Annotated in this window: 186 protein-coding genes, 1 tRNA gene and 1 pseudogene; 86 read left to right on the forward strand and 102 right to left on the reverse strand. The window is 64.0% G+C overall.

The features are described from left to right. Positions 1-127: 127 nt before the first annotated feature. The 5 genes from Q0877_RS04945 to Q0877_RS04965 all read right to left on the reverse strand — a co-directional run bounded on the left by Q0877_RS04945 (position 128) and on the right by Q0877_RS04965 (position 3,454). Positions 128-556, reverse strand: a complete 429-nt coding sequence (locus Q0877_RS04945) for a VOC family protein (protein ID WP_299166209.1) — start codon at positions 554-556, stop codon at positions 128-130. A gap of 8 nt (positions 557-564) precedes the next feature. Next, positions 565-714, reverse strand: a complete 150-nt coding sequence (locus Q0877_RS04950) for a DNA alkylation repair protein (RefSeq protein ID WP_299166210.1) — start codon at positions 712-714, stop codon at positions 565-567. Positions 715-742: 28 nt separating this feature from the next. After that, a complete protein-coding gene (locus tag Q0877_RS04955; protein ID WP_299166211.1) occupies positions 743-1,318 on the reverse strand; it encodes a DNA alkylation repair protein in 576 nt (191 codons plus the stop codon). A 116-nt stretch (positions 1,319-1,434) separates the two neighbouring features. Further along, a complete protein-coding gene (locus Q0877_RS04960; protein ID WP_299166212.1) occupies positions 1,435-2,319 on the reverse strand; it encodes a macrolide 2'-phosphotransferase in 885 nt (294 codons plus the stop codon). A gap of 109 nt (positions 2,320-2,428) precedes the next feature. Next, the gene (locus Q0877_RS04965; RefSeq protein ID WP_299166214.1) at positions 2,429-3,454 is read right to left on the reverse strand and encodes an LLM class flavin-dependent oxidoreductase; all 1,026 of its coding nucleotides are present in this window, start codon (positions 3,452-3,454) and stop codon (positions 2,429-2,431) included. A gap of 96 nt (positions 3,455-3,550) precedes the next feature. Between Q0877_RS04965 and vapB the strand changes: the two genes are divergently transcribed. Then, entirely contained in the window at positions 3,551-3,781 is a 231-nt protein-coding gene (vapB, locus tag Q0877_RS04970) for a type II toxin-antitoxin system VapB family antitoxin (RefSeq protein WP_299166215.1), read from the forward strand. Next, positions 3,778-4,182: a tRNA(fMet)-specific endonuclease VapC gene (vapC, locus tag Q0877_RS04975; protein ID WP_299166216.1), complete on the forward strand. Its 405-nt coding sequence runs from the start codon at positions 3,778-3,780 to the stop codon at positions 4,180-4,182. Before vapB ends, vapC begins: the two co-directional genes overlap by 4 nt. A gap of 24 nt (positions 4,183-4,206) precedes the next feature. On the opposite strand, the gene xylB is transcribed toward vapC, so the two are convergent. Together xylB and xylA are read right to left on the reverse strand one after the other, a co-directional pair. Beyond that, complete coding sequence (gene xylB, locus Q0877_RS04980; protein ID WP_299166217.1) at positions 4,207-5,604, reverse strand: xylulokinase; 1,398 nt, start codon at positions 5,602-5,604, stop codon at positions 4,207-4,209. Between the two features lie 40 nt (positions 5,605-5,644). Then, positions 5,645-6,835, reverse strand: a complete 1,191-nt coding sequence (xylA, locus tag Q0877_RS04985; RefSeq protein WP_299166218.1) for a xylose isomerase — start codon at positions 6,833-6,835, stop codon at positions 5,645-5,647. Between the two features lie 147 nt (positions 6,836-6,982). Between xylA and Q0877_RS04990 the strand changes: the two genes are divergently transcribed. Then, positions 6,983-8,176 carry an ROK family transcriptional regulator gene (locus tag Q0877_RS04990; protein ID WP_299166219.1) on the forward strand — a complete coding sequence of 398 codons (1,194 nt, stop codon included), beginning with the start codon at positions 6,983-6,985 and terminating at the stop codon, positions 8,174-8,176. Here Q0877_RS04990 and Q0877_RS04995 read toward each other — a convergent pair. The 4 genes from Q0877_RS04995 to Q0877_RS05010 all read right to left on the reverse strand — a co-directional run bounded on the left by Q0877_RS04995 (position 8,149) and on the right by Q0877_RS05010 (position 10,441). Beyond that, on the reverse strand, positions 8,149-8,391 hold the full coding sequence (locus tag Q0877_RS04995; RefSeq protein WP_299166221.1) for a hypothetical protein: 243 nt from the start codon (positions 8,389-8,391) through the stop codon (positions 8,149-8,151). The genes Q0877_RS04990 and Q0877_RS04995 overlap by 28 nt on opposite strands. Positions 8,392-8,653: 262 nt before the next feature. Then, the gene (locus tag Q0877_RS05000; protein ID WP_299166222.1) at positions 8,654-9,538 is read right to left on the reverse strand and encodes a DMT family transporter; all 885 of its coding nucleotides are present in this window, start codon (positions 9,536-9,538) and stop codon (positions 8,654-8,656) included. A 32-nt stretch (positions 9,539-9,570) separates the two neighbouring features. Beyond that, positions 9,571-9,942 (reverse strand): Hpt domain-containing protein, encoded by a 372-nt coding sequence (locus Q0877_RS05005; RefSeq protein ID WP_299166223.1) that lies wholly within the window; start codon positions 9,940-9,942, stop codon positions 9,571-9,573. A 109-nt stretch (positions 9,943-10,051) separates the two neighbouring features. Then, positions 10,052-10,441: a heavy metal-responsive transcriptional regulator gene (locus Q0877_RS05010; protein ID WP_299166225.1), complete on the reverse strand. Its 390-nt coding sequence runs from the start codon at positions 10,439-10,441 to the stop codon at positions 10,052-10,054. A 95-nt stretch (positions 10,442-10,536) separates the two neighbouring features. On the opposite strand from Q0877_RS05010, the gene merA reads away from it, so the two are divergent. Genes merA through Q0877_RS05040 form a run of 6 tightly spaced genes read left to right on the forward strand, consistent with a single transcriptional unit; the run spans position 10,537 to position 17,498 of the window. Beyond that, entirely contained in the window at positions 10,537-11,967 is a 1,431-nt protein-coding gene (merA, locus tag Q0877_RS05015; RefSeq protein ID WP_299166226.1) for a mercury(II) reductase, read from the forward strand. 44 nt (positions 11,968-12,011) lie between these two features. Further along, positions 12,012-12,230: a hypothetical protein gene (locus Q0877_RS05020; RefSeq protein ID WP_299166227.1), complete on the forward strand. Its 219-nt coding sequence runs from the start codon at positions 12,012-12,014 to the stop codon at positions 12,228-12,230. A gap of 50 nt (positions 12,231-12,280) precedes the next feature. Continuing rightward, positions 12,281-13,672 carry an NAD(P)/FAD-dependent oxidoreductase gene (locus Q0877_RS05025; RefSeq protein WP_299166229.1) on the forward strand — a complete coding sequence of 464 codons (1,392 nt, stop codon included), beginning with the start codon at positions 12,281-12,283 and terminating at the stop codon, positions 13,670-13,672. A gap of 41 nt (positions 13,673-13,713) precedes the next feature. Further along, positions 13,714-14,754, forward strand: coding sequence for an agmatine/peptidylarginine deiminase (locus tag Q0877_RS05030; protein WP_299166436.1), 1,041 nt, complete (start codon positions 13,714-13,716; stop codon positions 14,752-14,754). Continuing rightward, positions 14,754-16,454 carry an amidase gene (locus tag Q0877_RS05035; RefSeq protein ID WP_299166230.1) on the forward strand — a complete coding sequence of 567 codons (1,701 nt, stop codon included), beginning with the start codon at positions 14,754-14,756 and terminating at the stop codon, positions 16,452-16,454. Before Q0877_RS05030 ends, Q0877_RS05035 begins: the two co-directional genes overlap by 1 nt. Positions 16,455-16,514: 60 nt before the next feature. Then, a complete protein-coding gene (locus tag Q0877_RS05040) occupies positions 16,515-17,498 on the forward strand; it encodes an aldo/keto reductase (protein WP_299166231.1) in 984 nt (327 codons plus the stop codon). A 107-nt stretch (positions 17,499-17,605) separates the two neighbouring features. Here the strand turns inward: Q0877_RS05040 and Q0877_RS05045 are convergent, their stop codons facing one another. Next, the gene (locus Q0877_RS05045) at positions 17,606-18,157 is read right to left on the reverse strand and encodes a heme-degrading domain-containing protein (protein ID WP_299166232.1); all 552 of its coding nucleotides are present in this window, start codon (positions 18,155-18,157) and stop codon (positions 17,606-17,608) included. Positions 18,158-18,260: 103 nt separating this feature from the next. Further along, positions 18,261-18,584, reverse strand: coding sequence for a hypothetical protein (locus Q0877_RS05050; protein WP_299166233.1), 324 nt, complete (start codon positions 18,582-18,584; stop codon positions 18,261-18,263). A 277-nt stretch (positions 18,585-18,861) separates the two neighbouring features. Between Q0877_RS05050 and Q0877_RS05055 the strand changes: the two genes are divergently transcribed. Further along, positions 18,862-19,995, forward strand: coding sequence for a glutathione-independent formaldehyde dehydrogenase (locus Q0877_RS05055; RefSeq protein WP_299166234.1), 1,134 nt, complete (start codon positions 18,862-18,864; stop codon positions 19,993-19,995). Positions 19,996-20,067: 72 nt separating this feature from the next. Here the strand turns inward: Q0877_RS05055 and Q0877_RS05060 are convergent, their stop codons facing one another. After that, positions 20,068-20,787 carry an EAL domain-containing protein gene (locus Q0877_RS05060; protein WP_299166235.1) on the reverse strand — a complete coding sequence of 240 codons (720 nt, stop codon included), beginning with the start codon at positions 20,785-20,787 and terminating at the stop codon, positions 20,068-20,070. Between the two features lie 179 nt (positions 20,788-20,966). Continuing rightward, positions 20,967-21,836, reverse strand: coding sequence for a helix-turn-helix transcriptional regulator (locus Q0877_RS05065; RefSeq protein ID WP_299166236.1), 870 nt, complete (start codon positions 21,834-21,836; stop codon positions 20,967-20,969). 251 nt (positions 21,837-22,087) lie between these two features. On the opposite strand from Q0877_RS05065, the gene Q0877_RS05070 reads away from it, so the two are divergent. The 4 genes from Q0877_RS05070 to Q0877_RS05085 all read left to right on the forward strand — a co-directional run bounded on the left by Q0877_RS05070 (position 22,088) and on the right by Q0877_RS05085 (position 24,394). Continuing rightward, entirely contained in the window at positions 22,088-22,423 is a 336-nt protein-coding gene (locus tag Q0877_RS05070) for an aldo/keto reductase (RefSeq protein WP_299166237.1), read from the forward strand. Between the two features lie 77 nt (positions 22,424-22,500). After that, complete coding sequence (locus Q0877_RS05075; RefSeq protein ID WP_299166238.1) at positions 22,501-23,544, forward strand: NAD(P)-dependent alcohol dehydrogenase; 1,044 nt, start codon at positions 22,501-22,503, stop codon at positions 23,542-23,544. Positions 23,545-23,679: 135 nt separating this feature from the next. After that, positions 23,680-24,024 (forward strand): PadR family transcriptional regulator, encoded by a 345-nt coding sequence (locus tag Q0877_RS05080; RefSeq protein WP_299166239.1) that lies wholly within the window; start codon positions 23,680-23,682, stop codon positions 24,022-24,024. 13 nt (positions 24,025-24,037) lie between these two features. After that, positions 24,038-24,394, forward strand: a complete 357-nt coding sequence (locus Q0877_RS05085; RefSeq protein WP_299166240.1) for a hypothetical protein — start codon at positions 24,038-24,040, stop codon at positions 24,392-24,394. A gap of 106 nt (positions 24,395-24,500) precedes the next feature. Here Q0877_RS05085 and Q0877_RS05090 read toward each other — a convergent pair whose 3' ends face one another. Further along, positions 24,501-25,853: a permease prefix domain 1-containing protein gene (locus Q0877_RS05090; protein ID WP_299166241.1), complete on the reverse strand. Its 1,353-nt coding sequence runs from the start codon at positions 25,851-25,853 to the stop codon at positions 24,501-24,503. After that, on the reverse strand, positions 25,853-26,215 hold the full coding sequence (locus tag Q0877_RS05095; protein ID WP_299166242.1) for a PadR family transcriptional regulator: 363 nt from the start codon (positions 26,213-26,215) through the stop codon (positions 25,853-25,855). The genes Q0877_RS05090 and Q0877_RS05095 overlap by 1 nt, the downstream gene beginning before the upstream one ends. Before the next feature lie 131 nt (positions 26,216-26,346). Here Q0877_RS05095 and Q0877_RS05100 point away from each other — a divergent pair, with 131 nt between their 5' ends. Then, positions 26,347-26,550: a hypothetical protein gene (locus Q0877_RS05100; RefSeq protein ID WP_299166243.1), complete on the forward strand. Its 204-nt coding sequence runs from the start codon at positions 26,347-26,349 to the stop codon at positions 26,548-26,550. Positions 26,551-26,590: 40 nt separating this feature from the next. Here the strand turns inward: Q0877_RS05100 and Q0877_RS05105 are convergent, their stop codons facing one another. The 7 genes from Q0877_RS05105 to Q0877_RS05135 form a co-directional block, all read right to left on the reverse strand. Further along, entirely contained in the window at positions 26,591-27,604 is a 1,014-nt protein-coding gene (locus Q0877_RS05105; protein ID WP_299166244.1) for a pirin family protein, read from the reverse strand. A 70-nt stretch (positions 27,605-27,674) separates the two neighbouring features. Further along, a complete protein-coding gene (gene rbsD, locus Q0877_RS05110) occupies positions 27,675-28,058 on the reverse strand; it encodes a D-ribose pyranase (RefSeq protein WP_299166245.1) in 384 nt (127 codons plus the stop codon). After that, positions 28,055-29,020, reverse strand: coding sequence for a ribokinase (locus tag Q0877_RS05115; RefSeq protein WP_299166246.1), 966 nt, complete (start codon positions 29,018-29,020; stop codon positions 28,055-28,057). The genes rbsD and Q0877_RS05115 overlap by 4 nt, the downstream gene beginning before the upstream one ends. Beyond that, positions 29,017-29,961, reverse strand: a complete 945-nt coding sequence (locus Q0877_RS05120; protein WP_299166248.1) for a substrate-binding domain-containing protein — start codon at positions 29,959-29,961, stop codon at positions 29,017-29,019. The genes Q0877_RS05115 and Q0877_RS05120 overlap by 4 nt, the downstream gene beginning before the upstream one ends. Positions 29,962-30,017: 56 nt before the next feature. Next, on the reverse strand, positions 30,018-31,001 hold the full coding sequence (locus Q0877_RS05125; protein ID WP_299166250.1) for an ABC transporter permease: 984 nt from the start codon (positions 30,999-31,001) through the stop codon (positions 30,018-30,020). After that, on the reverse strand, positions 30,994-32,559 hold the full coding sequence (locus tag Q0877_RS05130; protein WP_367182128.1) for a sugar ABC transporter ATP-binding protein: 1,566 nt from the start codon (positions 32,557-32,559) through the stop codon (positions 30,994-30,996). Before Q0877_RS05130 ends, Q0877_RS05125 begins: the two co-directional genes overlap by 8 nt. Further along, complete coding sequence (locus Q0877_RS05135; protein WP_299166251.1) at positions 32,556-33,569, reverse strand: LacI family DNA-binding transcriptional regulator; 1,014 nt, start codon at positions 33,567-33,569, stop codon at positions 32,556-32,558. Before Q0877_RS05135 ends, Q0877_RS05130 begins: the two co-directional genes overlap by 4 nt. A 211-nt stretch (positions 33,570-33,780) precedes the next feature. On the opposite strand from Q0877_RS05135, the gene gdhA reads away from it, so the two are divergent. Further along, positions 33,781-35,121, forward strand: a complete 1,341-nt coding sequence (gdhA, locus tag Q0877_RS05140) for an NADP-specific glutamate dehydrogenase (protein WP_299166253.1) — start codon at positions 33,781-33,783, stop codon at positions 35,119-35,121. Positions 35,122-35,198: 77 nt separating this feature from the next. On the opposite strand, the gene Q0877_RS05145 is transcribed toward gdhA, so the two are convergent. Both Q0877_RS05145 and Q0877_RS05150 read right to left on the reverse strand, forming a co-directional pair. Next, positions 35,199-36,272 (reverse strand): Ldh family oxidoreductase, encoded by a 1,074-nt coding sequence (locus tag Q0877_RS05145; RefSeq protein ID WP_299166254.1) that lies wholly within the window; start codon positions 36,270-36,272, stop codon positions 35,199-35,201. Positions 36,273-36,349: 77 nt separating this feature from the next. Next, a complete protein-coding gene (locus Q0877_RS05150) occupies positions 36,350-37,294 on the reverse strand; it encodes an AraC family transcriptional regulator (RefSeq protein WP_299166255.1) in 945 nt (314 codons plus the stop codon). A gap of 82 nt (positions 37,295-37,376) precedes the next feature. On the opposite strand from Q0877_RS05150, the gene Q0877_RS05155 reads away from it, so the two are divergent. Both Q0877_RS05155 and Q0877_RS05160 read left to right on the forward strand, forming a co-directional pair. Continuing rightward, positions 37,377-37,850: a DUF1772 domain-containing protein gene (locus tag Q0877_RS05155; RefSeq protein WP_299166256.1), complete on the forward strand. Its 474-nt coding sequence runs from the start codon at positions 37,377-37,379 to the stop codon at positions 37,848-37,850. A 70-nt stretch (positions 37,851-37,920) separates the two neighbouring features. After that, positions 37,921-38,328 (forward strand): RidA family protein, encoded by a 408-nt coding sequence (locus Q0877_RS05160; RefSeq protein WP_299166257.1) that lies wholly within the window; start codon positions 37,921-37,923, stop codon positions 38,326-38,328. A 27-nt stretch (positions 38,329-38,355) separates the two neighbouring features. Here Q0877_RS05160 and Q0877_RS05165 read toward each other — a convergent pair whose 3' ends face one another. From Q0877_RS05165 to Q0877_RS05175, 3 genes are all read right to left on the reverse strand, one after another. Further along, positions 38,356-39,198 (reverse strand): PhzF family phenazine biosynthesis protein, encoded by an 843-nt coding sequence (locus Q0877_RS05165; RefSeq protein ID WP_299166258.1) that lies wholly within the window; start codon positions 39,196-39,198, stop codon positions 38,356-38,358. A 71-nt stretch (positions 39,199-39,269) separates the two neighbouring features. Beyond that, positions 39,270-39,833, reverse strand: a complete 564-nt coding sequence (locus Q0877_RS05170; protein WP_299166259.1) for a dihydrofolate reductase family protein — start codon at positions 39,831-39,833, stop codon at positions 39,270-39,272. Positions 39,834-39,933: 100 nt separating this feature from the next. Continuing rightward, positions 39,934-40,875 (reverse strand): DMT family transporter, encoded by a 942-nt coding sequence (locus tag Q0877_RS05175; protein WP_299166260.1) that lies wholly within the window; start codon positions 40,873-40,875, stop codon positions 39,934-39,936. Between Q0877_RS05175 and Q0877_RS05180 the strand changes: the two genes are divergently transcribed. Beyond that, positions 40,874-42,274 carry a PLP-dependent aminotransferase family protein gene (locus Q0877_RS05180; RefSeq protein ID WP_299166262.1) on the forward strand — a complete coding sequence of 467 codons (1,401 nt, stop codon included), beginning with the start codon at positions 40,874-40,876 and terminating at the stop codon, positions 42,272-42,274. The genes Q0877_RS05175 and Q0877_RS05180 overlap by 2 nt on opposite strands. Before the next feature lie 51 nt (positions 42,275-42,325). Here Q0877_RS05180 and Q0877_RS05185 read toward each other — a convergent pair whose 3' ends face one another. Continuing rightward, a complete protein-coding gene (locus Q0877_RS05185) occupies positions 42,326-43,204 on the reverse strand; it encodes a YgcG family protein (protein WP_299166264.1) in 879 nt (292 codons plus the stop codon). A 196-nt stretch (positions 43,205-43,400) separates the two neighbouring features. On the opposite strand from Q0877_RS05185, the gene Q0877_RS05190 reads away from it, so the two are divergent. The 3 genes from Q0877_RS05190 (at position 43,401) to Q0877_RS05200 (ending at position 45,050) form a co-directional block, all read left to right on the forward strand. Then, the gene (locus Q0877_RS05190; RefSeq protein ID WP_299166438.1) at positions 43,401-44,087 is read left to right on the forward strand and encodes a DNA alkylation repair protein; all 687 of its coding nucleotides are present in this window, start codon (positions 43,401-43,403) and stop codon (positions 44,085-44,087) included. A gap of 45 nt (positions 44,088-44,132) precedes the next feature. Further along, positions 44,133-44,783 (forward strand): maleylpyruvate isomerase family mycothiol-dependent enzyme, encoded by a 651-nt coding sequence (locus Q0877_RS05195; RefSeq protein ID WP_299166266.1) that lies wholly within the window; start codon positions 44,133-44,135, stop codon positions 44,781-44,783. 81 nt (positions 44,784-44,864) lie between these two features. Then, a complete protein-coding gene (locus Q0877_RS05200; protein ID WP_299166267.1) occupies positions 44,865-45,050 on the forward strand; it encodes a PspC domain-containing protein in 186 nt (61 codons plus the stop codon). Between the two features lie 19 nt (positions 45,051-45,069). Here Q0877_RS05200 and Q0877_RS05205 read toward each other — a convergent pair whose 3' ends face one another. From Q0877_RS05205 to Q0877_RS05220, 4 genes are read right to left on the reverse strand one after another with little or no spacing between them, the layout of a single operon-like run. Then, complete coding sequence (locus Q0877_RS05205; RefSeq protein ID WP_299166269.1) at positions 45,070-46,437, reverse strand: aldehyde dehydrogenase family protein; 1,368 nt, start codon at positions 46,435-46,437, stop codon at positions 45,070-45,072. Beyond that, entirely contained in the window at positions 46,434-47,285 is an 852-nt protein-coding gene (locus Q0877_RS05210; protein ID WP_299166270.1) for an SDR family NAD(P)-dependent oxidoreductase, read from the reverse strand. Before Q0877_RS05210 ends, Q0877_RS05205 begins: the two co-directional genes overlap by 4 nt. Positions 47,286-47,337: 52 nt before the next feature. Beyond that, positions 47,338-47,598 (reverse strand): Txe/YoeB family addiction module toxin, encoded by a 261-nt coding sequence (locus Q0877_RS05215; protein WP_299166271.1) that lies wholly within the window; start codon positions 47,596-47,598, stop codon positions 47,338-47,340. Then, on the reverse strand, positions 47,595-47,846 hold the full coding sequence (locus Q0877_RS05220; protein WP_299166272.1) for a type II toxin-antitoxin system Phd/YefM family antitoxin: 252 nt from the start codon (positions 47,844-47,846) through the stop codon (positions 47,595-47,597). The genes Q0877_RS05215 and Q0877_RS05220 overlap by 4 nt, the downstream gene beginning before the upstream one ends. A gap of 113 nt (positions 47,847-47,959) precedes the next feature. On the opposite strand from Q0877_RS05220, the gene Q0877_RS05225 reads away from it, so the two are divergent. After that, positions 47,960-48,751, forward strand: coding sequence for a hypothetical protein (locus Q0877_RS05225; RefSeq protein ID WP_299166274.1), 792 nt, complete (start codon positions 47,960-47,962; stop codon positions 48,749-48,751). After that, complete coding sequence (locus tag Q0877_RS05230) at positions 48,751-49,182, forward strand: helix-turn-helix transcriptional regulator (RefSeq protein WP_299166275.1); 432 nt, start codon at positions 48,751-48,753, stop codon at positions 49,180-49,182. Before Q0877_RS05225 ends, Q0877_RS05230 begins: the two co-directional genes overlap by 1 nt. Here the strand turns inward: Q0877_RS05230 and Q0877_RS05235 are convergent. Then, positions 49,179-50,162: a glycoside hydrolase family 43 protein gene (locus Q0877_RS05235; protein ID WP_299166276.1), complete on the reverse strand. Its 984-nt coding sequence runs from the start codon at positions 50,160-50,162 to the stop codon at positions 49,179-49,181. The genes Q0877_RS05230 and Q0877_RS05235 overlap by 4 nt on opposite strands. Before the next feature lie 64 nt (positions 50,163-50,226). Further along, a complete protein-coding gene (locus Q0877_RS05240) occupies positions 50,227-50,883 on the reverse strand; it encodes a TetR/AcrR family transcriptional regulator (RefSeq protein ID WP_299166277.1) in 657 nt (218 codons plus the stop codon). Between the two features lie 110 nt (positions 50,884-50,993). On the opposite strand from Q0877_RS05240, the gene Q0877_RS05245 reads away from it, so the two are divergent. After that, on the forward strand, positions 50,994-51,647 hold the full coding sequence (locus Q0877_RS05245) for a hypothetical protein (protein ID WP_299166278.1): 654 nt from the start codon (positions 50,994-50,996) through the stop codon (positions 51,645-51,647). 98 nt (positions 51,648-51,745) lie between these two features. Here Q0877_RS05245 and Q0877_RS05250 read toward each other — a convergent pair whose 3' ends face one another. The 5 genes from Q0877_RS05250 to Q0877_RS05270 form a co-directional block, all read right to left on the reverse strand. Continuing rightward, the gene (locus Q0877_RS05250) at positions 51,746-53,347 is read right to left on the reverse strand and encodes an alpha-amylase family glycosyl hydrolase (RefSeq protein WP_299166279.1); all 1,602 of its coding nucleotides are present in this window, start codon (positions 53,345-53,347) and stop codon (positions 51,746-51,748) included. After that, a complete protein-coding gene (locus Q0877_RS05255; RefSeq protein ID WP_299166280.1) occupies positions 53,344-54,234 on the reverse strand; it encodes a carbohydrate ABC transporter permease in 891 nt (296 codons plus the stop codon). The genes Q0877_RS05250 and Q0877_RS05255 overlap by 4 nt, the downstream gene beginning before the upstream one ends. Beyond that, complete coding sequence (locus tag Q0877_RS05260; RefSeq protein ID WP_299166281.1) at positions 54,234-55,247, reverse strand: carbohydrate ABC transporter permease; 1,014 nt, start codon at positions 55,245-55,247, stop codon at positions 54,234-54,236. The genes Q0877_RS05255 and Q0877_RS05260 overlap by 1 nt, the downstream gene beginning before the upstream one ends. Before the next feature lie 84 nt (positions 55,248-55,331). Then, on the reverse strand, positions 55,332-56,660 hold the full coding sequence (locus Q0877_RS05265) for an ABC transporter substrate-binding protein (RefSeq protein ID WP_299166282.1): 1,329 nt from the start codon (positions 56,658-56,660) through the stop codon (positions 55,332-55,334). A 45-nt stretch (positions 56,661-56,705) separates the two neighbouring features. After that, positions 56,706-57,683 carry a LacI family DNA-binding transcriptional regulator gene (locus Q0877_RS05270; protein WP_299166283.1) on the reverse strand — a complete coding sequence of 326 codons (978 nt, stop codon included), beginning with the start codon at positions 57,681-57,683 and terminating at the stop codon, positions 56,706-56,708. A 416-nt stretch (positions 57,684-58,099) separates the two neighbouring features. On the opposite strand from Q0877_RS05270, the gene Q0877_RS05275 reads away from it, so the two are divergent. After that, a complete protein-coding gene (locus Q0877_RS05275; protein WP_299166285.1) occupies positions 58,100-59,338 on the forward strand; it encodes a cobalamin-independent methionine synthase II family protein in 1,239 nt (412 codons plus the stop codon). A 231-nt stretch (positions 59,339-59,569) separates the two neighbouring features. Continuing rightward, the gene (locus Q0877_RS05280; protein ID WP_299166286.1) at positions 59,570-60,754 is read left to right on the forward strand and encodes a hypothetical protein; all 1,185 of its coding nucleotides are present in this window, start codon (positions 59,570-59,572) and stop codon (positions 60,752-60,754) included. A gap of 50 nt (positions 60,755-60,804) precedes the next feature. Here Q0877_RS05280 and Q0877_RS05285 read toward each other — a convergent pair whose 3' ends face one another. From Q0877_RS05285 to Q0877_RS05300, 4 genes are all read right to left on the reverse strand, one after another. After that, positions 60,805-61,290, reverse strand: coding sequence for a GNAT family N-acetyltransferase (locus tag Q0877_RS05285; protein WP_299166288.1), 486 nt, complete (start codon positions 61,288-61,290; stop codon positions 60,805-60,807). Continuing rightward, positions 61,287-61,970: a DUF2306 domain-containing protein gene (locus Q0877_RS05290; RefSeq protein WP_299166289.1), complete on the reverse strand. Its 684-nt coding sequence runs from the start codon at positions 61,968-61,970 to the stop codon at positions 61,287-61,289. The genes Q0877_RS05285 and Q0877_RS05290 overlap by 4 nt, the downstream gene beginning before the upstream one ends. A gap of 100 nt (positions 61,971-62,070) precedes the next feature. Then, positions 62,071-62,331, reverse strand: a complete 261-nt coding sequence (locus Q0877_RS05295) for a Txe/YoeB family addiction module toxin (protein ID WP_299166290.1) — start codon at positions 62,329-62,331, stop codon at positions 62,071-62,073. After that, on the reverse strand, positions 62,328-62,579 hold the full coding sequence (locus Q0877_RS05300) for a type II toxin-antitoxin system Phd/YefM family antitoxin (RefSeq protein ID WP_299166292.1): 252 nt from the start codon (positions 62,577-62,579) through the stop codon (positions 62,328-62,330). Before Q0877_RS05300 ends, Q0877_RS05295 begins: the two co-directional genes overlap by 4 nt. A gap of 202 nt (positions 62,580-62,781) precedes the next feature. On the opposite strand from Q0877_RS05300, the gene Q0877_RS05305 reads away from it, so the two are divergent. From Q0877_RS05305 to Q0877_RS05320, 4 genes are all read left to right on the forward strand, one after another. Continuing rightward, entirely contained in the window at positions 62,782-63,849 is a 1,068-nt protein-coding gene (locus tag Q0877_RS05305; protein ID WP_299166293.1) for an extracellular solute-binding protein, read from the forward strand. Then, positions 63,846-64,889, forward strand: coding sequence for an ABC transporter ATP-binding protein (locus Q0877_RS05310; RefSeq protein WP_299166295.1), 1,044 nt, complete (start codon positions 63,846-63,848; stop codon positions 64,887-64,889). The genes Q0877_RS05305 and Q0877_RS05310 overlap by 4 nt, the downstream gene beginning before the upstream one ends. Further along, positions 64,886-66,706, forward strand: a complete 1,821-nt coding sequence (locus Q0877_RS05315; RefSeq protein ID WP_367182130.1) for an ABC transporter permease — start codon at positions 64,886-64,888, stop codon at positions 66,704-66,706. The genes Q0877_RS05310 and Q0877_RS05315 overlap by 4 nt, the downstream gene beginning before the upstream one ends. A gap of 122 nt (positions 66,707-66,828) precedes the next feature. Next, the gene (locus tag Q0877_RS05320) at positions 66,829-67,440 is read left to right on the forward strand and encodes a hypothetical protein (RefSeq protein ID WP_299166296.1); all 612 of its coding nucleotides are present in this window, start codon (positions 66,829-66,831) and stop codon (positions 67,438-67,440) included. A 278-nt stretch (positions 67,441-67,718) separates the two neighbouring features. Here the strand turns inward: Q0877_RS05320 and Q0877_RS05325 are convergent, their stop codons facing one another. The 14 genes from Q0877_RS05325 to Q0877_RS05390 all read right to left on the reverse strand — a co-directional run bounded on the left by Q0877_RS05325 (position 67,719) and on the right by Q0877_RS05390 (position 83,124). Beyond that, positions 67,719-69,446 carry an IlvD/Edd family dehydratase gene (locus Q0877_RS05325; RefSeq protein ID WP_299166298.1) on the reverse strand — a complete coding sequence of 576 codons (1,728 nt, stop codon included), beginning with the start codon at positions 69,444-69,446 and terminating at the stop codon, positions 67,719-67,721. After that, the gene (locus Q0877_RS05330; protein ID WP_299166300.1) at positions 69,443-70,597 is read right to left on the reverse strand and encodes an acyl-CoA dehydrogenase family protein; all 1,155 of its coding nucleotides are present in this window, start codon (positions 70,595-70,597) and stop codon (positions 69,443-69,445) included. Before Q0877_RS05330 ends, Q0877_RS05325 begins: the two co-directional genes overlap by 4 nt. A gap of 7 nt (positions 70,598-70,604) precedes the next feature. Next, positions 70,605-71,813, reverse strand: a complete 1,209-nt coding sequence (locus tag Q0877_RS05335) for a CaiB/BaiF CoA-transferase family protein (RefSeq protein ID WP_299166301.1) — start codon at positions 71,811-71,813, stop codon at positions 70,605-70,607. Positions 71,814-71,911: 98 nt separating this feature from the next. Next, complete coding sequence (locus Q0877_RS05340; protein WP_299166303.1) at positions 71,912-72,772, reverse strand: fumarylacetoacetate hydrolase family protein; 861 nt, start codon at positions 72,770-72,772, stop codon at positions 71,912-71,914. A 100-nt stretch (positions 72,773-72,872) separates the two neighbouring features. Then, the gene (locus Q0877_RS05345) at positions 72,873-73,646 is read right to left on the reverse strand and encodes an SDR family oxidoreductase (protein WP_299166304.1); all 774 of its coding nucleotides are present in this window, start codon (positions 73,644-73,646) and stop codon (positions 72,873-72,875) included. Further along, positions 73,647-74,537 (reverse strand): dihydrodipicolinate synthase family protein, encoded by an 891-nt coding sequence (locus tag Q0877_RS05350; protein ID WP_299166305.1) that lies wholly within the window; start codon positions 74,535-74,537, stop codon positions 73,647-73,649. Further along, the gene (gene lhgO / locus Q0877_RS05355; RefSeq protein ID WP_299166306.1) at positions 74,534-75,760 is read right to left on the reverse strand and encodes an L-2-hydroxyglutarate oxidase; all 1,227 of its coding nucleotides are present in this window, start codon (positions 75,758-75,760) and stop codon (positions 74,534-74,536) included. The genes Q0877_RS05350 and lhgO overlap by 4 nt, the downstream gene beginning before the upstream one ends. Beyond that, complete coding sequence (locus Q0877_RS05360; RefSeq protein WP_299166307.1) at positions 75,757-76,959, reverse strand: MFS transporter; 1,203 nt, start codon at positions 76,957-76,959, stop codon at positions 75,757-75,759. The genes lhgO and Q0877_RS05360 overlap by 4 nt, the downstream gene beginning before the upstream one ends. Before the next feature lie 23 nt (positions 76,960-76,982). Continuing rightward, positions 76,983-79,166, reverse strand: a complete 2,184-nt coding sequence (locus Q0877_RS05365) for a TRAP transporter fused permease subunit (RefSeq protein WP_299166308.1) — start codon at positions 79,164-79,166, stop codon at positions 76,983-76,985. Further along, complete coding sequence (locus Q0877_RS05370; protein WP_299166309.1) at positions 79,163-79,666, reverse strand: hypothetical protein; 504 nt, start codon at positions 79,664-79,666, stop codon at positions 79,163-79,165. The genes Q0877_RS05365 and Q0877_RS05370 overlap by 4 nt, the downstream gene beginning before the upstream one ends. Positions 79,667-79,682: 16 nt before the next feature. Continuing rightward, on the reverse strand, positions 79,683-80,690 hold the full coding sequence (locus tag Q0877_RS05375) for a TAXI family TRAP transporter solute-binding subunit (protein ID WP_299166310.1): 1,008 nt from the start codon (positions 80,688-80,690) through the stop codon (positions 79,683-79,685). Positions 80,691-80,737: 47 nt separating this feature from the next. Next, on the reverse strand, positions 80,738-81,331 hold the full coding sequence (locus Q0877_RS05380; RefSeq protein ID WP_299166312.1) for a carboxymuconolactone decarboxylase family protein: 594 nt from the start codon (positions 81,329-81,331) through the stop codon (positions 80,738-80,740). Next, the gene (locus Q0877_RS05385; RefSeq protein ID WP_299166313.1) at positions 81,324-82,052 is read right to left on the reverse strand and encodes an SDR family NAD(P)-dependent oxidoreductase; all 729 of its coding nucleotides are present in this window, start codon (positions 82,050-82,052) and stop codon (positions 81,324-81,326) included. The genes Q0877_RS05380 and Q0877_RS05385 overlap by 8 nt, the downstream gene beginning before the upstream one ends. A 409-nt stretch (positions 82,053-82,461) precedes the next feature. After that, positions 82,462-83,124 carry a GntR family transcriptional regulator gene (locus tag Q0877_RS05390; RefSeq protein ID WP_299166314.1) on the reverse strand — a complete coding sequence of 221 codons (663 nt, stop codon included), beginning with the start codon at positions 83,122-83,124 and terminating at the stop codon, positions 82,462-82,464. Positions 83,125-83,385: 261 nt separating this feature from the next. On the opposite strand from Q0877_RS05390, the gene Q0877_RS05395 reads away from it, so the two are divergent. Then, positions 83,386-83,835 (forward strand): hypothetical protein, encoded by a 450-nt coding sequence (locus Q0877_RS05395; RefSeq protein WP_299166315.1) that lies wholly within the window; start codon positions 83,386-83,388, stop codon positions 83,833-83,835. Between the two features lie 2 nt (positions 83,836-83,837). On the opposite strand, the gene Q0877_RS05400 is transcribed toward Q0877_RS05395, so the two are convergent. Continuing rightward, positions 83,838-84,605, reverse strand: a complete 768-nt coding sequence (locus Q0877_RS05400) for a response regulator transcription factor (RefSeq protein WP_299166316.1) — start codon at positions 84,603-84,605, stop codon at positions 83,838-83,840. Between the two features lie 84 nt (positions 84,606-84,689). Further along, positions 84,690-86,357 carry an ATP-binding protein gene (locus Q0877_RS05405; RefSeq protein WP_299166317.1) on the reverse strand — a complete coding sequence of 556 codons (1,668 nt, stop codon included), beginning with the start codon at positions 86,355-86,357 and terminating at the stop codon, positions 84,690-84,692. Positions 86,358-86,546: 189 nt separating this feature from the next. On the opposite strand from Q0877_RS05405, the gene Q0877_RS05410 reads away from it, so the two are divergent. The 5 genes from Q0877_RS05410 to Q0877_RS05430 all read left to right on the forward strand — a co-directional run bounded on the left by Q0877_RS05410 (position 86,547) and on the right by Q0877_RS05430 (position 94,169). After that, a complete protein-coding gene (locus Q0877_RS05410) occupies positions 86,547-87,743 on the forward strand; it encodes an ROK family transcriptional regulator (protein WP_299166318.1) in 1,197 nt (398 codons plus the stop codon). A 157-nt stretch (positions 87,744-87,900) separates the two neighbouring features. Next, complete coding sequence (locus tag Q0877_RS05415; protein WP_299166319.1) at positions 87,901-89,268, forward strand: extracellular solute-binding protein; 1,368 nt, start codon at positions 87,901-87,903, stop codon at positions 89,266-89,268. Positions 89,269-89,390: 122 nt separating this feature from the next. After that, complete coding sequence (locus Q0877_RS05420; protein ID WP_299166440.1) at positions 89,391-90,245, forward strand: carbohydrate ABC transporter permease; 855 nt, start codon at positions 89,391-89,393, stop codon at positions 90,243-90,245. Continuing rightward, positions 90,242-91,153, forward strand: a complete 912-nt coding sequence (locus Q0877_RS05425; RefSeq protein ID WP_299166321.1) for a carbohydrate ABC transporter permease — start codon at positions 90,242-90,244, stop codon at positions 91,151-91,153. Before Q0877_RS05420 ends, Q0877_RS05425 begins: the two co-directional genes overlap by 4 nt. A 4-nt stretch (positions 91,154-91,157) precedes the next feature. After that, on the forward strand, positions 91,158-94,169 hold the full coding sequence (locus Q0877_RS05430) for a glycoside hydrolase family 38 C-terminal domain-containing protein (RefSeq protein WP_299166322.1): 3,012 nt from the start codon (positions 91,158-91,160) through the stop codon (positions 94,167-94,169). Here the strand turns inward: Q0877_RS05430 and Q0877_RS05435 are convergent. The 6 genes and pseudogenes from Q0877_RS05435 to Q0877_RS05460 all read right to left on the reverse strand — a co-directional run bounded on the left by Q0877_RS05435 (position 94,153) and on the right by Q0877_RS05460 (position 97,352). After that, complete coding sequence (locus Q0877_RS05435) at positions 94,153-94,956, reverse strand: N-acetylglucosamine-6-phosphate deacetylase (RefSeq protein ID WP_299166323.1); 804 nt, start codon at positions 94,954-94,956, stop codon at positions 94,153-94,155. The genes Q0877_RS05430 and Q0877_RS05435 overlap by 17 nt on opposite strands. Then, positions 94,923-95,357, reverse strand: coding sequence for an amidohydrolase family protein (locus Q0877_RS05440; protein ID WP_299166325.1), 435 nt, complete (start codon positions 95,355-95,357; stop codon positions 94,923-94,925). Before Q0877_RS05440 ends, Q0877_RS05435 begins: the two co-directional genes overlap by 34 nt. Further along, positions 95,354-95,632, reverse strand: a complete 279-nt coding sequence (locus Q0877_RS05445) for a 6-phosphogluconolactonase (RefSeq protein ID WP_299166326.1) — start codon at positions 95,630-95,632, stop codon at positions 95,354-95,356. Before Q0877_RS05445 ends, Q0877_RS05440 begins: the two co-directional genes overlap by 4 nt. A gap of 18 nt (positions 95,633-95,650) precedes the next feature. Next, positions 95,651-95,776, reverse strand: a pseudogene (locus Q0877_RS05450) (DUF2243 domain-containing protein); the annotation flags it as partial. Positions 95,777-95,837: 61 nt separating this feature from the next. Next, on the reverse strand, positions 95,838-96,467 hold the full coding sequence (locus Q0877_RS05455) for a hypothetical protein (RefSeq protein WP_299166327.1): 630 nt from the start codon (positions 96,465-96,467) through the stop codon (positions 95,838-95,840). A 156-nt stretch (positions 96,468-96,623) separates the two neighbouring features. Next, complete coding sequence (locus tag Q0877_RS05460) at positions 96,624-97,352, reverse strand: ankyrin repeat domain-containing protein (RefSeq protein ID WP_299166328.1); 729 nt, start codon at positions 97,350-97,352, stop codon at positions 96,624-96,626. 384 nt (positions 97,353-97,736) lie between these two features. Here Q0877_RS05460 and Q0877_RS05465 point away from each other — a divergent pair, with 384 nt between their 5' ends. Then, positions 97,737-98,045 carry a hypothetical protein gene (locus Q0877_RS05465; RefSeq protein WP_299166329.1) on the forward strand — a complete coding sequence of 103 codons (309 nt, stop codon included), beginning with the start codon at positions 97,737-97,739 and terminating at the stop codon, positions 98,043-98,045. A 122-nt stretch (positions 98,046-98,167) separates the two neighbouring features. On the opposite strand, the gene Q0877_RS05470 is transcribed toward Q0877_RS05465, so the two are convergent. From Q0877_RS05470 to Q0877_RS05485, 4 genes are all read right to left on the reverse strand, one after another. Continuing rightward, the gene (locus tag Q0877_RS05470) at positions 98,168-100,027 is read right to left on the reverse strand and encodes a glycoside hydrolase family 13 protein (protein ID WP_299166330.1); all 1,860 of its coding nucleotides are present in this window, start codon (positions 100,025-100,027) and stop codon (positions 98,168-98,170) included. Positions 100,028-100,033: 6 nt separating this feature from the next. Next, positions 100,034-100,969 carry a sugar ABC transporter permease gene (locus Q0877_RS05475; RefSeq protein ID WP_299166331.1) on the reverse strand — a complete coding sequence of 312 codons (936 nt, stop codon included), beginning with the start codon at positions 100,967-100,969 and terminating at the stop codon, positions 100,034-100,036. Beyond that, entirely contained in the window at positions 100,969-102,564 is a 1,596-nt protein-coding gene (locus Q0877_RS05480) for an ABC transporter permease subunit (protein ID WP_277357433.1), read from the reverse strand. The genes Q0877_RS05475 and Q0877_RS05480 overlap by 1 nt, the downstream gene beginning before the upstream one ends. A gap of 136 nt (positions 102,565-102,700) precedes the next feature. Further along, positions 102,701-103,996, reverse strand: coding sequence for a maltose ABC transporter substrate-binding protein (locus tag Q0877_RS05485; protein WP_277357432.1), 1,296 nt, complete (start codon positions 103,994-103,996; stop codon positions 102,701-102,703). A gap of 281 nt (positions 103,997-104,277) precedes the next feature. Here Q0877_RS05485 and Q0877_RS05490 point away from each other — a divergent pair, with 281 nt between their 5' ends. Together Q0877_RS05490 and Q0877_RS05495 are read left to right on the forward strand one after the other, a co-directional pair. Continuing rightward, complete coding sequence (locus Q0877_RS05490; protein WP_299166334.1) at positions 104,278-105,957, forward strand: glycoside hydrolase family 13 protein; 1,680 nt, start codon at positions 104,278-104,280, stop codon at positions 105,955-105,957. Positions 105,958-105,995: 38 nt separating this feature from the next. After that, positions 105,996-107,012, forward strand: a complete 1,017-nt coding sequence (locus Q0877_RS05495) for a LacI family DNA-binding transcriptional regulator (RefSeq protein ID WP_299166335.1) — start codon at positions 105,996-105,998, stop codon at positions 107,010-107,012. Positions 107,013-107,130: 118 nt separating this feature from the next. On the opposite strand, the gene Q0877_RS05500 is transcribed toward Q0877_RS05495, so the two are convergent. The 4 genes from Q0877_RS05500 to ybaK all read right to left on the reverse strand — a co-directional run bounded on the left by Q0877_RS05500 (position 107,131) and on the right by ybaK (position 111,649). Then, positions 107,131-108,243, reverse strand: a complete 1,113-nt coding sequence (locus Q0877_RS05500; RefSeq protein ID WP_367182135.1) for a M14 family zinc carboxypeptidase — start codon at positions 108,241-108,243, stop codon at positions 107,131-107,133. A gap of 45 nt (positions 108,244-108,288) precedes the next feature. After that, on the reverse strand, positions 108,289-109,872 hold the full coding sequence (locus Q0877_RS05505) for a M23 family metallopeptidase (protein WP_299166336.1): 1,584 nt from the start codon (positions 109,870-109,872) through the stop codon (positions 108,289-108,291). 299 nt (positions 109,873-110,171) lie between these two features. Further along, positions 110,172-111,101 carry a diacylglycerol kinase family protein gene (locus Q0877_RS05510; protein ID WP_299166337.1) on the reverse strand — a complete coding sequence of 310 codons (930 nt, stop codon included), beginning with the start codon at positions 111,099-111,101 and terminating at the stop codon, positions 110,172-110,174. Positions 111,102-111,157: 56 nt separating this feature from the next. After that, positions 111,158-111,649, reverse strand: a complete 492-nt coding sequence (gene ybaK, locus Q0877_RS05515) for a Cys-tRNA(Pro) deacylase (protein WP_299166339.1) — start codon at positions 111,647-111,649, stop codon at positions 111,158-111,160. Positions 111,650-111,772: 123 nt separating this feature from the next. Between ybaK and Q0877_RS05520 the strand changes: the two genes are divergently transcribed. Further along, positions 111,773-113,080, forward strand: coding sequence for a sodium:proton antiporter (locus Q0877_RS05520; RefSeq protein ID WP_299166340.1), 1,308 nt, complete (start codon positions 111,773-111,775; stop codon positions 113,078-113,080). Continuing rightward, on the forward strand, positions 113,073-113,798 hold the full coding sequence (locus Q0877_RS05525) for a DUF2071 domain-containing protein (protein ID WP_299166342.1): 726 nt from the start codon (positions 113,073-113,075) through the stop codon (positions 113,796-113,798). Before Q0877_RS05520 ends, Q0877_RS05525 begins: the two co-directional genes overlap by 8 nt. Before the next feature lie 6 nt (positions 113,799-113,804). Here the strand turns inward: Q0877_RS05525 and Q0877_RS05530 are convergent, their stop codons facing one another. Beyond that, entirely contained in the window at positions 113,805-114,083 is a 279-nt protein-coding gene (locus tag Q0877_RS05530) for an acylphosphatase (RefSeq protein ID WP_299166343.1), read from the reverse strand. Next, positions 114,080-114,775 (reverse strand): SDR family oxidoreductase, encoded by a 696-nt coding sequence (locus tag Q0877_RS05535; protein WP_299166345.1) that lies wholly within the window; start codon positions 114,773-114,775, stop codon positions 114,080-114,082. The genes Q0877_RS05530 and Q0877_RS05535 overlap by 4 nt, the downstream gene beginning before the upstream one ends. A gap of 165 nt (positions 114,776-114,940) precedes the next feature. Between Q0877_RS05535 and Q0877_RS05540 the strand changes: the two genes are divergently transcribed. The 3 genes from Q0877_RS05540 to Q0877_RS05550 all read left to right on the forward strand — a co-directional run bounded on the left by Q0877_RS05540 (position 114,941) and on the right by Q0877_RS05550 (position 118,192). Next, complete coding sequence (locus Q0877_RS05540; RefSeq protein WP_299166346.1) at positions 114,941-115,912, forward strand: aldo/keto reductase; 972 nt, start codon at positions 114,941-114,943, stop codon at positions 115,910-115,912. Positions 115,913-115,919: 7 nt separating this feature from the next. Next, a complete protein-coding gene (locus Q0877_RS05545) occupies positions 115,920-116,903 on the forward strand; it encodes an SDR family oxidoreductase (RefSeq protein WP_299166347.1) in 984 nt (327 codons plus the stop codon). A 95-nt stretch (positions 116,904-116,998) separates the two neighbouring features. Next, positions 116,999-118,192 (forward strand): TerC family protein, encoded by a 1,194-nt coding sequence (locus tag Q0877_RS05550; RefSeq protein WP_299166349.1) that lies wholly within the window; start codon positions 116,999-117,001, stop codon positions 118,190-118,192. Between the two features lie 101 nt (positions 118,193-118,293). Here Q0877_RS05550 and Q0877_RS05555 read toward each other — a convergent pair whose 3' ends face one another. Next, on the reverse strand, positions 118,294-118,542 hold the full coding sequence (locus Q0877_RS05555) for a hypothetical protein (protein WP_299166350.1): 249 nt from the start codon (positions 118,540-118,542) through the stop codon (positions 118,294-118,296). 190 nt (positions 118,543-118,732) lie between these two features. Between Q0877_RS05555 and Q0877_RS05560 the strand changes: the two genes are divergently transcribed. From Q0877_RS05560 to Q0877_RS05585, 6 genes are all read left to right on the forward strand, one after another. Continuing rightward, positions 118,733-120,052: a M20 family metallopeptidase gene (locus Q0877_RS05560; RefSeq protein ID WP_299166352.1), complete on the forward strand. Its 1,320-nt coding sequence runs from the start codon at positions 118,733-118,735 to the stop codon at positions 120,050-120,052. Positions 120,053-120,097: 45 nt separating this feature from the next. Beyond that, positions 120,098-121,708, forward strand: coding sequence for an AbgT family transporter (locus Q0877_RS05565; protein ID WP_299166353.1), 1,611 nt, complete (start codon positions 120,098-120,100; stop codon positions 121,706-121,708). A gap of 37 nt (positions 121,709-121,745) precedes the next feature. Further along, the gene (locus Q0877_RS05570; protein ID WP_299166354.1) at positions 121,746-122,732 is read left to right on the forward strand and encodes a RimK family alpha-L-glutamate ligase; all 987 of its coding nucleotides are present in this window, start codon (positions 121,746-121,748) and stop codon (positions 122,730-122,732) included. A gap of 83 nt (positions 122,733-122,815) precedes the next feature. Then, on the forward strand, positions 122,816-123,235 hold the full coding sequence (locus Q0877_RS05575) for a ChaB family protein (RefSeq protein WP_299166355.1): 420 nt from the start codon (positions 122,816-122,818) through the stop codon (positions 123,233-123,235). Between the two features lie 110 nt (positions 123,236-123,345). Then, a complete protein-coding gene (locus tag Q0877_RS05580; RefSeq protein ID WP_299166356.1) occupies positions 123,346-124,404 on the forward strand; it encodes an iron-siderophore ABC transporter substrate-binding protein in 1,059 nt (352 codons plus the stop codon). A 92-nt stretch (positions 124,405-124,496) separates the two neighbouring features. Further along, positions 124,497-124,802, forward strand: a complete 306-nt coding sequence (locus tag Q0877_RS05585; protein WP_299166358.1) for a PRC-barrel domain-containing protein — start codon at positions 124,497-124,499, stop codon at positions 124,800-124,802. Positions 124,803-124,880: 78 nt separating this feature from the next. On the opposite strand, the gene Q0877_RS05590 is transcribed toward Q0877_RS05585, so the two are convergent. The 8 genes from Q0877_RS05590 to Q0877_RS05625 form a co-directional block, all read right to left on the reverse strand. Beyond that, on the reverse strand, positions 124,881-125,114 hold the full coding sequence (locus Q0877_RS05590; RefSeq protein ID WP_299166359.1) for a DUF6480 family protein: 234 nt from the start codon (positions 125,112-125,114) through the stop codon (positions 124,881-124,883). Beyond that, complete coding sequence (locus Q0877_RS05595) at positions 125,111-125,374, reverse strand: hypothetical protein (RefSeq protein ID WP_299166360.1); 264 nt, start codon at positions 125,372-125,374, stop codon at positions 125,111-125,113. The genes Q0877_RS05590 and Q0877_RS05595 overlap by 4 nt, the downstream gene beginning before the upstream one ends. 104 nt (positions 125,375-125,478) lie before the next feature. Then, a complete protein-coding gene (locus tag Q0877_RS05600; RefSeq protein ID WP_299166362.1) occupies positions 125,479-126,879 on the reverse strand; it encodes an NAD(P)/FAD-dependent oxidoreductase in 1,401 nt (466 codons plus the stop codon). Between the two features lie 78 nt (positions 126,880-126,957). Further along, a complete protein-coding gene (locus Q0877_RS05605; protein WP_299166364.1) occupies positions 126,958-127,716 on the reverse strand; it encodes an ABC transporter ATP-binding protein in 759 nt (252 codons plus the stop codon). After that, on the reverse strand, positions 127,713-128,720 hold the full coding sequence (locus Q0877_RS05610; protein ID WP_299166365.1) for an iron chelate uptake ABC transporter family permease subunit: 1,008 nt from the start codon (positions 128,718-128,720) through the stop codon (positions 127,713-127,715). The genes Q0877_RS05605 and Q0877_RS05610 overlap by 4 nt, the downstream gene beginning before the upstream one ends. Continuing rightward, entirely contained in the window at positions 128,710-129,732 is a 1,023-nt protein-coding gene (locus tag Q0877_RS05615; protein WP_299166366.1) for an ABC transporter permease, read from the reverse strand. Before Q0877_RS05615 ends, Q0877_RS05610 begins: the two co-directional genes overlap by 11 nt. A gap of 44 nt (positions 129,733-129,776) precedes the next feature. Beyond that, positions 129,777-130,727 (reverse strand): siderophore ABC transporter substrate-binding protein, encoded by a 951-nt coding sequence (locus Q0877_RS05620; protein ID WP_299166367.1) that lies wholly within the window; start codon positions 130,725-130,727, stop codon positions 129,777-129,779. A gap of 144 nt (positions 130,728-130,871) precedes the next feature. Continuing rightward, the gene (locus Q0877_RS05625; RefSeq protein ID WP_299166368.1) at positions 130,872-132,185 is read right to left on the reverse strand and encodes a DUF2252 domain-containing protein; all 1,314 of its coding nucleotides are present in this window, start codon (positions 132,183-132,185) and stop codon (positions 130,872-130,874) included. A gap of 53 nt (positions 132,186-132,238) precedes the next feature. On the opposite strand from Q0877_RS05625, the gene Q0877_RS05630 reads away from it, so the two are divergent. From Q0877_RS05630 to Q0877_RS05645, 4 genes are all read left to right on the forward strand, one after another. Beyond that, a complete protein-coding gene (locus Q0877_RS05630; protein ID WP_299166369.1) occupies positions 132,239-133,069 on the forward strand; it encodes a type II CAAX prenyl endopeptidase Rce1 family protein in 831 nt (276 codons plus the stop codon). An 80-nt stretch (positions 133,070-133,149) separates the two neighbouring features. Then, positions 133,150-134,346 (forward strand): mechanosensitive ion channel family protein, encoded by a 1,197-nt coding sequence (locus tag Q0877_RS05635; protein WP_299166370.1) that lies wholly within the window; start codon positions 133,150-133,152, stop codon positions 134,344-134,346. A 56-nt stretch (positions 134,347-134,402) separates the two neighbouring features. Beyond that, positions 134,403-134,789, forward strand: coding sequence for an STAS/SEC14 domain-containing protein (locus Q0877_RS05640; protein ID WP_299166371.1), 387 nt, complete (start codon positions 134,403-134,405; stop codon positions 134,787-134,789). Between the two features lie 19 nt (positions 134,790-134,808). Next, entirely contained in the window at positions 134,809-135,180 is a 372-nt protein-coding gene (locus tag Q0877_RS05645; RefSeq protein WP_299166373.1) for a hypothetical protein, read from the forward strand. A 16-nt stretch (positions 135,181-135,196) separates the two neighbouring features. Here the strand turns inward: Q0877_RS05645 and Q0877_RS05650 are convergent, their stop codons facing one another. Then, positions 135,197-137,065, reverse strand: a complete 1,869-nt coding sequence (locus Q0877_RS05650) for a glycogen debranching N-terminal domain-containing protein (protein WP_299166375.1) — start codon at positions 137,063-137,065, stop codon at positions 135,197-135,199. Positions 137,066-137,188: 123 nt separating this feature from the next. Here Q0877_RS05650 and Q0877_RS05655 point away from each other — a divergent pair, with 123 nt between their 5' ends. From Q0877_RS05655 to Q0877_RS05670, 4 genes are all read left to right on the forward strand, one after another. Next, the gene (locus Q0877_RS05655) at positions 137,189-138,235 is read left to right on the forward strand and encodes a LacI family DNA-binding transcriptional regulator (protein ID WP_299166377.1); all 1,047 of its coding nucleotides are present in this window, start codon (positions 137,189-137,191) and stop codon (positions 138,233-138,235) included. A 43-nt stretch (positions 138,236-138,278) separates the two neighbouring features. Beyond that, the gene (locus Q0877_RS05660) at positions 138,279-139,529 is read left to right on the forward strand and encodes an extracellular solute-binding protein (RefSeq protein WP_299166378.1); all 1,251 of its coding nucleotides are present in this window, start codon (positions 138,279-138,281) and stop codon (positions 139,527-139,529) included. A 146-nt stretch (positions 139,530-139,675) separates the two neighbouring features. After that, positions 139,676-140,785, forward strand: a complete 1,110-nt coding sequence (locus Q0877_RS05665; protein ID WP_299166442.1) for a carbohydrate ABC transporter permease — start codon at positions 139,676-139,678, stop codon at positions 140,783-140,785. Next, complete coding sequence (locus Q0877_RS05670) at positions 140,782-141,675, forward strand: carbohydrate ABC transporter permease (protein ID WP_299166379.1); 894 nt, start codon at positions 140,782-140,784, stop codon at positions 141,673-141,675. The genes Q0877_RS05665 and Q0877_RS05670 overlap by 4 nt, the downstream gene beginning before the upstream one ends. A 19-nt stretch (positions 141,676-141,694) precedes the next feature. Here Q0877_RS05670 and Q0877_RS05675 read toward each other — a convergent pair whose 3' ends face one another. Beyond that, positions 141,695-142,729 carry an NAD-dependent epimerase/dehydratase family protein gene (locus Q0877_RS05675; protein WP_299166380.1) on the reverse strand — a complete coding sequence of 345 codons (1,035 nt, stop codon included), beginning with the start codon at positions 142,727-142,729 and terminating at the stop codon, positions 141,695-141,697. A gap of 122 nt (positions 142,730-142,851) precedes the next feature. On the opposite strand from Q0877_RS05675, the gene Q0877_RS05680 reads away from it, so the two are divergent. The 7 genes from Q0877_RS05680 (at position 142,852) to Q0877_RS05710 (ending at position 149,750) form a co-directional block, all read left to right on the forward strand. Then, positions 142,852-143,955 (forward strand): YihY/virulence factor BrkB family protein, encoded by a 1,104-nt coding sequence (locus Q0877_RS05680; protein ID WP_299166382.1) that lies wholly within the window; start codon positions 142,852-142,854, stop codon positions 143,953-143,955. Next, positions 143,955-144,383, forward strand: coding sequence for a four-helix bundle copper-binding protein (locus Q0877_RS05685; RefSeq protein ID WP_299166384.1), 429 nt, complete (start codon positions 143,955-143,957; stop codon positions 144,381-144,383). Before Q0877_RS05680 ends, Q0877_RS05685 begins: the two co-directional genes overlap by 1 nt. Positions 144,384-144,392: 9 nt before the next feature. Beyond that, complete coding sequence (locus Q0877_RS05690) at positions 144,393-145,388, forward strand: glutathione S-transferase family protein (RefSeq protein ID WP_299166385.1); 996 nt, start codon at positions 144,393-144,395, stop codon at positions 145,386-145,388. A gap of 181 nt (positions 145,389-145,569) precedes the next feature. After that, entirely contained in the window at positions 145,570-146,622 is a 1,053-nt protein-coding gene (locus Q0877_RS05695) for an iron ABC transporter permease (protein WP_299166387.1), read from the forward strand. Beyond that, on the forward strand, positions 146,619-147,683 hold the full coding sequence (locus Q0877_RS05700) for an iron chelate uptake ABC transporter family permease subunit (protein WP_299166389.1): 1,065 nt from the start codon (positions 146,619-146,621) through the stop codon (positions 147,681-147,683). The genes Q0877_RS05695 and Q0877_RS05700 overlap by 4 nt, the downstream gene beginning before the upstream one ends. 1 nt (position 147,684) lies before the next feature. Further along, on the forward strand, positions 147,685-148,608 hold the full coding sequence (locus Q0877_RS05705) for an ABC transporter ATP-binding protein (protein ID WP_299166391.1): 924 nt from the start codon (positions 147,685-147,687) through the stop codon (positions 148,606-148,608). 101 nt (positions 148,609-148,709) lie between these two features. Continuing rightward, entirely contained in the window at positions 148,710-149,750 is a 1,041-nt protein-coding gene (locus Q0877_RS05710) for a siderophore-interacting protein (protein ID WP_299166443.1), read from the forward strand. A gap of 19 nt (positions 149,751-149,769) precedes the next feature. Here the strand turns inward: Q0877_RS05710 and Q0877_RS05715 are convergent, their stop codons facing one another. Continuing rightward, positions 149,770-150,780 carry a diacylglycerol kinase family protein gene (locus Q0877_RS05715; RefSeq protein ID WP_367182132.1) on the reverse strand — a complete coding sequence of 337 codons (1,011 nt, stop codon included), beginning with the start codon at positions 150,778-150,780 and terminating at the stop codon, positions 149,770-149,772. Positions 150,781-150,890: 110 nt separating this feature from the next. On the opposite strand from Q0877_RS05715, the gene Q0877_RS05720 reads away from it, so the two are divergent. From Q0877_RS05720 to Q0877_RS05765, 10 genes are all read left to right on the forward strand, one after another. Beyond that, positions 150,891-151,172: a hypothetical protein gene (locus Q0877_RS05720; RefSeq protein WP_299166395.1), complete on the forward strand. Its 282-nt coding sequence runs from the start codon at positions 150,891-150,893 to the stop codon at positions 151,170-151,172. Positions 151,173-151,177: 5 nt separating this feature from the next. Then, on the forward strand, positions 151,178-151,987 hold the full coding sequence (locus Q0877_RS05725) for an SGNH/GDSL hydrolase family protein (protein ID WP_299166397.1): 810 nt from the start codon (positions 151,178-151,180) through the stop codon (positions 151,985-151,987). Between the two features lie 28 nt (positions 151,988-152,015). Next, the gene (locus Q0877_RS05730) at positions 152,016-152,513 is read left to right on the forward strand and encodes a MarR family winged helix-turn-helix transcriptional regulator (protein ID WP_299166400.1); all 498 of its coding nucleotides are present in this window, start codon (positions 152,016-152,018) and stop codon (positions 152,511-152,513) included. Further along, positions 152,510-153,649, forward strand: a complete 1,140-nt coding sequence (locus Q0877_RS05735; protein WP_299166402.1) for a glucose-1-phosphate adenylyltransferase family protein — start codon at positions 152,510-152,512, stop codon at positions 153,647-153,649. The genes Q0877_RS05730 and Q0877_RS05735 overlap by 4 nt, the downstream gene beginning before the upstream one ends. Before the next feature lie 246 nt (positions 153,650-153,895). Further along, a complete protein-coding gene (rpmB, locus tag Q0877_RS05740) occupies positions 153,896-154,132 on the forward strand; it encodes a 50S ribosomal protein L28 (protein WP_204532352.1) in 237 nt (78 codons plus the stop codon). Beyond that, positions 154,132-154,299: a 50S ribosomal protein L33 gene (gene rpmG / locus Q0877_RS05745; RefSeq protein ID WP_019481734.1), complete on the forward strand. Its 168-nt coding sequence runs from the start codon at positions 154,132-154,134 to the stop codon at positions 154,297-154,299. Before rpmB ends, rpmG begins: the two co-directional genes overlap by 1 nt. Positions 154,300-154,303: 4 nt before the next feature. Continuing rightward, entirely contained in the window at positions 154,304-154,609 is a 306-nt protein-coding gene (gene rpsN, locus Q0877_RS05750) for a 30S ribosomal protein S14 (RefSeq protein WP_026545363.1), read from the forward strand. A gap of 255 nt (positions 154,610-154,864) precedes the next feature. Further along, positions 154,865-155,155, forward strand: coding sequence for an HU family DNA-binding protein (locus Q0877_RS05755; protein ID WP_056544463.1), 291 nt, complete (start codon positions 154,865-154,867; stop codon positions 155,153-155,155). Between the two features lie 200 nt (positions 155,156-155,355). Next, entirely contained in the window at positions 155,356-157,428 is a 2,073-nt protein-coding gene (locus Q0877_RS05760) for a cytochrome c oxidase assembly protein (RefSeq protein WP_299166444.1), read from the forward strand. Further along, a complete protein-coding gene (locus tag Q0877_RS05765; protein ID WP_299166413.1) occupies positions 157,425-159,434 on the forward strand; it encodes an NHL domain-containing thioredoxin family protein in 2,010 nt (669 codons plus the stop codon). The genes Q0877_RS05760 and Q0877_RS05765 overlap by 4 nt, the downstream gene beginning before the upstream one ends. Here the strand turns inward: Q0877_RS05765 and Q0877_RS05770 are convergent. From Q0877_RS05770 to Q0877_RS05805, 8 genes are all read right to left on the reverse strand, one after another. Beyond that, positions 159,431-160,414, reverse strand: a complete 984-nt coding sequence (locus tag Q0877_RS05770; protein ID WP_299166415.1) for a hypothetical protein — start codon at positions 160,412-160,414, stop codon at positions 159,431-159,433. The two genes, Q0877_RS05765 and Q0877_RS05770, sit on opposite strands and share 4 nt — an antisense overlap. Before the next feature lie 31 nt (positions 160,415-160,445). Continuing rightward, entirely contained in the window at positions 160,446-162,158 is a 1,713-nt protein-coding gene (locus Q0877_RS05775) for a helicase HerA-like domain-containing protein (protein ID WP_299166416.1), read from the reverse strand. Positions 162,159-162,185: 27 nt separating this feature from the next. Continuing rightward, positions 162,186-163,511 carry an ABC transporter ATP-binding protein gene (locus tag Q0877_RS05780; protein ID WP_299166417.1) on the reverse strand — a complete coding sequence of 442 codons (1,326 nt, stop codon included), beginning with the start codon at positions 163,509-163,511 and terminating at the stop codon, positions 162,186-162,188. 44 nt (positions 163,512-163,555) lie between these two features. Then, complete coding sequence (locus Q0877_RS05785; protein WP_299166418.1) at positions 163,556-164,401, reverse strand: carbohydrate ABC transporter permease; 846 nt, start codon at positions 164,399-164,401, stop codon at positions 163,556-163,558. Next, the gene (locus tag Q0877_RS05790) at positions 164,398-165,327 is read right to left on the reverse strand and encodes a carbohydrate ABC transporter permease (RefSeq protein WP_299166445.1); all 930 of its coding nucleotides are present in this window, start codon (positions 165,325-165,327) and stop codon (positions 164,398-164,400) included. The genes Q0877_RS05785 and Q0877_RS05790 overlap by 4 nt, the downstream gene beginning before the upstream one ends. Positions 165,328-165,356: 29 nt before the next feature. Beyond that, positions 165,357-166,682: an extracellular solute-binding protein gene (locus tag Q0877_RS05795; protein ID WP_299166419.1), complete on the reverse strand. Its 1,326-nt coding sequence runs from the start codon at positions 166,680-166,682 to the stop codon at positions 165,357-165,359. 213 nt (positions 166,683-166,895) lie between these two features. Then, positions 166,896-167,324: an aspartate 1-decarboxylase gene (gene panD, locus Q0877_RS05800; protein WP_299166420.1), complete on the reverse strand. Its 429-nt coding sequence runs from the start codon at positions 167,322-167,324 to the stop codon at positions 166,896-166,898. Positions 167,325-167,397: 73 nt separating this feature from the next. After that, complete coding sequence (locus Q0877_RS05805; protein ID WP_299166422.1) at positions 167,398-168,276, reverse strand: LysR substrate-binding domain-containing protein; 879 nt, start codon at positions 168,274-168,276, stop codon at positions 167,398-167,400. A gap of 148 nt (positions 168,277-168,424) precedes the next feature. On the opposite strand from Q0877_RS05805, the gene Q0877_RS05810 reads away from it, so the two are divergent. Both Q0877_RS05810 and Q0877_RS05815 read left to right on the forward strand, forming a co-directional pair. Continuing rightward, positions 168,425-169,777, forward strand: coding sequence for an MFS transporter (locus tag Q0877_RS05810; RefSeq protein ID WP_299166423.1), 1,353 nt, complete (start codon positions 168,425-168,427; stop codon positions 169,775-169,777). A 65-nt stretch (positions 169,778-169,842) separates the two neighbouring features. Continuing rightward, positions 169,843-170,181: a YnfA family protein gene (locus Q0877_RS05815; protein WP_299166424.1), complete on the forward strand. Its 339-nt coding sequence runs from the start codon at positions 169,843-169,845 to the stop codon at positions 170,179-170,181. A 25-nt stretch (positions 170,182-170,206) separates the two neighbouring features. On the opposite strand, the gene Q0877_RS05820 is transcribed toward Q0877_RS05815, so the two are convergent. From Q0877_RS05820 to Q0877_RS05830, 3 genes are all read right to left on the reverse strand, one after another. Further along, positions 170,207-170,280 (reverse strand) — tRNA-Gly (locus Q0877_RS05820). 104 nt (positions 170,281-170,384) lie between these two features. Beyond that, positions 170,385-170,678 (reverse strand): protealysin inhibitor emfourin, encoded by a 294-nt coding sequence (locus Q0877_RS05825; RefSeq protein WP_367182133.1) that lies wholly within the window; start codon positions 170,676-170,678, stop codon positions 170,385-170,387. After that, positions 170,675-171,739 (reverse strand): M4 family metallopeptidase, encoded by a 1,065-nt coding sequence (locus Q0877_RS05830; RefSeq protein ID WP_299166426.1) that lies wholly within the window; start codon positions 171,737-171,739, stop codon positions 170,675-170,677. Before Q0877_RS05830 ends, Q0877_RS05825 begins: the two co-directional genes overlap by 4 nt. Before the next feature lie 76 nt (positions 171,740-171,815). Between Q0877_RS05830 and Q0877_RS05835 the strand changes: the two genes are divergently transcribed. Further along, positions 171,816-172,670: a tryptophan 2,3-dioxygenase gene (locus Q0877_RS05835; protein ID WP_299166427.1), complete on the forward strand. Its 855-nt coding sequence runs from the start codon at positions 171,816-171,818 to the stop codon at positions 172,668-172,670. Positions 172,671-172,714: 44 nt separating this feature from the next. Next, complete coding sequence (gene dcd / locus Q0877_RS05840; protein WP_299166428.1) at positions 172,715-173,311, forward strand: dCTP deaminase; 597 nt, start codon at positions 172,715-172,717, stop codon at positions 173,309-173,311. A 50-nt stretch (positions 173,312-173,361) separates the two neighbouring features. Here dcd and Q0877_RS05845 read toward each other — a convergent pair whose 3' ends face one another. Next, positions 173,362-174,711, reverse strand: coding sequence for an MFS transporter (locus Q0877_RS05845; RefSeq protein ID WP_299166429.1), 1,350 nt, complete (start codon positions 174,709-174,711; stop codon positions 173,362-173,364). 179 nt (positions 174,712-174,890) lie between these two features. Here Q0877_RS05845 and Q0877_RS05850 point away from each other — a divergent pair, with 179 nt between their 5' ends. Genes Q0877_RS05850 through mnhG form a run of 6 tightly spaced genes read left to right on the forward strand, consistent with a single transcriptional unit; the run spans position 174,891 to position 181,217 of the window. Then, a complete protein-coding gene (locus Q0877_RS05850; protein WP_299166430.1) occupies positions 174,891-177,884 on the forward strand; it encodes a Na+/H+ antiporter subunit A in 2,994 nt (997 codons plus the stop codon). Beyond that, on the forward strand, positions 177,881-178,378 hold the full coding sequence (locus tag Q0877_RS05855) for a Na(+)/H(+) antiporter subunit C (RefSeq protein WP_299166431.1): 498 nt from the start codon (positions 177,881-177,883) through the stop codon (positions 178,376-178,378). The genes Q0877_RS05850 and Q0877_RS05855 overlap by 4 nt, the downstream gene beginning before the upstream one ends. Further along, on the forward strand, positions 178,375-180,003 hold the full coding sequence (locus Q0877_RS05860) for a Na+/H+ antiporter subunit D (RefSeq protein WP_299166432.1): 1,629 nt from the start codon (positions 178,375-178,377) through the stop codon (positions 180,001-180,003). The genes Q0877_RS05855 and Q0877_RS05860 overlap by 4 nt, the downstream gene beginning before the upstream one ends. Further along, positions 180,003-180,572: a Na+/H+ antiporter subunit E gene (locus Q0877_RS05865; RefSeq protein ID WP_299166446.1), complete on the forward strand. Its 570-nt coding sequence runs from the start codon at positions 180,003-180,005 to the stop codon at positions 180,570-180,572. The genes Q0877_RS05860 and Q0877_RS05865 overlap by 1 nt, the downstream gene beginning before the upstream one ends. After that, a complete protein-coding gene (locus Q0877_RS05870) occupies positions 180,569-180,826 on the forward strand; it encodes a monovalent cation/H+ antiporter complex subunit F (protein WP_299166433.1) in 258 nt (85 codons plus the stop codon). Before Q0877_RS05865 ends, Q0877_RS05870 begins: the two co-directional genes overlap by 4 nt. Positions 180,827-180,830: 4 nt before the next feature. Then, positions 180,831-181,217, forward strand: coding sequence for a monovalent cation/H(+) antiporter subunit G (gene mnhG / locus Q0877_RS05875; RefSeq protein WP_299166434.1), 387 nt, complete (start codon positions 180,831-180,833; stop codon positions 181,215-181,217). A gap of 182 nt (positions 181,218-181,399) precedes the next feature. On the opposite strand, the gene Q0877_RS05880 is transcribed toward mnhG, so the two are convergent. Then, positions 181,400-181,672, reverse strand: a 273-nt coding sequence (locus Q0877_RS05880) for an HNH endonuclease signature motif containing protein (RefSeq protein ID WP_299166435.1), incomplete at its 5' end; no start/stop codon positions are given.

The following is a 181,672-nucleotide window of genomic DNA, read 5'->3' on the forward strand; positions in this document are numbered from 1 at the left end:
AGACCCCAGCCACCCGGCTGAACCAGCTGCTCACAGCGGCATGAACCCCAGCGTTGCCCCCACTACTTGACTTCGCCCGCGCAAAAGGGGTGTGTCCTGCCAATTCACGGGGGTTGTCGGTGCGGTGCTAACCGAGGGTTACCCTGCCGTCGTCTTCAATCCGCCAACCGGGGTTGTGGGCGATCTCCCACACGACGCCGTTCGGATCCTTTACGTGCGCGTGGAAGATCCCGCCGAACTGGCCCTGCTGCGGTTCTTTCAGCACGGTTCCGCCGGCTGCAGTCATCCCGTCGACGGTATGCCGGACGGCGTCCGGGCTGTCGACGTTGTGCGAGAGCGTGACACCCGTGGGTGCCGGTGCAGCGGTGGTGCCGAGATCCTGGGCGAACTTGTCGGCGTCGAACAGGCCGAGCAGCAGTCCCGGCCCAACCTGGTAGAAGAGGATCTCGCCCGGTACATCGAGATTCGCTTCCCACCCAAGACCGTCGCGATAGAAGGCGCGGGCAGCGTCGAGGTCGCGCGTGGCGAGCGTGATGAAGTGAAGCCGCTGGTCCATGGGTGCTCCTAATGTGTTCGCCCGACGTAGCGCTCCCGGACGGGCTTGTCGAGCTTCTCGGTCGCAGCCCGGACGGCTACACGGGCCATGCGGGAGGCATGCTCGTCAAGAAATGCGATGAGCGCCGCTTCATCGTTGTCGCCCACATAGCGCAGCATCCACCCGACACCCTTTTGGACAAGTTCCTCATCGTCGTGCGCAAGGGGTTGTCGCTAAGCGCAGAGTGTCAGCAACCTCGCCGCGCTTAAGGAACGCAGCCGTCGCGACGATGGCGCTTCTTCTCTCAGGCCAGAAAGCCGATGCCGCGAGGTTGTCGAGCGGTGCCCGCGACTTGTCCACCAACCAGGACCCGACCACCTGATGGGCAGCAAGGTCCACCAGGTCCCAGCTGTTGATGCTGTCATGGCGGCGGAGATACAGCTCATACAGCTCGCGGTGCCGCTCGAAGGCAAGCTTTTTCACGGACGCGGCCTTCCCCATAATTGAACACGCGCCGACGCGGACTTCGTGCGTTTCGCTTTCCAGCAGCAGTTCGATCTCCGAGACCGGCATGGTGAGGTTCTGTTTCGCGAGCGCGAAGACGTCCCCCATCCGCACGCCGATCAGCGAATCGTCACCGGGGAAGAAGCGCTTGTATTTGGTCCGCTGCTCAGTCGTGGCGAGCGTACGAAGCTTCGCCTCGAATCCCGCGGCTGAAGCAGACTCCGTCATCGCATCGTTCGCCTCTGGGGCGACGCCGCTCGGTACAGGGTGGCGCGTCATGGGCCGATTCTCTCACCAACTTCGGACGGCGGTGCCTCTCCGCGTTGATTTGGCAGGACACGCCCCTAATGCACGGCGAAAAGGGGTGTGTCCTGCCAACTCACGGGGCTTTCGAGTTAGAGCTGCGCCTCTGCCGCCGCGCGGTGAGCCGGATCTCCCGACTGGAGCGCGAACAAGGCATAGTTCAACGGTCCGGCGGCAATCAGCGAGCTGCAGCGCGCCTCGAGGTTCGGTTCAGTGTGCCCGGTGAGGTCGCGGTACGCGTTGACTGTCGTGGCGAAGCGCTCCGGCGGCGCTATGAGGAACTGGTACACGAAGTCGAGCGCAGGGTCGCTTACCTTGGCAGTGGTCCAATCCAGTGCGGCGACGATGCGGTCGTCGCCGTCGAGGAGGAGGTGGGCAGGGTAGAGCTCGCCATGGGTGAAGACGCTGCGCTGCGGCCAGAGATCGTCGTCGTCAATCCAGGTTCGCCACACCATGGCGAGGTCGGGGTTCACACGGAACTCGTCAAGCACCCGGTCGAGGTCGTCGGCCCAACGCTGCCGGGTCTGACCAACGGTTTCGACGGGAACGCCGGCATCGGCAGCTGCCTCCGGGTCCAGCCCGTGAAGCGACGCGATCACCTCCGCGAGCGACCGTGCGTACTCCTCCGACGCAACGTCGAAGTGCCACACAGGCTCACTATCGCCGTCGAGCGTTAGTCCGGGACTGCCCGGAAGCAGCGGGTAGGCGATGAGATCCGGGGAGGCGATCCGCCAGTCCGGGACCGCAATGCCCAGCCGCGGCCGGATGAAATCGAGAATGCGCTTTTCTTCGGCGATCTTCGCGGACACATCCGCCCGACGCGGGATCCTCAGCACCCAGTCGTCCAGCGTTTGAGCATCGGCGGCGAACACCACGCGGTAGTCCAGGCCAGCCTCGTTGAACCTCAGCGTTTCGGGATCGAGCGTCAGTCCGTGTGTACTGGCGAGGTCGCAGATGTCGACGGCTGTGGAGGTCATGGTGTCGATTGTTCCACGCACCATCATGTGTTGATTTCGCAGGACACGCCCCGAAAGCACACGCATAAGGGGTGTGTCCTGCTGAATCAACGCGGGCGGGGGAGCTGAACTACGAGGTTTTCCGTTCCCATCCGATTGCCGGGGCCACGTGCTCTGCAATGTTGCGCAGCATCTTGGCGTTGTAATCCACACCGAGCTGGTTGGGCACGGTGAGCATGAGGGTGTCTGCGGAGCGGGCGGCGTCGTCGTTGGCCAGTTCAGCGGCGATCTTGTCCGGCTCGCCGATGTAGCTCTTGCCGAAACGGGACATTGCGCCGTCAAGCACGCCCACCTGGTCGCGGGTCTCGCGGAGGGCGCTCAGGGCGAAGTACTGGCGGTCCTCGTCGTCGACGATCGGGATGACGCTGCGGCTGACCGAAACGCGGGGAGCAAATGAGTGCCCGGCTTCGTCCCACGCGTCGCGGAACAGCTGGATCTGCTCGGCCTGGAGCTGGTCGAACGGCACACCCGTGTCCTCGGTCAGCAGGGTGGAGCTCATTAGGTTCATGCCCTCTTCGGCTGCCCAGACGGCAGTTTTCCGTGTTCCGGCGCCCCACCAGATGCGCTCACCGAGCCCGGGGGAGTGCGGCTGGACCGGGAGGAGGCCGGAGCCCTGGCGTGGGTCGGCCTGTGCGATACCTGCGCCGCTGATTGCGTAGCGGAACACCTCGGTGTGGCGGCGGGCCATATCTGCCGGCTCTTCGCCGTCGGCTGGAACGTAGCCGAAGTTGGCGGCTCCATTGAGTGCGGGCTCTGGTGATCCCCGGCTGATGCCGAGTTGGAGCCGGCCGCCGCTGATGAGGTCGGCTCCGGCCGCTTCTTCTGCCATATACAGGGGGTTCTCGTACCGCATGTCGATGACGCCGGTCCCGATTTCGATCCGCGAGGTGCGCGCCGCGATTGCGGAGAGCAGCGGGAAAGGCGCCGCCTGCTGGCGCGCGAAGTGGTGGACCCGGAAGAACGCGCCGTCGATGCCGATCTCCTCGGCGGCTTCGGCGAGTTCGATGCCCTGGAGCAGCGAATCACGGGCCGTGCGGGTGCGTGAGCCTTCGAGGGGCGACCAGTGGCCGAAGGACAGGAATCCTATGCGCTTCATACCCGCGACAACCACGCTCGACGGCGGTGCATTCCTTGCGAAGTCTTGTAACCTCAGCCTCGAACATATATTCTTTGTATATACAGAGGAGTCCCCATGGCGAGAACCAAGCTGTTCAAGAACAATCAGTCCCAAGCTGTCCGGATACCGAAGGCACTGGAGTGGCCTGACAGCGTTAAGGACGTCGAGGTGATTCAGGACGGCCAGTCCAGAATCATCTCGCCCGTCGACTTGATGTGGGATTCCTGGTTTGCCGATTCGCCCGGGGACACAAGCTACCCATTAGAGCGCGATCAGCCGAGGGAACAGGAACGGCCGCCTCTATGACTCTCAAGTATCTGCTGGACACCAACATCCTGATCCACGCAATTCGGTATAAGCCAGACAACCTGAGAATTCGCTTCAATAAGCACGCCGGTCAGATGGCGCTGTCTTCAGTTGTGCTGTCTGAGCTGGTCTACGGCGCTGAAGTGTCCGAGAAGGTCGAAGCTAATCTCCGTGCAGTCGAGGGCCTGGCTTCCCGGATGGAATTCCTCGACTTTGATGCAGCGGCTGCCCATCACACGGCTCGCATCCGGGCACACCTCAAATTGGAAGGGCAGCCCGTCGGACCCTACGACGCCATGATCGCCGGCCACGCACGTTCACGAGGACTCACTGTGGTGACGAACAATGCCCGTGAGTTCGCCCGGGTGCCGGGACTTTTGGTCGAGAACTGGCAGGAGTGACCTGGCCAAGACGCGCGAGGATAGCTAGCTACCGTAGGAGTTCCTGGCCACCTCCCGGTAGCGCGCCAGCACCTCCGGAGTCGGATCGGCTTCGACCAGTTCGACGTCGTTCGTCACCCAGTCCGGCAGGGCACCATGCAGCGCACCCGCCGCCTGGCGGGCGGCGCCGTCGGCCACGTATTCGCCCGGACTCGGAACTGAAACAGGCAACCCGAAGACGCCCGCCGCCGCCTTCCGGAGCGCAGCCGAACGCGCGCCGCCGCCCACGAGGATGATTCGCCGTGCGACAACCCCCGCGTCGGTGAGCGCCTTGAGCCCGTCAGCGAGCGAACAGACCACGCCCTCGACGGCTGCCCGCGCCAGGTTCTCCGGGGAGTAGTTCCGCAGGGTCAGACCGTGCAGCGAACCGGTGGCGTCCGGCAGGTTGGGCGTGCGCTCGCCGGCGAAATAGGGCACCAAAGTGAGGCCGTCCGCGCCGGCCGGCGCCTGCAACGCTAGGCGTGCGAACTCGTGGTGATCAACGTCGAGCAAACGCGCGGTCGCGTCCAGCACGAGCGTCGCATTGAGCGTGCACACCAGCGGCAGGTAGTTGCCCGTCGCATCGGCGAACCCGGCCACCAAACCGGAAGGGTCCGACGTCGGCCGGTTGGACACCGCGAATACGGTGCCCGACGTGCCAACCGAGACGACGACGTCGCCCTCCGCCGCTCCAGCGCCAAGTCCCGCTCCGGCGTTGTCGCCGGCGCCCGCACCGATAATGCGCCCGCCCTGGTCCTTCCGGAACTCGAGCGGCCCGAGGACTTCGGGAAGGACAGGGACATGCCCCAGCGTGGCTTCCAGTACCTCGGTCAGGTACCCCTTCGAGGGTGACCAGTAGCCAGTCCCGGAGGCATCCGAGCGGTCGGTGGCCAGTTCTTTCAGCCCCTCCGAACCCGATCCGGGACCATGGCCGGCGAGGCGCCAGCTGAGCCAGTCGTGAGGCAGGCAGACTGCGGCGGTTCGAGCTGCATTCTCCGGCTCGTTCTCCGCGAGCCAGCGAAGCTTCGTCGCGGTCAGGGATGCCACCGGGACGGTGCCGGTGGTCTCGGCCCACCATTGCGCGCCTTTCTCCCGGACAAGCGCTGACGCGGCGCCGGCCGAGCGGGTGTCGTTCCAAAGCAGCGCCGGGCGCACCACGTCCCCGTTGCTGTCCAGGCACACCATGCCGTGCTGCTGGCCTGCTACCGAGACGGCCGCGACGTCGTCGAAACCGCCCGCCGCAGCAATGGCCTCCTGCAGGGCGGCCCACCACGCATCCGGGTGCACTTCCGTGCCCTGCGGGTGCTGCGCTGAGCCGGATCGCACCAGGTCGCCGGTTTCGGCATCCCTGATGACGACCTTGCACGACTGTGTGGAGCTATCTACTCCGGCTACCAGGGCCATGACCTGTTCCTTCGCTGCTGATGGAGGGGGACCAGGGTTTTCAGGCGCGGCCGCCGAGGAGGTGCTCCATGGCCAACTGGTTCAAGCGGATGAAGGCGAAGGAACGCTCTGAGGCCTTGTCGGCGTCGAAATCCTCGAACGCAGTCCGGTCCGCGAGAAGGTCAGCTGTCGTTTCTCCCGCTGCCAGCGTGGTTTCACCGAGTTCGACGACGCCGGAGGTCTTGAGTGCCTCCTGCACCTCCGGATCGGCGCGGAAAGCGAGGGCGCGTTCCTTGAGGAGGAGATACATGGTCATGTTGGCCTTGGCGGATTCCCAGACGCCGTCGTAACCGTCGGTGCGCGACGGCTTGTAGTCGAAGTGGCGGGGGCCCTCGTAGCGCGGTCCGCCGTTGGGGAAGCCGTTTTCGAGGAGGTCGACCGTGAAGAAGGCGCTCGAAAGGTCACCGTGTCCGAACACCAGATCCTGGTCGTACTTGATTCCCTTCTGGCCGTTGAGGTCGATGTGGAAAAGCTTGCCGGCCCAGAGTGCCTGCGCAATGCCGTGGGTGAAGTTCAGGCCCGCCATCTGCTCGTGGCCGGTCTCGGGGTTCACGCCCACGATGTCGCCGTGTTCCAGCTCGGCGATGAACGCCAGGGCATGGCCGACGGTCGGCAGGAAGATGTCTCCACGGGGTTCATTCGGCTTCGGTTCAAGGGCCAGGCGGAGACCGTAGCCCTTCTCCTTGATGTAGCCGGCGACGGTGTCAACGCCTTCCTTCATCCGGTTCAGGGATGCGGCGAAGTCCTTGGAGCCGTCATACTCGGCACCTTCACGGCCTCCCCACATCACGAACGTTTCGGCGCCGAGCTCGGCCGCGAGGTCGATGTTGGTCAGGACCTTCCGCAGGGCGAAGCGCCGGATCGAGCGGTCATTGCTGGTGAATCCGCCGTCCTTGAAGACGGGGTGGCTGAACAGGTTGGTGGTCACCATCGGCACTTTCAACCCGGTTTCGGCCAGGGCATCCCGGAAGCTGCCGAGGATACTTTCCCGCTGCTGGTCGGTGGAACCGAACGGCACCAGGTCGTTGTCGTGGAAGGTGATGCCATAAGCACCGAGGTCGGCGAGCCGGTGAACCGCCTCGACGGGGTCCAGTGCTGCACGGGTGTCGGTGCCGAAGGGATCGGTGCCGGTCCAACCGACGGTCCAGAGGCCGAAGGTGAAGCGATCTTCCGGGGTGGGTTGAGGTGCCATGGTGTGTACTCCGCTTTGAGCTCGAAGGGATAAGTTCGTGACTAAAACATATAGGCTCGATAGGAACGAGTCAACGGTCGCGCGGAGGCTTATCCCGAGAAGCGGTGCTAAGTTTACGTTCAGAACAAATACGCGCAGGGAGTGGCAATGAGCGAACGCAGCGGCACCGAAGACTTGCGGCGCCGCAATCTGTCCGCAGTGCTCACGGCCGCGCACCGGTATGGTCCACTGACCCGGGCAACCCTCGTTCAGCGTTGCAACCTCACCCGGTCCACGATCGGCGCGCTCGTGGGCGAGCTGTCCGCACTTGGCCTGGTGTACGAGACTGACGCGGCAACCGTTCGGGTCGGTCGGCCCAGCCCGATGGTGCACGCGAATGAACGGGTGGTCGCGCTTGCGGTCAACCCCGACGTCGACGCAGTGACGGTCGGCGTCGTCGGGCTCGGCGGCACAGTCCACCGCCGAATCCGTTACAACACAGCATCCGTGCCGTCGCTCGACGAGGCAGTGAACATCACCCGCGCCGTGGTTGAGGGCCTGTCGGTGGAACTGGCGGGAAGCACGCATGTGCTCGGCGTGGGTCTCGCAGTCCCCGGACTGGTCAACGTCGACTCCGGTGTAGTGCGCCTGGCACCGCACCTCGGCTGGAGCGAGGCCGACGTCGTCGGGCCGTTCCGGGACGCGCTCGGCATGCCCGCCGTGGCGGCCAACGACGCGACGCTCGGCACGCTCGCCGAAAGCATTTTCGGTGCGGCGGCCGGGTACCGTGACGCGCTTTACCTCAACGGCAGCGCTTCGGGGATCGGCGGAGGTGCGATAGTCGGCGGTCAGCCGCTAGGCGGTGCATCGGGTTACGCCGGGGAGTTCGGGCATATGGTGATCCGCCCCGACGGGGAGCCGTGCCACTGCGGACGCCGCGGCTGCCTTGAGACTGAGGTCAACCTGGAGCGGCTGCTGGACGTCGTTGGCCTTGATCATGCCGACGCCGAGCAACTCGAGGACGCGCTGGGCCCCGGCCTGCCTTTCCCGGTGCTTCGTGAGATCCGCAGACAGACGGAGGTGCTGGCAATCGGGCTAAGCAACCTCGTGAACGTTTTCAATCCCCAGATGATTGTGCTCGGCGGGTTCCTCGGTGTCCTGCTTGCCTCGGACAAGGAGCGATTGAGCGCGGCCGTCGCTGCGGGACCGATCAGCGGCCTGGGCACGGAAGTCCGCCTGGAGCGCGCTGCCCTCGGAGTCGAACTGCTGCTTGTAGGCGCAGCGGAGGCAGTGTTCACTCGGCTCCTCACCGAACCGCGGAGCGTTGCATCCCGTCAAGAAAGCGGCGTCAGGCCCAGCTGATCCGCCGCCACCACCCGCCCGCGGTGAATCACCGTCCGGTCCGACGGTCTGTCCATAATTGGCAGGAGTCCGGCCTGCGGAAACGCGATGATCTCGACATGAACGCGTGCACGGTGCGCTTCCCGGGCGGAGACAACCGCGTCGAAACGTTCGAGCCGGCAGTCGGCGTCGATCTGCGCGTAGCTGCGTACCCGGGCGGTGTCGTGCTCGATCATGGTGGTGAGCGAGAACGCTGTCCGGCCCGCGGTGGGCGCCTCAGCCGTGCGTCAGTTCCCACGGTCGTTCAGCATCATTCCCCACACGCCTGGCCGGCCGGTATGTGGCCGAATTGGCAGTCCGAGGCGGGTCGAAACGAGGTGCACATGGACATCGGAAAATGGACGGAAGCAGCAGCCTGGTGCAGAATCATCGGGAGCCTCCTCGCTCGCACGCCGAGGTTGCCGGCAACGAGCCCAGTCTAGCGACGGGCACCAACGCTCATGGAGCGGGAGTGGGCGGGACTTCCGGAGCAGGCGGGCGCCGTCGTCGTACGCCGACTGTCACTCCAATCGAAGCAGCGGTGACCAGCACCAGAGCGATGATCTCCCGGGCACCCAGCGCCTCGCTGAGCACCAGCAACCCTGCGAGCGCGGCCATGGCCGGCCCCAGGGCGGACAGCACACCAAACACCCGCGTGGACAGGCGCTGCAATGCGAGCATCTCCAGTGCATAGGGGAACGCGCTGGAGAGCAGGGCAACACCGACGAAGACGGGCAGCACCAGCGGTGACACAACAACCCCCGTGGCGGCAGACGGCGCACCGAACGGCAGTGCGATCACCGCTCCGATCGCCATGGACACGGCCAGGCCCTCGACGCCAGGAACCAGCCGCCCCACGCGCGCACTGGCAAGGATGTAGACGGCCCAGAAAGCGCCCGCACCGAGCGCAAAGAGGATACCTGCGAGCGGTAGGGCGCTGCCGTCATCGAAACCCAGGAGAACGACGCCGGCGAACGCCAGCAGTGCCCACGCCGCGTCTGCGAGGCGGCGGGTCTGCACCAGCGCCAGCAGGAGGGGGCCGGTGAACTCGAGTGTCACGGCCACACCGATCGGGATCACGCCGATGGCGAGGTAGATGAGGCTGTTCATTCCTGCCAGTGCGACGCCCAGCACCGTGGCGGCCGCCCATTGCCCGCGCTTCCATCCGCGCACCTTCGGGCGCACAACGGCCAGCAGAATCAGCGCACCGAACAGCAACCGGAGGAACACTGCGCCGGTGGGGCCCACGGCGTCGAACTGGGTCTTGGCCAGCGCCGCACCGAACTGAACGGACAGGACCGCCATAATCATGAGCACGGGAGCAGGGATGGAGGAGGTGCGCATACCTACATTCTGTCCGGCTCACGCCCCCGGTTTCACCACGTCGTGTTGATGTACTTCGTGGTGAGCTTCCTGACTGTTGCGTCACCGCAATTCTTCACGTGGGGAAGCGCTTCGGCGACCGCATCCAAATGTCCGCGTTTCAAGCTCGACTCGAGCTCCGCGGCCAGTCTCGCGAGCCGGGCGGCGCCGATCATGGCGGAGGCAATCCGCACGCTGAGCAGTGCGTCGAGTGACGCGGCTTCATCATGTCGCTTCACGGTCTCCGCCAGGCGAAGGTACCGTTCGTCCCAGAAAGCGACGAAGTCACGCACGAAGGAATGCGCAGGACCGGGATCTTCGAACTCTTCCTCCAGCCTGTGCAGAACTTTCCGGTCCACAAGCGGAGGACGCTTGTTTTTCGACATGCGGCTCAGCGTAAGTGGGGAAGCATGGGAAAATATCGGTGTCCCGACGGAGCGCTGCGGGGTGCCCAACGGATCCGTGGTTTATGCAACCCGGTGGGATCCGGGTTCCCTAGAGGAGGCTGCAAATCCGGTTAGGGTCGCACTTGTTGGGGTCAGCTTCCAGGGCGGTTGCCTGAAATTCAGCGACGGTTGCGCGGAGTGCCTGAAGCTCCCCGATCCGTTGGTCCAGTGCGCTGAGTTGGCGGGTGAGCATCTCGGCTACGTGAGCGCATGGCGTGTGATTTTCGTCCCGCATGCGCAGGATGTCTCTGATTTGAGCCAGGGCGAGTCCTGCTGTCTGGGCGCGGCGGATGAACTGAAGTCGGTTCACCGAGATTTCGTTGTAGGAGCGGTAACCGTTGGTGGTGCGGCCAGGCGGAGGAAGAAGCCCGGCCTGCTCGTAGAACCTGATGGTTTTCGTTGTGATATTCGCAGCTGTGGCCGCTTCTCCGATACGCATTTTCTGGCACGTCCTTCGGATTGCTTCTTGACCTTCCACTGTAGGGGAAGGTGCACCGTGGAGACAGGAGTAACGGGAAGCTGAGGAGGACGTCCATGCCTGCAGAACGTGTGTTTGATCTGGCCGTAATCGGATCAGGTGGTGGCGCGTTCGCAGCCGCGATCAGGGCCACCAATCTGCGCAAGAGCGTTGTGATGGTCGAGCGCGGGACGATCGGCGGCACCTGCGTGAACACCGGATGCGTGCCTTCCAAAGCGTTGCTCGCCGCAGCGGCGGCACGCCACGGTGCTCTGGAGTCGGGGAGGTTCCCGGGGATCACCACCTCAGCGAAGCCGGTGGACATGGCTTCCCTGATCGCTGGTAAGGGCTCACTCGTGGCTGAGTTGCAGTCGAGCAAGTACGAGGACCTCATCGGCCGGTACGGGTGGAAGGTAAGCCGCGGCAGTGCATCGTTCGCAGGGTCAGCCGATGATCCAGTACTGGAGGTCTCAGCCGCTGGCAGCGTGGAGACGTTACGCGCCGAGCATTACCTGGTCGCTACCGGGTCGACACCCTTCATTCCGGATATCGAGGGCCTGATTGAAATCAAATACCTCACCTCGACGTCGGCGATGGAGCTGGACCACGTTCCACACACGCTAATGATCCTCGGTGGAGGGTACGTCGCTTTGGAGCAGGCGCAACTCTTCGCACGGTTGGGAACCAAGGTCACAGTTCTGGTGCGCTCCCGGTTGGCGTCCGCGGAAGAGCCTGAAGCGTCCAAAGCGCTGATGGGTGTCTTTGCGGATGAAGGCATCCGGGTCATCCGCCGGGCAGAAGTGGAGTCGGTGCGCTCCTCAAGCGACGGCGGCGTCCTCGTTCGGGTGGTGAGCTCTGCAGGTAGGGACGAATATCCGGCGGATCATCTGCTCGTGGCAACCGGACGAGCGCCGGTTACTGGTGGGCTGAACCTGACCGCCATGGGCGTCCATACCGGCGCACATGGAGAAGTGGTGGTTGATGACAGGCTCGCCACCTCGAATCCACGCGTCTGGGCCGCCGGGGATGTGACCGGGCACCCCGCTTTCGTGTATGTCGCCGCAGCTCATGGTGCTATCGCCGTGGATAACGCGTTCGCTTCCGCGAGCCGTGAGGTGAACTACCGCAGTCTTCCCCGGGTTATGTTCACCAGCCCGAATCTCGCGGCAGTGGGGCTGACTGACAAGCAAGCCCGAGAGTCGGGCATCGATTGTGAATGCCGGGTAGTGACCCTCGATCACGTTCCGCGGGCACTGGTCAACCGGGACACAAGGGGGTTCATCAAGATGGTTGCCGACCAAAAGTCAGGACGGATCGTCGGAATCACTGCCGTTGCCGAGAACGCAGCGGAAATTGCTGCGGCAGGCGTCTACATCCTCGAGGCCGGAATGACTGTGACACAGGTTGCCAACACGTGGAGCCCGTATCTGACGATGGCCGAAGCCATCAAACTCGCCGCGCAGTCCTTTACCCGGGATGTGTCCCAGCTGTCCTGCTGCGCGGCCTGACCGCTGTCAATATTTGGGAAGCAACGAGTGAGTGCCGGGACTTCATGATTCGCGACCTCGACGACACCGCGCAGGTTGATGGATACCAGGACCAGAGGGCCACGGTCATCAAAGCCGAGACGCAGGCATACCTCACAGAATTGGACAAGCTGAACGTCTGCAGCCGCGTCATCGCGCAGACGGGCTCGGCGGTAGGGCCCTGCGTGGTGAAGACCGCCGGTCTTTTCAAACTGCGCCCCGTCCTCTACAGTGATTGGACATAAACGAACGCTATTCGTTTTAGTCGCGGCGCTCGCCGCGTGGAGAGGACACCATGAGGATCATCGAAAGCGACGTCGTCGTCGTTGGCGCAGGACCGTCGGGGCTGACGGCAGCGAGGGAGCTGCGCAAGGCCGGCCACACTGTTACCGTTCTGGAGGCCCGCGACCGCGTCGGCGGCCGCACCCACACGGACGTCATCGACGGAGCAGTGCTTGAGGTCGGTGGCCAGTGGGTGTCCCCGGACCAGGAAGCACTGATCAATCTGCTCGACGAGCTTGGCCTCGAGACCTACTCCCGTTACCGCGAGGGCGAGTCGATTTACATCGGCGCGGATAGCAAGGCCGTCCGGTACACCGGTGAGATGTTTCCGGTCAGCAGCCGAACGAGTGCGGAAATGTCACGCCTCATCGACGAACTGGACCGCCTGGCGGCCCTGATGGACCCCAAGGCTCCGTGGGAGCACCCGCAGGCGCGGGAGTTGGACACGATCTCTTTCCACCATTGGCTTCGGCAGCAGTCCGATGACGAGGAAGCCTGCAACAATATCGGCCTTTTCATTGCGGGCGGAATGCTCACCAAGCCTGCCCACGCCTTTTCCACACTGCAGGCCGTGCTGATGGCTGCTTCAGCGGGCTCCTTCTCGAACCTCGTTGACGAGGACTTCATCCTCGACAAACGCGTGGTCGGCGGCATGCAGTCAGTGTCGGAGCGCATGGCAGCCGAGTTGGGGGACGACGTCGTCCTGAACAGCCCCGTACGCACCCTGCGCTGGTCGGAGGGACCGGATGGAACCACCAGCGTGACCGCCGTTTCCGAAGATGTCACCGTCAACGCGCGGTACGCCGTCATGGCCGTCCCGCCGAACCTGTACTCACGGGTCTCCTATGAACCTCCCCTGCCGCGCCGGCAGCACCAGATGCACCAGCACCAGTCGCTCGGTCTGGTGATCAAGGTCCACGCCGTTTATGAGACGCCGTTCTGGCGCGAGGACGGGCTGTCCGGCACCGGATTCAGCGCAGGGTCGATCGTGCAGGAGGTCTACGACAACACCAACCACGAAGACTCCCGGGGCACCCTCGTCGCGTTCATATCCGATGAGAAAGCCGACGCGATGTTCGAGCTCTCCGTCGAGGACCGACGCACGCAGATCCTCGAGTCGATCGCCGGGTTCCTGGGGCCGCAGGCCCTCGATCCCGAGGTGTACTACGAGTCCGACTGGGGCTCCGAAGAATGGACCCGCGGTGCCTACGCCGCCAGCTATGACCTCGGCGGCCTGTACCGCTACGGCAGGCACCAGCTGACCCCGGTCGGCCCCATCTACTGGTCCAGCTCCGACCTCGCAGCCGAGGGCTACCAGCACGTCGACGGCGCCATCCGCATGGGCCAGCTCACCGCACGGACCATCACGACGGCGCTGCAGAAGCAACGCGCTCTCGTCCGGTGAAAGCGCGCACAGTGAGAACCTCAACAGTTGCTGTCACCACGATGCCCGCCGAATGGGAGCGGCACGACCGCACCTGGATGGCGTTCCCGCCGGCCAACGACACGTTCGGCGCGCCCGGCAGTGACAGCCTGCGCCGGGCACGCGAAGCCTGGTCCCGCGTAGCGCGAACCATTGCCCGCTACGAGCCGGTGACCATGCTCGCCGATCCGGCCGACGTCGAAACAGCACGGCAAATGCTCGGCGACGGCATTTCCGTCCAGGAGACAGAGCTCGACGACGCGTGGCTCCGCGACTCAGGGCCCACCTTCGTCCAAGCGGCGGACGGTTCCACCCGCGCCGTGAACTGGATCTTCAATGGTTGGGGTGCCCAGCACTGGGCTGCGTGGGAGAAGGACCAGCACGTGGGCCGGGCGGTCGCCGCACATGCCGGCACCCTGCTTGAGGACAGCCCGCTTGTCAATGAGGGCGGCGGTTTCCACGTCGATGGCCGCGGAACCGTCCTGCTCACGGAGACGGTCCAGCTCGATTCCGGACGCAACCCGGGTGCCACCAGGGAATCCGTCGAAGCCGAGCTTCACGCTCGCCTGGGTACCCGGCACGCCGTCTGGCTGCCCCGCGGACTCAGCCGCGACTATGAGGAGTTCGGCACCCGCGGGCACGTGGACATTGTCGCCGCGTTCACGCCGTCGGGTGCTGTTCTCCTCCACAGGCAGGACAACCCGGAACACCCCGACTACGAGGTGACCCGTTTCCTGCGCTCGGAACTGGAGAGAGCGGTCGACGCCGACGGCTCACCGTTGACCATCTTCGATGTTCCAGCACCCACGGTTCTCACCGACGACGACGGCTTCGTGGACTACTCCTACATCAACCACTACGTGGCAAACGCCGCCGTGATCCTGTGCGCGTTCGATGACCCGAACGACGCCGTCGCGGCCGACATCCTTGGCCGCGCCTATCCTGGACGCACCATCGAACTGGTCGACGCCCGCGACATTTTCTCCTTTGGCGGCGGGATCCACTGCATCACCCAGCAGCAGCCGGCGGCGCGGAGCTGGGAACCGGGTGGGGGAGAGGCCTGATGGGCTTCGACGTCGTCGAAGCGGGGATCGCGGAGCTTCGCAAGGCGCTGGAGACCGGCCACATCACCAGCGAGGAGCTCGTCGAGGCGTACCTGAATCGCATTGCCGCCTACGACCATTCCGGTATCCGCCTCAACTCCGTCATCGTCATGAATCCTGATGCGCTGGAGGATGCGCGCGCCTCGGATCGGCGCAGGCGAAAGGGCGAAACCCTCGGCCCGCTGGACGGCATCCCGTACACCGCGAAGGACAGTTACCAGGTAAAGGGACTTACCGTCGCCGCGGGCTCTCCGGTATTCCAGGGCCTCATCGCGCAACAGGACGCTTTCACCATCGAGCGGCTGCGCGGCGCGGGCGCCATCCTCATCGGTCTCACCAATATGCCGCCGATGGCCAACGGCGGAATGCAGCGTGGCGTCTATGGCCGGGCGGAAAGCCCCTACAACGCCGACTACCTGACCGCGGCGTTCGCCTCCGGCTCCTCCAATGGATCGGGGACCGCGACGGCCGCCAGCTTCGCCGCCTTCGGGCTCGCCGAGGAAACCTGGTCCTCGGGGCGCGCGCCGGCATCGAACAATGGATTGTGTGCCTACACGCCGTCGCGCGGAGTCATCTCCGTCCGCGGAAACTGGCCGCTCGTGCCCACCATGGACGTGGTGGTGCCGCACACCCGCACCATGGCTGATCTGCTTGAGGTCCTCGACATCATCGTCGCCGACGATACCGAAGCCCGCGGCGACTTCTGGCGCGTCCAGCCCTGGGTTCCTGTTCCGCGCGCCTCGGCGGTGCGTCCGTCGTCGTACCGGTCTTTGGCTGCTGACGGCAGGGTACTGAAGGGGAAGCGCTTCGGCGTGCCCCGCATGTACATCAATCAGGATCCCGACGCCGGAACCGCACCGACGCCGGGCATCGGCGGCCCCACTGGGCAACGTATCGAGACGCGCGACTCCGTGATCGCGCTCTGGGAAGCGGCCCGCCGGGATCTGGAGAACGCCGGCGCGGAGGTGGTTGAGGTCGATTTTCCCGTGGTGTCCAACTATGAGGGGGACCGGCCGGGAGCACCGACCATCAGCACTCGAGGGCTGGTGAGCCCGGAGTACCTCAAGCGGGAGATCGTGGACCTGTCAGCGTGGGCCTGGGAAGACTTCCTGCAGGCGAACGGCGATACACAGCTGGCCTCACTTGCCGACGTCGACGGGGCCTCCATCTTTCCGGCGCCGGAGGGCGCGCTGCCGGACCGGTATGCCGGGTTCGACGACGACATCGCTGAGTATCCCGACTTCATCCGCGAGCACGGAGGTCTGGACATGACCGCCATCCCGCATCTGGCAGAAGGCCTGCGGGGACTGGAGGAAACTCGCCGGGTGGACCTGCACGAGTGGATGGATGAAAACAAACTGGACGCGGTCATCTTCCCTACAGCGGCCGACGTCGGCCCTGCGGACACAGACACGAACGTCGCCTCCGCGGACCGGGCGTGGCGCAACGGAGTATGGGTGTCCAACGGCAACCTGGTACCGCGTCACCTCGGCATCCCGACGGTCACCGTGCCGATGGGGGAGATGGCGGACACCGGTATGCCGGTAGGGCTGACGTTCGCCGGCAAGGCGTACTCGGACAATGAACTTCTGGGTCTCGCAGCAGCCTTCGAAGCGACGGGTTCCAGGCGGGTTGCTCCGCCGCGCACGCCCGCCCTGTAACCGCGCGGCCCGCTGGGATGCGCTTCGTCCTGACCGGTCAGGTGGCCATATAGTCGAGCCATGGAACAGCGCATTCTCGGCAGGACCGGCCGCTCGGTATCAACAATCGGACTTGGAACGTGGCAGCTCGGTGCCGACTGGGGGCGGGTCGAGCAGGAGGACGCCGTCGCTGTTCTGGAAGGAGCGGTCGACGCCGGTGTGAACTTCTTCGACACCGCTGATGTCTATGGCGACGGCCGGAGCGAGCAGACCATCGGCTCCTTCCTCAAAGCCAATCCCGGGCTGGAGGTGACGGTGGCAACCAAGATGGGCCGCCGGATGGACCAGCGCCCCGAGAATTACACCCTCGCCAACTTCCGCTCCTGGCTGGACCGTTCGCGGCGGAACCTGCAGCAGGACACTCTCGACCTTGTTCAGCTGCACTGTCCACCGACCGCCGTCTACAGCAACTCAGAGGTGTACGACGCGCTGGACACCCTTGTGAGCGAAGGCGTCATCCGCAATTACGGCGTCAGCGTGGAACGGACGGACGAGGCCCTCGAAGCAATCAGTCGCGGCAACACCGCGACGGTGCAGGTCATCCTCAACGCCTTCCGCCTCAAGCCACTGGACGAGGTACTGCCGGCTGCGGCGGCCGCCGGTGTCGGCATCATCGCCAGGGTTCCGCTCGCCTCCGGGCTGCTGTCCGGGAAGTACACCAAGGACACCGAGTTCCCTGAGGATGACCACCGGAACTATAACCGCACGGGTTCAGCGTTCGACGTCGGCGAGACCTTCTCCGGAGTGGACTTCGAGACCGGGTTGGCGGCGGTGCAGGACTTCGACGCGCTGGTGCCCGACGGCATGAGTACGGCACAGGCTGCACTGGCGTGGGTTGTGGCTCAGGAGGGCGTCAGCACGGTGATTCCGGGTGCCCGTACGCCGGCTCAGGCGCGGGCAAACGCCGAGGCGGGCGCGGAAGGCACCATCGGTCACGAGATCAGCGGCGGTGTCCGGGAGATCTACGATCGGTACTTCAGGGAGACTGTTCACCCGCAGTGGTAGGAGCGCGGCAGCGTCAGAGTGACGTAAGCATTCCGCCCACTTTGTCCAGCACCCGATCGATAAAGCGGGTGGGGTTCATATCGATTCCCATCAACCCCTCGGAGACCTTACGACGGCGCGGTCTTCTTCTTGCGCCGGCTGAATTTGGTGAGTGCTTCGACGACCAGCTGGTGGTCCGCCTTTTGCGGCAGACCCGAGACAGTGACGACGGCGACGGGCCCGGTTCCCTTCACATAGATAGGGAACGCTCCGCCGTGTGCGGCGTAGGCCGACTCATCGAACCAGGCATTGTTTTCCATTCTGCCGCCGCCGCGCCGGCCACGCAGGCCGACGAGCAATGAGGGAACGCCGTAGCGCTCAGCGGTGCGCGCCTTCCGCTCCACCCAAATGTCGTTGTCCGGCGTAGCGCCGGCCAGCGAGACGTGAAACAGAATGTGGCTTCCCCTGCGGATGTCGACGGCAACAGGCATTTCCCGCTCGGTGGCCAGCTCCACGATCAGCAATCCGAGCGTGAGCGCATCCTCCTGGCTGAACTTCGCCAGCTGGCACTTGCGCATCTCCTCTTCGATCCGTCCGATCAGAGCTTCGAGTGCGGATGGTGACTGTTCTTCGGAAGCGTCCGGGTCAAACTCGGTCGCTGAATCCTGGTTCTCGGTCACGTCACGCTCTCCTCTTGGCGGTTCACCTAAGGTATGAGCCTATCGGACCCGGGTAGGCGAGCTAAGGCCACCAGAAGGGCAGGACGGAGTCTGCTGTTAGCGCTCATAAGTCCGACTCCTTTGCACCGTAGTCAAGTGCGGTAAGTGCGATGCGGATACGGTCCAGTTGATCGTCCAAATCCGACAGGTCACCTACTGCTGCGCAGAGCAAGAGCTGCGCATCGTGGGCTGAAGTGAGCGCCGGGTCGCTCGTCGCGGTGATGCGCTCGCACATGGCACGTGTGTGAAGGACGGTTTCCACCAGATCGGTGCGGCGCCTTACCCAGTCGTTGTATCGCAGTGCTGAATCCGTGCTGGCACTGGAGCGGTCGGCGACCATGAGTTGCTCGTGCGGGGAGTTCATGGGGTGGGTATCGCGTCTGTTCATAGACGTTCTCTTCGCGTGAAACTCTCATGCGGTCAGATGAGAACGATCAGAAACGATGAGGGCGGTAACCGAATTCGCCTTCGACTCAAGATACAGCAGAACGTCCCGGTACGGCATCAGCGGCGCCGCACATGCTGCGGGTTTCGCGAGGTCGAGCCAAGCCGCCAGGGAACATGCAGCTATCCAGAAATAGCAAGCTTACTTATCATTGTTAGATTGCCGGTGGCAGAGATGGCACGCCGCGGTACCCGCAGTTCACGAAGAAAAGGAGCAAGCAATGAAAGCAGTAGTGTTCAAGGCCCCCTACGAACTGAGCGTGGAAAACGTCGCGGACCCGAAAATCGAGGGACCCCTCGACGCCGTCATCCGCATCACCACCGCCAATATCTGCGGTTCGGATCTGCATCCTTATGAAGGTAGGGCCGATCTGGACGCCGGCATGGTCCTTGGCCACGAGAACATGGGAATCGTCGAAGAGGTAGGGCCGGGCGTTGATCGCATCAGCGTCGGTGACCGGGTATCGGTTCCCTTCAATCTGGCATGCGGTACCTGCCGCAACTGCAACAACGGATTCACCTCCGCCTGCCTGCGCGCCAACCCTTCAGGCCAGCCGGGTGCCGGGTACGGATACCCGATGATGGGACCCTACTGGGGCGGTCAAGCGGAGTTGTTACGCGTGCCCTGGGCGGACTTCAACCTCCTCAAACTTCCCGAGGGCAAGGAGAACGAATCCGACTTCACCATGCTCTCGGACATCTTCCCCACTGGATATCACGGCGCCGAAATGGCCATGGTCGCTCCCGGGAAGTCCGTCGCGGTCTTCGGAGCCGGCCCGGTAGGTTTGATGGCAGCCCACAGCGCCTTCCTCAAAGGTGCCTCCCAGGTATTTGTTGTTGACAAGGAACCCGACAGGCTTGCCCTCGCGGAGGAGATCGGTGCAACCCCTATCAACTTCGCCGACATGGATCCCACCGAGGCGATCATGGAAGGAACCGATGGATTCGGAGCCGATTGCGGAATCGAAGCCGTCGGCTACCAGGCCCATGACCACACCGGCGAGGAACATCCGGAGATGGTGCTCGACAACCTCGTCAAAGTGGTCCGTGCCGCCGGGCATATCGGTGTTGTCGGTGTTTATGTTCCGGAGGATCCCGGCGCCGCAAACGATCTCGCTAAAGAAGGACGAGTCGCCTTCAACTACGGCGCGGTCTTCACCAAAGGCATCAGCCTCATGGGCGGTCAGTGCCCGGTGAAGAAATACAATCGCGAACTTCGCGACCTCATCATCCGGGGCAAGTCCAAGCCATCCTGGATCGTCTCGCACGAGGTTTCCCTCGACGAAGCAGTTGACGCCTATGCGAAGTTCGACAAGCGCGAGGACGGCTACACGAAGGTGCTTCTACACCCCTAGCGCGGCGGCACTGGGTGGGAACCTTTTCCGCGTGCCCACCCGCTCCTCGCCTTAGCAGTTGGTCATCCGCGCTTACCCGACGAAAGCGTTAGTGCCAGGAGTTGACCCGGAATGTACCTGCGGCAGTTCCTCGAATGCCGGCTTCGCGAACCAATATCCCTGGAACAGGCGGATGCCTCCCGCCTTCAAATACCGGAATTCCGCCTCGGTCTCGACACCTTCTGCGAGCACCGTGATGCCGAGTTCCCCGGCGATTCCTACGATGCCATTGACGACAGCCTGGCGAGCTGGGCTGTTATCGACTCCCCGGACGAGCTTCATATCGATCTTGATCAGGTCGGGCTGGAACTCGACCAGGAGCCCCAATCCTGCATGCCCGGCACCGAAGTCGTCGATCGCAGTGGTGAAACCGTGCCTGCGGTACTCGGTGATGATGTTTGTGAGGTGTGCGGTGTCCGTAACCTCCTCGTTTTCCGTGAATTCGAACATGATTGACGACGTCGGAAAACTGTATTGCTCGGCTGCGCGCAGGGTTGCTCGTAGGCATGCGGACGGTTCGTAGACTGCCTTCGGCATGAAATTGATCGACAGTTTCAAATGTTCGTCCGCGGGGAAGAGTCGCGATGCCAGCTCTATCGCCTTGACGCGGCAGTCCTGGTCAAAGCGGTACTTCTGAAGCGGAGTGATTCTCGACAGGACGTCAAAAGCGCTTTCGCCGGACAAGCCCCTGACCAGCGCCTCATACCCCCATATGCGATCGTCAACCGCGTCATAGATTGGTTGGAAGGCCATGCTGAAATCGAAGTCGAGTTTCAATGACGTCGCGCAGCCATCGCATGCCATGCGGAATGCCCCCTCAGGTAGGAATCGTCGCCGTCCGCGTCGAAGCGCGCCGGATCCGTTCTTCGTCTGGCAGGCACAGGTTCCTACCTTGACGTCAAGCCTTCAGGTTACGTCAGGGTGCTTTGAACTCAGGCGTTCTGCGTGCTCCAACTGGCCAGGAAGTCGAGTGCTTCCGCTGAGGGGCTGGCTGGTTCAACGGTGTAGGTAACGATGGTCAGCCCGGGGTCTCCCGGAAGGACCAGCGCCTCGCCTGTGACCTCGAACTCGCCGACCACCGGGTGGCGCAGCGTCTTGGTGGCGGTGTTGTGGAACTTGACGTTGTGCGACGCCCACCAGGTCCGGAATTCCTCACTGCGGGTGGACAGCTCGCCCACCAGGTCGGTCAGCCCGCGGTCGTAGGGGTTTGAACCTGCTTCGAGGCGCAGGGCAGCGACCGAGTCCCGGCCGATCCTCTCCCACTCCACGAAGAATTCACGCGACCGCGGGTCGAGGAAGGTGTAACGGGCGAGATTGAACACCGTCTCGCCATCCGGGTAGGCGTCCGAGAAGAGGGCGCGGCCCAGGCGATTGGAGGCAACGACGTCGAACCGGGCGTTGCGCACATACGCCGGCGCGTTGATGGTGTCGAGAATGCGAAGAACGCCCTCCCGCACTCCGGTGCGGGCAGAGCTGCGCGACCGGGTGCCCGGTCCCGGCCTGGCTACGCGTATCGGGCTCTTGGCAGCGCTGGCCAGGTTGAAGAGGTGGCCTCGCTCCGCTTCGTCCAGTTGGAGTGCCCGCGCAAGGGAGTCCAGTACGACGTCGGAAACACCGCTCAGGTTCCCGCGCTCCAGCCGGGTGTAATAGTCAGTGCTCATGCCGGCCAGCATCGCAACTTCCTCGCGGCGCAGTCCTTTGACCCGGCGTCGTCCTCCGTAATAGGGAATTGAGGCCTGCTCAGGGGTGAGCCGCTCGCGACGGGTGGTGAGGAAGGCACGCACTTCGTCACGGTTTTCCATGTCTTCTACGGTACGACGACGGTACGTGCGTAGGGAGGGTCTGGCAGTACCGGGAAATACCGTCACTCCCGCGCAGGCGGGCGAGCGTGTTTGCTGGATAGCAATTGCTTCAAGACTTGAAATTCGAAGAAGGTATTCATGCCCAGCTCTATCCCTGACCTCACGCTCAATAACGGCGTCAAGATTCCCTGCCCGCCGTAAACCAAATCGAGACCCACCCGTTCTTCCAGCGTGCCGCTGATCAGGAGACCATGCGGGCGAAGGGAGTCCAGCACCAGTCCTGGGGGCCGTTTGCCGAGGGGCGCAACAATCTCTTCGCCGATCCGGTACTCTCGGACATCGGCGCCGCCCACGGCAAGTCCGTGGCACAGGTGGTGCTGCGCTGGCTGATCCAACGGGACGTCGTCGTTATTCCGAAGTCGGTGCGCCCGGAGCGTATGGCGGAGAATATCGATGTCTTCGACTTTGCGCTCACGGACGACCAGCTGAACCGCATTGCCGGGATGGACGCCGGATCGAGCCTGTTCTTCGACCACCGCGACCCGGCGATGGTCAGCATGATTGGAACCCGCCGCATTCACGACTGAGCCGCACCACATCCCAGGGCCATTCGGCCACGAACACCACTCAGTACCTGCACCACCAACGATCTACAGGAGCTTTCATGCCCACATCAATTTCCGCCTACGCTGCTCCCTCGGCCACCGAGGACCTCGTCCCTACCACCATCGAACGCCGGGATGTCGGACCGCATGACGTCCTGATTGACATCAAGTTTGCGGGCATTTGCCACTCGGACATCCATACGGTCCGCGGTGACTGGGGCCCCCAGCAGTTCCCACTGGCACCCGGGCACGAGATCGCCGGAATCGTCACCGAGGTTGGATCCGAGGTGACCAAGCATGCTGTCGGTGACCGCGTGGGAGTCGGCTGCATGGTCAACTCCTGCCGGGAATGCAAGAACTGCCTGGCCGGCGAGGAGCAGTACTGCCTCAAGGGCAACGTGGGTACCTACGGCGCCGTGGACCGCGACGGAACCATCACCCAGGGTGGCTACTCCACTCATGTTGTGGTGACCGAGGACTTCGTTGTCCGCATTCCCGAGGGCATCGAGCTCGACGCCGCCGCACCGCTGCTGTGCGCAGGCATCACCACCTTTTCACCCTTGCGGCACTGGGGTGCCGGTCCGGGGAAGAAGGTTGCCGTCGTCGGGCTTGGCGGGCTCGGCCACATGGCCGTCAAGCTGGCCCACGCCATGGGTGCAGAAGTGACGGTTCTGTCCCAGTCGCTGAAGAAGCAGGAGGACGGGCTGCGTCTCGGCGCGGATGCGTACTACGCGACCAGCGACGAGAACACCTTTACGGAGCTTGCGGGTTCCTTCGACCTGATTATCAACACGGTCAGTGCGTCACTGGACATCAGTGCGTACCTCGGACTGTTGAGCCTCGACGGCGCGCTGGTCAACGTCGGCGCTCCGGCGGAGCCGCTCCCCGTCCAGGCGTTTGCCCTCATCGGTGGGCGCCGGTCCTTTGCCGGATCGATGATCGGCGGAATCCGCGAGACTCAGGAGATGCTCGACTTCTGCGCGGAGCACAAGCTCGGGGCCGAGATTGAGGTCATTCCGGCGGACAAGATCAATGACGCTTACGAGCGCGTGCTGGCATCGGATGTGCGGTACCGCTTCGTCATCGACACCTCAACGCTGTAGCAGTCCCGGCATCAGCAGGCGGTCCGCTCGAGCATTCATCGCTCGGCCGGGCCGCCTTTCGTTTGAGGCAACGGAAGCGATCGGAAATACACTCAATAGGTAGAGAATCTATCTAGTATCCCTTACTGTCTAAATATGGAGAGACGGCAATGGCGCAATGAACTCGCCAGGGGAACACTTTCTTTCGCCGCGCTGTCGGTCCTTTCGCACGAGGAAGTGCACGGCTATGAGCTTCTGATTCGTCTTCGTGAATGCGGATTCGGCCATATCAAGGGAGGGGTGATGTACCCCATCCTTGCGCGACTGGAGAGTGAGGGACTGGTTTCCCACGCCTGGGACACGACAAACCCCGGTCCGGCCCGGAAGATCCTTCGATTGACACCTGAGGGGCAGGCGGAGCTCGCAGAAGCGCGGAGGGCCTGGCAGGAAATCATCACAAACATGGACAGACTGAGCGAGGGGCGGGGAGATGAGGTTTGATTTTGAGAGCCGAATGAGGGCTGAACTGGTGAACCGTGGCGCTTCTCAGGAACAGATTCGCAGTGCTGTCGCTGGGGTCAAGGAGTTTGGCCTGGATGACGACGGGTTGGTTCGTGAATTTGGTGAGCCAGAAGATTATGCACGTCACCTAACGCCGGACGGCAAGCCAACGCAGCGGTATGGCTTCATAGTCACTGGACTGATTCTGGGCCTTGCAGTCTGGTTCGGTATACGGGTGGCCGCCGAGGCGGGCGCGACGGCGCTTGAACCTGTGGCGCCATTCAGCTCGCTCCTCGGATTACTGGTCATGGGCCTTGGCGTACTCGCGGAATTTCTCCGCTATAGCCGGGGCGGTAGGTCAGCGGTGTGACAAGCGACCGAATGACCTACGTTTGACCTACACAACCGAACCAATGCAGGAGGAACCCGGGAAACTGCCGGAGCCACGCCGCCACCCTCCTAGATAAAACCCGAGCTCAGATGAACCCGAACAGCGGCGGAAAAATCACGACGACGACGGCGGCCCACGCGCCATAAACCGGCAAGTACTGCGTCTGCCAGTTTTCGAGCTGCCTGAACGGGCGCCGTCCCCGCAGGAACCCGACGGTCAGCCACGCGGCCCTCACCAGGTGCACCAACAGCAGGAGGTTCAGCCCGAGCGCGGCTATCTTGTTCGGGCTGAAGCCGAACTCGGCGATCCGAGTGAGCATCGCAGTCAACATCACCGCGTCGACTGCGATCGCCGCTACGACCAGGACGAGCTGCAGGACGTCGAAGATGCCGGGCCGGGCGAGGGAATCCCGCGCAGAGATCGAATACAGCAAGAGGGACAGCACCAGAATCAGGATTGCGTCCATAAGAATGAGCAGTTCGCGGTCAACGTTCACCAGGCCACCTGCGGCAGCAATGACGCCCAGGAGCGCCAGCAGCATCACGATGGTCAGCGGCGTGAAGATGCGCGTGAGAACGGGTGCGATGTTCTCGACCACGTTCTGCTTGGCCTCCACAAGCCAGGCGGCAACAACGAGCGCGCCGGGGACGGCGAATGGCAGAATCCATTCCGCGAGGACGGGTTCGAAATCGGTCCCGATGAGTGCAAAGGCGCCGATCGTGAGCCCGGTGAGCACGGCGCCGCCAAACGCGATCAGGGTGTAATAAATCGCGAATTCACCGGTGAAGCGGACGAAATCCATCCGGCGGCGGTCCGACCGCCATCGTCCGCCAACGTACGCGAGTCCCGCCAACAGCCACAGCACAATGGGCGCATGCAGAACCGCGAGTAACTCGGTGGAGCCGCCCGGGGAGAACTGGTACACGTTGAGCACAAGAGCGAGGACAACGAACGGAATCAGCAGCGCGGCGCCCACATACGCAGTGAGCTGCCGCTTCCATGCGAAATAGCCGATCAGGAAGGGGAAAACGAGCAGACCGAGGTTCCTCGCGAAGACGTTCTCATTCTCGATCAGCGAGAAGCCGACCTTCACCGCGATGCCCGCACCGACCGCGAGAGCGAGAACTACTGCCAGCTCGCGCCAGGGAGGGGCGCCGTCGTCGTCGTTTAGTGTTTCCGGAAGGAGGACGAGCTGCTTCCACAGTCGGTCCGAGTGCTCACGCGCAAATTCCTGCGAGACGGCGTCAAGGTTGCCGAGGCGCTTGATGGCAACGAGGAAGGCCTCCTCATCATCAAGGCCGGTGGCCTGACGCTCGGCGATCTGTTCGCGGAGGTGGTCTTCGAGCTCGTCGACGTCGGCGGGGGAGATGGCCTGGCGACGCTGGACGAAGCTGCGCCACCGGTCGATCTGCGCCTCCAGCTCAGCATGCGCTGCCATCACGCCCACCCCTCCGTCACGGCCGGCGGTCTGGGTGCGCTGTGCCAGACCTGACGGAGCGCGTCGGCGACGACGGTCCACTGCTGCTGGCGGTCGGCGAGAGCTTCCCGGCCGGTCTGCGTGATTGCGTAATGCTTACGACGGCGGCCGGCCTCCGAAGTGCCCCACGTTGCGTTGACGTAGCCGAGCCGCTCCAGCCTGTGCAGGAGTGGATAGAGCATGCCATCCGTCCACTGCATGTTGCCGCCGGACAACTCGCCGACGCGTTTGAGGATGGCGTACCCGTAGAGGTCGCCCTCGGCCAGGATGCCCAGGACGAGCGGGGTGGCGGAGGCCGCCACAAGGTCTTTGTCGATTCGCACTGCTGCTCCACATACCTAGAGGTGTTAGGTGAAAGAACCATAGCGCAGCAAGCATAGTAGCGCTAGGTATGTTGCCTGCCGGGTCAGCGCGCCTACGGTGGAAGCCCATACCGATTCGTCAGGGGTGCATCGTGGCAGAGCTTCGCATCGAGCAGTGGTGGGTCTTGCTGGACACCACCCACAAGGAATGGTTCCGGGAGAATTCGAGGGCTACCGACATTGACCCGGACGCCGCGAAGGCCGTGCGGGAAGCGGGCGGGCCGGACCTGAGCGGATCAACCTTGTCCTCGCAGGACTGGGACTTCATTGAGATCCAATCGGAGTTCGTCGACTGAACCTCCCGGGCAGAAGTTAGTGCGACGCCGGCATGTCGCCTCAGCCGCGCGGGCGCAACTGAACTGCCGGCATCGTCGGTGCGGGCAGCGGGGCCGGCTGCTCCGCAGGGTAGGGGCCGAAGCGCGGGTAGGGGGCGCCGTCGTCATACGTGCCGTTGGCAGGAGCGCTGGCTGGCTCCATGCCGATTTCGGCCTGCCACGCAGCGCGGTACGCGACAACCTCTTCGTGGGAGCGCCCGACGAAGTTCCACCACATCACGATCCGCTCGCCCAGCGGTTCACCGCCGATCAGGATGAGCCGCACCGGATCCTCGCCGGCCTCCATCCGGAGGGTCCTTTGGCCAATCGGCAGGTAGGCCAGATGATTCACGGCTACCGGTGACCCGTTGAGGGTCAGATCGCCGGTATCCAGCAAGACGCCGTGCTCGAAGGCGGGATCCAGTTGCAGCTCCAGTTGGGCACCGGACTCCAAATTGACCTCGGCTGCCAGCAGCGGCGGCGTGTACGTTTCGACCGGCGAGGTGGAACCCGCCAGGGAGCCGACGAACACGCGGAGCACTGTTCCGTTTCCGGTGATGGGCTCGGGTTCGTAGTGCTCGAAGGTGGGCGGCATGTTGCGGGTTGCATCGGGCAGGGCGTACCAGAGCTGCACGCCGTGGAGGAGTGAGGTGTCGGGGGTGGAGAATTCCTGATGCGAGATTCCGCGCCCAGCGATCATAAGGTTGACCGCTCCCGGGCGCACCAGCGTGTCGGCGCCGGAGGAATCGAGATGGCTGATTCCGCCGGTGAAGAGAAGGCTCACGGTGGCCAGGCCGGTGTGCGGGTGCCGCGCTACCCTCATGCCGCCCGAGTCGGACACTGGGTCCGGCCCGTAGTGGTCGAGAAAACACCATGATCCGATCAGGCTGCGCTGGCGTTGGGGAAGGGTCCGGCGTACAGTCATCGCCCGAGGTCCACCCAGCGGCACATCCCGAGGGGCCAGTAGCTCAGCAGTAACGGGAGCGGGGTTCTCCCCGCACAACATCTCCTGCGGGTGCACATCCAGATTGGTCATCACAGTCCTCTGCAACAGGTGACGGATGGAACGGATGAGTGAAATCTAGCAGGATGCGTCGGCTGAGTCGCTAGAACGTCACCCCGCAGCGCAGCGCGACGTTCGCGAACGACGTTGCCTCGCCCGTCCGGATGATGAGCCGCGCTTCATCGAGCATGGCCTTCAACTCCTCATGGCTCACAAACTCGGGGGAGAGACCCTCGCCGCGTACGGCGTTCTCGACGACGGTACCGGATGCTTCCGTGGCGATGATCGATCCCTCAACCTCTATGTCGGCCAACACCGCGCGAAGCACCTCGGAGAACGCCGGTGTGCCTTTCACGAGCGCGAGGTCGACGACAGCGGCAGAGTTTGGAAGCGGCATGCCGCAGTCCGTGATCAACACCAGATGTCCGTGCCCCAGCGTGCTAAGCCGGGCGTTGATGGGGCCGTTCAGTATCCCGTTCTTTTTCAAGCCTGGGCTCCTTGCGGGGATGCAGCCTCGGGGAGGGCATCGGTCAACGATGGGTAGGACGGCTGCGCACCCTCGGCGCCGACCGCGAACGCACCGACTCGCACGGCGACGGTAACGGCCTCGGGCAACGCATCTCCAGCAACCAGTCGGGCAGCCAGTGCACCCACGAACGCGTCACCCGCTCCGGTCGTATCGACGACGGCCACCGACGGCGCAGGAGCCTCGAGCACTCCGGAGGAGTCAGCGAGCAGCGCGCCGGCGCCACCCAGCGTCATCACCACGGAGGAGAAGCCGCACTCAAGCAGCGCACGGGCAGTCTCAGCATGATCGGACGCGGCTGAGTCCAACGGCGCGGAAGCGCCAGTCAGCTGCTCCAGCACCAGCGCTCCCTCGTGCTCGTTGACCACCAGCGGATCAGCACGCAGCAGCGTCTCCCGGTCCAGTTCAATCACCGGCGCGAGGTTAATCAGCACTCGAGTGTGCCGAGCAGAAAGCGTAATCGCAACTGCTGCCGCAACCGAAGCGGCAGGAATTTCGCCCTGCAGAACCAGTACACCGGCGTCGGCGATTCGATCCGCAGCGGAGGCAACCAGCGCCGGCGTCACTTCGCCGTTCGCGCCGGGGATGACGACGATGGTGTTCTCACCGGCGTCGTCGACCTCCACGATGGCGACGCCGGTCGTCGTCCCGACACGCCTCACGCCGCCTGTGTTGACGCCGGCGGACCGCAGGCCGGAGAGCGCGACATCGGTGTAGGCGTCCTGCCCCACTGCACCGATCATCGTGGTGGGCGCACCGAGCTTCGCCGCAGCTACGGCCTGGTTAGCGCCCTTGCCGCCGGGCATCACCTTCATGGTCCGGCCCAGCAGGGTCTCGCCCGGCTGGGGATGGCGTTCCAGTGTTACTACGAGGTCAGCGTTAATGGACCCTACGACGACGACGCCCGGCGGCTGTGTGCTCATTCGGTGAATTCACCAACATTCTCGGAGTTCACGGTGGTGACCGGAACGGGGATGGTCTCTTCAACGGTTTCGCCGGCGAGGAGCTGCTCGAGAACCTCGACGGAGCGCTTGCCGAGCTCGGCGGGCTGCTGTGCGATGGTGGCGGTCATGGTGCCTTCCTCGATGGCTGTGAGGCCGTCTTCGGTGCCGTCGAAGCCGACAACCGCGACTTCGGAACCTGCGCGGTCGCCGAGAGCCTGGATCGCGCCAAGTGCCATTTCGTCGTTCTCGGCGAAGATGCCGGTGACGTCGGGGTTGGCCTGCAGGAGGTTGGTGGCAACGTTGAGGGCTTCGGCGCGGTCGAAGTTGGCGGTCTGCATGGCCACGACCTCGATATTCGGGTATGCGGCGATGCCCTCTTCGAAGCCGGCACCGCGGTCACGGCTGGCGGAGGTTCCGGCGACGCCCTGGAGGACGATTACCTTGCCCTCTTCGCCCATGGCCTTGGCCAGCTCGTCGGCTGCCTGTTGGCCGCCGGCAACGTTGTCGCTGGAGACGAGCGAGCCGACCTCTGCACCGTTGACGGCGCGGTCCACGGCGACGACCGGGATGTCACCGTCGATCAGCGGGGCAACAGCGGCTGCGGCAGCGTCGGAGTCGACCGGGTTGATGATGACGCCGTCAGTTCCGCTGGTCGCCGCGGTGGCGAGCTGGTTGGTCTGCGTGGCGGAGTCGTTCTGCGCGTCGACTACTTCAAGCTCGATGCCGGCTTCTTCCGCGGCGGCTTCGGCTCCGTCACGCAGCTCGACGAAGAACGGGTTGTTCAGGGTGGACAGCGCGAGGGTGGCGGACGCCGATCCCTCGGCACCTTCTTCGCCGCCGCGGTTGCAAGCGGTCGCGGAGAACGCGAGCGCCAGCGACATGGTGAGTACTGCTGCCTTACGGGGTGCGGAGAACTTCATTGTTGTTTCCTTACTGTATTGATCGAACGGATCAGCGGACGTATTGAGTTGTAGATCTAGTGGGGCTGGTTCTTGCGCCGCAGGGAGTCGATTCCGACGGCCACCGCTATCACCAGGCCGATGACCACCTGCTGCCAGAAGGAGGAGACATTGAGCAGGTTGAGGCCGTTGCGGATCACCACGAGCACCAGCGCACCGACCAGCGTGCCGCTGATGCGGCCGATACCGCCGGCGAGTGAAGCGCCACCGATGACGACGGCGGCAATTGCGTCGAGCTCGTAGCCAACCGCTGCCTGCGGCTGCGCTGAGTCAAGACGGCCGGACAGCAGGAGCCCGGCGAGACCGGCGAAGAGGCCGGAGAGCGCGAACACGGTCACGAGGACCTTGCGGACGGGAACACCGGAGAGCCGCGCTGCTTCCTTGTTACCGCCGACGGCGTACATGTAGCGGCCCATCACGGTGAAGTTGAGGATGAAGGCCGCGACCAGGCCGGCGACAACGAGGACGATGATCGGCATGGGGATGACACCGAGATCACCGCCGAGGAAGGAAACCTCGGGTGCGGTGCCGATGGGCCGTCCTTCGGAGATGACCAGAGTGAGTCCGCGGGCAATGCTGAGCATCGCGAGTGTTGCGATAAAGGAGGGGAGCCTGCCGTACGCGACGGCGAAACCGCTGACGGCGCCGCTGAGGGCACCGATGGCAAGGCCGCCGATCAGCGCGATCCAGCCGGGCATCGACCCCTGGGAGAAGATCCACGCCGACCCCATCGCGGAGAGCGCTGCAACGGATCCCACGGAGAGGTCGATTCCCGCGGCCACGATCACGAAGGTCAGACCGAAGGCGAGCACCGCGATCACGGACGCCTGGATGCCGATGTTCAGCAGGTTGGGACCGGTGAGGAAGTCCGGCGTTGCGATGAACAGCGCCAGGCCGAGGACAAACAGGCCCACCAGCGCTCCGTTGTCGGCAAGGAACCTGCCTATCTGTGAGCCGCCGCGCGCCTTCTTCGGCGCCGCCGCGGTTGCAACCTTATTCATGACCGTCCTCCATCAGCTTGTCTTCAAGATCGCGCTGTACATCGCGCACCGCCAGCGTCATCACGGCGTCCTGCGTGGCATTGTCGGCGCTCAATTCTCCGGAAATATGTCCACCGCTCATCACGAGCACCCGGTCGCTCATGCCGAGCACTTCGGGCAATTCACTCGACACCATGACGACAGCGCCCCCGGCAGCCGTAATCGCATTCATCAGTTCGTAGATTTCGACCTTTGCGCCGACATCTACGCCGCGGGTCGGCTCATCCAGCAGCAGCACCGACGAGTTCGCGACGATCCACCGCGCGAACACCGTCTTCTGCTGGTTGCCGCCGGACAGCGAACCGACCACCTGGTCGAGGTTGTGCATGCGAATGCGCAGCTTGTCGGCCACGTCCTCTGCCCGTTTGCGCTGGCCGGTGCGGTCCACGAGTCCAGTCTTTGCCGTCGTCGAGAGCGTCGCGTAGCCGATGTTCTCGTTGACCGGTGCGCCAAGGACCAGCCCGTGCGCCTTCCGGTCTTCCGGAACATGCCCGACGCCGGCACGGATGGCCGCGCCGACGCTGGACTTGGGCAGCTGCCTGCCGCGGACGCGGACCGAGCCGCTGGCGTAGGGATCGACGCCGGCAATTGCGCGGATGACTTCGGTGCGGCCCGCGCCCACCAGGCCGGCCAGTCCGACGATCTCGCCGGCCTTCACCGAGAATGAGACGTTGTTAATCATGCCCTTGGTGGATAGTCCTTCCACTTCAAGGAGCGTGTCCGCCGGACCGTCGTACTCGCGGCGGCGTGGGAACTGCTGCTCGATGGAGCGGCCGACCATGAGTCGGACGAGCTCGTCCTCGTGGGTGTCTGCAGGAACCTCGGCGACGAATTCGCCGTCGCGCAGCACCGAAACCGAGTCGCCGATGGCGGCGATCTCGTCCAGGTGGTGGGAGATGAAGACCATGCCCACACCGCGCTCGCGGAGGTCCTGGACCACTGAGAACAGGGCGGAAATCTCGCGCTTGGTGAGTGCCGCCGTCGGCTCGTCGAGGATCAGCATGCGCGCATTGAGGCTGAGTGCCTTGGCGATCTCCACCAGCTGCTGGCGGGCGATTCCGAGCTCACCGACCTTGTGGTCCACATCGATGTCGAGGCCGATCATGCCCAGGGCTTTCTTCGCGACTTCGCGCATCTTCCGTCGGTCCACAAGACCGAAGCGGCGCGGGAACCGGCCCATGCAGATGTTCTCGGCAACGGTCATTGAACCCACGAGGTTCAGTTCCTGGTGGATGGTGGCGATGCCGAGTGCTTCGGAGGCGTTGGTGTCCGGCAGGCGTGCTTCCTTACCGTCCACGAGGATGCGTCCGCCATCGGGTTGGTAGACGCCCGCCATCATTTTGATGAGCGTGGATTTTCCGGCGCCGTTCTCTCCCAGGAGCACCTGCACCTTGCCGGGGTAGACGTTGACGGTCACACCTTTGATGACCGCCACGGGCCCGAAGGATTTGGTGACGTTGTCCAACGTCAGGATGGGATTGTCGGTCCCTGCAATACCGTTCATGGTGCTATCGATCACGGTGTTCGGCCTCCTGGAAGGGATGGGGTGGATCCGCGGACAATGAGGCGGCTGGGTAGGATCACCGATTCGGGGGTTTCACCTGCGATGACCTGGGTGAGGAGGTCAACAGCGAGGCGGCCCATGGCGTTGACGTCGTGGGCGATCACGGTGAGCGCCGGATTGATCAGGCTGAAGGCCTCAATATCGTCGTAGGCGACGAAAGCGAGGTCCGAACCGATGGCCAAACCGCGTTCGTTGCAGACACCGATGGCCCCGATGCTCATCAGGCTGTCCGCTGCGAGCAGCGCAGTCGGCGGGTGGGGGAGTTCCAGCAGGTGGTGGGCGCCGGCGGCACCACTGGCGGCCTGGAAGTCACCGAAGAAGATGAGGTCGGCGTCGTCGTCGGCATTTGTGTCCGCGAGCGCGGACTGGAAGGCGGCGAGGCGTTCCCTGCCTGTGGAGGTGGACTGCGGGCCGGCGATGTAACCGATGCGGCGATGTCCCAGATTGGTCAGGTGGCGGACGGCTTCCTGGACGCCGGTGACGTTGTCGGGGGTCACGCTGGGAACCGTGGTGTCGGAGATGACACGGTCCACGAATACGGTGGGCACGCCGCTGTCCAGGACGGCTTGCAGATCGGCAAGATTCCCCTGGGGTGCGGCGATGAGGCCGTCGACGCGCTGGGTCAGCATGATGTCGAAGTAACGGTCCTGCTGTTCGGCGTCCTCGTTGGCGTTGCCGAAGAGCGTGAGGTACTTGAAGTCGCGGGCGCGTTGTTCAACGGCGTGGGCAAGGTCTGCGAAGAAGGGATTGCGTACGTCGGGCAGGACCAGGCCGATTGTTTGGGTGCTGGTCTTACGGAGTGAGCGCGCCTGCGCATTGGGACGGAAGCCGAGTGCAGTGGCGGCATTGTTGACAGCGCTGCGGGCCACTTCGGAAGTGGAAGGATGACCCGAGAGTACGCGGGACGCGGTGGCGACGGATACGCCTGCCAGGTCGGCGACGTTCCTGATCGTCACTGATCGCATCTGTGCTTCTCCTGATTTTCCAGACACCCATGTAATCGTTTCCATGGAATCGATTACAAACTATGGCATGGATCACGAACGATGGTCAACAGCAGTCGGGAAGCGGAATGCAAGCTGACTATGTTGACCGTTCACATGGAGGAAACATTCGGAGGGCGCTTTCCTGCGGCGCTATCCTTGCCCGGTACCTCTGCAGCGATAGGAGAGTCGAATGGACTCGACAATAGAAGCAATCCGCAACGACGTTGTGCGCCGGAACCCGGGCGAGACTGAGTTTCACCAGGCCGCGGACGAGGTTTTCGATTCCCTCGGCCCGGTGCTGAAGAAGCACCCTGAGTTTGTACAGGCATCGATCCTCGAGCGGATCTGCGAGCCCGAGCGGCAGATCATTTTCCGCGTGCCGTGGGTCGACGACGAGGGCAAGGTCCGAATCAACCGCGGCTTCCGCGTCGAGTTCAACTCCGCACTGGGCCCCTACAAGGGCGGGCTCCGCTTCCACCCCTCGGTGTATCTCGGAATCGTCAAGTTCCTCGGCTTCGAGCAGATCTTCAAGAACGCGCTGACAGGCATGCCGATCGGCGGCGGCAAGGGCGGATCCGATTTTGACCCCCGCGGCCGCAGCGACGGCGAGGTCATGCGTTTCTGCCAGTCATTCATGACCGAGCTCTACCGGCACATCGGTGAGTACACCGACGTACCTGCAGGCGACATCGGCGTGGGCACCCGCGAGATCGGCTACATGTTCGGCCAGTACAAGCGGATCACCAACCGCTACGAGTCCGGCGTCCTGACCGGCAAAGGCACCGGTTGGGGGGGCTCGCTGGTTCGCCCGGAGGCAACCGGATTCGGTGCGGTGTTGTTCGCCAAGGAGATGCTCGCTACGCGCAACCTCGGATTCGAGGGGCAGCGTGTTGTCGTCTCCGGTTCAGGCAACGTAGCCCTGCACGCAATCGCCAAGGCCCAGTCCTTCGGCGCGAACGTCATCACCTGTTCCGACTCCTCCGGTTACGTCATCGAGGAGCAGGGTATCGACGTCGAGCTGCTGCGCGACATCAAGGAAAACCAGCGCGGCCGCGTCAGTGATTACGCTGAGCAGCGCGGTTCCGGAGCGGTGTTCGTCGAAGGCGGTTCGATCTGGGACGTGGAAGCCAGTGTCGCGCTGCCCTGCGCCACCCAGAACGAACTGGACGACGTCGCCGCCAAGCGATTGCTTTCGCGTGGCCTGATCGCCGTGGCCGAGGGCGCCAACATGCCGAGCACCCCCGAGGCGATTGAGCTGTTCCAGGACGCGAAGATCCTCTTCGGCCCGGGCAAGGCGGCCAACGCCGGCGGTGTTGCAACCTCCGCGCTCGAGATGCAGCAGAATGCCAGCCGCGACGCGTGGTCCTTCGAGCACACCGAGCGTCGGCTCGAGGACATCATGGCCAACATCCATGAGCGCTGCGCCACCACAGCTGACGAGTACGGACTGCCGGGCAACTACGTGGCCGGTGCCAATATCGCCGGTTTCGTGCAGGTCGCCAACGCGATGCTGGCGCTCGGGGTCGTCTAACAAAGCGTTTCGGTCGAAATCCTCAATATCGCGCGTTGTTCCCGCGGTATTGAGGATTTCCCTTTATCCGGCGTTCCTCAGAGGTGGAACGGTGCCTCGTTCTGCGCGCAGATCTCGCGGATGTGCCCAACCAGCCCGTCACTGAGCGGGATACCCGACTCGAGCCGTTCCGCCCGGACCGTCCGCTCGATATCCCCGGGGACCAGCACCGGGCGGTCCGGTGACGCCGGCGGCTCGGCACGAAGCAGATCGACGATCTGCGAAACGGATGCCGCGAACTGCTCCGGCTCACCGAAGAACCCGGGATCAATCGCCAGACAGAAGTGCCCGATGTCATTCGGATCCGACGGTTCCCGCAGCGGCGCGAAGGTGGCTCCGGCCAGCGCTCCGGCCAGAATCTGGACCATTACCGCGAGCCCGTAGCCCTTGTGGCTGGAGAGCGATTCCGTGCCGCCCAGCGGGCTTAATCCGCCCTCCTGCTGGTCCCGCAGCTGACTGTAACCGGCGTGGGAATCGGTGACCGGTTCGCCGGCGCCGTCGAGCACCCAGCCCGCGGGCAGGGGCTTGTCGAGGTAGTCATACACCTTCACCTTGTTCATCGCGACGGTGCTGGTGGACATGTCGAGCAGAAAGGGCTCCGCCGGATTGGAGCTGGGCGCGGCGAACGCCAGCGGGTTGGTTCCGAGCACAGGCCGTGAGCCGCGAGTGGGAACTACGGTCTTGGTGGGAGTCGTCGACGTAACCAGCCCAATCTGGCCGGAGTCGACGGCGATACGGGCGTAGTAACCCGCCGCACCGAAGTGGTGGGACCGCCGGACTGTCACCACCCCGACGCCGGTTTCCCGTGCCTTTGCGCTGGCGAGCTTCATCGCCGTCACCATGGTCGAGTGTCCCAGATTGTGACCGCCATCGACGACGGCGGTCGAAGGACCCTCACGCTCGATGACCGACTCGGCGCCGGTGTCGAGTTTGCCCGCGTCGATCAGCCGCTGATACATCGGCAGCATCGAAATTCCATGCGAGTCGGTGCCGATCAGATCGGTATCGACCATCACCTCCGCGGTGATCTCCGCCCGCTCCGCCGTCATGCCCCACGCCTCCAGGATCGCCAGGATCTGCTTCCGGATGGTATCTGCCGCGTACTGGTTCATCGGTACCTCTCGTTCCAAATCTCGACCTGCTTGCGTCTACGGATAAGACTAGGCGGGCGGGCCAAGGACTGTGTCGCTTACGCCGGCGCAGCGTATTTACGACGCCGGTACTCGGTCGGGCTCACCCCGAACCGACGCTTGAACGCAGTACTCAGCGCGAACGGACTGCCGTAACCGATCTCGCCCGCAATTCGTGCGGTGGTGCGGTGCGGGTCTGCGAGCAATTCGCTGGCCAGCAGCATGCGCCAGTTGGTCAGGTACGTCATGGGCGGCTCACCGACAACTGTACGAAAGCGGGCGGCGAGGGTAGCCCTCGAGACGTTCAACCGGCCGGCCAGCGCGTCCAGCGTCCACGGCTCGGCGGGCAGTTCATGCAGCAGTTCAAGCGCCTGCCCGACGACGGTGTCGGCACTGGCCGCCAGCCACCCTGTAGCCCGCTCAGGATGCGCAGCGGTCCATGCGCGCACGCATTGCACCAGCAGCACGTCCAGCATCCGATCGATCACGCTGCCCTGCCCCGGCGCATCCGTCGCCACCTCAGCAGCCAGAAACTGCACCAGTGCTGCATTCACCGTGCCGGCAGGAACGACGGCGGTGCGTGGCAAGGCGGCCGTCACCGCTGATCCAATCTCGGCGTCGGATTCGTAGGCGCCGATCAGCATGGTGGTCTGCCCGGATACAGTATTTCCCCACGTCCTTATGCCGCGGGTCATGCTCAGTTCGACCGGTTCACCTTTGATAGTTCTACATTCTTGGCCAGGGAAAATGACCACGTTCGGCTCCCGTCCAGGCTCGTCCGTCACCACGTAGGGCTTCGGCCCGCGAACGAGCGCAATATCGCCCACACCGAGAGCGAACGAATTCCCGTCAGCTTCGAGCCACGCCAGTCCGCTCAGTACAGCCATCACCGTCAACGGCGCTTCATCCCGCACACCAAGGGACCAGGGCGGGCTCATCTCTACCCGGAGCGCGAAGGCGCGCCGGGCGTGCGGACCGTCGAGGAAGTGCGTCAGGGGATCCATGGCTCTGATATTAGACGATCACATATGAATTCTCTCTCACCAGCTATGGGAAGTCCGGGTAACTAGGCCCATGCTTAGGTGCATGACTACCCCTGACTTCTTCGAAACCGTAGCCACCACTACAGCGGCAGTGTGTGCCGGGGCAACTGGCGGAGTGTATGTTGCGTTCTCCGCCATGGTGATGCCGGTGCTCGACCGCCGTGCAGGATCGGAGGCCGTCGGCGCCATGCAACGCATCAACGTCCTTGCAGTCCGTCCGCCGTTCATGGGGATCTTCTTCGGCGGTGCCGTTGCCTCCGTAGTTGCAGGGCTGACCGCCGGGACAACCGACGCCCAGGGTCTGGTGCGAGTGGCAGGAGCGGTGCTGGTCCTCGCCAGTTTCGGTGTGACGATTGCCGTCAACGTCCCGCTCAACAACAGGCTTGCCCGAGTGTCCGATCCAATCAACCCGGACGTCTGGCGAGCATTCGCCGGTCCCTGGACCCGCGCGAACACTGTTCGGGGAGTACTGGCGCTCGCCGGTGCAGCTGCGCTCGCAGGTTCCCTTGCGCGATGAGTTGTGGGTGGCCGGACCGGAGAATACAGATTCGGCTCGTCACCGCCTCCAACTCCGTAAGGTGAACGTCATGCAATCGAACGAAACCATCAAACAGATCAACGCCGACGGGCTGAAGCCTCCCCGCGGGAAGTACAGCCACGTCGCCATTGCCCACGGCACGGCCTATATCTCCGGACAGCTGCCGGTGAACAGCGAAGGCAAGCCGGTCACCTCCGAAAGCTTCGCGGTTCAAGCCAAACAGACGCTGAGCAACCTCGACGCCTGCCTGGCATCTGCGGGACTCAGTCGGACCGACCTCGTTCAGGTGAGGGTGTACCTGACGGACATGGCGGACTGGAAAGAGTTCGACGAAATCTATGGTGAGTGGATCGGCCCCCACCGCCCGGCGCGAGCCGTCGCAGGGGTGAGCGCGCTCAATCACAGCGCAGCCATCGAAATGGAAGCCACCGCCGTCGTGAGTACGGTCAACCAGTAGCTCAGCCACAGCCGGCGCCGACAAAGATCAGATCTCGGCGGTGCCCCGGAAGCACGTTGTCGTTGCGCCGCCCACCCAGACTGTGCCGTCGTCGTCAGCGGTGATGGTGATGTCTCCTGCCCTGCCCAACCGGGAACCCTGCGACACCCGATAGGTGCCCGGCATCGCACCGGAGCCGGTCAGCCACTGGCCCACTGAAGCGTTCATGCTTCCGCAGACCGGGTCCTCGACGATGCCGACGCCGGGTGCGAAGGTTCGCATCTCGTAGGCGTGCTCGGAGCCTTCGGGATAGGCGCCGATTGCACCGATCATCGCCGTCGGGATCTGCGAGAGGTCAGGCTCAAGGTCAAGAACCTCCTGCGCGGAGGACAGCCGGATGACCGACCAGCCCGGTCCGTTGTCCACCCACTGATGCGAGAGGACCTGGTCCTCACGAATGCCGAACGCGGCGACGATCTGCGCCAGGTATTCATCCTCTAGGTCGCCGGTTCGCTGGACTGGGGGAGCAGCGAATGACAGGATGCCGTCGCCGCGCCGGACGTTGATCAGCCCTGCGGTGCACTCCTGCACAACCCGGCCATCGCGCTGTGGAGTACCTCCGCCTTCGAGCCAGGCGTGGGCTGAGCCGAGGGTCGGGTGTCCGGCGAACGGCAGCTCGCCGCCCGGGGTAAAGATCCGCACCCGGTAGTCCGCACCGGGCTGAGTGGGCGGCAGCAGAAACGTCGTCTCGGACAGATTGGTCCACCGCGCCACGCGCTGCATCGCGTCGTCGTCGAGCCCCTCCCCATCCAGTACGACGGCGACAGGGTTGCCCAGGTACGGAATCGGAGAGAACACATCAACCTGGGCGAAGGGACGGGAGGAAGTCATGCGAGGAAGTCTGTCAGGAGTGCGCGAAGGAGACCAGCCCGGGGCCGGGATCCGGCGGAGCAGAAAGGACGCTAACGGTCGTTCGTATAGCGAAGCAGCACCACACCGTTACCGAACGTCCTGGTCTCCTCAAGCTTGAGATTCAGCTGGACGCGGGGGTCCTCGAAGAGCGGCCGGCCTTCCCCCAGCACTACCGGATGGACGCAGATCTGGTACTCATCGACCAGGCCGAGCCGCAGAAAGCTGGCGGCGAGGTTGGCGCCGCCCAAGGCGATGTCGCCGCCAACCTGCGACTTCAGTTCGGCAATTTGTTCAGGCACGACGTCGGAGATCACCGTTGTGTTCCCGCCCGCCTCAGAGAGGGTCCGCGAGAACACATACTTGGGTGCATCCCGCCAGATTCCGGCAAACTCCACCTCCGGCTCGGAGGCATCCGGATTCTGGTCAGCCGTGGGCCAGTACTCCGCCATCAACTCATGGGTGATGCGTCCGTCGAAGAATCCCGCCATTTTGCGGCACTGCTCGTTGAAGTAGCTGTGAAGCTCCTCGTCCACCCGGTGCCAGCTGATGTCCCGGTCGAGACCCTCGAAGTATCCATCCAGGGAAACCGACATCATGAGGATGATCTTGTTCATTCAGGGACCTCCGGGGGCAGCGGGAGGCGGCAAGGGCCGTCGTCGTACTGTCCAGTGAAGCACTTCGCGGTCTTTCGGAACAGGGACTTTCGGTTCCTCTTCAGGCAGCTTTGGCGGTCTTCTCCCGAGTGGCGGCGCGCGTCCGGACTGCAACCCCCGCACAGAGAACGACGGCGAGACCTCCGACAACGGTCGGCCACGTCAGGTGCTCCCCGAGCAGGATCGCGGCCCAGGCGATAGTCAGGACGGGCTGAACGAGTTGGATCTGGCTTACCCGGGTCATCGGCCCGATCGCCAGGCCACGGTACCAGGCGAAGAAGCCGAGGAACATACTGACCACCCCGAGATAGCCGAAAGCTGCCCACTGCACCGCTGACGCCGCGGGAGGCTGTTCGACCACGGCGATAGCAGTCAGCAGAACCATGAGGGGAGCGGCCACAACGAGCGCCCAGGAGATTACCTGCCAGGATCCCATCTCGCGGGCCAGCAGGCCGCCTTCGGCGTATCCGACAGCACCGGCCCCCACAGCACCAAGCAGGAGAAGGTCCGGCCAGCTGAAGCTACCTAGTCCGCCGGACGTGAAGGCGGCGAAAGCAACCGTGACCGCCGCACCGACGCCGCTCATGATCCAGAAAATTAGCGGCGGGCGTTCGTGCCCGCGGAGGACAGCCGCCGTCGCTGTCGCCGCTGGCAGTAGAGCGGTGACGACGGCGGCATGGCTCGCCGGCACGGCGGTGAGGGCGTAGGAGGTCAGGACGGGGAAGCCCACCACTACGCCGCCTGCGATGATCGCAAGCCGTGCCCACTGGATTCCGCGGGGGAGCCGTTGGCGGGTGAGACCCAGCGCGAGGGCGGCGAGTAGCGCGGCCAGCACCGCACGGCCGGAGCCGATGAACAGTGGCGACATCCCGTCGACCGCCACCTTGGTGAACGGGACCGTGAAGGAGAACGCTGCGACGCCGAGAAGCCCCCACCAGATTCCGGCTGTGCGGTGGGGTAGCGGTGCGGCGGGGAGAAGAGTAGCGCTACTATTGCTGTACATGAACAACGATAGCAGTTCCCGAATCGCTGCTGCATTGAGTGACTGGATTTCCGGTGCTGCTCCGGGCTCTCGCCTGCCCTCCACGCGGGCGCTCGTCGCCGAACACCGCGTCAGCCCGGTAACGGTGCAGAAAGCGCTGCACATTCTCACTGCCCGCGGGTTGGTGGAGAGCCGTCCCGGATCGGGAACCTTTGTGCGGTCAGTCCGAACCGCCCGACCGGCCGATTATGGGTGGCAGACAGCCGCGCTGCGGTCGCCCAAAGCGCCGCGGCACGGCTTGCCGACCACCTTGCGTGACATCCCGGGTGACGTTATCGCCTTCCACTCCGGCTACCCGGACTCGGAGCTGTTGCCGGTCCGAGCGGTTCGGGCGGCGCTGGCGCGGGCAGCGCGCAGCGACGCAGCGCTGTCGCGCCCGTCGGCCGCAGGGCTTCCTGAACTGCGATCGTGGTTCGCCCAGGAGCTGCGGGCCGCGACGCCGGCGAGTATCACTCCACCGACGCCCAGCGACGTCGTGGTGTTGCCCGGCAGCCAGAGCGGATTGAGCGCCATCTTCCGCGCGTTGGCCGGCAGCGGGCAGCCCGTTCTGATGGAATCGCCCACCTATTGGGGCGCCATTCTGGCTGCGACACAGGCAGGCGCCACCATCATCCCGGTCCCCACCGGCGCCGGCGGCCCGGATACCGAAGCACTGGCGCGGGCCTTCGAGGAAACAGGTGCGCGCCTGTTCTACGCCCAGCCCAATTACGCCAACCCCACCGGTGCACAGTGGGACGCCGAATGCCGCGAACAGGTGCTGGAGATCGTCCGCACGCATGGCGCGTTCCTTGTTGAGGATGACTGGGCCCACGACTTCGGGATCAACACCAGTCCGGCTCCCGTCGCGGCGCAGGACGACTCCGGTCACGTCGTTTATCTGCGCTCGCTGACCAAGAGCGTTTCACCGTCCATCCGGGTGGCTGCCGTGATCGCACGGGGTCCCGCGCGGGAGCGGATTCTCGCGGACCAGGGTGCCGAATCGATGTATGTCAGTGGCCTTCTCCAGGCTGCGGCGCTGGACGTCGTCACTCAACCGGCCTGGCAGACCCATCTCCGCGGGCTCCGGCACCAGCTCCAATCCCGCCGCGACCTGCTGCTCACCAGCGTGCGCCAGCATGCACCTCACGCGCATATCGACCACGTGCCCAAGGGTGGGCTGAACCTCTGGGCGCGGCTGTCGGACGGTACCGACGTCGAACAGTTGGCGCGCGACTGTGAGTCCAACGGCGTCGTCATCGCTCCCGGAAATGAATGGTTTCCTGCGGAACCGGCGGGTCCTTTCATCCGGCTGAATTACGCCGGGCCCAACCCGAGTGCTTTCCCGGAGGGCGTAAGCATTCTCGGACGCCTGCTGGCGTAGCAGAGCGGCCAGCGGCTTCCTTCTGCAGCCGTCTAGTAGCTCCCGGACGCGCTAATAGCTCCCGGATGCCCCGCCGCCGGTGAATCCGCCGCCGCTGTTGAAGGACGAACCGCTCGATGTGTCCCCACTGACGCCGCCCGAATACAGTGCGGGATTGGCGATGTAAAGGGGCAGCCAGAGAGCAGGGTTAGTGACGGCGTCGTCCTTGCGGTGGCTGTAGCGGTACTTCCGGTAGGCATCGCGCTGCTCTTCGGTGAGGCGGAAGTCCGGGTCATTCTCCTCAGCAGCGCGGATCTCTTCGTCAGTGATACGACGGCGGCGGCGGGAGTCGCGTACGACGAAGGCGACGATGATTCCCACGATCGCAAGGAAACCGCCGATGATTGCGACGGGCAGCACCCATGCAAAGGGATCTTCGGGCGGCTCCTGCCCGTCGGCATAGAGGTAGATCTGGTCGACGGCGTCGCTGAGGCCCTCGGCGTACTCCTCATCTCCAAACGCAGGTTCGAGCACGTCTTCGATGACGTCCGCGGCCTCGTCGTCAGAGAACTGCTCCCGGACGCCGTCGGCGGTCTCGATGCGCAGTTCCCGCTCGGCGGTGTCGGCGACCACGAGGACACCGTTGTTCGCGCCGTCGTCGCCTACGCCCCACTCCGTGGCTACCGTGCGGGCATAGTCCTCAATCGACCCGTCGGCGTTCTCGACAGTGAGGACGGCAACCCGGGCAGATTCAGTGCTGCGGTTCCGATTCTCGATGAGCGCGTTGAGGTCCCGCTCCTGCTGGTCGGTGAGTACGTCGGCGGAATCCAGGACATTTCCCGACGTCGGCGGCGCAGGGATTCCTGTAGGCTCGCCGCTGCAACCGGTCAGCACAAGCAACAGTATTGCCGTAGCTCCTGCAGTCCGCCCAGCTGTTCGGATGGTCGTCATGGGTCCCCCTGTTCGTATCGCGTGCCTCCCAGCGCGTATTGGGCCCGAGAAAGCGCGCCACTTCGGACGCATTCTCATCGTCTCAACGCAAGGGGGTCGGGATGAACCATCAAAAGGATGAAATCCAGTTGCTGGCCGGAGCCTATTCTGCCTACCCCTCGTATGCTGGAACCCGGACATGGGACAGGAGATTCAGATGGCTGGAACGGCGGCACCCCAGGTGTCGGTTGACGAGGTGATGGCAGAACTGGTCACGCTCGAGGACCCGAAGATCCGGGCGGTGAACGAACGGCACGGTGACGATTACGGCGTGAACCTCACCAAGCTGCGTGCTGTTGCCAAGCGCCTGAAGACGCAGCAGGACCTCGCGGAGGAGCTGTGGGAGACCGGTGACACGGCGGCGAAGCTGCTGGCGCTCCTGATCTGCCGTCCGAAGGAGTTCGGGCGTGATGAGTTGGACGCGATGTTGCGGAAGGCGCGCACGCCGAAGGTGCAGGACTGGCTCGTGAACTACGTTGTGAAGAAGTCGCCGCACGCAGAGGCACTGCGGGTTGTCTGGTTCGATGATCCGGATCCGGTGGTGGCGAGTGCCGGCTGGGCGCTGACTTCCGAGCGTGTAGTGAAAAAGCCTGAGGGGCTGGACCTTGGCGGCCTGCTCGACCTCATCGAGGCGCAGATGAAGGACGCTCCGGACCGCCTCCAGTGGGCCATGAACAACTGCCTGGCGCAGATAGGTATTGAGCACCCTGAGTATCGTGCCCGTGCTCTTGAGATTGGTGAGCGTCTGAAGGTGCTTGAGGATTATCCGACGTCGCCGGGTTGCACGTCTCCGTACGCGCCGATCTGGATCGGGGAGATGGTGCGGCGGCAAGCCGTCTCCTGAATTAGCCGGCGCATCCTCCCCTCGTCGCACTGGAAGCAAAGGCAAATGACAGAAGTATCGACCAACTCGTTATGGGAACTGGTGCAGGCCGAGCGTGCTGCCCTGGCGGAGGACCTCGAAGGCCTGACGCCGGAGCAGTGGCGCCACTCCACGCTGTGCGGGCGTTGGACCGTGGAGCAGGTGACAGCTCACCTCACGGCAGCGGCAAGCCTGGGCCGGTGGCGATGGTTGCGCAGCATGCTCGGTGCGGGCTTCCGCCCTCACGTGCACAACCAGCGCCGACTTGAGGAACACCAGGGCGACACCCCGGCAGCGACTCTGGATCGGTTCCGCGCCATCGTCGACAGCCGGATTGCGCCCACTTCTGACGTCGCCGCCTTCCTGGGCGAGGTTGTGGTGCACGCCCAAGACATCCGCCAGCCGCTGGGAATCGCTCGGGAACCCCGGGTTGACGCGCTGACTCCTCTGGCCGACTTCTTCGCGAGCCGCAACTTCACCGTCGACAGCCGGACGCTCGCCAAGGGACTGCAGTTAAGGGCCGACGACGGTCCCTTCTCTTCTGGGGAAGGTCCCCTGGTGTCGGGGTCAACACTCGCCCTGGTCATGACAATGGCTGGACGCTCCGCGTACCTGGATGAGCTTGATGGCCCCGGTGTTCAAATTCTGCGGTCTCGCCTTGCGAGCACCAACCGCTGAGCCGCCCGCTGGCCCGCCCTCGACCCTGAGCGCTGAGGAACGGGGTTCCCTCTGACCCGCCGGCGGCGTAGAGTCCTCCGCATGGCTGGCACACTGACTCGTCCCCGTAACGGCAAGCTCCTGGCTGGAGTCTGCGCGGCTATTGCTACCGGTTTCGGCTTGCCCAAGTGGCTCGTCCGGCTCGGCTTCATCATCTTCGGCCTGGTGGGCGTCGGCGAGCTGGTCTACATCATTCTGTGGATCGTGCTGCCCAAAGAAGGCCGCTGATCTCAAACAAGCCTAGGTATCAGAGCAGCCTGCGCAGCAGTTTCCGCTTGAGCGCGTCGAAGGGCGGGTAGGCAAGCCGGAGCGTGTCGACCACGGTGGGTTTGGAGAAGACCGGCTGCAGGTGGCTGAATGTGTTGAAGGACTGGCGGCCGTGGTAGCTGCCGGTGCCGCTTGCGCCCACACCACCGAACGGCAACCCGGGCACTGCGAGCTGGATGGTGCAGACGTTGTGCGCTATGCCGCCGGCCTGCACCCGCTGCGTGAAAGTCTCGAGGTGTTGCTCCTGGTCGCTGAAGAGGTAGGCAGCGAGGGGATGAGGCCGCTCGCCGATGAAGCGGATCGCCTCGTCGAGGTCCTCCACCTCGAGGATCGGCAGCAGCGGACCGAAGATCTCCTCCTGCATGAGCTCTGAGCCAGGATCGACGTCGCGCAGGATCGTTGGCTCGACGTACCGCTCGGATCGCTCATGCCTTCCACCCGCGACCACGGTGCCGTCGCCCAGAAGTTCTACCAGCCGATCGAAATGGTGTTCATTGATGATCCGCCCATAGTCGCCGGACGTCTGCGGATCAGCGCCATAGAACTCCCGGACGGCGGCTGAAAGTGCCTCTGCCAACGCGGGGGCGGCAGCCGGCGTCGTCAGGATGTAGTCCGGCGCCACGCACGTCTGGGCGGCGTTCATGAACTTGCCGAAGACAATCCGCCGGGCTGCGGCCTTGAGATCACCACCGACGACGACGGCGGGAGACTTCCCTCCCAGCTCCAGTGTCACCGGGGTGAGGTGCTCCGCGGCGGCTTTCATCACGATCTTCCCGACGCGTTCGCCGCCGGTGTAGAAGATGTGGTCGAACGGCTGGGCGAGGAGGTCCGTGCTGACGTCCACACCGCCTTCGACGACGGCCACTGCTGAAGGGTCGAGGTATTGCGGGACGAGCTCGGCGAGCACGCTCGAGGTGGCCAATGCCAGTTCGCTGGGCTTCAGGACCGCTGTGTTGCCGGCAGCGAGAGCACCGACCAGTGGTGCCAGAACCAGCTGCAGCGGATAGTTCCAGGGGCCGATGATGAGCACAGTGCCGAGCGGCCGGGCCTGGGTCCAGGCTCGAGCCGGTTGCAGGCCAAGCGGCACGGGGATTCTCGCCGGTGCCATCCAGCGGTCAAGATGCTTGAGCGCGTAATCCGTCTCCGCCCGGACCACGGCGATTTCGGAGAGGAAGGCCTCCGTGCGGCTCTTCCCCAGGTCTTTCTCAAGGGCATCGGTGAGCGCGTCTTCCCGTTCGGTGAGCAGCCGCAGCAGAGCCGTCAGCTGCCCGCGCCGCCAATCGGTCGGCCGCGTTACACCGGTGTGAAAGTACTGTTTGTGGTCTGCGAGCAGCTCGGCGGCGCTCATCGGCTGGTCTGCTCCTTGGCTGCGGGGGCTGAGCGCCCGGTGAAGTGGTCCATCGAGCTGTACACCTTGAAGACGCGGTCGGCGACGAAGTCCCAGGCCGGTTGCGGCAGGACGTTGCGGAGGGTTCCGGCGAGCTGGACGGTCCAGGGGAGCTGGACGCGTGCCTTGCCGGTCAACGTTGCGCGCCAGGCTTTGTCCACCACGTACTCCGGTTCCATGAGCGGGGTCAGTAGCGGCCCGCGGGCTCCCTCGAACATGCCGGTCTTGATGTAGCTGGGGATGAGGGTGGTGACGGCAATGGGGTGGCCGGTGGAAGCGAGTTCGAGGCGCAGGGAATCGCTCCAGCCGATGACGGCCCATTTCGACGCCGCGTACACGCTCATGCGCGGGACCGAGAGTGTGCCGGACGCGGACGCGACATTCAGGATCCGCGCGGGTGTTCCGCGTTCCATCAGCGCTGGCAGGAACGCACGGGTGACGTGCATGGGTCCGCCGGTATTGATCCGCAGGGTGAGATCAATGTCGGAGTGGTGGTCGTGTTCCCAGAAGTATTTCCCGCGCACAATCGCGGCGTTGTTGATCAGGACATCCGGAGCGCCGACGTCGTTCAGAACCGACTGGGCTGCGGTGGTGATCGACTCCACCGAGGCAACGTCGACCACATTGGTGTGAACCGTCGTCGTGCTTGTGGTGAGACCTGCCGCGACGGACTGGAGGGCGGTTTCGTCGATATCCCAGAGCACGACGGCAGCCGCCCCCTCGCGGGCGGCGCGTTCGGCATACAGCTTTCCCATGCCCATTCCGGCGCCGGTGATCAGGACGGTGCGTCCGCGGACGGTGAATGCCAAGGTGGGTTCCTCTCGCGTGGTGACCCGGAGGCCGGTTTGCAGCGATTATGGATCAGTAGTGGTCGCGCGCCTGCAACACGACGATGTGCGTGTCGGTCACAAGGTAGACGAGGCGATTCGCCTCGTCGATTCGTCTGGACCAGGCGCCCGACAAGATGTGCTTGAGTGGCTCGGGTTTGCCGGTGCCGGTGAACGGGTCCCGCAAGACCTCCTGAATCAGCAGATTGATTCGCTTCAGCGTCTTTCTGTCCTGGCCTTGCCAGTAGGTGTAGTCTTCCCACCCGTTTCGGTCGAATGCGAGCTGGCGGGTCACGCTTCGTCGAGCTCGTGAGTCTCGAACTCGCCGCGCCGGGCGCGGTCCAGGGACGCGAGCAGCCGCTCCGCACCTTTGGCATGCCTTAACAGGTAGGCAGTTTCGGTGATTGCGTCGTAGTCATCCTTGGACATGATGACGGCGTTGCCGTGCTTCGACACGACCTCGACCGGAGCATGGTCCTCGTTAACCTGCTGGATGAGTCCAAACAGGTTGCGTCGAGCGTCTGTTGCAGTGATTGCGGACATTGGCCAGCCCCTTCCTAGTGGTACATGAAAGCGTACCATTGCGCCGATCGAGAACGCTCTGCCTGTCGGCATCGATATACCCGATCAATTATCAGATCCGATACGATGACTGCATGGCTAACGACGAAGCGAACCACCTACTTAGCAATCCGAACGGTGCTGGCCCGACTCGCGAGCAGGACTACAGCGAGCCGCCCTTTGCGTTGTCTCCTGTGCGTAACGACCTGCATCCCGATCTTCAGGAGGTCCTCGAGTCAGCAGCCAAGCTCCAGCAACTTGTCCCCGACGCGGTGCTTGTTGGCGGCAGCGCCGCCGCCATATACGCCGGACACCGTGCTTCCTACGACCACGGTCACGTGCTCGCCGGGCTACGCCAGAATTTCGACGTCCTCCTCGACGCGCTGGAGACCGACGACGGCTGGGCGACTAACCGGGTCACCTACGGAAAGATCATCTTGGGTGAGCTCGGGGGCATCGAAACCGGTCTTCGGCAGTTGATTCGTCTCCGCCCACTCGAAGTGACAGAGGTGCAGCTCGCGTCCGGCGCCTCGGTCAGGGTCCCTACGCGGGATGAAACGCTGCGGATCAAAGCGTTCCTCATCACCCGCAGAAACCAGACGAGGGACTATCTGGACGTGGCGGCACTGGCCGAAACGATGGGGGTTGAGCATGCCGCCGAGGTTCTCAACGGCATGGACGAGTACTACGCCGACCAGAACCGGGACGGTGCGGCAGTGAGATCGCAGGTGGTTCGCCAACTATCCGCGCCCTCACCCAAGGATTCCCGGACCACTAAGCAGCTTGGCTCCTACAAAGGTTTGGTGAGTCGGTGGCAGGATTGGGGCGCCACGGTGGAGACCTGCCAGGCACTCGCCGAACAGATGGTTCTTCGAGGGGAGACGTGATGCTGAAGTTCCGCAACCTGACTATCGAACCTGACGCGCCCGTCGATCAGTGGGGGTTCGAGGGTCTGCTCGCAGCGGTCGAACGCGGCGACATCCGGGACTGGCACCGTATCGCGGAAGCCGTCACAGCGAGCCCTCGCGGGAAGGTCGCTGCAGAACTTAAGGAAGTACTGGCTACGACGGAAAGCCCGGCCATGTCTGCGCTGTTTTCGCGCATCCTCCTGCATTCAGTGCGGAACAGCGAGGATGCTGAGCGCCAGGAGGTCACGCAGGACCTTGCCGCGTACTTGACGCGCAGCGGTATGACTCGGGCGGAGTTCGCTCAGCAACTCGGGACGTCGCCGTCGAGGTTGTCCACTTATCTCACCGGGAAAGTGGTGCCGTCGGCGGTGATGATGGTCAGGGCGCGGAGGCTGGCCGAGCGCCGCTAGGGGGATGGTCGCCCCAACAACCGAGCGTGTTCCTCAGCGGTGATCGCCAGGAGCGATCCGTGTCGCGCACGCGGTGGCAGGACGGCGTCGTGCACGTGCTTCCACTGGCGCAGCTCCGGGTCAGCGGCTTCGAACAGGTGATAGCCGCTCAGCCCGAATTCGTCGATCAGCAGCAGCGGAGCTGAGCCATCGGAGGGCAGGACGACGGCGGGACCCTCGCCCTGCCGAATGTCGCCTTTGCCGGCGGCTACTACCCAGGGCTCAAAGTCGGGGTCGAGCAGGCTGCGGCCGCGTTCGATGAAGACGAAAGCATCCTCCTCGGGGCTGCCGGCCGGCCGGGAAGTCGCGGAGAAGCGGTACCACCAGTCACCCAAGTGCAGGAAGGTCACGTCGATGACGGACTTGCCGAGGTCCAGATACAGCACGGGGGCGCTGAAGCTGGTGAAGTCGGCGGTCTCGGTGACGAACATACGCTGGTAGTCACTGCCTTCCTCACCGGTGCCCGGGAGCGAGGATGCGAAGAACACCAGCCAGGCGTTGCGCTCCTCGGACCAGAAGGCCTTCGGTGCCCACGCGTTGCCTGCGTCCTCACGTGCGATCGGGATCAGCTGCGGGCCCGACCACGTGATGAGGTCATCGGACTCCCAGACGAGGATTGACCTGCTGCCGCGGTGCTCGGCGCGGTCCCAGTCGCCGTCGCTCGCCACTCGCAGGTCGGTGGCGAGGACAACGAACCTGTCGCGGGTGTGGTCGCGGAAGATGAAGGGGTCTCGGGCGCCGTGCTCGCCGACGTCGCTGGTCAGAATGGGTGCGCCGTCATTCAGTGGAGTCCAGTTCTTCGCATCCGGGCCGGTGTTCACGGCGAAGCGGACCTGCTCGCCGTCCTCCTCCGTCTCAGGCGTGAAGTAGGCGAAGAGCCAGCGCTGGGAGGCGTCGTCGTCGTTGGTTATGTCGGGGGAAGCGGGGCGAGGGGAAGTCACGCGAGACAGTCTTTCAGACGCTGATGAGCATACAATCTGGAACTGCTGCATCGGTGGTCATCTGTCAGCGCTGGAGGAGATCGCAGCACGCACCCGGCGCTCGTTGTCCCCGGCCATACAGCTTCGAGGTGAGCACGGCGTCGGCCGCCGCGTATAACGTCTCGGTTTCCGTCTGCGCGAACGAGTCCTCAGCGGGTAGCGCCCGCTCCAGTGAAAGGCCATTCAACACGGTTCCCAGAAAGCGCGCGCAGCGCGGAATGCCATCCTCGGGCAGTGCGGTCTCTCCGGCGAGTACGCGCAACCATTCCTCCATCCGGCTTTGAGCGTCGCGCTGTATTCCGAGATAGATCTCGCGGGTCGGTCCGGTCTGTTCGGCTGAAATGAAGGTGTTGGCCAGCAGGGTCATCGCTTCGCGCGCCTGGGGTCCGGTGCCGCCCATGGCTAATACCTGACGCAGGCACTCCACGAGCCGATCCCGGGCGGGGACGGAGGTGTCGCGGATGTTGTTCTCGGGCAGCAGCCAGTCATAAACGCGTCGCAGAACCTCGTCCCGCAGTCCCTGTTGGGTCGGAAAGTGATGACGCAGTGATCCGGTGCTGACCTCAGCTCGAGCCGCGACCGCACGGACACTCAGCCGTGCGGTCACGCCTTCTTCGGCGATGATGGCGGCGGCAGACCGAAGGATCCGCTCTCGTGTGGTCACCACCGGGTTGTCGTTCATTGCCACCCTCCATTCCTCCAATACAGCGTACTAGCCGCCGTGCTAGTGTTGAGAAATGTTCGACTAACACAGTGTGTTGGTCAGTCTCTGAATGTTGAGGAATCACTCAGATGTTCGACCAGTGGCGCCGTCGTCGTGCGGTGAAGCGCATCCAACCCGGCGACGGGAGTGCACTGCGACCATTCCGGTGGTGGCAGCTGCTGAGCAGGTCCCTGTTCCACCTCGATCTCGCCAGCCCCGCCGGCGGTCCAGTGCGGTACACGGTGGATGTTCGGCAGTGGAAGACCGACGAAAACGGGTACGTGTTGATGCATCTCTACCGGGACGGCCACCAGAACGCGGTCGCAAGGGCGCCCGCGTTCTTTCCGGTCGACGGCGGGGCGATCGAGGTTGCCGCCAGCAGCTTTGGGCTGAAGCGCTGTCACTACGTCACCAACGGGGGACTCGAGCATCAACTCGTCCCCGATTCCCGCTCTGCGGAGGGCCGCCGCGCCCGCTTCGAGCACCGCCGTCCGGTGCTCAGTCGAGTAGTGGGCGTGATCTCCATCGTTGCGCTGCTGGTGGGTGTGGTGCTGCTGCTTCACCAAATCGCCATACCGATCCTGCAGATTCCACCGATCGCCGAGCAGATCGGGCCGGTCGAGCCGATTATCCGTCTGCCACTGTGGCTGACCATCAGCCTCGGTCTGGCGGCGGCGATCGCGAGTACTGAGAGGGCCCTGCGTCTGCGGTACCACTGGTTCCTCGACGCTGCGGGGAACTGACGGGGCATCCTGCCTTTGAGGCATGTCGTCTCTGAAGGCTCGGTCTGCTAACTCGCCGCCTGGGCAGTGAGCTTGGTGCCACCGTCGTCTGCGAAGTACTAGTTTCTGAGAACCCAGGCCGCGGCGTCGGGTGGGAGGAGCCCCTCTGGGGTCAGTGGTGACGAGGCCAGCACCACGTTCCCGTCCGGAAGGTGGCACGCATCATCGCCCATGGCGACGGCGAGCAGGAACTGGTCTCCGCGCTCGCAGATCAGTAGCCCACCGTTCTCGACGCGCCAAGTGCCGCCGTCGTCGGCCGCGAGGATTTCTTTCTCACGGAGTTGCTTCCGCAATTCGAGGGCAGTGGTGACGAGGTGCAGGGTGGATCCGCTGTCATTCAGGTGCGCTTCCACGGACCGCGACCCCCACGCTTCCGGCGTCGGCAACCAGGGCGCCGGCGCTCCGGGGGAGGAGAAGCCGAAAGTGTCGCCCGAATCTACCGTCCAGGGCAGCGGGATGCGGGCGCCGTCGCGGGACACCCCGCCCCGGTGCCACATCGGATCCACCCGAGCGTCGAGCGGTACATCGACCTCGGGCAGGTTGAGTTCCTGGCCCTGGTAGATGTACGCGCCGCCGGGGAGCCCAAGGACGGCGAGCAGGCCGGCACGTGCTCGCATTGCTCCCCGCTCACCTCCGCCGAACCGTGTGACGGAGCGAACGATGTCGTGGTTCTCGAGAGCCCAGGTGGGAGCTGCCCCGTGCTCTCTGCGTGCTGCTTCTAGTTCGGTACCCACGGCTGCCCAAGCAGCGGCATTCCAACCCAGTTTCACGAAAGCGAACGCGAACGCCTGGTGCATCTCATCATGCCGCGTGTAACGGGCGGCGCGGTCCGGGTCAAGGTTCACCTCGCCGACGAGCACACGCTCCGGGGAGTATGAGTCGGCGACTCTGCGCCACCGCCGGTACACCTCGTGCACCTCCTCCTGGTCGGATACGTGGAGGTTGGAGCGCAGGCCGTCGACCACTGAGTCAGCGTTAGCGGCGTCAGGGAGCCCGTCAGCTTTGAAGAGCGCATGTGCGACGTCGATGCGAAGCCCGTCCACTCCCTTGTCGAACCAGAACCGCAGCACGTCCTCGAAGTAGTCGCCTACCGCCGGGTTGCGCCAGTTCCAGTCCGGTTGCTCCGGGGAAAAGAGGTGCAGGTACCATTCCTGGTCTGTGTCCGAGCCGGGGTTCACCCGGCTCCAGGCGCGACCGCCGAAGACACTCTGCCAGTTGTTCGGCGGGGTATCAGCATCGCGCCCCTTCGCGAAGTGGAACATCGCCCGCTCGGGAGAGCCGGGTCCGGCGGCGACCGCGGCTTGGAACAGGAGATGCTCGGAGGAGCAGTGGTTCGGCACCACGTCGAGGAAGATTCGGAGCCCCAGTGCGTGAGCTGCAGCGAGCAGTTCATCGAACTGCGCCATGGTTCCGAAGAGCGGATCGACGCCGCAGTAGTCGCTGACGTCGTAGCCCTGATCCACCTGCGGGGATGGCTGGAACGGTGTCATCCAGATGCCGTCCACACCGAGCGATGCGATGTACGGCAGGCGGGTCAGCAGGCCGGCGAGGTCGCCCACTCCATCGCCGTCGCCGTCCGCGAACGAGCGCGGATAAACCTGATAGATGACCGCGTCCTGCCACCAGCGGGGCTTCTGCCCTTCCTCCGTTGAGCCACTCATTTGGTGGCTCCCGAGGTGAGGCCTTCAACGATGCGCCGCTGGAAGATGAGCACCATGATGACCAGGGGAACGGTGACGATCACACCGGCTGCCATCTGCTCTCCGAAGGGCGCCTGAAACTCAGTGGCTCCGGTGAACTTCGAGATGGCGACCGTGGCGGTCTGGAGATTGGGATCGTTGATCATTGACAGCGCGATGATGAACTCGTTCCAGCTATGGATGAACGTGAGGATCGCCGTCGTGAAGACGCCTGGTGCAGCCAGCGGCAGCAGCACCTTTCGGAACGCCTGCCACTTCGTGCAGCCGTCGATCATCGCCGCTTCTTCCAGGTCAAAGGGCAGTGCCTTCATGAAGGTGGTGAGGTTCCAGACCGCGAGTGGGATGGCGAAGGACAGGTTGGGCACGATCATTGCCTGGTAGGTGTTGATCCATCCGATGTCGGTGAACAGACGCAGTAGAGGCACGACCACGGAGATACCGGGGAACATCGACGTCGCGATAATGACGCCGAGAATCACGGACTTGAACCGGAAGTTCAAGCGCGAGATGGCGTACGCCGCGAAGATGCCGAGCACCAGCGCTGCCGTGGTGGTGATGCCTGCGACGATCAAGCTGTTGACGAGGGCCCTGCCGAATAGCGTGGCGCCGTCGAACACCTTGATGTAGTTCTCGGCCGAGAACGGTTGGGGAATAGGACTGTTTTCAAAAATGTCTGCCGTGCGGCGGAAGCTGGAAACGAGCATCCAGTAGAACGGTGCAAGGCAGTAGACGAAGATCGCCGCGAGACCGACGTAGGTGAGGTAGGTTTTCCAACCGCGTCTTTTGAGCTTGCGCTGCGGGGCGTCGTCGGGTGTTTCCGTGGGTGTCAGAACGGGAATCTGGGTCATTAGAGGGCCTTTGCCTTCCGGGTGCGGCCGCCCTTGCGGAGGGTGCGCACCTCCTTGGTTCCGGCGACATCGGCGCCGAGCAGCTTCACGAAGACGATCGCAATGAGGGCCACATAGAGGAAGAGGATGATGGCGAACGCCGACGCCGATCCGTAGCGCAGCTGGTTCGACTCATCCCAGGCCAGCATGGAGAGGGTCTCCACGGATTGCTTGCCGGGGCCGATTAGCACGAAGGGAAGATCGAACATCCGCAGGGCATCAAGAAGCCGGAAGAGGACGGCGACAAGCAGCGTCGGCTTCACGAGCGGGAGCGTGATGGAGCCCAGTTGGCGCCACCAGCCGGCGCCGTCGATGCGGGCGGCCTCGTACACTTCCTCGGGGATGACCTGCATGCCGGCCAGGACGAGCAGCCCGATAAACGGTGCTGTCTTCCAGACTTCCGCGATGATTACCGCGGCCTTCGCCTGGAATCCCTCGGCGGTCCAAAGGATTTCACTTCCGATCAGGTGGTTGGCGATGCCGTCCGACTGGAAGATCCAGCGCCAGAGCAGGCCGGAGACGGCGGTGGGTATGGCCCACGGAATAAGGATGCTGGCTCGCAGCAGGCCGCGCCCCTTGAACGCCCGATTCATTGCCAAGGCGAGGCACAGGCCGAGCACCGTCTCAAGCGTGACGGTGGTGATGGTGAAGAAGGTGGTGTTGGCGAGCGCGTTCAGGAATCGGGCGCCGGATTCGCCGACGAACATATCGGTGTAGTTCGCGAGCCCGACGAAGCTCTCGCCCTCGGCGACGAACCCGTTTTCGTCCAGTCCGGATTCCTCGCGGAAGAGCGACTGGTAAAGGGCGGAAATGAGGGGGTAGGCAATGACCAGTGCCAGCACCAGCAGGGTGGGGGAGAGCAGCAGTGCCGCCATCCTCCCTTCGCCTGGGCTGCGGGTACCGGGCTTGCGCTTGCGGGGGAGCGGGCCGCCCGGAGCATGCGGGCGCGGGGGCGCCGGGGTACTGGTACTCATGGGGTCCTCACTGAGGGGGTTTCGTGGAAACGAGGCCGGGCCAGTGGCCGCCACACGTGCGTGCGACGGCCACCGCGCCGCCGACTATTCGGCTGACAGTTCTTCGAGCTTCGCCTGCATATCGGCGAGAGCCTGCTCGGGAGTCTTCTCTGCGGTGAGGGCGGCATAGGCCTCCTCCTGGATGGCAGTCGTCGTCGCGCCGTACTGGACTACCTTGGGACGCGGCTGCGCATTCTCGAGGGATTCGAGGAGCGTGGGATAGAACGGACGCTCTTCGACGACGGCCGGGTCCTCAAGGAGCGAGGGGTAGACGGGAGCACGTGAACTCTTGTCCAAGCGCGCCTTTGACTCTTCCTCGCTGGTGAAGAACTTGATGAAGTCGAGGGCCGTTGCCTTGTTCTCCGTGAAGGGTGACACTGCGAGGTTCCTGCCGCCGAGGGTGGAGACACCGGGGTTATCTCCGATGCCGGGAACGGCGCTGATACCGAATTTGTCGACGACGTCGCTGGAGCCGTCCGTCGCGGTGAGCGAGGAGTAGACGAAGGGCCAGTTGCGCAGGAAGACGAGCTCGCCTTCCTGGAAGGCGCGGCGGCCCTGCTCCTCGAGGTATGTGATGGCGTCACTGGGGACAAGCCCCTCGTCGAATGCTTCGGTGAGCTGAGTGAGGCCGGCGAGTGCTTCCGGAGTGTCTACTGTCGGGTTGCCCTCGGCGTCGAACACCTGGCCGCCGGCGGAACCGACGGCTTCGGTGAAGTTTACGGTCAGGGCTTCGTTCTTATCGAACTGCCCGGCGTAGCAGGACATGTCTGCAGCCTCGGGGAGGGCGAGCACCTTGTCGCATGCAGCCGTCATTTCCTCCCAGTTGGCAGGAGGAGCATCCACTCCGGCAGCCTCAAGGAGATCAGTACGGTAGTAGAGCAGGGCGCCGTCGGTGTAGTACGGGGCGCCGTACAACGTGTCGCGGTAGGACGCGGCCTCCACCGTCGCTGGAATCATCGATTCCGTCGGCAGAGCGTCTTCGGGCAGCGGCAGGATCCATCGGTTCGCGGCGAACTCCGAGGTCCAGACGACGTCGAGGTTCAGGACGCTGAAGGTATCGGACTCGATCTGGGCGTTCTGCACCAGTTGCTGGCGCTGTTGATCCGCGGAATCGGGCAGTTCGATGAACGTTACCTGCTCGTCCGGATGTTCCGCGTTCCACTTGTCGATGCTGTCCTGTGCGGCGCCGGAGGCGTCTCGGGACGAAACGTAGTTGATGGGTCCACGGCCTTCGAATGCAGCGGCTGCATCCTGCTGCTGTTCTGCCTCGCCGCCGGATTCATTGCTTCCGCCGCAGCCAGTGAGTGCGAGGGCGGAAATGGTCAGTGCTGCTGTTCCGAGGAGGATCTGCCGGGAATGGCGTCGTTGCCTCATATTTGTGCTCCTTACGAGTGGGGGACTGCTGGTTCTGGGTCGGTGTTACTGATGGCGTGGACTGGTGCTGCCGCGGGAAATGATGGAGTGCGGCATGATTCGCGGTCCGAGGTCACGGGCGCGCAGGATCTTGTTAACCGCCGTCTTGCCCATGTCTTCGAGGGGCTGAGCGACGGTGCTGAGGGGAGGGTGGACGTGCTGGGACGTTGAGGTGTTGTCGAAACCGAGCACCGAGACGTCATCTGGGACGCGCCGTCCTCGCTCCTGTAGTTCGTTGACGACGGCGGCGGCCATCTCGTCGCTCACGGCGAAGACTGCGGTGAGGTTCGGCTCCTGCCTGAGCAGGTCATCGAGGCCGGCGGCGCCGCTGTCGTAGAAGAAGGTTCCGTGTGCCACGACGGGCTTGCGGCCTGCCTCGTTCATAGCCCGTTCAAAACCGCGTTGCCTTGGATGGGCGACATAGATCGACGTCGGGTCCCCGGCGAGCAAACCGATCCGCTGATGCCCCAGGGACAGCAGGTGACGCGTCGCGTCGTAGGCAGCCCGCTCGTCGTCGATTGAGACGCTTGGGGAACCGGACCTGTCGCTGATTGCGACCGAAATGACCGGGATATTTGGGCCGAGGAGCTGTCGCATCTCCTGGGTGATGACCGCGGAGATCAGGATGACGCCAGCGGCCCGGTAGGTGCGCAGGGTTCGTAGGTAACCGTCGATGAAAACCGACTGTGATCCTGTCCGACCGAGCATGACGGCGTAGCCGTGCTCGCGGGCGGCTTCCTCGACGCCGCGCATAACCTCTGAAGCGAGCGCATCGGACACCATGGGGGCGAGGAGCCCGATCACCGAGGTCTGCCGCGTCTTAAGGCCACGGGCCATGAAGTCGGTTTCGTAGTTGAGGCGGAGCACGGCTTCCTCGACGCGCTGCCGCGTTTCCTCGGAGTATCCCAGGAGGCCGTTGACGACCCGCGAGACAGTGGCCGCCGATACACCGGCGTCCTTCGCAACGTCCCTGATAGTCGTCATAGTCCTCCTCCCGTGTCTGAGCGCAAACGGTTTACGTAAACGGTTTCGTGATCTGCGGCACCCACACTACGCAAACGTTTGCGTGATCCGTGAACGTTTAGTAAACGGTGCGCTGAAGGGAGGACTGAAAGGGCCGGTGAAGCGGCTTGTACGGAAGTGGCCGCCGATGGAAGTCGGGTCCATTACGTCACGTTTTCGTGAGCGACGGCGTTGCCGTCCATGATGGTGAATAGCCTCTCCGAATGGTGCTCAGTTTCGGCTGTGGAGGGGGCGTGCCTACGTTACCGGTGGATTTAGAGCCCTAAGCCACACCATCCAGAGCAGCTGAGAGACCTGCCTCCGTGACGCTGCAGCTTCCCCCGGATTTCCCTGTCCGGAAAGGTGCTAATGGTAGGACCGATGGAAGGAAAAGCTTCATGACACTTGATCGCATCCCCACCAGCCACGCGGGCTCACTGCCGCGCAGCCCCGAACTCATCGAGGCCAACGCCGCACGCACGTTCGCCGAGGACGGCTTCACCCTGGAGCGGACCCCCGAGTTCGAGGGCCTGCTCACCGCAGCGGTAATCGACCTGGTCCAGCGGCAGAAGGACCTCGGGATCACGATCCCGGGCGATGGCGAGTACGGGAAGGCGATGTCCAACGCGGTCGATTACGGCGCCTGGTGGACCTACAGCTTCCAGCGCACCGCGGGCCTCGAGCTGACGGACTTCAACCCGATCCTCGCAGAACCTGTCCGCAGCGAACCCGGCGCGATCAGGTTGACTTCTTTCGCCGACCGACGCGACTGGACCCGCTTTGCAGCGGCGTATCAGGATCCCGAAAGTGGCATTCAGATCGGCAAGAATGCCACTGCTTTCCCGTCCGCTACCGGGCCCATTTCGTATACGGGGCAGGAGGCGCTCGCCAGCGACATCGCGAACCTGAAGTCGGGGTTGGGCGCTGCGGGTATCCCGACCGGGTTCATTACGGCACTTTCGCCGGGATCAGCGAGCAGGATCGGCAACGACTACTACGCCACGGAGGAAGAGTTCATCTACGCATGGGCTGATGTCCTGCGCGAGGAGTACAAGGCGATCGTCGAAGCAGGGCTGATCGTGCAGATCGATGATCCCTCGATTGCCGAGAACTGGGACCAGATCAATCCGGAGCCCAGCGTCGAGGACTACCAGCGATTCACCCAAATCCGAGCCGAGGCGTTGAACTACGCCATTCGGGGGCTTCCCGAGGAGCAGGTCCGGCTGCACATCTGCTGGGGTTCCTGGCACGGTCCGCACACCACGGACATCGAGTTCAAGGACATCGTCGATCTGGTGCTGGGGATTAACGCCGGATCGTATTCCTTCGAGGCCGCGAACGCTCGCCATGAGCATGAGTGGGCGCTATGGCAGGATACGAACCTTCCGGCCGGGAAGGTGCTGGTTCCAGGCGTCGTCTCGCACGCGACCAACGTCGTCGAGCACCCCGAACTGGTTGCCCAGCGCATTGAACGCTTTGCTTCACTGGTCGGGCGGGAGAATGTCATTGCTTCCACCGACTGCGGTCTGGGCGGCAGGATTCATCCGCAGATTGCTGCCGCGAAGCTCGAGTCATTGGGACGCGGCGCGCAGATCGCAACGGACAGGCTCTTTGCCCGGTCAGCAACACTGATCTAGTAACCGAACGCACCCTGAGGTCCAGCGGCGACACGTCCTCATGTGTCGCCGCTGGGGCTCTTGACGTCTGCTCACAAGCCGTTCTCGGCGAAGTCTCAAGATGATGATCGCGAAGGTTGACCGGAAGTTTGATTGCTGTTCACACGCTCACAAGCGAACGTTTCTGCCGGGCAAGCAGGGTGGAGGTGAATGCCAACGAACCGCTCCCACCGAATCCTAGGAATCACCGCCGTGAAGAAGAGTATTGCACCGCTCGCTACAACCATCGCATTAGCGGCAGGGCTGGGCATCGCCGCCCCAGCCAGCGCCGCACCGGCCGAGCCGCAGGCGCCTGCGGCCCATGCCGAAGCACCGCACGCCATTGAGAACTATCCGTTGAGCATCGACTCCGGGTCCTGGGACGCCGGGCATATCCAGGGCATCGCGATCGACGAAAAGAACGGGTATGTCTATCATTCGTTCACGGACATGCTGGTCAAGACCGACCTCGAAGGCAACGTCGTCGGGACGGTCGAAGGGTTCACCGGCCACCTCGGGGATCTGGACTTCAACACGAAGGACGGCCGCGTCTACGGCTCGCTGGAGTACAAGGCCGAGAAATCCTTCTACATTGCGATCTTCGATGTCGACCAAATCACCGAGGTGGGCATGGACGCTGAGGACTCGGGCATCGTTACCGCTATCTATCTCGAGGAAGTTGTCGAGGACTATACCGCCGATATGAACGGTGACGGCCGGTTCGACGGCAACACCGGCAATACGGCGGACCACCGGTACGGTTCCAGCGGCATCGACGGTGTCTCCTTCGGCCCGGAGTTTGGAAAGAAGAACGGCAAGCAGCAACTGATGGTCGCTTACGGCGTCTACCGCAATAACGCGCGCTCCGACAACGACCACCAGGTGCTTTTGCAGTACGATATCTCCGGCTGGAAGAAGTACGAACGCCCACTGACTCAGGCTGACCCGCATACTTCCGGCCCCGCCGACGAGGACGCCAAATACTTTATCCATACCGGCAACACGCACTATGGTGTGCAGAACCTAAGCTACGACGACGACAGCAACCTCTGGTACATGGGTGTCTACCGTGGCAGCAAACCCGAGTACCCGAACCGGACTCTCTATGTGGTGGACGGGACCGCGGCGCCTCAGGAGCAAATCATCGAAGGGCAGTCCACCAAGGAAACCGGACTGGTGGTGCCTCTCCTGCAGCAGGGCCTGCACCACGAGCCCACGGGAATCTATGGTTGGGAATTCAAGTCCGACGTCGGCATCGAACCAATCGGCGACGGCTACTTCTACGTCGCCCGTGATTTTGATGACCACTCCAGCGGCCATAAGCAGGAAGCAGCCACACTGGTGCTCTACCGCTGGACTGGCGAGGGTGCCTCCGGATTCGAAAAGGTCGTTCGGTGAGGTGTCTGCCGAACCAGACGCGGCGTCGGGCTAAGCCTGGTATCCGTTTCTCAGTGCCTCAGATCACGCCCAAGGTAGACCGATCCCGGATCATCCGCGTAGTACCCGAAAGAGGGTACGGGTTGATAGCCGGCTGACAGGTACAGGTTCAACGCGGCGGGGTGTTGTTGGTTCGTCTCGAGGACCATGACGTTAACGCCGGCTGCCGCTGCTGATCGCTCCAGCCACTGCAACATGGCTCGGGAGTACCCGTTTCCTCTGTGAGCTTCCGCTACGTACATGCGTTTGAGTTCGGCGCGGCCGTCGTCGTGCAGTCGCCAGCCGCCGATGGCAATGGGGGTGCCGTCAAAGTAGCCGACGGCGAAGCCTCCTCTGGGCGGCGTGAACTGGTCCGCGTCGACTGGGGTGTCATCCCGGGAACCGTAGATACGTACGTACTCGTCCTGCAATCCTTCGATCAGCTTGGCCGCATCGGGTGAGTTGTATGGCATCGAAACGATCGAGATGCCGTTCGGCACAGCTCCGTTGGTGCTCATCCTGTCAAGGCGGGGGTGCGGCGCAGCCACCATTCGCCAGCGGCGACGTGCATCGAGAGGGCAAGCCAGAAGGCGATGCCGAACATCGTCGGGTCCGGTGTGGCTGGCGTTGTCCCTCCGGAGGCTGCCTGTTCGATGCCCTCGAAGATTCCGACCCAGATCCTGATGGTGCCAACGCCGATCCCGACGGCGAACGCACGGATCATCCAGCGGCGGTGCTGCGGTATATAACCGCGCCGGATGGCCAGAAACGCGAGCACGAGACAGGCCAGGAACCAGCAGCCGAACACTACAGTCGCAATGGACTCGGGAGCGCCTCCCCAGGCATGCGGGATGCCGAAGAGGAGTGCGAACAGTCCGGATAGAAGGGCGCAGGTAAGCAGTACCCGGCCGAGCCGCCGGTGTACGGCGTAGTGCCGGGTGCGGAAACGCCGCGACAGCTGCAGCGGCGCTCCCAGGAGGAAGACGATGCCCGGCGCGATATGGAGGTACGCAAGCCACGGGTAGGCGACGTACCGTTCGCTGAAGTCGTCGTCGGGTGTGGTTGCGGCGAGGATGTTCGGCCAGTCCGACGCCACACGGATCGCTGCGAAGACCAGCACAACGGTGACGAGCACGCCGATTGTTATTGCGGCACGACGCACGAGCCGCGGGCTTGCAGCCGCCAGCTTCTCCGCCACCAGCGGATCGTCGCACTATGTGGGTTGGGTGTCAATGGCCTGAATCAGTGGAGGTCGCCGGAATTTCTACTACCAGGCGCCTGGTCCGCGATGCTCCGGATCAGTAGTGGTCGCGCGCCTGCAACACGACGATGTGCGTGTCGGTCACAAGGTAGACGAGGCGATTCGCCTCATCGATTCGCCTGGACCAGGCGCTCGACAAGATGTGCTTGAGCGCCTCGGGTTTGCCGGTGCCGGTAAACGGGTCTCGCAAGACGTCCTGAATCAACAGATTGATTCGCTTCTGCGTCTTTCTGTCCTGGCCTTGCCAGTAGGTGTGGTCTTCCCACCCGTTCCGGTCGAATGCGAGCTGGCGACTCACGCCTCGTCGAGCTCGTGAGTTTCGAACTCGCCGCGCCGGGCGCGGTCCAGGGACGCGAGCAGCCGCTCCGCTCCTTTGGTATGCCGTAACAGGTAGGCAGTTTCGGTGATCGCGTCGTAGTCGTCCTTGGACATGATGACGGCGTTGCCGTGCTTCGACACGACCTCGACCGGAGCATGGTCCTCGTTGACCTGCTGGATGAGTCCGAACAGGTTGCGCCGAGCGTCTGTTGCAGTGATTGCGGACATTAGCCAGCCCCTTCTTAGTGGTACATGAAAGCGTACCACTTTGGTCGCATCGGTCGATCCTCGCGACTTGTCACCAGTCCACGCTCAGCGCTCCCACTGTTACCCTGCCGTTCAGGTAGCCTGTAGCAACAGTTCACCTTGGTCCGGGAACGTTGACGTCCCCTGACCCGGGACATTGCAACGCCAAGAAGGAGAACCAATCGTGAGAAAACCCCTGAGTGCCGTAACCCTAGCCATTAGTGCCGCATTCCTACTGACCTCGTGCGGCCAGGGTGACACCGCGGCGGAGGGTGATGGTTCCGCGGAGGCCGGCACGCTGGTCGTCTATACGAACTCAAACTCCGAAGGCCGTGGGGAGTGGCTGCAAGCGGAGGCGGCCGAGGCGGGATTCGACATCGAGATCGTCGGAGCCGGTGGAGCCGATGCCACGAACAAGCTCATCGCTGAGAAGAACAACCCGATCGCCGACGTCGTTTACGGGTTGAACAACGTCTATTACGAGCAACTGAAGAAGGAAGACGTTCTCGAGCCCTACACGCCGGAATGGTCCGGTGAGGTCGATGAATCGCTCGCCGATCCCGCGGAGGACAAGGCTTACTGGCCGCTCGTGCAACAGGCAATTGTCCTCGCCTATAACGCAGACACTATGAGCGCGGACGAAGCTCCGAAGGACTGGCCGGAACTGTGGACTGAGGACGAGTACAAGGACCGTTATGAGCGCGTCACCGGTATGGGCGCTGCTACAACGCAGCTCGTGATGGCAGGTATTCTCAGCCGGCACCGCGACGACAGCGGCGAGCTGGGCGTCAGCGAAGAGGGCTGGAGCCAGATCGAGCAGTACTTCAACAACGGCGTTCCGGCAGTGAAGGATCTTGACCTATTCGCCCGTTTCGCGGAGGGTGAGGTCGACCTCGGCCAGATGCCGTCGTCGTCCATTCCGGGCCGCGAGGAAGCCTATGACGTAACCTCCGGCGCCGTCGCACCGGAAATCGGCGTGCCGTACGCCATCGAGCAGGTCGCCGTCGTGAAGGGCACCGACCAGCAGGAACAGGCACAGGAGTTCATCGACTGGTTCGGCAGCGCCGAGGTGCAGGGGGCGTGGGCGCAGGAGTTCAACTCGCTGCCCGTCAACGAGAGCGCGCTGGAACAGGCCAAGCCCGAGGTCATCGAGTTCGACGAGCAGTTCACTCATCAGGACATCGACTGGACCTTTGTTGAAGAGAACCTGGCCGGTTGGGTTGAGAAGATCGAACTGGAATACATGCAGTGATTCGCTTCGACTCCATCCGGGTAACCTTCGACGGGTTCACCGCGATCCACAACCTCGACCTGCACGTCGAACCGGGGGAATTCTTCACCCTGCTCGGCCCGTCAGGCTGCGGCAAGACCACGGCGCTACGCACGCTCGCCGGGTTCGTCGATCCGTCCGCCGGCGACGTCTTCGTCGACGGCCGCCGCGTGACGACCGTGCCGAGCGACAAGCGGGAAGTGGGCATGGTCTTTCAGAACTACGCCCTCTTCCCGTCGATGAGCGTCTGGGAAAACATCGCGTTCGGCCTGAAGGTTCGTCGCACGTCCGGTGCAGAGCGGGATCGCCTCGTCGAGGATATGGCCGCCCGGGTGGAGTTGTCGGGGGATCAGCTGCATAAGAAAGTGTCGGAACTTTCGGGCGGGCAGCAGCAGCGCGTCGCGATCGCCCGTGCGCTTGTGCTCAAACCGAAGATCCTGCTGCTGGACGAGCCGCTTTCCAACCTGGATGCCAAGCTGCGCCATCAGCTCCGTGGTGAGCTCAAGGCCCTCCAGTCCGATTTCGGCATCACTACCGTCTACGTGACCCACGATCAGGACGAGGCCCTGACCATGAGCGACCGGATCGCGGTCTTCAACAAGGGCGAGGTTGAGCAAATTGGAACGCCGCAGGAGATTTACGATGCGTCGGCGAGTGAATTTGTCTGCAATTTCATCGGTGACTCCTCCTCGCTCACTCCCGCACTGATTCACCGTCTCAACGAATCAACCCCAGGATCTCCACTGGATCCCGCGCGGCTGTCCTATCTACGCGTGGAGAAGGCGGCACTGGATCTTCCGGGCCGGGACAGTCACATGCACGACGACGGCAGCGTCTCTGTGAGCGGCCGCATCACCGCCCGCAATTATCACGGCCAACACAGCCGCTACACGGTCCGAATGCACGATGCTGACGTCAAGGTCCTCGTGAAGGAAGACGGACGGCACGGCCTCACCCTCGGTGAGGAAGTGCGAGTGCGAATCAATCCGGCGCACGTGCTGCAGTACGCGGGGACGGCGTGACCGGCTCGACGCGCCGGATGCTGCGCTCACCCGCCGTCATCATCACCATGACGGTGCTGGTGTGGTTCATCGCGGCGTTTCTTCTGTGGCCGAATGCCAACCTGCTGATCCAGACATTCTTCCCTGATGGGCAGTTCAGCGGCCGCGCCGTCGAGAAGCTGTTGTCTTCCGAGCGCGCCATGACGTCGCTGGCCAACAGTTTCCTGCTGGCTGTGGCACTGGCCATAACGGTGAACGCCGTCGGAATCTTCATTGTGCTGGTGACCGAGTATTTCCATATCCGCGGCGCGAGGGTCCTCTGGTTGGGCTATGCAACGACGTTCATTTACGGCGGCATAGTCCTTGCCGCCGGGTACAAGTTCATTTACGGTGCGGACGGCATCGTGACGAAGTTCCTGGCGGGCTTCTTTCCGGACATGGACCGAAGCTGGTTCGAGGGGTTCTTCGCGGTCCTCGCCGTGATGACCTTCGCGACGACTACAAACCACATGCTCTTCCTGGGATCTGCTATCAGGAACGTCGATTACCAGACCGTGGAAGCGGCACGGAATTTGGGAGCGTCGCCCTGGACTATTCTGCGCCGGGTTGTTCTGCCCACGTTGAAGCCCACCATCTTCGCCGTGACGATTCTGTCCTTCCTCACCGGTCTGGGTGCGCTCAGTGCCCCGCAGGTACTCGGTGGCCAGGACTTCGAAACGATCACGCCGATGATCCTCACGTTCGCGAACAGCACGACGTCGCGGGACCTCGCCGCGCTGCTGGCCCTTGTCCTGGGCGTCGCGACGATTGCCATGCTCTCGGTCATGACCCGGCTCGAGCGCGGCGGTACGTATCACTCCGTGGCCAAGGTCGCCGCACCCTTGCAGAAGCAGCCCATCGGGCATCGCGGAGCGAACATCGCGGTGCACGTGGCGGCCTATCTCCTCTTCCTGATCTACGTCTTTCCCCTTGCGCTGGTTGTTCTGTATTCCTTCATGGACAGTGCGGCGATCAGCACCGGTGTGCTCACGCTCGACCGGTTCACGCTCGATAACTATGTTCGTGTGCTGTCACAGCAGTCCGCTTTAAAGCCGTTCATCGTCAGCATTGTGTACAGCGCGCTCGCGGCCATCATTTCGGTCGGTGGCCTGCTTTTCGTTACCCGGCTCATGCTCAAGTACCGCGGTTGGCTGATGAGCGGGCTGGAGTATCTGCTGCACATTCCCTGGATCCTGCCGGCCGCGATGATTGCCCTCGGGCTGCTCATTACCTATGACCGGCCGAATCCGCTGGTCGGCGGTTTCGTGCTCAGCGGTACGGTTGTGATTCTGCTGATTGCGTTCGTCATCGTGAAGGTTCCGTTCACCCTGCGGATGCTGAAGGCCGCGTTCTCGTCGGTCAACGGGTCGATGGAGGAAGCTGCTGCCATCATGGGGGCAGGAACTCTCTACACCTTCCGGCGAATCCTGCTGCCGGCAGTGCTGCCCGCGGCCGCGGCGGTGGCGGCGCTCAACTTCAACAACCTCCTCGATGACTATGACACCGCGGTCTTCCTGGCCCACCCCCTGTACCAGCCGCTGGGACTGCAGATCAAGGCAAATACCGACGGCGGAGCTTCAGTGGAAGCGATCGGCAACACCTTCGTCTATACCGTCCTGTTGATGTTGGTGATGGGAACTGTGATGTACCTGGTCTACGGCCGCTTGAACCGGACGCGGCGCTCTCCTCGGGCGCGCCGGGTGCCTTTGCAGCCTGTGGGTGGCAGCGCGGGTACGCCGAACACTGACATGCCGGGGACCGCGACGGTGGATGGTACTTCGTCGGCTCGGGTTCCCTGAGCCAACGGCTGGAACTCATACACGCGGCAAGTCATCGCAGTATGTCAAGCTTTCCGTCACGAGCTGTTGCTTGTTCAATAGCACAGCAGCGAGCCGCTGGAAGCGTCGACCTTAGGAAATCAGTGCCACGACACAAGCAAAGTGCGGTCAAAGCCGCAAGAGAAGAGCTGGAGCGAACATTCCCTGCTCGGCAGCAAGCGTCCCTCGAGCGTTACCGCGAACTGCAGAAACAAGCCAACATCGACGACTCTAAAAAGTGGGAGAACGGTGCTTCTGACCACCAATTAAAGATGCTCGTCTCGATAGGTGTAGGTGCCGTCGTCATTGCCGCTTGGCTTGGGATTTCAGGTTCGGATCAGTTCCTTCCTTTCCTGCTGTCCGCAGTACCGTTTGTTGTTGTTCTGGGCGCTTTCGCTTATGGCGCACACCCTCACGGCACTCAAAAGCAACGGGTCGATGCCGCAACAGCCATCCTGGTCTACATCAGTGTGATCGTATTTTGGCTCGTAGTTCGCCAGTCCGTACGGGACCAGGTCCTTTTGACAGCTTTGGACACCTTCGCCATCTTTGGACAATTGGCGTCATTCATCGCGTCGGTGAAGGAGAGCGTTCTGGCTTGGATTGAGCCGTCCCAGTTCCGACAACTTAGCGAATCTGGCAAACAAGCTCGAAGGGCGCAACGAGAACTGAACAACTACGGTTGGCTCCCTGATGGAGTGTCTCGCGTTGATTAGCGGTCATCCTCAACGGAGCTCCTATAGCCATCTCAAGTAATCATTCAGCCCGTTTCATGAATCTCACCTACGCCCCTGAGGTGCCAGCGGTGATTCAGTAACAAATGTACGTCTTGGTCGAGAGGACTGCTCGGACAGCTGAAGTTTCGGTTGACGCTTCCACCTACCCCAACGAATTGCCCGATGATGGGCCTATGTCCACCAAATCGACCGGCGACCGAAACGGATCTCGTCGACCTGAATCCCATAGTCGTCGGCGAAATCGACGAACCTGAGAACTAGCCCTGGGGCCCCAGCGGCGCACTCTGCAAGAACCGGAAGTCGCATCCCTCGTCCGCTTGGGTTACCTCTTGCACGTAGAGACGCCGGTAGCCGCGTGTCGGGATCGTCGGTGACGCTGGCCCGAGTTCCGATTCCCGCCGCACCAGCTCCTCCTCGGGCACCTCAAGCTGCGCTAACCGCCGACTCACACTCAACGTGACCTTGTCACCGGTCCGCACCAGCCGAAGCGGCCCACCCACAGCAGACTCGGGCGTCACGTGCAGCACCACAGCACCGGCCGCGGTTCCAGACATCCGGCCGTCCGAGATCCGCACCATGTCCTTCACGCCCTGCGCGGCAAGCTTCTTAGGAATCGGCAAATAGCCAGCTTCCGGCATACCCGGGTTTCCCATGGGCCCAATGTTCTTCAGCACCAAAACGGAATCGGCGGTGACATCGAGAGCAGGGTCATCGATCCGGGCAGCAAGATCGGCCGCGTTCTCGAACACCACGGCCGGCCCGGAATGCTCCAGCAACGCGGGGGATACAGCCGCCTGTTTGATGATCGCCCCACCCGGCGCCAGATTCCCGCGCAGCACCGCCAGGCTGCCCTGCGGGTAGATCGGGTTCGACAGCGGACGGATGATGTCCTGCGGGAAGCCCGGACCGGAGTCGTCGATCTCTTCGCCAAGCGTCCGGCCGGTCACGGTGAGCACATCGCGGTTGATCAGCGAACCCAGTTCGCGCAGCACGGCTGGAACCCCACCGGCACGGTGGAAGTCCTCCATGTAGTACTTGCCTGACGGCTTCAGATCCACCAGCACCGGCGTCTCGGCACTCATCCGGTCCAGCTCATCGAGGGACAGCTTGATGCCGAGCCGACCGGCCACCGCGGTTAGGTGAATGATCGCGTTCGTGGAGCCGCCGATCGCCAGGAGCATCCGCAGCCCGTTCTCAAAAGCAGCAGGCGTCAGGATCGAGGACGGTGCAAGACCACCAGTAGCCAGAGCAACAGCTTGCGTGCCGGTGCGCTCGGCCATACGCACCCGGTCCGCCGTCACGGCCGGAGCCGAAGCAGACCCCGGCAACGCAATCCCCATCGCCTCGGCAATGCACGCCATGGTGCTCGCCGTCCCCATCACCGAGCAGGTGCCGACGCTGCCCACCAAGCGGGAGTTCACGTCGTCGACCTCTGGTTTTGTAATCTCCTGCGCACGGAACTTGCCCCAGAACGCGCGACAGTCGGTGCACGCACCGACCCGCTCGCCGCGGTAGCCACCGGTCAGCATCGACCCGGTGACCAGCGAAATCGCCGGCACACCCGCCGACGCCGCACCCATCAGCTGCGCCGGCACGGTCTTGTCGCACCCGCCGATGAGCACGACGGCGTCCATCGGCTGCGCCCGAATCATCTCCTCCGTGTCCATCGACATCAGATTCCGCAGGAACATGCTGGTGGGGGAGGAGAAACTCTCATGCACCGAGATGGTCGGGAACTCCACCGGCAACCCACCGGCCAGCATTACGCCGCGCTTCACGGCCTCAACCAGCGCCGGCATATTGCCGTGGCACGGGTTGTAGCCGCTGCCGGTGTTCACGATTCCGACGACGGTCCGGTCCAGCGCATCATCCGAATACCCGGCGCCCTTGATGAACGCCTTCCGGAGGAACAGCGAGAACTCGGCGTCGCCGTAGCTCGTGAGGCCGCGGCGGAGGCCGGTGGGTTCGGGGGAGGAGTCGCTCATCGGAACGCAGGCGTCCCGGTGATGTGGTTGCCCAGGATCAGGGTGTGCACCTCGTCGGTGCCCTCATATGTGCGCACGCTCTCCAGGTTGTTTGCGTGCCGCAGTGGCGAGTAGTCCAGGGTGATCCCGTTGCCGCCGAGCATCGCCCGGGCCTCCCGGCAGATCTCAATCGCCTCGCGGCAGTTGTTCAGCTTGCCCACCGAGATCTGGTACGGCTCCAGCGTCCCGGCATCCTTCAACCGGCCCACCTGCAGAGCCAGCAGCATGCCCTTGTTGATCTCCAGCGCCATGTTCACCAGCTTCTGCTGCGTCAGCTGGTACCCGGACAGCGGCTTGCCGAACTGCAGCCGCTCCTTCGAGTAGTTCAGCGCCGCCTCGTAGCTGTCCCGCGCCGCACCCATTGCACCCCAGATAATGCCGTACCGCGCCTCGTTCAGGCACTCGAACGGACCGCGCAGCCCCTTAGCCTTCGGCAGCATCGCCGACTCAGGTAGCCGCACATCGGTCAGCTCGATATCGCACTGAATCGACGCCCGCATTGACAGCTTCTGCGTGATCGGCGTCGCGACAAAGCCCGGCGTATCGGTCGGCACCACAAAGCCGCGGACACCGTCGTCGGTCATCGCCCAGATGATCGCGATCTGCGCCACCGAAGCCAGCCCAATCCAGCGCTTGGCGCCGTTCAGAACCCAGGCGTCGCCGTCGCGCTTGGCGAACGTCGTCATCGATCCGGGATCCGATCCGGAAGTAGGCTCCGTCAGCCCGAAGCAACCGATCACTTCACCCTTGGCCATGCGCGGCAGCCACTCGTTCTTCTGCTCCTCAGAGCCGTGCTTGGCAAGCGCGCTCATCGCCAGCGACCCCTGCACGCTCACGAAGGTGCGCAGGCCGGAGTCGCCGGCCTCCAACTCGAGTGCGGCCAGACCGTATTCCACCGAGCTGCGGCCCGGGCAGCCGTACCCCTTGATGTGCATGCCGAGCACGCCCAGCTCGGCCATCTTCGGCACGATCTCCAGCGGGAACACCGCGTTGTCATACCACTCGGCGATGTTCGGCTTGATCTCGGTCTGCACAAACTCCCGCACAGAGGCACGCAGCGCAAGCTCCTCCTGCGACAGGAGCGAGTCGATGGACAGAAGGTCAACAGTCATGGTTCTACTACTTTCCGCTGGTGATGGTCGAAAGCGCCGCGAAGGTCGCATCGTTGTGTTCGCCGAGCAGCGGCGGCAGGCGCCGGTAGCTCGCAGGAGTCTCGGAGAGGTGGATCGGATTGGCGACCTGGTGACTGGTGCGCGGGCCGGCGTCGTCGGCCATTTCGACGGCGGGATCAAGTCCCAGCTCCTCGGCCAGCTGCAGCGCCTCCACAATGGAGTTCACCTTCCCGGCCGGGACGCCCTCCTTGGACAGGACGGCGGACCACTCGGCCGCGGGACGTTTGGCGAGCTGCTCCTCGAGGAGCGACTTCAGCTCGTCGCGGTGGGCCACGCGCTGGGTGTTGGTCTTGAATCGCTCATCGTCGGACATTTCAGGAACCCCGAGGATCCGCACGAGCGAAGCGAACTGCCGGTCCGTTCCGACGGCGACGGCGAGCGGCCCGTCGGCGGTCTTCAGCGTCTCATACGGCGCGATCGACGGATGCGCGTTCCCCATACGCTGCGGCGCCTCACCGGTGGCCAGCGTGCTCGACGCCTGGTTTACCAGCCCCGCCAGCAGCGACGACAGGAGGTTTACGTCGATCCGCTGCCCCTGCCCGGTGGCGTCCTTGTGCCGCAGCGCCGCGAGAATTCCGAGCGCAGCGTTCTGCCCGGTCACCACGTCCACCAGCGCCACACCCACCTTGCTCGGCTCCGAGTCCAGCGACCCGGTCACGCTCATCAGCCCGCCGACCGCCTGCACCAGCAGGTCATACCCCGGAAGGTGAGCCCCCGCCGTCGAACCGAATCCGGTGATGGAGCAGTAGATGAGGTCGGGCTTGATAGCGTGCAGCGTCTCGTAGTCCAGCCCGAACTTCTTCATCACGCCGGGCCGGAAGTTCTCGATGATCACGACAGAGCTCAGCGCGATGTCCCGTGCCCGCGCGAGGCCCTCGTCAGTCCGCAGGTCACACACCACCGAGCGCTTGTTCCGGTTCACGCTCGAGAAGTACGTGCCGACGCCGTGCTCGTCGACGGGCGGCGTCCAGGACCGGGTGTCATCCCCGGCAGGGCTTTCCACTTTGATGACGTCCGCTCCGAAATCGGCGAGCATCATCGACGCATAGGGTCCCGCGAGAACGCGGGAAAAGTCCGCCACCCGGATGCCCTCGAGGGGACCGGCGATTGATGCAGCGCCGCTTGATCCGGGATTGGGCGATACTGACGTGCCCATTGCGCGTCCTCCTCCTTGGTTGTGCGTTGAGTTGGCAGGACACGCCGTAAAAGGCGGGTCAAAAGGGGTGTGTCCTGCCAACTCAACGCGGGGTGGTTCTAAGGTCCTTGAGTCACGGGATTGCTCAGCGTTCCCACACCCGCCACCCGGGCCTCGGCGACATCGCCCGGCTTGATGTGGATCGCGCCCGGCGTACCGGTGGAGATGATGTCGCCCGGGAAGAGCGGCATCACCTTCGAGTGGAAACTGATCAGGTACTCGGGGCTGTACCGCATGTGCGCCACGGTGTTGGTCCGCAGCACCTCGCCGTTGACCACCGTGGACACCTCCATGTCCGCGAGCATCCCGTCCCCCACCGCCTCAGCCAGCGGCACAATCCGCGGCCCGAACGAGAAGAAGCCGGGAAAGTTCTTGGACCGCGTCAGGAACCGCGGGTTCCGCTGCAGGATGTCCTCGGCGGTCTGATCCAACACGGGCACGACGCCGGCTACGTAGTCCAGCGCGTCCTCCACCTCCACATTGCGGCAGTACCGCCCGATGACGACGGCGACCTCTCCCTCCGCCGTGGTCCGCTCACTCTGCGACGGAATCGGAATGTCCTCACCCGGCCCGATGATCGTGTGGTCGCCCTTGATGAACGAAGCCGGTTCCTCCGGCACACCCTCGGAGAGGTCCGACGCGTGCTCCACATAGTTCAGCCCGATGCCCCACAGCATCCGCGGGTGCCGGTACGGAGCGCCATACGTGACGGAAGAAGGGTCCCGGAACGCGCCGTCGTCGACCGTCGAGACCAGGCTCTCCAACTTGTCCAGCAGCTCCTCGGTGAGGATGTCTCGGACGTCGCCGTGCCAGCCGGGCAGCAGGTCGCGGACCAGTGCGAGTCCGCGCTGAGGATGCACGACGGCGGCAAGCTCGTCCGCACCCTCACGGACCGAACAGAGATGCAATGTGTGATTCATGAACGTTGTCTTTCTTGCTAAGTGCGTTGAGTTGGCAGGACACGCCCTGAAAGGCGGGTCAAAAGGGGTGTGTCCTGCCAATTCAACGGAGGGGTGGGGGTTAGTAGGAACGGACCAGTCCGCCGTCGCAGCGGATCTGCTCGCCGGTCACGTATGCTGCGGGTTCGCTTGCCAGGAACGCGACGACGGCGCCGAACTCCTCCGGCTTGCCGTACCGGCCGGCGGGGATGGTCGCCTCGGACGAAGCCCGGGCTTCCTCGGGCGTCTTGCCGGTGCGCTTGGCGGCGCCCGCGTCCAGCGACGCCACGCGATCGGTGTCAATCCGGCCGGGCAGCACCATGTTCACCGTGACACCGTCCTTGGCCACCTCACCCGCGAGCGTCTTCAAGTACCCGGCGAGCCCGGCGCGGCCGATGTTGGACAGCGCCAGGTTCGGCAGCGGACTCTGCACACCCGAGGATCCGACGGCGACAATCCGGCCCCAGCCGCGCGACCGCATGCCGGGCAGAACCAAGTTGGTGAGACGAATGTGCTGCAGCAGCAGCTGGTTCACGGCGGCCAGCGTCTGCTCATCCGACACATCAGCAGCGCCACCGGGCGGCGGTCCACCGCTATTGAGGATCAGCACGTCGATGGGCCCGAATGCCTTCTCCGCAGCCTCGACCAGCCGCTCCGGCGCACCGTCAAGATTCAGGTCAATCCCGATCCCGACGGCGGACGGCAGCTTCTCGGCCTCGGCCTGCACCACGTCCTCGCGGCGGGCGGCGAGCACCACATTGGCGCCTTCATCGGCCAGCGCCTGCGCAATGGCCAGCCCGATCCCGGAGCTTGACCCCGGCACCAGTACGTTCTTCCCCTTGAGTCCGGTATCCATCTAGGCAAGCTCCTTTACAGCATCAAGATGGGCGTCGATCATGTCGGCAAGTTCAGCGGGCAGCGTGGGTGCCGGCGGGCGGACCAGCGCTTCGGCGATGATGCCGCGCCTCTTGAGGATCTCCTTGCGCAGCGCCAGGCCAATCCCGGGCTGGCCCTCGAAGTTCGCCAGCGGCAACCACGGCGCAAAGACGTCGCGGGCAGCGCGGAAGCCGCCGTCGTCGTTCGCTGTGATGGCCAGCTGAAGCGCCTCCGGGTGGGAGAAGCCGGTCATCGCACCGGCGGCACCGGCAGCGAGCTCATCAATCAGGCCGACGCCACCGAGTCCACCGAACACCGGCACGTCCGTGGCGCGCGTCAACTGGGCGATCGCCGCAGCGGTCGGCGGCGCCTCGGACTTGATCGCCGAGATGAACGGGCAGCGCTCCACGACGGCGAGGATCTGCGCGGTGCTGATCTTCACTCCGGAGGCCACCGGGTAGTCCTGCAGTACGATGTCGGCGCCGGTCGCCTCGTGAATCGCGGTGAAGTGCGCGGTCAGCAGGTCCGGGTTTGGCGTGTTCGCCTGCACCATGAGCGACGCAAGGTTGGACCCGGCAGCCTGCACCGCGGTGCGCGCCTGCTCGATCGCGACGTTAGTGGTTCGCGCCGACAACCCCACAATCACCGGGGTCTCCTGCGCTGCTTCGGCGACGGTGGACACGGTGAGCATCTGCTCGCCGGTATCAAGCGTGCCGCCCTCGCCAAACACCCCGAGTACCACCAGGCCGGTGGCCGGGATGTGCGTGTACAGCTCCACCTCCCGGCGAAGCGACTCGGTGTCGACGGCGAATGACGGTCCGGTGAACGGCGTGGCCAACACGCCCCAGAGACCCTTCTTCAGATGTGTCATGCGGCTTCCTTACTATCGGAATTCAGTACCAGCGAAACAATGTGCTCGGCGATCGCGAGCGATGACGTCGCGGCCGGCGACGGCGCATTGCGCACCGCCAGCACCGACCCGTGACGGGAAATGCGGAAGTCGTCCACCAGTGAACCGTCGCGGTCCAGCGCCTGGGCGCGGATGCCGCTCGGGCCGGGAACGACGTCGTCAATGGTCAGCTCCGGCACGTACTTGCGCGCCTCATTCACGAAACGGCGCTTGCTCAGCGAGCCCACCATTTCGACGGCGCCTGTCTTCCAGTGCTGCTTCGCGAAGGCCCGGAAGCCGGGGTAACCCACTGCATCGCTCAGGTCGCGCGGCGACACAGTGCCCCAGCCGTAGGCTTCGCGGGCGAGCGCCAGCACCGCGTTGGGTCCGACCATGACCTCACCGTCGGTGCGCGGAGTGAGGTGCACGCCGAGGAACGGGTAGCGCGGATCCGGCACCGGGTACACGAGCCCGCGGACAAGAGATCGTTTCGAAGGCTTCAGCAGGTAGTACTCGCCGCGGAACGGCACGATCTTCGGTTCCTCGTCATCACCGGCAAGTGCGGCCACGCGGTCGGCGTGCAGTCCGGCGCAGATGATCACCGAGTCGAAGATTTCCCAGGTGTCCGACCCGTTGTGGGTTCCGGTCACCAGCGTCTCGCTCCCGCGGGTGGTCAGGCCGGTCACCTCGAACCCGGTGTGCACGGTTCCGCCGGCCGCAACCACGTCGTCGGCGAAGGAGCGCGTCACCGCGCCGTAGTCCACGATCGCCGTATGCGGGGAATGCAGCCCGCCAACACCCTCAACATGCGGTTCAAGCGACCGCAACTCATCGCGGTCGATTATCCGCACACCCGGGACTCCGTTGGCCCGGGCGCGGGTCATGATGTCACCCAGCCGCGATTCCTCCACCGCGTCCCGGGCGACAAGCACCTTACCGATTTCGTCATACGCCAGGTCCTTGGAAGCGCAGTACTCCTTCAGCAGCTCCACCCCGCGCCTGCACAGCTTCGCCTTCAGCGACCCGGGTGTGTAGTAGAGCCCTGCGTGCACCACGCCGGAGTTCCGCCCGGTCTGGTGCGCGGCAAGCGAATCTTCTTTCTCGAGCACGGTCACCTGCGCATCCGGCTCCTGCTGGAGCAACCGGCGCGCGACGGCGGTCCCCAAAATGCCGCCGCCGATCACCGCATAGCGTGTGGCTGTCATGAAGTCTCCTTAACTGGACTTGAAAACGGACGCCGCATTGTTCGCACGGGCATGCCGCGTGACTTGCGGATCAGCCGGCGCCCGATGCGGAAAGTGATGGCAGCAGCCAGCGCGACGACGCCGGCCACCACCCAGGCAGTGGAATACGAAGTGGCGCTCACCAGCAGACCGAACAGCAGCGGCCCGCCCGCAGCACCAAGGGAGAGCCCGGTCTGCACCACGCCGGTCGCCGAGGCGGCTGCCAGCCGGTTATCCCGCACGACGGCGAAATGCAGCAGCCCGGGCCAGGTCCAGCCTGCGCTGTAGGCAAGGAGGGTGCCGGTCACCATCAGCGCCGTGGAGCCGACACTGAGCATGAGATAGCCGACGACGCCGGCCACCAGCAGGTTGGCGATCAGCACGTAGGGGCTGCGGGTCGGCATTCGATCCATCAGCGCACCGAGCAGGATCCGGATGCTCAAGCCCACCACCGCTGCGCCCGCGAACAGGAACCCGGCAGAGCTCGGCGAGATGCCCGACTGAACCATCGAGTCCACCAGGAACACACCGAGGGAGGTGGCGGCTGCGGCAGCGAGCCCGGCGCCGATCGTCAGCACAATCAGCCCGGCACGCGGGGTGCCGCGGTCTTCCGGGTGGGCTGCCGCCGTCGTCGTTGTCAGTGGCGCCTGACCGCGGAAAAACGCCCACACCGCAAGACACAGCGCCAGCCCGGCGCCGAAGAAGAAGGCATACCGCCAGCCGAGAACCAGCGCGATCCCGGGAACGGCGAGGCCGCCCAGGAGCGACGCCGCTGGGATGGAGGACTGCTTCACTCCAAACGCCAGGCCTAGCCGGTTGTTGCCGATGCTGCGCGAAATGCCTAGATTCGCCGAGGGCTGGGCCATGGCGTTGGCAAGGCCACCGATGAACAGCGCCGCCACCAAAACGGGAAATGACGGTGCTGCTCCGGCGCCTGCCAACGCCATGGTTGCGAGAATGGCCGACAAGACCATGCCCCGCCCTGCTCCCACCCGCTGGACAACTCCTCCGAGCGGGCGGGCGAGGGTTCCGGAGACCGCAAACAGCGTTGCTGCCGCGATGCCCATCTGCGCCGGCCCCAGGTCGAGGTCGTCGCGGATCTGCACCGCCAGCGCGCCCAGAAGGAACGCCGGCAGTACCCCGGTGGTAGTGACCGAAACGGCCTGCAACAGGGTGGTCACAGGCCGTCCGGAGGACGGTAGGTTCACGAGGTTGATTCAGCCGTCCGTGAGCGGTCAGTCCCTGAGCGTGCAGTACCCGACCGTTCCGGAGTAGCGGAATCATCATGCGGGTGCCGCTTCATGCGGATCACGTGCAGCACCAGCCCGACGGCGATCAGTGCCGCGCCGACGATCAGGTACATCGGCTCCATGACCAGCAACGGCAGCGAGCCGACGCCGATCAACAGCCGCTCGAGCCAGTTGGCCGGGCCCATGATCCAGCCGCCGGTTGCCACGGCCAGCGCCGCGACGGCGACCGTGGAGACCAGCAGCGCCATCAGCACCGTACCCACGCCGCCCTGCATCAGCAGGCCGATGCCCGGACCGGTGAGGACGAAGATGAACGGCACCAGGAAGGCGGAGAGTGTGTAACGCCAGGTGAGCCACATCGTCTTGATCGGCTTGCCGCCGGTGATGGCGGACGCCGCGAACGGGGAGAGCGCGGTCGGAGGCGACACTTCGCTGAGCACGGAGTAGTAGAAGATGAACATTGCCGCAGCGAAGGCGGGGACGCCGACGTCCTGCAGTGCCGGACCGATGATGACCCAGGAGATGATGAAGCTCGCCGTCACCGGAACCGCGAGACCCAGCAGGATCACCGAGATTGCCGAGAACAGTGCGGTGAGGAACAGGCTGCCGCCGGCGAAGTCCACGATGATGTTCGCGAGCTTCAGGCCGAGGCCGGTGAGCGTCATGATGCCGACGATCAGGCCGGCCGCCGCCATGACAGGGATGACCGACAGAGCGCCGGTGGCGCCGGTGGCCAGGGCATCCCAGATGCGCTTCGGGGTCATGAACGACTGCTTGTCCAGGAAGCTCAGCAGGAACGCGAGGATTGTCGCGTACACCACCGCGCGGAACGGCGTCATCCCGGTGGCCATGAACACCACGATCGCAACCAGCGAGCTGAAGTGGTAGCCGAAGCGCAGCAGCAGCTTGCCGGCCTTCTGCGTCTCCATCTCGACGGGCTTGGTCTTGAACTTCCGGGCGTCCATCTCGATGGCGAGGATGATGCCGAGGTAGTAGAGCAGGGTCGGGATGGTGGCCCAGATCAGGACTTCCAGGTAGGACACGTTCAGCAGTGCAGCGATGATGAACGCTGCGGCGCCGAGGGTCGGCGGCGACATGATGGCGCCGATACCGGCAGCCGCGAGAACCGCACCACCGTGTTCCTTGGGGTAACCGGCCTTCTTCAGCAGCGGCCAGGAGATACCACCGAGGGTCACCGTGGTCGCAACACCCGAACCGGAGACGGTACCGAGCAGGAAGCCGGCCAGCGTCACGGTGCGTCCGGGACCTGACTTGGACTGGCCGAAGGCGGAGAAGGACAGGTCAATGAAGAACTTCGTGGCTCCCGACGCCGTCAAAACGGCGCCGTAAATAGTGAACAGGATGATGTACGTCGCCGCCACATCCGTTGGAACACCGAAGATGCCCTGCGTTCCCATCACGTTGTGGCCAACCAGACGCACCCAACCGAACGACGACGTCTGGAACGGATCCGGAATATACGGACCGAAGTAGGCGTAGGCGAAGAAGCCCAGCACCACGATCGGTACGAGGATACCCACCGTGCGGCGGCAGGCTTCCAGCACCACGAGGATGGCGATGGTGCCCATGATCAGGTCAAGGTACGTGGGGATGATCGCGCGCCGGAAGAACGCATCCCAGTCCGTGATGATGTAGGCGAAGGGGACAATGGCGATGATCGCCAGCGCCCAGTCCAGGATGTGGGGATTATCCGATTTTCCCGCTTCTTTATCCTTGTCCGACCGGCCCCAGCCACGGTAGACGAGGAACGTCATCGACAGGCCGATCATCAGGAACGCGGGCAGGTAGAACTGCGTGGCCATCGGGTTGAACACCCAGTACAGGCCGAAGACGGACAAGATGACGCCGACCGCCTTGATGATGACGGCGGGCGTGCCGCTGAGGTGCCGTGCAGGCTTCTCCGCCTCGAACTCGGCGATGAGCGCTTCTTCGTCGAACTTGCCGTCGGTGTCCTTGTAGGGATCGGGTGATCCGGTGAACTTCTCGTTGGCGTTCCGGCTATGGGTAGCCCGGTGGGAGCCGTGCTGGTCCTCGTTTCGAGAATCCTCGGGCAACGACACCTTTTGTTGGGAACCGGGGGCAGCTACGGCACCGTCGCCGTCGGGTCGCTCGGTCATTGAATCTCCTTGATATCTAGCACAACGAAAGGATTGGAGTTCCCTACCAGCGGCCACAGTTCAAGCGGCGGCTGTCCGGGAACATGCAGGGTGCGCTGCCCGAGGTCGGTGGCAGCGATCGAGAGGGTGTCAAAGACCACCGGACGCTCCGGGTTCGGCGGCACAACATAATTGCGCCGATCTTTTGGACCGGCAGGAGTGGGGGCATCGGGAACGCCGTAGTACTCCTCGAGGACAGCGAGCTGGTCTGCAGCTATCTGCACCAGGCGGTAGGAACCGTCGGGCTGCACCTCGTAGCGTTCTTCGGCGAGGGTCTGGTAGATCGAGTTGCGGTAGCTCACCGCGAAGGTGTCCCCGGTCAGGGGCAGCGAGGCCAGCTCGCCGTCGTCGTTCGCCACTGTCAGGAATCGCTGGGGTGACCCGGCGTTTCCTGCAGCGATCCCCACGAGTGTGCCGAGGCACACCAGCAAGGCAACGACGACGGCGGCTGTCCTGCGCATTGGTGTGGGCTAGCCCTTAGCCGGCCTGGTCGAAGTACGCCTGGGCGCCGGGGCAGGTCTCTACGAACGGAACGTCACCGGCGGTGGCGGGGTCCATCTCTTCCGCGGCGGGGTGCACCTGGACGAGCTGTTCCTTGTTCTCGAAGAGAGCGGTGGTGATGTCCTCCTGGAGCTGCTCATCCATGCTCGATGCAGCAACGAGGATGTTCGGCGATGCGATCACGGAGATCGCCTCGGTCTGTCCCTCGTAGGTTTCGGCCGGGATTTCCTGCTCGACGTAGTACTCGCCGTACTCCTCAGCCATGGGAGCGGCGTACTCGCCGATCGGGATGAGGACCATGTCGCCGTCGGCGGCGAGGTCGATCAGCGCGCCGGTGGGCAGGCCGCCCGACCAGAAGCCGGCGTCGATGGTGCCGTCGCGGAGTGCTGCCACGGTTTCGGCAACTCCGAGCTGGCGGCGTTCGATGTCGGTCTCGGGATCGAGGCCGGCAGCCTCCAGCGTACGGATGGCGGCAACCTCGGTTGCCGAACCCGGTGCGCCGACGGAGACAACCTTGCCCTGCATGTCCTCGACGGTCTGGATGCCGGTGCCCTCAACGCTGATGGGCTGGAGGAAGTTGTTGTACACGTTGCCGAGCGAGCAGATCTCGAGGGCGCCGCTCTCGAAATCGTTCACGCCTTCGACGGCGTCAGCAACGACGTCGCCCACGGCCAGGGCGAGCTGTGCGGCGCCGCTCTGGATGAGCAGCATGTTGTCGACGGACGCGTTGGTCTCCTGGACCGTGGCGTCGTAGCCCTCGACGTTCTCGCGGATGACAGTCGCGAAACCGCCGCCCAGCGGGTAGTAAACGCCGCCGGTGCCGCCGGTGGCGATCGAGAGGGTGCCGCCTTCGCCGCCTTCTGCGCCGCCGCCCCCGCCGGTTTCCGGTGCGGGGCTGCCGCAGGCGCTCAGGAACAGTGCCGGTGCAAGGACTGCGGCGGCAACGATGCGCGATCCGCGGACCTTGTTGGAGGTGCTGGTCATGGGTTTCTCCCTTGATATGTGATGGATGTGTGGTGCGGTGTTGATTTTCACTTCTCGTGCCCCTTGTCTGGAGCGGTGTCAGCCGGGGCTGGGACGTCAGCCACGGCAAGCAGTCCCGCGAGGGTGCGGTAGTACCCCACCAGGACTGAAATTTCGGTGATTCCGCTGTGTCCGAAGTGCTTCTGCGCCGTAGCCCGGATGGTTTCATTCACGCCGGATTCGGCAACCAGTTCGCGGGTGAGCTCGAGGGCGGCGGCCTCGCTGTCGGAGGCGCTGGTCGGGACGCTGCCGGATTGCAGTTGGGCCAGTTCCTCTTCGGAAACGCCGACGACGACGGCCGCGCGGCTGTGCGCGTACCACTCGTACTCGGAATTGAGGGCTGCCGCGACAGCGCAGATCACGAGCTCGCGGGTGCGGTCGGGGAGTTCGCCGTTGAACCGCAGCGCCGCACCGAGTTCCTGGACGGCGTTGCCGATCCCGGGAGCGAAAAGAAGGGCGTTGAACGGGCCGGCGAGGGAGCCGTCGTCGTGCATGATCCGGAATGGGCCGTTGGCACGCGGGCCTGCGGTGATCTTCTCGTAGAGGTCCCGCTGGTCTGCTGTCAGATCCGCGGGCTTCAGGAGGGGGTAATGGCTAGACAAGGGTCCGCCCTCCGTCCGTGTAAAGGACATGCCCGGTCACGAAGGACGCCTGTTCGGAGGCGAGGAAGAGGACCGGACCGGTGAGGTCTTCAACGCTGCCGAGCCGCCCGGCCGGGACCAGCGACGTGTAGTGCTCACGGACGCCCGGCTTGTCGAGGTGGGCGCGGGTGAGGTCGGTTTCGGTGTAGCCGGGGGCGATCGCGTTGACCGTCACGCCGCTCGATGCCCATTCGCGGGCCATGACGCGCATCATCTGGTTGATGCCGCCCTTGCTTGCTGCGTAGGGAGCGTGCTCGGGGTGGGCGAGGAGGCCCGAGACCGACGAGCAGTAGACCTGGCGGCCCCAACCGGCGCGGACCATGTGCCTGCCTGCAGCCTTGCCGAGACGGAAGGCGCTCGAGAGGTTGATGTCGATGGTTCGCTGCCAATCGTCATCCGTGGTGTCGAGGACCGGGACTCGGTGGTTCATGCCCACGGCGTGGAGGAGGATGTCGATGCCGCCGAGAAGCTCCACGGTTGCCTGCACGGCGTTTTCGCAGCCTTCGGCGGTGGAAAAATCCGCCGTCAATCCGTGCTCGTACGCCGCAAGCCGTGCTTTGTTGATGTCGGCGACGACTACGCGGGCGCCCGCAGCGGTGAAGGCCGCAGCGCAGGCCTCGCCAATGCCGCCGGCTCCGGCGATGAGCACACGCCGGTCAGCCAGTCCTAGCCAGTTCTCCACGAAATGCGATCCCTTTGTTTCGTCGTCTGTGTCGTCATCGAAATAAGCGTTATTGGAGATTGTATACAAAATCGCGACCGGATGTAACCCCCGTCACAGAAGAAAGTTACCAGAGGTAACTTCGGCAGGGGAGGGCTTCGGCGGACTGTTACGAGAGTGTGACATGTTACCGAGCGGGGGCAGGTTTCGGCCCAGGACGCCGTGAGCTGGGCACCTCGTGCGGCGCGTCCTGGCGTCGGATCGCGGCGAGATTCGAGTGCCGCATCGCGAGCAACCTGGACAAAGGTGGCCGAAATAACGCGCACCTCGGACCAGGCTGCTCCAATCTGCGTCCGGATCGCTCACGACCTTGTCCGGATCGCTCACCGCCTTGTCCGGATTCCCCCGCTCCGAGCCCGAACGTCAGCGCTTACTTGGCGTCGAGGAACCGACGCAGTGCGTCGACCGCGTGGTCGCGGTGTTCGTCCATGTGCTTGACGAGCCGTTCCGCATCGCGGGCGGCGAAGGCGTCGATGATGAGGTTGTGCTCCTCCTCGACGCGGTGACGGTTGGTGGGAACGCCGTAGTACACAAAGCGGTAGGTATCCGTTGCGTCCCATAGGACCTGGATGAGCCGGTCGAGCCGGGGCATGCCGGATGCCGAGAGCAGCACAAAGTGGAACCGCCGGTTGGCTTCGGTCATGGGCAGAATGTCTGCGGCGGCGCTCGCGGCCTCGACCTCGGCGGCGGCGTCCTTCATGGCCTGCAGCACCGAGCCGTCCGCACGTTTCACGGCGGCGTGCGCTGCTTCGGTTTCAAGGAGCTGCCGGATGCGGTACGTCTCCAGCAGATCAGCAAGCGACAGCCGGGCAACCTTGAAACCCCGGTGCGGCTCGTAGACAATCTGGCCTTCGCCCTCGAGGATCTTGAACGCCTCACGCAGCGGGACCCTGCTGACGCCGAGCCGTTCGGCCAGCGCGTCCTGGCGCAACGGCTCGCCGGGCTGGACCTCGCCGGCAATGATCATGCGACGCAGTTCGGCCAGAGCGAAGGCTTGTGCAGTGGGCGGCCGCTTGGGCGATGTGGCGGCCATATGCGCATCCTCCCTATCGCGTTGCGGACTTCTGGTGGCGGACTTCCTCCGCCGAAAACTCCTGACGACTCTAGTTCAACACACCGCCCATTGCCCCCACCGCGGGCACTGCAGCCACTGGCCCGGAAAATTCTTGAGGAAAGCTTCGCCCAAAAGCCCCCGCCGGCTTGATGTGGATGGTCCACCATGGATAAGACTCCTCCGGGCCGGACCGTTCGCCGGTTCGGAGGTCGACTTAATCGACGGTTAGGAGCGAGCGAGGTGGCCTGGCTGAAGCACAAACCAACCTCGGGATCGCCCCGAACACTGGCGTCGCTCGGCGGCACGGCATCCACCGGTGAGCCTGAATCCGCCGGTACGCCCGAAAACTGCGTGCCCGCTGACTTGCCGGTGCACCGCCCCGAAGTCATTGCGCAGCTCGCCGAGGAACTGGAGACCCTCGCCGACGCCCTCCGCTACCGGGACAATTTCGCCCGCCTCCTGCCGCAACGGGTCCGGGACCTCGACGCCGATCTCCGGTCGAAAAACCTGGAAGACGCCGAGGGTACGCTGCTGAGCCTTCACGTCGGCTCAACCATGGTGGGCGCGCCAAGGCTGCAGTACGTCGTGGACCGCTGCCTGTCGGACTTCCGCAGCGGCCGCGCGATGAGCTGCCTGCCCGCACTCGCCGGGGAAGCCGAGCGGTTCCTCACCTGCCTGGCGCAGGAGTAGAACTACTCGACCGGAATCATCCGGTAGCCCACACCGCGGACGGTCTTGATGAACCGGGGCTCTCGGGTGTCCTCGCCGAGCTTCTTCCGCAAATTCCGGATGTGCACCTCCACGAGGTGATGATCGTCGGTCCAGCCATCACCCCACACCCGCGCGAGCAGGCTTTCCCGCGTCCACACCCGCCGCGATCCGGTAATCAGCGTTGCGAGCAGGTCGAACTCGATCTTGGTCAGCGGCAGTTCCTCATGGTTGAGCCGCGCCACCCGCCCCTCGACATCAACCGAAAGCGAACCATGCACGACGACGGCGTCATCAACTTCCGCTGCAACTTCCGTTCCAGCCGCTCCGCCGGGTTCGCTTCCGCCCAGTACCGACGTCCCGTCAGCGATTGAGCGCGGACGGCGGAACATTGCCGCAACCCTCGCCCGCACCTCCCGTGGGCTGAAGGGCTTGACGATGAAGTCGTCGGCGCCGATCTCGAGCCCGAGGACGCGTTCAATCTCCTCGACACGCGCCGTGATCATCACGATGTAGGCGTCGGTTTCGGGCCGCAGCTGCCGGCAGACTTCCATCCCGTCAAGGTCCGGCAGGTTCAGGTCCAGGGTCACCAGATCCGGCTGGTGTTGCCGCACCAAATCTAGGGCTTCCCTTCCGCTGGCGGTTTCGATGATGTTGAAACCGACCATGGAGAGGGTGAGTACCAGCAGCTCACGGATATCCGGATCGTCTTCGACGACCACTGCCGTGCGCTCGAAAGAATCAGTACTCATACTCAGTGCCTTCCCAGACGGGTGCCCGGCCACTTTGCCGGAGGGGTGCCCGGCCGGAGACCGAGGTCAGCAGAGTACTCATGCTCAGTACCTTGCCAGACGGGGGCTCGGCCGAAGATCCGGGTCATCGAGATGACGCGGGAGCTCAATGGTGACGGCGGTTCCGACGCCGAGCTCCGACTCGATCGCGAGCTTCCCGCCGTGCCGGCTCACCGACTGCGCCGCAATCGATAAGCCCAGCCCCGTGCCGGGTATCTCCGCCGAAACCGAGTTGGATGCCCGGTAGAAGCGGGTCATGAGATGCGGCAGTTCCTCCGCAGGGATTCCCATGCCGGAGTCTTCGATCACGACGCGCACCGCGCCGTCGTCGGACAGGAAGCGGATGGTGACCACACCGCCGTCGGGCGTGTATTTCACAGCGTTGGACAGCACGTTCACGAAGGCGCGTTCCAGCAGTTCCCACATTCCATTGACGCTCTGGGCGGTGTCCGGCGGAACCAGTTCGACGGAGACGTCTTTTCTTGCAGCGAGCGGCAGCAGGTCCAGGATCACTGAATCGAGCAGGTGGATCACGTCGATCGGGGTGTAGCCGAGCTCTGTGCCGGCGTCGAGCACTGACAGTGCCAGGACGTTCTCCACGAGGGTGCTCAGCCGCTGGCCGTTGCGTTCGATGATCTTCAGCATCTTCTGCGCGGGCGTCGGCAACTCGCCGCCCTCGCCGTCCTGGAGCAGTTCAACGTAGCCGAGGATCGAGGACAGGGGAGTGCGAAGCTCATGGTGCACGGTGGCAACGAAGCCGTCCTTGGCGGCGTCGAGCTCCCGGAGCCTGTCCACCACCTGCTGCTGGCGGACAATCAGCTGACCCTGAATGACGCCGTGCGCAAGGTTTCCGAGCAGGTGCTGGAGCAGGGCAATCTCTGCACTGGACCACTTTCGGGCACCCCGGTCGGCGACGATCCAGAGCAGGCCGAAAGGCGCTGCCCCCTCACCGATGGGCAGCAGGAGGCCGCTGTGCGTGAAGCCCTCCATATACGCGTGGATCTTGGGCAGGGTGTCCGGGACCTCGTCGAGCTGCCCGGCGATCACCGCAAGCGAGCTGGAGGCATGCCACAGGTCGGTCCCCAGGATCCGCAGCTCGTCCTGCAGGCCGGAAACGTCATTCGGTGCTGTGATTCCTACGCCGCGGTCCCAGCGGGCGGAGCCGTAGGAGATGCGCTCATCGTCGAAAACGTGCAGGGTCACGTCTTCGGCGCCGAGCACTTCGCCAACTCCCTGAACCACCATTTCGATCATGTGCGAGGGGTCGTTGGTCTGGCGGATGTCGTCGGACATGCGGCGCACCCGCTCACGCAGGAACGCAGATTCCTGCCGCCGTTCTTCGCGCAGCCGGTTGCGGTGGATAGCGGTGTTGACCCGGTGCAGCAGTTCCTCGGAGTCGATCGGCAGCAGCAGGTAGTCGCTCGAGCGCATCGCCAGTTCCGGGTGGGAGGTGACCTGTTCGGCCGACTTCGCGGTCAGCACCACCGGGATGTTGCGGGGCAGCAGGTGATCGGCTTCCTTAGCGATGGTTGCCAGGTACTCCAGTGCAATATCGGCACCGACGATGGCGATATCAGCCGTACGCTCACGCGCCGCCGCGATAGCCGGGGTGACGGTGCTGTGTGCCGCTACCCTGAATCCGGCGTCGCGGAGGCCGCCTGCAATTTCCCCGAGCAGGTGCACGTCCGAGTCCACCACCAGGGCAGTGCCCACGGCAGTATTGCGCTCCCCGTTAGCGCCCAAACTCGTCCCCCTGTGCCTAAATGCCAGACCATGTGTATAAGCAGTTGTGCCGAGTCTAGCGATGTGCCCGTCATTGTGCCGACAAGTGGCGGTAGGATCATGCATCAGCCGCCCTGATCGAAAGGCCCGCACGTGCGACGTGGCACCAATCTCCCCCGGATGGGGGACTTCAACCAGAGTGTCATCCTCGATGCCATTCGCCGTTCGAGCGAGGGCTTGAGCAGGGTTGAACTGGTGGACCTGATCGGGCTTTCCCCGCAGGCCGTGTCCAACATCACCCGGCGCCTGCTCGCCGAGGAACTCATTGTGGAGGCCGGGAAATCGGGCAGTGGACCGGGCAAGCCGCGCACCATTCTGCGGATCAACCCGTCGGGCCGGTACGCGATCGGCGTCCACCTGGACCCCGCGCTGATGACCGTGGTCCTGATGGACCTGATGGGCGTGGTGCTGCACCGCCGGGTGCGTGAAACGCCGCTGAACACCGAGCCCGGCCAGATCATCGACGCTATTGCCGGCGAGGTGCGCGCACTGCTTGCCGAGTCGCCGGTGGATCCGGCCCGCATCGAGGGAATCGGAGTGGCGCCTCCGGGTCCCATCGACCAGCCGGCGGGCGCCGTCGTCGACCCTCCGCTCCTGCTCGGCTGGCACCGGGTACCGCTGCGTGATGCGCTGGCGGAGGCAACAGAGATGCCGGTCTTCGTGGAGAAGGACGTGACGGCCGCTGCCGTTGCCGAGATTTGGGGCGGTGGCCACGGGAGCACGCAGAGTTTCGTTTTCATCTATATCGGCACGGGTATCGGCAGCGGGATCGTGGTGGACGGCGAAGTGCTGCGCGGGACTTCGGGGAACGCGGGTGAGATCGGGCATATCGTCACGGACCCCAACGGGCCGGAGTGTGCCTGCGGGATGCGTGGCTGCATTGCGGTGACGTGTGATCCGCAGTCGCTGGTGCTCGAAGCGGAGCGCCTGGGCGTGCTGAACGGGGAACGGCACCGCAACGGTGATGTGGCAGACGGGCTGCTCAGCTTGTGCGCAGCGGCGGATGAGGGCAACGAACTGGCGGTCCAGATCCTGACGCGCGCGGCAGTGCGGACGGCGCGGGCGGTGTCGGTGCTCGCGAACCTGCTCGATGTTGACCGCGTGGTGTTTGGCGGACCGTTCTGGGCGCCGTTGGCGAGCCGGTATCTGGAGGTCGTGCCGTCGTCGTTATTGGACTTCCGCGCCGCGCGCAGCATCCACCCGGTGGAGGTGGTCTCAACGGGAATCGGGAACGACGTTGCCGCCGTCGGCGCCGCCTGCCTCATGCTCGAGCGGACGCTGGGACCGCGGGCGGACCGGCTGATGCTGGCGCGGTGATTTCTCCCAGCGTTGAGTTGGCAGGACACACCCCGAAAGTGGGTCCATAAGGGGTGTGTCCTGACGATTCGACGCAGGGCATTGTGAGGTAAATCCATTCGATGTACTATTTGCGGTATCGGCAGTCTCCCGATGCCTACGTTTCAAAGGAGAAACCATGCGCGGCGCCTCTCGAACCCTTCCAGCAGCGGCGGTTGCCGCGCTCCTCGTCCTCAGCGGCTGCGCAGGCAGCGGCGGCGGCGGCGAGGATGAAGCCTCCGACAACACCCTGCGGATCATCTACCAAAAAGCCGGCGATGCCTCCCCGCTGGACACCCTCATGCAGACCACCAAGGAACAGTTCGAGGCCGCCAATGAGGGCGTCACTGTTGAGCTCGAACCGGTCGAGGGCACAGACGAGGACTACAACACCCGGCTCGCGCTCTCGCAGCGCTCGCCGGATACTGCTCCTGACGTGTTCTACGAAGACACCTTCCGCCTCCGCTCCGACGTCGAGGCCGGTTACCTGCTCAACCTCGACGAGCACCTTGCCGGCTGGGAAGAGTGGGACGCCTTCAACGAAGCAGCAAAGGAAGCAGGAAAGGCCGACGACGGCAGCACCTACGCGGTGCCTCTCGGCACCGACACCCGGGTCATCTGGTACAACAAGCAGGTGCTCGAGGATGCCGGGATCGAGGTTCCCTGGCAGCCCGAATCGTGGGATGACCTTCTCGAAATGGCGCGCACCGTGAAGGAAGCGCAGCCGGATTCGCGGCCGTTCAGCATGTACGCGGGAACCGGCACGGGCGAGGGCACCGTGATGCAGAGCTTCTACGAACTGCTCTACGGCACCGAGAGCGGCGGGCTGTATGACGAGGAGTCGCAGAAGTGGATTTCAGGGTCGCAGGGTTTCATCGATTCGCTGGCGTTCCTGAAGACCATCTATGACGAGGAATTCGCGGTCACGCCGGCTGAAGCGCTCGATCCCAACGTCTGGCAGGTAGTGCTCGGCACCATGCTGCCGGAGAACCAGATGGCAGCCACAGTGGAAGGTTCCTACGCGCCGTCGTTCTGGCAGGAAGGCGGCATGTTCGAGTGGCCGGAATACGCCGACGTCATGGGTGTTGCGCCGTTCCCCACGCAGAACGGGCAGGAGCCCGGAGCTACAAGCATGTCCGGCGGCTGGACGCTGGCGGTAGGCGCGGGCACGGAGAACCCCGACCTCGCGTTCGAGTTCCTCACCACGGCCATGAGCCAGGAGAACCTGCTGCAGTACACGGTGGACAATTCGCAGATCGCCGTCCGTACCGATATCGCCGAGGCACCCGAGTACCTTGACGCCAATCCTTTTGTCGACGACGTCTCCGCTGTGCTCGATGTGTCCAACTTCCGGCCCGCGACCTCGAACTACGCCGAGATCTCCACTGCGGTCCAGGAAGCAACCGAAGCAGTCATCACCGGGGGAGCCACCCCTGAGGAAGCGGCAGCGACGTACGACGAGGCACTGACGTCGATTGTCGGCGAAGAGAACGTCGTCGAGGAGTAGCCATCTCGTCTACGGTCACTTCCCGCGGCTCGTCCTCCGGCGCCGCACGCCGCGGCGGCAGCGGGAACAACAGGCAGGAGCGGGGGCGCAACGGACGGGCACCCCGCTCCTTTCGGCCGGTTCTGAAACTCCTTCCCCTTGCGCCCGCGATCATCCTGATCGGGATCTTCCTGGCCGGGCCGATCATCTGGTCCTTCTACGGGTCCTTTACCAATGCGGCGCTGACCGGCGCCAACGCGAAGGATCCCGAGTGGATCGGCTTCGAGAACTACACCGCGCTGTTCGCCGACCCGTTGTTCCCGCAGTCGCTGCTGCTGACAGTCGTCTTCGTGCTCGTGTCGGCGGTGATCGGGCAGAACTTCCTCGGGCTTGGCCTTGCGCTGCTGATGCGGCGGGCACACCGGGGAGTTGCCGCCGTCGTCGGCGTGTGTGTGGTGGCAGCGTGGGTGCTGCCGGAGATCGTAGCGGCCTTCGTGGCGTATGCATTCTTCTTCCGCGACGGAACGCTGAACCAGCTGACCGGGTTCGCCGGTCTGCCGGCGGTGGACTGGCTGTTTGAGCACCCGATGCTCGCGATCATCCTCGCCAACATCTGGCGGGGCACTGCATTCTCGATGATGGTCTACCAGGCAGCGCTCAACGACGTGCCGAGCGAGGTTACGGAGGCGGCGGAGATCGACGGCGCGAGCGGGGCCAAGTCGCTGGTCTTCGTTACGGTGCCGATGATCCGGCGCAGCATCGCGACCAACCTGATGCTCATAACGCTGCAGACGCTCGCGGTGTTCACGCTGATCTACGTCATGACGGCCGGCGGGCCGACCAACCGCAGCACCACCCTGCCGATCATGGCGTACGAGGAAGCCTTCCGGTACAGCGACATCGGTTACGGCACGGCGATCGCCGTCGTCATGCTCATCATCGGCGCCGCGTTTTCCCTTGCGTACATCCGGCTGCTGCGCGAGAGGAACCCCTCATGACTGCGCCGGTTCCGGGTACGACGACGGCTTCCGCGGTGGCGTCGCCGGGTGGATCCCGGGGTGCTTCTCGGGGTACGCGTCGCGGCTCCCGCCGCGGTTCGCCGAGTTGGGGTGCGAGTGTTGTGCTGGCCCTGATCGCCCTGTGTTTCGTGGTGCCGCTGAGCTGGCTGCTGCTGGCGTCCTTCGACGCCGAAGCGACCTACGAGACTGCACTGCCGGCGTCGTTCTCGCTGACCAACTTCACGGCGATCCTGACGCCCGAGCAGACGTTTGTGCCGCTGTGGAACAGCCTGATTCTTTCCGGTGGGTCGGCGGCGCTGACTGTGATCGCTGCCGTGCTGGCCGCCTACCCGCTGTCCCGCTTCAACACCCGGTTCAACCGGCCGTTCCTCTATACGGTGCTGTTTGGAACGTGCCTGCCGATCACGGCCATCATGGTGCCGGTGTACAGCCTGTTTGTGCAGCTGAACCTCCTGGATTCGCTTGCGGCGACGACGTTCTTCATGGCCGCGACGTCGCTTCCCATGGCCATCTGGATGACCAAGAACTTCATGGACTCCGTGCCCGTGTCGCTTGAGGAGGCGGCGTGGGTGGACGGCGCGTCGGCGATGAAGGCGCTGTGGCACATTGTGGTGCCGCTGATGCGGCCGGGTCTCGGCGTCGTCTTCATCTTTGTGTTCATCCAGGCGTGGGGAAACTTCTTTGTGCCGTTTATCCTGCTGTTTTCGCTGGAGAACCAGCCGGCAGCGGTGAGCATCTTCCGGTTCTTCGGGCAGTTCGGCACGGTTGCGTATGGGCAGCTGGCCGCGTTCTCGATTCTTTATGCACTGCCCGTGATTCTTTTGTACATCCTCGTCTCGCGCGTGTTCGGTGGCTCGTTTGCCATGTCCGGCGCCCTGAAAGGCTAGATCCATGCACGACAATCGACTCCTGGTCGAGGCGCGAATTGCCCGTTTCCTTGCCGAACGGCTGACCCCTGCGGTGTGGCCGGTCTCCGTGCCGCTTGAGGTTTCCTTTTGGCAGGCACCGGGGGAGCCGGTGCCGTTTTCCGCCGCCGTATCCGAGCAGTTCGAGCCTTTTGTGGTGGGCTCTGCGTGGGGCCGGCCCTGGGGGACCACCTGGTTCAGGTTCACCGGGACGGTGCCGGAGGAGTGGACCGTCGCTGACGGGCACGAGCTTGAGGCGGTTATCGACCTGGGCTTCTCGACGATCATGCCCGGCTTCCAGGCAGAAGGCCTGGTTTATGCGCCGGACGGACAGGTGATCAAGGCGCTGGAGCCGCTGAATATGTGGGTGCCCCTCGATGGGGCGCCGGGCACCGCCGTCGAGTTCTATGTTGAGGCGGCGTCCAATCCCAACGTGATCGACGGGTTCGATTACCAGCCCACGCCGCTGGGATCGCTGTTCACCGCGGGGGCCGATCCGCTGTACACGTTCCGCAGGGCGGAGGTGGCGCTCTTCGACCGCGAGGCCTGGGAACTGGGTCAGGACGTCTGGACGCTGAACGGTCTCATGCACGAGCTGCCGGTCGACCTGCCGCGTCGGCACGAGATTCTGCGTGCGCTGGAAAAGGCGGTCAACGCCGTCGACCCCTCGGATGTCTCAGGAACCGCGGCAGCCGGCCGCGCGTGCCTTGCCGGGGTGCTGGCTGCGCCGGCGTATGCGAGCGCGCACCGGGTGCACGCCGTCGGACATGCCCATATCGACAGCGCCTGGCTATGGCCGGTTCGCGAGACCGTGCGGAAAGTGGCGCGGACGTTCTCCAATGTGCTCGAGCTGATGGACCGGGACCCGGACTTTGTGTTTGCTGCCTCCTCGGCGCAGCAGTATGCGTGGCTCAAGGCTTCCTATCCGGATGTCTTCGAGCGGGTTGCGGAGAAGGTGCGGTCCGGGCAGTTTGTGCCGGCCGGCGGCATGTGGGTGGAATCGGATACCAACATGCCGGGCGGTGAAGCGCTGGCGCGGCAGTTTGTTGCCGGCAAGCGGTTCTTCCTCGAGAACTTCGGCGTGGAGCCGCAGGAGGTGTGGCTGCCGGATTCCTTCGGCTACTCGGCCGCGTTGCCCCAGATTGTCCGCGCGGCAGGCTCGCAGTACTTCCTCACGCAGAAGATTTCCTGGAACGAGACGAACCTGTTTCCGCATTCGTCGTTCAACTGGGAGGGCATCGACGGCACTCGTGTCTTCACGCATTTCCCGCCCGTGGATACGTACAACTCCGACCTGTGTGGCCGGGACCTGGCGCGGGCGCAGCGGAATTACCGGGAGAAGGGCGCGGCAAACACGTCGCTGGTTCCGTTCGGCTGGGGCGACGGCGGTGGCGGACCTACCCGGGAGATGCTGGCGGCCGCTGAGCGGACGGCTTCCCTTGAGGGGTCGCCCGCCGTGACACTTTCCTCGCCCGCGCGATTCTTCTCGGAAGCGGCTAGTGAGTACCCGGACGCGCCGGTGTGGTCAGGTGAGCTGTACCTGGAGTTCCACCGTGGCACCTACACGTCGCAGGCGCGGACCAAGCACGGCAACCGGCGTTGTGAGCACCTGCTGCGTGAGGCTGAGCTGTGGTGCACGCTTGCTGCGTTGCATTCGGGGTTTGCGTACCCGTACGACGAACTGGAAACGGCCTGGCATAAGGTGCTGTTGCAGCAGTTCCACGACATCCTGCCCGGGTCCTCAATTGCCTGGGTGCATGAGGAAGCGGAGCGGAACTATGCGGCGGTTGAAGCCTCGCTGGAGACGCTGATTGCTGCGGCGCTGAAGGCGTTGCTGGGCACCGGTTCGGGCACGGTGGCCCTGAACGCCGGCCCGTACGACGTCGATGGTGTACCTGCGCTGGGAGGCACGGCGCCGCCGTCGTCGGCTGTTTTTGATCCCGTACGGGAGGGTGCCTCGTGGATATTGGAGAGCGATTCCCTGCGGTTGACGGTTGATGAGAACGGGTTGTTTACATCGCTGGTCACCGGCGGGCGCGAGGTCATCCCCGCTGGGACGAGTGCGAATGTGTTCCAGCTGTTCCGGGATACGCCGAACCAGTGGGACGCGTGGGACATCGATGAGCATTACAAGTTCAACGTCACCGAGCTCACTGATGCCGCGGCGATTGACGTGGTGGGTTCGGTGCTGCGGGTGGAGCGGGTGTTCGGCAAGTCGCGGCTGGTTCAACGGGTTTCGTTGAGTGCTGACGGCACGGCTGTGGACCTTTCGGTCGAGGTGGATTGGCACGAGCAGCAAAAGCTTCTCAAGCTCGCATTCCCTGTGGATGTGCTGGCGGACCGGGCTGCATCGGAGATCCAGTTCGGGCATATTCAGCGGCCGACTGCGACGAACACGTCCTGGGATGCTGCACGGTTCGAGACGGTCGCACATCGGTGGGTGCAGGTGGGGGAGCCCGGGTTCGGGGTGTCGCTGGCGAACAATTCCACGTACGGCTATGACATCACGCGGGCTGAAGGGCCCTCCGGCGTTGCGCACACGTTGGTGCGGGCGTCGCTGTTGCGGGGGCCGCTGTTCCCTGATCCGCAGGCGGACCAGGGGGCGCACTGCTTCGAGTTCTCGCTGCGGCCTGCGTCCGGTATTCCTGAGGCGGTCGCGGAGGGGTACCGGTTGAATCTGCCGATCCGTACGGTGACCGATGTGGCGTCGTCGTCCGTTGAGCCGGTGATGACGGTATCCAATCCAGCGGTGGTTGTGGAAGCAGTGAAGCTTGCGGAGGACCGGAGCGGCGACGTCGTTGTGCGGTTGTATGAGGCCTTTGGCGGCAGGGCGTCGGCGGTGCTTTCGCCTGGGTTCAAGTTCTCGTCGGTAGAGGTGACGGATCTGTTGGAGCGCGCCATTTCGGCTGACTATGTGAGAACCAACGACGACGGCGGCGTCACCCTTTCGCTGCGTCCGTTCCAGTTGGTGACGCTGCGGTTCAGGGTTGGCTACTGAATTTTTTGATCCACCTTCCGTTGCGGATCACACCCCGAACCTGTTGGGTTTCGTCAAGCACCACCAGGTCAGCCCTCGCACCAGGCCTGACAACGCCGACGGTATCCGGCAGGCCAAGGACCCGGGCGGGCACCCGGGTTGCCGAGTGAAGCGCATCGCTAAGGGGAACGCCGGCCTGGACGGCGTTCGCCACCAGCTCCGACATGGTGGAAGTTCCCCCGGCTATGGTTCCGCCGGCTGCCAGGCGCGCCACGCCATCGGATACTCGAACCTCGGAAGGGCCGAGGTGATAGGTCCCGTCCGAGAGACCGGCTGCAGCCATTGAATCGGTGACCAGGGCGATGTTGTCGGCGCCGAGGAGTTCAAACATCATCGCGACCGTTTCGGGTGCGAGGTGAACGTTGTCGGCGATGAGTTCCACCACGGCGTTGCCGGCCCGGGCCGCGCGCAGACAGGCAGACAAGGCGCCGGGAGACCTGTGGTGCAGCGGGTCCATGCCGTTGAACAGGTGGGTGACCGTGGGAACGGTGCCGGGACCGTGGTGCAGCGACAGGGCATGGAGTGCGTGGGAAAGAGACATTCCTGCCGTCCGTGCGCTCGAGGCCGTATGGCCAAGAGAAGGGACCACACCGAGCGAGGCAAGCAGGTCAACGAGTTCGTCCGAGGCAGGTAACTCGGGAGCGTAGGTCATAGTGCGCAGATGGCCGTCGGCGGCCTCGGCGACGGCCCTGGTGAGGCTGAGGTCCGGATCGATCAGCCAGTCCGGTCCGGATTCTGGGCACCGCAACGGACGGAGGAGAGGAACGGACCCTCCAGGTGGATGCCGGCGATGAGGCCCGCCTCCGCGAGCGCCGCGAAGCGCTCCGCGCCCGCTACCAGCGCGGCGGGCGCTGCAGTCACGAGACTGGCGAGCAGGGTAGTTGTGCCGGTCTGGTGAATGCGGGAGATAGCCTCCCTCGCGCTCCCGGCGTCCGACGTCGGGAAATCGACGCCGAACCCGCCATGGCAGTGCAGGTCCACGAACCCTGGCGCAAGAATGTGGCCTTCCGGCAGGCGAACGGGCTCCGCGGCGTCTCCGTGGTCCAATGGTCCCAGGCGGACCCTGTCGATCGTTCCACGGGAGAGGTAGATAGTTGCCTCTTCCAGGTGGCCGTCCTCGTTGAGAGTGGTGCCTGATACCGCGGTCATGCGAGGGTGCCGTCAGCTCTGGGAGAAAGCAGGGCGGCCGCAGCTTCATCGGCGAGGACCATCACATAGGGATGGAGTTGCAGCACGGAGGCAGGGCACTGCGTGGTCACCGGGCCGGTGAGTGCCTGGTGCAGAATAGCTGCCTTCTCCGCACCACGAACAACGAGGAGGAGCCGGCGGGCGTCGAGGATCAGGTCCATGATGTCCGCCTGCAGGGCTCGTAGTCTTGCCTGGGCGCTGAAGCGTGCCTGGCGTAGCGGAAAGTCGACGCTCATAATCTCTCCTAAAAGTTAGTGAAAGATGAACAGATCGATGATCGACGCGGCGATTCCACAACCAAACAGGAATCCGGACAGCAGAAGCCGCCGGTCAGGAGGGGACAACTTTCCCGCTGCGGGAGTGGTCTCAGCAGTGGACATCGGGATCCTCTTCAGCCGGCCGTGCGTCCTTGCCCAATTGTGTCGGCCACGGCTGCCGGGATCAATGCTGAACCGGCGCAACACGTTGTAAGCGGCCGGTCCTTTCCCACATGAAGAAGCCTGCTGCTGCGACCGCAAGCTGGAATGGAATGGCAAGTAGAACGGCCGAAGTCTGCTCGTTGGCACCCAGCAATAACGCACTGCTCACCACGAGCAAGATGCCAACCCAGCGCGGAAGCACACCCGAGCGGAGGATGAAGATGCCGATCAAAACGAACCCGATAATGAGTGCCACCATGCCGACGACGACGAAATAGGGCATGCCGGTGAAGTCACCACCGAAGAACGCGGCCTGGATGATGACCGCTGCAAGCAGCACCAGGAAGCCGACGGCGGCGAATGCAAGGCCCGCATTCATGAGCTTGGGAGACTGACCGGATCGACGGGCAATCAGCGTCAGCCCGACGACGCCGATAAGCACTAGCAGCGCGGCAACTGCGCCGACGCCGGTGACAACACTTGAGGCTGCGCGCATCGACTGGGAGCCGCATTCACTTCCGACGCAGCCGCTCGGTTGGAGTGAGTGGAGGAAGATTGCCAACGCGCCGAGTAAACCGCCGGCCATCGCGGCAGGTCCGGCCACGCGCGTCAGCTGCCGGGACGAGGAGGTTCGAGGTGTATCCCAAGTCATGGACGACCGCCATCAAGTAAGGAGACCCAGGAGCAATGATGTTTCATCGTGGCGCGGCTTGCTGCCGGCGTCAAGGGTTGCGCGGATGGGATCCTGCTTTTGCTGCGTCACTACTTCACAGGCGCGCCCGTACGAGGTTGCGGCGCTGCCTGTCGTCTACTGTTCCATCGCTGTGCGCAGGATGGCAGCGATCTCTTGGAAGCCCAGGGAAGTGGCTTGCTGCAAGGGCGTCAGACCATCGCTCAGGGCCGGGAGCCTCACATCGGCGCCGCCATCGACGAGCAGCTGCACGGTCTCCACGTAGCGGGGTGAGCCATCGCCGAAGATAATCGACTCGTGCAGTGCGGTCCAGCCCGGGCGGTTGACGTGGTTTACATCCACGTCGGTCTCCAGCAACCTTCGCACCACGTCCGCGTGGCCACGCTCCGCGGCGCGGATCAGGGCGGTGCCGTTGAAACTGTCGAGCGCGTGGACGTCTGCACCGTTGCTCAAGGTCAGCTCCAGCAGCTCGAGGTAGCCCTCACTCGCTGCGATGAGGAAAGCGCTCTGTTGGGTTTCGTCCTCGTAATTGACGTCAGCGCCGGCGGCGATGAGCCTGCGAGCTTCGGCGACGTTGTTGTCCCAAGCCGCGCTGATCAGGTTCTGATTCAGCGTGATGAGTTCTTCGGGAGCGAGCGACTTGGAAGTAGCCGATGGGCTGCTCGGCGAGACCTCCGGAGCAGACTCCACGGCCAGCGGCGACGGGCTCGGTGCGCTCGACGGGCTCGGTGAACTCGCGGACACGGAAGGCGTCTGTTGCGTCGGGCCGGTCACCTCGCTGTTGTCGGTGCAGCCGGTCATCAGCAGCAGTACGGCCAGAACACCGCCCGGCACGGAGGCCCTCACTGGGAAGCCTGCCGCCGGGCTACCGAGGTGACATACCAGAACTTCATCGGGGCCATTCCCATGCCTGTGAGTATACCCGAGCCGTGAACTGACGACCGTGGGCCAGGCTTGATCCGCTCCGGCGCCCGTAGACCACATTGACGACGGCGACACTTTGCTCAAAGTATCAGGGCAGATCAGCGCCATAATGGTCAGATGGGCACGCAACGTCCAACGTCTCACCACCGACTGACCCGGCGGTCAGCGGCGATACTCACAGCCAGCGTGATCGGAGCGGGTATCGCCCTGACTGGGTGCAGTACATCAGTCCCCGGCGCTCCGCCCTGTATGCCGCCGCTCCATTCGGTGAGCCCGGCAACTGCGACAACTGGCGAAACGGTGACGGTGCAGGCTCAAGATGCTGAATGCGATCCCCGCTACGGCGACAGTGCCAGAATTCAGGTGATCGTCACCGACTCGGTCGGCAAGAAGGTCATTGACACAACCGCACCAATGAACGACGCCGGCGGCTTCAGCTTCTCCTTCGAAGTCCCCGAAGAGGCCGCCACAGGGAAAGCGGCAGTGGAGGCGTACCCGCACAACGTCGACTGGTGCGATGACACTGGCACGAACAATCGCGTGTCTGAGGCTGACCTGCCACTCATCCGGGCTTCCTGTGCAGCGCGGGTAGAACCGCTCACCATCACCCGTTGAGCGATCGCCGAGTTCCTTCGGGAGCAGTAACTCGAGTGACCTCACAGGAACTGCCCTTAGGTGCAGAACTGCCGGTTCGAATCGGCGATCCTGCACCTATGGGCCGTTTCTGTGCTGAGAGGTCAGGAAACGGGAACCGAAACCCCGGGCAGCAGCCACATCCGTACAGCGGGTCCCTCGCCGCGGAAAGCGACGGACTCAGCAGACCACTCCGCGGCGATGCTGCCCGTACTCCACAGCTCAACGACCTTGTCGGACAAACCGACACCAGCCAGGTGGAGGGGAAGCGAAACGCTCTCGAACGCGCCACGCGAAGCCACTACCAACACCGAACCGGACACGTGCTCACGGACATACACCAGCACATCGCCCTGCGCATACAACCACCGCAAACCGCCCTCAACCAGTGCCGGCACATCCTGACGCAACCGACCAAGGTGAGCAACGGCGTCGTACAGGTCCTGGTGCTCCGCAGACAGGGAATCCCACGGCATCGGAGTCCGCGAATCCTCACCGTTCACCCCCGGTAAGCCGAACTCGTCACCGGCAAACAGCGTAGGGATCCCCGGCATCGAAAACATGATGCCCAACCCGATCAACTGCCCACAGGGAATCATGACGGTTGAAGCACGGGCCGTGTCATGCGTGTTGAGCGCAATCATGTTCTGCGTCCGCACCTGCCAGGGAAACGCCGCCGCAAACACGGAATGCAGCTCTACGAACTGCTCCGCCGGAATCCGATTGGGGCCAGGCAGCGGGGTCCCGAAAAAGTTGACGGCAGACGAGCCAGCCAACCACTGCCATAACGGACGGGTGAAGTTCGAGTACGTCATGGCGCCGTGCCAGGTGTCGCCGTCGAAATCCTGGGCTGCATCGTTGGTGGACTCAGCAAGCAGCAGGGTGTCCGGATTGACTGATCGCATGGTGGAACGCACCGCCGAAGCCACCGCACGGTTCAGGTCCACATCGCCATGGCGGCCCGTCATGTTGGCCACATCGATCCGCCATCCGTCCAGGTTGAACGGCGGCTGCAGAAACCGCGCGACGACGGACGCCGGCCCGCTGACAAACCGGTCCCGCAGCGCGGGGGAGAGCCAGTTCAACTTGGGTAGGCTCGGCACACCGAACCACGCTGCGTAGTCCGAGCGGTCCTCGGAAAAGTAGTAGTAGCCGGACTCCTCCGAGGAAGGATCGGACGACGCCGTCCGGAACCACTCGTGCCCGTCTCCGGTGTGATTGGTGGTCAGGTCACCGATCACCTTCAGCCCGCGTGCGTGCGCTGCCTCAACCAGTCGGATCAGCGCCTCATCGCCACCGAGCAGCGGATCGACTCTAGTGAACGTCGATGCGTCATACCGGTGGTTGGAGCGGGCAGGAAAGAACGGGGTCAGATACACCACGGTCGCTCCAAGCGAAGCGATGTGGTCCAGCCGCTGCGTGATTCCATCCAGGTCACCGCCGTAGAACTGCTTCGGAGTCTCGACGCCGGTCGGCTGAACCGGCGTACCCCAGTCACAGGAAATGGCCCAATCCGGCACCTTCCGGGATGAAGCCGCTGCGGAACGCGCGAACCGGTCCGGGAAGATCTGGTAGATCACGCCGCTCCGCGCCCATGAAGGTGCAGGCTCATGGGTCACCATCCGGAAGTCGTGCACATCAGGCGTATCCCGGGTGAAGAACCCCTCGGCGTTCAGCCAGTGCCAGGATGAGCCCTCGGAAGCGCCAACCTCCAGCAGAAACCGGTACCGCGTCACAGGATTCACCAGCAGAACTGAGGCCTCCCACCAGTCCCACGCACCGTCCGTGCCGAGAAGGACCGCCTCGTCATAGTGTGGCTCCGCATCACGCAGCGACCGGACAAACACCCGCTCGACCGAACCGAACGCATGCGGCACCCGAAGACGGACCGGCACCGCAGCACCGAGATCGGGGGAGGACGGCACATACAGTGCCGATCCGTCGTGATGCGGAACCTGGAACATCGTTCCTTAGCCCTTGACCGATCCGGCCGCGAGCCCGTTCACGATGTACTTCTGCAGGTAAAGGAACAGCGCCATGACCGGCAGGGCAGCCAGCACAGCACCGGCGGCGAACACTCCCCAGTTCTCGGACCGTTGCTGACCCACGTAGGAGTACAGGCCAACGGCGAGGGTCTGGCTGTCCGGGTCATTGAGCACCACGCTGGCAATCACAAACTCACTGCTAAGACCGATAAACGCCAACAGCCCGACGACGGCCAGGATCGGCGTCACCAGCGGCAGGATGATCGTGAAAAATACCTGAACGTGGCTGGCGCCATCGATCCGCGCCGCCTCGTCCAGGGACGCCGGAATGGTGTTGAAGAACCCGTACATCAGGTAGGTATTCACACCGAGCGCGCCGCCGAGGTACACCATGATCAGCCCTAGCTGGCTGCCCAGTCCCAGCCACGGCACCACATCGGTGATGAAGTTCAGCAGCAGGAAAATTGCGACGACGGCAAGCAGCTGCGGAAACATCTGCAGTACCAGCAGGGACAGCAGGCTGACCCGGCGGCCCTTGAACCGCATGCGGCTGAATGCATAGGCGGCCAAAGCCCCGAGGAAGACCGTTGCCGCCGAGGTGACAACGCCGATCACCAGCGTGTTCATAAACCACTTGCCGAACGGGCGGTTGGGATTGCTGAACAGTTCCTCGAAGTTGCCGAAGTCAATCCGGCTGAAGAGCACGTTGGAACCGGCCATGGTGCCAGTGGAGTTCAGGGCAGCAGACAGAACGTACAGCAGCGGGAAGATCGCAAACGCCGTGGTGATGACCGCGACCACGTGCCGCCACCCCTTGTCACGGAACCACGCACCGAAGGACTGTTTGCGGCGTTCCGGCGGCGGCGTCGTCGTGCCGTGACTGGGCGTAGCGAGGAGCGGTGTGGGGGTTTCGGTAGCCATTAGTTGATCTCCTCGAGAGACTTTGTCTGCCGGAAGCTGATCACGGAGATCACGGCAACGATGAAGAAGATGATGATGGACAGCGCGCTTGCGAGGCCGTAGTCACGCCCCACGCCGCTGCCGAACGCAACCTCGTACACCATGGTGATCAGGATGTCCGTTGCGCCCACGTTGACCGTGGTGTCCGACAGCCGCGGGCCGCCGTCGGTAAGCATGTAGATCACGTTGAAGTTGTTGAAGTTGAACGCGAAGCTCGCAATGAGCAGCGGAGCAACCGAGACCAGCAGGAGCGGGAGCTTGATGGAGGTGAAGAGCTTCCACGGGCTGGCGCCGTCGAGCCGTGCGGCTTCGTTGACGTCCTCGGGCAGCGACTGCAGCGCACCGGTGCACACCAGGAACATGTAGGGGAATCCGAGCCACAGGTTCACCAGCAGCACGCTGAACTTCGCGAGCAATGGATCCGTGAGCCACGGGATGTTCGCGCCGCCGAAGAACGTGTTGTTGACGTAGCCGAATTCCGGATTGAGCAGACCGGACCAGACGAGGCCGGCAAGGAAGGCGGGAAACGCGTAGGGCAGGATCATCAGGATGCGGTAGATCTTCTTGCCGCGAAGGTTCGGGTGGTTGAAAGCGTTGGCCAGGAACAGGCCGAGCGCAAACGTGGACAGCACCGAGATCAGCGCAAAGGTGAACGTCCAGAGGGTCACCTGCAGGAGGGGTCCGCGGATGTCCTCATTGGAGAATGCCTTGACGAAGTTCGCAAAGCCGACGTCGATCTTCCAGCCGGTGTTGAGTTGCTGACCGTCCGCAGAGACAAAGGTTCCCTCGCCGGAGTCTGAGTAGACCGTTCCGGTTTCAGTGTCGGTGAAGGTGTCGGACGCGTCGTCGTAGACAAGGGTTGGGCTGAACACGTACGCAGTGGAGCCGTCGCTGGTGCGCAGGGTTCCGTCGTCGGGATCTTCAGAGAACGGGACGGTCAGCGCAAGGATCTCGGACTGGTTCGCGAGGATCTCGTCGAACTGCAGGGTGCGGTAGTCCTCGAGTTCGGTCGCCTTGCCGGTGCCGTCGGTGACGGCGTTGGAAACTTCTTCGAGCGGTTCTTCCGTGCTGCCGATGCTGATGTCGCCGTCGGGATCGGTGGTGAGGAAGTGGAAGTCGCCGCCCTGCTCAACGATGGTGACCCGGTAGGCGGGGGAGTCCGGTACCCGCTGCTGCGCCGCCAGCTGGATGGACGAGATGGCGTCTTCCTTGGTGCTGTTGTGGCCGTCACCGTAGTTGGTGAACGCAACGTAGCCGCTGAAGATCATGACGAACACCTGGAAGAGCAGGAGGAAGAAAATTCCCGGGGCCAGGTACTTGGCGGGCAGCCCGCCGCGCCGGAGGTAGATCCAGTTGATGAGTAGTGTGACCGCAGCGGCCAGCACCAGCACTATCCACTTTTCCTGCAGAAACAGGACAATCAGGACATAGACGGCAAACGCGTCAACGAGTCCCAGCAGAATGATCTTTGCGAGGAGACCGGCAACGGAATCTGAAGGGCGAAGGGTCCGGGACCGCTTCGTGGACTCGGCGGGGGAGGCAGTGGTGGTGGGCATGCGGCGGAGCTTTCGTTGAGGGCACTTCGGCGAAGCGGGCCGGGCAGGTGGAAGGCAATGAGGCAGGTATGCAGGTAAAGCGAAGCCGCTGTGGGCCGGGGTCTGTCCGGCCCACAACGGCTTTCAAAGGGTGTAGCTATCCGGCAGCGATCTTCTGCTCGATGTTCTTCACCATTGCCGGCCAGGCCTCTTCCGGCTTGACGGCGCCCTTGATGAGAGCGAGTTCGGTTGCGCCCCAGTCGGCCCAGACTGCCTGCATCTCGGGTACGGCGGGCATCGGAACGCCGTTGGCGCCGATTTCACCGAATGCGGCAACTACGGGATCTGACGCTGCCTTGTCGAAGGACGCGGTCAGTGCCGGGGGACGGCCGCCGACGCTGAACATCGCGTCCTGCGCCTCTTCGGTGGTCAGGTAGTTCACTGCAAACTCGTTGGCTGCGAGAGCGTTGGAGCTCTGCGAGGAGATGAAGAAGCCGTTGACGCCGATGAACGGCTGGGCGGGCTCATCACCCACGGTGGGCAGCGGATCGATGGCCAGGTTGATGCCGGCCTCCTGTGCAGCAGGAACGTTCCACGGGCCGGTCAGGTAGTAAGGGGACTCGCCGGCGAGGAACTTCTCCTTGGCGATGTCTCCGGTGATGTTGGAGTTCAGGACGCCGGAACCGGTGTCGCCCCACTCAACAAGCTTCTTCGCGAACTCAACGCCGTTGGGCTCACCGAGCATCAGCTTCGAGGGATCGTAGCTGCCGTCCTCGTTCTGAGCGAAGACAGGAACGCCCATCGAGGTCTGGAACGGGTACATGTGGTACGGATCCGCCTGCTTGGGATCGAGGCCAACCAGGAACGGGAACTCGGCTTCGCCGGCGTCAACCGCTGCCTGGCCCTTCTCGATGACCTGATCGAAGGTCTCGGAAGCCTCGGAGACCATATCGGTGTTGCGCAGCAGCGCGATGTTCTCGACTGCGTACGGCACGCCGTACAGGCTGCCCTCGTAAGACATGGCCTGGAGTGCGGACTCCTGGAACTCTCCAGCCTTGTCTCCCAGTTCGATGGGAGCAACAACGCCGTTCTCCACAAAGGTACCGATCCAGTCATGCGGGCCGACGATCAGGTCTGGTCCGTTGCCGGTAGGCACCTGGGTGATGAAGTCATCGCGTACCGCTGCGAAGTCCTTCACCGCAAGGTCGATCGAGATGCCGGTATCTTCCTTGAAGTCGGCGGCGATCTGCTCAAGTGCCGGAGCGCGCTCCGCGTCCACCCACATGGTCAGGGTGGTCGATCCGCCTTCAGCGAGGTCGGTTGGCGCAGCGGATTCTCCCGCGGCGGTGTCGGTGGATCCGCCACCGCAGGCAGTGACGGCCAGCATCGCGACGGACAAAGCCGCGGTGGCCAGCGTCCGGCGATTCAGGAGTCTGGTTGTTTGCACCTTCATTGGTGAACCTTTCTGTGGCGCCGCGAGGCAGCCGATACTGAGGGTTTGCGCTGCATGGCGCGGTTGTAAATGGAAGACCTGTTTGGTTGCGCCGAACACGTCGAATCCGAAACGGAACCAGTGAGGCACAACACATCGTAAGCGCTTACGGCCAGTCTGTACAACAACACGGCTGGGATCGCCCAGTTTCTGCGGAATACCGGCATTCGCAAGAGTGGGGGTAACTTCTCATTCATGTAAACGCTTCCATTTTCTCGGCAACCGGGGTTAGCATGTTCCTCATGCCCAACGCTGTTTGCCTGGCCCCTGCTGTGTCCGCGCAGTCTGTAGCGCCCGCTTTCCACGAACCCCTTCACACCGCTCACGACGACGACGCCTGGTGGCGCTCGTCCGTGATCTACCAGGTGTACCCGCGATCTTTTCGGGACCTGAACGGCGACGGCCAGGGGGACCTCGCCGGGATCACCGCCGAGCTGCACCAGCTGGCCGACCTCAGCATTGACGCGATCTGGATGTCGCCGTTCTACACCTCCCCGCAGCGCGACGGCGGCTACGACGTCGCCGATTACTGCGACGTCGACCCGATGTTCGGAACGCTCGACGACTTCGACGGGCTGACTGCCCGCGCAGCAGAGCTGGGCATCAAGGTGATCGTCGACCTCGTGCCCAACCATTGCTCCAGTGACCACCCGCTCTTCACAGCCGCCCTCGCAGCAGGTCCCGGTTCGGCTGAGCGGGCCATGTTCATCTTCCGCGACGGTTCCGGGGATGACGGCTCCAACCCGCCGAACAACTGGCAGTCCCACTTCGGTGGGTCGGCCTGGACGCGCACGCTGAACGACGACGGCACGCCCGGCCAGTGGTACCTCCACCTCTTCGATTCCTCCCAACCGGACTTCAACTGGGACAACCCCGCGGTCCACGCCGAGTTCGAGCGGATCCTGCGGTTCTGGCTGGACCGCAACGTCACCGGTTTCCGCGTTGACGTTGCGCACGCCCTGGTCAAGGCCGAGGGGCTCCCGGATTGGCACGGCCGCCCCGATGGCTGCTCCACCGACGGCTACCCGGGCCACGCTGCGCCGATGTTCGGCCAGAAAGAAATCCATGACATCTACCGCCGGTGGCGGTCAGTTCTTGCCGAGTACGACGGCGACCGCATCCTGTGTGCGGAAGCCAGCATCGATCCGCTGTCCCGTCTGGTCAACTGGGTCCGCCACGACCAGATGCACCAGGCCTTCAACTTCGCCTACCTGAACCACCCCTGGAATGCCGCTGAACTTCGCGGGATCATCACTGACTCATTGCAGGCGTTCGACAGCGTGAATGCACCAACCACCTGGGTCCTGAGCAACCACGATGTCACCCGGCACGCTACGCGGTTAGGCGAAAACAATCCGGAGGTCGGGCTCGACCGTGCACGGGCGGCGTCGTTGGCCATGCTGGCACTCCCCGGTGGCGTCTACCTCTACCAGGGTGAGGAACTCGGGCTACCGGACCACCTGGAGATTCCGGACGAGCAGCGCCAGGATCCGACGTTCATCCGCACGGGCGGAGAACGCGTAGGCCGGGACGGGTGCCGGGTTCCGCTGCCATGGCGGGCTGACGAGCCGCACTACGGGTTCGGCTCCACCAGCGGCGGATGGCTGCCCCAGCCGGAAGACTGGTACACCCTGGCGCGCGACGTCCAGCAGTCCGATCCAGATTCCACCCTCAACCTGTACCGTTCGGCGCTCGCACTTCGCAAACAGCTCCGTCTCGGTGCCGGCTCGCTGAGTTGGGCTGCGGATTACATGGACACGGACATCATCGCGTTTCTCAACAATGACGTCATGGTGATCATGAACATGGGAGAATCTGATGCCTATGTACCATCGGGCACGGTCATCGCAGGGAGTCACGCGGATGCCGGTGCAGAGGGCGTCCTGGCGCCGAACCGGTGCGTATGGATAAAACTCAACTAAGAGGACCGCGCCCGTCCTTTGCTCTGAGGGAGGGCACCGTGGTTGGCATCAAGGATGTTGCAGCGCTCGCCGGCGTCTCAACTGCCACGGTATCCCGTGCCCTCAGCGGCAATGGCCAGGTCTCCGAGCGAGCCCGGCTGAAGGTTCTTGAGGCTGCAAAGCAGCTGGACTTCGTGCCGTCCTTCTCGGCGTCGTCACTTGCCTCGGGCAGAAACCGCAATGTCGGCGTCGTCGTGCCGTCAGTCAACCGCTGGTACTTCTCCCAGATTGTGGACAGCGTCGCGGCGTCCCTCCTGGACGCCGGTTATGACCTGACGCTCTACAACGTCAGCGATGGCGCAGGGCACCGTGACCGGGTCTTCTCGGAGTTCCTGTTGCGTCAACGCTGTGACGGCGTCATCTCGGTTTCCCTGCAGTTGTCCGAAACCGAGCTTGGGCAGCTGCTGGCGGTCGGTAAGCCGATCGTCGGCATCGGCGGCCCGCTTCCCGGCGCCGACACCATCAGCGTCAACGAGTTCTCCATTGCGCAATTGGCCACCGAGCACCTGATCAGCCTGGGGCACCGCCGGATCGCCTACATTGGCGGCCCGGAGGACGCGGCGAAGGACTTCAACATCTCTGAAGGCCGGCGCCGCGGGTACGAGGTGGCCATGGAAGGTGCCGGTCTCGAAGTCATCCCGTCGTGGCTGGCTTACGCGGACTTCACCATCCCCGGCGGCTACGCCAGCGCCAAGCAGGTGCTCGGCTACCCCCGAAGCCGGCCTACCGCCGTCTTCTGTGCTTCAGACGAAATGGCGATCGGCACCATCGTTGCCGCACGCGAACTCGGTCTTCGGGTTCCGGACGCCCTTTCCGTGATCGGGATCGACGGTCACGACCTTGGCGAGGTGTTCGGCCTGACAACCATCGCGCAGTACCCGGCGTTGCAGGGAGCCCGGGCAGTGCAGCGGATGCTGCAGCTGTTCACCAGCCCTGCGGAGTCCGGTGAACGTTCCAACCATACCGCTCACACCGAGATGATCGTGCGCTCAAGCACTGCGGCCCCCGCGGAGTAGTTGGCAGGGAGCTCGGCCTGACTTCCGGCACGCAATCGAGCGGCCACAAATAACCCTTTCGGCGAAACCCGGGTTGTTTGTGGCCGCTCGATTAGCGGAGGTGGCAGTATTCGGTTGGTCAGAACGAGACCGGGATGAACCCTGCGTAATCGGTGCTGTAGCCCGCGACCGGAGCGTGCGGAATTTCTTCCCAGACCTCGGGGTCAACCTGCTGTACCTCATCCGTTGCCAGGCCGGACAGCAGCGACTTCATAGCAAGTACGTTCTGCTGAATGCTCTTGCCGCGGGCCTTCTGGCCGAGGCTGCCGTCGCTGGTGTTTCCTGAGGTCTCAAAGAACACCACAGGATTGGAGTGCCCGGTGGGATTCATGCCCTGGTAGTCGAGCCCGAGCATCATCGCGGAAACAACACCGCCCTTGATGTCGATTTCCAGGTTCCCGCCTACCTGATAGCGGTCCATGGTGATATAGCCGTACTTCGACAGCTCCTGGAAAACGAACCCGTGCATCTGCCGGGTCAGCAAGTCGTAGGCCCCACCTTGCAGCGTGGGCAGCGTGGGACCGCCGGGCGCCAGCGAAATTCCGAGGGAGAGGGTGACATCGTCACCGGTTCCGTACTGCTGCTTCAGGCCCTGGTGGTGGATATCGATTCCGTAATCCGGCTTGACCATCGTCCAGTATTCATAGAATGCAAGCGATTCATCCGCCTGGAACTTGTCCGCAACCCAATCCCGGTTGAGGTCGATACGCTGCTGCTGGCCGGCGTCGTTCAGGAGCGGCTCGCCGGTTGCGTCGTCATACAGGACGGTCTGACGGATGTTCAGCTCGCTGCCGTCCGGGTTGTACATCGGGATGAAGTGGATGGTGAACGCGTCACGGATTTGCTGGTACTCGGCGGAGCCGTTGGTACCCAGGTCCTTCAGGAGGGTAAGGATGGACTCGGCGCCGTAGGGTTCGTTGCCGTGGATGCGTCCCTGCACCCAGACATCCTCGGGTCCGTTCCCGACCGTGGCGACATACAGGTCGCGGCCCTGTTCACTCTTGTTGACGGCAGTACCCGCTTCTTCGAGGGTGAAGACGTCGACGGGGAAACGGCTGTTCTTTTCAAGCTTGGTGAGTTCGGTGATGGTGTCGTCATAGGTGAGGATGCTGGCGGTGTTCGTGTTTCCCTCGGTGGAAGGGAAGCTGCCGTTGGCCGCTGCGGGCGCACCGATAAGGAGAGGCGCTGCCAGAGCGGCGGTGCGGTGACCTCGACGGGCCGGAAACTATGGTGCGGACTACGGCCCGGTGGTTGGAACCGGGCCGGCTTCTCCGGCCGCCTCGGTCGACGTAATTTCAGGCGTCGGTGAGACGGCTGCCAAAGCGCAGAACTCTGCAGCCGTGATCGGCTCACCGGTAGTCGGGTGCAGCCTCGGCAGACCGGTCGCCGGGTCCAGAACAATGGCCTCGGGATTGATCGCGGGGTCGCACGCGGCCAGCGGATCGGTCACTGAGACGGTCGGGGGCACAGTTGGCACAGGCTCGGGCGGCGCCGGCTCAGTTGGCGCGGGCTCGGACGGTGCTGGGTCCGTCGGCGCCGGATCAGTGGGTGCGGGCTCGGTTGGTGCGGGCTCCGTCGGTGCCGGTGCCGGGTCCGTTGGCGCGGGCTCGGTTGGTGCCGGGTCCGTTGGTGCAGGCGGCGTTGGTGTTGGCGCCGGCTCGGTGGGTGCCGGGTCCGTTGGTGCCGGCTCGGTGGGCGCAGGCTCGGTAGGCGTCGGAGTGCCCGGCTCGGTCGATGGCGGGGAAGTTGGGCCAGGGGTGGCAGGCTTCGTCGTTGAAGGCGGCGTCGTCGGATCGGACGGCTTGGTCGGCTTCGTTGACGGGGTGCTCGCAACCGAAGTGCTTGGCGTGTCCGATGACTCCGTGGTCTTCTTGGTGCCCGAATACTTCGCGCTCAACGACGGCTTTCCACTGGACCGCGGTCCCTGGGCAGCGACTTCCGCATCCACACGGGCAGGTGACTTGAACGCGACCGGGTGAATCGGCTCGGCTGAGGCGAGGTAGGCAACCCAGGGGGTGTCGTCGTCGTTCCCGTTGCCCGTCCCGGGTGTGAAGTTCACCAGGCTCGGCATCTCAACGGGGCCGCTGCCCTCCAGCGGAATCAGCTTCCATTCCCCGGGATCGGTGTGCGCACCGTTGCGGATGGTTTCGAAGTGCAGGTGGCAGCCGGTGGACCAGCCGGTGGTGCCGACAGTGGCAATGACCTGACCGGCACCTACGCGGTCCCCGGCCTTGACTCCGATTCCCTCGAGGTGGTTGTAGGTGGTGACGAGGCCGTTGCCGTGGTCAAGTTCCACGCGGTTGCCGCCACCCCAGGGGTGCCAGCCGGCCGCACGCACCACGCCCGCATCCGCCGAGAAAACCCGGGTACCGCAGGGCGCTGCGAAGTCCTGACCGGAGTGGAACTCACCGTGCTCGCCCGTGATGGGGCTGGTGCGCAGGCCGAAGGGCGAACTGGGCGTCAGGAACTGCAGGGGCGAGATGAGCATGCCCTTGCCGGGACGTTCCATGGTGCTGAGGGACTCGACTGAAGCCTTGTCGGCGTCTGCCGTGGCACGTGAAGACTCCTGCGCGCCGGGAGCCACACTATCGGGAATGACGCTGCCTGGTACCAGCGAATCCGTGGTGCCGAACGCAGATGCCGCCTCGGGTGCCGCAAGCTGCTGTTCTCCCACAAACCCGGTGGCAGGCCCGATTGCATCGCTGAAGCTTCCGGTTCCCTGAGCGAGCACCGTACCGGTTACCCCCGCGCCGGAGGTCAACGGGGCGGATCCGGGATAGCCGAATGAGTAGATGACAGCGAGGGCAAGACAGACACTCATGCCAGACCGAACCGCACGCCGGCGGCCCCTTAGAACGGTGTGGCCGGATACTGGCCTGGCTTCAGTCACTGGTACTCCCCATTGTGTCTCCCCTATCGAAGGTCCGTTCCGACCGAACCCCCGGGGAGGAATCCGAACAATCAGCCTTCGCTAGGTGCCCGCAAGGGGCCTGTCATCGCTGGTGGCTGACAATCAGCCTACTGGGCCGATTGCCATGTAGATAGGGTGCTCCGTCTCTCTTGTGGAAACCTTGAGTGAATTCCGGAGTCGCTGTGGCAATCCCTCGGAATTGATGCGCATTACTGCGGTGCAATGACGTGCCAGGCATCGCGCAGCACGTCCCAGCGGCGGTGTGGAAAGGGTCCCCACAGCTCGCCGTCATTGCTGACCCGGAAGCCGTTGCCGTCAACGGCGGTGATCTCCACGGTTTCTCCGCGCCCGATCCTCACATCGCTGCGCCGCGCATGGTCCCCGTCCTTGAGGCCCAGCGCGTACCCCACCCGGGCAGCCCGCCCTACGGACTCCCACAGAACGACGTCGACCAACCCGTCATGTGGGTTGGCATCAGGAATGAGACGCGCACCTCCGCCAACGGTGCCGCCAAGGCCGAGGGCGGCCATCAGCAGGGGAGTGGACCCATCATGGAGCAGTTCACCGTCCACCCGGACGCTGAGGTTCAGCCCGGAGGAGCTGAAGCCGGCGGCGATTGCACCGAGCGGATACCCCAAATTTCCGGCCTTTACCTTCGACAGCTTCTTCTTCACCTCGGCACCCTTGGCGGCCGCGTCCGCACCGATCCCCACATGGACGGCATTGACGGCCACCCGGTCATCGCTGAGCAGCAGTTCCATCGGGCGTGCCGGCCGGGCCATCACACACTCGGCAGCCTGCAGTGGACTGAGCGGAATCTTCAGCGACCGGGCAAGGTCATTCCCGGTACCCACGGGAATGATGCCGATCGGCCCGATCGAGGCCAGCGTTCCCGCCTGATGCAGGCACTGGATCGCCGCATGGATGGAGCCGTCGCCGCCCAGCAGAACCAGTCGCCTGCCGTCCAGGCTTCCAAGTGCGGAGTCAAGCGCCTGCAGATCCTCTGTCCGCGCGAGTTCGAAGGTAGCCCCCCGTCTGGCTGTGGCTGACGCAAGGAAGGAGGCAACGGCGTCGACCGTGCGGCGGTTCGCGGTTCCGGCGGAGGCGTTGACGACCGCCAGTATGCCCTGACTGTGCACAGGTGCTCTCGTCTGCCGAAGGGATGGGACAACTGAAACCACAGTAGTACGGGCGGTCAACCGGAGGCGAGGGATGCCGTCGTACCGTCGGTTGCGCGCAGGAGGTCACCCGGCGCCAGCTCAATTTCCATTCCCCTGCGGCCGCCCGAGACGAGGATCGCCTCGAAAGCGAGCGCGGATTCGTCGAGCACCAGAGGGCTGTGGTGCCGCTGGGCCAGCGGCGAGATTCCGCCGACCACATAGCCGGTCCGACGCTCAGCTGCGGCCCGCTCCGCCATGGCAGCGCGTTTGCTTCCGCACGCGGCGCCCATCGCTTTCAGGTTCAGGGAGCTACTGACTGGGACGACGGCGACGGCCAGTCGGGTGCCGGTATCCACCATGAGCGTCTTGAAGATCCTTGCAGGGTCTACCTGCAGTTTCTCCGCAGCCTCCATTCCGTAGTGTTCGGCGGAAGGATCGTGCACATAGCTGAGGACGCGGTAGGGGATGCCCAGCCTGGTCAGCAGGACAGTGGCAGGGGTTCCGGTGGAAGCAGCGCGTCGTCCCATGGCTTCAGTCCCTGCGTCCGGTGTTCGAGATCGGAGACAAGTATCCCATCCCCGGCGGGAGCCGCCACGAAGAGCACTTACGCGAGTATCTTTAGGCAGTATCCGTGGCGAGAGGGAACCGACGTGCTCAAACTCTTTGAGGGACCGAGCATCATTTACACGGTTCTCGGGATCATCGTCTTCGCGGCAGCGCTGCTGCCCCGCCTGCTGCGGCGAGCGCCCGTCTCCATGCCCATGGTGTTTCTCGCCGCCGGGATTGTTTCCTTCGCCCTCCTTGACTATCTTCCGTCGCCGGACCCGGTGAAGTATGAGGTGGTCACCACGCATCTCACCGAGGTCTGCGTGATCATTTCCCTCATGGGCGCCGGCCTTGCGATCGACCGGCCGTTCGGCTGGCGTTCCTGGTCCACTACCTGGCGCATGCTGGCAATCGTCATGCCGCTCTGTATCGGAGTGTTTGCCCTTCTTGGTTACGTTTTCCTCGGCCTGGGACTGGCCAGCGCGATCCTGGTTGCGGCATCGCTCGCCCCGACAGATCCCGTGCTTGCCTCCGAAGTGCAGGTGGGGGAACCGGTCGACGATGAGGAGGGCATCGACCGGGAGGACGAGGTGCGCTTCGGGCTCACCAGCGAGGCCGGCCTCAATGACGGCCTCGCCTTCCCGTTCGTGTATCTGGCCATCACCTTGAGCCTCGCCGGTGCAGGGCCGGACGCCTGGCTTCCGCAGTGGTTCGCCGTGGATGTGCTGTGGCGCATCGGCGTCGGAGTGCTGCTCGGGTACGGCACCGGCAAGCTGCTCGGGCGACTCTTCTTCTCCTCGCGTGCGGACTCCTTCCGGCTATCCAACCACTCCGAGGGGTTCGTTGCGCTTGCCGCGACTTTCCTCGCGTACGGACTCGCTGAGACCTTCGAGGGCTACGGGTTCATCGCCGTGTTTGTCTGCGCGATCACCATCCGCGCGGCTGAACGTAGCCACGGCTACCACCGGGTGCTCCACAGCTACGTCGAACAGCTCGAGCGGCTGCTGTCGGTGTTCATCCTGGTGCTGCTGGGAGGGGCCATCGCCCGCGGCCTCCTGGACACGATCGGGTGGACCGACGTCATCCTCGCACTGGTGTTCCTGATCCTCGTCCGTCCGCTGGCCGGGTACCTCGGACTCCTCGGCGGGCAGGCCGGTGTCCGGGAAAAGGTTGCGCTCGCATTCTTCGGCGTCCGCGGAATTGGATGCCTTTACTACATCGGTTACGGACTGAGCAACGGCGATTTCGACGCCGAGGCCAACGAGGTCTGGGCCTTCGTTGGCCTGGTGGTGGCACTGTCCGTGCTCCTGCACGGCGTGACCGCAACGCCGGTCATGCTTGCCCTCGACCGTAGCCGGCGCCGCAAGGCCGCGATCGAGGGAGAGGGAGAGGCTCCGCGTACCCATGTCTGATTATTCCGCCGCTGTTTTCTGGCCGGAGCCGCCGCCCCTGCGCACGCCTGCCATCATGGACCAGTTCTGGGGCCATGCCGTCTTCCTCCACTGGCGCATCCCCACCGCCGCGGCGGCCCGCTTTCTGCCCGCCGGCACCGTTCCGGACGAGTACGACGGCGACTCCTGGGTTGGGCTCATCGGCTTCCGTATGCGCGGCGCAGGTTTTGGGCGCGGGATGCCGGTGCCGTACTTCGGCACGTTCACCGAGGTGAATGTGCGGCTCTACTCGCGGGACCGGGACGGCGTGCGCGGCGTCGTCTTCCTTGCCCTCGACGCATCCCGGCTGGCCGTGGTGCTGGGCGCCCGCGCGGCCGGCATCCCCTACGTCTGGTCCCGGTGCCGCGCCTGGCACGGCGAAGACGGCACAGGGTATTCAGTGGGCAGGTTCCGCGGTGCGTCGTCGTCGTTCTCGGTACTGCCCACCGGAAGCGTTGCCGCTGATCCGCTGTCCGTTCACCTGACCGCGCGGTTCGGCCTGCACTCGCGCTTCGCCGGCCGAACCCTCTACATTCCCAACACCCATTCGCCGTGGCCGCTTCAGGGCGCGGTGCTGCAGCACTGGGACGACTCCCTGGTACGCGCGGCCGGCCTGACCGTGGAGGGGCCCCCGGAATCAGTGCTCTATTCGCCGGGCGTGCAGACCCAATTCGGGCTGCCGCACGCGGTTGGAGGGTGACCGCCGCTAGTCGGTGACGAAACCGGTAAGTCCGCTGGCGCCGTCGTCGTGCAGGTCCGCGTCCACGTTCTCAACCCGCCCTGGAGTATTGCCGGAGTGCAGCCATTTCAGGAGTTGGTCAACGGACGACGACGGTCCGGCAGCGACAACCAGGACTGACCCGTCCGGCCGGTTGGTTGCCGAGCCGACCAGCCCCAGCTGTTCCGCCTGCTGGCGGGTCCGGTAGCGGAAGCCGACGCCCTGGACATCGCCGCTCACCGTGGCGACAAGGCGAACGGTGCTCATGCCATTCCCGAGGGGCGGATGTTCAGCGACTCCACGGCGGAATCGCGGGACGCGTCCACGGCAAGGCGGACGGCCTTGGCAACCTGGGCGGGCTGGATCCAGGCGCCGGGGGAGTAGTCCTTGCCTTCGTAGTCGTGCAGCTCGGCCTGCATGTTCGTTGCTACCCGGCCGGGGTGGATTGAGGATACCCGGACGCCGTTGGGCCGCTCCTCCTCGCGAAGGGCATCCGTGAGGGCACGGAGTGCGAACTTGGTGCCGCTGTACACGGCCGAGCCGGAGCCCGAGTTGTAACCGGACCCGGAGTTGATGGCGATGACCTGCCCGCGCGCCGCGCGAAGGGCCGGCAGCAGGAGCCGGGTCAGCTTTGCAACAGCGAAGACGTTGATCTCGAAGCTCGTCCGCCAGGCGTCGTCGTCGAGGTCAGCCACCGCGCCCATCCGCAGCACGCCGGCGGAGTGGACCAGCACATCCAGCCGCTCGATACCGGCGGCGTCCGTCTCCGTCACCTCGCGGACGTCCACCGTGAACGGCTCCGCCGACGGATACGACGACGCCAGTGCTTCCAGCACCGCCCGGTCCCTCCCGCCCAGCAAAAGGTGGTGGGTGGGCGCGAGCTCGTCGGCGATGGCGCGGCCGATGCCCCGGGAAGCGCCGGTAATCAGTGCCACGGGCAGCGAGGGGAGAGAAGTCATGGGAGAAATCCTAGGCGCCAGGAAACTTTTGTGCAGATCCGGCGGACCCGCCCGCGGGAGAAGTCACCGGACGTGCGCAACAGTTACCCACTAGCGCATGGCTCCCGGTCTTGGCAGGATGGAAAGCGGATTCCCGACCGCTCATCCTCGAGAGGACCCTTCCCGATGCAGTACACCCACCTCGGCCGCTCCGGCCTGTCCGTTTCCCGCTTGTGCCTCGGCACCATGAACTTCGGGCCCAAGACCACGGAGGCGGACTCGCACTCCATCATGGACTCGGCCCACGCCTCCGGGATCAACTTCTTCGACACTGCGAACGTCTATGGGTGGGGCGTCAACAAGGGCCGCACTGAAGCGATCGTGGGCCGATGGTTCGCGAAAGGCGGCGGGCGCCGCGAGAAGACGGTGCTGGCCACCAAGCTCTACGGCGACATGGACGAGTGGCCCAACAACGGGAAGCTGTCAGCACTCAATATCCGCCGCGCTCTCGACGCCAGCCTGAAGCGGCTCCAGACGGACTACATCGATCTCTACCAGTTCCACCACGTCGACCGGAACACACCGTGGGACGAAATCTGGCAGGCCATCGAGGTTGCCGTCCAGCAGGGCAAGATCCTGTATTCGGGCAGCAGCAACTTCGCCGGGTGGCACATCGCCCAGGCACAGGGGGCCGCTGCACGCCGCAACTACACCGGCCTCATCAGTGAGCAGTCCATCTACAACCTGCTCACCCGCACCGTGGAACTTGAGGTAATTCCCGCCGCCCAGGAATTCGGGCTCGGCATCATCCCCTGGTCGCCGCTGCACGGCGGGCTGCTGAGCGGCGTCCTGAAGAAGGAGAACGAGGGCGTCCGCCGCCTCGAGGGCCGCGCTGCCGACACACTCGAGAAGCACCGCGACCAGATCCAGCGCTACGAGGATCTCGCCGACAAACTGGGCCACTCACCGGCCGATCTCGGCCTCGCCTGGCTGCTGGCGCAGCCCGCCGTCACGGCGCCGATCATCGGCCCGCGCACCCAGGAACAGCTCGACGGCGGCCTCCGCGCCCTGGAAATCACGCTCGACGACGACACCCTGTCCGCGCTCGATGACATCTTCCCCGGCCACAAGACCGCTCCCGAGGACTACGCCTGGTGAGCGCCCAGTGAAAATCCTCTGCATCGGCGGCACCGGTGTCATCAGCACAGCGGTGGTGGACCGGGCGCTCGCTCACGGCTACTCGGTCACCATCCTGAACCGCGGCAGCAGCACCGAGCGCCCGGCGGCGTCGCGCGCGGAACTGGTTCAGGCGGATATCCGGAACCCGGAGGAAGTCCGGGCGGCGCTGGGTAACCGCACGTTCGACGTCGTCGTCGACTTCGTGGCCTTCACACCAGACCACGTAGCCACTGATATCGAACTGTTCACCGGACGCACCGGGCAGTACGTGTTCATCAGTAGCGCCTCGGCGTACCAGAAGCCGCCCGCGGCGCTCCCTATCCGGGAATCGACTCCGCTGCGCAATCCGTTCTGGCAGTACTCACGCGAGAAGATCGCCTGCGAGGAACTGCTGGTGGCGGAGTACCGGGAACGAGGGTTTCCCGTCACCATCGTGCGGCCATCACATACCTACGACCACACGAAGATCGCCATTGCCGGCGGCTGGACGGACATTGCGCGGATGCGGGCCGGCCGCCCGGTTCTGGTGCACGGTGACGGCACCTCCCTGTGGACGCTGACGCACAGTACTGACTTCGCCAAGGCGTTCGTCGGGTTGCTGGGACTTCCGCAGGCGATCGGAGACAGTTTCACTATCACCTCGGATGAGTTCCTGCCCTGGAACCGGATCTACGAGATCTTCGCGGAGGCAGCCGGAGCACCGCAACCCCAGCTGGTCCACGTGGCCTCGGAGACCATCGCCGCCCACCTTCCGGACCTCGGCCCCCAGCTCCTCGGCGACAAGTCGCATTCTGTGATCTTCGACAACACCAAGGTCAAGACACTGGTGCCGGACTTCGTCTGCACAACGCCCTTCTTTCTCGGTGCGCGGGAGATTCTTGCCTGGTATGACGCTGATCCCAGCCGCCAGCAGGTTGATTCCGAACTTGATGCAGGGTTCGACCGCATCATCGAGGCGGCTCAGTTCTAGCGTGCGGGGGTTCTACCTGTAGCTGAACTGCTTGCAGGCGCGCTGATTGTCGAACTACGGTGAACCAACAGCCCACTGCCGAGGAGATGTACAGCATGGAAGTGCCCACTATTGTCTGGATTCTGACCATTGCGGGAATTGTGGGACTGCTTCTCTTCGACTTCTTTTTTCACGTCCGCAAAGCCCACACGCCTACCCTGAAGGAAGCCAGCGTCTGGTCCGCCATCTACGTGGGCATTGCGCTGCTGTTCGGCGTGGGAGTGCTGATCTTCGCCGGCCCGCAGTACGGCACCGAGTATTTCGCCGGGTACATCACGGAAAAGGCGCTCTCGGTGGACAACCTGTTTGTCTTCCTGATCATCATGACCACCTTCAAGGTGCCGCGGGCGGACCAGCAGAAGGTGCTCCTGTTCGGCATCGTGTTCTCGCTGATCGCGCGGACCGGATTCATCTTCCTCGGCGCCGCCCTGATCAACTCCTTCGCCTGGGTCTTCTACATCTTCGGCCTGATCCTCCTGCTCACCGCGGGCAACATCCTCAAGCCCAAGAACGTGGAGGAAGAAGAAACCTTCATTGTGAGGATGGCCAGGAAATTCCTGCCGGCCACCGAGCATTACGACGGCGACAAACTCTTCACGATCGAGAACGGCAAGAAGGTCCTCACCCCGATGCTGCTGGTCATGGTGGCCATCGGCGCAACGGACATCCTCTTTGCCCTGGACTCCATCCCCGCAATCTTCGGCCTGACCCAGAGCGTCTTCATCGTCTTCACAGCCACGGCCTTCTCGCTGATGGGCCTGCGCCAGCTCTACTTCCTCATCGACGGACTGCTCGACCGGCTCATCTACCTCTCCTACGGGCTGGCGGCGATCCTCGGCCTCATCGGCGTGAAGCTGATCCTGCACGCGCTGCATGAGAACAACGTTCCGTTCATCAACGACGGTCAGCCGGTACCCGTTGTCGAAATCTCCACAGGGCTGTCGCTCAGCCTGATCGTCGGCGTGCTCATCGTCACGGTGCTGGCGTCCCTGCTCAGCCCCAAGGGCAAGGCAAAGAACCTCATCTCCGGTGCACGACGCCACGCGATCTACTACCTGGACCTCAACTACGAGACGGACATCAACGAGCGTGAGCGCATCTTCGACAAGATGTGCGCCGAAGAAAACATGCTCAAGAAGCAACCGGAGAAGTACAAGCGCTTCATCCGCAACGAGACCGAGTTCATGGCGCTCCTCAAGCGGGCGCACGAGGAACACGAGGCTGCGCTGGACCGGGAGCCGACGCGCTAAGCGCAGGTCCTGGAACTATCCAACACGACGACGGCGGGCGCTTCCCATCGCAGGGGAGGCGCCCGCCGTCGTCGTTCGTTGAAGTTGATACCTGTCGGTGATTATGCGGCCATGCTGGATTCGAAGGGAACCGTGCGAATCAACCAGATGGCGTACTCCTCGGCATGCAGAATGGCGCGGCGGCCATCGGCGTCGTCGCGGATCCACACAACACCGATACCGGGTGCGGTGTCCTCGACGCGGCCGCGGTAATGGACCGCGTTGCGCAGATGGGCTTCCACTTCGTCCCCCCGGTTCAACGTGCCGAGGTCCCGAATGCGGATGATTTCAGTAGAGGTAAGCAGAGACATTTCGGCTCCTTGCGAGAGTGGAACCGGCTTTCCCGCCGGTAATTCAAGCTTCCCGCCGCAGTGTTGCCGCGCCGTTACGACGGCGTTATTTCGGCGGGTACAACGTGGTGCCTGTCAAGAGCGCCGCGAATTATTACCTCGGGTTGCTTGAACTCGTCGCACCCGGGGATTGGTTGCTTAAGCTACCAAGATGACGGAACCGACTGCGCCGGACCCGGCCTACCTCAACGCCATCGCCGCCGAGACCCGGCTGCGAATGAAGACTGCCACTCCAGAAGAATCCCCGTACCGCGGAGCACCGCAGGAACTTGTCGACGCTGTGGGGCAACGCGCAAGCGCCCTGGAAGGGGACCTCGCCCACATCGTCCACACCCTGCATGCCAACCCCGAGACCGCCTATCAGGAGCACAACAGCGCCCGCGTCCTGGCGGACGTGCTCAAAAAGCACGGCATCGACGCAACTGTGGGCGTACATGGTGTCGACACGGCTATCCGCGCGGAGATCAGCGGAACTTCTCCCGGTCCAACCATCGCCGTCCTGAGCGAATACGACGCGCTTCCGGGCATCGGCCACGCCTGCGGCCACAACGTCATCGCTGCAACGGGTGTGGGCGCGTTCCTCGCGCTGGCATCGGTGCAGGACAGGCTTCCCGGCGAAGTGGTGTTCCTGGGAACTCCCGCCGAGGAAGGCCACTCGGGCAAGGAGGTCATGGCCCGGCACGGTGCGTTCGAGGGTGTGGACGCGGCAATCATGGTGCACCCCTATGGCTACGACCTCGCGGACCAGGCCTGGCTCGGGCGGCGTTTGCTCACCATTACCTTCACCGGCATCGCCGCGCACGCCTCCGCCCAGCCTTTCATGGGACGCAACGCGCTCGACGCCGCCAGCCTCACCTATCAGGGCATCGGCCTCCTGCGACAGCAGCTTCCGCCGTCGGACCGGGTGCACACCAACATCGTTGAGGGCGGCCAGAGCCCCAACATCATCCCCAACCGCGCGGTGCTCAAGCTGTACGCGCGCTCACGGCTGCCGGAAACGCTCAAGGACCTGAGCGGGCGCCTCGACGACATTGCCCGTGGAGCGGCGCTGATGACCGGCACCACCGTCGCCCTGGAATGGGACGAGCACCCGCCGTCGCTGCCCATCCGGACCAACAAGGCGCTGACCGCGCGCTGGGTGAAGTCCCAGGAGGGGCGGGGACGCGCTCCGCTGCCCGCCGGCGTCGTCTCCGACACGCTGGCCGCCTCCACGGACTTCGGCAACGTGAGTTACCGGATCCCCGGAATCCACCCGCTGATCAGCATTGCTTCGGCCGACACCGCCCTGCACACGCGTGAGTTTGCTGCCGCAGCCAATACCGAAGCGGCGGAAAAAGGCGCGTACGACGGCGCAGCCGGCCTTGCGCTCACGGCTCTGGACTACCTCTGCGACCCGGAGCTTCAGCGGGCGGTAACAGAAGAGTTCGCGGCCCAGGGTGGTCCGATCGACGTTCCTGCCTACTTCGACTGATCCTTCAGCTCTTTCCCACAACTTTCCGGAACCCAAGGAGCACCCGTGTCAACAGCAACTGGCCTCTCCCGGCGCCGCCTCACCGACCGCTTCCTCAATGGCGTGGAACGCGTGGGCAACAAGCTGCCCGAACCGTTCACGCTCTTCCTGATCCTCTTCGGAATCACCGCAGCGGTCTCTACCGCCATGGCGTGGGCGAACGTCACCGTACAGGTGCCCGGCAGCGCCGAGGTAACCCAGATCCGCGGCCTGTTCACCGCCGAAGGCCTCACTTGGCTGACCGAAAACCTGGGCCCCAACTACCTTGGCTTCCCGCCGCTGGTGACGGTGCTGCCGATCCTGCTCGCCGTCGGCGTGGCTGAGAAGTCGGGCCTGCTGGCCGCGATGATCCGCAGGGCCTTCGGGTCAGCACCGCGTTGGGCGCTGCCGTACGCCGTCGGCGTGGTGGGTGTGCTTGGCTCGATCATGTCCGACGCCGCCTTCGTGGTCATTCCACCGCTTGCCGCGCTGGTATTCAAAGCCGCGGGCCGACATCCGGTGGCGGGCCTGCTCGGCGGATTCGCCGCAGCCGGCGCCGGCTACTCAACCAATCTGCTGGTCACCAGCCTCGATGCCCTCTTTGCCGGCATTACGACGGCGGTCACCGCGACCCTGCCCAACCCCGGTTCACCGGTCACTCCGGTTTCGAACTACTTCTTCAACGTGGCATCCTCGCTGGTGCTCATGTTCATCGCCGGCTTCGTCATCGACAAAGTCCTTGAGCCACGGCTAAACCGTCAGGGCGTCCCCCGCGATGAGGTAGCCGACGACGACGCTGCCGTATCTGCCTCTGCGGGAACTTCTGCGTCTTCGGGTTCGCAGCCGGATCTGCGGGCCGAGCTCGATCCGAAGGAAACCAAAGCACTGCGCTGGGCGATGATTGCCGGCGTCGCTCTCGCCGTCATCATCGCCGTTGCGGTGACCATTCCCGGGTCGCCCTGGCGCAACGAGGAGGGCGGCTACCTGCCGAGGTCACCGCTGCTCAGCTCCATTGTCTTCATTGTCTTCGCGATGTTCGTGGTGCCCGGCCTGGTGTACGGAAAAATCGTTGGAACCATCGCCTCCGGCAAGGACGTGCCGCGCGTCATGGGTCATGCAATCCGCGACATGGCGGGATTCCTCGTACTGGCGTTCATCCTCGGCCAGTTCATTGCGCTGTTCAACTGGTCCGGAATCGGTCAGTGGATCGCCGTTGCAGGAGCCACCGGCCTCGAGGCGATCGGCCTCACCGGCTATCCGGCGATCCTCGGTTTCATCGTGCTGGCGTCCCTGTTGAATCTCTTCATCATTTCCGGCTCCGCCATGTGGACGCTGATGGCCGCGGTTTTTGTACCCTTGTTTGTGCTGTTGGGATACGAGCCGGCCTTCATCCAGGGCGCCTTCCGCGTGGGCGACTCCGCCACGCAGGTCATCACCCCGCTCAACCCGTACATGATCGTGCTGCTGGCAATGCTGCGGAAGTACGAACCCGAAGCAGGCCTCGGGACGCTGATCGCCCGCATGCTGCCGTTCGTGATTCCGTTCTGGCTGGCCTGGGCATCGATTCTCAGCATCTTCTACTTCTTCGAGATTCCGATGGGACCGGGCAACGGAATCTTCCTCCCGCCGGCTGAATAGCTGGAATACGCGCTACCAACGAGAGGTTGCACCGGATATGACTACTTCGGACGCCGCAAAGATCTATGCCCTGCACGAGAACCCCGAGTGGTTTCCCCCGTTCGCCCGTGCTTTCGAGCAGGAGGGGCTCGAGTTTGAGGAGTGGCTGCTGACGGACGGTGTTCTGGACCTCGACTCAACACCTCCGGAAGGCATCTTCTGGTCCAGGATCAGCGCGTCTGCGCATACCCGGGACCATGGCCTCTCAAAGGACTATACCCGTGCCGTTCTGTCCTGGCTCGAGGCCCACGGCCGCCGGACCATCAACGGTCGGCGGATCCTCGAACTGGAGATGAGTAAGGTGGACCAGCTGACCGCGCTGAAGGCAGCCGGAATCGAAACACCGCGGACCGTCGCCGCCATTGGACGGGACCACATTCTGCAGGCGGCGAAGGACTTCCCGACCCCCTTCATCACCAAGCACAACCAGGGCGGAAAAGGCCTCGGCGTGCGCAAGTTCGAGAGCCACGAGGAGTTGGCGGAATACGTGGCATCGGCTGAGTTCGAGGAGCCGCAGGACGGCATCACCCTGATCCAGGAGTTCATCCAGGCAGCTGAGCCGATCATCACACGCGTGGAGATAGTGGGCGGCGAGTTCATTTATGCCATCCAGGCGGACACCGCGCGCGGTGGTTTCCAGCTCTGCCCGGCGGACGCCTGCGCCATCGACCCGACAACGGGCAAGCCGATCATGCCCCCGGGGGCCACGATCGAACCCGAGGAAAACCAGCAGCTGTTCAGCCTGCGCCGCGACTTCGATCACCCGATCATCGAGAAGTACGTGGAGTTCGCACGCCGGAACAACATCGAGGTCTGCGGGATCGAGTTCATGGAGACTGCCGACGGGCGCGTGCTCACCTACGACGTGAACACCAACACCAACTACAACGCACTGGTTGAAGCCGAAGCACCACGCTCGGCACCCGGGGCGCTCGCGAAGTACCTGGCCGCGGTGGCAGCGGACCCGGCACCGTCGTTCGTGTAGAAGTCAGTTCGTGTAGAAGTCATGCGCACCCAGCGGTAGCCTCGGAACTGCAAGCCCTACCCCCTAAGGACGGAGCAGAAGCCATGCCGAAGCAAACGAAGTCAGGGAAGGTAAAGACCGACGAGTTGCCCAGCACGCTCCAGCGGTCCGACAAAAAAGCACAGGAAACCTACGCCAAGACGCTGGACTCTGCCGAGGAGCAGTACGGCGATGGTGAACGGGCGCATCGCACGGCGTACAGCGCGCTCAAACACACGCACGAGAAGGTGGGCGACCACTGGGAGCAGAAGGACTCCAAGGGGCCGTCCGATGAGCAGGCAAAGGGCGGACGGGGCACGTCAAAGGAAACAGCCGGTGGCGTCGACGCGAACGCCTCCAAGGAGCACCTCTACGACGTCGCCAAAAAGCTTGATATCCCCAAGCGCTCGTCCATGAACAAGGAAGAACTGGTGGACGCCATTCAGAAGGCGAACGACAGGGAAACCCGTAAGGCCCGGGACTGAACCTATTACGCAACACAAACATTTCGTAATGCCCTGAAGCATAGGCTACCCTTACTTTCGTATCCATCCAGACGGTCCGTTCAAGCCGTCACGAAAGTCAAGGAGCCCCCATGGCCCCCACACGTGTTCGCGGTCTGATTGCCGCAGCAGCGATTGCGGTATTGTCACTTTCCGCATGCTCCACCGGCCCGGCGGGCGGCGGTTCCGAAGCTGCGGGCGCCAATGAAGCAGGCTCCGCCGATGCCTTCCCTGTCACCATCGAGCACGCATTCGGCGAAACGGTCATCGAGGAGAAGCCGGAACGCGTCGCAACCGTTTCCTGGGTCAATGACGACATCGCGTTGGCGCTTGGTGTGGTTCCGGTCGGTATGCCGGTGAACGAGTATGGCGGGAATGAGCAGGGCTCCGTGCCGTGGAAGGACGCCAAGCTGGAAGAACTCGGCGCAGAGATCGGTACCGAGAACGCGCCGGTCCAGTATTCCGAGGCTGATGGGATTGCCTTCGACGAAATTGCTGCGACCAATCCGGACGTCATTCTGGCGGCATACTCCGGGCTCACTGAGGAGGATTACAACACCCTCAGCGAAATCGCCCCTGTGGTCGCCTACCCCGAGGTTGCCTATGGCACCGCTTGGCAGGAATCCACCACCATGATCGGTGAGGCGCTCGGTCTGGCCAATGAGGCCGAACAGCTTGTCACCGAAACCGAGGACATGATCGCGGAGGCTGTCGCCGAGTACCCCGCGATCGAGGGTAAAACCTTCATCTTCGGGAACCTCGAGCCGGCCAGCGCCGAGAGCGTGAACATCTACACGGCCAGCGACAACCGTCCCCGCTTCCTCACCCAGATCGGCATGGAAATGGCCGATGTAGTCGCCGAGAACGCTACCGGCGACGAGTTCTTCATCCCGTGGTCTGCAGAGCGTGCCGACGAGCTCGAGTCGGACATTTTCGTAACCTGGGTTCCCGATGACGCCACCAAGCAAGCCATCGCTGCTGATCCGCTGCTGAGCCAGATCCCCGCGGTGAAGTCCGGCGCACTCGTTGCCGACGCTGACAACACCCTGACCCTGTCCATCTCCGCGGCCAGCCCACTCTCCCTCATCTGGGCACTGGACAAGTGGCTGCCGATGATCAACGAAGCAGCAGAGGCCGCCGAAGCAGCGTAACGTCCGGACAGTGCATCAGGCGCCGTCGTTGCCTTTGGGCGCCTGATGCACTGGAATGGTGAGGGAACCTGTCATCAAAGCGCGGAGGCATCATGGATTCCCTGGAACTGGAAGATCTGCAGACAGCTACGGCATGGGATGCCAACGGAGAAAAACTGGGGAACGTCACCCAGGTGCATCTCGATGGGCTCTCCCACAAGCCTGCCTGGGTCACTGTCGGTCTCGGACTGCTCAACACCAGGGAAAACTTCGTTCCCCTTGCCGGCTCACGGTTGGACGGCGACAACCTGTATGTCGCGGTGTCCAAGGACAAGATCAAGGACGCACCGGATTTCACGGTGGAAGAAGGCCTCACCGCCGAGCAGGAAGCAACACTCCAGGACTACTACCGGGCCTGAATCGGGCCTGCGGCACAAAGCGCCACAACAAAGCGGCCGTCCCCCACGGGTTCGGCCGCTTTGTTGTGGATATGGCGCCTAGCTGAACAGCCCGGCGATGTAGCCAACGAAGTACAGCAGCCCCAGAAGTACGAAGATGCCGATCAGTACCAGCCAGATCCGCGATGCTGCCTTGCCCGGTCCGCCCTCGTCGTGGCCCTGCGGACCGCCGGTGCTTGCCTCAGCTGGAGGCGTTTCACCCGGGGGTACCCCTCCGCCCGGCTCAAGGCCGGTGATCTTTTCCTTGTCCGGATCCGGATTCTGACTGCTCATTCCTGCTCCTGCTCAGCCGGTCCCGGAGATTTCGATGCCTTCGGGGTCCACGACATGGTGATGTTGGTGCCCTCATCGGTTTCTGCGAGGTATAGGTGCAGATCTTCACCGTAGAGGTTCTCATCTTCGACGACGTCGCCTGCCTCATGCGCGAGCTCCACCAGGCGGCTGATCGCCATCGCCATGGCGCGGCCCCAGTCCTGCGGGTGCTTGCTGTCTGACTCTTCCGTTACCGAGAACTTCTTCTCTGCGATGCCCATGGCTACTCCTCACTGCGCTCACGCCGGTGCCCGGGCTCTGAACCCGGCGCGAACCATTGATAAGCAAGCTTTGTAGTGATGCTCGTCCCACATTAGCAGTCCGACTACCAGGAGTCTGTCCCTGCCTCCTCGCCTTCAAGCCGGCGCATGGCCTTGCGTGCTGCCTGCCCGATGATCGCGCTGTACGTCGGGTACGCGAACTTCACCCGGGCCAGCGTGGCGACATCCGTGCCGGCCGCCATTGCGGAGGCAACCGCCTGGATCACCTCCACCGCGTTTTCCCCGACCGCATGCGCACCGAGGATGAGTTCCCGGTGCCTGTCGGTGACCAGTTTGAGGAAGCCTTGCTCCCGGTCATCAATGATCGGACGCTCAACCGCGCCATAGGGAACGACGACGACGGCACACTGGGCGTCGCGCTGGCGGGCCTGAGCCTCAGTGAGGCCCACTCCCGCGTAGTCCGGGTCGGTGAAGCCTCCCTCGGGAAGCAGATGGTGCGGCGTGGTGCGATGCGCGCCAAGGACCGCGTTTTCGGCAGCCGTCTCACCCTCGAAGACTGCTGCCTGGACCAGCATCGATGTCCCGTTCGCGTCGCCGGCAACAAAGATGTGCGGCACATTGGACCGGAGATAGTTGTCCACCGGGATTGCTCCCCGGGCAGCGGCGACGCCTGCAGCTTCCAGGCCGAGCCCGTCGATATTCGCCGGCCATCCGGCGGCCATGATCACGGCTCCAACCCGCGCCGACTGCGCGCCGTCGGTACCTTGCCAGCGGATTTCAAGGCCGCCGTCGTCGTGTTTATCTATGCCGTCAACACCGTGGATGCCCACAGCCACACGCACGCCGTGGGAACGGAAGCCGTCCGTCACGACGGCGGAAACGTCGTCGTCCTCGGTGGTGAGGATGCGCGGCGCGAGGTCCAGCAGGGTGACGCTGGAGCCGAGGGCATCGAAGATGGTGGCCAGCTGCGCGCCAGTGTGACCGCCGCCGATGATCGCGACTGAGCCCGGCAGCTCCGGGAGATCGAGTACCTCGGAGGGGAGCGCGGCATGCTCGGCGCCGGCGATCGGAAGCCGGCGTGCGCTTCCACCGACACACAGAATGATCGACGCAGCCGTCACCACACGTCCGTCAATGGAAACCTCGTGCGGCCCGGTGAAGGACGCCTCACCTTCCAAGAGCGTGATGTCCAGCTGGCGCATGGCCTCGCCGTATCCTTTTGCCTCCAGTACGCGGTCGACCGTGGAGCGGACCCTGCGGACCAGTTGCGGCCAGTCCACGGCGGGCTCGTGGACCACGATCCCGTAGTCGCGGGCGGTGCGCACCTCCCGGTACAGCCGGGCGGTTTTCGCCAGTACCCGTGTCGGCACGCAGCCGGAATTCACGCAGGTTCCGCCCAACCGTGCACGCTCGACGACGGCGGTGCGCGCCCCGAGTTCCGCTGCGCGTGTTGCTGCAGCCATGCCCGCCGGGCCGGCGCCGATCACCAGAACATCAAAATCCATTACTGCCTCCCTGGCTCCATCCTGCCCCATTGGGCCGACATTCCGTCAGGTTCATTGCCGTCCAGCAGAGGGCAGTGCTTAGGCGAAGTAGACGCCGATTCGATTGCCGTCGATCTCCTCGATGCGGATGTCGATGTCATACACCTCGCGCAGCAGCGGCGTGTGCATCAGCTCTGCCGGCGTGCCCTGATGTATCACGGCGCCGTCACGCATTGCGATGATTGCGTCCGAGTAGCAGGAGGCGAAGTTGATGTCGTGGATGACCAGCACCACGGTCTTGCCGAGGTCTTCGACCGTGCGCCTGAGCATCCGCATCAGGTCCACCGCGTGCTTCATGTCGAGGTTGTTCAGTGGCTCGTCCAAGAAGATGTAGTCGGTGTCCTGAGCCAGCACCATGGCAATGAACGCGCGCTGCCGCTGTCCACCGGAGAGCTCGTCGACAAACCGATCCGCCATCGAGCCCAGGTCGAGATAGTCCAGCGCACGCTCAATGTGGGCGCGGTCCGCGGTGGTGGGCCTGCCCTGGTTGTGCGGGAAACGCCCGAAACCCACCAGGTCGCGGACGGTGAGCCGGACGGTGAGCTGATTGTCCTGCCGCAGGATTGCCATCTTCCGCGCGAGGGTGTTGCTCGCCGTCGTACTGACGTCCATGCCTTCTATCACCACCGAACCGCTGTCCATCGGCAGCAGCCTGCTCATCATCGACAACAGCGTGGACTTGCCCGCGCCGTTGGGGCCGATGATCGAGGTGATGCCGCCCTGGCGGATGGCAGCGGTGACGGAGTCGACGACGGTCTCGGAGCCGTACGCCTTGGTTACGCCGGTCAGCTGGATCACTTGATCGAACCTTTCAGGAGCAGGGCGATGAAAACGATCCCGCCAACGAACTCGATGACAATGCTGAGGGCCGTATCGAATCCGAAGACCCGCTCCAGGACAAGTTGGCCCCCGAGGAGCGCGATGGCGCCCAGCAGTACGGCGATCGGCAAGACATAGGCGTGCCGGAACACTGCGGAAAGCTGGTACGCCATCGAGGCCACCAGTAGGCCGAAGAACGTGATCGGGCCAACCAGGGCGGTGGAGACAGCCACCAGGACCGAGCAGATAACCAATACCTGGGTGACTGTGCTCTTGTGGTTTATCCCCAGGCTGAGGGAGGTTTCGCGCCCGAGCGCAAGGACATCGAACTGGTTCCTGATCCGCCAGCCGGCGGCACTCGCGGCGAGAATAGCCACCGTTGAAATTCCGAGCAGCGAGGAGTCCACATTGTTGAAGCTCGCGAAGAACAGGTCCTGCAGCACCACGAACTCGCTCGGATCGATGAGCCTCTGCAGCAGCGAGGAGATTCCGCGGAACAACGTGCCGAAAATGATCCCGACCAGCAGGACCAGGTGCAGGGACTTCCCGCCGCCGATGAAGAGCCAGCGGTAGAGAACCCACGAGAAGCCCACCATCAGCGTTACTTCCATGAGGAACCGGGTCCCCGCGCCCATGGTGAGCAGGGCCTGGGTGCCGATGGCGAACGCAAGGAACGTCTGGAGGAGGATGTAGAGCGCGTCGAATCCCATAATCGACGGCGTGAGGATCCGGTTTCCGGTGACCGTCTGGAACAGTACCGTGGAGATTCCGACGGCGTATGCCACCAGCAGCATCGACGCCACCTTGTTGGCGCGTAGCGGGAGCACGTACGCCAGATTTCCCGAGAGGCCGATGGTTAGAAAGGTGACGGTCAGCGCGGCCGTGAGGAGACTGAGTACCAGGATCCAGGTGCGGGGGCTGAGGCTCCCGGTCGGCCGCCGTCGTCGTACTGTCAGCGCAGGTGGGAGTGCGTCAGGCGACACGGCGGCGGCTCCTCAGCAGGAGATAGAGGAAGCCGGCGGCTCCGACAACGGACAGGACGGTTCCAACCGGGATCTCATAGGGGAAGCGGATCAGGCGGCCAAGAATGTCGCACAGCAGCACCAGCCCCGCACCGAGCAGCGCAACCCAGGGAACAGCCCGGCGTACGTTGTCCCCGATCAGGATCGAGACCAGGTTGGGCACCACGAGGCCGAGAAACGGTACTGCACCGACAGTCACCACGACGACGGCGCTGATCAGGGAGACGATGACAAGTCCCAGGCTCATCACCGCTCGGTAGTTCAGGCCGAGATTCGTCGTGAATTCGCTTCCCATCCCGGCCACGGTGAAGCGGTCGGCGGCGAAGTACCCGACGGCCGTGAGCGCACCGACCAGCCAGAGGAACTCGTACCGGCCAGCGATGACACCGGAAAAATCGCCCACCATCCAGCTGTTCAGGCTCTGCAGCAGGTCGAACCGGTAGGCGAAGAAGGTGGTCACTGCGCCGATGATCCCACCCAGCATGATTCCGACCAGCGGAACAATCAGCGTGTTGCGGAGGGGAACCCGCCGCAGCACCGCCAGGAAGAGTGCCGTGCCGGCGACGGCGAACAGGGCTGCCACGCCCATCTTGGCCAGCAGGGGAGCAGCCGGCACCAGCAGCGTGACCACGAGGATGCCGAGCATCGCCGACTCCACTGTTCCGACGGTGGAGGATTCGACGAATTTGTTGCGCGCCATGAGCTGCAGAATGAGCCCGGCGACGCCCACCGCCATACCTGTCAGGAGGATGGCCAGCGTCCGGGGAATGCGGCTGACGAGCATGATGCGCCCGGCCGTGCCGTCATCCGAATCGGAGAACAACGCGGCCAGCGACACGTCGCTGACCCCGATGAACAGGCTGACAACAGAAAGCACGACGACGGCGACGGTCGCCAGTACAGCGGGGAACGCTGGGAACCGGCGGCGCGCCGTCGTCGTCCGGGCATCTGCCGGTGCTGTTGCTGTGATCACGGGATTCTCCGTGCCGGTCGCCTCGAGAGGCGACCGGCGAATGGTCAGCTGGTCAGGGCGTCGTTGACGGAGCTGATCATGGCCTCGACGTTGGACAGGCCGTAGCCCACGAGGTACCAGCTCGCGGCGTCGAGGTACGCGATGTTGTCTTCGGAGGCAGCGTTGGTGCCGTTGACGAGCTCGTTATCCAGTACGGCTGAGGCGGCGTCTCCGGACTCGCCGATCGCCGAGTCGCGATCGATCACGAACAGGTGGTCGGGATTGGTCTCTGCGATGAATTCGAAGGAAATGGACTGGCCGTGTGTTCCGTCCTCCGTCACTTCGGCGGCAGGTTCCACGCCGAGGACGTCGTGAATCAGGCCGAACCGGGAGCCGGCGCCGTAAGCAGTCAGCTCACCGCCGCTGGTCAGAACAATCAGGCCCGTTCCGGCATCGGCGGCGTTCGCCTGCGTGTCGGCAATGGTGGCGTCGATTGCCGTAAGACGCTCGGTTACGTCGTCTTCCTTCTCAAAGATCCGGCCCAGTGTGGTGCTGACTTCCTTGAAGCTCTCGATGGGTGCTGCCTGGTCAACGCTCAGGTCGATGGTGGGAGCAATCTCGCTGAGCTCGTCGTAGTAGTCGGCCGTGCGGCCGGAAATGATGATCAGGTCGGGTGCGCCGGCGGCAATGGCCTCGAAATCGGGTTCCTTGACTGACCCGATCTTCGTGTAGTCGTCGGACTCGTAGGCGTCGAGGGCCTCAGGCAGGTTTCCCTGCGGCACGCCGGAGACGGCAACGCCGAGGTTATCCAGGGAGTCGAGTACCCCGAGATCGAAGGTGAAAACATTCTGCGGGTTGGCGGGGACGTCGGTGGTTCCCTGTGCGTGCTCCACGGGCAGGGTGGTCGCGGATCCTGCTTCCTCATTGCCGGCATCTGCGGTGCCGCCGCACGCCGTCAGGGTGAGGGCCGATGCCGACAATGCGGCGACCACGCTGATTCTTACGGAATTTTTCACGTTCGAGACTCCAGGGTGAGAAGGAAGGAATGTCAGCAGCAGCTTCAGTCGCGCCACCATAAGTAAGGTATGGCTTACCTTACGAGAGTTCCAATTACTCGAACGTGTTCTATCTCACGTTGATTTCGGCCTCGGTTGCGGGTATCAGGTGGACGGGACGCCGGGAATCCGGTTCTCCCGGAAGGCGTCAACGAAGAGGGAGTGGTCATTTCGAACCGTGCGGGCGTAATCCAACGAAAACTCAAGGATGTCCTCGACGAACTCGTTCCGACGACCTTCGGTCACCTGCATGATGGCCCGCTCGGTCTGGAAGTTCACCAGGTCCTGGTCGCTGTCCTCATCTGACGCGCAGTGCACCTTGGCGGTGGCTCGTCCGAGGTCCACGAGCACCGGCTCGATCTCGTCCGGCTCCGTGAGGTTGTCCCAGCGAAGATCCGCCTTATAGGGAGAGAGTTCATCCACCACGAACCCGACGCCGTCAACGGTTGTGTAGCCGAGGAAGGTGTCGGTGTGTACCTGGAGGGCGCGCTGGCTGATGACGGTACGGTGCCCGTCATGCTCGAAGTACGAGCGAACTCGATCGTCCGTGACGATGCGGCTCGGTGCGGCGACGTTGCCCTGTTTCATTGAGATGATGATGTCGTTTTCCAGGGCTTCGTTGTAACCCTCAATGAGCACGTTGTAGGCGGGCAGCCCCGCGCTGCCGATGCCGAAGCCGGTGCTGCCGACGATGTCCTTCACGTTGTAAAAGATTTCGCGGGCCGAGCGCTTGTCTTCGGGGATGGTGCCGAGGTAGTCCTCGAATGCCTTCGCCACCATGGCGTACTCTGCGTCATCCAGCCGACGCGTCTTGCTGTTGTCCTGGAAGTGGCGTTCGTGGTCCTCCACGAACGTCATCGCATCGAGCAGGTCGGTGCGCCGGGACGCGCGCGCTGCGAGCAGCACAGCATGGATGGTTCCCGATGTGTTGCCGAGGTGGAGCGCGAAGTCATCCTGGCCGGCGTCGTCATAATGCTTTACGTGGTCCAGATACGCGGACAGGTACGTGCGGGCCAGGGAGCGCACCGCTTCCTCGGGAAGCGCCTTCTGCCAGCACATCAGTGCCAGCGAGGTGGTGAACCGCCGCAGGTCCCAGGAGAAGTGCCCGAGGTAAGCCTCATCGAAGTCGTTGATGTCGAAGGTGAGCTGGCCCGTACTGCTCATATAGGTGCCGAAGTTCTCCGCGTGGAGGTCACCGTGGATCCATACCCGGCTGGTGTTGTCATCCGCCCAGTTGTCGGTCATCTCCTTCATGTCTGCGTAGAAGAGGCAGGCGCTGCCGCGGTAGAACGCGAATGGATCGGCCGCCATCTTTCGGAACTTGGTCCGGAATCCGTGCGGATCCGCTTCCATGAGGGGCTTGAATGCCTCGACGAGGGTGTCGGCGATGAGCGACTCGCGGGCGTTGTTTTCAACCATTTCGCCAGTCTAGGGGTGTGCCCTGACAGTGGAGCAAGGCGTAAGCTCGAACCATGATCACCACGGCGAGCCTTGACGCGCGCCCCCGGGTACTTCCGGTCGTCGCCGCCGCGCTGGTGTCGGCGTCCGGTTTCCTCATCTTCGCGCTTGAGCAGAGGGTTCCCGGCTATCTGGTCCTTGCCGCGGCGCTGACAACCGCCTACTTCACCGGCAAAGCGCAGCATGGCAAGAGCCTTTTCCGGGATTTGCTGCTGCTGGCCATCGGCCTCGTCATCATCAGCGCCGTCCCCATCACTACCGACATCAGCTTCAGCCACATGACCATCATGGGCACGGCGATGATCCTGGCTGTAGCGGTGCCCTACCTGTTGTCCCGGTTCGTGTTCAAGGACCATGCGATCCGCTTCCCGGTCCTCACCGGCCAGAAATGGAACCGGACTGAGCGCTGGTACCTCCTGGCCGTCGTCGTCATCGGGTACCTGCTGCTGCCGGTGTACATGATTCCAACCGGTGTCTACGAGAACTGGCCCGCGGCCTCGGACGCGGGAACCATTGCGCGATTGTTCCTGGGCACCAACGTCCTGGGCATCTGGGATGAGCTGTTCTTCATCTGCACCGCGTTCACCCTGCTGCGCCGCCACCTGCCCGACTGGCAGGCCAACCTCCTGCAGGCCGTGCTGTTCACGTCTTTCCTGTGGGAGTTGGGCTTCCACTCCTGGGGACCGTTCCTCATCTACCCCTTCGCGCTGATCCAGGCCTGGATCTTCTCGAAGACCAAGTCGCTGAGCTACATCGTGAGCGTGCACCTGTTGTTCGACTTCGTGCTCTTCCTGGTGCTGCTGCACGCCCACAACCGTGAGTGGTTCGCGATCTTCCTCTACTAGCCGTCACCAGTCCTCACCAGTCCTCACCAGGTGGAAGCGGAATTGGACTGACCCCCGGGGCCCTCTGAGACGGTAGGGGGATGGATTTCCTTGAGGCGATTACCCCGTTCCTGGCCGCTGCAGCAGCAGTGCTGGCCGCCGTCGTACTGGGGTGGGTCCTCCGCCGCCTGGCTGCCCGCGCACTGCGAAAAGTACCCCAGGTTCACGAGGTCACCCGGAAGGCACGCGGTCCGTTGCAGGCGGTACTCGCGGTCCTCGGCATACGCATAGCACTCGGTGCCACAGCTCGGGACGCTGCGTGGTTCCCGCCCGTTGATTATGTGCTGGTGCTGGCGCTCATTGTGTCCCTTGCCTGGCTGCTCGTGGCGGTGCTCTCCATTGTGGAAACGGTGGTGCTACGCCACTACGAGAGTTCGAGCCGTGACAACCGTCGTGCCCGGCGGCTCAAGACGCAGATCATGCTGGCCCGGCGGGTTGCTGTTGCGGTAGTCATTACTCTCGCGCTGGCCAGCGTGCTGTTGACCATTGATGAAGTGCGCGCGCTCGGCGCAGGAATCCTGGCGTCCGCCGGCCTTATCTCCATCGTCGCCGGCCTCGCCGTCCAGAGCTCGTTAAGCAACGTCTTCGCCGGTGTGCAGCTTGCCTTCACCGACGCCATCCGGGTGGACGACGTGGTCCTCGTCGAAGGGGAAATGGGAACGATCGAGGAGATCACCATGACCTACGTGGTAGTCCAGTCCTGGGATGAACGCCGCCTGATCCTTCCCTCCACCTACTTCACCTCCACCCCGTTTGAGAACTGGACGCGCCGCCGTTCCGAGCTGCTTGGAACAGTTGAGCTGGACCTCGACTGGCGCGTGCCGATCGAGAGCATGCGCATTCGGCTGCGGGAGATCCTCGACGCTTCCGAGCTGTGGGACAGCCGCACCGGAACACTGCAGATCACCAAGGCGACCGACGGCATGGTGCGTGCGCGGATCCTGGTCAGCGCTGCAGACAGCGGAGCGCTGTGGGACCTGCAATGCCTGGTCCGCGAGCAGATGGTCGGGTTCATCCAGAGCCGGTTCCCCGAGGCACTGCCGCGCCAGCGCTGGGAGGCGGTGCCGCTGTCGTCGGCTGCGCCGGCCGTCATCCCTGCAGAGAACGACGACGCCGGCCACCAGCCGCGCGACGGGCGCCTTTTCACCGGCTCCCCGGAGGCGGAGCGGCGCGGTGCGGACTTCAGGGGACCCGGCGACGACGCGCTCAATGAGCGGGAGTCGCGCACCGTTTCGTAAGGTAACCCGTGTGATGTGGGATACATTTGCTTCTGGCAGCCTACGAGGGGAGGGTGATGAACGCATCGGAGTCTGGCCGACGTTTTGTCCTTACCCGCGAGAACGGTTATGTCCGCGTGGAGTGGAACGCAGCTGTCACGGTTCGCGAGCGGGACGCACTGGATCTGGTCCAGCGGCTCGATGAAGTGAACCCGGGCCGTTGCGATCCGATGCTTGTCATCCTAAACGCGATGGTCTCGGTGGATGCCGCCGGGCAAACAGTCTTCGCGGACCGTTTGAATGTGGCCGCTCTTGCTCTGGTGGGACCGTCAGCTGTGGACCGGATGATCGCGACCTTCTTCGACGGTGTTCACCGTCCGCGTTACCCCACGCGCCATTTCCGGCAGCCCGACGAGGCGCTTGACTGGCTGCTGACGCCGGGGCACGACATACCTGAAACATAAACGCTGGGGGAAAAGAAGAATGGCACCGACATCCGATGATCCGCGCTTCAAGCTGGTGGACGAAGGCGACTTCCTGCGACTGCGCTGGGAGCCCGGGATCGTCATGGAATTGAAGGACGTGCAGGCGAGCATTTCCGCCGTCGAGTCAGTATCGCCGTCGTGTAAACGGCCGCTGCTCGTGCACATGGACCTCGTTGACGGAATCAGCGCGCCGGCCCGGGATGTCCTGCTGAAGGACACCTGCTCCAGCCGTACGGCGGTCCTCGGTAAGGATGAGGTTGCGCGGGTCATGACTGCTTTCAACTATCGTGCCGCAACGCCGAGTGAGTACTTCACTGATGAATGCCGGGCTATTGAATGGCTCACAGAGCTGGACGCTGACGCATCCTGACCCGCTCGATGGTGCTTCAGAGCCCGCCGAGCGCCTGCGCGATCGGGATTGATGACGCCGCAGCCCACGCCTGCGGACGGCACGACGACGGGTAGGGAACCGGCGGCCACATCTCGCTCGCCGCATGTCCTGAGAACAGTTCGGGCAACCGCCAGTCAAACCCTTCGGCTGCGCGCAGCAGCCCGTCGGCAAGGATCGAGGCTTCCGTGATGAAGCCGTCCTTGAGCAGTCCGCTGATGATCATGCCGGTGTCATGGCTCCAGACCGACCCGGCATGGTAGCGAGTGGGCCAGAAACCGCCGTTGGTGGTGGATACCGTGCGGATTCCGTAGCCGGAGAACATGGTGGGACCCATCAGTCGTGCGGCAACAGCCCGGGCTTCCTCTTCATCGAGGATGCCGGTACCCAGCAAATGGCCCATGTTGCTGGTGACGCCGTCCACCGGCCGCTTGGACGAATCCAGTGCGATGGCGGGGTAGCGTCCCAACTCGTCGGTGCACCAGAAAGCAGTCCGGAAACGCTGCTGCAGATCTCCTGCGTACCGCCGCCATTCGTCGCCGCCCCGGCGCCCGAAAGCATCGAGCAGGGCTGCTCCTCCAACGGCTGCTTCATAGGCGTAACCCTGGACCTCGGCGAGCGCGATGGGCCCGTCAGCAAGCGAGCCGTCATGCCACCGGATGGAGTCTCCGGAGTCCTTCCAGCCCTGGTTGGCGAGTCCGTGGCCGCTTTCGTCCTTGTACTCAAGGAAACCGTCGCCGTCGGAATCACCGTGATCGCGCAGCCACACCAATGCTGCCTCCAGATGGTCCAGCAGCGCCTCCACCTGATCCTCGGGCAGCCCCGCCTGCCAGACGTCATGCAGCAGGCAGATCCACAGGGGAGTGGCGTCGATGGTGCCGAAATAGACGGGCGGGAGTGACACTCCGGCGTCGCCCTCGGTGAAGGACAGGGTGCCGCGACGGACCTCGTGAAGGATCTTGCCTGGTTGCTCGGCGGTTTCGGGATCAGTGAAAGCGCCCTGCCGGGAGGCGAGTGCGCGAAGCGTGCTGCCGGCCAGCGAGGTCTCGATCGGCAGGAGCAGCCGTGCCGCAATCAGGGAATCCCGCCCGAACATGGTGAAGAACCAGGGGGCGCCGGCAGCAAGGAACGTGTCCTCCGGCTGATTGGCGGCGGCCATGCGCAATCCGTTCAGGTCCGACACGGACCGCTCAAGCAGACGCTGCAGCGGCGCGCCCTCAACTTCCGGAACCGCGATACCGGGCCCCGACGGCGCCACCATAGGTGCGGCGGCATCGGTAACGGCCAGCCGCCAGCCAAGCTCGACGACGCCGCCGGGCTCCACCTCAACCTCCCAGGTAAGGGTGATCCGGCCGCCGTCGTACTGGATGTGGGCGGCGGGCGCGTCCAGAAGGGCAGTGGTGTCCTGGTCGCGCCAGTTCCATTTGGGGCTGGTCACCGCGAGTTGAGTGGTAGCGGCTGCGCCGGATTTCACCTGTTCCATCGGGGTATTGTCCGCATCAAGAACCAGCTGGACTTCCTGCCGGACGGTGAAACTGTAGGCGGACTCGAGGCGAAGATGCTCGGCGACGCCCTCGGAGTCGGCGGAGCGGGAACGCGTCAGGTACATCAACGGGTCCGCCACCTGCGACTCCACCCGGACGAAGTGCAGGTAATCGACCCGCTGCGCCGAACGCACCTGTGTTGAGACCCAATCCGGCTCTGCTCCGTTGACTGTCAGTACCGCGGAGCGGACAACCCGGTCATCTCCGCAGTGGATCCCCTGCGCACCGGAGTCCCGGATCTGCCCGTGGGGGTCAGCCCATGCCTGGACGGGAGCGCTGAAGACGCCGGTGAGGTTGTGCAGGAAGGGCTGGAGGTACGCCACGGGGTTCTCCTTGCAGTCTGGTGAGACCGTTATTAGATCGTTCAAATTATTCATTGACAACCCTATTTGAACGTTCATATTCTGTAAATATCCCGTCGTCGTGAGCATCAGGAAAGGAACAGCATGTCAAAGGCCACGCTGGTCAGCCTCGCTGAATCCCTCGGCGTCTCGCGGCAAACGATTTCCAACGTGATCAACGCGCCGCACCGGGTGAAGCCCGAGACAAGGCTTCGCGTCCAGCATGCGATTGCAGAGAGCGGTTACCGGCCCAGCGCCGCAGCCCGGCAATTGCGCACACGGCGCTCCATGAACCTGGGCATCCGCATGATGCCGGTGATCGACGGAATCAACGGATCAATCCTTGACCGGTTCCTGCACGCGCTCACCGAGGCCGCGCAGCAGGAGGGCTACCGGATCACACTGTTCTGCGCGGACTCGGATTCCGGCGAAATCCGCCAATACGAGGAGCTGCAGAAGGTTGCAGACCTCGACGGCTTTGTGCTTACGGGCACGCACTACGGCGATGAGCGCACTGCGTGGCTGCTGGAGCACGACGTGCCGTTCGCCGCCTTCGGTCGCCCGTGGAGCAGCATTGAGGATCCATTCACCTCCAGTCACCCCTGGGTGGATGTCGACGGCGGCGCCGGAACCGAGCAAGCTACGCGCACCCTGATCGGGCAGGGGCATACCGCAGTCGGCTTCGTCGGCTGGCCCGCCGGGTCCGGTGCCGGCGATGACCGCCGCGCGGGCTGGTCCCGCGCCATGCACGCTGCCGGACTTCCCACTGACACCCTCGATATCCAGGCCGACGACGGCGTCCCCGCCGGGGCGCAAGGCGCCGAACGACTCGCATCCCGCGGGGCGACGGCGCTGGTGTGCGCGAGCGACTCCCTGGCACTCGGAGCCACAGTGAAGCTGAGGCAGTTGCTTCCGGCGCAGTCCTCGCCCGCAGTAATCGGATTCGATGACACACCGGTGGCTGCCGCCGTCGGGCTCTCAAGCGTTTCCCAGCCCACTGAGGACGCAGCGCGGCACATCATTGCCGTCCTCGCCCACCAGTTGGCCGGGCGCAATTCCCCTGCGGGGGACGAAGCGCCGGCACCGGAGCGGCATCTCCTGCTGCCGCCGACCCTGATCCAGCGCACCCCGTACTCCTTCAGCAGCACCTGACCAACTCCCCACAAAGAAGAATCAACACAAGAGGAATCAGACAATGAAGACTGGAAATCCCAGACGGCGGCTGGCCGTCGCCATCACTGCAGCATCGATGCTCACCCTCACCGCCTGTGGAGGCTCGGGCTTCGACGAATCCGCCGAGGAAGGCGGCGGTCAGGCCGAAGCAACGGACGCGCCCGTCAGCGTCCTGATCGGTTCATCGGGTGATGCCGAGACCGAGGCCGTCACTGCGGCTGTCGACGCCTGGGCCAGCGAGTCCGGTGTGGAAGCCTCTGTCATCGCAGCGTCCGACCTCACGCAGCAGCTCAGCCAGGGCTTTGCGTCCGGTGAGCCGGCGGATGTCTTCTACCTGTCCACGGACGCGTTCGCCGGGTATGCCGCCAATGGCTCGCTCGAGCCCTACGGAGAGGACCTGGAGAACAAGGACGACTACTACCCGGCCCTCCGTGAGGCCTTCACCTATGAGGACCAGCTCTACTGCGCACCCAAGGACTTCTCCACACTGGGCCTTGTGATCAACAGCGCCATGTGGGAGGAAGCCGGGCTCACGGAGGATGACATCCCGACCACCTGGGATGGACTGGCCACAGTGGCCGAACAGCTCACCACGGAGGAAACCGTCGGTCTGGGGTTCAGCCCCGAGTTCCAACGGCTCGGCGTCTTCACCGCACAGGCCGGAGGCGGCCTCGTCACCGACGGCGAAGCGACAGTTGCCAGCGAAGAGAACGTCGAGGCACTGAGCTACGCCAAGCAGATGATGACGGACGGCGTTGCCGCCTACTCCTCCGACCTCGGCGCGGGCTGGGGCGGCGAAGCGTTCGGCAAGGGCCTGGCCGCCATGGTGATCGAGGGTAACTGGATTGCCGGCGCCATGACCAATGACTTCCCCGACGTCGAATACCAGATCGCCGAGCTTCCGGAAGGCCCCGGCGGCAAGGGCACGCTTCAGTTCACCAACTGCTGGGGTATCGCCGCAGACAGCGACAACATCGAGGGCGCCAAGGCGCTGGTGGAGCACCTGACCACCCCGGAGAGTCAACTGGGCTTCGCGGAAGCATTCGGTGTCATGCCGTCGCTCCAGTCGGTGGCCGGTGACTGGGCCGAGCAGTACCCCGAACTGGCGCCGTTCATCGCCGGCGGCGAATACGCGCAAAACCTGCCTGCGCAACAGGGCGCCGCCGACGTGCTGGCGGAACTGAACTCGCAGCTCGAGTCCCTCGAGTCTTCAGAGCCGCAGGCAATCCTTGAGTCGGTGCAGCCGCTCATGGAATCCGTAGTTACGCAGTAGCGCCCTTCCAACCACAGGCGGCGCCCCGGTGCAGGGGCGCCGCCTGCGGAACCTCCAGCGAACAGACCAGACAGAGGTGACCAGTGCCATCCACCCCAGCATCCGCTCAGCAAGCAGCCGGACCGGCCACCCGCAGCAAGAGGAGCATCCGCGGCAAGCAAGGGCTCGCCGGCTGGCTTTTCATCACGCCCATCATCCTGATTCTCGGGCTGTTCCTCGTGATCCCCGTACTTATGGCAGCCTGGGTCAGCGTCTCGGACTGGACCGGCCGGGGCAGTCCCTTCTCCGGGACAGTTGACTTCGTCGGCGCCGAAAACTACTCGGCCATCCTCGGCGGCGAGGGACTGACAGGACGGGATTTCGGTACTTCCATTCGGAACAACCTGTACTACGTCCTCTTGGTTGTCCCGCTGCAGACCGCGCTCTCCCTCTTCCTCGCGGTCATGGTGAACCGGCAGATCCTCCGGGGCAGGGGATTCTTCCGCACTGCTTTCTACTTCCCGTCAGTGACCAGCTCGGTGGCGATCACGGTGCTCTGGCTTTTTCTGTTCAGCGCAACGGGCGTGGTCAACAAGTTCCTGTCCTTTTTCGCGATCGAGGGGCCCAACTGGTTTCAGGATCCTCGCGGCGTCCTGCACATCCTGTTCGGACTCATCGGGATCGACCGCGCGCCGGCCGCCCTGCAGGACCCGGCGTTCCTGGGCATCAGTAGCTGGGAATGGCTGGCCGGGCCATCGGTCGCCATGTCGGCCTTCGTTCTGATGGCGATCTTCACCACCTCGGGAACCTTCATGCTTCTCTTCATCGCGGCGCTGCAGAATATCAGCGGCGAGGTGCAGGAGGCCGCCATGATGGATGGCACCACCGGGTGGCAGCGCTTCTGGAGCGTCACCCTGCCGATGCTGAGGCCCACGCTCTTCACCGTGCTGACGCTGGGCCTCATCGGCACCTGGCAGGTATTCGACCAGATTTACACGGGCACCCAGGGCGGGCCCGCCAAAACAACGCTGACTCCTGCCTACCTGTCCTTCAATTCCGCCTTCGTGGACCAGCAGTGGGGAGTCGGTGCCGCCATCGCCTTCGTGCTCTTCGCGATCATCGTTGTCCTCACCCTGCTTCAGCGCTGGGCACTGCAGGAACGCGATGTTCCACGACGTCGACGCATGGTGCCCGCAGGAGTCAGCGCCGGATCCAGCGCGGCAGCTGCACCCGGCACAATCGCGCCCAACAACGAGAAGAGGCGGTCCAAACGATGAGCACCGCAACCGTGCCAGCCTCGGCATCGGCAAACCGCCGCCGTCCAGTTACACCTGCCCGCCGCAAGAAGATACGCGGGGCATGGATCACTTATCTGATCCTGATCGCGCTGGCAATCGTCTATATTTTCCCTTTCCTGGTGCAGGTGGCCACGTCCTTCAAGACGGAGCCTGAAGCGGCGCAGAACCCGCTGGGACTCGTTCCGCAGAATTGGTCAGTGGCGGCCTATGAGGGGCTCTTCGCGAATTCGGACTTCCCGCTGTGGGGAATGAACTCCTTCATCGTGACCGTGTTCGTGACTCTCGGCAGGGTCTTCTTCAACTCGCTGGCCGGCTACGCGCTGGCCCGGATCCCGTTCCGGGGGCGCGGACTGGTGTTCGCACTGCTGGTCGCCGTGATGGCGGTGCCCGGTGTCGTCCTGCTTATCCCGAAGTTCCTTGTGATCAATCAGCTGGGCATTTACGACTCATATGCCGGCATGATTCTGCCGCTGCTGGCCGACGCAGCGGGCGTCTTCATCATGAAGAACTTCTTTGAGTCCATCCCGGCCAGTGTCGAGGAGCAGGCGCGGATTGACGGCGCCGGAACCTTCCGGACCTTCTGGTCCGTGGTGCTGCCGATGGCGCGGCCGGCCGTCATGACGATTGTGATCCTGTCCTTCCAGGGATCCTGGAACGAGCTGAACCACTTCATCATCTCAACTCAGGATCCTGCGCTGACCACCCTGACAAAGGGCGTTGCTCAGCTCGCCTCGGGCGCGCTGAGCCAGGGAACGCAATATCCGCTCAAGCTCGCAGCGGCAGCCCTCATGACCGTGCCGGTGGCGATAGTGTTCTTCATCTTCCAGAAGCGAATCATGAATGCTTCGGCCGGTGCGGTGAAGGAGTAATCGGCTGAAGAGCGAGTTCTCAGCGGCCGGGACGCAGGCTGGGGGAGCCGTGCACGCCCGCGCCGCCCGCCAGTCCGTCGATCACCTCACGCATCGCTGCAACCGAGGATCGTGTTGGCTCCCAGCCGAGCAGTGTGCGTGCGCGGTCAGTGTTCATGACTGGTGCCTGCGAAGCCATGTCGATCCAGCCGGGATCCGTCGCCTGGATGTGCAGCGCCCAGGAGGCGGCGACCGCTGCACGCAGCACGGGGACCGGCAGGTCGAAGACGCGCTTGGCGCCAAGCAGCCCGCCCAATAGGCGAGGTGTCAGAACTGGATTCGCAGCGATATTGAACGGTCCTGAGGCTCGCTGGTCGATAATCCGCCAGTATGCGTCCGCCATGTCAGCGGCGTGCACCGCCTGAAACACGAGCTTCGAAGGGATCGGGAGGATGGGCAGGCTCAGCTTGTTGAGAATGGATTTCGGAATGAGCGGGCCGAGGAAGTAGCGCCCTATTTCCTCACCGGCGTCTGCCTGGAAAATGAGCCCTGGACGGACCCTGGCCACGGGGATTTCCGGGAAATCACGTTCGAAAGCATCCAGCAGGTCCTCCTGCTCGGCCTTGTGGCGGCTGTAGTGGGAAGTCGCAATTCCGCCGGTGGGCCAATCCTCGGTCACTACCTGATCCTTGCGTGCCGGGCTGTACGCCCCGACCGAGGACGCGCAAACAAAGTGCCGAACACCGGCGTCAGCGGCGGCGTGCAAAGCATTTTCCGTGCCTGTCACGTTGGTGCGGTGCATCGCCTCCTCATCGCGGTTGGGCTGAATGGCCCATGCAAGATGCACGACGGCGTCGGCCCCCTGCAGCGCGGAGGTGAGCTTTTCGCGGCCGGCATCAGTGCCGACGTCGGCGGTGTGCCACTCGACACCGTTGTAGGGCGGGTGGTCCTGGGACGGCTGCCGACGGGAAATGCCCACCAGTTCAATGGCAGGATTCTCCGTGCGGGCCTGCTGGAGCCGACGAAGGAGCGCCGTGCCCACGTTGCCGGTTGCTCCGATAACAGCGATGCGCATGTGGAACCCTTCGTATTGATGTGGCGGCCTGAAAACCACACTAAACGGTCGTCTACTTATTGCAATAGTAAGCATCCTTATGGTTCGGTTGGGGGAGGCAATTCTGAACCGGAGGTAGAAACGTGACCACAAAAGACCCCGCGAAGGCGGATTCGGCGGAGGAAGCCACTCAGGCCAAGGCAGCTTCGAGCCCGCACCCCGATGATTCCCGCAAGCCTGACGCTCCCACTGACATCGCAAAACCTGCCTGGGGCTACGTTTTCAAACGGACCCTCAACGAGTTCGGCAAGGACCAGTGCACCGATCTCGCCGCAGCCCTGACCTATTACGCCGTGCTGGCGATTTTCCCTGCGCTCCTGGCCCTCGTATCGGTTCTGGGATTCTTCGGACAGGCAGAGTCGACGACGGGCACCGTACTCAACATCCTGGGCAACGTTTCCTCAAGCGCTGAGACAACACTGGAACCGGTCATCACTCAGTTGGCGTCGTCCGAGACCGCGGGCCTGACCTTCGTCATCGGCCTTCTCGGTGCCCTGTGGTCCGCCTCGGGGTTCGTCAACGCATTCTCTCGCGCAATGAACCGGGTCTACGAAGTCGAGGAGGGGCGCTCGTTCTTCAAGCTGCGCCCGGTTATGCTGCTGATCACCGTCGTCGTGCTGCTCCTGGTGGTCCTGATGGCGCTGCTGCTGATTCTCTCCGGGCCAGTGGCCGAAGCTATCGGTGGCGCAATCGGCCTCGGGTCAACGGCCCTGACCATCTGGAACATTGCCAAGTGGCCGGTCATGGTGTTCTTCGCCGTGTTGATGATTGCAGTGCTGTACTACGGCACCCCTAACGTGCAGCAGCCCAAGTTCAAGTGGGTGAGCGTCGGATCGATCATCGCGCTCCTGGTTCTTGCCCTCACAACGCTGGCGTTCTCCTTCTACGTCTCCAACTTCGGCAGCTACCAGCAGACCTACGGCGCTATCGCCGGTGTCATCATCTTCCTGCTGTGGCTGTGGCTGGCGAATCTGTCGCTGCTGTTCGGTGCTGAGTTCGATGCCGAGCTGGAGCGAGGCCGCGAACTGCAGGCCGGAATCGAGGCAGAAGAGACAGTGCAGCTTCCGCCACGGGACACCAAGGCGGCGGACAAGAAACGGGACAAGCAGATTGGGCTCGTCGACAAGGGCCGCGAACTGCGTCGGAAATACGGCCGCGACCGTGACGCACGAGGAGGGAACAAGTGATGACGCACATCGCAGACATGATCATTGCCCACCCCCGGCCTTCCGGCCATGTTCAGGCCGGTGACCTGGCAGCCACCATCGAAGCGTGCCTGGACTGCGTGGCCTCCTGTGGAAGCTGTGCGGACGCCTGCCTCGGTGAGGAGGGCATCGAGGACCTTCGGCACTGCATCCGGACCGACCAGGACTGCGCGGACATCTGCCTTGCCACTGCCCGGATGCTGCAGCGCCAGGGAGGGCATCATCCTGCCGTGTTGGTGCCGCTGCTTGAGGCATGCCTGCAGGCCTGCCGAAACTGTGCCGGAGAGTGTGAGCGCCATGCCTCCATGCACGACCACTGCAGGATCTGCGCGGAGGCCTGCCGCCGCTGCGAAGCTTCCTGCTCCGCGCTGCTCGAAAGCCTGCGCAGCAGCGGTGCGGTGGACCGCTAGGGTGACACCATGAGCGAATCCGAACACAGCACCAAGGGCGCGTACGTGGACTCCGGCAAGGAGTTCAAGCGCGACACCGCCTACATTGAAACGCGCATCACGCGCGACGGCGCCGACGGATTTCCGGTGGAGCCGGGGCGTTACCGGCTGATTGCGGCGCGGGCCTGCCCGTGGGCCAACCGGGCGATCATCGTAAGAAGGCTGCTGGGGCTGGAGGAGGCTATCTCGCTCGGAACGCCGGGGCCCACGCATGACAAGCGGTCGTGGACCTTTGACCTGGATCCGGACGGCAAGGATCCGGTGCTCGGGATCGAGCGCCTGCAGGAGGCGTACTTCAAGCGGGATTCGGAGTACCCCCGCGGTATTACCGTTCCCGCGATCGTGGATGTGAACACCGGTGCGGTTGTCACCAACAATTTCCCGCAGATCACACTCGACTTCTCGTCGGAGTGGAAGCAGTACCACCGCGAGGGCGCTCCGGATCTTTACCCGGAGGAGCTGCGGGAGGAGATCGATACGGTCAACAAGCGGGTCTTCACCGAGGTCAACAACGGCGTCTACCGCTGCGGCTTCGCCGGATCGCAGGAAGCGTACAACGACGCCTATGACCGTCTCTTCACAGCCCTGGACTGGCTGGAGGAACGGTTGACGAACCAGCGGTACCTCGTCGGCGATTCGATCACCGAAGCCGACGTTCGGCTCTTTACCACGCTGGCGCGTTTCGACCCGGTGTACCACGGTCACTTCAAGTGCAACCGGAACAAACTCACCGAGATGCCGGCGCTGTGGGGCTACGCACGGGATCTCTTCCAGACGCCGGGCTTCGGTGACACGATCGACTTCGATCAGATCAAGAAGCACTATTACATCGTTCATGAGGACATCAATCCCACGCAGATAGTGCCGAAGGGCCCGGCGCTGGAGAACTGGCACAGTGAACATCAGCGCGAACGGCTGGGCGGAAGCCCGTTTGGGCGCGGAACTGCGCCGACCGCCGCGCCCTGACGGGAACTTCTGTGCAGCTCCGGTAGGTCCGACGGCGTCGGGGTCGCCAGAGCTGCACAACAGTTCCCGGCTGCGTTCCGAAATAGAGAACATAACCGTTTCCTAATGCCGCCGTGCATAGGCTAGCCTTACTTAAGTCCGTTCCGGTGACCGTCCGGCGAATTGGCTCAAGGAGGCATGCATGGCACTCGACGCGCCTGCCTCGCCGCCTCTTTTTCGTACGCAGCGCGCACCGAAGGCGCATTCTGCACGGGGTTTAAAGCTGATTCTTGCAGTTTTCGTCCTCCTGGCCGCCGGCATCGCATCCCTGGCAATCGGCGCACGGCCGATCAGCGTCGATACCCTTGTGCAGGCGCTCACCGCGTTCGACCCAACCAACGGTGACCATGCTGTCGTGCTGTCCCGCATCCCCCGGACCATCATCGGACTGCTCGCTGGTGCCGCCCTTGGACTGGCCGGAGCGGCCATGCAGGGTGTTGCCCGAAACCCGCTCGCCGACCCCGGCATCCTCGGCGTCAACTCGGGCGCAGCGCTCGCTGTAGTCATCGGAATCTTCGTTTTCGGTGTCACCACCTTCACCGGGTATATCTGGTTCGCCTTCCTCGGTGCCGCGGCCGCCGCAGTGTTGGTGTACGCCGTCGCCAGCCTTGGCCGGGAGGGTGCCACTCCGGTGAAACTGGCGTTGGCCGGTGCTGCGCTCTCCGCTGGAATGGTTTCGCTGCTCAACGCGGTGCTGGTCTCCAGCCAGCAAACCTTCGACACTTTCAGGTTCTGGCAGGTCGGCTCAGTAGCCGGACGTGGCTGGGACGTGATCGTGCCGGTGCTGCCGTTCCTCACCTTCGGATTCATCCTGACGCTACTCACCGGCAAGGTACTCAACAGCCTGTCCCTCGGCGACGACCTTGCACGCGGCCTGGGCCAGAACGTCACCCTCGCCCGCGCCCTCACGGCGCTCGGCGTCGTCGTACTGTGTGGTGCTGCAACGGCAGCCGCAGGCCCGATCGGCTTCATCGGCCTGGTGATCCCGCACGTGGTGCGGGCATTCACCGGCCCCGACTACCGGTGGATCCTGCCCTTCTCTATGGTTCTGGCGCCGGTCCTGCTGTTGGCAGCGGACATTCTTGGCCGCGTCATCCTCCCGCCGGGCGAGGTGCAGGTTGGTATCCTCACCGCGATCATCGGAGCTCCGGTGTTCATCTGGTTGGTGCGGCGCCGGAAGATGGCCGAGCTATGACGCTTACGACCCGTCCCGCGCCCGCTGAGAATGCAGCTGATGAGGCTTTGGTGGTGCCAACGCGCCATCGTCTGCGCACGCAGCGGGCCGTGAAAATCGGCGCGCTGGTGTTCCTCGTATTCGCGCTCAGCGCGGTTACGCTCCTGCTCGGCCGCTACACCGTCACCATCCCTGACTTCTTCCGCATCGTCGCTGGCGCGGACATTCCGGGTGCCAGTTTCATCGTGATGGAGAACCGGATTCCGCGCGTCCTCATCGGAATGATGATCGGCGCAGCCTTCGGCGTTGCCGGCGCGGTGTTCCAGACGATGCTTCGGAACCCGCTCGCCAGTCCCGACATCATCGGCATCAGCTACGGCGCCAGCGCGTCGGCCGTGTTTGCAATCGCCTTCCTGGGCGCCTCCGGCCTGATGCTCTCCGGCTTCGCCATGGCCGGAGCCCTGGTGGTCGCCCTGGCCATTTACTTCACCTCCCGGCGCGGAGCGGTGGCAGGCTACCGACTGATCCTCGTCGGCATCGGGTTCTCCGCAGTCCTGCAGTCCGTGGTCAGCTTCCTTCTGACCCGAACGGACATCCGGGTCGCCTCCGATGCCCTCACCTGGCTGAACGGCTCGCTCAACTCGAGCAACTGGGACCGGGTGACCATACTGTTCGTCGCGCTGGTGCTACTGATGCCCGCCGTCGTCGTACTCTCACGCTCGTTGCGCGGGCTGGAACTGGGCGACGACGCCGCTGCCGGCCTGGGCGTGAACGTGGAGCGGTCACGGCTGGCCCTCATCGTCACCGGAGTGCTCCTCGCGGCGGTGGCGACGGCGGCAGCAGGGCCGGTCGCCTTCATCGCTTTCCTCTCCGGACCGATCGCCCGGCGCTTCCTCGGCGGCTACCGCCCGTTGGTGACCGCGGCGCTGGTCGGAGCGGTCATCGTCCTGGCGGCTGACTTCCTGGGCGCCAATCTGATTCCAGGGGTTTCCCTGCCCGTGGGAGTGATTTCGGGTGTGCTTGGCGCCCCGTTCCTTCTCTGGCTTCTCGCCACATCCAACCGATCAGGCCAGGGAGGCTGACATGGCGTTGAACGCGCAAAACCTGACGCTCGCGTATGACAATCGCCGGGTGGTCGAAGACCTGACCGTCGAATTGCCGGCGGGCAAGGTCACCGTCATTGTCGGGGCGAACGCGTGCGGCAAGTCCACCCTGCTGCGAGGCCTGGCGCGGCTGCTCAAACCCGCGGCCGGAACGGTCCTGCTGGACGGCAAGGACATCCACTCGCTGTCCACCCGCTCGGTAGCCAAGACCCTCGGCCTGCTGCCGCAGACCCCGCTGGCCCCGGACGGCATTGCCGTGGTGGATCTAGTAGGCCGCGGCCGCTATCCCCACCAGGGCTGGTTCCGTCAGTGGAACGCCGACGACGACGCCGCGGTCGCCTCGGCGCTGCGCGTCACCGACACCCTGGAACTGGCTGACCGCAACGTCGATGAGCTTTCCGGCGGCCAGCGCCAGCGCGTCTGGATTGCCATGGCGTTGGCACAGCAGACCGACATCCTGTTGCTGGATGAGCCAACCACCTTCCTCGACGTGGCGCACCAGGTGGAAGTCCTCGACCTCATCACGGATCTGAACCGCAGCGCCGGAACCACCGTGGCGATCGTGCTGCATGACCTGAACCTCGCGGCCCGTTACGCGGACCACCTCATCGCGATGAAGGGCGGCCGCATTGTCGCCGAGGGATCGCCGTCGGACGTGGTGACGGAGGCGACGGTGGCGGACGTGTTCGGGCTTGAATCGCGCGTCATCCCTGATCCGGTGTCCGGCACACCCATGGTGGTGCCGATGGGGCGCCATCACGCAGCGCCCAGGAACGCAGCCGACAGCGCGTCCGACGAGAACGCATCAGACGAAAACACAGAGACCAGCCCGGCGGGTACCCCGGGTTTTTTAGCGAACCCACAGGACGGACTACCCGCTCTGGCAATGGAGGCAGCATCGTGACCGAAGTCAGTACTACCCGTCCAGCCCGCAGAAATGCGCAGTCTGCCTCTCGCGCCGACGCCGGCCAGGCTGCCGTTTCGGCGGTCCGTGCGTTCAACGTCGTGGTCAGCCGGGTGGAGCGGGTCAGCTCCAATTTCCGGCGCATCACGTTCGGCGGCGCATGCCTGACTGACTTCGGCGTGCAGGGTTCCACCCTGGACCTCCGAATCAAGGTGATGATCCCGCCGGCAGGAGGAGAGTGCGCCGATCTTGGAGCGCTAATGGACGGCTCAGGCAGCGGCTGGTATCAGCAGTGGCTTTCCCTCGATGCTTCCGAGCGGGGGGACATGCGCACCTATACGGTCCGCGACTCGCGTTGCGACCAGCCGACTCCGGAGCTGGACGTCGACTTCGTGATGCACTTCGACTCAGACGGCAAGGGCGGCCCCGCCTCCCAGTGGGCTGCTTCGGCTGAGCCGGGCGACCGGGTGTGGCTGATCGGGCCGAACATCCACGCAGCGACCTGTTCCACTGCCGGCGCGTACGGCGGCATCGAGTGGCGCCCGGGGCTTGCCCAGAACGTCCTGCTCGCCGGGGATGAGACTGCCGTTCCTGCCATCAGCGCCATCCTCGAGTCCCTCCCCGCGGACATCAGCGGACACGCGTTCCTTGAAGTGCCGGACGGTTCCGACTGCCAGGACATCCAGACCCGCTCCAACGTCGGCATCAGCTGGCTGGTGCGCGGCGGACGTCCGCACGGGGAACTGCTCGACGCCGCGGTCCGCCAGGCGGTCCGGGTTCCGGGCTGGGTCTCCCTCGCCGCACCGTTCCGCGTGAGCCTCGGCAGCGACACCCCCTCGGGACAGGCGCTCGCTGCCGCCGCTCGTGCCGGAGGTCCGGAACGCGCCGCCGGGCCCGAGCCGGAGGACATCGACATCGACAAGACCATTCTGTGGGAGACGCCGCAGCTGCTGGACGCCGCCGCCCTGGACGGCTCGCTGAACCCGGACAAACCCTCGGGCGCGCTGCCCTTCTACGCGTGGATTGCCGGTGAAGCGGCGGTGGTGCGCGGCCTGCGCCGTTACCTGGTGCGCGACGTCGGGATTGACCGCAAGCAGGTCGCCTTCATGGGCTACTGGCGACAGGGCAAAGCCGAAGGCTGAAACGAAGGCTGAAGGGCCACTACGGCGTCGGGTTGGTGAGGATCGCCGGGTCCTTCTTCCCATACGGCATGCGCAGCTTCAGGGAGTTCGGCTCCACCCGGAAGGCCATATGCGAGCCCTCGCCCAGCGCGTCGCCGTCCAGTTCGATCTCCAGCGGGGTGTCAGACTCCACCTCGGCGGTTTTGCACTGGTAATACTCCAGCGAGGGGTCCTTGCCCTTGCCGCGCGCAAGCAGCTTGCCGAACACCGCGAGCCACCCGAGCTTGCCGCTGGGGGCCACGGTCATGATGTCCAGTAGCCCGTCGTTGAGCTTTGCACCCGGGAAAATCTCAAGGCCGCCCATGATCTTGCCGCAGTTGCCGCCCATGACGCTGCGCAGGCGCCGGGTGACCCGCTTGCCGCCGTCAATGGAGATGTGGACCTTGGACGGCTTGCCGGGCAGGTTCCGGATGCCGGCGTCGACGTAGGCGAGCCAGCCCACCTTGTCCTTCAGATCATCGCGTGTATCCGCCATCACCGCGGCGTCGAAGCCAAGCCCGGCCATCACCAGGAAGACGTGCGCGTCCTGGGCCCGGTCCACGTTCACATGCACCACGTCGATCATGCGCTCAGTACCTCCGAGCGCAGCTTCGACGGCACCCCGGGGATCATCCACATCGATATCGAGGTTGCGGGCAAGCAGGTTTCCGGTGCCCAGCGGCAGCAGGCCGAGCGCCGTCGTCGTGCCGGCCAGTTCCTCCGCCACGCACCGAACGGTGCCGTCGCCGCCGGCCGCAATAACGACGTCGACTCCCGCCTCCAACGCTTCCCTCGCCTGGCCGTGCCCCGGGTCATCCGCAGTGGTCTCGAGAAAGAGGGGCTCCTGCCAGCCCTTCTCGAGGCTCAGCTCCGTGACGATTGCCCGAATGTCCTCGTCAGTCGGCTTGACCGGGTTGATGATCAGCGCTGCACGCCTGGTGCGCTCTTCCGACTGGCGTTCCGGTTCAAGCTCGGAGTGCTGTTCAGACTCGGTGTCCGGCAAGGAAGCCATGCAAATTCTCCTGACGAGGGGGTTTGTAACCGAGCTTAGCGTCTGGCATCGCGGGGTGTGCCGGTGGTGCTGCGAGACTATGCTGAGTGGGCAAACCAGAAGGAGGAGCCATGACACAGGATCAGTCCAGCGCGGGCGAGGCTAACGGGCAGCAGAGCGGCGCGCAGGAGGGCAACACCTCCGGCGGATCGCCGACTTTCCCCAATCCAGCCAGTGCCCGTCCCACCGGCAACACCACCGGGTTCAACGGCTCCTACGAGGAGACAGAGCACCACACCCAGCACGAGTATGACGCTGAACACCAGCAGGACGAGTCGCGAAAAGCATCGGGCAGCGATGCCGCCAGCCCTTCAGGCGGTGCTGCAGGCATACATGCAGAGAAAGAGGACTAACGGAATTGGGTACAGAGTCTTCGGCCACAGCTTTTGCTCACCGTTATGTCGCCCTCGGCGATTCGTTCACCGAGGGTGTGGGGGATTGGGACCCGCGCAGTCCCAACGGCGTGCGCGGGTGGGCTGACCGCGTCGCGGAGCAGCTGGTCCTCGCTGATCCGTCCTGGGGCTACGCAAACTTGGCCATCCGCGGCCGGAAGATGCGGCAGATCCTTTCCGAACAGGTGGACGCAGCTCTCGCACTGAAACCGACCCTCGTCACCATCTATGCCGGCGCCAACGACATCCTGCGCCCCTCCATCGATCTCGACGCACTGCTGGCAGAATACGACGCCGGCATCGCCCGCCTGCGCGGCAGCGGCGCCGCGGTGGTGCTGTTCACCGGATTCGATTCGTCGAAGTCCGCCGTCTTCGGCAAGACCCGCGGGCGCACCGCGATCTATAACGAACTCGTCCGGGAAATCGCCGAGCGGCATGATGCCGAGGTGGCGGACTACTGGCGGATGAGGGAGTTCCAGAACTGGGGCTACTGGGATGTGGACCGAATGCACATGTCCGCTGCCGGCCACACGCTCATGGCGGCCCGGGTCCTGGAAGTTCTGAAGTCAGCCCACAGTATCGAGGTGCCCGAGCTTGAGGCCCGCCCGGCGGCCTCACGCCTCGCCCAACTCCGGCAGGATGCCCTCTGGGCACGCGACTACCTTGGACCGTGGATGGGCAGGCGGCTGCGCGGACAATCCTCGGGGGACACGCTCACGCCGAAGTACCCCGAGCTGACTCATCCACTGTGGACACAGCAGAGTACCTCCCCATGACGGCGGCGCTTCTGAAAGAATGGAACACATGACTGGGGTGCGTTGGTTGAATCCTGCGGAAAGACAAGCGTGGCTTGCCCTCTACGGGGTGGCGACGCTGCTGCCGGGAACGCTCGACGCCGATCTCAACCGGCGTGCCCGGATCACCCTGTTCGACTATCACGTCCTCGCAATGCTCTCCGAGGCTGAAGATCACACACTGCCCATGAGTGAGCTGGCGGGCCGCTCCAACGCCTCGCTGTCCCGGCTGAGCCACGTGGTGACAAAGCTCGAGGCCCGCAGCTGGGTGCGGCGCAGCCAGAGCACCCGTGATCTCCGCGTCACCACTGCAACCATCACTGCAGACGGGCTCGCCAACCTGCAGGAGTTGGCGCTCGAGCACGTGGAGCACGTCCGGCGGCTGGTTTTCGACGGTCTCGATGCGCAGGATGTCGCCGATCTTGAGCGAGTGGGCAAGAAGATCCTTGCCCGGCTTGATGAGACACACTGGATCCTCAAACAGTCACAACCACTCGGATCGGCATGAGCGAGCCGTCCGTTCTGGCAGTGATCCTGGCCGGCGGCACCGGCGGCCGGCTCGGCGCACTGACGGACAGCAAGGCCAAACCCGTAGTCCCGGTGGGCGGAACGTATCGGCTCATCGATATCCCGCTCTCCAACCTGCACCACAGCCATATCTCGGATGTCTGGGTAGTTGAGCAGTACCAGCCAAAGTCCATCAACGATCACCTCGCCAACGGACGTCCCTGGGACCTGGACCGAACCAATGGGGGGCTTCGCGTCCTGCCGCCGTTCCAGGGCGACCACGGCGAGGGTTTCGCCGCGGGCAACGCGGACGGCCTGTACCGGCAGGCCGAATTCATCCGCGAGTTCGGCCCCGACCTGGTACTCGTACTCAGTGCCGACCATCTGTACCGGCTCGATTACCGCGACGTGATCAAGACCCACCAGGAGGCCGGCGCGGTGCTCACCATGGTGACTACCCGGTTCGACGGCGATGCCTCCCAGCACGGTGTTGTCGAGGTGGCGGACGGCCGGGTCACGGGGTTCGAGTACAAGCCCGAGAATCCCCGCACCGACGTGGTGGCGGCGGAAATCTTCCTCTACTCGGCAGACGTGCTGCTGGACACACTGGCTGAACTTCACGAGCGCGACGGCGAGCTCGAAGACTACGGAGACCAGCTCATCCCGCACCTCGTGCAGCACCGCACCGTTGCTGAACACCGGCTCGAGTCCTACTGGCTGGACCTCGGTACACCGAAGAACTACCACCGCGCGCACATGGACCTGCTCGAAGGGACCGGCCTGGCGTTCGACGATCCCGCGTGGCCGATACTGAGCGCCAGCCCGCGGCGGCTGCCCGCCTTCGTTGCAGACACCGCTCGGATCGGCTCAAGCCTCATTTCGCCGGGGGCGACCATCGCGGGATCTGTCACGTCCAGTGTGATCGGGCCGGACGCAGTAGTGGAGGAGGGTGCCGTCGTCGAACATTCAGTTGTGCTGAACCGCGCCCGCATCCCTGCCGGAGCGGCAGTGCGCTGGGCCATTTTGGACGCCGACGCCCAGCTGGCTCCCGATGCTGAGATCGGGGAGCGCGGCGTCGTGACGGTCGTCGATGCCGATGGAAACGCCTCGCGTCCCGACGAGTCGGAAGGCGGCTGAGCCTCCTGCGATTGGTCTTAAGGCGTGCTCCCTCCTAGAATGGAAGGGCATCAGGTGGCGGAGCGTGCGCAATTGCTCCGGTTTGCGGGGTTATTCTCTCCCGTTGGCCGGTAGTTAGGGGCTCAGGTTGCGCAGAAATCGCGAACATCCGGCGGTCTTGACCGTCAAACGGTGACGCCCCTGAACGCATTCCATGGCAGGTAGAACACTTCTCTACTTGCTCTATTCAATCTTTGGAGGATCGTCATGGCAGCTCACTGCCAAGTGACTGGGGCCGAGCCGGGCTTCGGGCACAGCATCTCGCACTCGCACCGGCGCACCAAGCGTAGGTTCGACCCGAATATTCAGAAGAAGCGGTATTGGGTTCCGTCCCTGCGCCGCAATGTGACGTTGCAGGTTTCGGCCCGCGGCATCAAGACCATCGACGTGCGTGGTATTGACGCCGTCGTCGCCCAGATCCAGGCGCGGGGAGTGAAGCTCTAATGGCAAAGGACAAAGACGTACGTCCGATCATCAAGCTGAAGTCCACGGCCGGCACCGGGTACACCTACGTGACCCGCAAGAACCGCCGTAATGACCCGGACCGCATGGTTCTGATGAAGTATGACCCCAAGATCCGCAAGCACGTCGAATTCCGAGAGGAGCGCTAAACACATGGCTAAGAAGTCAAAGATTGCTCGCAACGAGCAGCGCAAGGTCATTGTTGAGCGCTACGCGGCCAAGCGCCTCGAGCTCAAGAAGACGCTTGTTGACGAGAACGCAACGGACGAGGCTCGCGAGGCTGCACGCCTCGGCCTGCAGAAGCTGCCCCGCAACGCGTCGCCGGTTCGCCTGCGCAATCGCGACCAGATTGACGGGCGCCCCCGCGGCACCCTCCAGAAGTTCGGCATCTCGCGTGTCCGCTTCCGCGATATGGCGCACCGCGGCGAGCTGCCCGGCGTAACCAAGTCCAGCTGGTAGTTCCAACGGGCATCACCGCTCGATGAACTGCCGATCAGGGCGGCGACCAGATGGTCGCCGCCCTGATCGCTTTAAGGGCACCTGCGGGTCTTCAGGAGGTCTCGAGACGGAAAATAGGTTCGAATTGCGCCAAATACCGGGTAGAAATGCCTGAATCTGCGGGACTTTGCGATTGAAGCTGGTAGGTTTTCCTCCAGAAGCTTCGCCAGAACGGTGAGGTTCTGAAAAATCCGCACAAGTCCAGGAGGACATACATTGGCTAAGAAAGAGACCAAGAACCGCAGCGAACTGGTGGCCGAGGTAGCAGCGAAGGCTGACACCAGCCAGACTGCCGTGAACAGCGTGCTGGATGCCCTGTTCGACGTTCTCGCTTCCTCCGCCAAGAACGACGTCAAGGTCACCATTCCGGGCTGGCTGGCAGTCGAGCGCACCGAGCGTGCAGCACGCACCGGCCGCAACCCCCAGACCGGCGAGACCATCGAGATTGCAGCAGGCAGCAGCGTCAAGCTGACCGCCGGTTCCAAGCTCAAGGCTGCCGTCAAGTAAGTCAGCTGATCCGAGGGCTGCCACCACCTGGGTGGCAGCCCTCGTTTCGTTTAAGCGGATGATCCGCCGTGCATCAGACCACGATAGTTTGGCCGTTGTTCTACTGCGGGTAGACAATGGAAGGCGTGGCCACAACAACGAACCAGTCGAAGCGCGGCAATGCCGGCGCCGCCGGCGAGAGCGGGGTCAGGCCGGCCTGGCTGATCGTCGCCGGCGCCGCCGTTCTTGTTGCGGTGGTGCTTGCTCTCGCGTTCTCCGGAGCAGCGGCGCCACGGCAGCTCAGCGACCCGGGCGTCCTCACCCGATGGGGCCTGCCCATATCGAAGGCCGTACACAATATTGCTGTTGCCGCGGTCATCGGCTCACTGGTCTTCGCGGCAGTAATCCTGCCCCGAAACGTCCGCTCACGAAGCGGATCCAACCGCTCAGGCAGCGCTGATGCTGCGGCGGAGACGGGCGAAACGCCTGCCTTCGCCAAGGCAATGGCCCTCGCATCCTGGGCGGCAGTTGCCTGGACCCTTTCCGCTCTCGCTGTCCTGGTGCTGACCTACTCGGATGCCGCCGGTTTGCCGCTGAGCTCAGATCCCGTTTACACCCAGGGCCTGGCTTCCTATCTGACTGACTTCGACACAGGCCGGGCCTGGCTCTCCACCACGATGATCGCCGCCGTCGTTGCAACCATGACGTTCGGCGTACGCTCCAGCCTCTGGCTGGCCCTCACACTGCTGCTGGCTCTCGGCGGTCTGGTGCCGATGGCGCTGATCGGGCATTCCGCCGGCGGTGATGATCACTATGCCGCCATCAACTCCATCGCGCTCCACCTCGTGGGCGTCTGCCTCTGGGTGGGTGGAATCATTGTCCTGGCCGTCATCGGCGGCAAGCTCGGGACGCAGACGACGGCAGTGCTGAAGCGGTTCTCAGCGCTTGCCGGTTTCGCGTTCGCTCTGGTCTTCCTCTCAGGCATCATCAACGCGAGCCTGCGCATCGGCAGCCTTGCCCAGCTCGGCTCCGAATGGGGACTGCTGGTGACCTTCAAGGCCATCGCCACGATCCTCCTTGGCGGAATCGGGCTCATGCACCGGCAGTGGATCATTCCGCGGCTGGACACCAACCTGTCGGCACGGCGCGTGCTCTGGCAGCTCATCGCCGTCGAGCTGGCTATCATGGCAGCAGTGTCCGGCGTTGCGGTAGCGCTCGCGCGAACAGCGCCGCCGGGCTCCGAGCAGCTGCAGCCGGACGCCACCCCGGCTCGCATCCTCACCGGCTATGAACTGCCGCCGGAGCCGACGCCGATGCGCTGGCTTACCGAGTGGCGCCCCGACTGGCTCTGGATCGCTTTCGCGATCACAGTGGCTGCCGCCTACGTCCTGGGCATGCTGAAGCTGCGCCGTCGCGGTGATTCGTGGCCGGTGCTGCGCCTCGTCTCCTGGTTTGTCGGACTGATCGCCCTGACGTACTTCACGTCCGGAGCACCCGCCGTCTACGGCATGGTGCTTTTCAGCGCACACATGGTCGATCACATGGCGCTGACCATGGTGGTGCCGCTGTTCCTTGTCATCGGCGCGCCCGTCACACTCGCGCTGAAGGCGCTCACCCCGCGCACTGACGGCAGCCGTGGTATCCGGGAGTGGATCCTCGTGATCGTCCACTCGAAGTTCTCCGCGCTGGTCACCCATCCTCTGTTTGCGGCTGCAAACTTCGCCGGATCCATCGTGATCTTCTACTACTCGCCGCTGTTCGGCTTTGCGCTGCGCGAGCATGTGGGACATGAGCTCATGAACCTGCACTTCCTGCTCACCGGGTACATCTTTGTGCTGACCATGATCGGAACCGACCCCATCCCTCGCCGTGCACCGTTCCCGCTGCGGCTGCTGCTCCTCTTCGCCACCATGGCCTTCCACGCGTTCTTCGGCGTCGCGCTGACGGGAGGCACCTCACTGCTGCAGGCATCCTGGTTCGGGAATATGGGCCGGGACTGGGGGCCTTCCGCTCTGGAGGACCAGCAGATCGGCGGTGCGGTGACCTGGGGAATCGGTGAAATACCGACGCTCCTGCTGGCGATCGGCGTAGCCGTGATGTGGTCCCGCAGCGACGCAAAGGAATCGCGCCGCAAGGACCGGGCGGCTGACCGGAATAACGATGCCGAGCTCTCGGCTTATAACAACATGTTCGCCTCGCTGGCGGAACGGAACAGCACCCGGCCTTCCACGCGGCGCTCGTCCCACGACGCCCCGGCAGGACAGCGCCCAACCCCACCAGGAGATTCTGAATGACCGAAACCTCCCTCCGCGTCGGCTACCGCGTCCGTGCGTCAGAACTCGTCGGACGGAACTGGCTCAACACCGGCGGCAGGCAGCTGACGCTCAAGGATCTGCGCGGGAAGATCGTCCTGCTCGACTTCTGGACCTTCTGCTGCATCAACTGCCTCCATGTTCTTGACGAGCTTCGCCCGCTTGAGGCGAAGTACTCCGACGTCTTCGTTACGGTGGGCGTCCATTCGCCCAAGTTCGAGCATGAGGCTGATCCGGTTGCTCTTGCAGCAGCAGTGGAGCGGTACGAGATTCATCACCCGGTGCTGGATGACCCGGAGCTGGACACCTGGCAGGCATACACTGCCCGGGCATGGCCCACGCTGGTGGTCGTTGACCCCGAGGGCTACATCGTGGCGCACCTCTCCGGCGAGGGTCACGCGGCCGGGCTCGAGTCGCTGGTCGAGGAACTGGTGGCCGAGCACGAGGCAAAGGGCACGCTGCACCGCGGAGACGGACCGTATGTGCCCGCCGAGCCCACCGCGGGCAACCTCCGCTTCCCGGGTAAGGTGCTCGCGCTGCCCGCAACCAATACATTCCTTGTGGGCGACAGCGGCCACCACCGCCTGGTGGAGCTGGAGGCGGACCTCGAGACGGTGCGGCGCACCATCGGCTCCGGCACCCGCGGCTTCGCCGACGGCGGCCGGGACGAGGCTCAGTTCAATGAGCCGCAGGGACTCACGCTGCTTCCGGCGCCGATTGCGCGGCAGGTGGGGTACGACGTCGTCGTTGCCGATACGGTCAATCACCGCTTGCGGGGGGTGGCGCTGGAGACCGGTGCGGTGAGCACCATTGCAGGAAACGGGGTTCAGCGACTGCTCGATGCGGGCAACCAGGTGAAGGCCCGTCCGGTGGAGCTGCAGGAGGTCTCGCATGACCTCGGCGGCGATGCCGGAGATATCCCCGAGGATGCTGCGCCGCGGCTGGAAGACACGTTCCTCGGCACCGACGCCCTGAACGTCTCCCTCTCGTCCCCCTGGGACGTCATCTGGTCCACCACGCTGGAGCGGGTGGTCATCGCCATGGCGGGAACCCATCAGATCTTCGCCTTTGACCCGCTCACCGGTGCGGTGGACATCCTGGCCGGCACGGGGCTTGAGGGCCTGCTGGACGGTGATTCGAGCGCAGCCTGGTTTGCCCAGTCCTCGGGACTGGCCGAGGACGCGCACGGCAACATCTGGGTGGCTGATTCCGAGACCTCGGCCCTGCGCGTGCTGAGCTTCCTCACAGTCAACGGCAGGAGCCGCACGCAGGTCCAGTCGGCTATCGGCACCGGATTGTTCGACTTCGGGTTCCGGGACGGCGAGGCAGACCAGGCACGGCTGCAGCACCCGCTGGGAGTCACGGCGTTGCCCGACGGCTCGATCGCCATTGCGGACACCTACAACGGCGCGGTGCGACGGTATGACCCGGCCACACGGAAAGTATCAACTCTGATGCGAGGGCTCGCAGAGCCCTCCGACGTACTCGTCGACCAGGCGCCGGTGGAGTCGGGCGGCGAACCACTGCTGATCGTGGTCGAGGCGAACAAGCACCAGCTCGTGCGGCTACCGATTCCCAAGGAGGCGCTGGCAGTCGATGAGGGCGCCTCGCAGACGCAGCGGCCCAAGACGGCCGTAGCCGCGGGGGAGTTCTCCGTGACGGTAAGGTTCAGCGCGCCGAAAGGCCAGAAGCTTGACGACCGGTGGGGCGATCCTACGCAGCTCAAGATTTCGTCGTCGCCGGAGTCGCTCCTGGTGTCCGGCGGCGGCACCGGAGTCGGCCTGGAGCGCCAGCTGGTGCTGTCCGACGAGGTGTCCGAGGGCGTCGTTCACATCACCGCCCGCGCTGCGGCCTGCGACGGTGAGCCGGGCGGAGAGATACCCGACCACGCCGCATGCCACCTGTACCAGCAGGATTGGGGTATTCCGGTGACTCTCGATGCGAATGGCGAAACCGAACTGACGCTGGACCTGCGCGGGCTCGACTAGTACTCCACCACGGGAGTTACGGTGATGCCCTCGTCGGTGACAGCCAGGCGGGCCGTGAAGCCGAACTCCTGGGAAACGCTGACGGGCTCGATAATGCCGGTGAACAGGTCCTGCAGGCTGGTTTCCAGCAGAACTGTGCCGGTGAGGGGCGAAATGACCCAGTCCCCGTTGAACGGTTCGATCCGTACTTCCGGGTACTCCGTGATGGACCAGGCGATGGGCCCGGCTACCCGGTTCTCGGTTTCAAAGCCGAACGGACAGTTGGCAGGCTGGAACACCGTCTGCTCGGCGCAGGAGTCAAGAAACGTCCTCAACTGTGCGGTCACGCCTTCAGCCAGCGCAGGGGTCGCGGCGGTGGCAAGGTTTATGCGGGTTGGGCCCTGCTGGCGGTCCGTCACGGCAACGGTCTGTGCGGGCGCAGCAAAGTACTCGCTTGTGTAGTGCGACTCCACCTCGGCTGGGTAGAAGACCGCAAACTGGTTGCGCCCTTCAGGCATCACCACGCGCGTGCCGTTGAGCGTGGCCTCGTTCTGGTTGATTACGGAGACTTCCAGCGTCGGCAGGTTTGAGGGCACAAACTCCCACCGGTTGAAGAAGAGCCAGTCCGTGCCGGTCTTTTCCAACATGAAGGCCGTGGTGTGCTCGGCATCGTTGATTGTGTAGCTCACGTCCACCGTCACCCGGTTCTCGCCGGACGGCTGCGGCGACCCCACTTCGACGTTCTCCACACCCTCCGTTGCCCGCTGCAGGGCCGGGCCGTCGAGGAGCGCGGCATTTGCATCCGGGACTGTGGCGTTGAGCAGCCCCAGCGCCCTTTCTCCCTCACCCTGACGAAGCGCTTCCAGGTAGCTTTCCACCTGCTGGTGCGGGCCGAAGACGTGCGTGTTGACCAGGGTCACGGTTGCGATCGCCGCCACGATAGCGAGCATGAGGCCGAGCAGCCAGGCGGCCAGGACTCGGATCAGGCGGGACGAATGCACCCTCTTACGTTACCCAATGGCGGTGCCACACCTACCAACGACGACGGCGGCGCCTCCGCTGGGTTGCGAAAAGACCGCGCACCAGTTCGACTCCGATGGTGCCGGCGGTCTTGAGGGCGAAGTCCATCATTTCGTTTTTCTCCTGCCTCTGGCTCCCGGAACGTGGGGCTGGCGGAGGGCTCCAGTCGCCGTCCGGAGTCTGTTGATTCGGGCGAATGGTCGGCGGACGGCTGCTGGGCTTGCCGAGGATGTCCTCCTCGATGCGGCGAGCCTCCGCATCGATCTCGGCTTGCGAGGGGAGGCGACCGGCAGGTTGGCCGCGGGTCTGTGGCGTCGTCGTCGGCGGCTCCTGCCGGGCAGGTGTCTCCGCCGGAGCCGCTTCGGATGCGGAAAGCTTCTCGAAGGCGGAGTGGCTGTCGATGGGTGTGCCGTAGTCGGCGAGGAGCGGCGAGTTCCTCACGATCTCCTCTACCGTGCCTGCCGGCGACGGCCCCATCGTGGACTGCGGCGAGAACATCCTGGTCCAGGCCACCGGGGTGGGGACGCCGTTCTCATTCATGACGGTGACCACGGCCTCGCCGATGCTGGCGGACGTGAGCACCTCTTCGAGGTCATAGGGGCTGATGGGGAAGGTGGAAACCGTGGATTCGAGGGCCTTGGCATCGTCGGGAGTAAAGGCACGCAGCGCATGCTGCACACGGTTGGCGAGCTGTCCCAGGACCTCGGACGGGACGTCGCGCGGCGTCTGGGTTACGAAGAAGACGCCTACGCCTTTGGAGCGGATCAGCCGAACCGTGGTTTGGATTGATTGCAGGAAGGCCTTGGACGCACCGTTGAAGAGCAGGTGGGCCTCATCGAGGAAGAAGACCAGCTTTGGCCTGTCGGTGTCTCCTACCTCGGGGAGGTCCGCGAAGAGATCTGCCACCAGCCACATGAGGAAAGTGGAGAAGAGCTGCGGTTTTTGCTGAAGGGTGGGCAATTCCAGACAGCTGATGATGCCTCGTCCAGCGGCATCGGCGCGCAGGAAGTCGTCGGTGTCGAACTCCGGCTCGCCGAAGAACCGGTCCATCCCCTGGGCTTCGAGGGTGATGAGCTCGCGCAGGATGACGCCCGCGGTTGCCTTGGAGAGCCCGCCGAGTTGCTCCAGGGCGTCCTTCCCCTCATTCGAGATGAGGAAGGAGATGACCGCGCGGAGGTCAGCGAGATTGAACAGTTCCAGGTTTGCCTTGTCGGCGTAATGGAATACAAGTTGCAGACTGGATTCCTGCGTTTCGTTCAGGTCCAGCACACGCGCGAGCAGCAGTGGCCCGAAATCTGAGATCGTGGCCCGGATGGGCACACCCACACCATCTCCGCCGAGGGAGAAGTACTCGACCGGGAAGCTCGCGGCAGTCCAGGCCTGGCCGACGGACCGGGTGCGTCGCAGGAGCTTGTCGGTGCCCGCGCCCGGCGATGACAAGCCGGTGAGGTCTCCCTTGATGTCAGCGAGGAAGACCGGAACACCGTTCGCGCTCAGTTGTTCGGCCATGACCTGCAGGGTGATGGTCTTTCCGGTTCCGGTAGCGCCGGACACGAGGCCATGACGGTTCATCATGGCCAGCGGCAGGCGCACAACCGCGTCCGGGTGCACTGTGTTGTCCACAATGGCTGCGCCCAGCTGGATGGCTGGCTCGTCGAAAGTGTATCCGGCAGCGATCTGCTTAAGGTGCTCTTCCGGTGTGTGCTTTGTGTCTTTGCTCGCCATGGACCTCAGCGTACAACCCGCTCCGTATCAACCGGCGACGGCGTGGCTCCCACCGCTAGTGCCGGTACCGTCCCCGTTGTCGCTGCTGCCGCTATTCCTATCCATGGCGCGGTCGGATTCGCGTGCGCTCGCCAGTTCCTCGGCCCGTTCCTCGTTGGCTTCGGCGGTCAGCGCGGCGCCGGCATCGGCATCGCGGGTCAGGTTTTCGCCGGTCTCAGCGTCGAACAGGTGTAGTTTGCGGGTGTCCAGCCAGATCTCGGACTCACGGCCGCCGCGGATACGGCTTGCAGCGTCAAGCGTCACCACAACCTGCGGCCGCAGTTCATCGGCATCCATATCCCGTGCGAGGTTGTTCAGAAGCTCCCGAACCTCGGGGGAGGGGTCGAAGTTGATGTAGCCGTACTGTTCATTACCGAGCCACTCGGTGTGCGTGAGCGTTGCGTTGAACGTCGAACCGTGCGGCTTCTTCGCTTCATCGACGAGCTTGGCGTCTTCGAAGAACTCCGGACGCACGCCCACGAGGACCACCTTGCGGCCTTCCGCCTTCGCCGCCCGATCCGCAGGAATGTCCAGTGCACCGAGCGCGGTCTGGAGCTTGCCGTTCTCGATGGTGGCGGGAAGGAAGTTCATTGAAGGGGAACCGATAAAGCCGGCGACGAACAGGTTGACCGGCTGTTCGTAAAGTTCCCGCGGCGAAGCGATCTGCTGCAGTTCGCCCTTCTTCAGGACGGCTACCCGGTCGCCGAGGGTCATGGCTTCGGTCTGGTCATGGGTGACGTAGACCGATGTTGTCCCCAACCGCCGCTGCATCTGCGAAATCTCCGACCGCATCTGCCCGCGAAGCTTGGCATCAAGGTTGGACAGCGGCTCGTCAAAGAGGAAGGCATCCGCTTGCCGCACGATCGCCCGGCCCATCGCAACGCGCTGACGCTGGCCACCTGAGAGGTTTGCCGGCTTTCGCTGCAGATGATCGGTCAGTTCCAGCGTGGCGGCCGCACCGGTGACCAGGCGTTCCACCTCTTCCTCGCTGTGCTTGCCCTTTGCGAGACGGAGAGGGAACGCGATGTTCTCATACACCGTCAGGTGTGGATAGAGCGCGTAGTTCTGGAACACCATGGCAAGGTTCCGGTCACGGGGCGCCTTCGAATTGACCCGCTCGTCGTTGATGTAGAGATCACCCGAGGTGATGTCCTCGAGGCCCACAATCATGCGCAGCAGGGTTGATTTGCCGCAGCCCGAAGGGCCAACGAGGATGATGAACTCGCCGTCCTCGATATCAATACTGATGTCATTGACGGCCGGGAACCCGTCCCCATACTTTTTGACGAGGTTCTTCAGCGTTATAGAAGCCATGTTCTGGTTCCTCTTCTTTCAGTTGCTCAAGATTTGTTTGGTACTCAACCCTTGACTGCGCCCTGGGTCAGGCCTGAGACGATCTGCCGCTGGAACAGCAGCACCAGCAGCACAACCGGAATGGTCACAATGATTGCCGCCGCTGAGATTGCGCCGGTGGGGGATTCGAACTGCGAGGCCCCGGTGAAGAACGCAAGCGCGGCGGGCACTGGACGGGCCGCCTCCGTCGACGTCAGCGATATGCCGTACACGAAGTCGTTCCATGCAATGAAGAAGGCGATGATCGCCGTCGTGAACACCCCGGGTGCGGCGAGCGGAACAATGGCTTTGCGGAACGCCTGCCAGGTTGTGGCGCCGTCCACCTGTGCCGCCTGCTCCAGTTCCCACGGGATCTGACGGAAAAAGGCTGCCAGCGTCCAGATCGAGATGGGAAGGGTGAGCGACAGGTAGGGGATGATCAGGCCGAGCCAGGTGTCATACAGTCCGATGGTCCGCCAGAGATTGAACAGCGGCGTCACGATCGAGATAACCGGAAAGATCGACACGGCCAGCGCCGTCGTCAGAATAATCTTCTTGCCGGGGAAGTCCAGCCGCGCGATCGCGTAGGCACACAGGGTGGCCAATACAACGGCGATGAACGTCGCAATGAGCGAGATCCCGATTGAGTTCCAGAGTGCCGAGAGGAACAGCCCCTGCGCGTCGCCCACCAGGATCTGTTCGTAGTTGTCGAGAGTGGCCAAACCGGGCGAAGGGAGGAAGCTGCCGTTGGTCAGGTCTCCGGGCGCCTTGAACGAGGTGGCGAGGATGGAAGCGACGGGGAACAGCGCGTAGACGAGAACAAGGATGGAGATGATCGTCCAGACGATCTTGTCGCGGCCAGTCGATTTCATCGCTTTCCTCCTGTGTTTCCGGCGAGGTCAACCTTGAACACCTTGATCGCTATGAAGCTGATCAACAGGACACAGGCGAAGAGGAGAACCGAAACCGCTGAACCGAGGCCGATCTCCAGTCGGGTGATGGACGTTCGATAGGCCAACAGCGAAAGCACCTCGGTACCGTATTGGCCGTTGGTCATAATGAACACGTTGTCGAATATTCGGAAGGCGTCCAGTGCTCGGAACAGGACCGCAACCATGATCGCCGCCTTCATATTGGGAATGATGACCTTGCGCATCTGCTCCCACCAGGTGGCGCCGTCGACCTTGGCGGCCTCCGTCAGCTCATCAGGAACCTGCGCCAACCCGGCCAGCAGGAGCAGCGAGATGAACGGCGTGGTCTTCCAGATCTCCGAGGCCATGATCACCGGGAGCGCAGTACTCGCCTGGGCAAACCAGTTGAGGTCCTGATCGATGCCCGGCACCCAGTCGAACCAGCTGTTGACGTAACCGGAGCTGATATCGAAGGCGTAGAACCAGGCGTACGCGGAGACTACGGTGATAATGCCGTAGGGCACCAGGATGGCTGTGCGAAGCCAGCCGCGCACCGCCTTCAGCGCGCGGTGCATGACCAGCGCCAGGGCGAAACCGAGCACCAGCTCGACGGCGACAGTCACCACCGTGATCAGCGCGGTCACCGCCAGGTCCCGCCACCAGACCGGGTCCGAAAGGATTGTCACGTAGTTCTGAAGGAAGATGAACTCGCGCTCGTCCGGGGCCGTCAGCCGGAACGCATACAGCGAGTCGAAGAACGCCTGGATGATCGGGTAGAGGGTCACGGCCAGCATAATGATGAACGCCGGTCCCGCCAGCAGCCATCCCAGGCGCCGCTCAGCTTTTGCCCTGTCGCTGTAATCGTCGGTACGGCCATTCTTCTTCATGGCCTGCGGGTTCTTGGTGATCGCGCTGGTCACAACAGTCGCTCCCCTCTCAGCACGGCGGTGATGAACTCCGCCGATTGCTCCGGCGTGGTTTCCGGCTCCACCTCATCCGGCGGGGTCCAGGTCTGCTGCAGGCCGCTTGAAATCTCGTTATAGAACGGGCTTTGCGGGCGGGGCGCTGCAATCTCCAGTGATTCGCGGATGGTGTCGGCCATCGGGAACTGCTCTTCGATGCGGGGATCCTCATACGCTTCCGAGTTCGACGGCGGATTGCCGTTGGTCAGGAAGTACTCGGTCTGGTTTTCCGGCTGAACAATGCATTCGATCGCCTGGTATGCAAGCTCCGGATTGTCGCTGCTCGCTCCCACGCCGAGGTTGATTCCACCGAGCGGAGGGGCTGTTTCCTCATTGTCGAAGACCCGCGGATACAGCGCCCAGCCGATGTCGTCGAGCACCGCCTGATCCACTGATCCTCCCTCGACGGCGCCCTGTGTCGCCGGCCAGACGAAGGGGTAATTCACCATGAAAGAGCCGGACTCACCCTGGAACAGGGTCAGTGAGGTGTTCTCAGTGGAGGTCGCCAGCCCGGGCCCGCCCAGGCCCTGGTCGCCGATGGTTCCGATGATGCGTGCAGCCTCACGTCCGGCGTCGCTCACCAGGCCGAGCTCGATCTCATCCGCGGAGGCCTCCGGACTTTCCAGGATGGTGCCTCCCGCCGATTCGATCAGGGAGTTGATCCATACCGTCATCGATTCGGCCTGCGAACCCTGGACACCCAGCTCCACGTCCTGGGCAGCTGCCACTTCGATCAGCTGATCCCACGTGACCGGCTGTGACATATCGAGCCCGGCCTCCTCGGCTACTGACTCGCGGTACCAGAGAATCTGCGTGTTGGCCCAGAACGGGACAGTGACCAACTCTTCCTCGTAAGTTGCGCCCTGAAGTGCGCCTTCGAGGGTGTTCTCGGTGGTGCTCTGGGCTACGTCGTCGGGAACCGGTGCGAGGAAGGTGGCCAGCTCCGGGACGAAGGGGGGATCGATGCTCATGATGTCCAGCGAATCGTCATTCGCCGCCAATCGCCGTGCCAGCTGCTCACGCTGAGCCGCAGCATCGTTGGGAAGCAACGAGGTTTCAATCCGGTATTCCCCGCCTGCCTCCTCGGTGCAGCGCTGCGCAATGTCTGCCTGTCCGCCGGCGTCGGGGTTGATGTACCAGGTGAGGGTGGGAACACCGGAATCCGCTGGTCCGCATCCGCTGAGGAGGAGCGAGACAAGCCCGAGAGAGCTGGCCACTACGGCGCCGGGACGCCTCCGAATCCGCTTTTTCTGCTGATCGATCCTGCGATTTCCCGGCATACGTACCTCGCCTCCACCTCGAGTATGGTCTGCTCCCGGGCCGCTGAACTGGTGCGAGTCAACGGATAGGAAGCAGCCTTGCCTTTCTGACACTAAGCCCTGCGCGGCAAATCCGCTAGGACGCTATGCCAAGCCGTTATCAGGGAAGTGAAAACAGCAGCGGCCCCGCAGAATCTGCGGAGCCACCAGGAGGTTTGGAGTGTACCTGCCAGACTAGAGCAGTGCCGCGTTGTTCAGCGCAAACGGGGGACGCTGCAGGCCCTCGGTCAGGCCCTCGGCGGGATCATTGCCGAGTTCGATGATCTGATTCGCGGCGTTGACGTGGACGATGGTGGGCACGTAGGAGTGCGCCTTTTCCGTGGTCATGGCCGCGTATGTGATGAGGATGACCGTGTCACCCTGATGCACAAGATGCGCTGCGGGCCCGTTGATGCCAAGCACGCCGGAACCACGCTCGCCTGCGATGGTGTAGGTTTCCAGGCGCGCACCGTTGGTGACGTCCACGATGGAGACCATCTCGCCTGGCAGGATGTCTGCGGCTTCCAGCAGGTCCAGGTCAACAGTCACTGAGCCCACGTAGTGAAGGTCCGCGTGGGTCACCGTTGCGCGGTGGATCTTGGACTTGAACATTGTGCGATTCATCGCGTCAAGTCTACGCTGGCCCCCGCCCGCCTGCCATGTGGGGTTGCCCACGCCGTGAGGCGACCGGTGTGCCTCAAGAGTCCGTCGACTTCCGCAGCGCACGGCCGAGGATCGCGGTGCTGAGCGTTTCGACGAGTTCCTGGTTTGCCAGCGGGTTGCTCAACAGCGTGAAGTCAACGTCCCCCAACGGCGGCAGGTCAAACCGGTTGGTCACCTGCACCAGGTCGTCCGGGATCAGGGACTGGGGGAAGACGGCAAGGCCGATGCCGGCACGAGCGGCCGCCAGTACGCCATTGATCTCCCGGGTATTGCACGTGATCCGCCACGTCCTGCCGGCTTTTTCAAGTGCCTCGATCGCCATCTGCCGGCTGAGGCTGGGCGCCTGGTAGGCGATCAGCGGGACGGGTGCGCCGTCGTCGAGCGTGGTCTTGCTGTGGCCGGCCCACACCAGCCGGTCACGCTGCACCAGCGTGCCCTCTCCGGTTCCGGCCATGTACTTGATGAGGATCAGATCCAGTTGGCCGGCGCGCAGGCGGCGCAGCAGCGGTGGGCTCTGAGACACCGTCAGCTCAAGATTGATCTGCGGGTAGAGCTGCCGGAAGTGTCGGAGGATGCGGGGCAGCTGCGTAATGGCGAGGTCATCGGCAACGCCGAACCGCAACCGTCCACGCATGGCCGAGCCGGAGAAATAGGCGAGCGCCTGCTCCTGGGCCGCGAGGATCGTGCGGGCGAATCCAGCCATCGCGTCACCGTTGTCGGTGAGCCGGACCTCCCGCGTATCGCGGGCAATGAGCATCCTGCCCGCAGCCTTTTCCAGTTTCCGGACATGCTGGCTGACGGTTGGCTGGCTCAATCCCAGCCGGGCGGCGGCGCCGGTGAAACTACGCGTTTCAGCGACCGCGAGGAAGGACTTCAGTTGAAGGGAGTCATACACGGCGAGCCTTTCTGGCACTCATCCTGATGAGTCGCGACGTGAGTTATTACGTTACTCAATAGTACTTATAAGGTTGATCACCGTTCCTAATGCACCCGATGCTGGCTAGCGTGGAAAAGGTCCTCAACCGCGTCGATTCGTACCCGCACTCACCAGGAAAGTTCCCTTGGCACCCCCACCGCCCTCCGCACCGGCCGGAGATCCCACACTCACCGCACCGATTCCTGTCCTCACCGCCCGTCCCGCCTGGCGCGACACGTTCATCTCCCTTCGCATCCCAAACTTTCGACTGTTTGCGATCTCCCACCTGATCGCCGTCGTCGCTGTCTGGATGCAGCGCATCGCCCAGGACTGGATGGTCCTGCAGCTGTCAGGATCAGTTGCAGCGGTCGGTGTGACTGTCGCGCTGCAGTTTGCGCCCATGCTCATTCTTGGGCCCTTGGGAGGAGTGGTGGCCGACCGCTATTCGAAGCGCACGCTCCTCATCATTTCGCAGAGCGTCGCCGCGCTTATGGCTGCAACCATGGCTATACTCGCGCTCTCCGGACTGATTCAGGTGTGGCACGTCTACCTCATCGCCTTTGTGCTGGGCCTGGTCACGGTGGTGGACGCGCCCGCGCGGCAGGTCTTCGTGAACGACCTCGTGGGGCCCACCTACCTGCGTAACGCCATCAGCCTCAATTCGTCGATTTTCCAGCTCGGCGCCATGGTGGGCCCTGCGGTCAGCGGTTTGCTGATTGTCGCCGTCGGAGGCGGGTGGGCCTTTGCGATCAATGCGATTGCGTGCGGCTACACCGTGCTCACGCTGTGCCGCCTGCGTACGGACCAGCTCAACGCAACGGCGCCGGCACCACGCACCAAGGGGCAGCTTCGCGCCGGCGCACGCTACCTCCTCAACAAGCCGGCAATCTTCTGGGCCACCGTCTCCGCTGCCTTCGTGGCCGTCTTCGCCCTGAGCACGCCGGTGCTTCTGGCAGCATTCGCGGACAGTGTCTTCGAATCGGGTGCAGGCGGCTACGGCCTGCTCAACACTGCGCTCGCAACCGGCTCATTGGTCGGCGCCCTCGCATCCACCCGCCGCACCAAGCTGCGGCTGCGCGGGGTGCTCGGAGGCATGAGCGCCTTCGGTGGATTCATGGTGCTTGCCGCATATGTGCCCAGTCAGTTGGTGTTCACCGTGCTGATGTTCTTCGCGGGCATTGGGTGTCTCTGGTTCGTCACCGGAGCCAACCAGCTGGTCCAGACCTCAACGAACCTGGCGATCCGCGGACGCGTGATGAGCCTGTACATGATGGTGCTCATCGGCGGTCAGGCACTCGGCGGTCCCATGGTCGGGTGGCTCGCCGAAAACATCGGTGCGCAGCCCACCATGGTGATTGCCGGAGGGGTTCCGGTTCTGGCAGCCGGAGGAATCGCCGTCGTGCTTGCCCGCCGCGGCCAGCTGACTCTCCGCTTCCGCTGGACACCTGCACCCGATGAACGACGCCGGTTGGTCGCCATAGTGCCGAAGGTTTCATAGCGGGACGGGTTGCTGCTTCCGCAAGGAGAGCTCAGCTGTGAATAGAAGCAGTAGATAATGGGACCATGAATGTAATTCTCGTCATTGTCCTCTTCGCAGTCGCAGCAGTGGCCGAAATCGGCGGCGCTTGGCTCGTCTGGCAGAGCATGCGGGAAGGCCAGCCGTGGTGGTGGGCAGGGTTGGGTGTCATGGCACTCGGAGCCTACGGATTTGTGGCGACGCTGCAGCCGGACGCTCACTTCGGCCGGATCTTGGCGGCGTACGGGGGCGTCTTCGTTGTGGGGTCGCTGCTCTGGGGAATGGCTCTCGACGGTTTCCGCCCCGACCGCTGGGATCTGATCGGGAGCGCCGCCTGCCTGGTTGGCGTTGCCGTGATCATGTTCGGGCCGCGCTCTGCGAGCTGAACGGGTTTGCTCTGCGCAACAGGTGTGGAGCGGGCGACGGGAATCGAACCCGCGTATCGAGCTTGGGAAGCTAGCGCTCTACCATTGAGCTACGCCCGCATGCGGTCGAAACCGCTTCATAAACACTACAACATACGCGGGGTGCGCCGGTGACACTTCCCGGCCAGCGACCCCGGTGGCGTGAACCTCAGTGAGGGCCCTCTTCAAGAGCCCTCTTCGGGTTTATCCTCGCGCTGGCCGGTTGAAGCGTTCTTGACCCGTTCCACCAACTCCTTCCAGGGGCCCTGGACCGCGCTTTCGGCGACCGTCACCTCGCGGTAGCCAACGGCGATGTGATAGACGTAGCGGTCGCGTTGCGTTTCCTCGGAGCCGCCGGGATCCGCCTGATCGAGAAGCGGCAGCCAGCGTTCCTCCGCCTCGGTGGAGCTCACGTCCACACTCCAGGTACGGGTCAACCCAGCGAACCCCCCGGAGCGCGACACCTCAATGCGCGTCACAGCACGCCCACCTCCCGCCAGGCGTAGCCGACCGACTCTGCCTCCGGGGATCCTGCCCCGAACCGCGCCTCCGCGGCATCGACGGTCACTGAAGCGAACAACGCGAAGTCGCAGTCGACGGGGACGCGGCCGCCGGTGGCGGCGTCATACCAGATCTGGCCAGCGCGCTCCCAGGCGTTCCCGCCGAGCCGCATGGCGGCAATGTAGAAGGCGTGATTCGGGATGCCGGAGTTGATGTGTACGCCGCCGTTGTCCGAGGTCGTGTCGACGTAATCCGCCATAGTGGCGGGCTGTGGATCCTTGCCGAGGACGTCGTCGTCGTACGCGGTTCCGGGAGCCTTCAGCGAACGCAGCGCGCGCCCCTCCACCTGCTCGGTGAAGAGGCCTTCGCCTACCAGCCAACTGGCGGCGTCCGCCGACTGGCCGCGCTCGCGCTGCTCAACCAGTACACCGAATACATCCGAGAGCGATTCATTGAGCGCGCCCGACTGGCCCTGATACCGCAGGTTTGAGGAGTACTGGGTGAAGCCATGCGCAAGCTCGTGGCCGATCACCGCGAGGGACGCCGTGAAGCGCCCGAAGATTTCCCCGTCACCGTCACCGAACACCATCCGGGAACCGTCCCAGAACGCATTGTCATACTCCCGGCCATAGTGAACCGTAGCGTTCAGCGGCAGGCCGGCATTGTCAATCGATGACCTGCCGTACACCTCCTGGAAGAGCTCATAAGTTGCTCCGAGGCCCGCATACGCTTCATCCACCGCCACATCGCCAGTAGGCGGGTCACCCTCACGGCGGACCGGCTCTCCCGGCAGGGACTCGCTGCCGCCGGCGTCGGAAATGGTTCGGCGCAGCGCCAGCACGACGGCGGTTCCGGCCCCGCGCGACGGATCCCGGGGAGCGTCGGCGCGTGCGCTGTGGATCGGCTCCAGCTGCACAAGCGCACGCTGTGCCGCAGCGGCGGCATGCTGGTGTTCCGGAGCCTGGAGACTGGCCAGCCTGGCCAGGAGATAGGGCGGAACAATACTGCAACGAATATGGGCGGATGTGGGTGCGGTCATGCGGCCTCCTCGGGTTCCTCCAACCTAGCGGCCGCCCCTGACAGTCTTCAATGGTTCGAAGAACTACGCTGAGTCAATGAGCGTGGAGCGGAACACCCGGAACCTTGAAGCAGGCATCGAGAAGGACTTCTCGGGGAAGATGAGCTACGGGTCCTACCTCGCGCTGGATGCAATTCTGTCCGCACAGCACCCGGTGAGCAGGCCCGAACACCATGACGAGATGCTGTTCATCATCCAGCACCAGACTTCCGAGCTCTGGCTGAAGCTTGTCCTGCACGAGCTGAGTTCGGTACGCAAGCACCTGCGGGCCGACGATCTCCGGGCGGCCATGAAGGGCATAGCCCGGATCAAGCACATCCAGCGTTCGCTGACCGAACAGTGGTCGGTTCTGGCGACGCTCACGCCGTCGGAGTATGCGGAGTTCCGCGGGGCCCTTCAGGCGGCCAGCGGCTTCCAGTCCTACCAGTACCGCGCCGTCGAATTCCTGTTGGGCAACAAGAACGCGGGCATGCTGCAGGTTTTCGAGAGTGACGAGCAGGCCTTCGAGCTCCTGTCCAGGTTGCTGCAGGAAACCAGCATCTACGACGAATTCATCGCCTACCTCTCGCGGCGCGGCTACGGCATTCCGGCGGAACTGCTTGAGCGGGACGTCACACGCGCCCACGAGTTCAGCCCCGGACTGGTCCAGGTCTACAAGGAGGTGTACGAGGATGCGGCCGGGCACTGGGATGTCTATGAAGCGTGTGAAGAGCTCGTGGACCTGGAGGACAATTTCCAGCTGTGGCGGTTTCGGCACCTGAAGACCGTGGGACGGACCATCGGCCACAAGACCGGAACCGGAGGGTCGAGCGGCGTCGGGTTCCTGCAGAAGGCACTTGAGCTGACGTTCTTTCCCGAGCTTTTCGCAGTGAGGACCGAGATCGGGCGCTGACGCCCGATGAATTGGGTATCAACTCTGTACGGTATTTTTAGACGGTGCTGATCTCAGACCGCGACATCCGAACCGAAATTGCCGCCGAGCGCATTCTCCTCGACCCCTATGATCCCGCGATGGTCCAGCCATCGAGCGTGGACGTGCGCATCGACCGGTTCTTCCGGCTCTTCGACAACCACAAGTACGCGCACATCGACCCGGCCGAGAACCAGCCGGACCTCACGCGGCTGGTGGAGGTGGCCCCGGACGAGCCGTTCATCCTGCACCCGGGGGAGTTCGTCCTCGGCTCCACGTACGAAATGGTCACACTTCCGGACGACATTGCCGCACGCCTGGAGGGTAAGTCCTCGCTGGGACGTCTGGGCCTCCTCACCCACTCGACGGCGGGCTTCATTGATCCCGGCTTCTCCGGCCACGTCACGCTCGAGCTCTCCAATATGGCAACGTTGCCGATCAAGCTCTGGCCCGGCTCCAAGATCGGCCAGCTCTGCTTCTTCAAGCTCACCTCGCCTGCGGAGCATTCGTATGGTTCCGGCCAGTACGGGAACCGCTATCAGGGTCAGCGGGGCCCGACGGCGTCGCGAAGCCACCTGAACTTCCACCGCACCGAAATCGTCGAGGGCTCACCCTCCCGCTGAGCCGGCCAGCTCCGTGGGCGTTCAGAGGTCAGCGGAAGAGTTGGCCGGAGTTAAGGAGCGGGTACGACGGCGCGGCTCACCTTCGCGGGCGGCTTCACCGGAAGCAGCACCAGCAGGCCGGCCAGCAGCACCACGAGTATCCCGATAATGCCGAACCGCTGTTCTCCGAACACGCCGATGAAAAGCGAGAACAGCGCCGGAGCGAGGAAGCTGACAGCCCGGCCGGTCGTCGCGTAGAGCCCGAACATTTCACCCTCCTCGCCCTGCGGTGAGAGACGTGCCAGATACGCCCGCGAGGATGCCTGCGCCGGACCCACGAACAGGGTCAGCAGGAGCCCGAAAATCCAGAACGTTGTGTCGCCGCTCCAGCTCAAGCCGAAGATCCGCTGATCTGCCGCGCCAAGCACCATGACAGCGGTGCCGGCCACCAGCAGGCCGATCAGCGACACGATGATGACAAGCTTCGGCCCAACCCGGTCATCAAAATAGCCGCCGATCACGGCGCCGATCGCAGCGATGACGTTGCCCACGATGGCGAACAGGATCACCTCGCTGAGTTCGAAGCCGAAGGTCCCCGCCGCGATAATCCCGCCGAAGGTGAACACTGCCGCCAATCCGTCGCGGAAGATGGCGCTCGCAAGCAGGAAGAAAATGGTGTGGGGGCTGGTCCGGTAGATGGCCTTGATACGACGGAAGAGCAAGCCGTAGGACGCGAGGAAGCTCAGGCGGTCGGCATTGCGTTGCGGTGGTACCTCGGGCACCGCGAACATCACCGGGAGTGCGAATGCCAGGAACCAGAGCGCGGAGAAGACGGCAACCAGCCGGATGTTCAAGGCGCCCTCAGTGTTTGATCCGAACCAGTCGAAGATAGGCTGCACAAAGGCGATCAGGACGATCACGAGGGCCACAATGCCACCCACGTAGCCCATGGCCCACCCGAATCCGCTGACGCGGCCAACGCTGGCCGGGGTCGAGATCTGCGCGAGCATCGCGTTGTAGTTCACGCCGGCAAACTCGAAGAAGATGTTCGCCGCAGCTATGAGCGCAACCCCGAGAATCAGCAGTTCCGGACGTGGGAACACGAAGAAGCACAGAGCAGTCAGGACGGCTACAGCGAGACTGTTCACCCCCAGCCAGAGCTTCCGGCGTCCGCCGACGTCCGAGCGCTGACCCGTTACCGGCGCAAGGAGCGCGATAAGGAGGCCGGCAACAGCCAGGCCCCAACCAAGCACCTCGGATGCATAAGTTTCTCCGCCGAACGCATCGGAGGTCAGGTAGACCGTGAACACGAACGTGGTCATGACGGCGTTGAAGGCGGCGGACCCCCAGTCCCATGACGCCCACGCGAGTACGGGTTTCGAAAGGAGGCGTCCGGGAGGCTGGGGGTAATCCGTGCTCATAGGCTGCATGCTATCCGGTGCGGGGGTACAACTGGTTCCGGGTCTCAACTTATTCCCCGAACCGCTGTCTTGTGCGCTGGGCGGAACCGGGCGAAGGGTCAGTGTATGCCACGGGTAGAATGGACTTATGCCCTTGACCGTCAGCTGACCGTCTCAATCCGAGAGATCAGGAGATCATCGTGCTAATTGTGCTCATCGCCCTCTTCGCGGTGGCCGCAATAGCGCCCCTGATCTTCCGCCTGATGGGCCGCTCGGCCTTCTATCTCCTCGCAGCAGTGCCCGGCGCAGGCTTTGTCTGGCTCCTGGCAACGTTCGGCAACTACGTCGACACTGACCAGGCGGGCGCCATCGGTCAGCCCAATGCGCCGCCGTCCATCCTTGTTCCCTGGATCCCGCAGCTGCAGCTGGAACTGGCGTTCCGCATGGACGCGCTGTCCGCCGTACTCAGCATCCTGGTTCTCGGGGTCGGCTCGCTGGTGCTCTTTTACTGCGCCCGCTACTTTAAGCAGGACGACGCCGACATCGGCCCCTTCGGCGCCCAGCTGCTTGCGTTCGCCGGCGCCATGTTCGGTCTCGTGATCGCCGATGACCTCATCCTCCTGTTCATCTTCTGGGAACTGACCACGGTTCTGTCCTACCTGCTGATCGGCTACTCCCGTCACCGGCTGTCCGCCAGGCGAGCAGCACTGCAGGCACTGATCGTGACCACGCTCGGCGGTCTCGCCATGCTGGTGGGCCTGATCATTCTCGGCCAGTCAGCCGACACCTACCGCCTGTCGGACATCCTCGCGCGTGCGGATTCGCTGACCGGCCCGGCCATCGAGACCGCCATCGTCCTGATTCTGGTCGGCGCCCTTTCCAAGTCGGCGCTCGTGCCGTTCCACTTCTGGCTGCCCAGCGCCATGGCTGCCCCGACACCGGTCAGCGCCTACCTGCACGCCGCCGCCATGGTTAAAGCGGGCATCTACCTCATCGCCCGGTTCGCACCGGCGTTTTCCGAGAGCCTGCTGTGGCCCCCGATGGTTCTCGGCCTGGGGCTTGTGACGATGATCTTCGGCGGCTGGCGGGCCCTGCGCCAGCATGACCTCAAGCTGCTTCTTGCTTACGGCACCGTCAGCCAGCTCGGATTCCTGACCATCGTTGTGGGGCTGGGCGGACAGGACGCAGCTCTTGCCGGGCTGGGTCTCCTGCTCGCGCATGGATTCTTCAAGGCGACGCTGTTTTTGGTGGTCGGCATCATCGATCACCAGTCGGGCACCCGCGATATCCGCAAGCTGTGCGGCATCGGGCGTTCCGCGCCCGTGCTCGCCACCGTTGCCGTCATCGCAGCTGGGTCAATGGCAGGCATCCCTCCCCTCCTGGGATTCGTTGCGAAGGAATCCGTTTTCGTGGCGTTCATCAACCATGCCGAGGAAAGTGCGTTCGGTGTAGTGGTCCTCGTCGGGATTGTCCTGGGTTCGATGCTGACTTTCGCGTACAGCGCACGCTTCGTCTGGGGCGGTTTCGCCCGCAAGTCTTCAACACCCACCCCGTTCAAACGGGTTGAGCCGTCGTTCCTGTTCGCTCCGGCGCTGCTCGCCGTTGCGTCAGTCGTTTTCGGTCTGTTCCCTGCTCCGCTGGATGCGGCAATCCAGCCATACGTAAGTATCTTCCCAGCCGGGGAAGAGACCCCGCACTTGCTGCTGTGGCACGGAATCACGCCGGCGCTGTTCCTTTCCGTCCTGTCCATCGCGGGCGGCCTGGCGCTGTTCCTCCTGCGGGAACGCTTCGAACAGCTGCAAACCCGGATCGCTCCGAACATCGACGCCGAGCAGAATTACAAGATGGTCATCGGTGTGCTCGATGACGTGGCAGTCTGGCTCACTGGCCGCACCCAGCGCGGTTCGCTGTCCTTCTACCTGTTCGTGATCCTGACGATGGCAATCATCACGCCTCTGACAGCATTGATCCTCTTCGACGCTCCCGTGCCGCAGGACTGGTATGTGGCGGATTCTCCCGCCCAGCTGATTACCGGCGTCGTCATCATTCTCGCTGCCATTTCAGCGCTGCGCGCCACCAAGAGGTTTATGGCCGTGATCATGGTGGGCGTGACCGGTTACGGGATCGCGCTGATCTTCGCACTGCAGGGTGCACCTGACCTGGCGCTGACCCAGCTGTTGGTGGAAACGATCGTGCTGGTCGCCTTCGTGCTTGCTCTGCGGTCCCTGCCTGCACGCCTCTGGCAGCGGGCCCCCGGCCACAAGTACCGTGCGCTCCGCGCGGTATTGGGCATCTCCTTTGGGGCCGTGATGGTTGCGATTGCCATGTCCGCGATGGCCTCCCGCGTCGCGGAACCCATCTCGCTGAGCTTCCCGTCACTGGCTTACGACGACGGCGGCGGCGCCAACATCGTCAACGTGACCCTGGTGGATATCAGGGCCTGGGACACTTTTGGTGAGATCAGCGTTCTCGCGATTGCAGCTACCGGTGTCGCGAGCCTCATCTTCATTCGTGGCCGGGGTGACGGGCGGGTGCGCGCAGACGGGGTCAAGAGCGGCACCGTCGGCAGGAACCAGGAACCGATCGATGCCTACGGCCGCGAGGCCGCTGCCCTGGAGCTTGCCAAAAAATTCTCGAGCTCCGTCAATGACGCGTGGCTGGTGGCAGGACGAACCCTGGCACCGGAACGCCGCTCGATTATTTTCGAGGTCATCACCCGACTGATGTTCCACTCGGTCATTGTCTTCTCGATCTACCTTTTGCTCGCCGGGCATAACCTGCCGGGCGGCGGGTTTGCCGGCGGTCTCATGGCGGGGCTCGCGCTGACCATTCGCTACCTGGCGGGCGGCCGGTTCGAACTCGCTGAGGCCACCCCCATCAGCGCGGGGCTGCTTCTCGGCGGTGGGTTGGCAACGGCGGCGCTTACCGCGATTGTTCCGGTGTTCCTCGGCGGCGAGGTGTTCCAGAGCGCGATCATCGAAACTACCTGGCCCGTATTCGGGGACATCAAGTTCGTCACCTCAACGATCTTCGACATCGGGGTCTACATGGTTGTAGTGGGCCTGGTACTGGACGTGCTGCGCAGTCTCGGTTCGGAGATCGATGAACGCAGCGAGGGCGCAAGCGCCACCATTGACGCCGGTCCGCCGGAGCCGGAGAAAGACCGGGATCAGGAAGAGGAGGTTGCCCAGTGAGCGTCAACATCACGCTGCTTGTCATCATGGGTGCGCTCTTCGCTGCCGGCATCTACCTGCTGCTCGAACGCAGTTTGACGCGCGTTCTGCTGGGCCTGATTCTCCTCACCAATGGTGCAAACATGCTCCTGCTTGCCGGCGGCGGAGGAGCAGGCAGGGCTCCGCTGTACGCAGCAGACATTCCGGCTGAGGAATACAGTGATCCGCTGCCGCAGGCATTGATCCTCACCTCCATCGTCATATCCTTCGCCGTCACGGCCTTCATGCTCGGCATCATCTACCGCTCGTGGGTCCTCGGGCGCCAGGACGAAGTGCAGGACGACATCGAAGACCGGCGGGTGGCATCCCAGAGCAGTTTCGACGCCGAGGACGACGCCGAGGTGCCCCTGGAGACAACCGAATTCACGCCGGTCGAGGAAGCCGAAGAAGCACCGGGCGCCCAGCGGACAATCACCGGGACGAAGACCAGCAAGCCACCGACGGAGGATCGATGAACATAGCGAACCTCGCTCCGCTTGCGGTTGTATTGCCATTCCTTGGCGCGGCCCTCGCGTTCCTGCTGATCCGGCACTCCCGGTCGCAGCGGGCAGTCAGCATCACCACGCTGTCAGTGACACTGTTGATCGAGATATTCCTTCTCATCGATACCAGTGGCAAGGGCACAACCGCCGTCTTCATCGGCAACTGGGCGGCACCGTTTGGCATCACCATGGTGGTGGATCAGTTCTCCGCCCTGATGCTCGTTGTGTCCTCTGCCGTGAGCCTTGCGGTCCTGGTTTACGCCACGGGCCAGGGAATGACCGACGGTGATGAAGACGGACCCATCTCGATCTTCCATCCCACGTATCTCATCCTGGTGGCTGGAGTTTCCAACGCGTTCCTCGCCGGCGACCTGTTCAATCTGTACGTGGGATTCGAAATCCTGCTCACGGCGAGTTACGTGCTCATGACCCTGGGCGGCACCACGCCGAGGATTCGCGCAGGGGTGACTTACGTCGTCGTCAGTGTGGTTTCATCGATGCTGTTCCTCATCAGCATCGGCATGATCTATGCGGCCACGGGCACCATCAATATGGCGGACCTGGCGCTCAAGCTCGCGGACATCGACCATGCAACGCAGATGATCCTGCACCTGATGCTCCTGGTCGCGTTCGGCATTAAAGCCGCCATCTTCCCGTTGTCCTTCTGGCTGCCTGACTCCTACCCGACCGCTCCCGCGCCGGTGACCGCGGTGTTCGCAGGCCTGCTGACCAAGGTCGGCGTGTACGCGATGGTCCGAACCGAAACCCTCCTGTTTCCCGGGGACCGCATCAATACGCTGCTCATGGTCGTGGCAATGCTCACCATGATCGTGGGAATCCTCGGTGCGCTGGCGCAGTCGGACATCAAACGTATGCTCTCGTTCACCTTGGTCAGCCACATCGGCTATATGGTTTTCGGGCTTGCGGTGTCCACCGTGATCGGACTGGGTGCAGCGGTGTACTACGTAGCGCACCACATCATCGTGCAGACCAGCCTGTTCCTCGTGACCGGACTGATCGAACGACGCGGCGGAACGGCCAACATGGACCGGTTGGGCGGCCTTGCGAAGATTTCCCCCTTCCTGGCGCTGCTGTTCTTCGTCCCCGGCATGAACCTGGCCGGCATCCCGCCGTTCTCGGGCTTCCTTGGCAAGCTGGGATTGTTGCAGGCGGGTGTGGAGTTGGGCACGCCCCTGGCCTACGTGCTGGTGGGGGCAGGCGTGCTGACGAGCCTGCTCACACTGCTGGTGATTGCACGGGTGTGGAACCGTGCCTTCTGGCGCCGGCCTGAGGACGCTACGCACCCCGACCCCATCCTCATGGCGACTTCGGACGACGGCTCTGCAGTCAGGAACTCCCGCAGGGTTTCCAAGCACGCAACGGGAAAGTTTGCCGGGAGGAACCCCGTGGACCTGCTGCCACGCACCATGGTCGGAGCTACAGCCGGCCTGGTTGCACTGGGCATCAGCCTGACCGTGCTCGGCGGGCCGCTCTTCGCGCTGAGCGATCAGGCAGCGCAGCAGATGCTTGAGCGGACGCCCTACATAGACGCCGTCCTCGGCGAAGGCGCAACCGAGGCGGCAGGAGCAACACCATGATGACGAGACAACGGATTCCGCTCCGGGTCGAACTGCCCCTGCTCATCTGGTTGGTTCTCGTGTGGGGTGCGCTCTGGCAGGATTTCAGCCTGGGCAACCTCGTGTTCGGCGCGATCATCGCATTCACGGTCGCCAACCTGCTGTACCTTCCGCCGGTCGAACTCAGTGGCCGGTTCAACGTCTTCTACGCTGTGGGATTCGCGGGCCGGTTCCTGTATCAACTGGTGCTCGCCAGCGCCCAGGTGTTCTGGCTGGCACTCACCCGCGGGCCCAAACTCGAGAACGCCGTGGTGGGGGTACGCCTACGTAGCCCGTCCGACCTCCTGGTGACCGCCACCGGGCATATCCTGTCGCTGATTCCGGGATCGCTCGTGGTGGAGGTGGATCGCTCGACGTCCACCTTGTACCTGCACTGCCTGAACGTCTCCACCAGCGATGACGCCGAGAAAGTCCGGCAGAATGCCCTGCGTACAGAGGAGTGGTTGATCCGCGTCATGGGAAACCGCGAAGACCTCGCCCGGCTGCACCCTGACGCCCCGCATCACAGCGACGGAAGGAAGCATCCGTGACTGTTGTTCTCGGCATCATTGCCGTTATCCTCGGGATTTCCGCGCTCTGCGCTGTGTACCGGGTGGCGCGCGGGCCCTCAATTCTGGACCGTGTGCTGGCCGTGGATGTGCTGCTGGCGATTGTGGGTGGAGCGCTTGCTGCCGACATGGTATTCAACGGGCACACCAACAACCTCGTCATCCTGGTGGCGACTTCAATCGTCGGATTCATCGCGTCGGTAACCGTCGCCCGATTCGTCACGGAAAAGAAGTGAACCGATGATGGACGCTGCTCTGGATGTTTTGACCATGGTCCTGCTGCTCGGCGGGGCACTGATGTCGCTGGCTGCCGCCGTCGGACTTTTGCGGTTTCCTGACCTGCTGAGCCGCATGCATGCTGCAACCAAGCCGCAGGTTCTCGGCCTGCTGCTGTTCCTGATGGCCATTGCGGTGGAGCAGCGCTCGTGGGCGATTGTGCCCGTGCTGATCATCTGCTGGATCTTCCAGCTGCTTACCGCGCCGGTGTCCGCACACATGGTGGGGCGCGCGGGCTACCGCACCAAGCACCTGCGCAAGGACCTGCTCAGCATGGATGACCTTGACGATGTTGTGCAACACGCGGCCACCCGGCGCCGTGAGGCCGGGGACCGCGCGTCCAGCGACTGAGCCTCGCTAGTGATCGACGGCTGCCGCGGCGCCTCGCTAGTAGTCAACGGCTGCCGCGCCTAGTTTCAACGGCTGCTGCGGCTAGCTAGTAATCGACGGCTGCTGCGGCTCCTAGCTAGTAATCAGGCTGCCGCGGTGGCGCCGTTGATCAGGGTGACAGCCGTTGGCCACGGTGCTGGTGGTTAGGGTGGTGCGGTGTGGTTGCCGGCACGGGTGAGTTGTTGGTGTATGGCTTCTTCGACGTGCCAGTAGCGGTTGCGTTTGGGTGTTTGGTTTGGGTCGAGGTATTTGGGTGGTTTGAACCAGGGGATGCCGTGGATTGATTCGACGGACCAGTTCCCTTGGTGGATGAGGTGGTGGTGCCGGGAGCAGAGCAGCACGCCGTGGTGGATGTTGGTGGTTCCGCCTGCCGCCCAGGGAATGATGTGGTGGGCTTCGCACCAGGTGGCGGGCAT

It is taken from the genome of uncultured Arthrobacter sp. (assembly GCF_947495145.1).
Lineage (GTDB): Bacteria > Actinomycetota > Actinomycetes > Actinomycetales > Micrococcaceae > Arthrobacter_D.

What these genes read in the sequence shown, in the direction of transcription:
- Q0877_RS04945 (WP_299166209.1), bottom strand. Translation starts at nt 556, where the DNA reads ATGGACCAGCGGCTTCACTTCATCACGCTCGCCACGCGCGACCTCGAC.
- Q0877_RS04950 (WP_299166210.1), bottom strand. Translation starts at nt 714, where the DNA reads ATGCTGCGCTATGTGGGCGACAACGATGAAGCGGCGCTCATCGCATTT.
- Q0877_RS04955 (WP_299166211.1), bottom strand. Translation starts at nt 1,318, where the DNA reads ATGACGCGCCACCCTGTACCGAGCGGCGTCGCCCCAGAGGCGAACGAT.
- Q0877_RS04960 (WP_299166212.1), bottom strand. Translation starts at nt 2,319, where the DNA reads ATGACCTCCACAGCCGTCGACATCTGCGACCTCGCCAGTACACACGGA.
- Q0877_RS04965 (WP_299166214.1), bottom strand. Translation starts at nt 3,454, where the DNA reads ATGAAGCGCATAGGATTCCTGTCCTTCGGCCACTGGTCGCCCCTCGAA.
- vapB (WP_299166215.1), top strand. Translation starts at nt 3,551, where the DNA reads ATGGCGAGAACCAAGCTGTTCAAGAACAATCAGTCCCAAGCTGTCCGG.
- vapC (WP_299166216.1), top strand. Translation starts at nt 3,778, where the DNA reads ATGACTCTCAAGTATCTGCTGGACACCAACATCCTGATCCACGCAATT.
- xylB (WP_299166217.1), bottom strand. Translation starts at nt 5,604, where the DNA reads ATGGCCCTGGTAGCCGGAGTAGATAGCTCCACACAGTCGTGCAAGGTC.
- xylA (WP_299166218.1), bottom strand. Translation starts at nt 6,835, where the DNA reads ATGGCACCTCAACCCACCCCGGAAGATCGCTTCACCTTCGGCCTCTGG.
- Q0877_RS04990 (WP_299166219.1), top strand. Translation starts at nt 6,983, where the DNA reads ATGAGCGAACGCAGCGGCACCGAAGACTTGCGGCGCCGCAATCTGTCC.
- Q0877_RS04995 (WP_299166221.1), bottom strand. Translation starts at nt 8,391, where the DNA reads ATGATCGAGCACGACACCGCCCGGGTACGCAGCTACGCGCAGATCGAC.
- Q0877_RS05000 (WP_299166222.1), bottom strand. Translation starts at nt 9,538, where the DNA reads ATGCGCACCTCCTCCATCCCTGCTCCCGTGCTCATGATTATGGCGGTC.
- Q0877_RS05005 (WP_299166223.1), bottom strand. Translation starts at nt 9,942, where the DNA reads ATGTCGAAAAACAAGCGTCCTCCGCTTGTGGACCGGAAAGTTCTGCAC.
- Q0877_RS05010 (WP_299166225.1), bottom strand. Translation starts at nt 10,441, where the DNA reads ATGCGTATCGGAGAAGCGGCCACAGCTGCGAATATCACAACGAAAACC.
- merA (WP_299166226.1), top strand. Translation starts at nt 10,537, where the DNA reads ATGCCTGCAGAACGTGTGTTTGATCTGGCCGTAATCGGATCAGGTGGT.
- Q0877_RS05020 (WP_299166227.1), top strand. Translation starts at nt 12,012, where the DNA reads ATGATTCGCGACCTCGACGACACCGCGCAGGTTGATGGATACCAGGAC.
- Q0877_RS05025 (WP_299166229.1), top strand. Translation starts at nt 12,281, where the DNA reads ATGAGGATCATCGAAAGCGACGTCGTCGTCGTTGGCGCAGGACCGTCG.
- Q0877_RS05030 (WP_299166436.1), top strand. Translation starts at nt 13,714, where the DNA reads ATGCCCGCCGAATGGGAGCGGCACGACCGCACCTGGATGGCGTTCCCG.
- Q0877_RS05035 (WP_299166230.1), top strand. Translation starts at nt 14,754, where the DNA reads ATGGGCTTCGACGTCGTCGAAGCGGGGATCGCGGAGCTTCGCAAGGCG.
- Q0877_RS05040 (WP_299166231.1), top strand. Translation starts at nt 16,515, where the DNA reads ATGGAACAGCGCATTCTCGGCAGGACCGGCCGCTCGGTATCAACAATC.
- Q0877_RS05050 (WP_299166233.1), bottom strand. Translation starts at nt 18,584, where the DNA reads ATGAACAGACGCGATACCCACCCCATGAACTCCCCGCACGAGCAACTC.
- Q0877_RS05055 (WP_299166234.1), top strand. Translation starts at nt 18,862, where the DNA reads ATGAAAGCAGTAGTGTTCAAGGCCCCCTACGAACTGAGCGTGGAAAAC.
- Q0877_RS05060 (WP_299166235.1), bottom strand. Translation starts at nt 20,787, where the DNA reads ATGGCCTTCCAACCAATCTATGACGCGGTTGACGATCGCATATGGGGG.
- Q0877_RS05065 (WP_299166236.1), bottom strand. Translation starts at nt 21,836, where the DNA reads ATGGAAAACCGTGACGAAGTGCGTGCCTTCCTCACCACCCGTCGCGAG.
- Q0877_RS05070 (WP_299166237.1), top strand. Translation starts at nt 22,088, where the DNA reads ATGCGGGCGAAGGGAGTCCAGCACCAGTCCTGGGGGCCGTTTGCCGAG.
- Q0877_RS05075 (WP_299166238.1), top strand. Translation starts at nt 22,501, where the DNA reads ATGCCCACATCAATTTCCGCCTACGCTGCTCCCTCGGCCACCGAGGAC.
- Q0877_RS05080 (WP_299166239.1), top strand. Translation starts at nt 23,680, where the DNA reads ATGGAGAGACGGCAATGGCGCAATGAACTCGCCAGGGGAACACTTTCT.
- Q0877_RS05085 (WP_299166240.1), top strand. Translation starts at nt 24,038, where the DNA reads ATGAGGGCTGAACTGGTGAACCGTGGCGCTTCTCAGGAACAGATTCGC.
- Q0877_RS05090 (WP_299166241.1), bottom strand. Translation starts at nt 25,853, where the DNA reads ATGGCAGCGCATGCTGAGCTGGAGGCGCAGATCGACCGGTGGCGCAGC.
- Q0877_RS05105 (WP_299166244.1), bottom strand. Translation starts at nt 27,604, where the DNA reads ATGACCAATCTGGATGTGCACCCGCAGGAGATGTTGTGCGGGGAGAAC.
- Q0877_RS05115 (WP_299166246.1), bottom strand. Translation starts at nt 29,020, where the DNA reads ATGAGCACACAGCCGCCGGGCGTCGTCGTCGTAGGGTCCATTAACGCT.
- Q0877_RS05120 (WP_299166248.1), bottom strand. Translation starts at nt 29,961, where the DNA reads ATGAAGTTCTCCGCACCCCGTAAGGCAGCAGTACTCACCATGTCGCTG.
- Q0877_RS05125 (WP_299166250.1), bottom strand. Translation starts at nt 31,001, where the DNA reads ATGAATAAGGTTGCAACCGCGGCGGCGCCGAAGAAGGCGCGCGGCGGC.
- Q0877_RS05135 (WP_299166251.1), bottom strand. Translation starts at nt 33,569, where the DNA reads ATGCGATCAGTGACGATCAGGAACGTCGCCGACCTGGCAGGCGTATCC.
- gdhA (WP_299166253.1), top strand. Translation starts at nt 33,781, where the DNA reads ATGGACTCGACAATAGAAGCAATCCGCAACGACGTTGTGCGCCGGAAC.
- Q0877_RS05145 (WP_299166254.1), bottom strand. Translation starts at nt 36,272, where the DNA reads ATGAACCAGTACGCGGCAGATACCATCCGGAAGCAGATCCTGGCGATC.
- Q0877_RS05150 (WP_299166255.1), bottom strand. Translation starts at nt 37,294, where the DNA reads ATGGATCCCCTGACGCACTTCCTCGACGGTCCGCACGCCCGGCGCGCC.
- Q0877_RS05155 (WP_299166256.1), top strand. Translation starts at nt 37,377, where the DNA reads ATGACTACCCCTGACTTCTTCGAAACCGTAGCCACCACTACAGCGGCA.
- Q0877_RS05160 (WP_299166257.1), top strand. Translation starts at nt 37,921, where the DNA reads ATGCAATCGAACGAAACCATCAAACAGATCAACGCCGACGGGCTGAAG.
- Q0877_RS05165 (WP_299166258.1), bottom strand. Translation starts at nt 39,198, where the DNA reads ATGACTTCCTCCCGTCCCTTCGCCCAGGTTGATGTGTTCTCTCCGATT.
- Q0877_RS05170 (WP_299166259.1), bottom strand. Translation starts at nt 39,833, where the DNA reads ATGAACAAGATCATCCTCATGATGTCGGTTTCCCTGGATGGATACTTC.
- Q0877_RS05180 (WP_299166262.1), top strand. Translation starts at nt 40,874, where the DNA reads ATGAACAACGATAGCAGTTCCCGAATCGCTGCTGCATTGAGTGACTGG.
- Q0877_RS05175 (WP_299166260.1), bottom strand. Translation starts at nt 40,875, where the DNA reads ATGTACAGCAATAGTAGCGCTACTCTTCTCCCCGCCGCACCGCTACCC.
- Q0877_RS05185 (WP_299166264.1), bottom strand. Translation starts at nt 43,204, where the DNA reads ATGACGACCATCCGAACAGCTGGGCGGACTGCAGGAGCTACGGCAATA.
- Q0877_RS05190 (WP_299166438.1), top strand. Translation starts at nt 43,401, where the DNA reads ATGGCTGGAACGGCGGCACCCCAGGTGTCGGTTGACGAGGTGATGGCA.
- Q0877_RS05195 (WP_299166266.1), top strand. Translation starts at nt 44,133, where the DNA reads ATGACAGAAGTATCGACCAACTCGTTATGGGAACTGGTGCAGGCCGAG.
- Q0877_RS05200 (WP_299166267.1), top strand. Translation starts at nt 44,865, where the DNA reads ATGGCTGGCACACTGACTCGTCCCCGTAACGGCAAGCTCCTGGCTGGA.
- Q0877_RS05205 (WP_299166269.1), bottom strand. Translation starts at nt 46,437, where the DNA reads ATGAGCGCCGCCGAGCTGCTCGCAGACCACAAACAGTACTTTCACACC.
- Q0877_RS05220 (WP_299166272.1), bottom strand. Translation starts at nt 47,846, where the DNA reads ATGTCCGCAATCACTGCAACAGACGCTCGACGCAACCTGTTTGGACTC.
- Q0877_RS05225 (WP_299166274.1), top strand. Translation starts at nt 47,960, where the DNA reads ATGGCTAACGACGAAGCGAACCACCTACTTAGCAATCCGAACGGTGCT.
- Q0877_RS05230 (WP_299166275.1), top strand. Translation starts at nt 48,751, where the DNA reads ATGCTGAAGTTCCGCAACCTGACTATCGAACCTGACGCGCCCGTCGAT.
- Q0877_RS05240 (WP_299166277.1), bottom strand. Translation starts at nt 50,883, where the DNA reads ATGAACGACAACCCGGTGGTGACCACACGAGAGCGGATCCTTCGGTCT.
- Q0877_RS05245 (WP_299166278.1), top strand. Translation starts at nt 50,994, where the DNA reads ATGTTCGACCAGTGGCGCCGTCGTCGTGCGGTGAAGCGCATCCAACCC.
- Q0877_RS05250 (WP_299166279.1), bottom strand. Translation starts at nt 53,347, where the DNA reads ATGAGTGGCTCAACGGAGGAAGGGCAGAAGCCCCGCTGGTGGCAGGAC.
- Q0877_RS05255 (WP_299166280.1), bottom strand. Translation starts at nt 54,234, where the DNA reads ATGACCCAGATTCCCGTTCTGACACCCACGGAAACACCCGACGACGCC.
- Q0877_RS05260 (WP_299166281.1), bottom strand. Translation starts at nt 55,247, where the DNA reads ATGAGTACCAGTACCCCGGCGCCCCCGCGCCCGCATGCTCCGGGCGGC.
- Q0877_RS05265 (WP_299166282.1), bottom strand. Translation starts at nt 56,660, where the DNA reads ATGAGGCAACGACGCCATTCCCGGCAGATCCTCCTCGGAACAGCAGCA.
- Q0877_RS05270 (WP_299166283.1), bottom strand. Translation starts at nt 57,683, where the DNA reads ATGACGACTATCAGGGACGTTGCGAAGGACGCCGGTGTATCGGCGGCC.
- Q0877_RS05275 (WP_299166285.1), top strand. Translation starts at nt 58,100, where the DNA reads ATGACACTTGATCGCATCCCCACCAGCCACGCGGGCTCACTGCCGCGC.
- Q0877_RS05285 (WP_299166288.1), bottom strand. Translation starts at nt 61,290, where the DNA reads ATGAGCACCAACGGAGCTGTGCCGAACGGCATCTCGATCGTTTCGATG.
- Q0877_RS05300 (WP_299166292.1), bottom strand. Translation starts at nt 62,579, where the DNA reads ATGTCCGCAATCACTGCAACAGACGCTCGGCGCAACCTGTTCGGACTC.
- Q0877_RS05325 (WP_299166298.1), bottom strand. Translation starts at nt 69,446, where the DNA reads ATGAGCGACTCCTCCCCCGAACCCACCGGCCTCCGCCGCGGCCTCACG.
- Q0877_RS05330 (WP_299166300.1), bottom strand. Translation starts at nt 70,597, where the DNA reads ATGACTGTTGACCTTCTGTCCATCGACTCGCTCCTGTCGCAGGAGGAG.
- Q0877_RS05335 (WP_299166301.1), bottom strand. Translation starts at nt 71,813, where the DNA reads ATGGGCACGTCAGTATCGCCCAATCCCGGATCAAGCGGCGCTGCATCA.
- Q0877_RS05340 (WP_299166303.1), bottom strand. Translation starts at nt 72,772, where the DNA reads ATGAATCACACATTGCATCTCTGTTCGGTCCGTGAGGGTGCGGACGAG.
- Q0877_RS05345 (WP_299166304.1), bottom strand. Translation starts at nt 73,646, where the DNA reads ATGGATACCGGACTCAAGGGGAAGAACGTACTGGTGCCGGGGTCAAGC.
- Q0877_RS05350 (WP_299166305.1), bottom strand. Translation starts at nt 74,537, where the DNA reads ATGACACATCTGAAGAAGGGTCTCTGGGGCGTGTTGGCCACGCCGTTC.
- lhgO (WP_299166306.1), bottom strand. Translation starts at nt 75,760, where the DNA reads ATGACAGCCACACGCTATGCGGTGATCGGCGGCGGCATTTTGGGGACC.
- Q0877_RS05365 (WP_299166308.1), bottom strand. Translation starts at nt 79,166, where the DNA reads ATGACCGAGCGACCCGACGGCGACGGTGCCGTAGCTGCCCCCGGTTCC.
- Q0877_RS05370 (WP_299166309.1), bottom strand. Translation starts at nt 79,666, where the DNA reads ATGCGCAGGACAGCCGCCGTCGTCGTTGCCTTGCTGGTGTGCCTCGGC.
- Q0877_RS05375 (WP_299166310.1), bottom strand. Translation starts at nt 80,690, where the DNA reads ATGACCAGCACCTCCAACAAGGTCCGCGGATCGCGCATCGTTGCCGCC.
- Q0877_RS05390 (WP_299166314.1), bottom strand. Translation starts at nt 83,124, where the DNA reads ATGGCCGCCACATCGCCCAAGCGGCCGCCCACTGCACAAGCCTTCGCT.
- Q0877_RS05400 (WP_299166316.1), bottom strand. Translation starts at nt 84,605, where the DNA reads ATGAGTACTGATTCTTTCGAGCGCACGGCAGTGGTCGTCGAAGACGAT.
- Q0877_RS05410 (WP_299166318.1), top strand. Translation starts at nt 86,547, where the DNA reads ATGGGGGACTTCAACCAGAGTGTCATCCTCGATGCCATTCGCCGTTCG.
- Q0877_RS05415 (WP_299166319.1), top strand. Translation starts at nt 87,901, where the DNA reads ATGCGCGGCGCCTCTCGAACCCTTCCAGCAGCGGCGGTTGCCGCGCTC.
- Q0877_RS05425 (WP_299166321.1), top strand. Translation starts at nt 90,242, where the DNA reads ATGACTGCGCCGGTTCCGGGTACGACGACGGCTTCCGCGGTGGCGTCG.
- Q0877_RS05430 (WP_299166322.1), top strand. Translation starts at nt 91,158, where the DNA reads ATGCACGACAATCGACTCCTGGTCGAGGCGCGAATTGCCCGTTTCCTT.
- Q0877_RS05440 (WP_299166325.1), bottom strand. Translation starts at nt 95,357, where the DNA reads ATGACCGCGGTATCAGGCACCACTCTCAACGAGGACGGCCACCTGGAA.
- Q0877_RS05445 (WP_299166326.1), bottom strand. Translation starts at nt 95,632, where the DNA reads ATGAGCGTCGACTTTCCGCTACGCCAGGCACGCTTCAGCGCCCAGGCA.
- Q0877_RS05455 (WP_299166327.1), bottom strand. Translation starts at nt 96,467, where the DNA reads ATGACTTGGGATACACCTCGAACCTCCTCGTCCCGGCAGCTGACGCGC.
- Q0877_RS05470 (WP_299166330.1), bottom strand. Translation starts at nt 100,027, where the DNA reads ATGTTCCAGGTTCCGCATCACGACGGATCGGCACTGTATGTGCCGTCC.
- Q0877_RS05475 (WP_299166331.1), bottom strand. Translation starts at nt 100,969, where the DNA reads ATGGCTACCGAAACCCCCACACCGCTCCTCGCTACGCCCAGTCACGGC.
- Q0877_RS05480 (WP_277357433.1), bottom strand. Translation starts at nt 102,564, where the DNA reads ATGCCCACCACCACTGCCTCCCCCGCCGAGTCCACGAAGCGGTCCCGG.
- Q0877_RS05485 (WP_277357432.1), bottom strand. Translation starts at nt 103,996, where the DNA reads ATGAAGGTGCAAACAACCAGACTCCTGAATCGCCGGACGCTGGCCACC.
- Q0877_RS05490 (WP_299166334.1), top strand. Translation starts at nt 104,278, where the DNA reads ATGCCCAACGCTGTTTGCCTGGCCCCTGCTGTGTCCGCGCAGTCTGTA.
- Q0877_RS05505 (WP_299166336.1), bottom strand. Translation starts at nt 109,872, where the DNA reads ATGAGTGTCTGTCTTGCCCTCGCTGTCATCTACTCATTCGGCTATCCC.
- ybaK (WP_299166339.1), bottom strand. Translation starts at nt 111,649, where the DNA reads ATGGGACGACGCGCTGCTTCCACCGGAACCCCTGCCACTGTCCTGCTG.
- Q0877_RS05525 (WP_299166342.1), top strand. Translation starts at nt 113,073, where the DNA reads ATGTCTGATTATTCCGCCGCTGTTTTCTGGCCGGAGCCGCCGCCCCTG.
- Q0877_RS05530 (WP_299166343.1), bottom strand. Translation starts at nt 114,083, where the DNA reads ATGAGCACCGTTCGCCTTGTCGCCACGGTGAGCGGCGATGTCCAGGGC.
- Q0877_RS05535 (WP_299166345.1), bottom strand. Translation starts at nt 114,775, where the DNA reads ATGACTTCTCTCCCCTCGCTGCCCGTGGCACTGATTACCGGCGCTTCC.
- Q0877_RS05540 (WP_299166346.1), top strand. Translation starts at nt 114,941, where the DNA reads ATGCAGTACACCCACCTCGGCCGCTCCGGCCTGTCCGTTTCCCGCTTG.
- Q0877_RS05550 (WP_299166349.1), top strand. Translation starts at nt 116,999, where the DNA reads ATGGAAGTGCCCACTATTGTCTGGATTCTGACCATTGCGGGAATTGTG.
- Q0877_RS05555 (WP_299166350.1), bottom strand. Translation starts at nt 118,542, where the DNA reads ATGTCTCTGCTTACCTCTACTGAAATCATCCGCATTCGGGACCTCGGC.
- Q0877_RS05560 (WP_299166352.1), top strand. Translation starts at nt 118,733, where the DNA reads ATGACGGAACCGACTGCGCCGGACCCGGCCTACCTCAACGCCATCGCC.
- Q0877_RS05570 (WP_299166354.1), top strand. Translation starts at nt 121,746, where the DNA reads ATGACTACTTCGGACGCCGCAAAGATCTATGCCCTGCACGAGAACCCC.
- Q0877_RS05575 (WP_299166355.1), top strand. Translation starts at nt 122,816, where the DNA reads ATGCCGAAGCAAACGAAGTCAGGGAAGGTAAAGACCGACGAGTTGCCC.
- Q0877_RS05580 (WP_299166356.1), top strand. Translation starts at nt 123,346, where the DNA reads ATGGCCCCCACACGTGTTCGCGGTCTGATTGCCGCAGCAGCGATTGCG.
- Q0877_RS05585 (WP_299166358.1), top strand. Translation starts at nt 124,497, where the DNA reads ATGGATTCCCTGGAACTGGAAGATCTGCAGACAGCTACGGCATGGGAT.
- Q0877_RS05590 (WP_299166359.1), bottom strand. Translation starts at nt 125,114, where the DNA reads ATGAGCAGTCAGAATCCGGATCCGGACAAGGAAAAGATCACCGGCCTT.
- Q0877_RS05595 (WP_299166360.1), bottom strand. Translation starts at nt 125,374, where the DNA reads ATGGGCATCGCAGAGAAGAAGTTCTCGGTAACGGAAGAGTCAGACAGC.
- Q0877_RS05600 (WP_299166362.1), bottom strand. Translation starts at nt 126,879, where the DNA reads ATGGATTTTGATGTTCTGGTGATCGGCGCCGGCCCGGCGGGCATGGCT.
- Q0877_RS05625 (WP_299166368.1), bottom strand. Translation starts at nt 132,185, where the DNA reads ATGGTTGAAAACAACGCCCGCGAGTCGCTCATCGCCGACACCCTCGTC.
- Q0877_RS05630 (WP_299166369.1), top strand. Translation starts at nt 132,239, where the DNA reads ATGATCACCACGGCGAGCCTTGACGCGCGCCCCCGGGTACTTCCGGTC.
- Q0877_RS05635 (WP_299166370.1), top strand. Translation starts at nt 133,150, where the DNA reads ATGGATTTCCTTGAGGCGATTACCCCGTTCCTGGCCGCTGCAGCAGCA.
- Q0877_RS05640 (WP_299166371.1), top strand. Translation starts at nt 134,403, where the DNA reads ATGAACGCATCGGAGTCTGGCCGACGTTTTGTCCTTACCCGCGAGAAC.
- Q0877_RS05645 (WP_299166373.1), top strand. Translation starts at nt 134,809, where the DNA reads ATGGCACCGACATCCGATGATCCGCGCTTCAAGCTGGTGGACGAAGGC.
- Q0877_RS05655 (WP_299166377.1), top strand. Translation starts at nt 137,189, where the DNA reads ATGTCAAAGGCCACGCTGGTCAGCCTCGCTGAATCCCTCGGCGTCTCG.
- Q0877_RS05660 (WP_299166378.1), top strand. Translation starts at nt 138,279, where the DNA reads ATGAAGACTGGAAATCCCAGACGGCGGCTGGCCGTCGCCATCACTGCA.
- Q0877_RS05670 (WP_299166379.1), top strand. Translation starts at nt 140,782, where the DNA reads ATGAGCACCGCAACCGTGCCAGCCTCGGCATCGGCAAACCGCCGCCGT.
- Q0877_RS05675 (WP_299166380.1), bottom strand. Translation starts at nt 142,729, where the DNA reads ATGCGCATCGCTGTTATCGGAGCAACCGGCAACGTGGGCACGGCGCTC.
- Q0877_RS05685 (WP_299166384.1), top strand. Translation starts at nt 143,955, where the DNA reads ATGACGCACATCGCAGACATGATCATTGCCCACCCCCGGCCTTCCGGC.
- Q0877_RS05690 (WP_299166385.1), top strand. Translation starts at nt 144,393, where the DNA reads ATGAGCGAATCCGAACACAGCACCAAGGGCGCGTACGTGGACTCCGGC.
- Q0877_RS05695 (WP_299166387.1), top strand. Translation starts at nt 145,570, where the DNA reads ATGGCACTCGACGCGCCTGCCTCGCCGCCTCTTTTTCGTACGCAGCGC.
- Q0877_RS05700 (WP_299166389.1), top strand. Translation starts at nt 146,619, where the DNA reads ATGACGCTTACGACCCGTCCCGCGCCCGCTGAGAATGCAGCTGATGAG.
- Q0877_RS05705 (WP_299166391.1), top strand. Translation starts at nt 147,685, where the DNA reads ATGGCGTTGAACGCGCAAAACCTGACGCTCGCGTATGACAATCGCCGG.
- Q0877_RS05715 (WP_367182132.1), bottom strand. Translation starts at nt 150,780, where the DNA reads ATGGCTTCCTTGCCGGACACCGAGTCTGAACAGCACTCCGAGCTTGAA.
- Q0877_RS05720 (WP_299166395.1), top strand. Translation starts at nt 150,891, where the DNA reads ATGACACAGGATCAGTCCAGCGCGGGCGAGGCTAACGGGCAGCAGAGC.
- Q0877_RS05730 (WP_299166400.1), top strand. Translation starts at nt 152,016, where the DNA reads ATGACTGGGGTGCGTTGGTTGAATCCTGCGGAAAGACAAGCGTGGCTT.
- Q0877_RS05735 (WP_299166402.1), top strand. Translation starts at nt 152,510, where the DNA reads ATGAGCGAGCCGTCCGTTCTGGCAGTGATCCTGGCCGGCGGCACCGGC.
- rpmB (WP_204532352.1), top strand. Translation starts at nt 153,896, where the DNA reads ATGGCAGCTCACTGCCAAGTGACTGGGGCCGAGCCGGGCTTCGGGCAC.
- rpmG (WP_019481734.1), top strand. Translation starts at nt 154,132, where the DNA reads ATGGCAAAGGACAAAGACGTACGTCCGATCATCAAGCTGAAGTCCACG.
- rpsN (WP_026545363.1), top strand. Translation starts at nt 154,304, where the DNA reads ATGGCTAAGAAGTCAAAGATTGCTCGCAACGAGCAGCGCAAGGTCATT.
- Q0877_RS05765 (WP_299166413.1), top strand. Translation starts at nt 157,425, where the DNA reads ATGACCGAAACCTCCCTCCGCGTCGGCTACCGCGTCCGTGCGTCAGAA.
- Q0877_RS05775 (WP_299166416.1), bottom strand. Translation starts at nt 162,158, where the DNA reads ATGGCGAGCAAAGACACAAAGCACACACCGGAAGAGCACCTTAAGCAG.
- Q0877_RS05780 (WP_299166417.1), bottom strand. Translation starts at nt 163,511, where the DNA reads ATGGCTTCTATAACGCTGAAGAACCTCGTCAAAAAGTATGGGGACGGG.
- Q0877_RS05785 (WP_299166418.1), bottom strand. Translation starts at nt 164,401, where the DNA reads ATGAAATCGACTGGCCGCGACAAGATCGTCTGGACGATCATCTCCATC.
- Q0877_RS05790 (WP_299166445.1), bottom strand. Translation starts at nt 165,327, where the DNA reads ATGAAGAAGAATGGCCGTACCGACGATTACAGCGACAGGGCAAAAGCT.
- Q0877_RS05795 (WP_299166419.1), bottom strand. Translation starts at nt 166,682, where the DNA reads ATGCCGGGAAATCGCAGGATCGATCAGCAGAAAAAGCGGATTCGGAGG.
- panD (WP_299166420.1), bottom strand. Translation starts at nt 167,324, where the DNA reads ATGAATCGCACAATGTTCAAGTCCAAGATCCACCGCGCAACGGTGACC.
- Q0877_RS05815 (WP_299166424.1), top strand. Translation starts at nt 169,843, where the DNA reads ATGAATGTAATTCTCGTCATTGTCCTCTTCGCAGTCGCAGCAGTGGCC.
- Q0877_RS05830 (WP_299166426.1), bottom strand. Translation starts at nt 171,739, where the DNA reads ATGACCGCACCCACATCCGCCCATATTCGTTGCAGTATTGTTCCGCCC.
- Q0877_RS05835 (WP_299166427.1), top strand. Translation starts at nt 171,816, where the DNA reads ATGAGCGTGGAGCGGAACACCCGGAACCTTGAAGCAGGCATCGAGAAG.
- Q0877_RS05845 (WP_299166429.1), bottom strand. Translation starts at nt 174,711, where the DNA reads ATGAGCACGGATTACCCCCAGCCTCCCGGACGCCTCCTTTCGAAACCC.
- Q0877_RS05860 (WP_299166432.1), top strand. Translation starts at nt 178,375, where the DNA reads ATGAACATAGCGAACCTCGCTCCGCTTGCGGTTGTATTGCCATTCCTT.
- Q0877_RS05865 (WP_299166446.1), top strand. Translation starts at nt 180,003, where the DNA reads ATGACGAGACAACGGATTCCGCTCCGGGTCGAACTGCCCCTGCTCATC.
- mnhG (WP_299166434.1), top strand. Translation starts at nt 180,831, where the DNA reads ATGATGGACGCTGCTCTGGATGTTTTGACCATGGTCCTGCTGCTCGGC.